Here is a 223,203-nt window from a genome sequence, read left to right as displayed (position 1 = left end):
TGGCTTTCAGCAATGTCCTTTTTCTCGGCCTCCAGGCGCTCGAACCGCTCTATAAACTGACGTAGCTCAGCTGCTGTCACACGGTAGGCGCTGGCTGACACCTCTTGGTCCGCTGCCGTTTCTTTCATCGGCGGCTTACCTTTAGCAATTGTGGCCGCCGCCTCACAGGCACGTACCAGGTCTGGCGGAACCTCAGTTGCCACGATTTCACGCTTTCCAACATGGTCAGCCGATGTGACGATGCCCAAGGCTTCCAGCGTTTCCATAATCCCCGCTGCGCGGTTGTACCCAATAGCTAAGGCCCGTTGCAGATAAGAAGTTGAGCACTTCCCGTCTTTTATCACGATGGCGGCGGCCTTAGCAGTCAGCGGTTCGGTCACGGTCGCGGATGCGGCTGCAAGCTGATCCATTGTAAACGGGCCTGTGGTGGTCCCGTCGCTGGCGGTCATCGTCATGGTAATATCATTCATGCTTGAGCCTTTCTGACTGTGGGTTTCTTGGTTGCGCTCAAAGCTGCGCGCAGTCGATGCCAGCGGGCTTGAACTGTGGTAAGAGGCAGGCCCCATTCGAGCGAAAACGCATAGATCAGCGCATATTTTCCATCGCTCCCGATCAGCGCTAAGTCGCGAGATTCGGGAAAATCGGGACGTGGATCCAGCGGTGATCTAACTGGCTTGATATCGTCGTTGTTGGGTTCCAGTTGACTGTCTGTGTCTACGTTTGAATGGTTCCGCATTTTCAGGCCGAAGCGACGGGCAGCGCAAGAGACCGCCGTTGGGTGTACGCCGAACTCTGCAGCAATATCCTTGACCTTCACGCCACTTTCCCAGAGCGGAACGAACTCATCCTTTTTGATTTTAGCGGTTTGCGCCACGACCACGCCCCCCGACCCGTTTAATCTCAATCCCTGCTTCGCGCATGATTTGCTCAGAAACCTCGGGCGTAGGATAAAGGTCTTTGCGCGCCTCCCTTTCTTGCTCTTCCCTCTGGGCTGCCAAGTGCTCTTCCCGGAGCCTCATGCGAAGGACGGCTTTTTTTCGAGCATCGTTGATGAGGGCGACAATAGCCGCTGGATTCGGTGCCCGGTTAGAAACCTCTGCCTCGTATCGGGTCGCTGCCGCGTCGACCTCTTCGCGACTGTAGTCGCTGAGAATACGGACGAATTGGTGTGCCTGACCTTTCGCAATCGCTTCGTCCCCAGGCGTCCAATAGAAACTCAACAGCGTTGCGATACGCGCCCTGATCCAGCGTGCGTGTTCTGCGTCGATCGGTTTATCCTTCAGCGAACGAACGGATGAAGCTGGATTTCGCGTCGTTGCCACGGCGCGACCCTCTTGGTGCTGATCCATGGTGCCCTCCTTCAACTTGTGTTGGTGTTAGTGCTGGCGCGGTTTTCTGGCCTGCGTATCGCTGCATGGCCGGAGAAAAATACTTGAACGAACCGGGCGGGCCGTCTCGCTTGCGCCTCATGGTTTCCCGGATCACCGTGCATTGCTCGTCCAGTGACAACCCGAGATCTGCGCCCCACCGCTGCGCCTCGGCCATGTCCCCCATGCCGCCCAGCATTCGACCGGTCGCCGTCAAACCGGTGTGGTCGAGGCCCATGGCATTGAGGATAGTGTCCCGGTCAGTGGCGTCAGGCGGCAAATCCAATGCTGGTGTTTCGAGCGCATACGCGGCATCACCACCATCAGTGTTTTGTTTATTTCTTTCTTTAGTGACTTCCGGCTGACTTTCGTTTGACGCCTGCTTGACTTCACCTGCCTGATAATCGGCGTAATTACAGATAGTTATCTGACTTTTTCCTGACTTCGCATTTGACTTTATCATGCCCTCGGCGTCCAACCGCGACAGGAAGTTCTGCACACGTTTCAACGACTTCCAGCGCCACTCGCGCTGCATTTCACGTTGGGTCGCAAAGAAACTGCCGCGTGGTACATCCAGCATCTTGGACCCGACGCGGTGCCGCGTGTTTTTGTAGGCGGCGCGGGCAATCAGCCAGACGAACGCCTCTCGTTCACTCATCGGCTCGACAGCAAAGAAATCATGCTTGAAGATTTTGCGTTCAATTCTGATCCAGCCGTCCACGCGTCAAATCTCCACAATCTCGACGCCTTGGGCGCGCAGGATGGATTTTTTAAGGAGGTAATCTTTCGTCTTATGGCCCTTGGCGTCCTCGACCACCAACTTGCCTGTATCGCAATCCACATAGGTGAAGTCGGCCCGATAGGTCAGACGCCTACCGCTCTCACCCTGCAGTGGCTCATCGCGGCCTTGCAATGAGATTGGAACTTGTAGTTCAATATCCTTAATAACCCCGGCCCGTTCGAGGTTCTTCAACTCCGTGTATCGCTCAGCCTCGCGTTTGCTGTCGAACTTGATCCCGTCAATCTGGGTTTTTTCTGCGCCGTACTTGTTTCCGCGCTTACCAGGTTCACGGCTATTGCCTTTTCTGCCCGCTTGCGCCGCGCGATACTGCGCTATGGTCATCCTCTGGGTCATTTCTTTTTCTGTCTGAAATGACGCCCCATCCGCAGAACAGCAGCATAAATCTCTGAGTCGCGGCTGGCACTGTCTGATAGGGAATCCACCATCCGTTTCAATTCAGCCTCGGACGTGACCGCAGTGATGCGCTCAATCATTCTCTTCCTGCCATATTCAGTCATTGCCAAGCTGCCTTTGGTTGTTGGGCCCCTACCCTCACGGGCTCTCGGCTGGGGCTGCCGACTGGGTGGCGAGATTTCAGGCACCAATGAGGGGAAGTGCATCAAACCCCCGACCGCCCACCTGAAAGCATCCCGCCGCGATTTGCCGTCCAGTGGCGGCAACGGAGTTAGGCGGTCCATGATTTACGGTTCGATCACCTCTTCTTCCGGCTTCGGGGCCGGTTCTGGAGCGGTCGAACGTTTAAGCCAGCTGTCGGGCGTCACCTTGCCGCCGGTTTTTTCGTAGATCTGCTTTTGAGTTTTCCGGCCCGGTTCCCGCATCTTGCTGAGAATCTGGCTCAGGTAGCTTCTACCAATCCCGAGAACCGCAGCGACGTCGGCCTGCTTTGCCCCGGAATGGTTCTGCTCGATCCATTGCTCTAGTGTCATCATAGTTGCTTTTTGCAACATTATGCTATATGCGTCAATGACATATTCAGCAGAAAGTGTTGCAAAGCCTGCCCGAAGGCTACAAGTGATGAGTAGGTGACCAAGACGGCCATCAGGGAAAGAGTATGAAACTTCGAATAAAAGAGCTTCGCGAGTCCAAAGGGCTCACGCAGGATGACTTAGCAAAGAAGGTCGATTTGTCGCGATCTTATTTGGCTCAACTAGAAAACGGCGTTCGCCAGCTTACGACAAAAAAACAGGCCGCAATAGCTGCGGCCTTGATGGTAGATCCCCAAGAGCTTGTGGACTTCACTGCGCCTGACAAGACGGATGAAGAGTACCTTGTGGAAGCCTTTCGCTTAGCCGCTCCTGAGCAGCGGCGAGCTTGGCTCGACATGGCGCAGGTAATAAAGGGTTCCGAGTCAAAACATGGCGAAGAAAGCTAGACCTCTCGGTTAAGTCCATCCCGCGATACAGCCCCAATAGTGTTTCTTCTTGCTCAGCCTCAGATAGTGTGCCTGGGCGCTGCTCCTTAATTACTTTAGTCATTCCATCCCGCATCATTTTAAAGCTTCTGGTGGCGGGAGTATAGCTGCGTGTCTCGATTTGCAACAATAGGGGTGTCCATTTTGGACCCCCCTTCCCGATCAACTATTGGTTGCGCGAAATTGAGCTGGAAATTGGCGGGAATGAAATCGTTTCCGCCTCTGGCTTAACTTTGAATTTGGTCCCGCTCAGATACTCTCTTACAAGCGCCGAGTAGCCTGCGCGCTTACCCTCTACAATATCAATGGTTTCCAACACCAACGCGCGCGCAAAAGTCGAGCCTTCGGGCGTGGGCTCCCAGCCTAGAGTATCGTGGAAGACAGATCCTGCGTGCTGCATGTCTTGCAATCTCCGCAATAACGTCGTCGGGGGCACGTCTAAATAGACTGAAAGAGTCCTCCTAGGCCACGGCCTTCCACCGGGTAAGAACGCGGACAGCATCAGTCTGGACAGCCCATCAAGCCCCAAACTTGAATGGCAAATATGCTCGCGCCGCCAGCGTTCGATAGTCTCTAGCGCATAGACCGGCAACCCTTCTGGACGTTGTACCATTTAGAATCTCACTCGCAACAAGCCGTCCTTCCGCAGCATTTCTCATAAGGTCGGCGATTATTTTCTCATTTTACTGTTGCATAATGTTGCAAATTGCATCATTGTGTCAATGTTTACTTTCTAAAGGAAGGCCGGACATGCAAGACGCAATGACCAGTCAAACGGGATTATGGAGCTATTTGGTCGAGGAAGATCATATTAGCGAAGACGGCTATAAGTATGAGCATTATGCAGTCAATGACAAAACCGGACAGCGCATAAATCTCGATTTTACCCCTTACCATGTTATGCCGCGCAACGCTTTCGCTAAGCTAGTTGAGATGGATTTCCCCCCACGCCCGGACATGTCCCCATGGACCGCTGGCGGCGTCAAAGAAGCCTACGCGGCCTATCAGCGGCGAAACAAGTTAATTCCTCTATTCGAAGGGGTGCAGACTGTCGCGGCTGCAGTTGTGTTTATCGCTATAGCCGCGCAGGTCGCACCTTTTCTGACAGACCTTTCGGCCAGCGCGTTCGATCTGGTCGAAATGGCAACGTACATCAGGCTTCACTGACATGTGGAAGATTGAGTGCTGCAAAACGGGTCGCTGGTTTGAGTATGCGACCGAAGGCATGGCCAGACGTGCCGCATCGCACCTTGGCCTTGTTGACTACACCCTAACCCCACCGGAGTAACCCTATGCCCAAGATTAGCATCTTGGATCTGCCTATCCGGCTGTATCAGCCGATGACGGAAGGCGATCCCTACCTTGCTCTTATCGGTAAAGATAAAACCACCCTCCCCATTCTCATCAAGGGCGACACGCCCATGCAGGCGCAGATGAAGGCCGAGAACTGGCGCAGGGACGAACACGCGCGCGTGGTTGGAAAATCCAAGAAAAACAGCGAAGGAGCAACATCGTGAAGGATGTTATTGAAGCCCCGACAAAGGCAAAGATCACGGCCACTGGCCATTATGACCTGACCAACGAAGAGTACCACGGCGATTGCTGCGATGGCCCATCCCTTAGCGCCAGTTCCATCAAGCAACTGATCGCAGACCCATCGGAATACTGGCTCAATTCGCCCCTGAACCCGAAGCGCATCGCACCCAAAGCAAAGAAGGCGTTCAACGTCGGTACGGCTGCGCACACAATGGTTTTGGAACCGGAACTGCTAAGCGAAACGGTTTCCGTGATCCCCAATGACATACTGTCCTCCAATGGCGCACTCAGCACCAAGGCCGCAAAAGCCTTCCTTGCGGAACAGACAGAACTTGGGCGCACCGTAATCAAGGAAGCTGAGTGGCAGGCGGTTTGCGATATGGCCGACGCAATCAGCGCCAACCAGGTTGTCATGCGCGCCATGGCGGGAACGCTGAACGAGCAATCTCTGATCGTGCGCGACGATGAGGCCGGGATCTACATCAAGTCTCGCCCCGATCAGATGCCGCAGGAAAGCGGCCGCTTTATCGTGGATCTTAAAACCACGGATCGCACAGGCATCGAAGCGTGGGAACGGTCCTCAATGCTGGATCTGCGCTACGACATTCAGGGCTCAATCATGCTGTGGTCTCTGGAAAAGGTTTTGGGGATCCGGGCCGCAGGCGTCATGTATGTGGTCGTTTGCAAGGAACCCCCGCATCGCGTAGCTGTTCGGACTCTTCGCGCCACCAGCGACACAGGACGGGCGTTGCTGGATAACGGCTGGCTGGACGTGAAACAGGGCGTCGCCACCTTCGCAGAATGCCTTGCAACCGGTGTCTGGCCGTCTCCGTGGGACAGTGTGGCCGATATCAAAGTGCCTGACTGGCACATGCGCACCATTGAAAAGCGCCTTGAGGAAACTTCGCTCGTCAGCCCGTTTGCCTCTTCGGAGATTGAGCCTTGAGCAATCCAGTTTTGGGCGCGTTTGACGCCCGAGAACCCGATGGCTGCTACGCGGTCGTGGCTGAGTTCAAGAACCAAGGCCCGATCCTGATGGAAGCGGAAAACACCAGCTACGACGCGGCTGGTGAGCGCGCCGAAATGCTGCGCGGCTCGTCCAACGTGCTGCGCACCTGTGTCGTTCGTCTCACCTACGAGGCGGGCAATGAACTTCTCTTTAAAGACCTGGAAAGGAACCAGAAATGAACGCTATCACCCAACACGAACCGCAGGCAGTGCCCCCCGCAGCGCCAGTCAGCTTTACCGGCTCATCCCTGATGGACCCCAGCAAATTCGAACACATGGTTCGCGTGGGTCGTATGCTCGGCATGTCGCCTCTGGTGCCCAAGCATCTGCGCGAAGGTGGCGCAGATGCAGCGACCGCAAACGGCGTGCTGGTTCTGAACATGGCTGAACGGCTCAAAGAAGACCCTTTGACCATCGCCCAAAACATCTACTTCGTGAACGGCTCCCCCGGTTGGAATGCTACCTATATGATATCGAAGGCCAATCAACACGGGGTTTTCAAAGACCCTATTGATTGGGAAATCAAAGGCAGCGGTGATAGCTTGTCTGTGACCGCTTTTGGGGTGCTGGCCGCGACCGGCAAGAAAGTGAAAGTCACCGCTGACATGGCGATGGCCAAGGCGGAAAACTGGACCAAGAACGCCAAGTACCGCTCCATGCCGGAACAGATGTTGCGCTATCGCTCCGCAACCATGCTGATCCGGCTTTACTGCCCGGAAGTCATGGTGGGAATGCCTTCATCGGTCGAACTGGAACTAGACCGGGATTACAAGGACGTGACGCCCGCAGCAGATCCGGCGAAGCCCACCCAAGACGCGGATATCATGGCGGCGCTGCCCGAGGGTGAAACCATCGAAGCAGAGCCCGCAAAGCCTGTCGATCGCACCCCGCCGAAGCCCGCGCAGAAGGCCAAAGAGCCGGAACAGGAATCCGCGGCTGAACAAACCCCTGACGATGAAATCGACACGGAGACCGGCGAAGTGCTGGCCGACAAGACGGAAGCCGCACCCGCCGCTAAGACCGGCAAAACCTACGAAGAACTCGCAAGCATCCACGGGTCGATCATGAACGATCTGGAAGAGGATGCAGTGACCCCGGAAGCCGTGCTGCAGTTCTACAGCGACAAGGGCTTGAAGGATATCGAAGCTGGCGCGCCGGAACTCTACGCCGAAATCATGGACGTGGTTAAAGCCAAGTCCAACTAAGCTACCTCCCCGGCGCGCCGCCTGTCGCGCCGGGTGCCTCCCCCCGGTGCAAACCTGCCAACCTATCCGGCACCGGGGGGGGCCTTTCAGAAGAGACCACCATGCACCTGACAGAAGAACAAATTCGGTTCGCCGATGCCTACGATTGGTTTGCCTTGCCGCCGCACCCAGCCGCAGACGGGCAAGGATGGCGCGTTGCCCTCGCCGTTATCGTCCTCGGCCCCTTTCCACAGTTGGAACAGGCATGGTCGGCTTTTGACAAGCTGATGACCACCGTTCCCAAGGCGAAAATCTGGGTCAAAAGTCTGAATTGGGAGGCCACAAAAGACGATTTTGAGCGCGCCTGTCAGGCGGCGGAAAGAGGCGGGCTGAGACTGGTCGGCGCGGATGCGAACCCGATCAGCAACTATTGCGAAGCGGATTTTGTACGATGAGCGCAACGTCAGCGAAGCCCTTGTTTCAGGCGATCAGTGGTAAGAACAAACGCCCCGAAGCGACCACCCCATTGTTCGGCGATCTTCCCAAAACGCCGTCGCCAAAAGACGAACGCGACCCGCTGGATTTTGACCCGACCCCTTATGATGCGACCTGGGCGTTCTTGGGTGCAGAAGGCGAACGCCTGCGGGAACTCGGTGGTCCGATCTGGGAAAACGCGGTAGGCGCCGGTCATATTGCACATGTTCTGCAACTGGCGCAGTTCAAGGTGTACGGCTCAGATATCGTTGACCGTGGCTGGCCCGGAACGATGGTGCGTCCGTTCTATAGCTACGACGGCACTCACGCCAACTTGGGCTTAGCCCCGGCCCGCCGGATCGTAACTAACCCACCTTACAACGAAATCAGCGCACGCGACGGCCACGGGCGGTGGCTCAAGCATATCAAGCTCCTGTTCGAACTCGGACAGGTCGACTACGTGGCCATGCTCCTGAATTGGGATTGGATTGCCGCCCGGATGAACGGTCTGGACGAGTTGCACGAGACGTTCCCGGTCAGCCGCGCCTACGTGTGCTGCTGGAAAATCGACTTTCGCGACGGTGGCAGCCCGCCCCAGCGCAACGGATGGCTGGTCTGGGACGCCGGCTGGAAAGGTGAAACGGTTCTTCGTCGACTCTACAGGGAAGGTGGGAACGATCAACAACAGGCGTTGGCCCTATGAACGACGTTGAATTGTTTCTCGCCCGCTTGCGCAATTCGCACCCCGATATGGTCGAAATATTCACCGAAGGTAGATGCTACGACCTTTTCGACATGATGCGCGTGATCTGGCCGGAAGCAATCGCGTTGCTCTCCATTCGAGAGGGCCATGTCTACATCAAAATCGGGCGCGGAACATACGACATAAGAGGTCGGCACTACCGCTTGCCTGATGATCTGGCCCCGCTCAATCACCGACGCTTAAGGGCCGACCGGTGGTCCAAGCGCGACAACCGCAGACTGCAGAGGACAAATACATGAACAGCCCGAAGTTTCAGTTGGAACGGCGTCCTGACGGATTCTGGCGCTTCAATCTGATCGCGCGAAACGGTCAAGCCGTGATGAGAAGTGGCAGCTTCACGCGCAAGGAAAACGCCCTGCATGGGATCGAGGTGGTTAAGACCATCGTCGCAGAGGCGGAAATTGAAGAGGTAGGGAAATGAGCGAGACAGAACAACAAATCAAATGGCCGTCAACGACCAACGATCACCGGCACTACCGAACGCCGATGAACATCCACCGGCCCCGCAACAACGAACAGTCGATGCAAACCAAGATTGCCATCGCGCAAACCAACAGCACTCAGCACCGCAAGGTTAAAATCACACTGCCGACCCCAGATTGGGAGAAGGACGCAGCGAACGCTGGAAAGGACAGAACATGAGCATTGCACACCCATGCCCCGGAGAATGGAATTGGTGGGCCTCCTTTGGCGAAGATCGGTTTCAGATTGGCCCGGAGGATACACGGGCCGACGTAATCATTAATGCCGTCACCGATGGGTTGGGTGACTATCTTCACGGCGACGGTGAATGGCGCACGTCGTTCGTGATTGCGCACTGTCAGGACCGGCACAATGATCTGGCTGAATGGTTCAATGTGTCCACCTGGTTGGAAGATGTTCACGAACGCATGGACGATAATGGATGTGGCAGCGACGAGGACGGCAACCAGCATCCGCTTGAAGAACTGTCCCAACGCGACGTTGACGATCTGCAAGCGTCGATCCGGTTGGCAATTCGGCACTGGCAGGACCGAAAGGGCCTGACGCTCCGCAGCCCTTACTTCGCCTCGGTCGTTAGTGAAGAGGGAATTGACTTTCCGCTGCCCGAAGGCGGGCGGGAAGAACTGGCACTGGAACTGGCAATCGCCAAAAATGAAGAAGGTGACGCATGAGCAAAAGGACGCCTTGTATAATGGATCACCAACAAGCCGCCAAAGATATGCTCGACGCCGTTGATGCGTTTATGAGTGGGGCAAACCTGACCGAAGAACAGCGCGAATTGGAAAAAGCCGCAACGACAGCTGGTGCCTTCGCGGCAGCCGCATTCGACGCATACACCCCAAGAGGCGGCGGCGAATACCATGCCTTGACCAGAACGTTCCTAGTGGCGCTGATCGACCCCTCGCACCCGGATCTGGACCACCTGCGGGCGGACCCGGCATCTGGAGCAGTCGCGCGGGACGCCGCCGCTCAACTCAAAAAAATCTCAAACGCTTAAAGGGCAACGCACATGAGCCAGCAAAAACCAGTCTACGTGAAGGTGACCGAGATCCCGACGCTCTACCGCCTGTCCCGTTACTCGATCCGCAGGTACGAGAAAGACGGCAAACTGACCATTCACCGGGGCACCGGCGTCAACATGGTAAAGGTCGCGGATCTGGAAAACCTGATCGAAGGGAAAGCCGCATAACCGGCGTGTATAGCAAACCAAATGTGGGGCAGAATGTGGGGCAACTTAGGTTGCCCCATTTTTTATTCGTTAAATTACAATTGCTTAGCGGGATTATTTGGAGCGGGTAACGGGAATCGAACCCGTAACAAGAGCTTGGGAAGCTCGTGTGATACCTTTTCACCATACCCGCCGCTTGGATCGGAATAGCATCCCGCGCGACCAGACCGCAAGCGCCATTCCGCAGACTAACACGCGATTATTCCGTGCGGGCGCGCAGGCTGTCTATCAACGATTGTTCCACATCCAAGGCTTCGCTGGCCGCGTCCAGCGTGCGCTGATCCAGATGCTGCGGGTTCAAGTCGATCCCGTCCGAGAACGTATCAACAATCGCGCGCATCGCTTTGATCCGCGCGTATTTCTTGTTGTTGGCCGGGATCACATGCCACGGCGCGATTTCTGTTGAGGTACGCGCCAACATCTCATCCACCGCCACCTCGGCCTCGGCCCAGCGTTCGCGGTTGCGGAAATCCTCATAGGTCAGTTTCCAGCGTTTCATCGGATTGCGCAGGCGTTCGGTGAAACGCGCCATCTGTTCCTCGGGTGAGATGTGAAAGAACAGCTTTACGATCCGCGTCTCGTCATCCACCAGCATCCGTTCAAAATCGTTGATCTCAGCATAGGCGGCACGCCAGCGGTGTTCCGGCGTGAACTTTTCCAACCGCTCGACCAGTACCCGCCCGTACCAACTGCGGTCAAAGGCCGAGATCGCGCCCGCGGGCGGCAACCTCTCCCAGAACCGCAGCAGATAGTGACGGTTCAGATAGTAATTGCGGGGTGCCCCGATGGGCCAGACCTTGAAACTGCGCGGGTCCAAAGCCTGACTGATACGGCGGATCGTGCCACCCTTGCCCGCCGCGTCCCAGCCTTCGAACACCAACACGCCCTTGAGCCCGTGAAACAGAAATGCCTGCTGAATCAGTGCCAGCTGCGCCTGCAGATCGACCAGCTCTTCGAAATATTCTTTCTTGCCCAATCGCAGCGACAGATCGGCCTCGGCCAGTTTCGGGGGAAAGTGTTTGGTCATTTCAATGCCCTGATCTGGTGAAATCATGGGCAGTGTCGCAATAACGACCGCAAGCAGCCTTGATCGGTGTCAAAACGAAAAAGGCCGGGCACTTGGCCCGGCCTTTAAGGTCATTCCCGAAAGATCAGGCGCGGCGCCGGCGGCCACCGCCGCGACGACCGCCTGCCCCACCTGCTGCAGCGGCTTCTTCAGGCGATTTGTTGAATTTGATCCACGCCCCGCCATGCGGGTCATTGTTGGTCAGCAGGTTGGCGGCGCGGATGGCTTCCATTTCCTTACCAGCACGCGGTTGGGTCGAGCCTAGTCCGAACAACTGGCAGAAGGTCTCATCGTCCATGTCCGCAGGCAGAACGATGCCCTTAGCTTCAACCTCGGCCTTCTTTTCTGCCAGTTTTTTGGGGCCAACCGGCAAGGCCACCGGGTTCATGATCGCCGAAGTCATGCCAGCGCCCATCGCCATCGGCAGGAACGCGTTGTTGATGCCATGACGGTTGGGTAGACCGAACGAGATATTGGACGCACCGCAGGTGGTGTTCACGCCCAGTTCTTCGCGCAGACGACGGACCAGCGCAAACACCTGCTGGCCAGCGGTTGCCATCGCACCGATCGGCATCACCAGCGGGTCAACCACGATGTCATGGGCGGGAATGCCGTAGTCGGCAGCCCGTTCAACGATGGTTTTGGCAACGGCAAACCGCACATCCGGGTCTTCGGAAATCCCAGTGTCGTCGTTCGAGATCGCCACAACCGGAACGTTGTATTTTTTGACCAGCGGCAGCACTAGCTCCAGACGCTCTTCCTCACCCGTAACCGAGTTCAACAGCGGACGACCCTCAGCCGCCTCAAGGCCCGCCTCAAGCGCGCCAGGAACCGAGCTGTCGATGCACAGCGGCACGTCAACCAGACCCTGCACCAGCTCGACGATCTTGGTCATCAGCGGCGGCTCGGTCTCGTTTGGGTTGGGGTTCGAGTTATAGACAACGCCCGCATTGATATCCAAAACGGTTGCGCCTGCTGCAACCTGGGCCAGCGCGTCTTTCTCAACGGTCGAAAAATCGCCCGCCTCAAGTTCTGCTGCCAGTTTCTTGCGTCCGGTGGGGTTGATCCGCTCTCCGATCACGCAGAACGGTTCGTCAAAGCCCAGAACGGCGGTTTTTGTTTTTGATTCTACGACTGTACGGGTCATGTCCGTTCCTTAGGAGTTGGCTGGCTTTGCCGAAGCGCCGCCGTTATTGATCGCCCAGGTGGCGTTGGTCTTGATGCCACCCAGCGGGAAGAAGTGTATGTTGGTGATGTTGAAATCCGGGTTGGCCGCCTTGTGGTTGGCCAACTCGGTCAGAACATCGGTAGGCTCATAGGGCAACAGCAGCTTGGACACGTCCATGGCACGTTTCTGCAGCACCTTCAGCGAGGGGCCAACGCCGCACGCGATAGCGAATTTGATCAGGGTCTGCAGCTTGGCCGGACCCGCGATACCGATATGGATTGGCAAGTCGATGCCCGCTGCTTTCAGACCATCCGCCCATGCAATGATAGGTTTGGCATCAAAGGCGAACTGAGTGGCCAGCGCCATTTCGGCATCCGTCGTCTCGCTGAACTTCTGTTTCCAGCGCAGCGCGTCATCGACATTTTTGGTCGAGCCGTCAGGGTCGATGTCCTTGTTGCCCTCGGGGTGGCCAGCCACGTGCAGGCGTTTGAAACCAGCTTTGTCGAACAGGCCAGATTCCAGCAGCTGCATTGAGCTTTCGAAATCGCCATGTGGTTTTTCGACACCGCCAGCCAGCAGCAAAGCCTGCTCAACACCCGCTTCGCCCTGATACATCGAAATCCAGTTTTGCAGCGTGGCTGCGTCCTTGATGATCCGCGCAGGAAAATGCGGCATGACCGGATAGCCGTCATCGGCCAGACGTTTGGCCGTCTTGACCATGTCCTCGATGGGCGTGCCCTCGATATGAGCGATGTAGACGCGGGTGCCTTCGGGCAGCAGCGCTTTGAAGTCTTCGACCTTTTCGGCGGTGCGGGGCATCACTTCAATCGAGTAGCCCTGCAAAAAGGCTTCGACGGTCGGGTTCACAGGGCCGTTTTCGACGGCAGCACGTTTCTTGAAGTTCAACAGAGCCATCGTGGCCTCCCATAAAGATCTCGGGCTCATGCCCAACCATCATTCGCGATCAGAGCTTTGATGCGATCCTGATCATATTCAGCTTCCAAGCGCGCTGCCTCGGCCTCGGCGATATCGGACGGATCGCCCTCAACCGCAAAAGGCTCGGCTTTGCGCCACTCGGCCAGGTAGGCATCGCTATCCTTGGCATTCACCTTCATGGCCGCCCGGTCGATGGCTTGCTCGAACCGCTCCTCCAATTGCCGCTTTGCGCCCCGCCGGCCTTTGCCGACGATGACTTGGGCGGGAATATCGCGCCAGTATACGATGGTGACGTCAGGCATCGCTGTTGATTCCTCCTAACCAGATGAACCGGTTCTAGACTTCTATATGGGCACAAGTCGGTCGGTTTTCGACACAAGGCGTATTTCAAACGACCTTTTGGCTCACGATGGGATAGCGGGTTTGTAACGAATAGTTCAACGTTCACGCATATCAAAATTCTCATCACTATAATGAGTGTCTTGCGCGATCAGAACACGCGACCTATGGTCGGGGTAACTCGAAAATCGGAGGGCGTTACGAATGGCGCCCAAGCGTCCCAAAGGTGCGGGCGCGTTCCCGAAAGCGGTCGAAAGCCCCGCGCCGGCAAGGCCCGATCCAGATGCGCTATACGCGGCGCTGGATCTGGGTACAAATAGTTGTCGCATGTTAATCGCCCAGCCCAAGGGCAGCGGCTTTCATGTGGTCGACAGTTTCTCGAAATCCGTGCAGCTTGGCGCGGGGCTCGAACGGACCGGACGGCTGTCTCGGTCTTCGATGGCGCGCACCATTCAGGCATTGCGAATTTGCCAGCAGAAGCTGAAGCGTAACAAAGTCAAACGGATGCGGCTGGTTGCCACCGAAGCGTGCCGTCGCGCCAAGAATTCGCGTGATTTCATCCGGCAGGTCAAACGGGAAACCGGCCTGACCCTTGAGATCATCCAGCCCGAGGAAGAGGCCCGTCTGGCCGTTATCTCGTGCGCGCCGCTTGTGTCGACCAAGACCGAGCAGTTGCTGGTCGTTGATATCGGCGGCGGTTCGACAGAACTTGTTTGGATCGACCTTTCTTCGGTTTTGCGCCGCGATAGGCCCGCAGCGATCATGCGACTGCATCACGGGTTTCAAACCGCCGACAACCCCTTTCCGTCTGCCAAAGTTGTGGACTGGATCAGTGTTCCCTTGGGTGTCGCAACCCTGCGCGATCAGTTCAACGATGTCGAAGACGACTCGGCCCGCTTTGCGCTTATGAGCTGGTTTTTCGAGGAAAACCTTGCAGATTTTGCCCCCTACAAGGACGAACAGACACGGGAGGGCTTCCAGATCGTTGGCACCAGCGGCACGGTTACAACTGTTGCCGCGTCACATCTGGGATTAAAGCGCTATGACCGAACCAAAGTGGACGGTCTGCGTATGACCAGCGATCAGATTGACAAGGTGATACGCGGGTATCTGGAGCTTGGTCCTCAGGGACGGCGCCGTGACCCAAGGATCGGCGATGACCGACAGGCTTTGATCATGTCGGGCTCGGCCATTTTGCAGGCGTTGCTGCGCTGCTGGCCCACCGACCGTCTTTCGGTAGCCGATCGCGGACTGCGCGAAGGTCTGCTGTACGCGCAAATGAGCGCGGACGGTGTGTTGGAAGACGGACCTTTTTAGGACCATATCTTCGATGCCGCTGACCGTTGTTGCCCTAGCCTATCGCACATCGACCGCAGCAACCACGATTTGTTGTCTTGAAGCAGCCGGATTTGACGTGTTCTGCCCCGGTTTTCAGATTTCAAACACCCTGCCGCATTATGCACTGGCCATAGGGGGCATTGCGCTGTCAGTGCCCTACAACCAAGGTCTGGATGCGCTGGCGTTTTTGAACGAGGTTTCGCACCCTGATGTTCCGAAGCCCTCCGTTTTGTCCACGGGGGCAAACTGTCTGGGCTTGCTGGGCTTTGATGTTTCTTCTCCTTGGCCCGATCTGCTATTGATGGACGCACCGACAGGATCAACTTGATAACCCTAGACCAAGCCGGTAAACGCCCCCAGTCTTCAGGAGACCACACATGGCCAAAACACCGACTGGAAAAAGCAACTCGGGACGCGGACAACGCGATCTGAAGGTTAAGGTAAAGACCGCCCGAGGACGCAAACTCAGCTCGACCCGCTGGCTCGAGCGGCAGTTGAACGATCCGTATGTCAAGCGTGCGCAGGCCGAGGGGTACCGGGGGCGCGCTGCGTTCAAGATATTGGAACTGGACGACAAATTCCGTTTTTTGGTCCCCGGTGCTCGGGTCGTTGACTTGGGCTGTGCTCCTGGCGGCTGGCTGCAGGTCGCCGTCAAACGAGTGAATGCGCTGGGTGAGAAAAGCGGTAAGCGCATCGGGACAGTTCTGGGTGTGGACTTGCAAGAGGTCGAACCGGTCGCAGGTGCAATCGCCCACGTTTTGGACTTCATGGAAGACGACGCGGACAACAAGGTCAAAGAGTGGTTGGACGGCAAGGCCGATGTGGTCATGTCGGACATGGCCGCAGCCTCATCAGGGCACAAGCAGACAGACCATTTGCGTATCATGGCGTTGTGCGAGGCTGCCGCCTATTTCGCCTTTGATGTCCTTGAGGAAGGTGGAACATTTGTGGCCAAGGTGCTTGCCGGGGGCGCAGAAGGCGACTTGCAAAAGTTGCTGAAACAGAAGTTCAACAAGGTCGCCAACGTAAAACCGCCCGCTTCTCGGTCGGACAGTTCCGAAAAATTTGTTGTAGCAACAGGCTTTCGTGGCTGACCTTAATCTTCAAGCGAAATAAAATCACCCGCCAGCACCTGTTGACGCAGTGACGCCGTAGCAATCCCCTGCATCAACAGCGCCTCACCATGGTTCAAGTATTCCGGCTTGCGCGTTCGCAGATCCTCGATCCGTTGGGATAGGGAAAGTGGTCGTTGCAGTTGCGACGTATGGACCGGTTTGTCGGACATGGGGCACCTTTTAACACAACGGGTTTTCTACCCGCCCAGACCTGTTACAGGTGAAATTTGCCGCGAAAATGGCCGAAACCGGGCGAAGCGGTGCCGTTTTACCGGGTCAACTGCCGTTGCAGTTGCAGCAGTTCCGGGTGGTCGGGTACCCGATCCAACCCTTGACTTAGCACGTCCAGAGCGGCTTCGGTTCCGCTGTTGAGTTGGACCAGTTGCACCAGAATGGGCCATGCCTCAGCTCTCTGTGGATCCAGTTGTATCACCTCACGGAAGGCGCGTTCGGCGGCTGGCGCATTTCGAAAGGTCAAAGCCATCCCGCCCAGCACCATATGGGTTTCTGGAAAGTCCAGCCGATTGGCAATGGCATCCTGCCATTCTGCCATCACCTGACCAGCCTTTGACTGTTGCCCGGCGGTCAGGGCTTGTTGCGGAATGGTCAGAAGCTCTTTGGCGACAGCAATACGCACGTTCAACAACGGATCGGACAACAAAGGTTCCAGCCGCTCAATCTGATCGCGGAGCTCGGCGGAACGTTGCAGCACCACTGCGTTCGCCCGGACCAAAGGATCTTGGTCAGACAGCAGTCCTGCCGTCTGTGCAGCAACTTCGGCCGAGCCGTAGTTCTGCAATAGATATGCGGCTGTCGCCCTGACAATACCCGGTTGCGTCTGATCACCCGCAATACCCAAAAGCGCCGATGATCCTTCGGCCTGCCCCGTCATTGCAGCGTTGAATACAGTTCCATAATGGGGACCACGGTGAGACGATTCCGGAAACCAATCGGCTATTTGTGCGGCAGCCCAGGATTGGTTTTGATCCGTATGGCAATCGGTGCAGGCATCCTGACCCAGCGCCAGATCGGGACGCGGGACGCGAAAACTGTGATCGCGACGGCCATCCACACCCATGTAAACCCGTTCAATCATGTGGCACGATTTGCACTGTGCCCCTGCGCTGCCATCGGGATGGTTATGATGCGCAGACGTGTCGTATTCTGCGCGGGCAAGGGTCGGAAAGCGGTCATTCCCCGCAACCGAATGGCATTGCGTACAAAGCCCGTTTCCTTCTGCCTTAAGTATCGCGCTATGTGGCTCGTGGCAATCCATGCAGCCGACCCCTTGCGCATACATCCGCGACTGCAGGAATGAACCATAGACGTAGACCTCGTCCAGAATTTGGCCATCCGGGTGGTAGAGCCCCGGCCGCAAAACCGCCAGGTTGTAGGCATCGTGATACGCCGTACCCGGCAACGGGTTGCCATCCCCATGCGCCTCGCGTCGGGAATGGCAACCAGCACATTGCTGTATCTCGGCCTCAGTCTGCCCCGCGCCCCATTCCATCGTGAAGCCATATTCCGTCAGGTCGGGGCTGCCCCCCTGCCCGTTCGTCCAGTCAATATGCGCCGAGCCTGGCCCATGGCATGCTTCACATCCAACCCCGATTTCCGCCTGGGTAGACGCATATGAGCGCGTGCCTGCGTCATAGTTCTTGTTAAAGCCAGTGGCGTGACACTCGGCACAGCGCGCATTCCAGTTTTTATAGGGGCCGGTCCAGTGCAACCCATCATCGGGCGGCAGGTCCTGATCCGGATATAAGTGGAACCAACGGTTTTCTTCAGTGTCCCAAACGACATCAAAGCTTTGCAATTGCCCCGGTTGGGTTTCGAACAGATATTGCTGCAGGGGTTCGATACCGACTACCGAGTGTACCGTGTAATCGTTTGATACCCCGTCTTTCTCCGTGACCCTGGCGCGCAGTTCGCCGTCATCGGAGAAACGGACAGACATCCCATCATGGTCGAACTGCGTACCATTGAAATCCGCAACAACATGACCGTCCTCCACGTCTGTCCAGGCCAAGGCGTGATGAGATTGCGACCACGCCGCGACCTCAGCCTCGTGACAGTCTTTACATTGATCGGAACCGACATAGACGGGCACCTGAGCAGCGGCGAAGGTCGGCAGCATCAGACCAAGGATAATCCAAAGAGCTTTCACGATTGGTTCCCATCATCGCTAACTTGCAGATCCATGAGCGCGCCATTGTATTCCGCACCCAATATCAGGATCGCCGCGCAGAGATACAAAAAGATCAGGGCAGCCATCGCTCCGGCCAAACCTGCATAGGTGGCACTGTAGGATGCGAATTGGCTGATGTAGATTGAAAAGCCCCATCCGCCCGCGGCCCAAAGCGCCAAGGTCAGCAAGACCCCAGGCAGAATTTGTGACATGGAATGGCGCCGTGTGGGCAGGATCAAATGCGCCAATAAGACAGTTCCGGCTGGAACGGCGACGGTAAACGTCCAGCGCAAGCGGTCCACGGACAACCAATGCGATACGTTTACATCTGTCTTTTCCGAAACCAGTTTGGTGTAAACCGGCAAGATGACCTCGACTGCAGCGATGGCCAGAATTGTCGCCCCACCGATGATCACCAGACCAAGGCACAGCAGCCGGGTTTTCCAGAATGGCCAACTGTCCTGATCATGATAAGCCTGATTCATGGCCGCCCTGACGGCAACCACCCCGTTCGAGGCAAAGAAGATCGCCAAAAGGCCGCCCAAAGTAATCACGCCCGACCCCGATTGCTCTAGCACTGCGCGAAGTTCGGATACAATGGGATCGGCTACATCCTTGGGCCATGCGCCAAAGATCAATTCGATCAGTTCCTCGGTGACATAACCTTGTGACAAGGACCCGGCCAATGCCACTGTGAACAGAACAAACGGGAACAGTGCCAACATCAACGACATGGCAACATGGCTGCTCATGACAAGGCCGTTTTTGCCACCGAACCGTCCAATGGCCAGCCACAAAGCTTGGATTGGGCGACTCAGCGAAGGAATCACTTGAGAAATCATGATCAAAGCCTAACCCGCCCAACGCGATCACAGAACCATCAAAACCCAAAAATGGGCAAATTAACTTCCCCAAACATCTGGATGCATTGCATAATTTTCCGGTCTGTGCAGGATCAAGGTAATCCAACCTGCAACGTCACAGGCAGCTGAATGACCCTGGATCCAGAAAACTCCGCGTCCTCGCCGCGCATAAAACTGGCGGTCGTGCGCGATGCGGCCATTGTGGCGACGCTGACAGTGCTTGCGCTTTATGCGGGGGCGGCGTTTTTAATCCCGTTGACCATGGCCCTCTTGATCAACGTTCTGATCATGGCGCTTAGCGACCGTGTGATCGCCCTGACCCGCGCGCCTGTCTGGTTGGCCAATATTGCAGGCGTTACCGTGGTTTTGGCAGGGTTGTTCATGATCATGTATATTCTGGGCAGTCAGGCGACGCAGTTCGCACGCTCGATCAGCGACTACGAAAGCCAGTTCGACGGAGCCGTCAATCGGATCACTGGGCTTGTGGGCAACAATGTAACAACCTTCATACGCGACAATCTGATCAATATCGACATGACCTATGTCGCGCGCGTACTGCTGGGCAGCGCCACATCACTGCTGAACCAATTCTTCCTGATCAGCCTTTACGTCGCATTTTTGATGGCCGAAAGACTGGCCTTTCGCAAGAAAATCCGGCTAGCCGCCGGGAACCCAAAAACCGGTGCCGAGTTCGCTGCGGTGCTGGATGCGATCTCGTTCAGCCTGCAACGCTATGTGGGCGTGAAAACCTTCATCAGTCTAATTACGGCGGGGATCAGTTACTCGGTGTTCCGAGTTCTTGGCCTAGAATATTCCGAAACATGGGCCGTGTTGACATTTGCACTGAACTTCATCCCCTCAATCGGGTCGATTATTGCCGTGGTGTTTCCGGCCATGATTGCATTGGTTCAATTCGAAACCATCGGCCCTTTCCTGATCATCGTATTCGGTTGCGGGACGATTCAGTTCGCTATCGGCAACTTTCTGGACCCGGCGATGCTGGGCCGGTCACTTAATATGTCGACCTTCCTCGTGATCCTGGCTCTGACCTTCTGGACAACAGTTTGGGGCATGATAGGAGCGTTCCTGAGTGTGCCTTTAACGGTCTGCATCCTGATCGTATTCAGCCATATCCCCGCCTTGCGCCCAATCGCGGTTTTGATGTCGCTGGACGGTCGGATTTGGGATGACCAGGGCAACACAGAAACCTGAAGCGATGCAGCACCCTCTTTTCATTGGTGCCGAAATCTTTCGGAAGTCCACCTACGGTGCGAAACATCCGCTGGCGATTCCCCGCGTTTCAACAGTCATTGATCTGTGTCGCGCGTTGGGCTGGCTAAAGGCTGCAAATTATCGCGTGAGCCCCTGCGCCAAACCAAAGGCGCTGCATGCGTTTCATACGCCTGAATACATAGATGCGCTGCAAAAGGCAGAGGCGTCGCAATTCGTATCAGACGAAACCCGGCAAAAACACGGGCTGGGCACCCTGTCCAACCCGGTTTTCCCCGAGATGTATCGTCGACCAGCCACCGCTGCGGGTGGTTCGATGCTGGGTGCGGAACTAATCCGCGAAGGCGGTATTGTCTTTAACCCTGCCGGCGGCACTCATCACGGTCTATCCGACCGAGCCAACGGGTTTTGCTACCTCAATGATCCTGTCTTGGCGATTCAGTCCCTCATCCGTCACGGATTGAGCCGGATAGTCTACGTCGATATCGACGCCCATCATTGCGACGGAGTCGAGGCTGCGTTCCACGGTTCTACTAAGGTCAGGATGATATCAATTCATGAAGAGCGCCGCTGGCCATTCAGTGGAACACTGAATGACACTGCGGGAGGAGCGGCTTTCAACCTGCCCGTTCCTCGGGGCCTCAATGACGACGAATTCTTTGCCATCTTGGAAGAGCTGATACTACCCGCCGCCGCTGCGTTTCGCCCTCAAGCCATCCTTCTTCAATGCGGTGCCGATGCTGTGGCCGAAGATCCCCTCTCTCGTTTGACCTTGTCCAATAATGCGCATTGGAGGGCAGTGTCGAGTTTGCAGAAATTGGCGCCGCGGTTCCTCGTTTTAGGTGGCGGCGGCTACAATCCGTGGTCGGTTGCCCGCCTATGGAGCGGCGTTTGGGCAACGCTAAATGGGTATGAAATACCGGACGCTCTGGATGCAAATGCGCAGATCATCCTCAATTCCCTGACATGGAGCCGCGGAGGGGGAAAACAGCCGCCCAAACACTGGATAAAAACGCTTCGGGACAAGCCACACCTTGGACCAGTTCGTTCTGAATTGTCCGCTAATCTGGCTCGCCTCAGGGCGGGAATTCCATAGTGGAACGTAACGCAGCGAGCTGCTAACCTGATGCTAGCACAGCGCAATTCCGAGCAACCGTTACTATCCCAACTGCATCCCTGCAGCATGAAGATTCAACTGGAATAAGCAATGAATGCACACAATCAAATAAATGATCTGAAATCTCGGATGGGGCAGTCGATTATCGGCCAGTCCGACGTGATCGACCGCCTGTTGATCGGACTTTTGGCGAACGGAAACTTGCTAATCGAGGGTTTGCCGGGCCTGGCGAAAACCCGGGCCGTCAAGGCAATGGCCCGTAACTTGGATGCCCAGTTCAGCCGAATTCAGTTTACTCCAGACCTTTTGCCGTCTGACGTCACCGGAACCGAAGTGTTTCAACAAACACCTGATGGCGGAACATTCCGCTTCGAGCCGGGCCCCATCTTTGCCAATATTGTTCTGGCGGACGAAATCAACCGAGCGCCGGCAAAGGTTCAGGCCGCGTTGCTTGAAGCCATGGAAGAGCGTCAGGTCACGGTATCGGGCACGACCCACACGATGGACCCGTTATTCATAGTGATGGCAACCCAGAACCCCATCGAGCAAGAGGGGACCTACCCGCTGCCCGAAGCGCAGATGGACCGCTTCCTGATGCACGTACAGATCACTTATCCGCCCGTCGAAGACGAAGTCGAGGTCATTCGGCTTGTGCGCGGTGAAGACAACGCAACCGCTTCTTCATCCCGAACCGAAGCTCCTGCGCCGATCCCTCAAGACGCTGTGTTCACCGCAAGGGCGGAAATTGGACAAATACATGTGTCAGACGCAATGGACAAGTATATGGCCGATTTGGTGCAAGCGACACGAACACCCGACAAGTTCAGCGAGGACTTGGCCAACTGGATTGAGATAGGTGCAAGCCCGCGCGCTTCGCTGGCACTTGACAAATGCGGGCGTGCACACGCCTGGATGAACGGGCGCGACTATGTGGACCCTGCTGATATCCGGGCCATCGCGCATGACGTTTTCAGACACCGCATAACACTTAGTTTCGAAGCCGAAGGCGAGGCGAAAACGGCTGACGATGTTGTCGCAGAAATTCTTCGCCTTGTGGCCCTGCCCTAAGCTGGCGCCGTGGCCCGAAATGCCACATATCCCTCTGATCCCCGCATCCATGTGACTGCGCAGCACTTGCTGCAACTTGGTGGCAGGTCTACCGGGCTTAGCTTGCTGCCAAAACAACCAGCCCGTTCGATCCTGAACGGGCGGCATTCCTCTCGATTGCGCGGACGTGGACTTAATTTCGAAGAACTGCGCAACTACCTGCCCGGCGACGATATTCGAACCATTGATTGGAAAGTCACAGCCAGAACAGGTGCCCCCCACGTCCGCGTTTACACCGAAGAGCGTGACCGCCCTGTCCTGTTGTTGGTTGATCAAAGGGTTTCAATGTTCTTCGGAACCAAGGAATTCATGAAATCTGTTGTGGCCGCAGAGGCAGCAGCAATCGCAGCGCATCGTGTTTTGGCGCAAGGCGACCGCGTAGGAGGTATTGTGTTCGGTGACACTGGTCTTGCAGAACATCGCCCTCAAAGACGTGCGGCGGCGCTTATGCGATTTCTAACTTCTGTCGGAGCCATGAACTGCAATCTGAATGCAGATTTGCGGTTCGAAACGTCCGTTACGTTGAACGAAGTTTTGAAGCAGGCAGCGCGTATCGCTCATACCAATGCGCTTGTTTGTGTATTTTCTGACTTCGACGGTGTGGACCAGAACTCTGAAAGCCTGTTTCGCAGACTGTCGCACGCCAACGACCTGATCCTGTTTAACATTTCCGATCCCAGCGCTCATACAGTTCCGACCGAGGCAAGGCTGACCGTCTCGGACGGAGAACAGCAGATCGAGATCGATGGCTCAACCCCCGATCTGGCACAGCGAATCCGAGAGTCTATGGAAGATCGGCTGGCCCAATTGTCCAAATGGTCCCTAAGATATGGATTCCCCATCGTTCCGTTGACAACTGCTGAACCAGCGCTCGGACAACTTCTGAAACTGTTCGGTCATGGCGGAGGTCCGAGATGAGTGCCGACGTCGAAGGCAAGTCCCTTGTCGAACTGCTGGACATGCTGAAACCCGCGCCAGAGCCACAGGTGATCGCGATGACACCGCAAACCGTGGGGTGGTTAATTTTGGCGGTTTTACTAATCTTTGCAGTTCCTTGCGCGGCGCTTCTAATACGTCGGCGCCGCAAGTTGAATGCATACCGCCGATTGGCTCTAGCAAATATTGACGACGCTCAAGGCGATGTAGCCCAGATTGCCGACGTTTTGCGCCGAACGGCACTGGCGGTGTATCCGCGCTCGCTGGTTGCAGGTCTTTATGGTCGAGAGTGGATTGATTTCCTGAACCGATCTTCGGCTGCGGTCTTTCCTGATGCCCTAGGACATGTTCTTACCGAAGCGCCCTACAAAGCGACGAGAAATGATCCAGAACTCGCTGAAATTGCGAAAAAATGGATAAAAACACATCGTGTTGAAGGAGTGTCCTGGTGATCTCCTTCGCTGCGCCTTGGGCCTTCCTTCTTTTACCGGTACCTGCGGTCGTTTATTGGTTCGCTCCGCCATATCGCGAAAAAGCGGCTTCGATCCGAATACCCTTTTTCCGCCGCGTGGCTAACGCGAGTGGCATAGAGCCGCGGTCCGGTTCGTCGATACGCAATCGCGCCAAACTACCCAAGCTTACCGTCATACTAATCTGGTTTCTTCTGGTACTGGCACTTGCGCGACCTGAAAGACTGGCTGACCCGATAACACTCGAAAAATCCGCGCGCGACGTTGTTCTGGCGCTCGATATTTCAGGATCAATGGATCAGCGAGACTTCACGTCAACCGACGGCACGCCGAAACAACGGTTGGAGGCTGTGAAAGATGTTATGCGCACTTTCATTTCCGAGCGTGAAAGTGATCGAATGGCTTTGATAGTCTTCGGCACCAAAGCCTTCATACAAGCCCCATTTACGCAGGATGCCAAAAGCTTAAGCGGCTTTCTTGATCAGACCGCGGTTGGAATGGCAGGCCCCAACACCGCACTTGGTGACGCTATTGGATTGGGCATTCGTACGTTCGAATCCAGCGACGTTGATCAGCGTTTGATGATCGTCCTAAGCGACGGAGCCGACACTTCCAGCAGGATGACCCCGATCAATGCAGCCGCCATTGCGGCCGAAAAAGGTGTTGCCGTCTACACGATTGGCGTCGGCGATCCGAGCGCGACCGGAGAAGACCGTGTCGATCTTCAGGCATTGCAGGATATCGCGGAACGCACGGGTGGCCAGTACTTTTTTGCAGACGATGAAGACGCCCTGACCGATGTCTACCAGCAGATCGATGCGCAAAACCCAAGGATCGTAGAAACGCAAAGTTTCCGCCCAAGGGAAAACCTCGGTCAATACCCGCTGTTGGCCGCGGTGATAGTGATACTTGCGATCTCAACCTATCTCAGCGTTTTTCAGCACCGCAGGTGGCCCCAATGATTGAGGTACTGGTGGAATTTCATTTTATTCGAGCGTATTGGCTGCTTTTTCTTATCCCAGTCCTCTTTCTTTGGTGGATAACCCGCCCCAAGAAATCACAGAAACAGGAATTCTCGGAAAGTATCGCCCCGCACCTTGCAGAAGCATTACGGGTTGGCGCTGCAGAAACCCACCGAGTTTACCCAGCTGACATCGCGATGATAGCGAGCGCGTTTATAGTAGTGGCTGCGGCAGGCCCGACCTGGTCTCGAATGGAAAACCCATTGGTTGCTGACACCGCACCTTTAGTTATTGCACTGAAGGTGACGGAAAGTATGGAGAATTCTGACTTATCGCCCTCCAGGTTAGAGCGCGCAAAGTTCAAAATCACCGATCTCATCAACGCTCGCGCTGGTGCTCAGACCGCGCTCGTGGGTTATGCCGGGTCACCGCACCGCGTAGCCCCTTTGACTGAGGACGCCAATATCCTACGCCCCTTGCTTGAAGGCTTGGAACCGGCAGTCATGCCCAAAGACGGGGATTCAGCCGCTGACGCTTTGGCAATTGGCGAAGACATACTGAAAGGTAACACAACGGCAGGAGCCATCCTTTTTGTCTTGGATGATATAGAGCCGTCGCAGCTGCAGAATATGAAACCGACCGAAACTCAGCTTTTGTTTCTGACTATGCTTCCCGAGGGTGATACAATTGTGCAATTGGACAATCTTGAACGTGCGCAAGTGGTTCATTTCTCAAACGATGATCAAGACATCAGGCAATTACAAAGGCTTATCAAATCTGCCTATACCAGCGCGCTGGACGACAACGACCTTGTGAAATGGCGCGATCAGGGGTGGATTTTTGCTTGGCCCGCGGCCTTGATGTGTTTGCTGTGGTTCAGGCGCGGTTGGGTAATACAGTGGGTATTGCTGGCATGCTTCTTAGCTTCTCCGTCAGGTCCAGCCCAGGCCGAAGGTTGGCGAGATTGGTTCCTGACACCGGATCAACAGGGGCAAATCGCGCTGAATAACAAAGAGTTTGCAAAGGCTGCTGACCTATTCGAAGACCCGTACCACCAAGGTTATGCACTGTTGAAAGCGGGAAAATACCCCGAGGCGATCACCGTTTTGACCCAGTTAAACACCCCAGAGGCCGCATTTGCAGAAGGCTTGGCAAGAATTCGAAACCGAGAATACCGGCCTGCAATTTCCGCGTTCGAAACTGCTCTTGAGAGGCGACCAGGCTGGCCTGAGGCACAACACAATTTTGAAGTTTCACAGGCTATTCTTGCTTATGTTGAAACCACCAGAGAGCAGTCCGACACCGGAGAAGAAGCAGGTATCGGAGCGGACGACACCGTTTTCGATAATGAGGATGGACGCGGCCAAGATACGACCGCCCAAGCACCTGTAGACGGGTCTGCTCCGTTGCCAGCGGATCAATGGATCAGTGCGATTGACACTGACATGCAGGATTTCTTGCGCAACCGTTTCCTTCTGGACAATCAGGCTCAAGAACAATGAGATACTTGGTTCTTCTCATATGTTTGGTCGCACCATCAGTCGCGCTACCACAATCGGAAAGCTCCAGTGAACCACGCGTGTCTGTCGAAGTTCCAGAAGAAAGTGTTATCGTCGGCCAACCCGCCCTGGTTCGTGTGAAAGTTCTTGTTCCAACCTTCATGCCGTCCCCGCCGGTGTTTCCGTCCCTTGAACAAGAAAATCTACTGGTTCGTTTGCCTGAGCGCGCCTCGGGCCCAATAAGTGACACAGTTGATGGTAAAACTTGGTCCGGGGTCCAGCGCAGTTATCGACTTTACCCTTTGACACCCGGCCAATTGGATTTTGGCGAGCAAGATGTCGAAGTCACTTTTGCGGATCCTGACACGAATAAGCCCGTGCAAAGCACCGTAACGCTTCCGAAAATCTCTTTGTCAGTCGAAGTGCCTGAAGGCGCACAAGGGTTGGACCCGTTAATCATCGCCAACGGTTTTGAACTAAATCAAGACATTGAAGGGCCTTCCGAACTACATGCGGGAGACGCCATTACGCGCAAGTTAACGGCAAATATTTATGGAACCAGCTCAATACTAATACCCCCGCTTTTGGCGGATACGGACGATCCGCTGCTGAAGGCTTACCCGAAAGACCCGCGGTTTTCGGAATCCGAGGACCGTGGAATCCTTTCGGGCCAGCGCGTTGACGAGGTGGTTTATCTTGCCCAAGCAGCAGGAAAAACGACGCTGCCGCCTGTAACCTTGCGTTGGTATAACCTTGAATCCGACAGTGTTGAAACAGCCGAGGTACCAGCAATAGACCTGCAATTGACGGGGCCAGCCAAGCAACAACTTGACATACGGAACCTTCTGCAGGTCACTCCCTACGTTATATTTTTTACGTTAGTCTTGGCTGCCGTATTTCGTTTTATGGTTCCGTGGTATCGACGCAGGCGCAAGGTGCAAGCACAAATCTACAATGCGTCGCCGGAGTTCGCGTTAGCGCAACTAAAAACTGCGCTAAATGAACAGGACCTGTCAGAAGCCTATTCAGCATTGGATTTATGGAAGTCGCGCACGGTGGAAACGGTCGACACCAGTGTCATGGAACGACACTTGGCTGCGATATCCGCAACAAGATATGCTGCAACGAAATCGGGTGCTGAGCCGGATTGGTCAGGTGCCATCGCGGCTATCGGCTCGTTGTCAAAGAGCACACAGCGTAAACCGACGGCACTTCCGCCGCTAAATCCCTGAGTTCAGGTTTGGCAATTTGCAAACAGGGCCGCCCTGTCTTTTATCAGGATGCGGCCGTAACCGATTTCAATTAAATCCAAATCCTCTAATCGGTGAAGGCTTCTGTGTAGCGTAGGACGGGACATAGCCACCATCTCTGCCAATTCTTCCTGAGATACTATGATCCAGCCATCGGATTTGGACGTTCCCTCGTCCAGATGAAGCAAACGAAGAGCCACCCTTTTCTCGGCCCCGGTTACAAGAAGGTTGGCAATAACCCTCAAAGCAGTCCGCATATTGTAGTGGGTCAATGCGTAGAAATCTCGGATATAGTCCGGATGTTTCTGTACAAGGCTATTGATCCGCGCACTTGGAAAAAACAGTACTGTAGTCTCGCAAGTTGTCACTACACTCATCAATCTGAATGAGTTCGCGAACATTGCCAGATCACCAAACCAGAAACCAACTCCTTGGCGGTGAAAGACTAAGTCCTGCCCATCATCTGCCGGAACAGCCAATAAAACCCCACCATCCAACACAGCGTACAGCCCATTGACCGGATCACCGTGATGGTAAAGCGTTTCACCAGTTTCAAACGCCCGCACCATCCCGCAGTTCAATAAATCTTCCTGGAAACATTGCGAGCGGTCGGCAAACCAAGTGGCTTCCCGCAAGAGGTTCATATTATTAACTTTATCAAACATTAGTAATTTCCAATGTGATCATATGATAAATTTAAAGTCCACCTTTTACCATACAGTAAAAGAGTTCGATTCCTTCACGAGCTACTCTGCCAAAAGGTCGAGCAAATTTTCTAAAACGGTTCAATTTCCTTATGTTGAACCTTTTTTTTCAACAAGACTCTTTGGGTCCTTCTGACCCATATAGATCGGGAGAAAACCATGTCACCACCACGTTTGACGACCATGAATTGGCGGATTGGGCTTCGCCGGATTGCTGTGGCGACTTTCGCCGTGGCCTTGGCGCTGCCAGCTTGGGCGCAAGACCAAAAGCCCAATATTCTGGTGATCTGGGGCGATGACATTGGCCAGTCCAACATCTCAGCCTACACCATGGGACTGATGGGGTATCAAACTCCGAATATTGACCGTGTGGCCAAGGAAGGCATGATCTTCACCGACTATTACGGCGAACAATCCTGTACAGCCGGCCGCTCGTCCTACATTATGGGTCAGTCCGTATTCCGGACTGGATTGTCAAAAGTTGGTTTGCCGGGTGCCGATCTGGGTATGCAGGTCGAAGACCCCACCATAGCCGGACTTTTGAAAGACCACGGCTATGTAACCGGGCAGTTCGGAAAAAACCACCTTGGTGATAAGGACGAACATCTCCCCACAAACCACGGTTTTGATGAGTTTTTCGGAAACTTGTATCATTTGAACGCCGAAGAAGAACCGGAAAATGAAGACTACCCCGGTGATGCTGTTCTTGCTGACGGTCGCACGTTCCGCGAAGCATACGGTCCCCGAGGCGTCATTAAGTCCAAAGCCGATGGAACAATCGAAGACACCGGCCCGCTAACTAAAAAGCGTATGGAGACGGTTGACGAAGAAACGGTCGCTGCGGCAATTGATTTCATCAAGCGCGCGAACGAACAGGGTCAACCCTTCTATGTTTGGTGGAATGGTACTCGCATGCACTTCCGAACCCATGTCAAAGACGAAATGCGCGCCCAGGCGAACGAGATCTTTGGCGGTGTGGCAGACGAGTACACTGCTGGTATGATCGAGCATGACATTCATGTCGGCCAATTGCTGGATTTACTGGATGAGCTTGGCATCGCCGACAACACGATCGTCCATTACTCGACCGACAACGGCCCGCACATGAACACGTGGCCAGACGCGGCCGCAACGCCATTCTGGGGTGAGAAGAACACCAACTGGGAAGGTGGCTGGCGCGTGCCGTCGATGGTGCGGTGGCCTGGCAAGATCGAAGCCGGTTCCGTCACAAACGAGATCGTGCATCATATGGATTGGTTGCCAACCTATCTGGCGGTCGCCGGTGACGCAGATATCAAAGAAAAGCTGAAAGCCGGATATAGCTCGGCTGCTATGGGCCGTGACTACAAAGTGCATCTGGATGGGTACAACATCTTACCGTTGTTGACTGGTGAGGCAGCTGAAAGCCCACGTCGTGAAATCTTCTATTTCTCGGATGATGGCGACCTAACGGCACTGCGTTTTGATGATTGGAAGCTGATCTTCCTTGAGCAGAAAGCATGGGCAACCCTGCGCGCATGGATCGAACCGTGGACAGAGCTTCGTATCCCTCTGATCATCAACCTGCGCCGCGACCCATATGAACGCGCCTATCGGACGTCCAACACCTATTACGACTGGCTGCTGGATCGAGCGTACTTCTTGGTACCTGCCCAGCAATATGTCGGTAACTTCTTGGCAACATTCCAAGAGTTCCCTCCACGCCAGAAAGCTGCCAGCTTCAATCTGGATCAGGTGATGGAGAAATTGGCGACTCCGACAAACAACTAATGTCGACAGCAAGACTTCAGGGGGCCGTTTCAAAAACAACGGCCCCTTGCGATTTTCAGATATAAGGAATTGATCATGAAAGCCGTTCTTCTTTCTGGGCTTCTCTCGGTTTCAGCGGTTTTTGCTTATGCTGATCCGCTACCCAGTTGGCAGGATGCCGCCTCCAAGGCCCGCATTATCGATTTTGTACGCTCTGTCACTGACCCCCAGGGGATGGACTATGTAACACCAGCCGACCGAATTGCCGTTTTTGACAATGACGGCACCCTTTGGGCGGAACAGCCTGTCTATTTCCAGCTCATTTTTGCAATGGACCGTCTGTCAGAAATGGCTGAAGCAGATCCGTCCGTACTGAGCAGCCCTGTTCTAGAAGCCGCCGCCAAACGCGATGTGCAAGCCATTGCGGAAGGTGGGCATGACGCGCTGATCGAAGTTATCAACGCATCGCATTCTGGTATGAGCGTCGACGCATTCCAGGTGGCGGTCGAGGAATGGCTAAACACCGCACAACATCCTGAAACCGGCCTAACCTATGATGCGATGACGTATCAACCGATGGTGGAGCTTCTTCGCTACCTCAGAGATGAAGGATTTCGCACTTATATCGTGTCCGGAGGTGGGTTGCATTTCATGCGTGTCTTCGCCGAAGAAGCTTATGGCATTCCGCCGGAACAGGTGTTGGGTACCTATTCTGCTTCAACCTACGAAACGTTGGATGGCAAACCGGCTATCGTCAAATCGCCGGGCATCGCCTTCATCGACGACAAGGAAGGCAAGCCCATCAACATCGAACGCACTATCGGGCGGCGGCCGATCTTTGCCGCGGGCAACTCCGACGGAGATTTCGCAATGCTTGAATGGACAACTGCCGGAGACGGACCAAGGCTAGGAGTGTTGATCCGTCATACAGACGCGGCGCGCGAATGGGCCTATGACCGCGAAAGCCCAATAGGAAAACTGGTGGATGGATTGGATCTTGGTCCCGATATGGGATGGGTTATCGTTGATATGGCCGAAGACTGGAAACGCGTCTACACTGGCTCGGACTAGATTGAAGAAGGGCCGCTAACACGATGTGGACACTGCTTGTTTCCGTCGCCGTCTTCTGCCTTTACGTGACGGCGGCCATCTTTGCTTTACGCGCGGCCCAAACAGCAAGAACACCACAAGGGGCCGTCGGTTGGGTGGTTTTCCTGATCTCGGCCCCTGTTTTTGGTGTCCCACTGTATTTGTTTCTGGGCCATCACCGGTTTCGGGGCTACCGCATCGCGCGCAAGCAAAGCGAAAGCGTGGTCGAGGGGATCAAGACCTTCGCTGATTTTTCTAAACCCGACCCCAAAACGATGAAGATAAACCCAAAGCCGTTCGAGGCTTTGGCCCATCTGCCTGTGTCGCGCGGCAATGGTGCGCAGTTGCTGGTCGACGGACAGGCCACATTCGATGCGATCTTCGAGGCCATTGACGCAGCGCGCAGCTACGCTCTTATACAGTTCTACATCGTTCGCGACGACGCTTTGGGGCAGCGTTTGCAAGCCAAGTTGATCGCTGCAGCGGAAAGAGGCGTCAGTGTTCGCTTTATGACGGACTCGGTTGGCAGCTACAGTTTGCCGACAGCCTATTTGGACAAGTTGCGCGATGCAGGTGTCGAAATCGCCAACCCGCGTGATCGCCGCGGCCCCCAGCATCGGTTTCAGCTGAACTATCGCAATCACCGAAAGACAGTGATTATTGATGGTGAGATCGGGTTCATCGGCGGCCACAACGTCGGTGTCGAGTATTTGGGCCAGGACAAGCATTTTGGCCATTGGCGGGACACGCATATCCGGATGACCGGTCACATTGTCCGCCAGCTGCAACTGATTTTCACGGAAGACTGGCACTGGGCGCATGAAGAAGACTTGATTGACGAACTGGTCTGGGCAGGGCCGGAGTCCGATCAAGACATGAACGCCCTTCTTGTGGCAACCGGCCCAGGCGACGAAACCGAGACCGGAGCCATGATGTTTTTTGCCGCCATCGCCGAGGCCAAAACACGCCTGTGGATCGCCTCGCCATACTTCGTTCCAGATATCGATGTGATGACGGCCCTTCAACATGCTGCCCTGCGCGGCGTCGATGTGCGCATTCTGGTCCCCGAAGTCATTGACCACCGCCTTCCATGGCTGGCTGCCTTTGCTTATTTCGACGAAATCCGGGACTGCGGTGCTCGTGTTTTTCGCTACACGGACGGGTTTATGCATCAAAAGGTTTTCGTGGTGGACGACACTCTTGCTGCCGTGGGTACGACAAATCTGGACAACCGTTCATTCCGGCTGAATTTCGAAGCGATGGCCCTGTTTTTTGACAGCAGGGCCGCCGAGGCCGTCGCCGAAATGCTTAGGAACGATTTTGACAACAGTTATGAGCTTGAACGGAACCTGCCCGACCAGCGCGCTTATATCCGGTTCGGATCGCCCCTGGCGCGCCTGTTTGCGCCGATCCTTTAACCCATAAGCTCTTCTTTGAAGACCTGCGTCATCACGGCCACCATGAAGGCTGTGGACAGACCAAAGGCCAACAGACCGGTCACCGACGCAAAAGCGCCGAAGATACGCAGGGGTTCGCCCAAGACGATGTCACCATAGCCAAGCGTCGTGAACGTCACCAACGAGAAATACAGCGCTGTGTTCCAGTCGGGCAGAATATCCCCCAGGATCCAGACCACCGCCCATAGCCAGACCTGAAACGTATGGATCGCGACGATAAACACCAATGCCACACATAACGGAGCTGCAATGGTGAAAAACCTTTTGCTGTTCTCCAGTCGCAACGCAAAGATGCGGATTACCTGCGTGCACCACGTCAGCAGAATGATTTCCAATACGAAGCAAATCCCAAGATAGATGCTGCCCCATACGATCTGTTCAAGTAAGGTCATGTGTCCGTATCTCGTTTTGCCTTCTGAAAAAGCTCTGCAACAATGACTGGTTAGACCCATCGGGACAACCCTGCGTGATCCGCTGCGACGAATGGAAACGAATCCGTGTCAGCGCTGGACTCCGGCTGCGTTGGGTCCACATTGTGGCGCACGGTAAGAGAGCGATCAGAATGCTGCTGAAAATCGAGAATGTTCGAAAATCCTACCCCGGAGGACGTCCGGTGCTTCAGGGTGTTTCGCTTGACTTGGACACGGCCCAGACTTTGGCACTGACCGGTGAAAGCGGCAGCGGCAAAAGCACCCTTCTGAACCTCGCGGCGGCGATGGACAGTTTCGAAGACGGAGAGATCACGTTGGATGGCACAGGTTTGTCGTCGCTCGACGACCCCGGCCGGGCCGATCTACGCCGGCATAGCCTGTCGATTGTTTTCCAGCAGTTCAATCTGATCCCATCTTTGACGGTCAGGCAGAACCTATCCTTCCACGCCCGGCTTGCGGGGCAAGAGGATAAAGACTGGAACGCCCATCTGGCCGACCGGTTGGGCCTGTCTGATCTTCTGGATCGCTACCCCGAGACCCTGTCGGGCGGCCAACAACAACGCGTCGCTATCGGGCGCGCGCTGGCGTCTCGGCCCAAGCTGCTGCTTGCCGACGAACCGACGGGCAATCTTGACGAAACCGCCAGCGCGAATGTTCTGGACCTGATGTTGTCGCTGGTCTCCGAGACCGGGACCGCTCTGCTTTTGGTGACACATTCAGGCGAGATTGCAGGCCGGCTGGACAAGCGCGCGCATCTCAGCGGTGGTCGCATAGCATGACGCAAGCCGTTGTTCAGGCCCTGCTGTCCCATTGGCGCGCGCATCGAATACAACTCGCCACCCTTCTGATCGGGATCGCGCTGGCGACAGCGCTGTGGTCGGCTGTACAAGCCATCAATTCTGAAGCCAGGGCCAGTTATCAAAGGGCGAACAACCAGTTGGCTCTGGGGCAATTCGATACCCTTCAAGACCCCTCGGGCCTGTTTCCCTTAGCGCGCTACACCGAGCTGAGGCGTGCAGGATGGCAAGTGGCCGCCGCGCTGGAGGGCTCGATGCGCATAAACGGCCGCACGGTTCGAGTGCTGGGTGTCGACATGCTTAGCTACCCTGCCCTGCCCGCAGTCACCCAGATGGAGGAAGGCGAAACTCCTCCTGATCCGGCCCAGATACTGACCGCTCCGGGCCGATTGCTGGTACACCCTGAGTTGGCCACGTTGCTAACTGGAACCCAGGACCTGCCACCAATGGTGGTGACAGATAACCTTCCATCAGACCTGATCCTGACAGATATAGGTGTGGCCGAGGTTTTGTTGGACCGCCCCGGTCTTTTGTCCCGGCTCATCATCTTACCGTTCCAACCACGCGACCTGCCAGAGCTTGCCGTCGTCGCTCCGTCTCTGGAACGGATAGACGCAGCCTCGCAACTGGACACGGCCCAACTGACTGACAGTTTCCATCTGAACCTGACAGCTTTTGGATTGCTGTCCTTTGCAGTTGGGCTGTTCATCGTCCACGGTACGGTCGGGCTTGCCTTTGCACAGCGGCGCGCAATGATCCGCACCTTACGGGCACTAGGGGTCTCGATGCGGCGACTGGTCTGGATGATCATGGCGGAACTGACCCTTTTTGCCATCGTCGGAGGCATCCTTGGCCTGATGCTTGGATTCTTCATTGCAGGCGCCTTGCTGCCCGATGTAGCAGCCACTTTGCGCGGTTTATACGGGGCACCTGTGAGTGGCCAGATCGCCTTGCAACCTGAATGGGTTCTGGCGGGCCTTGCGATGGCCGTCGGTGGCACCTTGCTGGCCAGCGGGCAAGCCCTGTTCCGCTTGTCCCGAATGCCATTGTTGTCGGGCGCTGGGCTTCAGACGTGGCGCGTAGCGGCGTCGGACAGGTGGCTTTCCCCAATTGCAGGCGTTTTGGCGATCCTCGGCGGTGTCGCAGCGCACCTATTGGTCGGAGGTCTGGTAAGCGGTTTTGCCATGGTCGCCGGCTTTCTGGTCGGCGCCGCGCTCATTTTGCCAACGTTGTTATCCCTCGCGCTGCAAGTGTTGCAACGCCGTGCAACAAGCCCGATCGCCCAATGGGTATGGTCCGACATGCGCGCTCAGCTTCCCGGTCTGTCCTTGGCCTTGATGGCCCTGTTGCTGGCCCTGGCTGCCAATGTCGGTGTGGGCACGATGGTGTCCAGCTTTCGACTGACCTTTACCGGATGGCTGGATCAACGCCTGACGTCCGAACTGTACCTGACACCTTCCGATCAACAACAGGCGCAAGAGATTGCCGAGTGGCTTGCTCCACAAGTTGACGCGTTACTACCTATTCGCAACGTGGAGCTGTCCCATAGTTCGGGACCTTTGTTTTTGTACGGCGTTGTCGACGATCAGACCTATCGCGAAAAATGGCCGCTGATCGCATCTTCATCAGAAACGTGGGACCGTGTGATGGACGGAACTGCAATCTTGATCAACGAACAATTGGCCCGGCGCGAAGACCTTTGGCCGGGTGACGTTGTAAGCCTTGGCGCGAACCTCAGTTTGCCCATAGCCGGGGTGTATTCTGATTATGGCAACCCCACCGGACAAGCCATCGTTTCGATGGATCGCCTTGATAAAATCTCCCCCGGGGCGAAAATCCGTGGCTTTGGCATCCGAGTCCCTGAAGATCGGGCAACGGAACTGGCCCAGACCTTGCGTGACCGCTTTGATCTGCCATCGCGGTCGGTCGTTCAACAGGCGGCGATGAAGGCGCAATCCGTGGCGGTTTTTGAAAAAACATTCGTCGTCACTTCGGCGCTGAACATCCTGACACTTGGTGTCGCGGGATTTGCGCTTCTGACAAGCCTGCTGACACTGTGGACGCAGCGCTTGCCGCAAATTGCGCCGATCTGGGCGCTGGGGTTAACACGAGCGCGTCTAGCCCGGCTAGAGCTGTTGCGCAGCGTGTTGCTTGCGGCGCTGACGGCGGTTTTCGCGCTGCCGCTTGGGTTGTCGTTGGCATGGACCCTACTGGCGGTCATAAATGTCGAGGCCTTCGGCTGGCGATTGCCGATGTATCTGTTTCCATCGGATTGGGTCTATCTTCTGGTGCTCACCCTTGTGGCCGCTCTCATCGCGGCTGCTCTGCCTGCACTTCGCCTGTTACGACTGCCGCCCGCCGACCTTTTAAGGGTGTTCGCCAATGAGCGTTAAATATGTCCTCTTGATACTGACTTTGCTGTTACCAAGCATGGCACAGAGCCAAGGCTACGCCGGTTTGGGCGGCTCGGCAGAAGGGTTCGACGTACCTCAAGAAGGTTATGATTTCAGCTTTCCGCAAGATCACGGTCCGCACCCGTCATACCGGATCGAATGGTGGTATCTAACGGCAAACCTGACCGGAGAGGATGGGCGCAGCTATGGTTTGCAATGGACCCTGTTCAGATCGGCCCTCAGACCAAACGAAGTCGAAGGGTGGCAAAGCCCTCAAATCTGGATGGGCCACGCAGCTGTCACCACACCCGAAGCGCATTACTTTGCAGAGCGCCTGTCGCGTGGCGGTATTGGTCAGGCGGGCGTCACAGCCGACCCGTTCGTGGCGTGGATCGATGAATGGTACATGCAGGGGGACGATCTGGATCGCCTGAACCTTCGCGCTCAGGGGGCTGACTTTGGGTATGACGTGTCCCTCGACGCGCAGGGTCCGTTGGTTTTCCATGGAAACGGCGGGTATTCCGTCAAATCCGCAGACGGGCAAGCCAGTTACTACTACTCGCAACCTTTCTACGCCGTTGAAGGGACGCTGCGGCTGCCTGACGGTGATATCGCTGTCACAGGGCAAGCCTGGCTGGACCGCGAATGGTCATCGCAGCCGCTGGCAGCCGACCAGACCGGGTGGGATTGGTTTTCCCTCAGCTTCGATAACGGTGACAAGCTGATGGCCTTCCGCCTAAGGGGGGGCCGTGGGGACTTTACCGCCGCCACGTGGATTGCCCCTGACGGTACAACCACCACTTTGCCCGATGGTGCTGTACGGGTCCGTCCGTTGGACACGGCACAGGTGGCTGATCGTGATGTGCCCATTCGGTGGCAGGTCACGCTGCCGGATCGCGATCTTGATGTCGAGGTATCGGCAATGACGCCGGATTCCTGGATGGCGACGATGTTTGAATATTGGGAGGGTCCGGTTACCGTCACCGGCAGCCACAGCGGTCGTGGCTACCTTGAAATGACCGGATACTGACTAGCGAACGACAAAAACCGAGACGTTAGAGTGTCGCACCACCCGTGCCGCATTCGGACCCAGAAGGTAGTCCTTGAAATCCGGTTTGTGCGCTCCGATCACGATCAGATCCGACCCGGCACTATCGGCCGTTTTCAGGATTTCCTGGTAGGCTGTACCGGTTGCAACCACATGGCGGACAGTCTCGTTCCGTTCCGCACCCAGCGCCGCGACACACATATCGGTCAGTTTGGTCTGCGCTTCTTCCAACGCTTTTTCATGGAAATCGGCTTGAAAGAAACCGGACACCCAGCTTTCGCCGAAATCCGGCAGAACAGTTACAACATCAAGCTGCGCGTCTTCCATCTGGGCCAAGGTAGCCGCTTTTTTGAGGACATGGACATCCAGATCACCATTGCTTATGTCGACGGCACAGAGGACAGAGTTTGTCATGCGGGCACCTCTTGTCTGGTGGCACGGCCACGTTGCAGGAAGGCGATCAGACCCAGGAATATCATCGCCGGGATATAGATCAGTTGTTTCGGAGGCTGGCTGGACGGCACACTGACCGAGGTCAGACGGACCGCCTCATCCCCGTAATAGTCAAAGATGTCCAAATCATCGGCAACCGGCGCGCCGAACAAGGGTTCTTCCAATTTGACCAACCCATCCTCTGGGATCAGCAACAGCCCCAAAGCTTCAACCCGCGCTTCGCCGCCCTCTTCGTCGCCGACGGTCACGACGACCGTGGTATCAGTCATCTCAAGCGTGTCAAAATCGGGGCCGGCAACGACCAGTCGCATCTCGGTTCCCGGTGGGGTTTGGCCAATCGTTTCGACCAAAGCAGCCGGTTCGACCGATGTGTACGGAGGCGCGATCCGGTCCATAAAGTAGTCCGGTCGGAACAGAGCAAAGGCCACGGCGATCAGTGCGATGCTTTCATAGATACGGCTGTGGGTCAGGAAATAGCCCATTGTCCCCGCAGTGAAGACGAGGATGGCAATGGTCGCGAATATAGCGACGATTATGCCTTCGACCCAAGTGACGTCGATCAACAGCAGATCCGTGTTGAAGATGAACACAAATGGCAGCGCTACGGTGCGCAGGCTGTAGAAAAACGCGGTGAAGCCTGTCTTGATCGCGTCACCGCCCGAAACGGCAGCTGCAGCGAAGCTGGCCAAACCCACAGGCGGTGTCACATCGGCCATGATACCGAAATAGAACACGAACAGATGCACGGCAATCAGCGGCACGATCAGCCCGCTTTGCGCGCCCAGCTCAACCACAACTCCGGCCATCAAAGAACTGACGACGATATAGTTCGCAGTGGTCGGCAGGCCCATGCCCAGGATCAGGCTGAGCAGTCCGACCATCACCAGCATCAGGATCAGGTTGCCGCCCGACAGGAACTCGACCAGATCAGCCATCACCTGCCCCACGCCCGTCAGCGTCACGGTGCCCACGATCACACCCGCCGTGGCGGTGGCCAGCGCGATTCCGATCATGTTCCGCGCGCCGTCGATCAGGCCCTGCCACAGATCGGCCACGCCGTCGATGAAGGTGTCGTAAAGGTTGCTCTGACCCCTAAAGATTGCCTTGAGCGGCTTTTGCGTCACAAGAATTACAAACAGCAGTGCGGTGGCCCAGAACGCCGACAACCCGGGCGATTTCTGTTCGATCATCAGGAAATAGACCAGCACGATGATCGGCAGCAGATAGTGCAGACCCGCTTTGTAAATTTCGGCGATAACCGGCAGCTCTACCTCTTTGGCATTTGGATCGTCCGGCTCCAGATCCGGGACCTGAGACGCCAGGAAAAGAAGGACCACATAGACCGCACACACAATCAGGCTAAGAATCAGACCCGCCGCAGACGGAGCCCACGCCGTGACCGCCTCGACCGGGAATTGCGAGCTATAGCAGAGCCCTGCGAACACTAGGAAGAAGGACAGCATCCCGACAACGGTCCGCGCCAGATGCACCTCGCGATTGCCCAGCGTGGGCATGTTACGCTTCACGGCTTCGAGGTGAACGATATAGACCAGCGCGATGTAGGAAATCGCGGCGGGCAGGAAGGCGTGGGTGATCACCTCGACATAGGAAATGCCTACATATTCCACCATCAGGAAGGCCGCAGCCCCCATCACCGGCGGCATGATCTGTCCGTTCACCGAACTCGCCACCTCGACCGAGCCCGCCTGTTCACTGGAAAAGCCCACACGCTTCATGAGCGGTATGGTGAAGGTGCCAGTGGTCACAACATTGGCAATCGACGAGCCCGAGATCAGGCCGGTTGCGGCTGACCCGACAACAGCCGCTTTGGCCGGACCACCCCGCAGATGGCCAAGCGCGCCAAAGGCCATCTTGATAAAGTAATTCCCTGCCCCGGCCTTATCCAGCAATGCGCCGAACAGCACGAAGAGGAAAACGAATTTGGTCGAAACGCCCAGGGCAATGCCGAACACGCCCTCGGACGTGATCCACATGTGGCTCATGGCCTTTTTCAGGCTGGCCCCTTTCCACTGGATCACTTCCGGCACACCTAGAATAACCATGATTCCAACAATTAGAATCGGGATAGCCAAGGCGATGCTTACAAAACGAAATGCCAACAAAGCTAAAACGATCAGCCCCAGCAAAGCAGACCATCTATAGACTGGCACTTCAATGCCCGAACCAGACCCAAAAAACACATAAGCCAAGAAGATCGTCGCGATGATTGCCATAGCCGGGCCAAGCGCGCGGCGAGCGGCCTCGAACAGCAGCAAAAGACCACCCAACGCGATCCACTTGTCGGTATCATCCGCCAGACCACCGGCGTTTACGATCTTGTCGTAGAAGAAATACCCGTAAAGCGCCACAAACGCCCCAAGAGCGCCCATGATCCAGTCTTGAATGGGAATGTAGTTTCGCGGGCTGGATTTCAGTGCCGGATAGGCCGCAAAGGCCAGGAACATCGCAAAAGCCAGATGAATCTGGCGCGAGTTGTTCACCACGCTGCCCGGCAACACCACGTTGGAAATCGGCGAGGCCAGAACGACCTGAAACACCGACCAAAGCGCGGCGACGACAGCCAGAAAAATCCCGACACTGCCAACCGGATTACGCCCCCCTGCATCGGACGAAGCTACAAGATCCTGCAGTTCTTCTTCGGATAGAGGGCGATTGGATTGGGTGTCGGAACTCATCAGGATGTCTCCCCGTCATGCGACCTTTTTGGCCTTATTCGCTACCCGGTTACGCCGGGCTTGGGTGGCGGAGCGCCCGAAGGCACTCCGCATCAGGTCTGGATTATTGAATCCAGCCTTTTTCTTTATAGTACTTCTCGGCGCCCGGATGCAGCGGAGCCGACAGACCGTCGGAAATCATTTCTTCGGGCTTGAGGTTGGCGAAAGCCGGGTGCAGCTTTTTGAAATCGTCGAAGTTTTCGAAGACCGAGCTGACAACTGCATAGACCGCGTCGTCCGACACATCCGCCGAGGTCACGAAAGTCGCGCCCACACCAAAAGTCGTAGTGTCACCGTCCGACCCGCGATACATGCCACCCGGAATGGTCGCGGTGCGGTAGTACGAGTTGCCGTCGATCAGGCCGTCAATCGCGTCGCCGGTCACATTGACCAGAACGGAATCACAAGCTGTGGTGGCTTCCTGGATCGAGCCCGACGGGTGGCCCACGGTGTAGATCATCGCGTCGATCTGGTTGTCGCACAGGGCTGCCGACTGTTCGGCTGCTTTCAGCTCGGATGCCAGGGCGAAATCGTCAATGGTCCAGCCGACCGCGTCCAGAACCACATCCATGGTGCCACGCTGACCGGAACCGGGGTTGCCGATGTTCACGCGCTTGCCCTTAAGGTCTTCAAAGCTGCTGATGCCAGAGTCGGCCCGCGCCACAACGGTGAACGGCTCGGGGTGGACCGAGAACACAGCGCGCAGATTTTCAAACGCACCAGCATCTTCGAATTTCGAGGTGCCGTTATAGGCATGGTACTGCCAGTCGGACTGGGCCACACCAAACTCCAGTTCGCCTTCGCGGATGGTGTTAATGTTGTAAACCGATCCGCCGGTCGACTCGACCGAGCACCGAACGCCATGCTCTTTGCGTCCTTTGTTCACCAGACGGCAGATCGCGCCACCGGTCGGGTAGTACACGCCAGTCACACCGCCGGTACCGATGGTGATGAATTCTTCCGCATAAGCTGCCGGAGCCATCATGGCTGCCGTGACAAACGCGCCAAGGCTTAGCTTGCTGCTGTTTTTCATTTTTGAGAACTCCCAAACTCTTATTGTGGATGAGAGACATGTCAGCGGCCCCCATCTGGGACCATGCCGGTACGGCAAGCCACCCTATCATGCAACAGGGTCAAGCATCTGAAATTCCAAAATCTCCCAACTCAGACGACGTTTCATTCAGACACTCATCTTGTCAACCCCTGCTCATAACGTAACGTCCTCATTCCGCATATATGACGGAATTTTCCAAAGTTTCCCCATCAGTCGAATTTGAGTGTATACCCCTTCAAACTCAGCCATTGGCCGGTCCTAACGGACTGGTTTGGTTGGCTCGTTCAAACACGGAACAGAAAAGGCGAAAAGCCGTGAACAAAACATCGTTCAGCCCGCTGCTGGCCATTGCGCTTGCCCTAAGTGCCGCCATCGCAGTTTGGGGGCTTGCCGACCCGCAAGGGCTGGGCAAACTGGCCGCTGCCGCAGTGGCGACTCAATTCAACAGCCGCGGCTGGTTTATCATGCTCGAGGTCAGCGGGTTGCTGTTCGTCGCGCTCTTTCTAGCCTTTTCCCGGTTCGGGAACACTCGTTTGGGCAAGGACACGGGTACGCCCGAATTTTCCACCCCGGCTTGGATCGCTATGCTGTTTGCCGCCGGGATGGGCGTCGGCCTGTTATTTTACGGCGCCGCCGAGCCGTTGACCCACTTCGAAGTTCTGCGGCAATACCGCGACGAGCCGGAAGCGGCCAGCTACGCCATGTTCGTCACCTACCTGAACTGGGGGTTTCACGCATGGGCCATTTACGGAATCGTGGCGTTGGTTATCGCCTATTTCGCCTATCGCAAAGGCAGGGCCTTGCTTTTGAGCGCACCAGTACTGGATACTTTTGGCGATATGCGCTGGACCCGGTCGGTGGGCTGGCTGTTCGATCTTTTGTCAATCGTTGCGATCGCTGTGGGGTTGGCCGGGTCAATGGCCATGGGGGTTTTCCAGATACAGACAGGGTTGGCGGGCCTGATCGGAGTTGAAAACCCCGACACCCTGACGATACCGGTCTTTGTCGCGCTTTGTGTTGCGTTCATTATACCGCTGCGCAAGGACCTTGGCGACGGGATGGCGCTGCTGTCAAACGCCGCGATGCTGATTGCTGTCAGTATGATGATCTATCTGCTGCTGCTCGGCCCAACATCATTCCTTATGAACGACATCGTCGCCGGGTTTGGCCGGTACCTGTTCGAAGTTCTACCCGCCGGGTTTTCGACCGCCGAGTTTTTCGATGATATCATCGTCGACTGGTTTCAGGGCTGGACGCTGAACTACATGATCTGGTGGTTAGCTTGGTCGCCCTTTGTGGGTATCTTTATCGCTCGTATTTCGCGCGGGCGAACCATTCGTGAGTTTCTGGTAGGCGTTATCGTCGCACCCACCCTGTTTTCGATCTTGTGGTTCGGAATTTTCGGAGGCTTAGGCTTTTACGACGCCCTGCGCCAAGACGCAGAACTGTCTGCGATAAACGCGCAAAATCTGGACGCCACGACCTTTGCTCTGCTGGAACGGTTTCCATTGGACGGCTTGACGAGGGCCGCAACGGTTTTGGCGGCATTTCTGTTCGTCATTACCAGTGTGGTCAGCGCCGGATTCACCTTGGCGATGATCGGAACCGGTGGGGACGAGAACCCCTCGCCCCGCATACGCACAATCTGGGGGGCGATTCTCGGAGCATTAGGGCTGGCGATGATATTTGTTGGTGACATTGGGCTTGTCCGGTCGATCATAGCCTTGTCGGCCATAGCCTTTGTTTTCATCGTTCCGGTACTGGTTATCTGCCTGATCAAATCACTGGCCCGCGAGGACCGCCCATGAGCACTTCCCTGATTGACACGCTTCTAAACATCAATGTGTTCCTGTTCATCGGCTTTCTGGTCTGGCTCAGCCTCCGACCGGACCCTTAAGGGTCGCCAATACACTTTGCTTACCGGAAGATGTGGTGCCCAAGGAGAGACTCGAACTCTCACGCCCGTGAAGGCGGGGGATTTTGAATCCCCTGCGTCTACCATTCCGCCACTTGGGCCACGAACACTGGATTAGCGCCCAAGTTCAGGAAGGTCCAGAGGCAAAAAACAACCCATCGTCATTTGTTTTTCCGGCGGCAGTTGACCCTAGGATGACTGCGTGATTTGGCTAACCCATCTGTTGACCGGGATTTTGGCGCCGAATGATACGATCACTCTATGACTGGACTATTCGTCTGGCCGAACACCCGCACGCTTTGTGGGCATTGGCCGTAGTGGCCTTTATTGAAAGCTCGTTCTTTCCGATTCCGCCAGATGTGCTGATGATTCCGATGATCCTGGCGCGACCGTCACGCGCGTGGTTGATCGCGACAGTTGCGTTGGTCGCATCGGTGCTCGGTGGGTTGCTGGGATACGCGATTGGGGCGTTTTTCTATGAAAGCCTCGGTCAGCCCATCCTGGAATCCATGGGCAAGGCTCACGCGATGGAGGAATTCAACACCCGGTTCAACGATTTCGGGTTCTGGGCTGTGCTGGCGGCGGGCGTGACCCCCTTTCCTTACAAGGTCATCACGATTATGTCGGGTTGGACCGGCATGCCTCTGGGCACATTCATTGCGACGTCGATTCTGGCCCGTGCATTGCGCTTTTTCATTGTAGCCGGTCTTTTGTGGGGCTTTGGAGAGCCGATCCGCGCCTTCATCGAAAAGCGACTGGGCCTGATGTTCACGTTGTTCATCATCCTGCTGTTCGGCGGCTTTCTTGTGGTGAAATACATATGACACGAAGAGCGCAACTGATTTTGGTCGCTGCCGGAGGCTCTGGCGCGTTGCTGCTGGGGGCGTGGGCATTTCAATACCTTGGCGGTATGGCACCTTGCAAAATGTGCATTTGGCAACGCTATCCTCATGCCGTAGCTTTCGTTGTAGGCGCGTTGGCTCTGGCGCTGCCGCGTTTGAACTTTTTACCCCTCGTCGGAGCACTAGCTGCGCTGTCCACTGCCGCTATCGGCTTTTTCCACGCCGGGGTCGAGCAAGGCTGGTGGGAAGGCCCCTCAAGCTGCACTTCCGGTGATATCGGAGGACTATCGACTCAGGACCTGTTCGACCAGATCATGACCGCGCCCCTTGTACGCTGCGATGACATCCCGTGGGAGATGTTCGGATTGTCCATGGCCGCCTGGAACGGCGTAATCTCGACTGTGCTGATTGTATTCTGGATGCTGGCCTGGCGTCAGAACTCGTCCAGCTCGGCATCCCAGTAAAGAAAGTCGATCCAGCTGTCATGCAGGTGATTGGGCGGGAATTTCCGCCCGACGTTGCGCAAGGCTTCGGCATCGGGCTGGCGCGGCGGCTTGCGCAGATTCATGCCTGCCTGCCGCAACGATTTCGACCCTTTGCGCAGGTTGCACGGGCTGCACGCCGCCACCACATTCTGCCAACTGGTCACACCACCTGCGGCACGCGGCACCACGTGGTCAAACGTCAGATCCCCCCGACTACCGCAATACTGGCAGCGGAATTCATCCCTTAGAAATAAATTAAAGCGCGTGAAGGCCACGCGCTTTCTGGGTTTTACATAGTCTTTCAGCACAACAACCGACGGTATTCGGATTTCAGTGCTGGGGCTTCGGACGACCTCGTCATACTCGGCCACAATGTCCACCCGATCCAGCCAGGCGGCTTTCACAGCCTCCTGCCATGGCCAAAGGGACAGTGGATAGTAAGACAAAGGGCGATAATCGGCGTTCAAAACCAGTGCCGGATGATGCTTTAGCGCACCGGGTTCCCTGACAAATTCGGTCCTGAAGTCTGCGTCCATATCAGAATCGCTCCTCGCTCTGCTCTGCCCGTTTGACATCAGAGCGGGGAACACCCGCCCCGGCCTTACGCTAACTATATATCGTGTTAAAACTCTGACAAGCCCTGAGTATCCACAATATCTCGGGGAATGGGTAAGCTGCCTGCGTAACAGGCACATGACAGTTATCCACAGGTTGCGCGACAGTTTCCACCGCGCTATGGCGAGGGTCATGAGCTGGTTCATTCGATTCAACAAACCCTTCGACGTGCTGCCGCAATTTACCGACCGGGCGAATGCGGACACACCGCGCAGCACCCTGTCGGATTTCATCGATCTGCCGGGCGTCTATCCCGCCGGGCGGTTGGACCGTGACAGCGAAGGGCTGATGCTGCTGACCGACAATGGGCGGCTGCAGGCGCATATCGCCGACCCTAAGCACAAGATGGCCAAAACCTATTGGGTACAGGTCGAAGGCCTGCCCGATGCCGCCGCGCTAAAGGCGCTGCGCGACGGGGTTGAGTTGAAAGATGGCGTGACCCGACCCGCCAAGGCCCGGATGATGGATGAACCCGATGGGTTGTGGCCGCGCACCCCTCCGATCCGCGAACGTCAGACAGTGCCCGATTGCTGGATCGAGCTAACCCTGCGCGAAGGCAAGAACCGGCAGGTTCGGCGCATGACGGCGGCTGTGGGCCACCCGACCCTGCGCCTGATCCGCGCCCGCATTGGCGACTGGACGCTGGACGGGCTGGATCCCGGCCAATGGGACAGCCTGCCCGAACCCGCGATCAACGCGGCCCCGCAACGCAAACGCGACCGCCGACCCCGTCGGTGACAAAAACCGCCCATTGTGATAGGCTTAGGCCATGAAAATCACGTCGGATATCCCCACCCCGCTGGGCATCCTTGAGGCGGCTTTGTACGTCGAAGACCTCGACGCGGCCGAACACTTCTATGGTGAGGTTCTGGCGCTGGAAAAAATCCAGCGGGTCACCGACCGTCATGTGTTCTACCGCGTGGGCGCGACGGTTCTGCTGATCTTCAACGCTGACGAGACCGAGAAACCGCCGCTGAATCCCGACCTGCCCGTGCCCCCTCATGGAGCGCGCGGACCGGGCCATGTCTGCCTGTCCATGCGCCGCGACCAGATCGCGGTGATGCGCAAACACTTGCTGGACTGGAACGTACCGCTGGATGCCGAGTTCGACTGGCCCAACGGCGTGCGCTCGCTTTACGTGCGCGACCCGGCCGGCAACTCGGTGGAGTTCACGGAACCCCACCTTTGGGGCTGATTACCGCAGCGGCTGCTTCTCGCCACCAACGATTCGACAGATATCGTTCGAGATCACGCCAACCTCGCCCAAGACCGCGCGGAACGCATCCATGTGCGGCGTGGCCATATGCGCCTCAAGCGCAGCTTGGCTTTCCCACTCTTCGTACACTCGGAAGCGGTTGGAATGCCCAAGAACCTGGCTGAATTCGTAGACGTTACAGCCTTGTTCCTTCACCGTTTCCGCCACCATTTCCTGCGCGGCTTTTGCCGCCTGTTCAATGCCTTCCGGCGTGACCTCAACCGTTCCAGTAACGACTAGCATTCCTAACCCTTTCTCAGTTCAAACCGTTTGGAAATCCGATCAACCGGTGTGCCGTCACGAAGGGGAACGCCATAAGCGACCGAGTAGTCCAGAAAACCCATCTTGTCGTAGTAACTCAGCCCTTGCCGGTTATCGGCCCGGATCGTGGCATTGATCGCGCTGAACCCCAAAGCCGCCGCATGTTTCGAGGTTTCGGCAAACAGCGCGCGCCCAACACCTTTCAGAACCGGTTCGCGGCGCGCAAAAGTGGCGATATCGGCGCAGTCGTCAGGCAATTTTGCATTCGATCCCAGCCACTGGAAACCGGCCACCTCGCCATCACGGTCCAGCGCAACATGACAACAAATCTTGTCCGGCCCTTCCAGATAACTTTGCGCGAAAAGTGCTTCAGAGAAAGGGATCTCGAACGCAGTCGTCCCCCCGATCTCGATAATCTGGTTAAGTATCCGGCACGCGGCTGCCACATCCTCGGGCATCATCGGCCGAACTGCGATCATTGGATCAAAGGCTCAGCTTGTCACGCATGAAGGCCAACGCCACGCTCAGGCCATCAGGCGCGATACCATGGCCGGTGCCCTTCATGACATGGGCGTAAACCTCTTTGAAATCGGCAGCCTGCAAGGCCTCGGCCGCCTCTGGCAGCGATTGCGGCGGCACCACGTCATCGGCGTCGCCGTGCACCAGAAGGATTGGCATCCGGCTAACCGTTTCATCGGGCAGCAGCTCAGGCTCCAGCAACCGGCCAGAAAAGGCGACGATCCCGGCTACCGGGTCTTCGCGGCGCGGGGCGACGTGTAAGCTCATCATCGTGCCCTGACTGAAGCCGAACAGCACCACCTGTTCGGGCAATACGTCCTCATCCACCATCAGCGCGTCGAGGAACGCGTTGAAGTCGTCGGCGGCCATTTCCATACCGCGGCGCGCTTCTTCCTCGGACGAGCCGTCGATCCACGGGATCGGAAACCACTGGAAACCGTTAGGCATACCGGGGATTTGCTCGGGCGCGTCGGGCGCAACAAACAGCGTATCCGGCAGGTGTTCCCCCAGCGGGTCGGCCAGCCCCAACAGGTCGGCCCCGTTGGCGCCGTAGCCATGCACAAACACCACGACCGAGCGCGTGTCGCCCGAAACCGGCTCTTTTCGGAGCGCATTCAATACTCGAGTCATCTGATCCCTTCTCGTTCCTTTGCCACCCGGTAATAGGCCCACAAAACCCGCGCCGCAACCGACCGCCAGGGCGACCACGCCTCGGCCATCTGTCGCAGTTCCCTGTCGGTCGGGCGTTTGGGCAAATCGTAGAGGATGCGCGCGGCCTCCTGCAGGGCCAGATCGCCGGGTGCGATCACATCGGCGCGGCCCAGTGAGAACATGGCATAGATCTCGGCGGTCCAGACCCCGATGCCAGAAACCTCGGTTAGAATGGCGACCACATCCGCGTCAGGAAGATCGCGTAACGCCTTGTAATCAATACGCGCCTCGGCCAGCGCACGGGCATAGCGAATTTTCTGACGGCTCAGCCCAACGGCGCGCAGGTCATCATCCGTGGCCCACATGATCTTGCGCGGGCCGGTCAGTTTCGCGTCCAGCAACCGTTTCCAGATCGCATTGGCCGAGGCCACGCTGACCTGCTGGCTGACTATCGCGCTGAGCAGCTGCGCGAACCCGTCCGGCTTGCGGCGCAGCGGCAACGGCCCCACCTGATCCATCGCATAAGACATGCGCGGACAGGCATTGCCCAGCCACTCGGCCCCCTCACGCACACAGTCATTGGTTTCGATGATACGTCCGACGGACATGCGGGCCTCAGGCTGTTTGATTGCGCACACGTTAGGCTGCTTTGACGCATATGCAACCCGCTTGTGCGCTGCGGTTTTCGCGGATACCCATGAGCGCATGACGATGACCGCCACTACCCCCGATGACAGCCAGGCCAAACGCAACGTCGCCGTTCTGGTGGCCGCGCAAGCGGTGCTGGGCGCACAGATGCCGATGATCTTTATCGTCGGCGGCTTGGCGGGCGAGTCGCTGGCCACCAATGCCTGTCTGGCAACGCTGCCGATCTCACTGATCGTGCTAGGGTCAATGCTGGCGGCCACGCCGATCTCGGCCATCATGCAGCGCTGGGGACGGCGCGTTGGCTTTCTGGTGGGCGCAACTGCAGGTGCGCTTGGTGGTCTGGTCGGGGCTTACGGCCTGTATCTGGGGTCATTCCCCATCTTTCTGCTGGGCAGCCTGCTGACCGGTATCTATATGAGCGCGCACGGCTTTTACCGCTTTGCCGCTGCCGATACGGCCTCGGACGCTTTCCGCCCCAAAGCGATTTCCTATGTCATGGCCGGAGGGCTTGCGGCGGCGATCATCGGGCCACAGATCGTCAAGCTGACATCCACTGCCTATGTGATCCCGTTCCTCGGCACCTATATGGCAGTGATTGCGGTGAATGTGATCGGCTCGGTCCTGTTCTTCTTTCTCGACATCCCGACCCCGGCAAAAATGGCGGAGGGCGCACCCAAAGGTCGCACCCGGCTTGAGATGTTGAAAACCCCGCGCATCGCGGTCGCGATCATCTGCGCGATGGTGTCATATGCGCTGATGAACCTTGTCATGACGTCAACCCCGCTGGCGGTTGTCGGCTGCGGCTATTCGGCCAATGACGCGGCCGATGTGGTGACTGGGCATGTTCTGGCCATGTATATCCCCAGCTTTTTCACCGGTCAGTTGATCGCCCGGTTTGGAGTCGAAAAAATCGTCGCCCTCGGCCTCGCCATTCTGGGCGCAGCCGGAGTGGTCGCCCTGCAAGGGGTCGAGCTTGGCAATTTCTTCATCGCCCTGATCCTGCTGGGCATCGGATGGAACTTTGGCTTTATCGGGGCCACTACGATGCTGGCCTCTGCCCATGACGTGAATGAACGCGGGCGGATGCAGGGCCTGAATGACCTGCTGGTGTTTGGCGGCGTGACTTTTGCCTCGCTTGCTTCGGGCGGGTTGATGAACTGCTCTGGCGGCTCGGCGGTCGAGGGGTGGACGGCGGTGAACCTAGCCATGATCCCCCTGTTGACCTTGGCCGGCGGCGCGCTGTTGTGGCTGGTGTTGAAGCCCTCGGAACCCGAGGCCGCCTGATCGCCTACCAGCGCCCTCGCGCGGCCGTCCACATCAGGGACAACCTGCGCCGCATTTCCCCCTGCGCCATATCCCCGGCAGCCACACGATCCGGTTTGGCAATGGCGCGACGCAGCACCCATTCGGCTTGCCACCCGGAATATAGCGCCGGACGTGCCTGTGCCGACACCATCGCCGCATTCGCCCGCGCCCGCCGCAACCGGTCCAACCCTGCTTGCGCCAGCGCCCGCACCCCGTCAGGTGTGCCGTCCAACAATGGGATGCGCCCGCGCGCTTCAAGCTCGGGGATCGCGCGCAACCAATTCGCCACGCCGACCGCATAGCCGAAGTCGCGCAAAACGCCCTCATCCGCTGGTCCCAGAACTTGCGCAGAAGCAACCATCAGGCTACCTGCGCTCTGGTCCAGATAGGTGTCGAAATGGGCCTGATCTTCGAACGGATCACGATATATATCCCAACGCCTTACAGCCACATACTCATCCAGTTGCGCGGCCAGATGAGGCGACAGCACACGGGACAAGGGCGTCACCACCTCGTGCCGGCGCACAGTTCCACTTTCGGCAATTTCCTGCAACGCATCGCGCCACCATTGCAGACGCATTTCGGCGATCATAGTCTCTTGCGTGACCCACGGCGCACGCGCCACCTCGGCATTCAGTGCGTAAATCGGAAAGAGCTTGGGCCGCACCGCAACCGGAGCCGCCATCACCGCCATGAACCGATCCGGATCAGCGCGATGCACCAGTGCGGCGCAGGCCTTTACGTCATCGTCGAAGGCAACGCTCACTCGGCCACCACCGCCTGCGGTCCGCAATCGCGCACCAGTTTCCACTGGATCGCATCCAGCAGCGCCTCGAACGAAGCATCGACTATGTTCGCACTGACACCCACGGTCGACCAGCGCCGCCCCTGCCCGTCTTCGCTGTCGATGATGACGCGGGTCACAGCCTCGGTCCCGCCTTGGGTGATGCGCACCTTGAAATCCACCAGCCGCATATCGGCCAGAACCTGCGAATATTGCCCCAGATCCTTGGACAAAGCCTTGGCCAGAGCGTTCACCGGCCCCCGGTCACTGCCGTGCTCGTCGTGGGATTCGCTAACCGACAGCTTCTTTTCACCATCGACCTTAACCACGACTACGGCCTCGGACAGGCTCACCATCTTGTTGTATTTGTTCTTACGCCGCTCAACGGTCACTTTGTACCGCTTGACCTCAAAGAACTCGGGCAGCTGCCCCAGCTCATCCCGCGCCAGCAACTCGAAACTGGCTTGCGCGGTGTCATAGGAATAGCCCTCGGCCTCGCGCTGCTTGATCCGGTCAAGGATGCGCCCCAGTGCCGGATCGGCTTTTTCCACCGACAGCCCCGCCTCGGTCAGGCGCTTGCGCAGGTTCGACTGGCCCGCCTGGTTCGACATCGGGATGATCCGCGCATTGCCGACTGCGCCCGGATCTACATGCTCATAGGTCGAGGGATCCTTGAGGATCGCGCTGGCGTGCAGCCCCGCCTTATGCGCAAAGGCCGAGGCCCCCACATAGGCCGATTGTTTGCTGGGCACCCGGTTCAGGATATCGTCCAGCATCCGGCTGATCCGCGTCAGACCGGCCAGCGCCTGTGTGGTGACGCCGATGTCAAACTGCGACGCATAGGGTTCTTTCAACAACAAGGTCGGGATCAGAGCGGTCAGGTTCGCATTGCCGCACCGCTCGCCCAGCCCGTTCAGCGTGCCCTGAATCTGTCGCGCGCCTGCGTCGACGGCGGCCAGCGAACAGGCGACTGCGTTTTCGGTGTCATTGTGCGTATGAATGCCCAAGCGATCGCCCGGCAGCCCTGCGGCGATCACCTCGGTCACAATGCGCGACACCTCGGCTGGCAGCGCACCGCCATTGGTATCGCACAGCACAATCCAGCGCGCGCCTGCGTCCAGAGCCGCCCGGCAGACCTGAACCGCATAGGCGGGATTGTCCTTATAGCCGTCAAAGAAATGCTCGGCATCGAACAGTGCCTCGCGCCCCTGCGCCACGATATGCGCGACTGAGGCGCGGACATTCTCGACATTCTCCTCCAGCGCGATCCCAAGCGCCTGGGTCACGTGGTAGTCATGGGACTTGCCCACCAGACAGACAGCCTGCGTGCCAGCATTCATCACGGCGGCCAGCACATCATCATTCTCGGCCGAACGCCCCGACCGTTTGGTCATCCCAAACGCTGTCAACCGGGCCGAGGTCTTTGGCGCAACCTCGAAAAACGCGCTGTCGGTGGGGTTTGCACCGGGCCAACCGCCTTCGATATAGTCCACGCCCAACTCGTCCAGAGCCTTGGCAATCTGCACCTTTTCAGCGGTCGAGAACTGCACGCCTTGGGTCTGCTGCCCGTCGCGCAGAGTGGTATCGTAAAGATAAAGCCGTTCCTTCGACATCACACGCCCTCCAGCTTAGCAGCGTCAAACCCGGCCCCCGGCACCAGTTCCACACCGTCCTTGCTCATCCGCACTTCCAGCCCGGCCGCGACATAGGCCGCCTTCAACCGGTCCACTTCCGAGAAGTCCTTGCTTTGCATCGCCTCGGCGCGCGCCTTTGTCAGACGCGCCGCATGGCCCGAAAGACCTGCCGAGCCCGTATCGGCCCAAGTACCCATTTCAGGCTCCAACACCCCCAGAACCTGCGCACTGGCCAACAGCCCCGCCGCATCACCCTCTGCCGCCAGACGGTGGAGTTCCGCCAAGGCCCCCGCCGTATTCAGGTCATCACCCAGCGCGGCGATCACCGAGGGGGCCGCGCTGGCGGCGGGCTCGATGCCCGCTGTCAGCGCCCGCCACTTGCGCAGTGTCGCCTCGGCCTCACGCGCCTTCTTCTCAGTCCAGTCCATCGGCTTGCGGTAATGCGTCTGTAAGAACACAAACCGGATCACCTCACCCGGAACGCCCTGATCCAACAGATCATGTACGGTGAAGAAATTGCCCAAAGACTTGGACATCTTCTTGCCCTCAACCTGCAGCATCTCATTGTGCAACCAAACCCGCGCGAACTCGCCCTCGGGATGGGCACAGCAGCTTTGTGCGATCTCATTCTCATGATGCGGAAACATCAGATCATTGCCGCCGCCGTGAATGTCGAAACTCTCACCCAACAGCTCATAGCTCATGGCCGAGCATTCGATATGCCATCCCGGACGCCCCCGTCCCCACGGGCTGTCCCAACCCGGAAGCTCATCGCTCGACGGCTTCCACAGCACGAAATCCATCGGGTTTTTCTTGTAAGGCGCAACCTCAACCCGCGCCCCTGCAATCATGTCGTCGACCGACCGCCCCGAAAGCGCGCCATAACGCTCTTTCCAGCTGTCAACGGCGAACAGCACATGCCCCTCGGCAGCATAGGCATGGCCCTTGGCGATGAGCCCTTCAATCATCGCAATCATCTGCGGAATGTACTTCGTCGCGCGCGGCATCTGGTTAGGCTCTAACGCACCCAACGCACCCATATCGTGCAGGTACCACCCGATCGTCTCGTCCGAGCGCTCCTGCACCAGTTGCTCCAATGTGCCCGGCGCGCCGGCTTTCTGACGCGCCACAGCGGTTGCGTTGATCTTGTCATCCACGTCGGTGAAATTGCGCACATAGGTCACGTGATCCGCGCCATAGGTATGGCGCAGTAACCGGTACAGCACGTCAAACACCACCACGGGCCGCGCATTGCCCAGATGGGCGCGATCATAGACCGTCGGACCACAGACATACATCCGCACATTGTCAGCACTGATCGGCGCGAAATCCTCTTTCGTCCGGGTCCTTGTGTTGTGCAGTTTGATCGTTGTCATCGGTCAGCTCCTAAGAACGGCGTGGCGTCTCGCGTTGGCGCGGGCTTAGCAACTTGTCTCAGGGATGAAAACGAAAGAAACCGGCCCGCTTGATAAATCAGCAGGAAATGCAGCGGATAATGATACAGGTCGTCCGGTTCATGCCTCCCTCGTATCACGCAGATCGCATCACGCCAAGCCTTGTTACCCCAACCGTTGACAATCACTTATACCTCTGGGCCTGTCAGCCGAACGCATCACGCAGAGGTCGCGCATGAAACTGTCGCAGCGCATCAGCCAGCTTACCGAGCGCGTTCGTAACCGATAGGATTTATTCTGCCGCGCGCGTCGGATGATCAGCGAGGGGATTGCCGCAACCGTCCTGGCCATTGGCGAGCATAACATCCGAGCCGATCCTTCGATCCTAGCCGAGATGAACCTGTCCGCACGGCAAAGCCATACGGGCTGTTAAGCAGTTCCCGGCACGGGCCTGCTGTGCGAAACAGTGGCTCCGTTCCGCCGCAGACGAGCTCTGGCAATCGAAATTTCACGCGCGCAGACCACGGTAGGCTAAATGTCCGCGCAAGGCGCGATGTACCTGATGCCGGATGTGCATGCGACTGGCCTCAGCGATCTAGAGCTCGCAAATGCGCTGCTGTATACACATCGCATCGCAGTAACGCGTGGCGAGAGATTTGGCACTGCGGCTACAGGATACATCCTAGGGCGCGCGTTTTTCCTATGCTTCGCAGACCATCTGTGATTTCGCGAAAGATCTGGCCAACCAGCACGTCAGTTAAATAGCAGTGCTTAGAACCGGAAGGTCGTTCGTAGGTTAAACACATTAGAGTCCAACCCGCCGTCTGAACGGGTCACATCGTCAAAGTTCTGACGCAAAGCCTCACCACTGATGACAAATCTATCGGTGACCGGATAGGCAACACCGATTCCGTAGACCGCAGCTGTGTCATTTTCGACCGACGAATCCACTCGTGCGGCCCCCACAACTACATACCCAAGCGCAGATCCGAAATCGTACCCGCCACGCAGTTTCACGCGGGTCATGCTATCCAGACTACCTTCGTTCTGACCCAGATTCAAAGACAGCCGATTGTACTCAAGCTCGCCTCCCAGAACGAAATTCCCGAAATCGTGATCATATCCGACATGAGGACCAAAGCTAGAATCACTACCGCTTGCGCCGTTCGGGCCATCTGCATCCGCATAACCAAAGCTGAATCCTGCATAAGCCCCGCTCCAATCCTCGGCAAAAGCCGGGTTGGTGCCGGTCAGTGTCATCGCGACAATGATGGGCAGCAGATGGTTCATTAGACTACAAAAGCCTTTCATCAAAACATTCGAGTATTCTTTTCAGAGTGCCATACAACTGGAAGCCAATCGTTAAAAATCAATTGAGATCACGAATTGCTGTTAAATAAGTGACCGAAGTATAACAGATTTCCAGACCAAGCGGGTAATTTCTTTACCCAGGGTAATCTGTGCGCTGAAAAACTGAGGTTTGTTTCGCTTTTGGTCGTCGAAGTCGCAAACAGGACAGAATGAGCCGGTTCGACTTGGAACACTGTTCGCTACAAGGTGAGGACCTGTATGCACAGTGACGTTTGGAAGATCCGGCTGATCAGCCGCACCATCGGTGCGGATCGTGGTCGCGCGGCCCGAGGGCGACCAGTCCGGGATTGAACCGCCCTAAGACCACTCGCAACTCACCAATCGGACTTTGATATGAACGACCAATCCCGTACCTCTTCTCGCAGCGGCGGCCGCGCCGCACGTCGCGCGGCCCGTGCCTCGGCCCTTCCCGATCACTTGCGCCCCGTTCGCCCTGGCCTTGAAGGCGGAACACTGAAACCGCTCACGCCTCGGCAGGTTGAACAGATACACGAGGCCGCGCTGACCGCGCTTGAAACGATCGGGCTTGCGGACGCGCCGCAAAGCGGGATTGACTATCTGGTCGGCGCTGGATGCACCTTGGGCGACGACGGGCGCATTCGCTTTCCACGGGCGCTGGTAGAAGACACGATTGCCAATGCCAATCGTTCCGTGACCCTGCACAGCCGCGATGGGCAGATGGATCTCGATCTGGCGGGCACACGCGTCCACTATGGCACCGCGGGTGCTGCTGTCAGCATGGTCGACGCCCATGGTCGGGAGTATCGGGACTCGACCGTTCAGGACCTGCACGATGCAGCGCGGATTTGTCAGCAATTGGATAATATCCATTTCGTTCAACGCCCTATGGTGTGTCGTGACATCACGGACAACATGGAAATGGACCTGAACACCGTGTACGCCGCCTGTTCTGGCACGTTCAAACACATCGGCACGTCGTTCACAGAGCCCAGCCATGTCGCCCCAGCGGTTGAGATGTTGCACATGATCGCAGGCGGAGAGGACAAGTGGCGCGAGCGACCATTTGTATCGAACTCGAACTGTTTCGTTGTTCCTCCGATGAAATTCGCCACCGAAAGTTGCGAAGTGATGGAGGAGTGTATCAAGGCTGGAATGCCGGTACTGTTGTTGTCCGCAGGTATGGCCGGTGCGACGGCCCCCTCGACCATTGCAGGCGCGATCACACAGGCTACCGCCGAATGCTTGGCCGGACTGGTTTATGTAAATGCCGTAAGCCCCGGCGCTCCTGCAGTTTTTGGCACCTGGCCCTTTGGGTTGGATCTGCGAACCGGCGCTATGTCCATCGGCTCGGGCGAGCAAGCCCTGCTGACTGCCGGGTGCGGACAAATGCACCAGTTCTATGATCTTCCCGGCGGCGCGGCGGCCGGCGCATCGGACTCGAAAATGCCAGATATGCAGGCCGGCTGGGAGCAGATGTGCTCGAATGTCATGGCGGGATTATCTGGCGTGAATATGGTGTACGAGGCCGCTGGAATGCACGCCTCATTGCTGGGTTTCTGTTTTGAAAGCCTGATCCTGGGGGATGACATTATAGGACAGGCGCAGCGCTGCGTTCGTGGGATCGAAGTCACGGATGAAACACTGGCGCTCGACCAGATTGCCGAAGTCTGCATGGGCGGCCCGGGCCATTACCTTGGCACCGATGCAACGCTAAGCCGAATGCAAGCGGATTACGTGTATCCGACCTATGGCGACCGAACGTCACCCAAGGAATGGGCCGAGTTGGGAAAACCCGACCTGATCGCCAAGGCCACGGCCCGGAAAGAGGAAATCTTGTCCGCTCCGTCGCCCGCTCGTTTTGATCCTCTGTTGGATCAGCAATTGCGCGCGAAATTCAACATTCACTTGCCGACGTAACTGCATGAAAAAAAGGGGGCCGAGGCCCCCTTTAAGTTTCGCCATCCAGGCTCATATCGTTGACCGCCCGGTGTTTTTTTGCCTGCGGCCTGGACTGCGCATGGGACGAGCGCACCCGTCCCGTGAGAGAGTGGGAAAGAGCAATATTCCGCCCCACCCTGTTCCCGGCCGACACGGGCATGTCGGCCGAGTGGAAAAAGGCATCGTCGGTAAGTCTCGGCGCCTTCTTCCGTATTCGTCGGGACCGGGCATTCGGGGGAAAGCCCAGGTCCCTACACCCCGCCTGACGGGGCGTTTGCCTTAGCTACACCCGCTGGTCGCACCGCAGGTGTTGCATTTCATGCAGGTGCCGTTGCGCACCAGCGTATAGTTTCCGCATTCGCCGCAGGGATCGCCCTCGTACCCTTGCATCTTAGCTTTGGTGCGAGCGTCCATGCCGGTCGCCACTGCGGTTTCAGCAGGCGCTTCGAACACGGCGGCAGGTTCCGCCATTCCGGTTGCATCCGCTTGCGGTGTGAACACAGCCAGATCCTGTGGCAGCCGCTTGCGCAGGTAACCGGTAGAGCTGATTTGCTTCAGCACTTCCAATGACTTGGACGCCGCACTTTCACTGATCTCGGACACGTTCGAGACACCCTCCTCCTCGCCCCGACCGATATCGTCAAAGGTCGCGCCTTCGGGCTTCACATGGGCCAGATCGGTGCGGTCCAGATAGGACACGGCCAGTTCGCGGAAGATATAGTCCAGGATCGACGTCGCGTTCTTGATCGAGTCGTTGCCCTGCACCATCCCCGCCGGTTCGAACTTGGTGAAGGTAAAGGCGTCCACGAACTCTTCCAGCGGCACGCCGTATTGCAGGCCGACCGACACCGCGATGGCAAAGTTGTTCATCATCGCCCGGAAGCCAGCGCCTTCCTTGTGCATGTCGATGAAAATCTCGCCCAGCGAGCCGTCCGAATACTCACCCGTCCGCAGATAGACCTTGTGGCCGCCCACAATGGCTTTCTGAGTGTAGCCTTTCCGGCGCTCCGGCATCTTCTCGCGGTGCGAGCGGACGATTTCCTTGACGACGACCTTCTCGATGACCTTCTCGGCCAGCACGGCGGCCTTTTCGGCGGGCGTACCGCTTTCCAGAACTTCCGCCGCTTCATCGTCATCCTCGACCAGCGCAGCGGCCAGAGGCTGAGACAGTTTCGAGCCGTCACGGTAGAGCGCGTTGGCTTTCACACCCAGCGACCACGACAACTCATATGCCTTCTGGCAGTCTTCGATGGTCGCGTCGTTCGGCATGTTGATCGTCTTCGAGATCGCACCCGAGATAAAGCTCTGCGCTGCCGCCATCATGGTGATGTGGCTATCAACCCCAAGGAAACGCTTGCCTTTCTTGCCGCACGGGTTGGCGCAGTCGAAGATGGAATAGTGCTCTTCCTTCAGGTGCGGCGCACCTTCCAGCGTCATGGTTCCGCAGACGTGATCGTTCGCCGCTTCGATATCCGCGCGGGTAAAGCCCAGATGGCGCAGCAGGTCGAAGGTCGGATCATTCAGCTTGGTCGCCGGGATGCCCAACACGCCGGTGCAGAAATCCTCGCCCAGCGTCCACTGATTGAAAACGAACCTGATGTCGAAGGCGCTTTCCAGTGCTGCTTCCACTTTCGCCAACTCGTTGGGGCCAAAGCCGTGACCAGTCAGCGATGTGTGATTGATCCCCGGCGCGTTACCGATGGTGCCGTGACCGACTGCGTAACCCACGATTTCTTCGATCTGAGACGAGGAATAGCCCAGCTTTTCCAGCGCCGAAGGCACCGAACGATTGATGATCTTGAAGTAACCGCCACCGGCCAGCTTCTTGAACTTGACCAGCGCAAAGTCCGGCTCGATCCCAGTGGTGTCGCAATCCATCACCAGACCGATGGTGCCGGTGGGCGCGATCACGGTGGCCTGCGCGTTGCGATAGCCGTGTCTCTCACCAAGGCTCAGCGCCTCATCCCAAGCCGACATGGCCAAGTCGATCAAACGTTTGTCCGGGCAGTTGCCGTGGTCCAGAGGCACCGGCTTCACGGCCAATTTCTCATACCCCTCGGTCACGCCCTGCGACGCGCGGCGGTGGTTGCGGATGACGCGCAGCATGTGATCGGCGTTACGCTCATAGCCTTTAAAGGCGCCCAACTCACCGGCAATCTCGGCCGAAGTCGCATAGGCAACACCGGTCATGATCGCGGTCAGCGCGCCACAAATCGCCCGGCCTTCGTCCGAGTCATAGCTGTAGCCCATGTTCATCAGCAGGCCGCCGATATTGGCATAGCCCAGACCCAAAGTACGGAAGTCGTAAGACAGCTGCGCGATTTCCTTCGACGGGAACTGCGCCATCGTCACCGAGATTTCCAGCGTCAGGGTCCACAGACGCGAAGCGTGCATGTAATCCGCCGCCTGGAATTCACCATCCTCTAGGAAGGTCAGCAGGTTCATCGAGGCCAGGTTACAGGCCGTGTCATCCAGGAACATGTATTCCGAGCACGGGTTCGAGCCGCGGATTTCACCATCTTCGGGGCATGTGTGCCATTCATTGACCGTGTCGTGGAATTGGATGCCCGGATCGGCACAAGCCCACGCGGCATGGCCGACTTTCTCCCACAGATCGCGGGCCTTGACGGTCTTGGCGACCTTGCCATCGGTGCGGTTGATCAGCTCCCAATCGGCGTCTTTCTCAACAGCCGTCAGGAACGCGTTGGTCACGCGGATCGAGTTGTTCGAGTTCTGGCCCGAGACCGAGCTGTAGGCCTCAGAGTCCCAGTCCGTATCATAGGTCGGGAATTCGATACTGTCGTGACCCTGCCGCGCGTAATCCAGCACGCGCTTGATGTAAGTCTCGGGGATTGCGACCTTTTTGGCCTCGCGCACAGCCGTTTTCAGGCTGTCATTCTTGTTCGGGTCATAGGCGTCATCGGCGGCGCCGTCCCAGGAGCGGATGGCCTCGAAAATGCCGTTCAGCATCTTTTCGTGCATCTTCGATCCGGCAACGATCGAGGCCACCTTCTGCTCTTCGATCACCTTCCATTCGATGAATTGCTCGATATCGGGGTGATCTGCATCGACGATTACCATCTTTGCTGCTCGACGGGTTGTGCCGCCTGATTTGATCGCGCCAGCGGCGCGGTCGCCGATCTTGAGAAAGCCCATAAGGCCCGAGGATTTACCACCACCCGACAGCGATTCACCTTCGGCGCGCAGATGGCTGAAATTGGTCCCGGTGCCCGAGCCATATTTAAACAGGCGCGCCTCACGCACCCACAGATCCATGATGCCGCCTTCGTTCACCAGATCATCATCGACGGACTGGATGAAGCACGCGTGCGGCTGCGGATGTTCGTAAGCGGATTTCGACTTGGTCAGTTTGCCGGTTTTATAGTCAACATAGTGATGCCCCTGCGCCGGGCCATCGATTCCATACGCCCAGTGTAGGCCCGTATTGAACCACTGTGGCGAGTTCGGCGCGGCGCGCTGGGTCGCCAGCATATAGCGCATCTCGTCAAAATAGGCGCGCGCGTCTTCCTCGGTTGAGAAATAGCCGCCCTTCCAACCCCAATAGGCCCATGCGCCTGCCAGACGGTCGAAAACCTGTTTGGACGAAGTCTCACCTTCGAATTCCGCGCCATCCGCCGGAACCGAGCGCCACAGGAATTCAGGTACATCCTTTTCCTTGACCTTCTTCAGCTTGGACGGAACACCCGCCTTGCGGAAATACTTCTGAGCGATGACATCGCTTGCCACCTGGCTCCAGCTGGAGGGCACTTCGATATCGTCCAGACGGAAAACAATCGTACCATCAGGGTTACGGATTTCTGACGTTGCCGAAACAAAGTCCAACTCCGCATAAGCGTCCTGTCCTGATTTGGTGAATTTTCTGTCAATCTTCATGTCCGCCGCCCTAGATTCAATCACTTGTCCTTTTCGCCTCAAGTTCGAAAAAGCGAACCTTTGGCCGTGCCAGAAAATCGGGCGCAAGGAACCTTTCGCTGCCGATGGCAACGAAATTCCGTTTCAACGGTTGCACGTAACTATGATGTGCGTTCCGACCCTCGCCCTGTGCCACCCTCTGGATTTTCTACCAGATTTAGTAGCACCACATTCGGCCCATACAATTTGGCGTATTCAGCCATAGATCGTCAACGTCATTTTTCCGTCATTTTTGAAATCTTTTTTGTTGACCGGGTAGTAACGTCGTCGTGAAACGAGGTGTTTCCCGATTCCTCCACAAGTTCATCCACCGGTATTGGTCAGTCGCCGACTAAATCTAACGCGCAATTAACTGTGATTTCCGGCACAGTTATCGGGATTTGATAAACCTGCGTTAAGGTATTTAAACTGAAGCAGAATCAGCACGGCCCATTTCGGACAAACACATCCGGGCATACCGCGCCAAACGCCAGATCAAGGATGCAGGAATTGATACCGAGGCTTGGAATCCTATCCTTTATGGGCCTGATCGTGGCGTGCACAGCACAAGATGTGCCCACTCCAACCCGCAGCGCACAGTTTCAAGACTATCCAAAGCGTCTGTTTGATACGTTCGAAGTCAGCTGTAGCGGTCCAGGAGAGCAGTTCGAACGGGTCGGGAATCAAGTGTTTGAATGCGCCGAGCTTTTGCCTCCGGACACGACTGCTTATCTGATTCTCAATTACGAGGGATATCCTCAGGACTTGCCGCAAAGCGTAATGCGCCTGACATCGACCAAAAACACTGCTGGCTATAGGATCGATGCCGAAGTGTTTTTTAATGTCCCCCAAAGGACAGGTCCGCCCGTGCAGGTGCCGGTCGAAAGCAAGACTCTGGATAAAGCGCTAAGTGCGCTCTACCAGGCAATGGGTGGATCACCAACATTGTAAGAAGAAATGGTCGGGGCGGCAGGATTCGAACCTACGACCCCCTGTACCCAAAACAGGTGGACTTCACGGAAGTAAGGTCGATTTCGCTCAAATGACCATATTTTCACACCGTTTGCCGCTAGAAACACTGGCTTGCAAAAGGAGATAGGTTCACTGAACTTAGGAGCAACTGTCATGCATCGTAGGACGGCGGGCATTCCTGGCCGCCGTCCTACGACATGTTAGTTATGTGGGAATCTTGATGAAATCGAGGGCTTTGGCTTCCTCGTGAAGATGCTTGGGAGCAAAGCGAGCATAAATCCTCTCGGTAGTAGCAATGGATTCGTGCCCCAAGTATTGCGACACCCTTGCCATTGAACACCCACTGGCGACCATGTGGACTGCCGCTGTATGCCGAAGCGCGTGAGGATATACATCATCCAGGCTTGCGCGTTTGGCCGCGTCCTTGAAACCCTTGTAGATTTTTTTTACGCGTTTGCGTCGATACTCGACCACATACGTGGAGTCGCTTTGTTGTTTCTGTTCCGTCAACACGTTGAGAAGACCATCATTGATGGACACAATGGCGCGATTCTTCATGTGGTCGCCCTCCCCAACGCTTAGATCAATTGTACGCCCACGTAGATCCACAAGATCCCATGTGAGCTCCAGTATTGCACCAAGCCGTCCACCGGTGGACAACATCAGCGCGGCACCCACATAGATGTGTGGAGACTGCTTGCAGGCCTCCAGAAATTTCTCGATCTCGTCGAGATCCAACCACCGATCCCTGGGTCGGCCCTTCGGCGGTTTATTAAGTTTTATGGCGTTTTCGATTACCTTTTTCTTCGCCGCGAAGTTGAGGACGGCCTGCAATACACTGATATCCTTGCGCAATGTTGTCCTGGATGGCTGCCTATTGTTTCGAAGCACAAATTTTGCCTTCCTTGTTTCCAGATAGTTGGCAACAACCTCATCATTGATTTGCTGTGGACTAAATGACCCGAGTTCAGGGCCGATGTATTTCCAGACGTAAGCCAAATCATTCGCCGCTTTCCGATCCGCCAGGTATTTTCCGTAGTATTCCCAAAGATCCTTGGGCGAGCGCTGGTTTGAACGAAGCTCAAATGACGGAAATTTCCCGAAGAATGCAAAGCGACGGGGCTTGAGCCAAATTTCCGTCCTCAGTTCAGACGAGCGCCTTGGCAACTACATTTGTCGGCAAGGCGTTCCTATGAGTGACGAGAGTATCTGCTTCTGAGAAAAGGCGCTCCCGAGGTTCAATGAACCTCGGAGCAAATGCCTCAACACTTCTAAAGGATTGAAAAGATGGTCGGGGCGGCGAGATTCGAACTCACGACCCCCTGTACCCAAAACAGGTGCGCTACCAGACTGCGCCACGCCCCGGACCGTGCGCCTTCCTAAACGCGCTGTTCTGATTTGAAAAGCCCTAACAGGGCCAAATTGCAGGACCTTGTGAAAAAACTTCGTGCCGCATCTGAGTTCCGGGCGTGATCAGGTAACGTTCGGCCAGCCCTGCATTGATTTCCAGGACCGCATAAACCGAATCTCCCCCCTCAATCGGAGTCAGGTCGCCAGGAATGGCGTTGCTGTGGACATGTACGACCGACCCACTGCGATCCAAAAAAATCATATCCAATGGAATCAGCGTGTTTTTCATCCAGAACGCGACGGGCTGAGGCGGATCGAAAATAAACATCATCCCTGCCCGTTGGGGCAAAGACTCGCGGAACATAAGACCCTGCGCTCTTTCCTGAGGGCTTACAGCCAGCTCGATATCGAAACTGACCTGGGATTTGTTATTTCTTAGTGTAACCCGGTCGGGGCTGCATGCGGCAAACGCTGAACTCGTCCAAAGAACTGCAATAGTCGTCAGAACCGCCAGCCGCCGTTTCATGGTGATTCAGTCGTCCAGCGCCGCTTCCCAGGCCATGACCTGAGCCGCCATACGTCCGCGTTTTCCATCAATGACACGCATCGCAAGCGCTTCTCCGGGTTGAAGGTCGGCCAAACCTGACCGACGCAGTACCTCGATATGCAGAAACACATCCTCACCGCGACCAAAGACGTTGGCAAACCCGAATCCCTTGCCTTTGTCGAACCATTTGACCCGTGCCGCCTCAAGTGGGGCTTGGGCGATCTCAACCGGGTCAAGTTCCGCGAAGTCCGCCAACAACATCGAGTCGGCTCGCACAGGCGGATCAACGCTAATCACTTCAACTGCCTGGACACCCCGATCCGTGCGATGCGTCATGATCTCGATCCCGGCGCCATCAGCCACCGAACTTTGACCGAAATTGCGCAGCACGTTCACATGCAACAGAATATCAGGACCGCCTTCGTCAGACACAACGAACCCGTAACCTTTGGCGGGGTCGAACCATTTTACGTGCCCGCGAACGCGGTACATGTTGTTCAGATCTTCTGGCACGGTGTTTCCATCGCGAGTTTTTTCAATTTGTTAAGGGTCCGATGTGTATGGGATTGGCACACAAATTCAAGCCGAAAAAACCCTTTGATCTCTGAGTGTTGCATTTCACGATACGCGAAAGTCATGGATTCAACCTTTGCACTTGCCACCCAGAGCCCGCTTGATCGCGCCGCCATTGGAACCTGTCATGCAGCCGAAACGCACCGTCGGCCCAGAATTCTATTTCGTTTGGTTCCAGCCTATATCCGCCCCAAAACGGCGGACGCGGAGGGTTCGGACCCAGTTTTGCCGTAACTTTTGCAACTTCAGCCATCAAGGCCGATCGGCTGCTCAGGGGGCGTGACTGTTTCGAAGCCCAGGCCCCAAGACGACTTTTGAGTGAGCGGGACGCATAGTACTCGTCAGCTTGCGGCCCGGTTTCACGCTTAATTGTACCACGAACTCGGATTTGACGCCGCAAAGATTTCCAATGCATCACGAAAGCTGCCTTGCCAGCGCTGTCCAGCTCTGCTGCCTTTGCACTTTCATAGTTTGTATAAAACACAAACGCATCCCGCTCGATCTCTTTGAGAAGGACCATCCGCACATTGGGCAACCCTTCAGAGTCTACGGTCGCCAAGGCAATCGCATTAGGATCATTTGGTTCACTGCCCTTGGCGTCCTCCAGCCACCGAGTCGCGATTTCAAACGGATCGGTGCCAGCAAAAATGCCGTCTCTTTCACTCATTTCCATCCCCTGGAAACTCTTGTTAACCACACTACGGCCAGAACCCGCCACGAGCAAGAGCACACGGCCTTGATGCAGGCCATCCAATGGCATAAACCATCCAGACATAATGCGAAGGACAGGCGGAGAACCGAACATGTCAAATCAGTTGATGGCCGGCAAGCGCGGCCTCATCATGGGACTGGCCAATGACAAATCAATCGCATGGGGGATTGCCCGCGCATTGTCCGACGCGGGGGCCGATCTTGCATTCTCATATCAGGGCGACGCGCTGAAGAAACGAGTTGACCCTCTGGCCGCTCAGCTTGGTAGTGAGATTGTCCTGCCTTGCGACGTCAGTGACGAAGAGTCGATTGACGCGTTGTTTGCGGCGCTTGAAGAGAAATGGGGAAAACTGGACTTTGTAGTTCACGCCATCGGATTCTCGGATAAGAACGAGCTTCGCGGTCGGTACGTGGATACGTCTCGTGCCAACTTCAAACTCACCATGGACGTTTCGGTCTATTCTTTCACAGCGGTCATGCAACGCGCCGAGAAGATGATGACCGACGGCGGCAGCGCGATCACACTGACGTATTACGGGGCCGAGCAGGTCATGCCGCATTATAACGTCATGGGTGTGGCCAAGGCGGCACTGGAAGCATCGGTCAAGTACCTTGCCGAAGATCTGGGCAAAGACGGTATCCGCGTCAACGCAATCTCGGCCGGCCCGATCAAGACGCTGGCCGCCAGCGGCATCGGCGATTTCCGCTATATCATGAAGTGGAACGAGTATAACTCGCCCCTGCGTCGCAATGTCTCCATCGACGATGTTGGCAATTCGGCCTTGTACCTGTTGTCCGACCTCAGCAGTGGCGTGACCGGTGAAAACCTGCACGTGGATTCGGGTTATCACATTGTCGGTATGAAGGCCGTCGATGCACCAGACGTTGAGAAGGGTTAACACCGATGAGCGCCAAAGACCGCCTACCCCATGAAAAAGGCTTTCATATCAGCTGGGATCAGATTCACCGTGATTCCCGCGCTTTAGCCTGGCGTCTGGACGGGCAAGGCCCTGATGACGGTGCGTGGCGCGCTGTGGTCGCAATCACCCGCGGCGGCATGGCGCCTGCTATGATCGTCAGCCGCGAGCTTGATATACGCACCGTCGATACAATCAGTGTTCGCTCCTACCACCACCAAGAACAAGGCGAGGCGGAGGTTTTGAAAGCCCCCGATGCTCAGTTGATGGGCGATGGTACCGGCGTGCTGATCGTTGACGATCTGGTCGACAGTGGAAAAACGCTGGAATTGGTGCGTGCGATGTACCCCAACGCACATTTTGCCACCGTTTACGCTAAGCCCAAGGGCCGCCCGATGGTGGATACATTCATCACCGAGGTCAGCCAAGATACCTGGATCTTCTTCCCTTGGGATATGGCCCTACAATATGTCGAGCCCTATCGCGGCACGGACTGATCCGTAGCCTCTTCCGCCGAAAATACTTGGGAATGCGAGGCAACGCCTCGCAAACAGCAGCCACGCCATGAAACAGACCCGCACCAGCGCCACTTTTCCTCCTCCGGTGATGGAGGCGCGTCGCTGGCTTGAAGGCGTGGACTTCTCCGAAAACCGCCCCCTGATCAATGTCAGCCAAGCGGCCCCTGTTGACCCGCCGCCACTGGCCTTGCGTCAGGCAATGGCGGATTTCGCGGTCAATACAGATGCAGCGCATTTGTATGGCCCCGTTCTGGGTAATCCTGACCTGCGCGAGGCGCTGGCTACACAAATCAGCCAGCACTATGACGCCGAAGTACAACCATCCCAGGTGGCGATCACCTCGGGGTGCAATCAGGCTTTCGCCGCGGCGATCTCGGCGCTGACTGATGAAGGGGATGAGGTTATCCTGCCAACCCCATGGTATTTCAATCATAAAATGTGGCTTGATATGACCGGGGTGACGGCGGTCGACTTGCAAACCAATGACGACCTTCTGCCTGACCCCGACGCCGCCCGGGCGCTGATCACGGATCGAACCCGTGCAATATCATTGGTTACTCCGAACAATCCCGGCGGTGTGGAATACCCATCCGATCTGGTCCAAGCCTTTTATGATCTTGCCCGCGAAACCGGCATCCGGCTGCTGGTCGACGAAACATACCGCGACTTCGACAGCCGCAGCGGTCCGCCGCATCGCCTGTTCAGCCAGGCCGACTGGGATCAAACGCTGGTTCACCTGTATTCCTTTTCCAAGGCCTATCGGCTGACCGGCCACCGCGTCGGTGCCATCGCGACAAACCCCGACCTTTTGGCCGAAATCGAAAAGTTTCTGGATACAGTCGCCATCTGCCCTGGCCAGATGGGGCAGTTTGCGGCGCTCTGGGGGATGCAAAACCTGTCCCAATGGGTTGCGGGCGAGCGGGATGAGATCCTTGATCGCCGTGTCGCCATCCAAGAGATGCTGCCGCGCCTGACCTCAAAAGGCTGGCGGCTGCTGGGGCTGGGCGCGTATTTTGCCTATCTCGAACACCCGTTCGACATGCCTTCGGAAATATTGGCGCAAAAACTGGTTTCCGAGGCAGGCATTCTGTTGCTGCCGGGAACGATGTTCATGCCCGACACAGACCCGGCTGGAAAGCAGCAAGTCCGAGTGGCTTTTGCCAACCTGGACCGCGCCGGACTGGCGCAATTGTTCGACCGGCTCGAAGCGTTGACCTTCTGAGCTTGCCCCTCGGCGGCGCGCATCGTATTCAGGGCCGCAACCGACAGGGCAGACCTTTGCCACAAAACAAGAGGGCACCATGGCCGCAGGCGTAAAAAAGCTATCGAAGACCTTTGTCTGGATCCTCATGGGCCTTTTGATGTTGGGGCTCGCAGGGTTTGGCGCAACCAGCTTGTCCGGCACAGTGCGCACTGTCGCACAGGTCGGGAACGAAAGCGTCTCGGTCGATGAATATGTCCGCGAGCTGCAACGCGAAATCCGCGCCGTGGAACAACAGACCGGTCAGCCGCTGCAGATCGCGCAGGCACATGAATTCGGGTTGGATCAGTTGGCACTGTCGCGCCTGACGGCGCTGGCGTCGCTGGACAATGAAGTTGGGCTGTTGGGCATCTCGATCGGGGACGCAAACCTGCAACAGGAAATTGTCGCAATCCCGGCCTTCCAGGGGATCGACGGGAACTTTGACCGCGACGCCTATGAATTCCAACTGGATCAGGTCGGAATGTCCGATGCCGAATTCGAATCCGACCTGCGTAAAGAGTCGGCTCGAACCATCGTTCAGGGCGCGGTCATGGGTGGTATCGAAATGCCTGCAACCCTCACGGATGCGATGATGAACTTTGTCGGCGCGCGGCGCAGCTTTACAGTGGCAACGCTGGGTCCGGACGCACTGGCAACGCCGATTGCAGCGCCGACAGACGCGCAAATTCAATCTTATTACGATGAAAACGGGGATCTGTTCACCCTGCCCCGCACCAAGAATCTGACATATGCGATCCTTTCTCCGGAGATGTTGCTGGACAGTGTAGACGTTGACGAAGACTCGGTCCGTCGTCTGTATGACCAGCGTGCTGACGAATATCTGCAGCCCGAACGCCGTCTTGTCGAACGCCTGCCCTTTGCGGATGAAGCCGCCGCCGAAACAGCCAAAGCCCAGCTTGAGGTTGGCGGAACAACCTTCGAGCAATTGGTGCGTGAGCGCGAGCTTGAACTGAGCGATGTTGATTTAGGCGACGTCACCCGCGACGATCTGGGGGACGCAGCTGACGACGTCTTTGCTGCCGATCTGGACGCCGTGGTCGGCCCGCTTCCGTCCTCTCTGGGGCCGGCTCTGTTCCGCATCAATGGATCGCTGGCTGAAAACAACACCTCATTCGAAGACGCGGCCCCAGCCTTGCGCGAAGAGCTGGCCGCAGATCGCGCGCGTCGCCAGATTGAGGCGCAAGCCGAAGACATCAACGACCTGCTGGCAGGTGGTGCCACGCTGGAAGAGCTGGTCGGCGAAACCGAGATGAAACTGGGTCAGATCGACTGGACCACGCAAAGCGAGGACGGGGTAGCGGCCTATGACGGTTTCCGCACTGCTGCACAAGCCGTGAACGAGGGCGATTTCCCCGAGGTCGCGTTCCTGGAAGACGGCTCGATCTTTGCAATGCGCCTGAACGAAGTGTTACCTCGCCGCCCCGAACCGCTGGACAGCGCGCGCGACCGTGTGATCGCCGCATGGACTCTGGCCGAGACGAACAAGGCGCTGAAGGAACAGGCCGCAACTGTCCTTGAGCAGCTTGAGGGCGATGGCGATTTCACCGCAACGGGTTTGCCATTCCGGGTCGAGAACGCCCTGACGCGTACAGCATTCCTTGAAGATGTTCCTGCCGATTTCATGGTTCAGGTGTTTGAAATGGAGCCCGGCGAACTGCGCGTTGTTTCCGGTGAGGGCACCGCCCTGATCGTCCGTCTGGAAGAGTTGCTGCCGCCAGATGAAACAGACGAACTGCGGCAAGCCCGAGAGGCCCTTGCTGCGCAGTTGGACCAGGCTTTGGCACAGAATATTTTCGACGCTTTTGTCCGCGATGCGCAGGTTCGTGCCCGACCAACCGTGGACCAGCGCGCCCTGAATGCCGTTCAGGCGAGCTATTAAAAGAGACCGATATGGCCCTTACCCCTGAGTTTGACAGTTTCGCCCGCGCCTACGAGGCTGGCGAAAATCAGGTAGTCTATACGCGCCTTGCGGCTGATCTGGATACGCCCGTTTCCCTGATGCTCAAGCTGACGGGCGCGCAAAAAGACGCGTTCATGCTGGAATCGGTTACCGGCGGAGAGGTGCGCGGGCGCTATTCGATCATTGGTATGAAACCGGATCTGATCTGGCGCTGCCAGGGCGACGTGTCCCAGCTGAACCGGTCGGCGCGTTTCGACCCCGAGGCGTTCCAGCCTCAGGATGGCAACCCGATGGATAATTTGCGGGCACTGCTTGCTGAAAGTCGGATCGCTCTGCCCGATGATCTGCCTCAGGCTGCCGCCGGGCTGTTTGGTTATCTGGGTTATGACATGGTGCGCCTGGTCGAGTATCTGCCAGACGTGAACCCTGACCCACTGGGGCTACCAGATGCGGTGATGTTGCGTCCCTCGGTCGTGGCCGTTCTGGACGGCGTCAAAGGTGAGGTGACCGTTGTTTCCCCCGCATGGGTCAGTGAAGGTCAGTCCGCCAAAGCAGCTTATGCCCAAGCGGCCGAGCGCGTGATGGATGCCGTTCGCGATCTGGAACGCGCCATGCCCGCTGAAACCCGCGATCTGGGCGACGCGTCCGAAGTGGCCGCGCCTGTCTCGAACTTTACCAAGTCGGGATATATGGAAGCGGTCGAGAAAGCCAAAGACTATATCCGCGCAGGCGATATCTTTCAGGTGGTTCCGGCCCAACGTTGGACGCAGGATTTTCCGCTGCCGCCTTTTGCACTGTATCGTTCATTGCGCCGCACGAACCCGTCGCCCTTCATGTTCTACTTCAACTTTGGCGGCTTTCAGGTCGTGGGCGCCAGCCCCGAGATTCTGGTGCGTGTCTTTGGCAATGAGGTCACGATCCGCCCCATTGCAGGCACCCGTCCCCGTGGCGCGACCCCCGAGGAAGACAAGGCGAACGAGGCCGATCTGCTGGCCGACAAGAAAGAACTGGCCGAGCATCTCATGTTGCTGGATCTGGGCCGCAACGACACAGGCCGCGTGGCAAAGATCGGCACCGTACGACCCACCGAAGAATTCATCATCGAACGCTACAGCCACGTGATGCACATTGTGTCGAACGTGGTCGGTGAACTGGCCGAAGATAAAGACGCGCTGGATGCGTTCTTTGCCGGGATGCCTGCAGGCACGGTTTCAGGCGCACCCAAGGTCCGCGCGATGGAGATCATTGACGAATTGGAGCCTGAAAAGCGCGGTGTATATGGCGGCGGGGTCGGATATTTCAGCGCAGGCGGAGACATGGATATGTGTATCGCCCTGCGCACAGCGATTGTGAAAGATCACAAGCTGTATATTCAGGCCGGCGGCGGTGTTGTCTATGACAGCGACCCCGAGGCGGAATTCATGGAGACCGTGCACAAATCCAATGCCATCCGACGCGCGGCTGCTGATGCTGGGCGCTTTACGGGACCCGGTAACAGCTGATCAAACGGCTGGCCAAACTGGCCAGCCATACGGGCTTATTGGACGGCTTGTTTCATGACGGCGGAAATCGGTGCCATGGCCACACGTCCCCCCCGGTCTTCCAGGGCCCAGACAAGCAGGGCCGAGATGGTATCAGGGCGCAACCGTCCCAGCATGACAACCGTCCCCTCCTGCCCGGCCCGGAATGCGGCCTGATCCAGAAAGCGGCGCATGGTCTTTGGGTCCTGACGTGCGCCGTCTATGTCTCGGAAAATCACGCTGGACGGCGTCCCATTGCGGGCAGCCAGCTTCTGAACCGTGTTGAGGCCGTTGTCCTGGGTGATCAAGCCACGGCCTGTCCCGGCAGCAATAGCGGCAACCTGATCAGCCAGCTTGCGATTGCCCTGAATGCCTGTCTCGACCCCTTCGAGAATACCGACCGTTTCTGGCAAGGTCTGCAACCATACGGCCATTGACACTTCGGCATCCTGCGCACTGGCGGTTTTAGGAAGATCCGCCATCGCAAGAACCTCGAAACCTGCAGAGCGATGTCTGGCCATCTTGTCGGCAGCGTCGGGGTCGGAGGGGCTGACGGCAAAGCTGATCGGATACGGGAAATCCTGCAACGCTTCGGCACCATAAGCGCCTTCGTCGTCAATCAGGATAATTGACATCAGCGGTTTCGCGTCGGGGTTATCGAATTTGGCCGCATAGGCTTCGATCGGTTTTCCCGGCACCGCAGTCTGACCTGATCCGACCTGATCAGCCAGAGCGTTGTCCCGTTCGGTCAGCGGGACAACGCGCCGACCAACCGTTGATCCCCCCGCGCCGTTTTGGTCGCCACCGATCTGTGGAACGGCTGCGATGCGCGGCAGAGAGCGGTTGAGGTCTGTTTCATCACCCTCAACCGCGATGGGATTTTCTTCAGGCAAATCTTCCTTCGGCTCAAGCGCGGCAATTTCCGGCAAAGGCTCTGCTTCTGTACTTTCCGATTCAAAGTCAGGGGCCGGTTCCAACTCGGCAGCCTGGGATTGGTCCGGTTCCGGCTCGACAGACTCAGGCTGGGGCTGTTCGACAGGTACTTCTAGTGCAGCGACTTCCGGGGCTGGAGGGGCTGGGGGCTCCTCAATCAATTCGGGCTGCCCTTCGGCAATAGGTGTATCTGGCAAAACTGCAGGCGCTTGCGGCTGAACAGGTGCCTCACTCGTCACTGCCACCTCATCAGGTTCGACGACGGCTGCCTCTTCGACAACAGGCGCGGATTCGTTGACCTGCGGCTGATCATCCGGAGCCTCTTCAATTTCGGAAAGCCCTGCCAGCGTATCTGCTTGTTGATCGGTTGGTTCAGGCTCTGCCGCGGGCAAAGTGACCAAATCGGCATCTGCAATGGCTTCGGGCTTGTCTGCCTCGACCTCGGGTACTTCGCTTGGTGCAGGTTCGGGTGCAACATCCGCAACAACGGGTTTGCGCGACAGGGGCGTGGTTAGAGACAACGCCGCTCCCAACAGCATTATCACGACCGCACCTGCGATCATCCCTCCTAGAAATCCGCCCATTCTAATTGCCTTTCGACTAATTCCTGCTTCGATTGCCTGCGTCGTCTTCTGCGACACTCACCCGCAAGCGCGTATGGAACCGGATGTCCTCTTGACGCTGCCTCGCAAGCCTGAGCATGTATGTCCCGACATTATATCGCGGCTCGGGGCTGTATCGCCAGTCCCAAATGCCCAACCCGAGACAAGTGCCCAAATGCTGCTGCTGATCGACAACTACGACTCGTTTACCTACAATCTGGTACACTATTTAGGCGAACTTGGTGCCGAAATGGTCATTCGGCGAAATGACGCGCTGGATGTGCAAGAGGCCATGGCCATGAACCCGGCTGGAATCCTTCTTAGCCCCGGACCATGCGACCCGGATCAGGCCGGGATTTGCCTGGCGCTGACACAGGCAGCTGCTGAAACCCAGACCCCCTTGATGGGCGTTTGCCTTGGGCATCAGACCATCGGGCAAGCATTCGGCGGTGACGTTATTCGGTGCCATGAGATTGTGCACGGCAAGATGGGCACCATGCATCACACTGGGAAAGGTCTGTTCGCCGGGCTGCCTTCCCCCTTCGAGGCAACCCGGTACCATTCGCTGGTGGTCGACCGAACCACCCTGCCCGATTGCCTGGAAATCACAGCTGAGCTGGAAGATGGGACGATCATGGGCCTGCAACATAAGCAGCTGCCCATTCACGGCGTTCAGTTCCACCCGGAGTCGATTGCATCCGAGCACGGCCATGCCTTGCTCAAGAACTTCCTGTCCGAGATGAAAGTCCCCGCATGAGCGACGTATTAAAACCGCTGATCGGCACTGCTGCCGATCGGCCTTTGACGCGCGCCGAAGCCGAACAGGCCTTTGGCATCCTCTTCGATGGCGCCGCCACACCCAGCCAGATCGGCGGTTTGCTGATGGCGATGCGAACCCGAGGCGAGACGGTCGACGAATATGCGGCGGCGGCAGCAGTGATGCGGGCCAAATGTAACGCGGTCAATGCGCCAGGCGGCGCGATGGATATCGTCGGCACAGGTGGCGATGGAAAGGGAACGCTGAATATCTCTACCGCAACAGCCTTTGTCGTCGCGGGCGCTGGCGTCACAGTTGCAAAACACGGGAACCGGAACCTCAGTTCGAAATCCGGTGCGGCCGATGCGTTAGGCCAGATGGGTATCAACGTGATGGTCGGGCCAGAAGTCGTTGAAAAAGCGCTAAAAGAGGCTGGAATAGGCTTCATGATGGCCCCCATGCACCATCCGGCCATTGCCCACGTGATGCCAACACGTCAGGAACTTGGGACACGTACGATCTTTAACATTCTGGGGCCACTTACAAACCCGGCAGGAGTGAAACGGCAATTGACGGGCGCGTTCAGCCGAGAATTGATCCGTCCGATGGCCGAGACGCTTGGCGTGCTTGGTACCGAACACGCATGGCTGGTTCATGGGTCCGATGGCACCGACGAATTGACCATCACTGGTGTCAGCTGGGTTGCCTCATGGGAAAACGGCGGTGTGCGTGAGGTTGAACTGCATCCAGAAGATGCTGGCCTGCCAGTGCACCCGTTCGAGGACATTCTGGGCGGAACACCTGAAGAAAACGCTGTTGCCTTCCGCGCCCTGTTGGATGGCACTCCGTCCGCGTATCGGGACGCAGTCCTTTTGAACTCTGCCGCTGCACTGGTGGTGGCCGACGCTGCAAGCGACCTCAAGGACGGGGTCGAGAAGGCCGCGCACAGCATCGACAGCGGCGCTGCCAAAGAAAAAATCGCGGTTCTGGCCCGCATCACTCAGGAGGCCGCATGACCGAGACGGTTCTGGACAAGATCAAAGCATACAAGCTTGAGGAAGTCGCATTAGATAAGACCACTAAGTCTTTAAAAGATTTGGAGGATGAAGCCAAGTCTGCGTCTGAGGTGCGCGGTTTTGCGACAGCACTGACCGCCGCCGCGCGATCCGGCTATGGCCTGATCGCCGAGGTGAAGAAAGCAAGCCCCTCAAAAGGTTTGATCCGCCCGGATTTTGACCCTCCGGTACTGGCAAAAGCCTACGAAGATGGCGGCGCAACCTGTCTGTCGGTTTTGACGGACACGCCCAGCTTTCAAGGGGCCAAAGAATACCTGACGGCGGCCCGCGCAGCGACGTCATTGCCTGCGCTGCGTAAGGATTTCATGTACGACCCGTATCAGGTTGTCGAAGCTCGCGCTTTGGGCGCTGACTGTATTCTGATCATCATGGCCTCGGTCGAAGATGAACAAGCCGCCGAGTTGGAGCAAACGGCCTTTGACTGGGGCATGGATGTCCTGATCGAAGTGCATGACGAGGCCGAACTGGAACGCGCAACCAAGCTCAAAAGCAGTCTGATTGGAATAAATAATCGTAATCTCAAGACGTTTGAGACAACTCTTGATACAACGCGCAGGTTGTCAAAACTGGTGCCCGGCGATCGGACTATTGTTTGCGAAAGCGGTCTGAGCACGCCTGCCGACCTGGCCGACATCGCCCGCTATGGCGCACGGTCCTTCCTGATCGGCGAAAGCCTGATGCGGCAGGACAATGTCACTGCGGCGACGCGGAACTTGCTGGCTAACCCTTTGATCCCCGGAGTAATGTAATGTCGCTCACTCACTTTGACGCGCAGGGCCAAGCCCACATGGTGGATGTGTCCGATAAGGCGGTAACAGACCGGGTTGCCGTGGCGGCTGGGCACATCAAGATGGCGCAGGAAACCTTTGATTTAATATCAGAAGGGCGTGCAAAAAAGGGTGATGTGCTGGGCGTTGCACGTCTTGCTGGTATCATGGGCGCGAAAAAAACCCCTGACCTGATCCCGCTGTGTCATCCTTTGCCCGTGACCAAGGTGGCCGTCGAACTGACGTTGGACCCGGATCTGCCGGGCGTTCAGATTGAAGCGACCGTCAAGACCTCGGGTCAAACAGGTGTAGAGATGGAGGCGCTGACCGCGGCCTCGACCGCAGCCCTGACAGTTTACGACATGACCAAGGCTGTCGACAAAGCAATGGAGATCGGCGGCATAAAAGTCTTGCTGAAAGATGGCGGTAAATCAGGCCGTTACGAAGCGAAATGATCACTGTCGAAGACGCTCGGGCCCTTCTGTTTGGCCTGGTTGACCGCCTGCCTGCAGAAACCGTTTCACTCTCGCAAGCGGCCGGTCGGATTTTGGCGCAGGACGTTGCGGCCAAGCGCGATCAACCTCCGTTTGCGGCATCTTCGATGGATGGATACGCAGTCAAGTCATCCGAAGTCGAACTGCACGCAATGTTCAAAGTCATCGGCGAGGCCGCCGCTGGGCGCAGGTATTCCGGTCAAGTTGGCGCTGGTCAGGCAGTTCGCATTTTCACCGGAGCCCCCGTGCCAGACGGCGCGGATTTTGTCGTGATCCAAGAAGATACTGAACGCAGAGACGATCTTATTGCAATCACGGACATGCCCGGCGACAAGACCAACATTCGACCCAAGGGTGTTGATTTCAAATCCGGCACAACGATCTCTGCCCCTCGTCGCATCCGCCCCGAGGATGTGGCCCTTATGGCCGCAATGAACATCCCCGAGGTTCCCGTCGCCCGCAAGCCGATCGTTGCACTGATCTCGACCGGAGACGAATTGGTCATGCCGGGCGATACGCCCGGCCCTGACCAGATCATCGCGTCAAACACCTTTGGTCTCAAGGCGTTGCTAGAAGATGTTGGAGCGGAAGTCCGCATTCTGCCTATCGCGCGAGACACAGTCGCTTCGCTTGAAACAGCCTTTGATCTGGCAACAGGCGCTGATCTGGTCGTCACGATCGGAGGAGCCTCGGTCGGGGACTATGATCTGGTGTCGGACGTTTCCGCCAATCTCGGGATGGAGCGGTCATTTTACAAGATACGCATGCGTCCCGGAAAGCCGCTGATGGCCGGGCGGCTTGGTAAGGCTGCAATGGTTGGGTTGCCGGGAAACCCTGTTAGTGCAATGGTTTGCGGCTATCTCTTTTTAGTGCCGATGGTGCGCCGCATGGTGGGGCTGGCCGAGGCTTTGACGCCGTTCCAAACGGCTAAACTGGTTGCCCCGCTCGGCCAGAATGGTCCGCGCGAACACTATATGCGCGCCATTCTTGACAATGATGGCATACGGGCTTGCGACGATCAGGATAGCTCACTTTTAAGCGTCCTGGCGCAGGCCAATGCCTTGTTGGTACGGCAGCCGAATGATCCGGCGCGGCCTGCTGGCGATGAGGTCCTGTACCTACCGATTTAGCAAACGCTCAAATCCGTTGACACAAAACGTGAACATGCGTAGAACAAAAGAAAACGCATGACCGACGAGGTGTGAGCAATGCTGACCAAGAAGCAGTTGGATTTGTTGGAATTCATCCACAAACGTGTTCAAGCGGATGGTGTTCCCCCTAGTTTCGACGAAATGAAGGCCGCGCTGGACCTCAGATCCAAGTCCGGAATTCACCGTCTGATCACTGCGCTGGAAGAACGCGGATTTATCCGCCGACTTGCCCATCGGGCGCGGGCGATCGAAATCGTCAAACTGCCCGAAAGTCTTGGCGGCGAGCCGACAGCTGCCTTTAAGCCACGTGTGATCGAAGGCGACAAGCCCGAAGGGCCGCGACCGGCGAATTTCGAACCCGTTACCGTGGATGCCATGGAATTGCCAGTCATGGGCCGTATCGCGGCGGGTGTTCCGATTGAAGCGATCAGCCACGTTTCGCACCGCGTTGCTGTGCCGGGATCAATGGTTTCCGGCAAGGGCGAGCACTACGCGCTTGAGGTTCGGGGCGACTCGATGATCGATGCAGGCATAAATGACGGCGACGTCGTGGTGATCCGCGAGACATCGGTCGCAGACAACGGCGATATCGTAGTGGCACTTGTTGAAGATCAAGAAGCAACACTGAAGCGATACTTTCGCCGCGGTCATGCCATTGCGCTTGAGGCCGCGAACCCGGCTTATGAAACCCGCGTCTTGCCCGAAGACAAAGTCAAGGTGCAAGGCCGATTGGTCGGCCTGATCCGCAGCTACTGACCTTTTTGTGTCTGGCGGTCTTCGGCTTCCTCCGGGGACCACAATCTGCGACCGATGACCTCTACGCTGGTCGTTATTTTACCGTTCTGAAACGCCAGACTTCCGGTCTCCATCAATTTATCCGGGTCGAACAACACGCAATTTCCGCTTAGTACAACTGGCACAGCTGAGATAACAATCTGGCCTTCGTGGCACTCGGTAAAGCTACCTGCAGATCGCTTTCCGGTCAGGTGGATCACCTCCTGCCCCTTCCACACATATCTTTGGACAAGGTCGTCAGCTGGGGGCCATCGGTCGGCGGCTGTCTTCTGGTTCACACCATCGCCATCATTTTCCAACCATACTGTGGCGATGAACCCGCTGCCTTTCTCTTTGCTCAAGGCGCGCCCCTTGTCCGTCAAGACCCCGACCAATCCACCTGAATCCGCGACCAAGACATCGGGGCGTTCACCCTGACCCCATATGAACACGGCCGCGATACATGGTCCCAAACCAACCCATTTCGCGGACCCGTGCCACAAAACCGTCCACAACGCCCCCAAAGCGAACAGTGGCAATACATAGTAAGGCGGGCTGACGATATAGCCTTGCGCTCCATCCAGGTTTGATACGGTCTCAGCAACCAGCAATATCCACTCTAACCCAAGGCCCATAACGGCGAGCGCGACCCAGTCCAGACCAAACGGTGCCAACAGGGCTGCAACGACGGCTGCAGGAACAACGACGGTCCCCATCACAGGGACTGACAACATGTTAGCCAGCAAGCCATAATGGGACATGGTATTGAAATGTGCAGCTCCGATCGGTGCCGTCGCAAGCCCTGCGATGGCAGACGACATCAGCAATCCAATCACTGGCTTTAACCATTTCGGCCCCGGAACCGGGCCAGCATTTCGCAACGCACCAAACACCGCCACAAGCGCCGTGGTTGCCGCGAAGGACATTTGAAAACCCGGGCTCAAGAGGGATTCCGGCCGCAGGATCAAAACGATCAACGCGGCCACGGCGACCGCGCGCAATGAGATTGCCCGCCGGTCGACTAAAATCGCACCCAGCATCACGGTGGCCATGACAAAGGCGCGTTCGGTTGCCACGTTTCCGCCAGACAGCAGCAGATACAGCGTCGCGGCAATAAGTGCACCAACCGCCGCGATCTTTCGGACCGAGACCCTAAGCGCGATGGCAGGAATCGCCGATAAAGCAACGCGGCACAGCAGATAAACAAAACCGGTCAGTAGCCCCATATGCAGACCGGAGATCGCCAATAAATGCGCCAAGTTCGACGCCCGCAAAGACGCAAGCGTTTGTTGCCCCATTCCGCTTCGATCCCCTGTCGTTACTGCGGCGGCGAACCCTCCGGTCTCTCCGGGTAACACTGCACGGACATGTTCGGACAATGCCAGCCTTAACGCGGTGATGCGGACGCCCGCCGGATTCGGACCCGAAACCGTCAGAACAGGAACGCGGGTGTAACCGACCGCACCTAAACCCTGAAACCAAGCATGACGCCGGAAATCAAACCCGCCGGGCTCGACCGGGCCTTGTGGCGGAGACAGGTGACCGGTGGTCATGATCCGCTGTCCTGGCACAAGTGAAGCATCACCGCCATGCAAAGATAGCCGGACGCGCTGCGGTCTGCGATCTATTGGTACGTCCCCTACTCGCACCCGATCCAGCGTCACCCGCAGCGCATCCGACGCAGAGCGGTCAATGGCAACGACCCGCCCCTCGACCGGGCCGTAGTAACGCCATGACAAGACCGGCTCTGCCACCGTATGGGCGCGGGCTCCTGCAAGGATAAACCCCGCACACACAAGCGCCCCCCCGATTGCCAACGACGCCCAGCCTGGCCGCATCCAGCGCGCAGCAGCCAAAGCTGCCATACCCGCGGCGAGAACGCCGACATAGACTTGCCATTCCGGCTCAGACCGCAAACCGAAGTACAGGCCGATTCCGATCGCAAGACAGACCGGAGACCATTGAAACAGGTAACCTGTCTGGTTCAGCAAAGCGGCCTCGACCCGGGCCAGAACACGCATGGTTGCCCCCGTCTCTCAGCCTCGTTAGACAGGCGTCAAACTATGCCCGACACGGTTACCAAAAGGTTAATCCAAACAATGTCCGATCAGGTCGTCACCCGTTTCGCCCCCTCGCCCACCGGTTTTCTGCATATCGGCGGCGCCCGCACCGCGCTGTTCAACTGGCTCTATGCCCGTGGTCGCGGTGGCAAGTTCCTGCTGCGGATCGAGGATACGGACCGCGAACGCTCTACCCCCGAGGCGACGGCAGCCATTCTGCAGGGTATGGCGTGGCTGGGTCTTGACCATGATGGCGATGTCGTCAGCCAGTTCGAAGGAGCCGCCCGTCATGCTGAGGTCGCCCATCAACTGCTGGCCGAGGGCAAAGCGTACAAGTGCTTTGCGACGCAAGAAGAAATCGCCGCCTTCCGTGACCAAGCGAAGGCCGAGGGCAAATCAACCCTGTTCCGCAGCCCTTGGCGCGACGCTGACGCAGCGACCCACCCCGACGCGCCTTTCGTGATCCGCATCAAGGCCCCGCAGGACGGAGAGACGGTGATCCGCGATCAGGTTCAGGGGGACGTGACCATCCGCAATGATCAGTTGGACGACATGATCCTTCTGCGTTCGGACGGGACGCCGGTCTATATGCTGGCCGTTGTAGTGGACGATCACGATATGGGCGTCACCCATGTGATCCGGGGCGACGACCACCTGAACAATGCAGCGCGCCAGATGATGATCTATCAGGCGATGGGCTGGGATGTTCCCGTCTGGGCGCACATCCCGCTCATTCACGGGCCCGATGGCAAGAAACTGTCGAAACGCCACGGCGCGTTGGGCGCTCAGGAATACCAGGCTATGGGTTATCCGGCGGCCGGGATGCGCAACTATCTGGCGCGTCTGGGCTGGAGTCACGGCGACGACGAGTTCTTTACCGACGCGCAGGCGAAAGAATGGTTCGATCTGGACGGAATCGGCAAAAGCCCGGCCCGTTTCGATCTGAAAAAACTGGAAAACCTGTGCGGTCAGCATATTGCCGTCGCCGATGATGCCGCATTGCGGCAGGAAATCGAGGCGTATCTGGCCGCGGCTGACCTACCTGCGCTGATAGAAACACAATCCAGTGATCTGGAACGTGCGATGTATTGCCTCAAGGATCGGGCGCGCACATTCCCCGAACTGCTTGAAAAGGCTCATTTTGCCCTGACTTCCCGCCCTATTCAACCGGATGAGAAAGCGGCCAAGGCGCTTGACTCAGTATCCGACGGTATACTGATTGAATTGACGCCGCAGTTGCAAAGTGTTAGCTGGACGCGAAGCGAACTGGAGGACGCCCTGAATTCCTTTGCGGAAGCACAAGGCATCAAGTTCGGCAAGCTGGCGGGGCCGTTGCGCGCCGTTCTGGCAGGCCGCGCGGTGACACCTTCGGTTTTTGATATGATGCTGGTGCTTGGGCGGGATGAAACCCTGGCACGGCTTTCTGACGCAGCGACCTGAGTAAAAGGTTCACATTTGGGTAACGCTGCTCCGCTAACACCCGGTTTGCGCGATTGCGCGCATCCGTTGCCCGCAGGATCGGACAGCGATCCATACTGCGCATGATTGAGGAAGGGACACTATGACCGACAGCAACAAATCAGCCACTCTATCACTTAATGGCGAAACTTATGAGCTGCCGATTCATTCACCGACCGCTGGGCCTGACGTGATCGACATCCGTAAGCTATACGGAACGGCAGGTGTATTCACATATGACCCCGGCTTTACGTCGACCGCCAGCTGTGACAGCACCATCACCTATATCGACGGCGAAAAAGGCGAACTGCTGCACCGGGGTTACCCGATCGACCAGCTGGCCGGCAAATCCCACTTCCTCGAGGTTTGCTACCTGCTGCTATACGGAGAGCTGCCGACCGCGCCGGTTCTGGAAAAATTCGAATCCACCATCACCCGCCACACCATGCTGCACGAGCAGATGCAGTATTTCTATCGCGGCTTCCGTCGCGATGCGCACCCGATGGCGATCATGGTGGGTGTTGTCGGCGCGATGTCGGCTTTCTACCACGATTCCACCGATATCTCGGACCCGCATCAGCGCGAGGTAGCCTCGCACCGTCTGATCGCCAAGATGCCGACCATCGCGGCTTGGGCCTACAAGTACCACACTGGTCAGCCCTTCGTGTATCCGCGCAACGATCTGGACTATGCGTCGAACTTCCTGCGCATGTGCTTCAGCGTTCCGGCCGAAGAATATGAGGTCAACCCGATCCTCAGCCGTGCGATGGACCGCATCTTTACCCTGCACGCAGATCACGAGCAAAACGCCTCGACCTCGACCGTGCGTCTGGCGTCCAGCTCGGGTGCCAACCCGTTTGCCTGTATCGCGGCTGGCATCGCCTGCCTGTGGGGTCCGGCGCACGGTGGCGCAAACCAAGCATGTCTGGAGATGCTGGAAGAAATCGGCAGCGTTGATCGCATCCCCGAATTCATCGCCCGCGCCAAGGACAAGGACGATCCGTTCCGCCTGATGGGCTTTGGCCACCGCGTCTACAAGAACTTTGACCCGCGCGCCAAAGTGATGAAACAGTCCGCCGACGAAGTGCTGGATCTGTTGGGCATCGAAGACAACCCGAAACTGCAGGTTGCCAAAGCGCTGGAAAAGCAGGCCCTAGAAGACCCGTATTTCGCCGAGAAAAAGCTGTTCCCGAACGTGGACTTCTATTCGGGTATCATCCTCGAGGCGATGGGCTTCCCGACCTCGATGTTCACGCCGATCTTTGCCCTGTCGCGCACCGTGGGCTGGGTTAGCCAGTGGAAAGAGATGATCGCCGACCCCCAGAACAAGATCGGCCGTCCGCGCCAGCTGTATCTGGGCGAGACCACTCGCGACTATGTGGATATCGAAAACCGCTGATTGCGGGTACAGATTGCAGAACGCCCCGGACCGGTTCCGGGGCGTTTTTCGTTAGAACAAAGCCAATTGGTCGCCCGCCTGCGGTGGCCTCGTGAACAGGTCCAGACGCAACGCCGGGGTGCGCGAGGCCAGCCCCAACCGTTTGACCGCCACGGTAAATCGTTTCGCAATCAGCGCGGCGTATTCGCCCTCACCGCGCATCCGATGCCCCCAGCGCGGGTCATAGTCGCGGCCCCCATGCATCTCTCGCAGTTTCGACATGACTTTCTCCGCGCGGGCCGGTTCATGATCTGCCAACCAATGCTGCCACAGCTCGGACACTTCTCGTGGCAGACGCAGCATGATCCAGCTGGCCGCATCGGCACCTGCGTCGCGCCCGGCCTCAAGCAGCTGTTCAAGCTCATGATCCGTCAAGCCGGGGATCAGAGGCGAGGTCATGACCCGCACCGGTACCCCTGCCTCGGTCAGCCGCCGTATGATCGCCAGACGCCGCCGGGGCGAAGGGGCACGAGGCTCCATCCGGCGCGACAGGCCGGCGTCCAACGTTGTCAGGGAAATCCCCACCCGTACCAGCCCCTTGGCTGCCATGGGGGCCAGAAGGTCCAGATCACGCTCGATCAAAGCACCTTTGGTGACGATTCCGACCGGGTGCTGAAAATCGCTTAAGACTTGCAGGCAATCCCTTGTGACAGAGCGTGTTTTTTCGACCGGTTGGTAAGGGTCAGTATTGGTGCCCAACGCCACTGTGGCCACCTTGTAGGATTTCGAGGACAGTTCCCTCCGCAGCACCTCGGCCGCGTTGGGCCGGGCGATCAGGCGTGTTTCAAAATCCAGCCCCGGCGACAGACCGAGATAGGCATGGGACGGCCGCGCAAAGCAATAAACACACCCGTGTTCGCATCCTCGATACGGGTTGATCGAGCGATCAAACGGCAAATCGGGCGACCGGTTGTAGGTTATGATGCTACGCGCGACCTCGTCGCGCAACTCGGTGCGCAATGGCGGTAGATCATCGTCCTCGGGCCATCCATCCGCGCAGCGTTCAGTGGTAAACGCTTCGAACCGACCAGCAGCATTTGTAGCGACACCTCGGCCCCGGATTTGCGCGTCAGTCATATTTGTTCTCTTTATGTTCCCCCTGCGGGTATACGCGCCATGCGCGGTTCAGGCAAGCGCCCCTCGTCTTACGTGTTGATTTCAAAATCGCTTGGCCAAACATGCCGGAATTGAACCGAATGCAGGATCATCTTGCAGATTATGACGTCGAGTTGATCAATATTTTGACGTATAGGTCGGTCTCGGAACCGCCAAGGTCGCAATCGTCACAGTCTAAATGCGACGTTTTGGCCAAAACGAAAAAAATGCCACCAATGGGCGCCAAGCCCGAACAGCTCTAGGGAAACACCCAATGTCCGATGAAGAAGACATCGTCCTGTCCGAACTGAATGACGAGGAATTGGTCGAACAGATGTTCGACGATCTTTACGACGGTTTGAAGGAAGAAATCGAAGAAGGTGTGAACATCCTGCTGGAACGCGGATGGACCCCCTATGACATTCTGACCAAGGCGCTGGTTGGCGGCATGACCATCGTGGGCCATGACTTCCGCGACGGCATCCTTTTTGTTCCCGAAGTGCTGCTGGCCGCAAACGCGATGAAGGGCGGCATGTTCATCCTGAAACCGCTGCTGGCCGAAACCGGCGCGCCGCGCGTTGGCAAGATGGTGATCGGCACCGTCAAGGGCGACATCCACGACATCGGCAAAAACCTAGTGTCGATGATGATGGAAGGCGCCGGTTTTGAGGTCGTCGATATCGGCATCAACAACCCGGTCGAGAACTACCTGGAAGCACTGGAAACCGAAAAGCCCGACATTCTGGGCATGTCGGCCCTGCTGACAACCACCATGCCGTACATGAAAGTCGTGATCGACACTCTGGTCGAGCAAGGATTGCGCGAAGACTACATCGTACTGGTCGGTGGCGCTCCGCTGAACGAAGAGTTCGGAAAAGCCATTGGTGCTGACGCATATTGCCGCGATGCGGCCGTCGCCGTTGAGACCGCGAAAGACTTCGTGTCGCGCAAGCACAACCAACTGGCGGGCTGATCAGACGGACATCTGAATTCAGGGCCGTCCGGCAACGGGCGGCCCTTTTCGTTTACATCTAAGGCGCAGGAACCAAGCCATGCCGCAGGACAATCTGCCAGACGATGCAAGCTTGACGACGGACGGATTCGAGTCCGCTGCGCAAGGGCAAATTCTGTTGTTGGCTTGCGGCGCGCTGGCACGCGAGATTCTGGACCTGAAGAACCGCAATGGTTGGGACCATATGGACCTGACCTGCCTGCCAGCCATCTTACATGTCCACCCCGAGCGGATCACCCAAGCCGTGCAGGATGCAATCACCAAGCATCGCACGCAGTACGACACGATCTATGTGGTCTATGCCGATTGCGGTACCGGCGGCCTGCTGCAAAACGCGTGTGCAGAATTAGGCGTCGAGATGGTCAAAGGCCCGCATTGCTATTCATTTTTTGAAGGCAATGATGTTTTCGACGCACGCGGCGAGGACGAAACCACCGCCTTCTACCTGACCGATTTTCTGGCACGCCAGTTTGACGCCTTTGTTTGGAAGCCGCTGGGCCTGGACCGGCATCCTGAATTGCGCGACATATATTTCGGCAACTACACGAAACTGGTCTATCAGGCTCAGACTGACGACCCGTTGCTGACGAAACGCGCTCAGGAATGCGCCGACCGCCTTGGTCTGGCATTCGAAAGGCGTTTCACCGGATATGGCGATCTCGAGTCGACGTTAACAGATTGGGCCAATCGCACCTGAGTTACGTCACGCGTTCTCTTGCGCAACTTCGCGAATACGCTCGATCATCGCCCGCAGACCATTGGACCGCTGCGCTGAGAGGTGGTCGTTCAGGCCCAATCGCGCCAATTCTGCGCTGGCGTCAACCTTGGCAACCTCGGCAACCGGCACGCCATTGTACAAAGCCCGCAAGACCGCGATCAGGCCGCGCACGATCAGCGCGTCGCTGTCTCCGTCAAACCTAAATACTCCAGCTTCGATAACCGGATGCAGCCAGACCTGACTGGCGCAGCCATGAACCTTGGTTGCGGGAACTTTCAGCGCGTCCTCAAGGGGTTCCATAGCCTTGCCCTGCTCAATGACATGGCGATAGCGGTCTTCCCAGTCTTCCAGAAACTCGAAATCCTCGACGATGTCTTCAAAGGCAGGCGTTGCCATATCCCTGCGGTCCTTTCATTGCGGTCACAATCGTGACCTATGCCTCTGCCCCCTGCCTGTCCAGCCCCAGCGTGGGTTTTCAAAGCAGGGAATTTGCGTTAGGCCAGTTCAGGAAATACCGGTCAGAGCTTTAAATCCATGCAAAAAACACTGTCTGTTCTTTTGGTCGCCACGCTAACACTGTCGGCTTGTAGCGGATGGCGCGAGTCGCGTGTAAATCCGACCAACTGGTTTGGGTCCAGCACGCCCGCGCCTGCACCGACACAGACTTTGGCCAATGACCCAAACGCACTGGTGCCCCAACAGCGTGAAGGCGCCGGCCTATTCAGTCGGCCAGACCCCGTGGACAACAGCGTTGCTATTGCGCGCGTTGATGAGCTGAGGATCGACCCAACACCCGGGGGTGCGATCATTCTGGTCACAGGCGTCGCCGCACGTCAGGGCGCCTATGATGCCCGACTCGTTCGTGTTGAAAGTGAAGAAAACCAGAAGAATGGCGTACTGGAATATACCTTCCGCGTTTCGTATCCGGCCACAGCAACCAATCAAGGCTCTGAACGTTCACGTCAGGTGTTGGATGCAATCAACGTGTCACAAGACGATCTGCAAGGCATCCGTCTGGTTCGCGTAGTCGGTCAGGAAAATGCTCTGGAATCGCGGCGGCGCTAAGTCGGCTACAACGACACAACCTTGACCGATTGGCCCTTGGCTGCCAAGGCGATCTTACCTTCGCACAGTTTAAGGGCGTCTTCGCCAAACACCTCGAACCGCCAACCTGACATCGCAGGCAGGTCACGCTCGCCCGCCGCGATCTGATCCAACTCCGAGCTGGTGGCGATCAATTTTGCTGCCACGCCCGAACTTTCGGTCTTGGACTTTAGCAATACCCGCAGCAGATCGGCCAACGCCGGATTGACCTTTAGCTTGTCGCGGCTGTTATCAACACGCGGCATCTGGTCAGGCGGGCAATTCACACCCTTTTTAACGGCCGCCAGAATACCTTCGGCAATCGCACCTTTGCGCGCCTCGCGAAGCAACAAACGCGAGCCACCAAGATCAGACGGGGATTTCGGCTTGGTCGAGGCCAACTCGATCAGCGCGTCGTCCTTGAACACACGGCTGCGGGGTACGTTGTTTTCTTGCGCATAGGCCTCACGAAACTGGGCCAACTCACGTACCACAGCCAAAAACTTGGCCGAGTTCGTTCGTGTCTTAACCCGTTTCCACGCATCTGCCGGGCGGATATCATAGGTTTCGGGGTGGGTCAGTGTGCGCAGTTCTTCCGCAACCCAATGGCTGCGTTCCGTTTTAACCAACTCTTTCGCCAGATGTTCGTAGATCTGTCGCAGGTGGGTCACATCAGCCAAGGCATAGGTCTTTTGCGCATCCGACAACGGACGGCGAGACCAGTCGGTGAAGCGCGAGGTCTTGTCCAAACCCTGCTTGCAAATCTTGCGCACCAACGTTTCATAACCGACCTGCTCTCCGAAGCCGCAAACCATCGCGGCAACTTGGGTATCGAACAGGGGCGTCGGGAACACATTTGCTTCAACCCAGAAGATCTCAAGATCCTGGCGGGCCGCGTGAAAAACCTTTACCACACCCTCGTTTCTGAACAGTTCGTACAGAGGCTCAAGCGACAATCCCTCAGACAGTGGATCGACAAGCACTGCGCTGTTCTCGTCCGAAGATGGCACCGCCAATTGCACCAGACAGAGTTTCGAATAATACGTCCGCTCGCGCAGGAATTCGGTGTCGATCGTAACGTAGTCGTGGTTTGCAGCGGCCTCGCAGAATTCGGCCAGCTCTTGCGTCGTTGTCAGGGTCTTCATGCGCGGTGGTGTTCTTGCTCTTGTTTTTCGTCGTAGCCCGTCGCTTTTGTGCCGTTCAGGGCGATAGCCCAGACCATAGGCCGAATAACACTGGCGTGTAAATCACTCTGCGGCGATCAGGGCAGCAACACAGGTGTGTGGTCGCCAGAGCTAAAGCGGCGCAACACGGCTGGATAGAGCTTATGTTCCCACACCAGAACCCGTGCCGCCAGAGTCGTAGGTGTGTCGTTTGGCTCAATCTGCAAACGGGCTTGGCCAAGGATCGGACCGTCATCCAATGCCGCCGTTACCTCGTGAACCGAACATCCATGTTCCTCATCGCCTGCCTCGATCGCGCGGGCGTGCGTGTTCAGGCCCTTGTATTTCGGCAACAGTGACGGGTGGATATTCAGCATCCGCCCCTGAAAGCGCGATACGAAACCACCGGTCAGAACCCGCATGAATCCGGCCAAACAGACGATGTCAGGCTGCGCGGCCTCAAGCGGTTTCAGCAGCTCTGCCTCGAACGCAGCGCGGTCGCCTTTGAACGGGCGATGATCGACCGAAGCCGTCGGGATGCCCCGTTCGGCGGCCTTGACCAGCCCCCCGGCCTGCGCGTCATTGGACAGCACCAGACAGGGTCGCGCGGGGTGGTCGCCGGTCATGGAATCGACCAGCGACACCATATTGGACCCCCCGCCCGAGATCAGGATGGCAACGCGCTTATGGCTCACAGCAGTTTGCCAGTGTAGGCTACACCGGGCGCATCAGTGACAGAGCCGATGCGCGAGACGCTCTCGCCCGCCTCGGTCAAAAGAACGGCCAGATCTTCGGCGCGGTCTTCGGCGCAAACCACGATCATGCCAATGCCACAGTTGAAGGTCTTGAGCATCTCAGTCTCGGCAATCCCGCCGGTCTCGGCCATCCAGCGGAAGACGGGCGGCAAATCCCAGGCGTTCAGGTCGATCCCGGCACCCAGCCCTTCGGGCAAGACACGCGGCAGGTTTTCTGTCAGACCGCCACCGGTGATATGGGCCAGCGCATGCACGCCCCCGGCCCTTATCGCTTGCAGTGCCTGTTTGACATAAAGACGCGTGGGCGTCAGCAGTGCCTCACCCAGCGTACCGTCGCTGAACGGCGATGCGGCATCCCAGCCGAGCTCCGAAATCTCGACCAGTTTGCGCACCAGCGAATAGCCGTTGGAATGCACCCCATTCGACGCCAGACCCAGCAGTACATCGCCCTGCTGCACGCCTGCGGGCAGATGCGCGCCACGCTCCATCGCGCCGACCGAGAACCCGGCCAGATCGAAATCGCCATCGGGGTACATGCCCGGCATTTCCGCCGTCTCACCACCGATCAGGGCACAGCCGGACTGCACACAGCCCTCGGCGATGCCTTCGATGATCCGCGCGGCAGTATCCGTGTCCAGCTTGCCGGTGGCGAAGTAGTCGAGGAAAAACAGCGGCTCGGCGCCCTGACAGATCAGGTCGTTGACGCACATGGCCACCAGATCAATGCCCACACCATCAACCACGCCGGTATCAATAGCGATACGCAGTTTGGTGCCCACACCATCGGTCGCGCCCACCAGAATAGGATCGGTGTATCCAGCATCTTTCAGGTCGAACAGAGCGCCAAACCCGCCCAGCCCGCTCATCACGCCCGAGCGGTTGGTCCGCTTGGCCGCAGGTTTGATCCGGTCGACCAGCGCGTTGCCTGCATCAATATCAACACCCGCGTCCGCATAGGTGATTCCGTTCTTGCCCGCTGTCATGGCCAACCCCTTATGAATGGTTCCCGCGCGGGTTAGTCGATTGTGGCCGTCGTTGCAACGGTCAGGCTTGACGCGGGCGTTCACCGTGATACTCAAAGCGCTCAGGCGGGCCTGTAGCTCAATTGGTTAGAGCAGAGCGCTCATAACGCTTTGGTTGCGGGTTCAAGTCCTGCCGGGCCTACCAAATTACCGTCCTATGATGATATCCGCGCTGAGCCCACCCAGGCGTTCACTTTTCCCAAGCCGCAAAACACCCCCGTGTGCGCGGGCAATATCCGCAACAATTGCAAGCCCCAGACCAACACCGCTGCCCTGATTCTGGTTGCGCGCCGGGTCAAGGCGCGAGAACGGTTTCACGGCCTCGGTGCGCTGTTCTGGCGGAATGCCCGGCCCATCATCTTCAACCCTGATACGCAGAGATTTAGGGGTAACGGACAAGCTAACCTCAGCTCGGTTTCCGTATCGAACAGCATTTCCGATCAGATTTTCGACCGCCCGGCGGATCGACGTTGGACGCAACATGGCGGTACCCGAGCCTTCGGTTGCGACAAGTTCAGCGGTGTGACCGGCCCGTTGGGCGTCGTTGACGATCTGTTTCAACAACTCAGACGGATCCACCTGTTCGGGCGCGCCTTCCGCCGCACCGCGTGAAAAGTCGAGAAACGCGTCCAGCAGCAGCTGCATTTCGTCCACGTCTTTTTGCAACGGCGTGGCTTCATCTTCGGGCAACATCGACAGCCCCAGTTTCAGACGGGTCAAGGGAGTGCGCAGATCGTGGCTGACACCTGACAACATCATGGTGCGCTGTTCCATTTGCCGCTCGATTCGGGCGCGCATATCGAGAAAAGCGTTTCCAGCGGCTCTGACCTCAATTGCGCCTCCGGGCGCGTACGGCACGACCCTGCCGCGGCCAAACGCCTGGGCTGCATCAGCCAACCGTGTAATCGGGCGCAGTTGGTTGCGCATATACAAGAACGATATCGACGTCATGATGACCGCGAAAAACACCATCGTCACAATCAACTGGTGCGGGGCAGCCGGAGACAAGCGTCGCCGATCCATTGTAAGCTGCAACAATCCCAAATCGGTATTCAAATATAGGCGCGCCTCATCCCCGCTGGGCAGCGCAATTGCCACCAGATTGGGTAGAAAGGTATGCAAATCGGAATCGACCTGCGGCGCAATGAAGTCGTACCAGCGACGGTAGCCAACTTCGGGGCGTTCATTGATGCCAAGAAAACGCACCTTCATCTCAAGCGCGCTCAGATCAGGCCGAATCTCGGCCATGGCTTGCTGCTGGGTCTCGGCATCCTGCATCGTCGCAAGCACAAGCATCACCTCTCGGGAAGCCGTGCGTGTCATCTGCGCAGTCACGTCTTCAAGGTGTTTCTGCAAAAAGGCGATGCCAACAACGAGCAACAGCACGATCACTGGCAGAACCAGTATCAGGGCCGCTCGCGCATAAAGACTGCGCGGCATATAGGGTTTGAGCCATGCACTCGACATGCGCTAAACCTAACGGGCTGATCGGACAAGAGAAAGAGCGCAGAATGCAGGCCCCCGATGATTTCAACCCACCGCCCGGCCAAGCGGTCGAATTGCAAGCCGGGCTTAGACGCATTCTGGCGCCGAACCCGTCGCCGATGACGTATCGCGGGACGAATACCTATTTGCTGGGCACAAAGGATTGCGCGATCATCGACCCCGGACCGATGAGCGAGACACATCTGGACGCGATTCTATCCGCCCTTCAAGCGGGTCAACGCATAAGCCATATCATCGTCACGCATACCCATCTGGATCACTCTCCGCTCGCCGCTCCATTGGCGCGGCGCACCGGCGCGCCGATTCTGGCTTTTGGGGGTCCCGAAGCTGGACGCAGTACGGTGATGGCGGACCTGGCACAACAGGGGCTGGCTGGCGGCGGCGAAGGAATCGATACCGCCTTTCGTCCAGATATCGAACTCGCCGATGGCGAAATCATCGAAGGTGACGAGTGGCAGCTAGAGGTCATTCATACCCCGGGGCACTTGGGCAACCACATCGCTTTGGGCTGGGGTGATACCTGTTTCACCGCCGATCATGTTATGGGATGGGCCAGCTCATTGGTGTCACCCCCGGACGGAGATCTGACGGACTTTATGCAAGCCTGTCACCGTCTGCGCGACCGCACTTGGTCAACCTTTCACGCAGGACACGGTGCTCCTATCACTGACCCAGCTGCGCGGTTGGATTGGCTGATACAGCATCGCCTGACACGCGAGGCACAGATTCTGGGTGCGCTTGCCGATCAACCCGGCACGGCGAGACAATTGGCCGAGCGAATCTACATCGAAACTCCCAAAGCGCTGCTTCCTGCCGCCGAACGTAACGTGTTCGCTCATTTGGTAGATTTAACTGTCAGATCAATGGCTTATCCGAAGGGAAACCTGGCTGTAGAAGCCGAATTCCATCGAATTGCATGATCAGAAAAATTTTTCGTTATTTCGGGTCTTTCCCCTCTGGACGGCAATTTTCGGGGTTGCTATACGGCCTTCAGTTCCGGCGTAGCTCAGCGGTAGAGCAGTTGACTGTTAATCAATTGGTCGTAGGTTCGATCCCTACCGCCGGAGCCAAATCCCCTTCGAAGGCACACTGATTTGGCATGAAACGATCGTCGTCCTGCGGTCGAGTTTTTTTCGTCAAAAAAACTTCCCTCTCCCCTCTGGACGGCAGAGATTGTGATTGCTATACGGCGCGAACCGTTCCGGCGTAGCTCAGCGGTAGAGCAGTTGACTGTTAATCAATTGGTCGTAGGTTCGATCCCTACCGCCGGAGCCATTCTCTCTAGTTCTGCAGACCTAAGCTGTCAGTGCGTTTTCAAAATCTGCGCGCAGGTTGCGTTTAAGCACCTTTCCCGTCGCGTTCAGCGGCAGTGCATCGACAAAGACCACCTTGTCCGGCACCTGCCATTTGGCAATCTTACCGTCAAAAAACGCCAACAGCTCATCTTCACTTGGGTCTTGGCCTTCAGCCTTGACCGCAACAAGTAAAGGACGTTCATCCCATTTCGGGTGGGGAACGCCGATGACGGCAGCCGTAGCAAGTTTGGGATGAGCCACGGCGATGTTTTCCAGCTCAACCGAGCTGATCCACTCGCCACCCGACTTGATGATGTCTTTGGATCGGTCCCGAATGGTCATGTAACCGTCTGGGTCCAGCGTGGCGACATCGCCAGTAGCAAACCAACCATCCTGCAGCAGATCATCATCCTGCATCTGGAAATAGTTATCCAAAACCCAATGGCCGCGAACCATCAGGTCACCTTGCGTTTCCCCATCATTTGGAAGTTCGTTCCCGTCATCGTCCACGATCTTCAGTTCGACCCCATAACACGGGCGTCCCTGGCTTTCGCGCAGCTTGTGTTGTTCTTCGATTGGCAGGTTACCATGCTTTGCCAAGGGATAATTCGCGGTTCCAAGCGGGCTCATTTCGCTCATGCCCCAAGCATGAACCGTGTCCACGCCATAGGTTTCGCGGAATGTCTCAATCATCGACGGTGGGCACGCGGCGCCGCCGATCACAGTGCGTTCAAGGCTGTCCAACTTGCTGCCCGATTTCTGTGCATAGGCCAACAAGCCCTGCCAGATCGTCGGAACCCCCATAGCAAGCGTCACACCATAAGCGTCGATCAGCTTGACCAATGCTTCACCATGCAGATCCGGCCCAGGCAGAACCATGCGAGACCCCGACATGGCACAAGCATAGGGTGAGCCCCACGCGTTCACATGGAACATCGGCACTACAGGCATAACCACATCCATCGCCGAATACCCGATCACGTCGCGCGTGTTCGAACCAAAACTATGCAAAACAGTCGAGCGATGGGAATACAGCACCCCTTTGGGGTTTCCGGTCGTGCCAGAGGTGTAACACAGGCTGGATGCAGTGTTTTCGTCAAAACTCGGCCATTCGAAGCCCGCATCGCCTGTCTCGATCAGCTCGTCATAAAACTGCACGCCGGGGACTTGGGCAATCACATCCTCGTTTCGCGGTCCCATCAGAACAAAGTGTTTGACCTCGGTCAGATGGTCCTTCAGCGCCGCGACCAGAGGAATAAAGGTCGCGTCGAAGAACAGCACACGGTCCTGCGCGTGGTTGATGATGTAAGTCAGCTGTTCAGGGAAAAGGCGGGGGTTGATCGTATGACAGACAAACCCGGCACCAGAGGTTCCATAATAGATTTCAAGATGCCGACGATTGTTCCATGCCAGTGTACCGATCCGCGCTTGAGGCTCTAGCCCCAGTGCCGTCAGCGCCGACGCCAGCTTGCGCGCGTTCTTGGACACTTGTGACCAGTTGCTTTCAGTCACCGACCCGTCTGTCTCGACCGAGATGATCTCGGTCTGGCCGTGGTACCGATCCGCGTGCACAATGAGCGACGAGATCAGCAGCGGCTGCGTCATCATTTGTCCTAGCATGGACATCCTCCCTTTATTGATACCGCTTCTTGTCGGCGGCATCACATATTAGCTCGGCCAGTTGAAAGACCAAGTGATTGGGAAAACCCTGCCAAGCAATCCATTGCCTTACAACATGTTTGTGCGCCCGCACGGCGGCAAGCAGAGGGTTACTCAGCCCGGTGTCGCAACGCGTATTCGACCAATGCGGCAGTCGAACCATCTTTTCCAGCGGTGTCTTCCTCTCCGTCCACGATCGGACCCAGCGAGGTCGCAAGCTCTTTACCCAGTTCGACACCCCATTGATCGAACGAGTTGATACCCAGCAGAACACCTTCGACAAATACACGGTGTTCATAAAGCGCAATGATCTGACCAAGCACAAACGGTGTAAGCTGCGGATAGATCAACGTGGTCGACGGACGATTACCGGGAAAGACACGGTGGCGCGCCTGACGTTCTAGCTCCGCCCCGTCCAGCCCCTTGGCGGCCATCCGGTTTCGCGCCTCCTCCAAGGATCGACCTCGCATTAATGCCTCGGATTGCGCCAGACAGTTGGACAGCAACAAGCGATGATGATGGGCCAATTCAGGCTCGTGTCCTTGGGCTGCGACCATGAACTCGCACGGGATCACATCGGTGCCTTGGTGGATCAGTTGGTAAAAGGCATGCTGACCGTTGGTTCCGGGTTCCCCCCAGACCACAGGCCCCGAGGGTACATCCAAGGTTGAACCATCCATCGCGACGGATTTGCCGTTCGACTCCATCTCAAGCTGTTGGAAATAGGCGGGCAGACGCAGAAGACGTTGATCATAGGGCAAAACCGCTCGGCTGGCGTGCCCCTGCACTTGCCGATGCCATATACCCACAAGGGCCAGCATCACCGGCATATTCTCGATCCAATCGGCGGCTCGGAAATGAACGTCCATCGACTGAGCGCCGCGCAGGAATGCGTCAAACGCGTTCGATCCCACGGCGATCATCACCGGCAAGCCCACCGGCCCCCAAACCGAGTATCGCCCGCCGACCCAATCGGCAAACCCGAACACGCGCTCTTCGGGAATGCCAAAGGCCCGGGTTTTGTCCATGGCGCTTGAGACGGCAGCGAATTGGCGTGCCGGATCGCCGCCCCCCTCGGACATCCAAGCCCGTGCCGTACGGGCATTGGTCATGGTTTCGATCGTTGTGAAGGTTTTCGAGGCAACAATCACCAGAGTACGCGTCGGGTCCAGCTGGCGCAGAATATCCGCGATATGCGCCCCATCCACATTGGATACATAGTGTAGCCGAGGGCCGTCGTGATACGGCGACAGCGCATGCGTCGCCATCACCGGCCCCAAATCGGACCCGCCAATGCCGATATTCACCACATCGGTAAAACTGCCCCCTGCCCCAGCATAGGTTCCCCCACGCACTTCTTCAGCAAAGACCCGCATCTGTTGCAGAGTGTCCAGAACGTCGGGCATGACATCCAGCCCGTCGACCTGGACCGGGCCACCGTCGAGGTTACGCAGCGCTGTATGCAAAACTGCGCGGCCTTCGGTTTCGTTGATCTTAGCGCCCGAGAACATGGCGTCACGACGATCAGCCAGATTCGATTGGTCGCAAAGACCAATCAGAGCTGTGCAAATATCGGCGTCAATCTGGGTCTTTGAATAGTCGAACAACAAATCACCGGTCGAGGTTGAAAACGCCTGCGCCCGGTCGGGGTCCTGATCGAAAAGCTGCAGAATGGTCTTAGTGTCGCCCGACAGACCCTTGAGATCATCCAGTTTCATCGCCTCACTCCGCCCAATGAACTGTCATACCGCTGAGAACAGCACCAATCGGTGCCTCTTCCGGTGGCAAGGCCATCGCCTTGTTCAAAGCGTCGCGCTTGGCCGCGCCGAAAATAACCAGATGCTTGGACAGCGCTCCGTCCAGTACGGGTGCCGTCAGCGAAATGCGCGCTTCGGGCTGGGTCTGTGTACGCGCAACGGCCAGCGGCGGTGCGTGACTGTCCAAGGCAGCGGCAAGCCCCTCCATCCCCGGAAACAGCGAGGCAGTGTGCATGTCCTCGCCCATGCCCAGAACCAGGACAGACAAGGGCAGAACCGGGGAGATAAGGCTTTCGATCTCGGGCAGAACTGCGTCCGGGTCTTTACCGTCGACATACAGGGGAACATATTGCGCGACCGAAGCGCGATTTGTCAGTAAGCGTTGACGGATCAGTCGTTCATTCGAACGCTCGCTGTCACCGGGGACGCAGCGTTCATCGGTGGGCAGGATGCGAACGCGGTCCCACTCCAGATCAGCGGCGCACAATCCGTCAAAGATCGGCCCCGGCGTGGTGCCGCCGGGCACCGCGAACGAGACCATGTCATGGTGCAGCAAGGCGGCCTCAAGCTCTCCGGCCAACGCGTTGGCAACGTCGATAGCCAGCATGTCCCGGTCGGGGTATTCCTGAATTTTCATGGGTTTATTCCTTGCCAGCGGCGACCGTCTCGTTTCATCAGCAGCTCGGCGTCGCCCGGACCTGTGCTGCCACTATCATATGGTTTCGGCACATCGCCGCGCGCCTGCCAACCCGCAATAACCGGATCGGTCCAGGCCCATGCGGCCTCGACCTCATCGCCGCGCATGAACAGGGTCTGGTTGCCGCGTATGACGTCCATCACCAACCGCTCATACGCGTCGGGTGGGTCCTGATTTTCCGGCCCCAACGCCTCGGCAAAACTCATGTCCAGCGGCACGTCGACCAAACGCATACCGCCCGGCCCCGGCTCTTTGATCGTCACCTTCAAGGTGATGCCTTCGTTTGGCTGCAGCCGGATCGACAAGACATTCGCGTGCCGGCCGGCGTCAGCGCCAAAGATCGAGTGCGGCGCGTCCTTGAACATAACGTTGATCACCGAAGACCGCGCAACCAACCGCTTGCCGGTGCGCAAATAGAATGGAGTGCCCGCCCATCGCCAATTGCTGACATGCGCCTTCAGCGCCACATAGCTTTCCGTGGTCGAGCGCGGATTGCCCACGATTTGGCGATACCCGGTACCTTCATCCTCGAACTGGCCGCGAACGATATGATGGGGCTCGACCGGGTCCAGAGCGCGGATCACCTTGAGTTTTTCGTCCCGCACGGCGTCGGGGTCAAACTTCGCCGGAGGCTCCATCGCGATCAGGCACAACAACTGCATCAGGTGGTTCTGCATCATGTCACGCATCGCACCCGCGCGCTCGTAATACTCTTCGCGCCCGTAAATCCCGACGGACTCGGCCACCGTTATCTGGATGTGATCGACATATTGACTGTTCCAGAGCGGTTCGAACAGCATGTTTCCAAAGCGCACGGCCATCAGGTTCTGGACCGTCTCTTTTCCAAGGTAGTGATCGATCCGGTAAATCTGTTTTTCCGAGAAATAAGCGGCCAATGTCGCGTTCAGCGCCTGAGCACTGGCAAGATCATGGCCAAAAGGTTTTTCCACCACAATCCGCGTCAATGGCGAAATCAGGTCATGAGCCTCGATCCTTTCGGCCAAGGGTCCGAACAGGTTTGGCCCTACTGAAAAGTAGAACGCCCGGACCCGCTCGGGTTTGAGCTTGTCCGCCAATTGCGCCCACCCATCCTTTGACGAGCCGTCTAGCGAGACATAATCAATACGCTGCAAAAATGCCTCTAACGCAGGACCGTTTTTGCACTGCTTTGCAGCGAATTTCAAAAGCGATTCGCGGACGACTTTTCGAAACGAAACGCTGTCATAATTGGTCCGCGCAGCCCCGATGAGTTGCGCGCCCTCGGCCCATTGCCCGGCGCAAAACCGGCGAAACAGTGCCGGCAGGATCTTGCGCTGCGCAAGATCACCGGTTCCGCCAAATATGACCAGGTCGAACGGATCAACAGGGATAACACGAGAAACCATGTGTTTTCCTTACCTTGCCCTCTGGGTGATGTCCAATGTTAGCGCAATCATCAGGGCCATTATCCTCATCTTCAAAACTATGTCAGGTCGTTGATGTCGCACTTAACGAACCCACATCAAACAGCTAAGTCAGTGACATGACTTCAAAGAACCGGATACCGGAATGAAAGACAACGCCCCAAGCAGCGCCAATATCGGCAAATTTCAGGACAAGTTGGTAACAGCGGACGGGCAAACCCGTGCGACGGTGGCGTTGAAGAACCCCGAAACGTTGTGGTTCAACACTGGTACCTTGTGCAACATCGAATGCCAGAACTGCTATATCCTCAGCAGCCCGACCAATGACGCACTGGTCTATATCACTGCTGACGAAGTGCGCGACTATCTGGACCAGATCGAACAGCGCAACTGGCCCATACGCGAGATCGGCTTTACCGGCGGCGAGCCATTCATGAACCCCGAGATGATCGACATGACCCGCGCCGCTCTGGAGCGCGGTTATGAGGTTTTGATTCTGACCAATGCGATGGTGCCAATGATGCGCCGGAAGATGCGCGAAGGACTGCTGGCGTTGCAGCAGGATTATGGGGAAAAGCTGACCCTTCGGATTTCCGTCGACCACTACAACCCAGCCCTGCATGATGAAGAGCGCGGCAAAGGCAGCTTTGCCAAGACTGTTACCGGCATGGAGTGGCTGCGCGACAACGGGTTTCAGATGGCGGTTGCCGGTCGTACCGTGTGGGGCGACAGTGACGCTGACAGCCGGGCCGGATATGCGTCATTCTTCCAGCAACACGGGTTTGATATTGACGCACAAAACCCGGCACAAACCGTTCTGTTCCCCGAAATGGATGAAACCATCGAAGTACCCGAGATCACGACGGCCTGCTGGGGCATTCTGGACAAATCCCCCGAAGCCGTCATGTGTTCAAATGCGCGGATGGTCGTAAAGCGCAAGGGCGCGGAAAAGCCCGCGGTTCTGGCCTGCACCTTGTTGGCGTATGAGCCCGAGTTCGAAATGGGGTCCACTCTGGCCGAAGCCGAAGCGGACGTGCATCTGAACCATCCTCATTGCGCCAAGTTTTGCGTGTTGGGCGGTGCGAGCTGTTCCGGCTAATTCAGTTCGGGAGACTTCCAGTATTTAGTTCCCGAAGCCCCTGCGGACACGCGCCAGCCTTTTTTGCTGAGGACAAAGAATGACCTCCCATCGGTAAAACGCAGGGTCTCGCCCTCTTTTTCGTAGCCGTGCATGGCTTCGGTTTCTGCAGTTGCATCGTATCCTTGGTCGATAAACTTGTCCAAATCTGCCTGAGTTTCGAACAGGATCACATATTTCGTTTCAAATCCGCCAATGCCTAGCGCAGCCCCGACACCGCCCGTGCCCATGTTCATATAGGTGTGGTCGCCCGTTTCTTTCGAAACGGCCACCCCACGCCCGTAACCAGCGGCAACCGGGAATACAGTGACTTTGCGGGAATCAAACACAGCATACCCTGCGCTTACTTCATATAGCGCCTGAGCCTGTGGGTTTTCGACCATGAGCTGGTCCAAAATCTGGCTGGCCATAGCGTCCAACTTGGCACGCGTTTCTTCCGGCGTAGCCTCGTTTGACAAAAGTTCAGTGGTCGAATCTACGGCATCACCAACCGCATCGACACCTTTGCCGACAGTTTGCCCGACCTTTTCGGCCCCTTTTTTCAGGTTTCCCATTATGCCGTCCGCCAAAACCGGACTGCCCAACATGGTCGCGACTGCGATCACGAAACTTAACCTGTTCATCTGCTCCTCCTCGAACGGTCACTCTTGAAAACAGATCATAAGCAAACACGCTTCAAAATCTACGATCCATGCCCGACAAGGCAATGTAATCGAAGTCACTGACCTTTTCACTACTACACGCTATGTTTTCCGCAGGTCGACTGATGAAAGGTAGCCCGGATGAAATGGTTTTGGATCGTTTGGTTTGCGTTCATTGGCATGCCCTTGTTCGCGCAAGAGCGTCTGGCCCTCGTCATCGGAAATGACAGCTACGATACGGTGGTCGATTTGCAAAAGGCCGTGGCCGATGCCGAGGCAGTTTCGGAAAAACTGCAAGGTTTGGGCTTCCAGACAATCACCGGCCTCAACCTTGATCGTCGCGGCATGAATCAGCGCATTTCAGAGTTCACATCCCAATTGGATGCGGGCGATACCGCGTTTGTTTTCTTCGCAGGACATGGCGTTGAAATCGACGGAGAGAACTATCTGCTGCCGACCGACATTGTAACCCCCACGTCCGGCGAGACCGGCTTTGTAAAAGCCGAGTCCATAGCCCTGTCGAGCCTGTTGGATCGTGTGCGTGCCACTGGTGCGCGGACCTCTATTGCGATCATCGATGCATGCCGCGACAACCCTTTTGAAACGACGAATGGGCGCAGCATCGGCGGAACACGTGGTCTTGGTCGGATCAACACGCCGCAAGGGATGTTCGTGATTTTCTCGGCTGGCGCCGGTCAAATGGCCCTAGACCGGCTGAGCGATGAGGACGCGGCGCAAAACTCGGTGTTCACCCGCGCCCTGCTGCCGCGTCTGTCGGAACCTGGGCTGGAATTGCGCAGTATGGTCGCCGACCTGCGTACCGAAGTGCGTGATCTGTCGCGGACTGTTCAGCATAACCAAGTCCCTGCGTATTATGACGAATTGCTGGGTGATTTCTATTTCACGCCCGCCGCTCTGGAGACAACAGCAGCCGCAGCGGTGCCCGCAACGGATATTCGCGCCGATCTGAGCATTGCGCGGTCCGTCGGCACGATTGCCGCTTTCGACACGTTTCTCGAAAACTACTCGGATCAATCTGATGACTATTCCTATCAAGTTGCACTGCAACTCCGAGAGGTTTTGGTCAGCTCAGATACCTTAACGCAGACCGATGACACTGTTCCCGGCGACGATGAGCTGCCAGTTGTCTCCGATGACATTAAGGTCATGCGCGAAACACAAGCTGCATTGAATAGGCTTGGATGTAGCGCCGGTGGAGCGGACGGAATCGCAGGCCCTAGAACCCGACGCGCTTTTGCCAACTATCTGTCCGCCAGTGGCTCGGAACTGGGCGCTGATGATCTGGGCACGAAACACGCGCTAGAGGAGCTTGACGCAAAAAGCGGAACGGTTTGCAAAGCCGTGGCCTCTGCCCGAACTCCGACAGCACCGGCTGTGACCCTGACCGGAAGCTGGAAATACAAAGCGACCTGCGCCTTGGTCATCAAGGTTACGGGAACAATCAATTATGCCAAAGCGGGCGGGAATAAGTATACCGGAAGCCTCACCGATTCATTGGGACAGAACGCCAACACTGTGGTCTTTCTGAACGATCAGCAACTCAGCGGGACAGATTACTTTCCGGGCATAACGGTGACTTGGCGTGGACGCCTGTCCGAAGATGGCAACAGCTTTACAGGCAGCGGTTCAACCGGCTGCTCAGTCTATGCATGGCGGGTCGGCTGATCCGCTAGTTTACTCGAAACTCACCCACTATGTTGCGCCATTCGCCCGGCGCGATCATCTTGCGATGCGTATAGCGCACGGAATGCAGCGGGCCGTCGATCTCGCGCTGCCAGAATTCGATGAAATCGAACAGTTTCGGATGGTCCGGGGCAAGATCGTAATCCTGCCAGATGAACGTGTTCAGAACGTGAATATAGTCGGGCATGTGATAGAAGAATTCCGCCGTCGTCAGCCCGTACCCTTTCAGCATCAATTCGGTTTCGCTTTGCGCCATGCAGACCTCCAAGTGTATTGCAAGGTCTCTTCAGGGTAACACGGAAACCCCCTAATACTTGGATAACAATATGTTACCCAACTGTTACCCTGGCTTTTTCGGCGGAAATGATCAGCTTGCTTGCACCTTATGTGCCGGGTCTGATAGAGTGCATCCACAAGATATAGACCCAAGCCAAAGATCGGGCAGTTTACGTGAGCGATACGCCAGAAACCCCAGAAAACATGGATGAAACCCCGCCCGAGCGCCCCGTTTATGACGGTCCGACGGTGTCTATCGAATCCGAGATGCGCACGTCCTATCTGGATTATGCCATGTCGGTCATCGTCAGCCGCGCGATCCCCGATTTGCGCGACGGGCTGAAACCGGTGCATCGGCGGATTCTGTATGCGATGCACGAAACCGGTAACACCCATGACAAGGCCTATCGCAAATCGGCCCGTCCGGTCGGCGATGTGATGGGTAAATACCACCCGCACGGCGACAGCGCGATTTATGACGCGCTGGTGCGGATGGCGCAGGATTTCTCGATGTCACTGCCGCTACTGGATGGTCAGGGCAACTTTGGCTCGATGGACGGCGATAACCCGGCGGCCATGCGATATACCGAAGTGCGGATGGACAAGCCCGCCGCCTCTCTGCTGGCCGATATCGAAAAAGAGACGGTCGATTTTCAGGACAACTATGACGGCAAGGATAAAGAGCCGACCGTCCTGCCCGCCCGTTTCCCCAACATGCTGGTCAATGGTGCCGGCGGTATTGCTGTTGGCATGGCGACGAATATCCCTCCGCACAATCTGGGCGAAGTGGTCGACGCCACACTTGCGCTGATCGACGATCCAGACCTGACGTCGGAACAACTGATTGAATACGTCCCCGGACCCGATTTTCCGACCGGAGGCGTCATGCTGGGTCGGTCCGGTGCGCGCAAGGCTTATCTGGAAGGCCGTGGCAGCGTGATCATCCGCTCCAAGACCCGCGTGGAAGAGATCCGCAAGGATCGCTATGCGATCGTCGTGGATGAAATCCCCTATCAGGTGAACAAAGCCTCGATGATCGAAAAGATCGCCGAAGCGGTGCGCGAAAAACGCATCGAAGGCGTGGCCCATGTGCAGGACGAGTCCGACCGCAACGGCGTGCGCGTCGTGGTCGAACTGAAACGCGATGCAACGCCCGAAGTGGTGCTCAATCAGCTGTACCGCTTCTCACCGATGCAGACCTCGTTCGGCTGCAACATGCTGGCCCTGAATGGCGGTCGGCCCGAGCAGTTGACCCTGCGCCGGTTCCTGACGTCGTTCATCGACTTCCGCGAAGACGTCGTCGCCCGCCGGACCGCCTATGACCTGCGCAAAGCGCGGGAACGCAGCCACATCCTGTGTGGTCTGGCCGTGGCCGTGTCGAACGTGGACGAAGTGGTCGCCACGATCCGGTCATCCGCCGACGCCGCCGAAGCGCGCGAAAAGCTGATGACCCGTCGCTGGCCTGCGGCCGAGATCGAGGGCTATTTGCGCCTGATCGACGACCCTCTGTCCAAGATGAACGATGATGGCACCTATAACCTGACCGAAGTTCAGGCCCGCGCGATCCTCGAACTGCGCCTGCAGCGCCTGACTCAACTGGGCGTCAAAGAGGTCACGGATGAGCTGGAGCAACTGGCCGCCAAAATCAAGGAATACCTGGATATTCTGTCCTCGCGTGAGCGTATCATGTCGATCATCGGCGATGAGCTGCGCGAAGTGCGCGATCAGTTCGCCGTGCCGCGTCGCACCGAGATCGTCGACTGGTCCGGCGACATGGAAGACGAAGACCTGATCGAGCGTGAAGACATGGTCGTGACCGTCACCTCGGGCGGTTATATCAAGCGCACGCCGCTGGCCGATTTCCGGGCGCAAAAGCGTGGTGGCAAGGGCCTGTCGGGGATGCAGACCAAGGAAGAGGACGTGGTCACCACCCTCTTTGTGGCCAACACCCATACGCAGCTTTTGTTCTTCACGACCGACGGCATGGTCTACAAGCTCAAGACCTGGCGCCTGCCGCAATCTGGGCGGACCGGCAAGGGCAAGGCGATCGTCAACATTCTGCCGATCCCGACCGGGGTGTCCATCGCGGCGATCATGCCCGTGGATGTGCCGGATGAGGAATGGGAGAACCTGCAGATCATGTTCGCCACCAGCGCGGGCACCGTACGGCGCAACCGTCTGTCGGATTTCACCAACGTCAAGCGCAATGGCAAGATCGCCATGAAGTTCGAGGACGAACACGCCGAGACCAAGCTGATCAACGCCCGCATCTGTTCCGAGGATGATGACGTGATGCTGGTCACCAAATCCGGTCGTGCGATCCGCTTCCCATCCACGGATGTGCGGGTGTTCAACAGCCGCTCCTCGGTGGGTGTGCGCGGCGTGCGCCTGAACGGCGAGGATGAGGTGGTGTCAATGTCGATCATCCGCCATTTCGACGCCAGCTCGGACGAGCGCGCGGCTTACCTCAAAATGCGCCGCCTGATGGCCGGTGTCACCGATGAGGCCGAGGGCGATGACGAGGAAGGCAATGCCGACAGCGTTCTGCCGCAGGACCGCTATGCCGAGATGTCTGCCGCCGAAAACCTGATCCTGACGATCACCAAGGGCGGTGCGGGCAAGCTGAGCTCCAGCCACGATTACCCCGTGCGCGGGCGTGGTGGCATGGGCGTTGCGGCGATGGACAAAGCCATGCGCGGCGGAGAGCTTGTGGCCTCGTTCCCGGTCGAGATCGACGATCAGATCATGCTGGCCACCTCCAAGGGGCAGTCGATCCGGGTGCCAGTCGACGGCATTTCCTTCCGGTCGCGCAGCGCAGGCGGCGTGCGGGTGTTTAACACCGGGAAAGGCGAAGAGGTCGTTAGCGTCGCATGGATCGCCGATCAAGGTGACGAAGAAGCCGAGGAATAGGCAAAACTGCTAACAACAAATCCGGCCCCGCACCTTTTGCTGCGGGGCTGTTTTTTCTGAATGAGAAACTTAGTGTTGTGGCTGAATGTGCTGAGGAATCTCCTCAACCCGGAATCGCTTGGGGGGCGGCCTGCGCGATCATGTTCCGGGCAATTTATAGCGCAAATCCAATCCGTTCGGCCGTGAAACTAAGCCTTTCCACGCAACAGGTCTACCAGAACCCAAAGCCGATCCTGGCCCCATACGCTTTGACCAACGAGGTGAAAACTAGGAACCCCCCAAAGACCTATTTGCTGCAGTCTGGCCTGGTTGACTTCAACCCTGTCGCGCCAGTGTGAGGATTCAATCTCCCCCCTCGCCGCGTTCCAATCCAAACCGGCAGCCGTGACAATATAGGCCAGCCCAGCATCGGTGCTGGCATCCATCCCCTTGGACCAGACCGCCGTCATGAAGGACGAGCAATACTCGGCCAGCCGCCCTTGGGCCTCGGCATGGTCCAACAAAGCGTATCCACGTTCGACCCCCGCACCCAACGGGTCGCTGATGCGGCCAAACGGGATGCCCAGCCGTCGCGCCTCGCGGGCGCAATCCTTGAGAATGTATGAGGATTTGGCGCTCGGAACCGGAAGCCCCCGCATCAGCATCGGCAATACGGGTCGAAGGATCAGTTTCGCATTCGATCGGGCCGTCAGATCCCGGACGCGATCAAATGCGAGGTAGGAATAAGGGCTGCGGAAAGAAAAGAAGAACTCCAGTTCCTGTCCCGCAGCATCGAGCGTGGGTTCGCTGACCTCGGGCACGATAAACGGGTTTGCTTGCCCCAGCCCAAGCGCCTCAAGCCGAGTTTCCAAATAGGCGAGCCGGTCTGGCCCCCAATAGCATTCACCACCATAGGAAACCGTACCACCCAGATAATGCCCCGCGGCCTGCAACGCCCGATCGCCATCTGCACGCGCCTGTATCGGATCGGCCTGCGGCCCATCGGGTATGTCCTTGGCTGACCAAAGCATTTGGCTAATCTGCGAAGCCGCTTTGACAAAATCTACCCCGTTCAGCTCGGCTGCAAGCCGCCGCTCGGCCAGATCAAATGCCGGACCTTCAGGCGAAATATTCCCCGGCGCATTCAAACCCAATCGTTTTGCCCACCTCACAGAATCCAGCAAGACGTTGTGCCGATATTGTTCTGGCGCAGGCAGGATATCCGATGTCGGACGCGACATGAGATGCGGTTCGATCCGCACGTCATATTTGTCGCGAAGTTGGCCAAGAAGTTGCACACTCAGGTGACAATAAGGATCTCTCACGTCGTGGAAGTATTGAACGACATGAGGTGTGCCGCTTAGCCGTCGACGTGTTTCCCGCACCGTTCGGCGTGCGCTTTGCAATCCCTCGCTTGTCAGGACGACGGCAGCGTGGGATTTGACCTTATTTCTGAACGACATGCGCTCCTCCCAGAACATATCCGGGATAGTTTATCGGTTGAGGCGGGAATTCCCATGCCTCAACACAAGAACGTGAGGGTTACAGCGCGTAAAGCTGGCCGAATTTGGCTTCGAGATAGTCTAGCAAAGGACCGGCCTCGGGCTCGATCCCGCTGGCGCGTTGTATGGTTTCGCGTGGGGCATACAGCCCACCGTGGCGCTGCAGGTTCTCGCGCAGCCAACCGGTCGCAGCAGACGTGTCGCCCTGCGCCAATTGCGCGTCCAGATCGGGCAGCGCCACGCGCAGAGCTTGATACAGGCACCCGGCATAGACATTGCCCAGCGAATAGGTCGGGAAATAACCAAACAGCCCCACCGACCAATGCACGTCCTGCAAACACCCGTTCGAGGGCTTGTCGACCGCATAGCCGAAATCGGCCTTGAAACGGTCATTCCACGCGGCCTCCAGATCGCTGACCTGCAGGTCTCCGGCCATCAGGGCGCGTTCCAGATCGAAGCGCAGCATGATATGCAGGTTATATTGCACCTCATCGGCTTCGGTCCGGATATAGCCGTTGTGGACGCCATTGACGGTTGCATAGAATGCGTCGGCGTCGCTGATCCCGAAATCGCCAAACGCCGCTGTCATCTGATCGAATAGCCAGCCTGTAAAGGCGCGGGATCGGCCCAGTTGGTTTTCATAAATCCGGCTTTGGCTTTCATGCACACCCATCGACACCCCACTGCCCAGCGGGGTCAGCGCATAGGCTTGGTCGATGCCTTGCTCATAGGCGGCGTGGCCGACCTCATGGATGGTCGAGTAGAAACAGTTGAACGGATCGGTCTCGCTGGTGCGGGTCGTGATGCGCACGTCCAGACCGCTGCCCGAGCTGAAGGGATGCACGGCCTTGTCCACGCGGCTGGTGTTCAGGTCATAGCCGAAGGTGGTCGCCAGTTTCTGCGACAGGCGCATCTGGGTCAGTTCGTCAAAAGAGCCGGTCAGGGCTTGCGGCGCGGGGCGATCCAGAACAGCGGCGCGCAGGGCCACCAGGCGCGGGCGCATCTGGTCGAATATCTCGGCAATTTGAGTGCCCGTGGTGTAGGGCTCATAATCCTCAACCATGGCGTCATAGACATCACCGCCCTGGGCCAGCGCCGCACCCTCTTCGCGTTTCAGGGCAACGACCTCTTGCAGCACGGGAAGGAAGGTCGCCACGTCCTCGTCCGCACGGGCCTGCGCCCATGTGCCTTGCGCCGCGGATGTGACACGCGCAATCGCCTTGGCCAAGTCAGCGGGAACTTTGACCGTGCGCTCATAGGACCGCTGGATTTCTCGGATCTGCGCCTTGCCAGCTTCATCCTGCGGGTCGGCCTGATCAAGCCACTCGGCCACGCGCGGGTCAGAGCGTCGAGCGTGTAGGACAGCTTCGATCGCAGCCATTTCTTCGGCCCGTTGCGGTGCAGCTCCGCGCGGCATCACCGTTTCCTGATCCCAGCCCAGCCGCCCGGCAATCTGCCCCAGCGCCGAGGTTTCCCGTTGAAAGGCCATCAGGTCGTCAAAGGCGGTCATGTCACGCTCCGCGGATCGAGGTTGCGATTGGGTAAGCGGTCAGGAAACGCGCGCGCAGGATCAGGGTCCAGACGACCACGGCCATGAACTGATGGAAGATAGCGATCTGCCACGGCGCGGCATAAACCACGGTCACAATCCCAATCACCACTTGCAGGGCCAGCGCTGCAAAGGCCGCGTTGAAGGCAAACCGTGTTTGCGGATGCGCGCTGGTGCCGCCGCGCCGCCAGACGATGACGCCGAAGATCAGCAGCAGATAGCCCGCACAGCGGTGAATAAACTGCACCAGACCGGGGCTTTCGAAAAAGTTGCGCCACATCGGCTCCAGCATCAAAGCATCGGGCGGCAAAAGCTGCCCGCCGATCAAAGGCCAGTCGGTGTAGGACCGCCCTGCGTCGATCCCGGCGACCAGTGCGCCAATCAGGATTTGCAAGAAAGCGAAATGCATCAGGCCGGTCGAGAGCGAGAACAGTTTCGCCTCTTTCGCGCGGCGGGCCTGCATCAGGTGACGCTCCTCGCGACCCAGCTCAAAGATGTACCACGCCAGGAACCCGAGGATCACAAAAGCCAACCCCAGATGGGTGGTCAGGCGATAGCTGGCAACGGCAGTCATCCCCTCGCCCTGCGTCACGCCCGAGGCGACCATCCACCAGCCAACGGCGCCCTGAACTCCGCCCAGCACGCCGGGGATCAGCAGCTTGCCCGTCCAGCCGGTAGGGATTTTCCGCGCGGCCAAGAAACCAAAGAACCCGATGGCCCAGACCAAACCAATCACGCGCCCCAACTGGCGATGGCCCCATTCCCACCAGTAGATGAATTTGAAATCATTCAGCTCCATCCACTGGTTCTGGATACGCCACTGGTCGATTTCCTTGTACTTGTCGAATTCGGCCTGCCAGTCGGCCTCGGACATCGGCGGGATGGCACCGGTGATCGGACGCCACTCAGTAATCGACAAGCCGCTATCGGTCAGACGCGTCAGGCCGCCCACGGCGATCATGATCACAACCAGCGCGAACAGCATCATCAGCCACGCCCGGATCGCCTTGCGCGCGCCGCCACGGCCACGGTCGATCATACCGGGCTGAACCGCCTCTTGTTTCTGGTCGCCCGAGACCTCTTCGAAGATGCTGCGCTTGCCGCTCATGCTGTCCTCATGTCCTTGTTTCGTCGCACGCTAGGGTGAAGCGGAAGATAGGTCCAGCCTTAGCCCTTGTCCTTCCAGCGGACCATCTGCCGCATGATCCCGTGCAACATCTGCACATCCGCCCGCGTCATTCGCATCCGAGACCACAGGTTGCGCAGGTTGGTCTTCATCCCTTCGGCCTTTTCGGGCGGGTAGAAGAACCCCGCCTCCTCCAGCCGGTCTTCATAATGTTCGACCAGCTTTTCGACCTCGATCCCCGTGGCCCAGTCACCCTTGCCCAGATCGGTGGCCTCATGCACCACATCGGCGCTTTGGCGCATCCACTCATAGGCAGTCAGCAGCACACATTGCCCGAGGTTAAGCGAGGCATATTCGGGGTTCACCGGGACCGAGATGATGGCATTGGCTTTGGCGATATCTTCATTCTCAAGCCCCGCGCGCTCGGGGCCGAACAGCACGGCAACCCTTTCGCCCGCCGCGACCTTTTCGGCGGCCATCTGCATGGCGCGTTCGGGGCTGTAGACTGGCTTGGTCAACCCGCGCTGACGTGCCGTGGTGGCAAAGACAAAGGTGCTGTCAGCCAACGACCCGGCCAGATCGTCAAAAAGCTGCGCCTCGTCCAACAAGCGCCCCGCCCCGCTGGACATGGCAACGGCCTTGGGGTTCGGCCAGCCATCACGCGGCGCAACAATCCGCATCCGGTCCAGCCCGAAATTCCACATCGCCCGCGCGGCAGCACCGATATTTTCGCCCATCTGAGGGCGCACGAGCACAAAGGAAGGCTGGGATTTGTCGCTGGGCATGGCTGTCTCCGAAAGTTCCGCCTGCTGTAATCGGCGCTTTGGCGCAGGGCAAGCCGTCCGGGCGGCCAATTGCGCCAATATCCGGCATAAAAGTTTGCTTCCCCGGCGCAATCCGCTAAACCGCGCCAAAGACTGAAAGCGAAGGACGCGCCAATGGACACCCCCGAGCAGCCGCAGATTTACCTGATCACCCCGCCCACGATCACCCTGAGTACCTTCCCCGAGCAGTTGGGCCGCGTGCTGGACAGCACGGAGATCGCCTGTATCCGGCTGGCTCTGGCTGGCAATGACGAAGACACCATCGCCCGCGCCGCCGATGCCTGCCGCGAGGTCGCTCATGCGCGTGATGTGGCGATCGTGATCTCGAACCATGTTCTGCTTGCGCAGCGGCTGGGGCTGGACGGGGTGCATCTGGACGACGGCGTGCGTTCGGTCCGCGCGGCGCGGAAGGAACTGGGCGCAGATGCCATCGTCGGCAGCTTTTGCGCGGCCTCCAGCCATGATGGCATGACGGCAGGCGAGCATGGCGCGGATTACGTGGCATTTGGCCCGGTGGGCACATCGACCTTGGGCGACGGCACAATCGCAGAAAAAGACCTGTTCCAGTGGTGGTCCGAGATGATCGAGGTGCCGGTTGTGGCCGAAGGTGGCCTGACCCCCGACCTGATCCGCGCGCTGTCGCTGCATACCGATTTCTTTGGCATCGGCGATGAGATCTGGTCGCAGGATGATCCGGTCGCTGCGCTGAAGGCCCTGACCGACGCGATGTGAGCGTTAACCCTTGCACCCGCGCGGGTGCTGCGGCATGACACGGGCATGACTCAGACTAGCGAAATCCTGTGTATCGGTTCGGTCCTGTGGGACGTGATCGGACGTTCGGCCAGCGCCATGCGGCAGGGCTCGGACGTGCCGGGGCGGATCACCCGCCTGCCCGGCGGTGTGGCCATGAACATCGCCATGACGCTGGTGCGGTTCGGCATGACGCCCACCCTGCTGACTGCCATTGGACGCGATGCCGAAGGAGATGAGCTTGTCAACGCCTGCGCCCGGTTGGGCATGGTCACGGACCATATCTACCGCTCGCAGGATTTGCCGACCGACCGCTATATGGCGGTCGAAGGGGCCAACGGGCTGATCGCCGCCATTGCGGATGCCCATTCGCTAGAGGCCGCAGGGGCCAAAATCCTGCGCCCGCTGATGCAAGGACCGCTGGGATCCACGGACACGCCGTTTGACGGCCCGATTGCGCTGGACGGCAACCTGACGCTGACCCTGCTGGAAGAAATCGCCCAAAGCCCGGCCTTTGCCAAGGCCGATCTGCGCGTGGCGCCGGCCTCACCCGGGAAGGCCGAGCGCCTGTTGCCCTTCCTCAAACACGCCCGCGCGACGCTTTATGTGAACCTCGAAGAAGCGGGCATCCTCTGTCAGCGCGAATTCACCGATTCCGAATCCGCCGCCAAGGGCCTGCTGGACCGCGGGGCGCTGAGGGTGCTTGTCACGGATGGCGGCAACTCGGCCACCATCGGCACCGCAGATGACATCCTGACCCAAACACCCCCGTCCGTTCTGGTCACCCGCGTGACCGGCGCGGGCGACACTTTCATGGCGGCGCATATCGCGTCCGAGGCCGCCGGGGCCGCCCCCGACGCAGCCCTGACCCGCGCCCTGAACGCCGCTGCCACTTACGTTTCCGGAGAAACCCCACTGTGATCGACATCCACTACTCGGCCGAGGTCCGCGCCGCCAAAGACGCAGGCCAGCCCATAGTTGCGCTGGAAAGCACCATCATCACCCACGGCATGCCCTACCCTCAGAACATCGAGGTCGCGGCGCAGGTCGAACAGGACATCCGCGATGCGGGTGCGGTTCCGGCAACCATTGCGGTCATCGACGGCGTGCTGAACGTGGGGCTGGAAGCGGATCAACTCAAAGCGCTTGGTCAGGCGCAGGGTGTCGCCAAAATCTCGCGCGCTGATATGGCGGCCTGTATCTCTACCGGCGGCACCGGGGCCACCACCGTCGCCGCGACAATGATCGCTGCGCATTACGCGGGAATTCAGGTCTTTGCCACCGGCGGGATCGGCGGCGTGCATCAAGGGGCTGAAACCTCATTCGATATTTCAGCGGACCTTCACGAACTGGCGCAAACCCCGGTGACGGTTGTGGCCGCCGGGGCCAAGGCGATCCTAGATCTAGCCAAAACGCTGGAAGTGCTAGAGACGTTGGGCGTGCCCGTCATAGCTTATGGACAGGACGCATTCCCCGCCTTCTGGTCGGCGCAATCGCCTTATGCTGCGCCGCTGCGCATGGACGACCCCGCGGATATCGCCAACGCACACGCCACCCGCCGCGCCCTTGGGCTGCCCGGCGGGCAACTCGTAGCCAACCCGATCCCCGCCGAAGACCAAATCCCGGCGCAGGAACTGGCCCCCATCATCGCCTCGGCCCAAGCGGACGCCGACGCGCATCGGATCACAGGCAAAGGCGTCACCCCTTACTTGTTGCAGCGCATCTATGAACAAACCGAGGGGCGTTCGCTGACCGCGAACATTGCATTGGTCAGAAATAACGCAAAATTGGCCGCCGGAATCGCACGCGCCCTGTCCGAGTGAGCAAAGCTATTGTACCAAGGCCCCGGACTGCTTAACTAATTCGGCAAATCACTCAGGACCGCCCAATCAGGACCGAAATGAACACGCCCTTTGACGAAGAACCTCACCGCCGACCGGGCCTGTTTTCCCGGCTGCGCGCGTCATTCCTGACGGGCATCGTTGTCATTGCACCGGTTTGGCTGACCATCTGGCTGATCTGGTCCGTCGTGGGCTGGATCGACAGCGCGGTCTTGCCGCTGATCCCGCAGAAATTCCAGCCCTCCGAATATGTGGGCATCAACCTGCGCGGTGTGGGCGTGGTGATCTTCCTGATCTTCACGGTGCTGGTCGGCTGGATCGCCAAGGGCATTCTGGGCCGCTCGCTGATCCATTTCGCCGAAAGCCTTGTGAACCGGATGCCTGTGGTGCGGTCGGTCTATTCGGGCATCAAGCAAATCTCGGAAACGGTCTTTGCCCAGACCGAACGCTCTTTCGAGAAAGCCTGCCTGATCCAATATCCCCGCCGGGGCATCTGGGCGATTGGCTTTGTGTCGACCACCGCCCGGGGCGAGGTCAGCGACCGCGCCGAGACCGGTGGCAACCTGCTGAGCATCTTTGTTCCCACTACGCCCAACCCGACCTCGGGGTTTTTGCTGTTCTTCCCCGAAGAGGACGTGATCCTGCTGGACATGTCCATCGAGGATGCCGCCAAGCTGGTGATCTCGGCCGGGCTGGTTTACCCCAACGACAAAGATCCGACCCAGCCGCCGGAATAATCAGCTGAACATTTCGGGCAGATTGACGGTGCTTTTCTGACCCAGATCATCCTTGTGATCGGCGAGAAAACGATCCGCGGCCTTGCGGCCCGCCTCTTTCAGTTTGTGCAGGATCACCGGGTTCGGCACTGTTTTGGTCGCCACCGACAGATCGTTCATCAGATCGTCATCGGCAATCATATGAACCAGAACGCGGCTCATCTCACCGGCCTGCAGCTTGCCCTCGGCCAGCAGGCGCTGCACAAAACTGATCGCGCGCAACTCGCGGAACAGGGATGAGTTGAAGCTGATCTCATTCACCCGGTTCTGGATTTGCTGCGGGGTCTTCGGCACCTCGTCACGCTCCAGCGGGTTGATATTCACGATAACGACGTCATCTGGCAGGTCTTTATTGAACAAAGGATACAGCGCCGGGTTGCCGGTGTATCCCCCGTCCCAATAGGCTTCGGTCCGGCCCGATTTGGGATCAAAGATTTCAACCGCCTGAAACAGCGTCGGCAAACAGGCCGAGGCCAAAATCGCGTCGGTTGAAATCTCATCCCCGGTAAAAACACGAATCTTGCCGCTGCGCACGCAGGTGGCGCACACGTGTAGCTGCGGGCCGTCATCCGCACAGACCTGATCGAAATTGAACCGGTCGACCACCGGCTCCAGCGGATTGCGGTAGAACGGGCCATAGGCATAAGGCGAAACCAGCCGCGACCACGCATCGCCCACGGAAAAGGGCAGCGAATATTCCATCGCCTGCGCGACCTGAGCGGGTTCAATCGCTTGCATCCAGTTGGCCAACCGCATGTCTCCCACGGCGCCCATCCGCTCCCACAATCCGTTCAGGTTGGCACGCGCCCCGTCGCGTCCATCACGCACCATGCCAGACTTGAATGCCGCCCCGTTCAACGCCCCGGCCGAGGTTCCGGTGATCGCCGCAACCTCGATATCCTCTTCATCCAGAATCCGATCCAACACGCCCCAGGTAAACGCCCCGTGCGCGCCACCGCCTTGCAAAGCCAGATTGATGCGTTTCACCGAAAAACTCCTGACTCAGAGCGCGGTCCAGCCGCCATCCACAGAAATCGTCGTCCCCGTGATCTGCGCCGCCGCGTCCGAGCATAGGAATTGCACCGTTCCGCCAAGCTGTTCAACCGTCGCAAACTCTTTGGATGGCTGGCGCTGCAACATGACGTTTTTGATGACGTCCTCACGGCTCATGTTGTATTCCTTCATCGTATCAGGGATTTGCGCCTCGACCAGAGGCGTCAGCACATAGCCCGGACAGACAGCGTTGCAGGTGATCGGCTCCTGCGCCGTCTCCAAGGCAACCGTCTTGGTCATACCCACAACCCCATGCTTGGCCGCCACATAGGCCGCTTTGAAAGGCGAGGCCGTCAGGCCATGAGCCGAGGCGATATTGACCACACGCCCCCACCCGGCCTGCCGCATCACCGGCAGCGCCGCAGCAGTTGTATGAAAGGCCGAGTTCATGTTGATCGCGATGATCGCGTCCCACTTGTCGACCGGGAACTGATCAATCGGCGCGACGTGCTGAATGCCGGCATTGTTGACCAGAATATCGCAGGCCCCGGCCTGCTCGATCAGGGCGCGGCACTCATCACCTTTGGACATGTCAGCTTTAATGTATCGCGCCTTTGTACCGGTCTCATTTGAAATCTCTTCGGCTAGGGCATGGTCTTCATCCCTGTCGGTGAACGAGTTCAAAACCACTTTCGCCCCGGCCTTGGCCAGCTCGCGCGCGACGCCAAGTCCGATACCAGAATTCGACCCCGTGATAATCGCCGTTTTTCCCGTCAGGCTCATGCCGCCTCTCCCTTGCAAATCACTTTGGACGCACAGTGCCATGCTGCACCTGCAAAGGGAACGGGAAACATCGAAGCCTAGTTTCAGACATGCATACCGCCCAAAAAAAACGCCCGCACGAAGCGGGCGTTAAGTTATTGAGGCAGGTTTCATACAGGCAAGAAACCTATCGAGCAGTGCATCCTTTATAAGCAATTCCACGCCTTCGTCCAAGCTAAAAGTTTGATAATAAGAAAAATCATCGGTACGATAAATCCCAACAAAATAAGGCCAGAGCAGGATTGTTTCCAAAATGAGCCCCGATTTTCTCCGCCCCGTTCGCTTTGTGATCACGGGAATCACTATTGTTTTTGCCGCTGCGTCAGGCAATGCAGAATCGGCCCATGGCATAGCTATGTACGGCGACCCGGCACTACCACCGGATTTTGTGTCTTTGCCCTATGCAAATCCAGACGCGCCAAAAGGCGGTAAAGTCGTTTTCGGAAATACGGGCGGCTATAACAGTTTGAACCCGTTTGTGCAAAAAGGGACCCCCCCGTGGCAATTGCGATTTTGGACCCATGAAAGCCTTATGGGGCGATCTTGGGACGAACCTTTCACTCTTTACGGGTTGTTAGCCGAATCAGTCGACACTGCGCCGGACCGCTCTTGGGTCGAATTTACGCTGCGCGAAGACGCTCGCTTCTCGGATGGAACATCGGTCACGATCGACGATGTCATCTGGTCGTATGAGATATTGGGAACTGAAGGTCACCTGCGCTATCGCGGGTTGTGGGACAAAATAGACAGTATCGAACAGACCTACCCCCGCTCTGTCAGGATCACCTTCAATGAACCCGATCGCGAATTGGCCCTGATCGCCGGTCTGAGACCTATCCTTCAAAAAGCGCAGTGGGAGGGAAAGGATTTCGCGAATGCCCCGTTGCAAGACATTCCCCTAGGTACCGGACCGTATTTGGTCGACAGCTATGAGGCTGGCCGCTACGTGAACCTGCGTCGCAATCCAGATTACTGGGGGGCAGATATTCCCTTCCGCCGCGGCACGATGAACTTGGATGAAATACGGATTGAGTTCTATGGCGACGGGACTGTCCTGTTCGAAGCCTTCAAGGCCGGAGAACTGACGGCCGTTCGTGAGTTCAACGCGGACAAGTGGGACACGCAATATACATTCCCGGCAATTCAGCGTGGAGATGTCATCAAGACCGAGATACCCCACGGCAAGCCCTCAGGAATGACAGGGTTTGTGATAAATACACGCAAGGCGCCGTTTGACGATTGGCGTGTACGCGAGGCATTGATGCTGGCGTTCAACTTCGAGTTCATCAACGACACAATCACTGGCGGCGCCCAACCAAGGATCACTTCGTATTTCTCAGGCTCGGAATTGGCCATGCAACCCGGCGCGGCGACGGGGCGGGTTGAGGAGCTTTTGCTGCAATTCGAGGAGGATTTGCTGCCAGGCACCCTTGAAGGGTATTCTCTGCCCGAAGGCGACGGATCCGCGCGCAACAGGGCCAATATCCGCAAAGCATCCCAATTGCTTGCCGAAGCTGGGTGGACCATTCAAAATGGAATGCTGCGCAACGCGGAAGGTAAGCCATTCACACTTAACGTCCTCTTGCAACAAGGCGACAGCGAGGGTGAGACCGCAATCGAAATCTATTCCCGCGCACTGGAACGCCTTGGGATTCAGGTCAACATCGAACAAGTCGACAGCGCTCAGTTCACTGGACGAACTGGCGATCTGGATTTCGACATGACCTTCTTCCGCCGAGCGCTGTCGTTGTCGCCCGGCAATGAACAACGCTTGTACTGGGGTAGCGACAATGCCGACTCTCAAGGAACACGCAACCTGATGGGCGTGGCGTCACCTGCTGTCGACGGGTTGATCGACGCTATGCTGGCATCAGAAAGTCGCGAGGACTTCGTGGCCGCCACACGGGCGTTGGATCGGGTTCTGACCGCTGGTCGTTATGTCATTCCAATCTGGAACTTCGATGTCGGGCGTATCGCGCATGCCAAAGAGTTGAAGCAGCCAGAGGTCCTGCCAATCTACGGCGACGGGCCGGAGTACATGCCTCAGGTTTGGTGGTACGAGCCCTAGCGGCTTTCAACTCTGGCACCTGAAGGTCAGAAAAGGCCCTCGGCGGAAATCAGCACAATCTGCAACATTCCCCACATGATGTATGTTGCAGATACTCACCCACCATAAGCTGCTTACACCTTTGAATTTCATCAAATTCACAAGAACCGTAGAAATACCTTTACGAAATACATCTTTGCGTTGTAGCCTTTTGACAGAGACACGCTTCTCGCGGCCATAATATTCATTTGTTTTTAATACCATAACCTTCCACCTGCCGCGCGGCGCACAACAATCACGGACCAGCCTCCACTCACTCCAAACACCGGTCCGTCGGCCCGTTGCGGTTTGCCTGCAACGGGCTTTTTTGTATTGCGCCCAAAGCACCTTAAGGGTGCGACATTTTGTCATGCGACCCGCGCAGCCCCCCCTTCGTAACCTATTGGAGGGCCGGGCAGCGATGGAACCTGAAAAACGGGATGCGAACAGATGTTGAACTGGACTGACCTGACGCAAGACTGGGATGCGATGTACGCGCGGGCAAAACGGCGTTTTCCGAACCTGCGCGAACAGGACAAGACGCAACTCAGCAAAGATCGCAAGGGATTTGAAGCCTATCTGGCCAAGCGCCACCACCTGACCGTGAATGAAGCTCGGGAAGAGCTGGAAGACTTCCTGTTCACCGAAGGACTGAACCGCGAGTTCAGCCGCGGGCTAGGCAAGTGACGTCACCCAAAGGATCATCGCGTCCTCATCACTGACAGATACGACGTTGTGCCCCATGCTGCCGTCGTAATAAGCGCTGTCGCCACGGCGCATTTCGACCGGTTCATAGAATTCCGTATACAGCCGCACGACCCCAGTCAGCACATACAGAAATTCTTCACCGTCATGACGCACCCAGCCGTCGAATTCATCCATTGACCGGGCACGAACGCGGGCGCGGTAAGGGAGCATCTGCTTCTTTGTCAGCGTTTCGGCCAGCAATTCATGCTCATAGGTGGTGGTCGGGTGTGCCGCGCCCTCGCCCATCCGCGTGACTGACATCCGCCCGATCACCTGTTCGCGCTGCGGAGGCGTGAACAGCTGAGGCACTGAAATCTCCAACCCGACGGCCAGTTTTTTCAGCGCGTCATAGGTAGGGGACATTTGCCCGTTCTCGATCTTGCTAAGCGTCGAGCGCGCCAGCCCCGCCTGCGTGGCCGCCTGTTCCAGCGTCCAGCTGCGCGCCTTGCGTAATTCGCGCACACGGGCACCCAGGTCCAGCGGCTCTAGTTCCGTGTGTTCTCCGGTTTCGCGCGCGATGCGGATCAGCGATGTCTGGTCTTCTTTGCTCATGCGTCTTTCTATAGGGGCAGGCTGTCCCGCTTGCAACGCGGCAGTCGTCACGTTAGCCAAGGCCCATGCTGTCTGTGTTTGATCAAGGCCCTCCCCCGCCCTGTCCCGCGCCTTTCAATCTGGCGGCCCATGTGTTGCGTCATGCAGATCGTCTGGCGGAAAAGACGGCCTTGTCCGTCATCGGCGGAGATGATCCTCAGGACTGGACCTATGCCGCGCTCAAACAGGCTATTCTGGGAACAGGCGCCGGGCTGCTTCAGGCCGGGTTGCACCCCGGCGATATCGCGTTGATGCGCCTTGGAAATACTGTTGATTTCCCCATCGCCTATCTAGGAGCAATCGCAGTTGGGATTGTACCCGTTCCTACGTCGTCGCAGCTGACTGCGCCCGAGACGGCGAAGATCATTCAAGATCTGAACCCCACCGCCGTGCTCCGAGACCCCTCGGTCGCATGCCCGGATCACCCGATGCAGATCACCCTGCCAGACCTTGCCGCGATGCGGAACCTACCGCCCGCCGCGTTCCAGATGGGTGACCCCGAGCGTTTGGCCTATGCGGTCTATACGTCTGGTACTTCCGGTAAACCGCGTGCCGTGGCGCATGCACATCGTGCGATCTGGGCGCGACAAATGATGGTCGACGGCTGGTATGGGCTGCGCGAGGATGACCGACTGTGTCATGCGGGCGCATTTAACTGGACCTACACCTTGGGCACGGGGCTAATGGACCCCTGGACCATCGGAGCGACCGCGTTGATCCCCGACCCCGGCACCGCGCTTACCTCACTGCCAAATGTGATACGCGACCACAGGGTCTCGATCTTTGCAGCCGCGCCGGGCGTATTTCGCAAAATTGTCTCATCGACTGGCACTTTGCATTTGCCCGAACTGCGCCACGGCTTATGCGCAGGCGAAAAGCTGTCGCCAACTCTGCACCAGCATTGGCTGCGCGCCACAGGGACTGAGCTGTTCGAAGCCTACGGAATGTCTGAATGCTCGACCTTCATCTCGTCCAGCCCCAACCATCCGGCACGGGGTGAGGCGCTGGGACAACCGCAACCCGGTCGCCGTGTGGCGATCCTGGGCCCGGATGGTCCGGTCCCGCAGGGTCAGGAAGGCACCATCGCCATTCACCGCGATGATCCGGGTTTGATGCTGACCTATCTGAACGCCCCGGACGAGGCACAGGCCCGGATGCAGGGTGACTGGTTTCTGACCGGCGATCAGGGCGCCATGGCCATAGACGGTCAGATCACCTATCTCGGGCGCGATGACGACATGATGAACGCGGGCGGCTATCGCGTGTCACCTGTCGAGGTTGAAGCCGTGTTGTCGCAGCTTCCCGGCATCACACAGGTCGGCGCTGCCGCAGTCGAGGTCAAACAGGACACGTTCCTGATAGCAGCCTTCTACACCGGGCCGGAAAAGCTGGACGAGACGGTCCTGCGCACCTATGTGGAGGCCAACCTGGCGCGGTACAAACAACCCCGCGCTTTCATCCACCTGCCCGAGCTTCCGACTGGCGGCAACGGAAAACTCCTGCGCCGGGCGCTTCCGGCCTATTTCAAGGCGAGCCAACCATGACCCAGACCGTCAAGCTTGATATCATGTCCGATCCGATCTGCCCGTGGTGTTACATCGGCAAAACACATCTGGATAAGGCATTGGCCGCGGTCCCTGATCATCCGTTCGTTATCGAGTGGCACCCTTTCCAACTGAACCCCGACATGCCCGATGCTGGTATGGACCGCCGCGAATACCTCGAACGCAAGTTCGGTGGCAAAGAGGGCGCGGTGCGCGCTTATGCGCCGGTGGTGGAACACGCCGAAAACGCAGGTCTGAAAATCGACTTTGAAGGGATGAAGCGCACCCCCAACACGCTGGACGCACATCGCCTAATTCACTGGGCCGGGATCGAAGGCAAACAGACCCAGGCCGTGGACGCCCTGTTTGATGCCTATTTCGTGCAGACCCGTGACATTGGCGACCATGAGGTTCTGGCCGATATCGCAGATACAATCGGCATGGACGCCGCTGTCGTTCTGAAATTGCTCAAGTCAGACGCGGACCGGGAAGATATCAGCAACCGCGACAGCCACTCACGTCAGATGGGAGTGAACTCGGTCCCCACCTTTATCGTGGCCAACCAGCATGCGGTTCCCGGTGCGCAACCGCCCGAGATGTGGGAACGTGTAATCGCTGACATCATGTCTCAACTTGAGGCTTCCTCTGCAAATTAGCACAGCCCCCTGTGCATCGACATGGCTGGCGCCCCCTGACTGCGCGTGATAGCGCGAACAGATCAGGAGGGCCCAATGGCGCATCGTATGTCACGCGGAGAGTTTGTCGCGCTTGTCGCAATGATGTTTGCGACGATCGCCTTTTCCATCGACTCGATCCTGCCTGCGCTGCCTGATATCGGCGCGCAATTCAGCCCTGATGACATCAACAAGGCGCAACTGATCCTGACCTCGTTTGTGTTGGGGATGGGTATCGGCACATTCTTCACTGGCCCGTTGTCAGACGCGTTTGGCCGCAAACCCGTAATCTATGTGGGCTCGGCGCTTTACATTGTGTCTGCGGCGGTGGCTTGGGCCAGCTCATCGCTTGAGATGTTACTCATCGCCCGCATTTTCCAGGGAATGGGTTGTTCCGCCCCGCGCGTGGTTGCGATGGCCATCATCCGCGACCTCTATTCCGGGCGTGAAATGGCGCGCATCGTCTCTATCGCTATGATGATCTTTACTCTGGTCCCTGCGATTGCTCCGATGATGGGCGCAGGTGTCATCGCTTTGACGGGATGGCGCGGCATTTTCGTATGTTTCATGCTATTTTCGCTGATCACCATCGTCTGGATGGGCCTGCGCCTTCCCGAGTCTCTGACACCCGAGAACCGCCGCCCCCTGCGCTTTCCGCTGATGCTGGATGCGGCGCGTCAGATGTTTGCCCATCCCTCGGTCCGCGTGTCGATTTTGGTTCAGACCCTGTGCCTTGGAATGCTGTTCACGATGCTGACAATGGTCCAGCAGGTCTATGGCGAGATCCACGACAGCGCCCATAGCTTCCCGTTTTGGTTTGGTTTCGTCGCGCTGATGTCCGGCTCGGCCAGCCTGTTGAATGCGGCGCTGGTGGTACGGTTGGGAATGCGGCGCATTGTGACCTGGGTATTGGGCGGTCAGATCCTGTTTACTTCATCTGTACTGCTGCTGAATTCATTCGACCTGTCGGCCAACCTCTCCTTCGCGCTGTTCGTCAGTTGGCAAACGGCGGTGTTCTTCATGGCCGGAATGACCATGGGTAACCTCAACGCCATCGCGATGGAGCCGATGGGCCACATCGCTGGCATGGCGGCCTCGGTCATCGGCGCGGTCTCAACCGTTCTGGCTGCGGTCATTGCCGGTTCGATCGGGTTGCTGTTCGATGGGTCCATTCTGCCGCTGGGCGCTGGCATTCTGACCATGAGCACACTGGGTTTCGTCCTGATGTTGCATATGGGGCGGATCGAAAACCGACTGCCTGCCTGATCTGTGCAAGATTTTTAAATCGCGCTAGGCTTCTCCCAACCCGAGGGGAGAAGCCGATGAGCGATTATTACGATTTGGGCACGTATTCCTGCCCGGTCACCACCACCTCGCCCGAGGCACAGCTGTGGTTCGACCGAGGATTAAACTGGACCTATGGCTATAACCATGACGAAGCGGTCGTTTGCTTTCAAAAGGCTGCCGATGCCGACCCCGACTGTGCGATGGCATATTGGGGGATCGCTTATGCGGCAGGGCCAAATTACAACCTGCCTTGGGATTTGCGCGATGATCGAGGGCAGAAAAAGGCGCTGGCGCTGGCCTATGACGCGACCCAGCAGGCGGTTGCTTTGGCAGACAGTGGGTCACCAGTCGAGCAGGCCCTGATCCACGCCCTGCCCGCGCGATATCCTCGGCGCGATCCGATCCCCGACATGCATGTCTGGGACCACAACTTCGCCGACGCCATGCGCCAAGCCTTTGCCGCACAGCCCGATCATCTGGACCTGCGAACGATCTATGTCGAGGCGCTTCTGAACCTGACCCCCTGGCAAATGTGGGACTTGAAAACCGGCCATCCCGCCAAAGGTGCCGCCACAGTCGAGGCGCAAGCGGCGCTGGAAGACGCCATGGCACATGGTCCCGCTGCTATGTCGCATCCAGGTCTGCTGCATCTCTATGTGCATCTGATGGAGATGTCGCCGACCCCTGAAAAAGCCCTGAAAGCGGGCGACGTCCTGCGCACCCTGGTCCCCGATGCCGGCCATCTGGTGCACATGCCCACCCATATCGACGTGCTATGCGGCCACTATCACAACGTGGTCCATTGGAACGAAAAGGCCATCGAGGCCGACCTAAAATATTACGAGCGCGAAGGCGCGTTCAATATCTATACAGGCTACCGTCAGCACGACTACCACTTCGTCATCTACGGCGCGCTGTTTCTGGGACAGATGGAACCTGCCCTGCGCGCCAATCAGGGCCTTTGGGACACCACACCCGAAGACATGCTGCGCATCGAAAGCCCGCCCATGGCCGATTACTTCGAAAGCTATATGTCCATGGCCCCCCATATCCTGATCCGCTTTGGTCGATGGGATGAGGCCAAGGCGCTGGACCTACCCTCCGACCCTGACCTATATCGCACGCTGACCGCGACCACGCATTACGCCCGCGCGATTGCCTATGCCGCGACCGGAGACGTGGCCGAGGCCGAAACCGAAGAACAACTCTTTCTATCAGCCAAATCCCGCGTCCCCGAAACTCGTCTGATGCACAACAACCGTGTTGTAGACCTGCTGGAGATCGCCCGAGAAATGCTGCGGGGTGAGATCGAATACCGAAAGGAAAACTACGACGCGGCCTATGCCCACCTGCGCCGCTCGGTCGAATTGGACGACAACCTGCCCTATGACGAGCCATGGGGCTGGATGCAACCCACCCGTCATGCGCTAGGCGCTCTTTTGTTCGAACAAGGCCACGTAAACGAGGCCGAAGCCGTCTATCGCGAAGACCTTGGCCTTGGCGGCACACTCAGCCGCGCCTCGATCCACCCGGACAACGTCTGGAGCCTCAAGGGCCTACACGATTGCCTCAAGGCGCGGAACGAAACGGTCGAAATCCAACAGATCAGACAACGGTTGGACCTTGCCTTGGCTCGGGCTGATCGGGCAGTCGCAGCCTCATGTTTCTGCGCCCAAGTCGCGATGCAAAGCTAAATCGCGCTGATGCGCGATGCCTCCGGCGGAGGTATTTTTAGCCAGATGAAACTGGGATCCCTTGTTCATCTGGCCCGAAATACCTCGGGGGAGTCGCGCGGCACGCGCGGCGGGGGCAGCGCCCCCTGCACCGGCATCAGCCTGCTTTGGCCTTCTTTTTCTGGGCGATGACTTTCTCGGCCAGATCACGAGCGATGGCAAAAGCCCCTTTGATCTTGTCACCATCATTCTTCCAGTCGCGCCGCACAACGATCTTGTTGTCCTTTACCTTGGCCATGCCGCGCTGGTTTTGAATGAACTCAACCAGCCCCTGCGGAGACGCAAACTTGTCGTTGTGGAATTGAATGGTCGCGCCCTTCGGCCCCCCGTCCAGCTTGGCGATACCTGCGCGTTTGCACATGGCTTTGATGCGGACGACCAGCATCAGAGTGTTCACCTCTTTGGGCAGCTTGCCGAACCGGTCGATCAATTCCGCCGCAAAGCCCTCTAGCTCAACTTTGGTCGACAGCGAGGACAAGCGACGGTACAGACCCAGACGCACGTCCAGATCGGGTACGTAGTCTTCTGGGATCAGGACCGGCACACCCAGATTGATCTGCGGCGCCCATTGGTCGTCGCTGTCGGACAGCCCCTCCATCTCGCCGGATTTGATCTTGGCAATCGCCTCTTCCAGCATGGACTGGTAGAGTTCATAACCCACGTCGCGCATCTGACCCGATTGCTCCTCGCCCAGCAGGTTGCCAGCGCCACGAAGGTCCAGATCCTGTGAGGCCAGCGTGAACCCGGCCCCCAGCGTATCCAGCGAGCCCAGTACGCGCAGGCGTTTCTCGGCCGTGGCGGTCAGTTTCTTACGCGGTTTGGTGGTCAGGTAAGCATAGGCGCGGGTTTTTGAACGCCCCACCCGGCCGCGAATTTGATAGAGTTGTGACAGGCCGAACATATCCGCCCGATGCACGACCATCGTGTTTGCGGTGGGGATATCCAACCCGCTTTCCACAATCGTAGTCGCCAGCAGCACATCGTATTTGCCGTCGTAGAAAGCGTTCATGCGGTCATCAAGTTCCCCCGCCGCCATCTGACCGTGGGCAACCACATAAGTCAGTTCGGGCAGTTGCTCTTTCAGGAACTCTTCGATCTCGGGCAGGTCCGAGATGCGCGGGACCACATAGAAACTCTGCCCGCCACGGTAATGTTCGCGCAGCAGGGCCTCGCGGATGGTGACCGCGTCGAACTCGCTGACATAGGTGCGGATGGCCAGACGGTCGATGGGCGGCGTGCCGATGATCGACAGGTCGCGCACCCCGGTCAGGGACAGTTGCAGAGTGCGCGGGATCGGCGTGGCGGTCAGGGTCAGGACGTGGATGTCGCTGCGCAACTGTTTCAGGCGCTCTTTGTGGCCGACACCGAAATGCTGCTCTTCGTCGATGATCAGCAGGCCCAGATTGTTGAAACGGATGCCCTTGGCCAGCAGTGCGTGGGTGCCGATCACGATATCGACTGTGCCACGCGCCAGGCCATCGCGGGTTTGTTGCGCTTCTTTCGCAGATACAAACCGCGACAACTGCCGCACCTCCAGCGGGAACCCCCGGAAGCGTTCTTTGAACGAGGCCGCGTGTTGGCGCGCCAGAAGCGTGGTCGGCGCAATCACCGCCACCTGCACGCCAGACATGGCGGCGACAAAGGCGGCGCGCATGGCGACTTCGGTCTTGCCGAAACCCACATCGCCGCAGATCAGGCGATCCATCGGCGCGCCGGAATGCATGTCCTCAATCACCTCGGAAATCGCGCGTAACTGGTCGTCGGTCTCCTGATAAGGAAAGCGCGCGCTGAACTCCTCCCACGCGTGGGGCGGCGGGTCCATCACCGGCGCTTTGCGCAGCGCACGTTCGGCGGCTATGCGGATCAGCTTGTCCGCCATCTCGCGGATGCGCTCTTTCAGCTTGGCTTTTTTAGCCTGCCATGCGCCGCCGCCCAAGCGGTCCAGCAACCCTTCGTCATGGCCGTATTTCGACAGCAGCTCGATGTTTTCGACCGGCAGGTACAGCTTGGACCGTTCGGCATATTCCAGCAGCAGACATTCATGGGCGGCACCGGCGGCGGTGACGACCTCCAACCCCTGATAGCGGCCGATGCCGTGATCCACGTGCACCACTAGATCGCCGGGCGTCAGAGATTGGGTCTCGGTCAGAAAGTTCTCGGCCTTGCGGCGTTTCTTGGGTTGGCGGATCAGGCGGTCGCCCAGCACGTCCTGCTCGGCGATGACAGTCAAATCGGGGGTCTCAAACCCATGCTCCAGCGCCCAGACGGCCAGATGCAGCCCGCGTTTGCCGACGCGGGTGCCGTCGGTGACTGGGATCGCCTCGGCCAGACCTTCGTCTTCGATCAAACCGGTCAGGCGTTCTCGCGCGCCTTCGGAATAAGACGCGATCAGCACCGGTCCCTTGGCCATCTTGTCCGTGATATGCGCGGCCAAAGCCCCAAACAGGCTGATGCTTTCCTGCTGCCGTTCGGGTGCAAAGTTGCGTCCGATCCGCCCGCCAGCGTCGATCACGCCCGGCCCGCTGGCCTGAGGTAAAGGGCTGAATTGCATCACCCGACGATCGCCGACAGCAGCCTCCCACGCGGCATCGTCCAGATAGAGCAGACCCGGCGGGGTCGGCTTATAGACCGTGTCCATACGGGATCGGTTTTCCAGCGCCAGACGTCGGGTTTCATACTGATCGGCAATCGTGTCCCACCGCGCCAAACGCGCGGGCGTGACCTGATCATCGACGGTGATCGAGGCTTCGGGAAGGTAGTCGAACAGCGTCTCCAGCTTATCGTGGAAGAAGGGCAGCCAGTGTTCAATGCCCTGATGTTTGCGCCCTGCGCTGACCGCCTCGTACAGAGGATCATCGGTGCCCGCCGCGCCGAACTCGATGCGATAGTTCTGGCGGAAACGCGTGATGGCGGCCTCATCCAGAATGACCTCGGAGACCGGGGCCAGTTCTACTACGTCCAGCTTTTCGGTGGTGCGCTGCGAGACGGGATCGAACCGGCGCGCGCCGTCCAGAACGTCCCCGAACAGGTCCAGACGCACGGGGCCGGACTCGCCCGGAGGGAAGATGTCGATGATGCCGCCGCGAATGGCATAGTCGCCCGGCTCCATCACTGTGGGGCTTTGGGTGAAACCCATGCGGACAAGGAAATTGCGCAGCGCGGCCTCATCCACGCGGTGATCGACGCGGGCAGTAAATGCAGCCTCGCGCAGAACCTCGCGCGCGGGCACGCGCTGGGTCGCTGCATTCAGCGTGGTCAGCAGCACAAACCGATCGGGCATCTGATGCACCAAGGCGGCCAGCGTTGCCACGCGGGCGGCAGCGATATCGGCATTGGGCGAGACGCGGTCATAGGGCAGACAATCCCAGCCCGGAAATACAAAGACCGGCATATCGGGCGCAAAGAACGCCAACGCGGCGCGCATCGCTTCAAGCCGTTTGTCATCACGCGCCACATGGCATACCGGTCCGCCCGAGCGGGTGATCTCATTCAGGACAAGCTGCGCGTCAAACCCTTCGGGCGCGCCGCCAACCGTGACATGGTTCGGAGCCTTCATCGCCCTGCCTTTCCGAATTCTCTATCCCAGAACGCCAATCGAAAAGTTCTGATACATACCCCAGAGCGAGGTGAACAAGATCGAAATCATTCCGACAATCTGCGTATAAATCCTGCACCGGGTCAGTATTTTGGCAACCGGTTCAAGACCAACCTCGGTTTGCTGCAACTTACGAGCCGCCGAGATGTTGATTAGCATGACCAAACCGACCGGAAACAACAACAAGAATACCGCCTGTGCAAGTTCAATCCCGTAGTAAAAGCCAAGCGTAGCCAGCCCTGTGAAAAAGAAACAGCCAAACGCCAGAATAACCAGTCCCGAAACCTCGACGATGTAAATCAGCCGATTAACGTTAATCCGAACGATATCCAACAGATCCTGCTCTGCCTGACCTCCGTTGCGACGGGCGCGCGAAACGAGATCAAACGGAACCCCCATCGCCCAGTGGCTAGCCGAAGACCAAAGCACCGCCAGCACGATCCAATACCAAAGATTGGAAAAGCTGCGCATGTCAATGACTTCAAAGATCGAAGAGTATAAGTTCACGCATCGGCCCCTTGTTCACTGTCACCAGGGACCCTCTTCGCACCGGCGCGTCCATCGTTACCCTTGAGACTACGCGGAATTCATGCCACCCAATGCGGGAATATTCAAGGAGAGTGCGACATGAAACCCACCATCGCCCCCTATCCCCTGACCCGCTTTCGCAGGGCCCGTCAATCGCCAGCCATACGCGGCTTGGTGCGCGAGAATACTTTGACCACGGATGATCTGATCTGGCCGGTCTTTGTCCGCGACGGAGAAGGTGTAGAAGAGCCCGTACCATCTATGCCCGGCGTGGTCCGCCGTTCGGTCGATTTGATCGCAAAGGCCGCTGTCGAGGCACAGGCGCTTGGAATCCCGGCAATCTGCATCTTTCCTTACACCGATCCCGGCCTGAAAACCGAGGACTGTGCCGAAGCCTGGAACCCTGACAATCTGTCCAATCGGGCAATACGGGCCATCAAGGCAGCTGCGCCTGATATCGCAGTAATGACCGACGTGGCGCTGGACCCCTACAACATCAATGGCCATGACGGCTATGTCGTAGATGGCGAGATTGTGAATGACCAGACCGTCGAAGCATTGGTCAAAATGACACTCGCGCAGGCCGAATCCGGAGCAGACATTATCGGCCCCTCGGACATGATGGATGGTCGGATCGGAGCGATGCGTCAGGCGTTGGAAGCGGCAGGGCACCATAATGTAATGATCCTGAGCTATGCTGCCAAATACGCCAGCGCCTTTTATGGTCCGTTCCGCGATGCGGTGGGTGCCTCAGGCGCGCTGACCGGTGACAAAAAGACCTATCAGATGGACCCGGCAAACTCGGACGAGGCCCTGCGGTTGATTGAACGCGACCTGACCGAAGGCGCGGATATGGTGATGATCAAACCCGGGATGCCCTATCTGGACATCTGCCGCCGAGTAAAGGACACCTTCGGGGCACCGACCTACGCCTATCAGGTCTCGGGCGAATACGCGATGGTTCAGGCCGCGGCGCAGAACGGGTGGATCGACGGGGAAAAAGTGATGCTGGAAAGCCTGCTTGCCTTCAAACGCGCGGGGTGTGACGGCATCCTGACTTATTTCGCACCGGCAGTCGCCAAGCTGTTGCAAGGGCAATAGACATATTGTCGCGAATTTTCGCCGATTGTGATCAGTACGGGGCCAGCTTTCCCGTGACACACAGAATCAATCAGCGTATCCTTGCAGATAAGATCGGGAACACCCGACAATTCAGGCAGTTATACAGAGAAAAAACATGAGCAGTTCCAACTCCCCCCGACTAAGCCGTCGTGGCTTTGCCATTGGCATGGCCGGCCTGACCCTGACTGCCGCTTGCGGCAACGGTGTCGGCAATTCGAACGCAGCCACGATTGATGCGCGTGTCGATGCGACTTTGACCGAAATGTACGCGCGCTACCCCAACACGGTCGAGATCGCCGAAAAGGCCAACGGCATGCTGGTCATGCCTTTGATCACCGAAGCCGGATTTGTATTTGGTGGCGGATATGGCCGCGGCGCACTGCGTATCAACGGCGCCACTGTCGATTATTACTCGGCGGTCAAAGGCACCGCCGGGCTGCAGATCGGGGCGCAGCAATATGCACATGTCCTGTTCTTCATGACGCAAGACGCGCTAAACGATTTCCGCCGTTCCAGCGGTTGGACCGCTGGGGCCGATATCGGCTATGTGGTCAGCGATCAGGGCGATAGCCTGTCGACCGACACAACGACACTGCGCTCGCCGGTGTTAGCTGCTGTATTTGGCCAAGCCGGCCTGCAGATTGGCGCCACCGTAGAAGGCACCAAATACACACGGGTCATTCCTTAAGACCCGAACCGGAGACCCCCGGTTTCGCCCCGCCCTGACCCCGGTCAGTGGCGGGGTTTGCTTTTCGTAACGGCGCGGTGGAACAAACTGCCCGCGCTGCTCTTTCGGTTCGCGATGGGTTCCTTTACTCTTGCGCCACTCGACGGATGAACAGGAAATTGGACCGCAGATGGCTATAGTATTTCGCTGGCTGGTGCGTATCGCATCGGGCCTCGTTCTGTTAACTTTGGCCGCTGTCCTGCTGGTGTATTTTCTGGCCAGTCAATCCTTGCCGGAATATGATCAGACGGTCGAAGTTCAGGGCCTGACAGCCCCGGTCGAGATCGTCCGCGACACCGCAAATGTTCCTCATATATTGGGTACGACTGACCCGGATGTGTACTTTGGGCTGGGCTATGCGCATGCTCAGGACCGGCTTTGGCAGATGACCGTGCTGCGCAGAACCGCACAGGGACGTTTATCCGAGGTTTTTGGCGCGCGCACCGTTCACATCGACAAACTGTTGCGCAGACTGGACCTGTACGGGCTGGCCCATCGCTCGGTCACGGTTCAGGACGACTATACCAAAGCAGCCCTGCGGGCGTATGCTTCGGGGGTAAACGCACGTCTGGCCGAGATCAACGAAAGCGCGTTGGGTCGCGGCGCACCCGAGATGTTCCTGTTCAACGCGCCGGTCTCTCCTTGGCAACCCGGCGACAGCCTAGCGGTCATCAAGCTGATGGCATTGCAACTGTCCGGACATCTTGAGGATGAGGTGCTGCGGGCGCGCACATCGCTAATGCTGAACGATGCCGAAAGACTGGCTGATATTTTACCCGATGTTCCGGGGTCGGGGATCGCAGCCCTACCCGAATACGCAACTTTGTTTCCCGGCGTTCCCCGCTACGCGGCGGGCACCCCAAAGCCCGATACCCCGTTATCCCCATTTCCCGAGCGCGGACTGGCCGGAGCCTCAAACGCCTGGAGCGCCGCACCTTCACGTTCGGCCATCGGGGGCACCTTGCTGGCCAATGACCCGCATCTGGGCTTTACAGCGCCAGGCATTTGGTATCTGGCCCGGCTGCAGCTGGCCAAGGGTGGCGTGATCGGGGCAAGCATCCCCGGCGTTCCTGCAATCATGACCGGGCGCAGCGATCGTCTGGGATGGGGGCTGACATCGTCCTATCTGGACGACCAGGACATACATATCGAACAGCTCAACCCCGACAACCCCGAAGAATACCTGACGCACGACGGTTTCAAACAGTTCCGCAGCCGTCCATCGATCATAGAAATAAAGGACGAAGCGCCCATTACACTGACTTTGCGATGGACAGAGAACGGACCTGTCCTGCCCGGCAGTGACTTTGACTTGGGAGCCATCACTCCTCCGGGGCATGTAACGTCGTTGTCGTGGACTGCGCTCAGCGCGCAGGATACCTCGATGTCGGCTTCAATGGCGCTGATGAATGCGGACACAGTGCGACAGGCGATTGACACGGCCGAGCTTTTCATTGCTCCGTCCCAGAACCTTTCGCTGGTCGATACGGATACCATTGGTATGAAACTGATCGGCGCGATGCCCCGCCGCGACCTGCGAAACCAAAGCCGGGGACGCATTCCGACACCGGGTTGGCTGAACGAGAACCGCTGGCAGGGACGTCTGCCCTATGGCGATAACCCCGAATTCGTGGCCCCTGCAGGCGGTATATTAGGTAATACCAACAACAAGGTGATCAACCGCCCTTTCCCGCGACATGTGTCGTATGAATGGGGCGATACCCAACGCATTCACAGATGGGAAAGGCTGATGCAATCGCGCGAGGTCCATACGCGCGACAGCTTTATCGAGGCACAGCTGGACACCGTAAGCTTCACTGCGCGGTCCCTGTTGCCGCTGATCGGGGCAGATTTGTGGTTCACCGGAGCTTCGGCCCCCGAAGGTACACCGGAACGGCAACGTCAGATTGCACTTAATTTGTTGGCCGAGTGGAATGGCGAGATGAACGAACATCTGCCTGAACCTTTGATCTATGCGGCGTGGCTGCGGGCGCTTCAGATCCGTTTGATCTCGGACGAATTGGGGCCGATCGCGGCAGAGTTTAAACATGTCGAGCCGCTGTTCATTGAACGCGTCTATCGGAACATTGATGGCGCGGCGGTCTGGTGCGACGTTCGGCAAAGCGCACCAACGGAAACATGTAGTGATATGGCCCGCCTTGCACTGGATGATGCGCTGATCTGGATCACCGAGAAATACGGCGGCGCGCTGCAATCCTTACGCTGGGGCGATGCGCATCAGGCGACCCATGATCACCCGGTTCTGGGCTCGGTCCCGGTTCTGCGGTTCTTTGTCAATATCCGCCAATCCACCAGCGGCGGAGACAATACTTTGCTACGCGGGCGCACCTCGGGCGAAGGGCCGGACCCGTTCCAGAACGTTCATGGTGCAGGATATCGGGGCGTCTATGATTTTGCCGACCCCGACAGCTCGGTCTTTATAACGGCAACTGGTCAGTCGGGTCATTTTCTATCCCGCTATTATGATGATCAAGCCCAACTGTGGCGCCGCGGAGAGTATATTCCAATGTCACTGGACCTTGATCTCGCCCGCGCGGCTGCGGTCGGCGTTACCAACCTGATCCCACGCTAATTTCCCCTGTTCGGCAAGACCTTGCCCCTTTTTTCAGCTTACGTGGACGAAAGCGGTGGTTTTGCCGTACCCTCCCCTAAGGCAAAGACATTTGGTTTGGGGGTATTTATGGCCAGCATTCGGGATAGGTTGAACAATCTCGCGCGCGATTATGCGATTGCCTGGAGTTCAGGCTACCCTGACGAAGTGGCGCGGTTTTACGCTCCTGACGGGCAAATCACGATAAACCGAGGAGAGCCGATTGTCGGACCGGCCGCAGTTGCTGAAATGGCGCGCGGGTTCTACGCAGACTTTCCTGACCTCGAGGTGCGCTGCGACATGATGCGATGGGCAGGAAGTCACGCCATCTTTGTTTGGACATTGGAAGGTCATCACGCGCAAACCGGCAACCATGTCATCGCCCGCGGCTGGGAAGAGTGGGAATTGACCGAGGACCACAAGGTGAAAACCTCGCTGAGATGGTGCGACGCCGACGATTATCAACGCCAGATCGACGGGAAATAACGCCTAAAGCGCTGCGAATTGCGCGGCTTGCTTGTCCGTCCATAGAACGGTCAGTTCGAAACCATCCTCGGTCTGTTTTTCGGCCCGAACCACGTCCTGACGGAACAACCATGCCCGCTTGTCCCCCTCGGCATAGCCCAGCAATAGCGTCATTTCGTGTCGCACGCCTTGAAGCTTGGTCGCGATGTCGGCCAAAAGCGGGCCAACCCCTTCTCCTGTGACCGCCGAAAGCGCGTAAACCTCAGGGTCACGATCCGCACGGGCAACAGCTGCTTCGCGTTCCTCGGGGTCCAACAGATCAATCTTGTTCCAGACTTCCAGACGCGGGCGGTTATCCTCGACCCCAAGAGACGTCAGGATGGTTTCGACATCCTGCGCTTGTGCTTCAGTCTCTTCGTGGCTGATGTCGCGGACATGGACGACGATATCGGCACCCAGAACTTCCTCTAACGTGGCGCGAAAGGCAGCCACCAGCTCGGTCGGCAGATTCGAGATAAACCCCACCGTATCCGACAGGATCACCTCGGGACCATCAGACAGTTCAACCCGGCGCATAGTTGGATCAAGCGTGGCAAACAGCATGTCTTTGGCCATCACTTCGGCACCGGTCAGACGGTTGAACAAAGTGGACTTGCCCGCGTTGGTATAGCCCACCAGCGCCACAATCGGATACGGCACCTTGGCACGGGCCGCACGATGCAGGGTGCGGGTTTTGACAACTTTCTGCAATTGCCGCCGCAAGCGAACAAGTTGTTCGTCAATCGCACGGCGGTCAGCCTCGATCTGGGTCTCACCCGGACCGCCGACAAAACCCAAACCGCCCCGCTGTCGTTCAAGGTGGGTCCAGGCGCGTACCAATCGTGTCCGTTGATAGCTGAGTGCGGCCATCTCGACCTGTAGAACACCTTCACGTGTTCGGGCGCGGTCGCTGAAAATCTCGAGGATCAGTCCCGTCCGGTCGAGGATTTTGACTTTCCACGCCTTTTCAAGGTTGCGCTGTTGGACAGGCGTCACCGGACCGTCGATCAGCACCAGTTCGATCTTGTTGTCATGCAGCCGCTCGGCCAGTTCTTCGATCTTGCCACTGCCGAACAACAAACCGGCCTGCGCCCGCGGCAAGCGCACGATTTCTGACCCGACCACGTCAAGGTCGGGCAAAGCAGCGGCCAAAGCAACCGCTTCTGCCAGCGCCGGTTCGGGGACACGGCGCTGTTCATCTGACTTGATTTCCGGATGCAGCACCCAGGCGCGGGTGCGCGTCCTGTCATGTTCCATCAAGAGGCGTCTTCGCCCTCATACAGGTTAATCGGCTGTGATGGCATGATGGTCGAGATCGCATGCTTGTAAACCAGCTGCGACTGTCCGTCGCGGCGCAACAACACGCAAAAGTTATCAAACCACGTGATCACACCTTGCAATTTCACACCGTTGATCAGGAAGATTGTGACCGGGACCTTTGCCTTACGTACATTGTTCAGGAACGCGTCCTGCAGATTCTGTCTGTCCGAAGCCATATTTTTATAAACTCGCCATTGTTCTTGCTACGCGCTGCGGACCAACGCGCTCCCTCTGGCGGAGTATGGAGTGTCGTTAACCGAGTTTCCAGATGAAAAATCAATCATTAACACGAGTGTTGATTCTCAGTCCCGCCACAAGGACGGTGTGATCAAGGCGATAATTGCCAGTGTCTCAAGTCGTCCAATCACCATGGCGGCGCACATTGTCAGCTTTGCGCCCCCCGATAGATCAACCAGTCTGATGGGCACGTCAGTCGCCAACTCGATCAAAGGGCCCGTAGTGCTAAGGGCGGCAACGGTCAAAACCATCGCCTGTTCGAACCCCGCGCCCATTGCTGCCAACAACAAGTTGAACAATGCAGCCGTCAACGCGAACATCATCAGAAAGATCCACGCAATAAAGGCGCCGTCGCTTTGGATGCGCTTATTTCCGCCCCCGAGCCCGCTAACAGAAGACGGGTAGATCAGCCTGTCGATCTCGCGCGCACCGTTCAGGTAGAGAGCAAACACACGCAGCAGCTTAACCCCTCCGGCTGTGGTCGCGACACCACCGCCAATCAGCGCGATTCCCAACAGAACAAGACCCGGAGTTCCCAACCCAGACAACTGTTGCGCATCGTTCCAGTTTGCACTTTCGAACCCAGCGGTGGTCAAAAAGGACAATACTGTGAAAACCATACCCCAGATCACACTGAGCGCTTGAACCGGCGTCAGTTGGTTGCCGATTTCATTCACTCCGGCCCAAACGCGGGTGAACAACAGTGCGGCGACCGCGACAACGATCATAAGGCCGATCCGGAACTCGGGGTCTTTGTCCAACCGCGAATACCCGGTTGTTGCCGTATCGGTGGAAAACGTCAGACGCGACAACGCGAAGAAAAGGAACAGAAAGATGATCGCCTCACCAGTGATCCCGGCCTGCGCTCCTTCCAATCCCCCAACCGGAGAGATACCCGACGTCGCCATCGTGGACATCGCATGACAAATCGCGGTCAGGCCGGTTTCCCCGGTTATCAGCAGCAACAAACAGATCACCAGCGTTAACCCGGCATAAACCGGGGTCAGCGTCCGGGTTACGCGGATCAGACGGCCGCGCGGATCAACACGTTCACTTTGCGCCACGCCCGTCACAGGGCGTCCCGGCTGACCACGGGCCGTTACCTCGAACCCGCCCAGCGACAACGGCGCAAGAATGGCCGCCGCCGAAATCCACATCAGCAACCCGCCCATCCACCCTACTTGGGCCCGCCACAGATGCAGAGGGGCGCTCAACCGTTCAGGGTCAGGGAAGATATCCGCCCCCGTGGTCGTCATCGCGCTAACCATGTCGAAATAAGCATTCAGAAAAGTCGTGTTCCCCATCGCATCATGCAGCGGGACCGCTAGAAACAGTGGCAGCACCGTGAAACATGCCAGCAGCACGGCCAATTGCCCAAGAGTTCCCCGGCGAGGAATACGATTGGATGAGGCCAACGCAATCGTGGCCACCACGAACAAACCAAGCAATCCAGAGTAGAAGAACGACCGCGAGGTATCATGATCATTCAAAGCCAGCGCATAAGCCGCAGGTATCCACATCGACACCGCGGCGATGCCCCAGATCAACAAGAACAACGGCAAGCGCCGCACCAGTCCGATCTGATGTGCAACAACCCGCGCCATCAGAAGAAATCAATCGAAACCTGCATCAAGCGCTCGACCTCTGGCACATCCTTGGCCATTGCAAAGATCGCGACCACGTCTTTTTCCTCGATCCGCAGACTGCCCGAGGGACGCACCAACTCATCACCCTTGCGGACCGCACCCACCAGAACACCTTCGGGGAAGTCAATGTCGCGCAGCCTTTGCCCGGCCATTGGAGAGGTCGAGAGGACTTCGGCCTCGATCACCTCGGCCTCGGCGTCCCCAATCGAATAGACCTGCCGCACCCGCCCGTGCCGGATATGGCGCAGGATCGAACTGACCGTTGTCGCGCGCGGGTTGATATATGCATCAATGCCAAGCGGCCCCATCAGCGCAACCATACTGGGGTCATTGATCAAAGCAATCGCCAATGCGCATCCTTCAGCTTTGGCTCGCACGGCAGCCAGCATGTTGGCCCGGTCGTCATCCGTCACGGCCAGCATGGCATCCGCCCGTTCGATCCCGGCCTCACGCAGCAGCGCAGCGTCCAGACCATCGCCGTTCAGAACAATTGTCCGCTCCAATGCTTCGGCAGCCTGTTCTGCACAACTGCGGTCCCGCTCGATAATCTTGGCGCGGACACGACTTTCGCGTTCTTCCAATGTGCGCGCGACTTCCAGCCCGACATTGCCGCCACCAACGATCACCACGCGATCCTGTTTCCTTTGCGCTTTGCCGAAAACCTCCATCGTGCGGTCCACGTCTTTGACATTGGTAAAGACATAGCATTCGTCACCAACGAACAGCTGATCTTCGGATTCCGGCGCAAACAACGTACCCTCGCGCCGCACCCCGACAACGATGGAACTGAGCGTCGAAAACAGATCCGTCAGCTGCCTCAGGGGCGTGTTCACGATCGGGCAATCCTCATCGATACGGATGCCCAAAAGCTGTGCCTTCTCATCCATGAACATCTCGGTATCGAAAGCCGAAGGCGCCGAAAGGCGGCGCATGGCGGCAGCGGCCACCTCGCGCTCGGGACTGATTACGACGTCTATCGGCAGGTGATCCCGACGGTAGAGATCTGAGTGAATAGCTTGCAGGTAGGATTTTGACCGCAAACGCGCAATCTTGCGCTGGATCGAAAAAACGGAATGCGCCATCTGACAGGTGACCATGTTCACCTCGTCCGAATGGGTCGCGGCAATGATCATCTCGGCATCGCGCGCACCAGCGCGTTCCAAGACATCCGGGTAGCTGGCAAAGCCGGCAATGCCCTGAACGTCCAGCGTTTCAGTAGCCCTGCGGACAAGATCAGGGTTATTGTCCACTACCGTCACGTCGTTCAATTCGCCCGACAGATGCCGTGCAATCTGCCAGCCTACTTGGCCAGCGCCGCAAATGATGACCTTCATATCGTGGGCCCTTCTGCCTGAACGTTTTGAATGACAGATGGTCCCGAAGTGGTCAATTGAATTGTAAAATCCCAAAGGTCAGGGCATTCTAAGTCCATGAAAACAGTAATTCGTTTACTCATTCCTTTGACAGTCCTGACCGCATGCGGACCATTGTCGATGTACTATCGCGAGGGCGAAAGTGTATCGCGCGTGCAGACCGAGACGACGCAATGTCAGGTGCAGGCCCTGAATGATGCGCCAGTCGCCAATCAAGTTCGTCAGGGGCCGCCGACTTATTGGCCGGGACGAACATATTGCGACAGCCGCGGCCGATGCCACCGCACTGGCGGTTGGTGGCAACCTGGTCAGATCTACACAGTCGATGTCAACCAAGGCCTGCGCAACACAGTCGAAGCACAGTGCATGGCTGCCAAAGGTTATCGCCCGATCAGCCTGCCGCCTTGTAAGCAAAGCGTTAAAAGCCGCGTGCCCGCCGTTCGCACAACCGAACTACCACCCCTGAGCACCGAGTCCTGTTTCGTCAAATTTGACGATGGCTCTTTCCAGATCATCACACCTGGCCAGGCGGGTTAAAGACCCGGCGGATTATTCCGCCGGCTCAGGTTCGTCAATCTGCGCAACCCGCGCACCCGACTTGTTCGATGTCACAACGCCCAACGACTTCAACTTGCGATGCAGCGCGCTGCGTTCCATCCCGACAAAGCTGGCGGTGCGACTAATATTGCCGCCAAACCGGTTGATCTGCGTCAGCAGATATTCACGTTCGAACGCCTCGCGCGCCTCGCGCAGCGGCAGAGTTGCCAGTGCACCCGACAAAACCACACGACCGGAGTCGTCGGATTTTTCATCCTCGGTCGGCAGTTCTCTGGCCTCAATCGGGCCGGTCCCATCCCCAAGGATCAGCACACGCTCGATCAAGTTCTTCAGTTGACGCACGTTGCCCGGCCAAGTCATGGTTTGCAACAAAGCCACGGCTTCATCCGAAATCTCGCGCACCGGCAGACCCTGCGTCTCATTGCACATTTCTATGAAGTGTTGCGCCAGAACCGGAATGTCCTCGCGCCGATCCTCCAACGAGGGCACGTCAATCGGAACAACATTCAGGCGATGATACAGCTCTTCGCGGAACCGTTCTGCCGCAATTTCTTCGTCGAGGTTCTTGTTGGTCGACGAAATGACACGCAGATCTACCCGCACCTTATCTGACCCGCCAACACGCTGGAATTGCTGATCGACCAGCACCCGCAGGATCTTGGACTGAGTCCCCAACGGCATATCGGCAACCTCGTCAAAGTAGACAACGCCCCCATGAGCCTCTTCCAGCAATCCGGATTCGACGCCGCGCTCTGATGATTCTCGGCCAAATAGAACCTCTTCCACACGCTCTGGTTCGATACCGGCGCAATTGACCGTCACAAATGGCGCGTTTGCCCGGTTCGAATGGGCGTGAATGTACCGCGCTGCGATCTCTTTGCCGGATCCGGCAGGACCGCTGAGCATGACGCGACCGTTCGACTTGGTCACCTTGTCCAACTGTCCCTGCATCGCGCGGAACGAGGCGGACTTGCCGATCATGTCGGAATTCGTGACCTCCTTGCGCTTGAGCGAGGCGTTCTCGCGGCGCAAGCGCGAGGTTTCCATCGCGCGACGGATCACAACCATCAACTGATCAATGTTAAAGGGCTTTTCGATAAAGTCATAAGCCCCCTGCTTGATCGCTGCGACGGCGATCTCGATGTTCCCGTGACCCGAAATGATCACCACGGGCACATCAGGATTGTCGCGCTTGACCGCCTTAAGAATGTCGATCCCGTCCATACGGCTGTCCTTCAGCCAAATATCCAGAATCAGCAGACCCGGCGGCTCGGAATTGATCGAGGCCATGCACTCGTCCGAGTTGCCAGCCAGCCGGGTTGAATAGCCTTCGTCCTCCAGAATGTCGGACACCAGCTCGCGAATATCGCGTTCGTCATCTACGATTAGAATGTCACTCATCTTTGGCCTGCTTTCAGTTTGTTTGTTTTAATTGCCTGCTTTTGTGGCGCCGAGGATTGGGGGAAATTGCCCCCCGGCAACCGGATCACGGCCATCGCGCCAAAATGGTCCTGTCCGTCAAATACCGGTGCATCTTCCAAAGTCAGTGCACCGCCATGTTCTTCGATTATTTTCTTAACGATGGGCAGGCCAAGGCCCGTCCCCTCATCTCGTGTGGTCACATAGGGCTCGAACAATCGCGCCCTGTCTTCCGGTAAACCTATTCCGTTATCTGCTATCGTTATCACCGTACCCGCGTCATCGGGCGTCACGTCCACTTTTATCTGTGGCTTCAGATTGTCGGGTGCGCCCTTTCTTTTCAGCGTTTCGATAGCTTCACCCGCGTTTTTGATCAGGTTCGTCAAAGCCTGGTTCAACATTGTCGCGTCCACATCCAGTTGGATGGGCTGGTCTGGCAAAGAGGCCAGAATCTCGACATCCGGTTGTCCCGATTGCTGCAACAAGACCGCTTCTTGCACCAGCTCGACAATGTTTTCCTCGCGCCGCTCGGGTTCGGGCATCCGGGCGAATTTCGAAAATTCATCGACGATCCGGCGCAAATCATTAGTCTGACGCACGATGACATCCGTCATCGACACCAACTTGTCGCAATCCTCTTCATCCAGCTTGGTCGAGAATTTGCGTTTGATCCGTTCCGCGCTCAGTTGGATCGGGGTCAAAGGGTTCTTGATCTCATGCGCGATGCGGCGCGCCACGTCCCCCCAGGCTGCCAACCTCTGCGCACTGACCAGATCGGTTACGTCGTCAAATGCAACCACGTATCCTTCAAGTCCACCGTCCTCGCCGCGGCGGGTGGCCATACGTACCAACAGGTTTTCCAAGCGCCCTTTACGGGTCACCTTGACCTCACCCTGAACCGCTTCCTGACCGCTGTCCTTCAGCGTTTCGAACAGGGGAAGGAATTCAGGAACGGCAATGCCGATGGCCAAGTGTTCTTCGCCACGCGACCAGTCCAGCAACCGCTCAGCCGAGCGGTTCACGAATGTTACGCAACCGTCCGGATCTACGCCGACAACCCCGGACGTGACCGAGCTGAGAACCGAGTCAAACAATCGCCGGCGGCGCTCGATTTGCCGCGTATTCTCAAGAAGAGTATCGCGCTGACCTTTCAGCTGCCGTGTCATCTGGTTGAAGTAACGGCCCAGCATCGCGATCTCATCATCGCTGGCCTCTTCAATCACCTGAACGCTCAGATCACCCGCACCAACCCTTTGGGCCGCCGTTGTCAACCGCCCCACCGGGCGCGAGAGGCGCTCGGCAAACCACATTCCCAAAGACATCGCAGCAAGGATCAAAATGACCGCAAAGCCAAGATATAAAAGACCAAACTCGAACAGAACCCGGCCCCGGTCGCTTTCAAGCTGTTGATAGAACTGTGCCGTTTCCTTGGTGTCGTCCAGCAAGGTCAGCAACTGCCCGTCGACTTCGCGACTTACATAAAGGTATCGATCCAGAAAGGCGCGCAGAGGAACCAACGCCCGGAATTCGCTGTTCTGCCAATCTGCAATGATCAAAAGGCCCGTATCAGCGGCTTCGACCAGTTGCTCTGGCGTCGGAGCTTCGTAGTTGAACAGGTACGACCTGTCGCCGCGCGATTTGATCTCGCCACTGCCGTCGATGACATAAGCCTCGCGCAGACCACGCTGAATCTGAGATTGTCCCTGTGCCAACACAGACCGCAATTCGGCGTCCGAGATATAGAAATCCACTGCGCGTGAGTTGTCCAAGAATCGCGCAAGAACTGTGGCGTCCTGCGTCAAGCCCTCGCGGTGCTCTTGCTCGTAAGCTTCAGCGGCCGTGAGAGATGAGCCCACAACCTGCCGAACACGGTCTGAAAACCAGCCTTCAAGTCCGATGTTCACCGTCAATCCGGCGAAGATGGCAACTGTCACGGTTGGAACCAACGCTAAAAGCGTAAATGCGCCGATCAGTCTGAGGTGCAGGCGCGAGCCCGCGGATTTCGCACGCCGTGCCGCAATCAACGTGCCAACCTGACTGAGCACAAGCGCCGCAACGACCAGTACATAGACCAAGTCTGCAAGCAGGATCAGCCGCAGAGTTGGCGCAGAAGCCCCAAGGTCAAAGGGGCCGATCACAAGATACGTCGCCAACGCCAAAGCAGGGCCCAGCAGAACCAGACCCAAGGTGCTAAAATTGCGCAGCTTTCGGGATTTTCGCCACCGATTAATCGATAGGATCAGCCCGCTCTGTGCTCGGGATGCCACCGTCTGCCCTCATCCTGATGCGCCGCTTTCGCGGCTAACCGCCATATTTCGTGGTCCTTGCCGGGCCAGAACCCGGATGCCACGCATTGTGTGGCCATATTACATCAGTTTACGCCTGCGTGTCACCTGAATATCGAGGTCTGTAATCTTTTTCCGCAGCGTATTCCGGTTAATCCCCAGAAGATCAGCACATTTTGCCTGATTTCCACCAGTTGCATCCAGCGCCAATTCAATCAACGGGGCCTCGACCTCGCGCAGAATGCGTTGGTACAGACCCGGAGGTGGCAGCAAATTACCGTGCAGATCAAAATACCGCCTCAGATGACGCGCAACCGAAGCCGATAGTTTTTCGCGCTCGCCGTCACCCAAGACAGGTTCAGCTTCGGGCTGACTGCCCAGCACCATCTCAACCTCGGCTTTCGAGATTTCATCGGCGCGGCTGGTCAGGCTCAGGCGGCGGATTGCGTTTTCAAGCTGCCGCACGTTACCCGGCCAGGAATAGCGTCGAACCAGTTCCACCGCGTCTGCGCTAAGCCAGCGCTTGGTGCCGTGTTCACGTTCTTCTCGTGCCAGAAAGTGATCGGCCAGCAAGGTGATGTCGTCCACCCGTTCCCGCAATGCTGGCACATGAATGGTCGCACCACACAAACGGTAATAGAGATCCTGACGCACGCGCCCACTCTCCATCGCCTCGGTCAGGTCGGACTGGCTGGTTGCCATAAAGCGCGGGACGTGATCGCCGGGCGTGTCCATCATGCGCACGATACGGGCCTGCAGTTCATCCTCGATATCGGCAATTTCATCAATCAGCAACGTGCCGCCACGCACACGCGCCATCACCCGCGCGGGGCCTTCCAGATCCCGCAGATCGGCCGCAGTTGCAGTTACAAATGGCAGCGTCCGACGATCCGAGAAATCGTGAATTGCCCTTGCAATCAGCGATTTACCCGTTCCACTTTCACCAGATATCATGACCGAAAGATCGGTGTTCATCACCCGTGCAACCAACCGATAAAGCGCTTGCATTACCGGTGTCCGTCCGACCAAAGGCAATTCTTCCGGACGCTCGTCGGCAGGTTCCGCCACTTCAGTCTGAACGCGCTGTTTCTGCTCCAGCGCACGCGCAGTACGCTTCATCAAATCCGGCAGGTCGAAGGGCTTGGGCAGATAATCATAAGCATCCGCCTCGGCCGCCTGAATTGCCGTCATTATCGTGTTTTGGGCCGAGATCACAATGACGGGCAAACCTGGGCGGTCCTGAGCGATTTTTGGCAGCATTTCCAAACCGTTGCCGTCCGGCATTACGACATCCGAGATCACCACATCCCCCTTGCCCTCACCAACCCAGCGCATCAGCGTGGTCAGCGAAGAGGTCGCATGCACCTTGCATCCTGCCCGCGTCAGGGCCTGTGTCAAAACGGTGCGGATCGTGCGGTCGTCATCTGCGACCAGAACTGTTCCATCCATTTGGTGCTCTCCTTAAGCTCTTTCCGGCTTTGTCTTACGTTACATCCTTCGGTGCCCGCCTCAGCGAAATGCGGAACACCGTACGGCCCGGCACCGAGTCGGCGGAAATCCAGCCGTCATGGTCCGAGATGATCTTGCTCACCAGCGCCAGCCCCAGGCCGGTGCCGTTTTCCTTGCCCGACACGAACGGGTCGAAGATATCGCTGCGGATTTTCTCGGGCAGGCCCGGCCCGTCGTCGATAATCTCGATCTGCAATGGCAGGGAATGGCCCGAACCATCACTGCGCCGAAGTCGGAAGGAGTGTTCGAAATACGTCTTGATGCGAATTATTCCACCTTTGGGATCAGCAGCTTCAGACGCGTTTTTCAACAAGTTCAGAATAACCTGCAGGAATTGATCCGGGTCTCCATAGGCCAGCGGCAACGAAGGGTCGTATTCCTCGATGATTTTCATATGCGCGCCGAATCCCAGCAAGGCCGACCGGCGTGCGCGGTCCAGAACATCATGAATATTCACTGGCTTGAAATCAGGCTCTGACAGGTTTCCGAATTGCTCGACCTGTTCCAACAGCTTTACGATACGACGACTCTCAGCGACGATAAGGTCTGTAAGTTCAAGGTCTTGCTGTGAGATATTCATGCTCAGCAATTGCGCCGCGCCAGTGATACCAGCCAGTGGATTCTTGATCTCATGCGCCAGCATCTCGGCCATGCCGATCGCCGACTGCGCCGCCGATTTAACGGTATTGCCCCGCGTCATCCGCCCCGCCAACTCACGCGGTGAGATGATCATGATCATCGACCCCGGATGCCCGACCAAAGGGGCAATCTGCAGCGCGCATTGCAGCGGCGCACGATTGCCTGAGCCCGCATCTACATCATTCACGAACAAGGGTGTTCCCTGCGCCCGCGCGCGCTCGAACGCCTCTTCCAGAGGTGCGTCGACCGCAATCTGATCCCAAACCGGGTGCCCGATCACCGATTTGCGTGAAGCGTTCAGGAAACCTTCACCTGCTGAATTAACGTCAGATATCCGATCATCGCCATCAATTATGAAGGCCGGTACCGGAAGCGAAGTCCAAATACTCTTGTCCGAATTCATGCGACTGCCTCCGCCTCAGTGCTTAAGGCGTCACCCAGCAGGCGGATCACCTCGTCGGTATCGCGAGAGGTCAGAACGGCGCGGCGCAAGGCTGCGGGCGTACCAGCCTGATCCATATACCATCCCAGATGCTTGCGCGCGACGCGCAGCCCCAGATCGGTGCCGTAAAAGCCCAGCATCGCCTGATAATGCGCCCGCACCATCTCGATCAGGTCCTCGCCCTGAGGTACCACCGGCGCAGGCGCGCCATAAAGATCGTGGCAGACCTGCGCCAGAACCCAAGGCTGACCTTGAGCACCCCGCCCGATCATGACGCCATCCGCGCCCGATTGGTCCAGCGCCGTGCGTGCAGCACCGGAATCCACGATATCTCCGTTTGCGATGACGGGGATATCGACCGCTTCTTTCACTGCGCGGATCGCCTGCCAATCCGCCTGCCCCTTATAGAACTGACAGCGCGTGCGCCCGTGGATCGTCACCATCTGCACCCCTGCCTCCTGCGCGCGCCGCGCGACGTCCGGCGCATTCAATAATTTGTCGTCCCACCCCAACCGCGTTTTCAGCGTGACCGGCACATCAACCGCCGCGACCACCGCCTCGATCAATGTCAGCGCATGATCCGGCGTTTTCAGCAGCGCCGAGCCGGAATAGCCGTTCGTGACCTTCTTGGCCGGACACCCCATGTTGATGTCGATCACCCGCGCGCCCCGATCAGCGACCTGCCGGGCGGCCTCGGCCATCCAATGCGCCTCGCGCCCAGCCAGTTGAACGGCGGTGTTTTCTACATCCGCCGACAACTCGGCGCGCTCGCGCACACCGGGCTTGGCCTGCACCATTTCCTGACTGGCGACCATCTCACTAACCACCATGCCCGCGCCAAAGCGCATCACCAGATCGCGGAACGGACGGTCAGTGATTCCGGCCATCGGAGCCAGTAGAACCGGCGGGGTCAGGTCTTTGTCTGCGAGTTGAAGAGTCAACGTGCTTAATCCTTGGGCAGTTGCGACTTAGATATCGAATTGAGCGTATATGAACAACAAAACGGCAGCTGAAAAGCCCGCAAAATCATCACTTGCTTAATTTTTAGGCGGACCAACGCGGGTGATTGCCTCTGCATTCACCGCACCCTAAACATTGCCCCGAATTTATCGGAGACACCGCCCATGACCACCGCAGCCATAATCGTTGCCGCAGGACGTGGCCTGCGCGCCGGAGGAGGTATCCCGAAACAATGGCGACCGCTAGGCGGACGCCGCGTCGCGGACTGTACGATTGAGCGGTTTCGCGGGCAAGTCGATCACATCGTGCTGGTCCTGTCGCCCGAGGACAGCACCGTCTGGGAAGAATTTGCCGCTTCAGATCTGATCCTGACCGCAGGTGGCGCAGATCGTCCGGGTTCGGTGCGCAATGGGCTGGCCGCCCTGAGCGATCTGGATGTGACCCGCGTTCTGATCCATGATGTCGCCCGTCCCTGTGTCAGTGCTCAGACTATTCACAACGTGTTGCAGGCGCTCGAAGCCAGCCCCGCTGCCGCGCCCGGCTTGGTAGTCACGGATGCGCTTTGGACCGGAGACGGACAAACGGTGACTGGCACGCAGGATCGCACCGGCCTTTTCGCCGCACAGACACCGCAGGGTTTTCACTATAGCACCATCGTCGCGGCCCATGCCGCTCATGCGGGCGGCGCGGCGGACGATGTCGAGGTTGCCCGCGCCGCAGGACTGGACGTGGCCATCGTGCCGGGCGATGCGGATAACATCAAAATCACACGGCCCGAGGATTTTGCCCGGGCGGAACGCATATTGGGAACGAATATGGATGTAAGGCTGGGCAACGGGTATGACGTGCATCGGTTTGGCGACGGGGATCATGTGATCCTGTGCGGCGTGCAGGTGCCGCATGATCGCGGCCTTCAGGGACATTCGGACGCTGACGTGGGAATGCATGCCGTGACGGATGCGATCTATGGCGCTCTGGCGCAGGGGGATATCGGCCAGCACTTCCCGCCCTCGGACCCGCAATGGAAAGGGGCCGCCAGCGAGATTTTCCTGCGCCACGCGGTCGAACTGACCGCGACGATGGGATACGCGATCTCGAATGTCGATTGCACGCTGGTCTGCGAATACCCCAAGATCGGCCCCCACGCCGAGGCGATGCGGATCGAGATGGCCCGGATCATGGGACTGCGGACCGATCAGGTCTCGGTCAAGGCGACAACGTCTGAACGGCTGGGCTTCACGGGCCGCAGCGAAGGCATTGCCTCGCTCGCCACGGCCTGTCTGGTGAAATCATGAGCGCCGCACAATTGATCGGAACCGTCTGTGGTGTGGGCTATCTACGCCCCGCGCCCGGCACATGGGGATCGCTCGCCGCCCTGCCCTTGGCGTGGGTCTTTCATACACTGGGTGGTTTTCCCCTGCTGGTAGTCGCCACGTTTGCGGTGTTCTTTGGCGGGCTCTGGGCGACCCGCGCGATGACCGCAGGGCAAGAGGACCACGACCCGTCCGAGATCGTCGTAGATGAGGTCGCAGGCCAGTTCATCGCGCTTTGGGCGATCTCTTACCCCTCATGGGCGCATGGGATCGAGATCACGGCGCTGTGGCCCGGCTGGGTTGCAGGGTTCCTGTTGTTCCGTCTGTTCGACATTACCAAACCCGGCCCGGTTGGCTGGGCCGACCGCAAGGGGGATGCGATGGGCGTGATGCTGGATGATGTGATCGCCGGGGTCTTTGCCGCCATCGGCGTGTTGATCCTGGCCGGGATTGCGCATGGGGTTCTGGGGCTATGACCGTCGCCGCGCTGCTGGACCGCGCCAAGGCGCAAGGAGTGATGATCGCCACCGCTGAAAGTTGCACCGGGGGTATGGTCGCCGCGGCGCTGACTGACATCCCCGGCAGTTCGGCCGTGGTGGACCGAGGTTTCGTGACCTACACCAATGCCGCAAAACAGCAGATGTTGGGCGTACAGGCGGCGACTCTGGACGCGCACGGCGCGGTCTCGGAACAAGTTGCCCTTGAGATGGCCGAGGGCGCCCTGCACCATTCCAACGCGCAACTGGCCGTGTCGATCACCGGCATTGCGGGCCCCGGTGGGTCCGAGTTCAAACCCGAGGGGCGCGTCTGCTTCGGAATCGCCGCTACAGGGCAGTTGACCCAAACGCAAACCATGGAATTTGGTGCACTTGGCCGCGACGCCGTTCGGCTGGCTGCGCGCGATCACGCGCTGAATTTGTTGTCAGATGCGCTTTCTTATACCGCCTAATTATTTTGCAATCCTACAACCATGACGCACATTTAATCATCACTTAAACAAAAGCCCTATAAATGGGCGCCTTTTTTCACGATTGCCTCTTTTTTCCCCACCCGCACTCCGCTTCAAGCCCCGCCACGCAAGCTGAAGAGGAGAGCGGCTGATGAATGGAGCCGATACCGCCTGGATCATAGTGGCAACCGCCCTGGTCCTGTTCATGACACTGCCGGGCCTGGCCCTGTTCTATGGTGGCCTCGTGCGCGCCCGCAACGTGCTGAGCGTTTTCATGCACTGTTTCAGCATCGCCTGCCTGATGAGCATCCTGTGGCTGGTCGCAGGCTATTCCATCGCGTTCGGTGACGGCGGATCGGGCCTGTGGGGCGGTCTGGGCAAAGCCTTTCTGAACGGTGTCGATGCTGACAGCCTGTCGGGCACGCTGCCCGAGATTTTGTTCTTCGCGTTTCAGATGACATTCGCCATCATCACTCCGGCCCTGATCGTGGGGGCCTATGTGGAACGCGTGGGCTTTGGCTTTGTTCTGACCTTCTCGGGCCTGTGGATGCTGCTGTGCTATGCGCCGGTGGTGCATTGGATCTGGGGCGGAGGCATCCTGACTGATGGCGGCATTCTGGGAGAAGTCGGCGTACGCGATTTCGCAGGTGGAATCGTTGTGCATGAAACCGCCGGTCTGGCCGCGCTGATCATCGCCGTGGTGCTGGGCCCGCGCCGCAACCGCACGACGCCCCCACACAATCCGGGTTTTGTCATGATCGGTGCCGCGATGCTGTGGGTTGGCTGGTTCGGCTTCAATGGCGGTTCGCAACTGGCCGCTGACGGAGGAGCTGCGATGGCGATGACCGTGACGCATATCTCGGCCGCCACCGCCTCGCTGACCTGGGCGCTGTACGAGCGGATCAAATATGGCAAGGCGTCGATGGTTGGTCTGGTGACCGGTACGATCGCTGGCTTGGCCTCCATTACACCTGCCTCGGGCTATGTGGATCCGGTTCAGGCGCTGATCATCGGTGCCGTCGCTGGTGTGCTGTGCCAAGAAGCGGTCAATGTCATCCGCAACGTTCTGAAAATCGACGATACGCTGGATGTGTTCGCCGTGCATGGCGTCGGGGGCATCTTTGGCACCATCATGATCGCCGTCTTTGGCCTTGGCGCCTGGACTGCACAGTTGGGTGGCCTGGTCATCGTGGGTGTCTTCACCGCCGTCGTGACCTATGTGCTGATCAAACTGGTCGCGCTGATCACGCCGCTGCGAGTGGATACCGAGACCGAGACCAACGGCCTCGACCTGTCGGTACATGGTGAACGCGCCTATGACATGACAAGCTGATCGCGCGTCAAACTGAATGTGCAAAGCGGGCCCGTTCCGGGTCCGCTTTTCTTTTGCCCGCCCCCTCGACTCTGGGGGGTGCCGCGCGTTATCAGCCCGCAACCTGTTTTCAGCCCAGAGGTTTGCACCATGATCCCCAGCTCGTACCCCGACAGCACCGAAATCGCCCGCCTGACCGCGCGCATGCTGCTGGAGATCAAAGCCGTCCACTTCAATTCGCGCGAGCCGTTCACGCTGGCCTCGGGCCTGCCCAGCCCGACCTATATCGACTGCCGCAAGCTGATCTCATACCCACGTATCCGCTCGACCCTGATGGATTTCCTGACCGTCACCGTGATGCGCGATGCCGGGTTCGAGGCGTTCGACAATATCGCCGGTGGCGAGACGGCGGGCATCCCCTTTGCCGCCATGGTCGCCGAGCGTATGGCCCTGCCGATGACCTATGTGCGCAAAAAGCCCAAAGGGTACGGCCGCAACGCCCGGATCGAGGGCGCAATGTCCGAGGGTGAGCGCGTTCTGCTGGTCGAGGATCTGACCACCGATGGCGGATCAAAGCTGTCTTTTGTGGATGCAATCCGCGACACCGGCGCGACCTGCGGCCATACGGCGGTGATCTTCTATTACGGCATCTTCCCCGAGACCGAGAAGACGCTGGGCGACCATGGCGTGAAGCTGCATTCGCTGTGTACGTGGTGGGACGTTCTGGCCGAGGCCAAGGCGCAGAAAGCCTTTGACGCTGAGACACTTGACGGGGTCGAGGCCTTCCTGAACGACCCGCGTGGCTGGCAGGAAGCCAACAAACCCACGTAAACCTCTTGTGGACAATTTGGGGATAAGCCCGGAAGAATCGGCGCGCCAAACACGATATCTGGTGACTTTCCCCACTTTTCCTACATAATAAGCGATACACATTCAGATATCCAAACTGTCTGGAAACTTATCCCTAGGTCTTACCCCAAGTTAACCACAGGGATTTCCAGATGGATTGGGACGGGCATTCGCGTATAGAACCTCATCAGGGCAGTGGGGACAAAATGAACGAGATAAGCAGTATCGAGCAGGCAGCGGCGCAGATTCAGAACGCTGAAACCATGCCGCATTCCATTGAGGCTGAACAACAGCTTCTGGGTGCGATCCTGACGAACAACGATCTGTATGACCGGGTGGCCTCGATCATTGGGGCCGAGCATTTCTATGATCCGGTCCATGCCCGCATCTATGAGGTCGCGGCCAATCGCATCGCCAAGAATGCGCTGGCCTCGCCCGTGACGCTGAAGTCCTTCATGGCCGAGGATGAGGGCCTGAAAGAGTTGGGTGGCCCCGCCTATCTGGTCAAGCTGGCGGGTGCTTCGATCAGTGCGTTTGCGGTGCATGATTATGCCCAGATGATCTATGACCTCGCCATCCGGCGCGAATTGATCCGGCTGGGCCGCGACATCTCGGACAAGGCGGCACGGGTTGATGTGTCCAGCGAGCCCAAGGAACAGATCGTCGAGGCCGAGCAACAGCTTTACCAGTTGTCCGAGCAGGGCCAGACCGAACAGGGATTTCAATCCTTCCTCAAGGCGGTCACAGAAGCCGTCAACGTCACCAACGAAGCGTATCAGCGCGGTGGCGGCATGGCGGGGATTTCCACCGGTCTGGCCGATTTGGACAAACAGCTTGGGGGCCTGCACCCATCCGACCTGATCATTCTGGCAGGTCGTCCGTCGATGGGGAAAACCTCATTGGCGACCAACGTGGCGTTCAACGTGGCCAAGGCTTATAAGCGCGGCACCAAATCGGACGGGTCCGAAGGGGCTGTGGATGGCGGTGTGGTCGGGTTCTTTTCTCTGGAGATGAGCGCGGAACAACTGGCCGGCCGGGTTCTGGCCGAAGCCTCTGAAATCTCAAGCCACAAGATCCGCCAAGGCGATATGACCGAGTCCGAGTTCCGCCGGTTCGTGGACGCCGCCAAGGAGTTGGAAGCCTGTCCGCTGTTCATCGACGACACCCCTGCCCTGCCGATCTCGCAGCTTGCCGCCCGCGCGCGGCGGCTCAAACGAACGCATGGGCTGGATCTGCTGGTGATCGACTATTTGCAGCTCTGCCGGGGCATGTCCGACAACCGCGTCAACGAAATTGCCGAGATTTCGATGGGCATGAAGGCCATCGCCAAGGAGTTGAACATCCCGGTGATCGCCCTGTCTCAGCTCTCGCGTCAGGTGGAAAGTCGCGACGACAAGCGCCCGCAACTGTCAGACCTGCGGGAATCGGGCTCGATCGAACAGGACGCCGACGTTGTGATGTTCGTGTTCCGCGAGGAATACTACAAAGAGCGTGAAAAGCCCGGCGATCATGAGCTGGAAAAGATGGAAGAGTGGAAGCAAGCCATGGACCGCCTGCATGGCAAGGCCGAAGTCATTGTCGGCAAGCAGCGTCACGGCCCCATCGGCACGGTCGAACTGTCGTTTGAGGCGCAGTTCACCCGCTTTGGCAATCTGGTCAAACCCTGGCAGCAGGACGGCCAGATCGAAGGCTACTGACAGTCACCACAACCCGGGCTGATCGAAGGCTGGCACGCAGCGCGAGGGCCCGGCTATTGGCCTAAATTCCTTGGTGTTCAGCGATTGGCCAAGCCACCCATGCGGCTGGCTCAGATCGTGGGGAGGTCGCGCGAACTCTGGTGTCATCGACTGAAACCCCGACTTGCCGTAATAGGCCGGGTCACCATAAGTCACCGCGACCTCGGCCCCTGCTTGGCGAACCTGTTCCAACCCGTACGCGATCAACTTCTGTCCGATCCCTTGCTTCTGACGACCTGTAGCAACCGCAACCGGGGACATCAGCACCACCTTGCGCGGGTCTTCGTCATAGGTCAGGCGAGAAAAGAAAATGCACCCGCACAGGCGCTCGGATGTATGCACTGTCACGCACAGCAAATCATCGGCCTCAGTGGTCTTGATCAGTGCAACAGTCAGCGCTTTCAACGCTTCGCCTTCATCCGACCCTTCGGATGCGCTGAAAACGGCCCGGAAGAACTCGGGGATTTCGGCTTCCATGCCGGTAACACCTGATGAAAACTGCACAAATTCTACTCCTGCTGACGCCCAGGATGAGCGTAAATGATTCTCGCACCAATCTTGTGTTGATGACGCAGTGAAGACAATAAGCCCTGATCTTTTCGGCGCATAGGTTCCTTGTTTGCCATACTGACAAGCCATTCCTCGCCCACGTTCCCGTCAAACCGGCAATAAACGGTGCGTACCCCCTTGACCTGCAGCGATCCAATGTCATGAACAGTTCCATGAGTACCGCACGTCTGACGATCAACCTGCATGCGCTCGCCAGCAACTGGCGCGCACTAGATACGAAAACGAATGTCGAGACCGGCGCCGTGGTCAAGGCAGACGCCTATGGCTTGGGTGCGGGTCCTGTCTCGGAGACCCTCGCCGAAGAAGGTGTTCGCAAGTTCTTTGTTGCCGTCGCCGAAGAAGGCGCAGCCGTCCGAGAAGCTGTTGGCCCAGGTCCGATGATCGGCGTCTTCTCAGGGCATATGGAAGGCGATACCGAACTGCTGCGCGGGAACGACCTGACACCTTTGCTGAACTCGCCCGAACAGTTTCTGCGCCACGAACAAAGCCTGCCCTCGCATTCATTTGGCATCCAGCTCGACAGCGGCATGAACCGACTTGGCTTTGAGCCATCCGATTGGGCCGAGCTGCGCACGCGGGTTGAGGATTTGAACCCGGTGGTTGTCATGTCGCATCTGGCTTGCTCGGACGAGCCGGATCACCCGATGAACCGGCAACAACTCAAGACTTTCCGCGATATGACTGATGGAGTCTCGGCCCAACGATCCTTGGCTGCGACCGGAGGGTTACTTTTGGGGCCGGAATTCCATTTCGACTTCTGCCGGCCTGGTGTCGGTCTGTACGGCGGTCTGCCTTTTGCCGACGCGAAACCTGTGGTGACGGTGGACCTGCCCGTCATTCAGGTCCGCGAGTTGGCCGAGGGCGAGACTGTTGGCTACGGCAACAGTTGGACCGCGCGCCGTCCGTCACGTATCGCGACCGTTGCAGCGGGCTATGCTGACGGTCTGCACCGCGCGATCGGGGGCGGCATTGATGCGTTCGCAGGTGGTCAACCCTGCCCAGTCGTTGGGCGTATCTCCATGGATCTGATCACCGTGGATGTCACTGATTTGCCTGAGGACCCAGAACGAATGCGCATTCTCAACGGCCACCAGACCGTAGACGACCTCGCCGAGGCCGCAGGCACTATCGGCTACGAGATCCTCACGTCGCTCGGTGCGCGTTATTCCCGAGGTTACGTGGAATGAACCCTTTGAGACTGCTGGGCGGTATAGGCCGTGCCGTCCTGACTGTATTTGCAACCTTTGGAAAGGTGGCACTGTTTACAGTGGATGCGATATCACACGTCTTCCGCCCTCCGTTTTATCCACGCGAATTTGTCGTTGCGCTGATGAATATCGGTTGGCTTTCTCTGCCCGTTGTCGGCCTGACCGCCATTTTTACCGGCGGCGCATTGGCGCTGCAAATCTATGCTGGCGGCGCCCGTTTCAACGCCGAGGCCGTGGTGCCTCAGATCGTGGCCATCGGCATGGTACGCGAGCTGGGACCAGTTCTTGGTGGTCTGATGATCGCGGCACGCGTGACCTCTTCTATCGCGGCCGAGATCGCAACGATGAAAGTGACCGAACAAATCGACGCGCTAGTCACCCTGTCCACGCACCCGATGAAATACTTAACCGCACCGCGTGTTCTGGCAGCCATATTGACCGTGCCAGTGCTTGTTGCCGTGGGCGACGTGATTGGCATCGCAGGCGGCTATGTGGTTGCCACTCAGAACTTAGGTTTCAACTCTGCCGCTTACCTTCAGAACACGGTCAATTTTCTGGAATTGCACGATGTGATTTCATCGCTGGTCAAGGGTGCAACCTTTGGCCTCATCACGGCCGTGATGGGCTGCTACTATGGCATGAACTCGGGCCGCGGCGCGCAGGGCGTGGGCCGTGCGACCAAATCCTCGGTCGAAGCGGCGGCGATCATGATCTTGGCCGCCAACTTCATTCTCACAGGGGTGTTCTTTTCGGTATGATACGGCTGGAGAATGTACACAAAGCCTTCGGTGATAACCGTGTCCTGCAAGGTATGAACCTCGATATCCCCAAGGGCACCTCGATGGTGATCATAGGCGGTTCGGGAACCGGAAAATCTGTGGCGCTGAAATGCGTTCTCGGGTTGATCAAACCCGACAGCGGCATGATCTATGTGGATGGCAAGGACGCGGCAACAGGCGACCGCGATGCGTTTCTGGCCCGGTTCGGGATGCTGTTTCAGGGCGCGGCTCTGTTTGACTCTCTGCCCGTCTGGCAGAACGTCTCGTTCCGTCTGCTGCGCGGCCCGCTAAAGCGCCCCGCAGAGTATGCCCGCGAGATCGCGATTGATAAACTGAGGCGTGTGGGCCTGAAATCGGACGTTGCCGACCGGTTCCCTTCGGAACTGTCGGGCGGGATGCAAAAACGCGTGGGCCTCGCCCGCGCCATCGCCGCCGAGCCCGAGATCATTTTCTTTGACGAGCCCACCACAGGGCTGGACCCGATCATGTCAGGCGTCATCAACGACCTGATCCGCGAGATCGTGACCGAGATGGGCGCAACGGCCATGACCATCACCCATGATATGAGTTCCGTCCGCGCCATTGCCGATAATGTGGCGATGCTGCACGGAGGCGTCATACAGTGGACCGGCCCTGTTGAGCAGATGGATGCGTCGGGTGATCCCTATGTCGAGCAGTTCATCAGTGGCAGTGCTGAAGGGCCGATTGAGGCGGTGCGTTAATTGCCGTCCTGCTGCCGTTCGCTTTTCAATTGGTCATAGGCCCGTTTGGCATAGTCATATCTCAGCAGGTAGTGCCCACTAGCAACTACAAAGTCCGGAGCCTGAATTCGGATTGCATCCAGTGTTTGCGTCAAATGCGTTCCCGAAACTGGAATATAATCGGGATCTTCACCAGAAAACTTATTGTAAATCCGTCCTCCAAACCAATTGGCCCTTTGTCTAGCACGGTTGGTTTCGTACAACCGGAAATGCAGCACTCCAAAAAGTTGCTCCCGGTCGAAGGGCAATCTGTCAGCAGCCGAACTGCCGGCGGACAGAAGAGCGCCTAGTCCTCCTGTCGACGCATTAGAGACACCTTTGCTCAGTGCAGACGGACCGTATACAATTTTTATCACAGGATCAGGCAATACAACTCCAAGAAGAATAATTAAGCCCTAAATCACTTAAACACGGGCAATTGCGACCTCAAGGAAAAACTTGCGACTGGATTTGTCGGCCCATAGATGTTGGCAACAAGAACCGGATTTACCAATGCAATGACCCTCCGCCTCGCCACCCTCTCGCTCCTGATCCTCTACCCCATCGCGTGGTTCGCCCCGCTGATGCGCGCGGGCCTCCTGCCGATCTTCGGCCTCAGCGAGATCAGCGTCATCACCGGCCTGCAATCCCTGTGGCACTCGGACGTCTTTCTTGCGCTGGTCGTCACCGTCTTTGCGCTCTTCGCGCCCTATATCAAAACCATCGGCACCGCCCTGATCCAATGGAACCTGCTGGACCCGCGTGTCCAGCCCGCGCTCAACATCCTCGGCAAGCTGGCCATGGCCGATATTTTCCTGATCGCGCTTTACATCACGCTGGCCAAGGGCATCTCTTACGCGACCGTTGAGACCGCATGGGGTCTTTACCTGTTCACGGGCTGCATTCTGGCCTCGCTGGCATTGGGACATATTACAGAGATGACATCCGCCTCACGAAAAGCTTAAAGCTAATTGATTGAAAACATTTACCCAAGTATCATCTTAATATTTCGAGCAGCAACAAATTGTAGTTTCGGGTCCGTGGCGGATCTATGTCTGTACGTTAAGTCTTGTCCGCTTTGGCTCCGGTGTGTTCCGGTTCTAGAAGGAGATCGACAACCATGGCCGCCCTCCAAAACATAACATTGCAATTTCAGAATGCCTTTTTAAGACTGACCTTTTTCTTAATCTGCGCGGCTGCGCTTGCAGCCGTGACGACCACCGCCTTAGCGGCATTTGGGGCCCTGCCCTGGCTGTCCATGCAGGCCGGATTCGGCACCGCACCGGCTATAGATGCGGGCATGTTTATCCAGATCGGATTGACCGTACTGATTCTCATGCTGGCCTTCTATCTGCCCGCAAACGGTCGCATGATGGCGCTTGAGAATGCGCATCGCAAGTTCGCGATGAACATGCACGACATCACCTACGCCTACCAAATGGCCCATGCCGCGGACCGAGGTGACACGTTCATGATGTCGTCCGAATTCGACGCGGTCAAAGAGCGTATCGCTTTTCTGCGCCAACATCCCAACCTCCAATCGTTAGAGCCGGAAATCCTCGAACTGGCCGCGCAAATGAGCCAGATCAGCCACGAACTCGCCGTCACCTACAGCGACGAACGCGTGGCGCGGGCACGTACGTTCCTCCAGCAGCGTCAAGAAGAGATCGAGCAATTCCAACAGCGCATCGGTGACGCGCAAACCATCCAGCAAGAACTGCGGCAATGGACCCGCGATGTCGAGATCGAGGAATCGATCGCCAAATCGCAACTCGCCCGCCTGCGTGACGAATTGTTCGACCTGTTGCCCGAGTTGTCCACGCAACTGCAATCGCAGTCGGACGAGCACAAGTCCACCGAATCCAGTGTCATCGCGATGTCGCCCCCTCGCGCCGCTGAATAGGCGCCACAGGCGCCCGCCGCGGACGATGGCCCAACGGGCCTGAGGACGCGGCATGCCACCGGCGGCGATGAAAGCCCGCAAGGGCTTGAAGAACCGCCCTACCTAAGGCACCAAGGGCCGCATGGCAAAGACGACTTTTTCATGCTCGGCCTGTGGCGCCACGCATTCTCGCTGGTCCGGCCGCTGTGACGGCTGCGGCGAGTGGAACACAATAATACAAGAAGCCCCCCTTTCGGCTGGCCCGGCCAAGAAATCCCTCGGCGGCAAGCGGGGCCAGACCATCGCACTCACGGACCTGTCGACCGAGGAAACCCCTCCGCCTCGCACATTGTGTGGGGTCGAGGAACTGGATCGCGTGCTGGGCGGTGGCCTTGTCCCCGCCTCGGCCCTGCTGGTGGGCGGAGATCCGGGCATCGGCAAATCCACCCTCTTGCTGCAAGCCGCCGCACGGTTTGCTCGTGCAGGCGTCAAGACCATCTATGTCTCGGGCGAGGAAGCCAGCGCTCAGGTGCGGATGCGCGCCCGCCGTCTGGGGCTGGAGGACGCGCCGGTGCAACTGGCGGCCGAAACCAACCTGCGCAACATCCTTACCACGCTTGAGGCAGAAAAGCCCGGCCTTGCCATTATCGACTCGATTCAGACTATGTGGGCGGACAATGTCGAAAGTGCCCCCGGATCGGTGTCACAAGTAAGGGCCGCAGCGCATGAATTGACCACGTTTGCGAAACGACATGGCATTTCGATCATCATGGTCGGCCATGTCACAAAAGAGGGCCAGATCGCAGGCCCCCGTGTCGTCGAACACATGGTTGACACTGTGCTCTATTTTGAAGGGGAACGTGGCCATCAGTTCCGTATCCTGCGTGCGGTGAAGAACCGTTTCGGTCCTGCGGACGAGATCGGTGTTTTCGAAATGACGGGTAAAGGACTGGCCCAGGTGACAAACCCCTCTGCCTTGTTTTTGTCCGAGCGCGGAACGCCCAGCCCTGGCTCTGCCGTGTTTGCCGGGATCGAAGGCACCCGCCCGGTTCTGGTGGAATTACAAGCACTTGTCGCACCATCCCCACATTCCCAACCACGACGTACGGTCGTAGGATGGGATAGCGGTCGACTGGCCATGATCCTCGCAGTCCTTGAAGCCCGCTGCGGTGTCCCCTTCACCGGGCTGGACGTGTACTTGAATGTGGCGGGCGGACTAAAAATCAGCGAGCCGGCAGCCGACCTTGCCGTGGCCGCAGCTTTGCTGAGCGCCCGCGAGGATACAGCTTTGCCTTCAGACACCGTCGTATTCGGAGAAATCTCTCTGTCAGGTGCCCTAAGACCAGCTGCACAGACCGAAAATAGGTTGAAAGAAGCCCAGAAACTTGGTTTCACATCAGCCATAGCTCCGGCAGGTGGCAAAACCGGCACTGTGGCAGGTCTGACACTCACCCGACCCTCTGATTTAGTGGGGTTTGTTGGCGAAACCTTCGGAGCAGGTTAAGGTAACGCCTTAAGAGGCTGAAAAAATTACAGGCGAGGGCCATGGAAGGTTTTACAATTATTGACGGGGTAGTTGCCCTGATCATCGTGGTGTCGGGCCTTCTGGCCTATTCCCGCGGTTTGTTGCGTGAGATTCTGGCAATTGCGGGATGGGTCGCCGCCGCGGTACTGGCCTTTATTTTTGCACCTCAAGCAGTGCCATTGGTGAAAGAGATTCCGGTCGTCGGAGATTTCCTGCGAGACAGTTGCGAATTGTCCGTAATCACCGGTTTTGCGGCGGTCTTTGCGGTGGCGCTGATCGTGGTCAGCATCTTCACCCCTCTGTTTTCGTCGCTTGTGCAACGCTCGGCCTTGGGTGGTTTGGATCAAGCACTTGGCTTCTTCTTCGGGATCGCACGCGGCATCCTGCTGGTCGCAATCGCATTCTTTGTCTACGATACCGTCATGACAGGTCAGTCATATACGATCGTCGATGAAAGCCGCTCGGCCAAGGTGTTTGAACAGTTCAGCGGTCAGATCGAAGAACAGAACCCCGAAGAAGCGCTCGGCTGGGTGACACGCCAATACGAAGAGTTGGTAGCAAGCTGCACAGAAGGCGGCGAGGTCACACCCGAAGCCGCCCCGGCAACCACAGAATAAGCGAAAAGCCCGGCTTGGACCGGGCTTTTTTTTCGGCAAGACTGTATTGCTCAGGTGAACCCTTCACCCGCACAGACCGTGCATTTGATGTTTTTGAGCCCAAAACACCCGGTACACCGTGTAAAGATTGGTTTTCCGTGAATGTCTCGGCTTTTGACAACTTCGCCCGCGCCGTTGCAAATCGGACAGGGAGACCGCCCCATGCCACGGCATCGGTGACATCTGCGTTTTGGCTGTGTTTCTTTTTTTTGTCCTTGTTTGTGTTGCCACATGGGTAGGTCCGTCCGAATGGTATCAAAACAGAAAATTGGTAATCATAGAAATGACAGCACATGCGGCCTGACCTGTCACTATTTGAAGCGCAATTCCCGCAAAAACCACCTGCGTCAAATCGCAATTGTGATCCTTTGATGACACAGGCACCGTAAGGCATTATGTGAGAGCCGAACTGACATGGAATCGGAGCTGCCGATCTTGCTGTATCTGTTTTCTCACGTGCCCGCCCCTGCAAAGGACAAAGCGCGCGCATTCAACGCCTGTCAGGCGATCGAGTCCTCAGATACTGCCATCCAGCACCACCAGTCACCGAAACCTCTCAAATCGTCATAGAAAATTGGAGCCCGTACATGTGTGGGATTTTGGGGATCGCAAGCAGGACACATGATGTCTTTGCGGAAATCTATGACGGGCTGCTGATGCTGCAGCACCGGGGGCAAGACGCCTCGGGGATCGTCACATATACCGGAGAGTTCTTCCGAGAGAAAAAGGCCAACGGTCTGGTCAAAGACGTGTTCAACGCCAAGGACGCAGAAACCTTGCTGGGCAAGGTTGGCATGGGTCATGTACGCTATCCGACCGCAGGCTCGCTCAGCGCGGCCGAGGCACAGCCTTTTTTCGTCAATGCGCCCTACGGCATCTATCTGGTCCACAACGGCAACATCACCAACACCGCCGAACAGCGGGAAAAGGTGACCGCAAAATACAGCCGCCACCTGCGCACCACTTCGGATTCCGAGATCCTGCTGAACGTGCTGGCCGACAAGGTCGCCGATGCGATCAAGGTCAACGGCAATGCAGAACCGATCCGCAACCTGTTTGCCGGCGTCAAAATGACGATGGAGCGGGTACAGGGCGCCTATTCGGTGATCTGTCTTGTCGCAGGCGTTGGAATGCTGGCCTTCCGTGACCCCTATGGCATTCGCCCGCTTTCGGTCGCCAAGCGTGATGTGGATGGAAAGGGTGACGACTATGCCTTTGCCTCTGAGGATGTGGCCTTTGGCATCAACGGCTTTGACAAACTACGCGATGTGAAACCCGGCGAGGCGATCTTGATCGATCTGGACGGCAACATGCACACATTCCAGGCGGTTGATGGGCAACTGACGCCCTGCATTTTCGAGTATGTTTATCTGGCGCGCCCGGATTCGCTGCTGGATGGGGTTTCAGTTTACAAAACCCAGATGCGCATGGGTCAAACACTGGCCCGACAGATCGAGGCCGCCGGTCTGGATATCGACCGTATTATTCCTGTGCCCGACAGCGCCCGTCCCGTCGCGCTGGAGGTCGCCAAGGCAACTGGCATCCCATACCGCGAGGGTTTGGTTAAGAACCGCTATGTGGGCCGGACCTTCATCATGCCCGGTCAGGAAGAGCGTCAGAAATCTGTGCGCCGCAAGCTGAACGCGGTTCCGTTGGAGTTCAAAGGTCACAACGTGCTGCTGATCGACGATTCCATTGTGCGCGGCAACACGATTAAGAAAATCGTGCAGATGTGCCGCGAGGCCGGAGCGAAGAAAGTCTATATCGCCAGCGCCTCGCCGCCTGTGAAATATCCCAATGTCTATGGCATCGACATGCCCACCAAGCATGAGCTGGTCGCTAACGGCAAGGATATTGAAGAAATCCGGCAGGAACTGGGAGCGGATGCACTGTTTTATCAAAACCTCGACGATCTGATCTGGTCGGCCAAGGAAGGAAACCCCGAGATCGAGGCTTTTGACTGTTCGTGTTTCGACGGCAATTACATCACTGGCAGCGTCAGTGGGGATTACCTGGACACGCTGGAAAACAGCAGCCGCGTCAGCAAAAAACGCGAAGATATGCAGGTACCCGGCGGATCGTGGAACGCCGCGAAACTGGCCTCGGGTTAGTTTATCTACCGAATCGGCAATGACGAAGGCCCGCGTCACCGAAGTGATGCGGGCTTTCTTTTTGCCCTTGCACACTGGATCGGTGGGTTTTCGCCCACAACTCTGCGGCGAAGAAAACGTAAGCTCAAGGGCTTCTCCACGGGCACATTCGCTGTCGTTTTCGTGATCCCCCAGGGGGGTTTTTCTTACTGGTTGGCTTTGTTAAGGCCCCGCCTACCAAGCACTCACAACAAGGGATCGGGCCGCTGCGGCCCGGCCGGAATTTATGTCGAACGCCACCGTCAAAAGCGCGGCCACGCAAAAAAGCGCGCTTAAAAAGAACTCTGTATCCCTCCTTGGGGTTTTTGGCCCGAAATCGGATTTGCGCGCGCTCATGCGAATGTCGTCGGGACGTGTGAAAGAGGTCAAGCCCGGCAGCCGCGTATCCTCGGGCACTGTGGTGGCAATTGATCCGGATGGCGTGATGCTGCGACAAAGCGGCCAGACCCGGCGCATCGTCATTCCCGGCAGCTAAACCGTCTTGACGCCCTGCCTGCGGGGGTTCAAACCGCTGTCATGACCGATCAGACCAAAATTGCCCTAATCACTGGGGCGTCACGGGGCTTGGGCGCTGCTCTGGCCGAGGCGCTGGCCCCCGAGTACCACATTGTCGCTGTCGCCCGTACCACCGGTGGGCTGGAAGAGCTGGATGACCGTATTCAGGCCAAAGGCGGCGCGGCCACGCTGGCCCCCATGGACATCGCAGACCCGAACGCCATGGCGACGCTGTGCCGGGGTATTCATGATCGTTGGGGCAAGGTGGATCTGTGGCTGCACACGGCTGTTCACAGCTCGGCTCTGACGCCTGCGCATTTTATCGACCCGAAAGAATGGGCAAAGGCCGTCAATGTGAATGCCACGGCGACTTCGGTTTTGATTCCCTATATCGCTCCGTTGCTGGGCGAGAGCGGTCATGCCGTGTTCTTTGACGACCCCAAAGCGGGCGACAAGTTCTATGGCATCTATGGCGCGACCAAGGGCGCTCAGATGGCTTTGGCCCGCAGTTGGGCGGCCGAGACCGAGCGCACAGGGCCACGTGTGTCGATTGTGGAACCTGCGCCCATGCCAACGGCCGTGCGCGCGCGGTTTCATCCCGGCGAGGACCGTGATGCTTTGACGAGCCCTGCGGATGAGGCGGCCCGAATTTTGGCGTCGCTATAAGGGAATGGCCCTTGCGGGCCATGCCTCCGGCGGAGGTATTTTTGGCCAGATGAAGCGGGCGGATCAGCCTATATGCGCGCCGGTGCGCCCGGCCAGATCGACGAAGAATTGCCACGCTACGCGGCCAGAACGTGCGCCGCGTGTGGCCTGCCATTCGATGGCTTCGGCGCGCAGGGTGTCGGGGTCGACGGCGACACCATAGGCGGCGCAATAGCGGTTGATCATGGCGAGGTATTCGTCCTGATCGCAGGGGTGGAAGCCCAGCCAAAGGCCGAAGCGGTCGGAGAGTGAGACTTTTTCCTCGACCGCCTCGGACGGGTTGATGGCGCTGGAGCGTTCGTTTTCGATCATGTCCCGCGGCATCAGGTGTCGGCGGTTCGAGGTGGCGTAGAACACCACATTTTCCGGGCGGCCTTCGATACCGCCGTCCAGCACGGCCTTTAGTGACTTGTAGTGCTGATCATCATGGCTGAACGAGAGATCATCGCAGAACAGGATGAACCGGTGCGGCGCGGCGCGCAGATGGTTTAGAAGGCGGGCAACCGAGCCCATATCTTCGCGCTGAAGTTCAACCAGTTTCAGATCGGGGTATTCATCTTGCAGACTCCCGTGGGCCGCTTTGACAAGGCTGGACTTACCCATACCCCGCGCACCCCAGAGCAACGCATTGTTTGCCTTATACCCAGCCGCAAAGCGCCGTGTGTTGTCCAGAAGCGTGTCGCGCGAGCGGTTGATGCCCACCAGCAGGTCCAAATCGACCCGGTTAACCTTGGTCACTGGTTCCAGCCGGTCAGGGTCCACATGCCAGACAAAAGCCGGGGCCACGCCGAAATCCGGTGCTGCCAAGGGGGCTGGCGCCATACGTTCCAAGGCATCAGCAATGCGGTTCAGGGCTTGGTCATCCATCAGGGCCTCCGGCTGTTTCGGCGTTCAAATCATTTTCCCCGCACGGCTGCAACTGGACATTTAGCGGTTGAGCGCATCTCCGGGGAGGTCGCGGTCGAGGGAATAGTTGCTCTTGTCCTGTTCATCAAAGATATATGATTGGGTCCAGTGTAGCGTTTGGTAGAGCGCTATAATGTCCTGATCTGTTTCGGCTTTGTGCACCAGAAGCTCCCACATTGCATTGAACAATGCGTCGCTTTCAATTTTCGGATCGACCAAAGGTGATACAGACAACCAGCCCCGCACTTCCCGGTCGTAGCCCGAAAAATAGACAACTGCGCAGGCTCTGGCACACAGCGCATCCTCAGAGATGAATGTCGACAAACGTCGTTCCCAGATCGCTGTCCCGATCGCCAGTGCGCTTGCACCGTCTCCGTAGCGGCTGTCGAGGGAGACACCTAGCAGGTTCGGATTTTGCGACAAGACCGCTTCAAACTCATCCACACGCGTTTGAGTAATCGCACCTCTCAGGGAAGCAAAACGCCCATCAGCCGAGACCGTAATACCCTCTGACAACCGCTGCGGGTCACGCAAACTGATGGCCGAGATGTCTTGCTGGGTCAATTCGGATTCATTTAGCGACGCATATGTCCTGAAAATACCAGTCACTTCGCTAAAATGACGAGATTCATGATACCCATTGGCCAGTTCGAAAAACGACCAATTACCCGAGGCACCTTCGGTCACATAGCGTGTCATTTCACAGACGTCGTGAAAACAAAACTCGACCGGTTCACCTGGGCTTTCCGGCGTTTCGGTCCAGACCATTGCAGCAGCGACGCTGCCAGATACTGCAAGAGCAATAACTGGAATCAGACATTTACTAATCATATTGGTAGAGGCCTCAAATAAGTACAAAAATACGCATTGGTGATGCCTATGTCGTTAATATTGCGGAGTTTCCAGTTCAATTCGTTTGAAAAATACAAAAGCGCGCCACGACTGGGCGCGCCTGATCCGGGTTAAGCCGGTTTACTTGCTATCTTCGTCGACGATATCGGCATCCGCCTCTTCTTCGTCGTCATAGTAGCCGTCAGCGCGCAGCTGTTCTTCGCGCTTTTTCTCGACACGGGCCACGAGCAAGATCGAGATTTCGTACAGTCCGTAGACCACCACGAACAGGATCACCTGGGTAATCACATCGGGCGGTGTTACCAGCGCGGCAAGCACCAGAATGGCGACCACGGCGTATTTGCGAACCGAGCCCAGACCTTCGGCCGTCACAAGCCCCGCCTTACCCATCAGCGTCAGCAGAACCGGCAGTTGGAAGCACAGACCAAAGGCTACGATGAACTTGATCGTCAGGTTCAGATATTCCTGTGCTGAGCCCTGAAAGACCACGCTCAGCGGTGCGGCGGTTACGCCATCCGTCACGGCCTCACCTTCAGCGCCGAATTGTTGGAAGCCAAGGAAGAAGTCATACGCCAGCGGTGTGACCACGTAGAAGGCAAAGCTGGCCCCCAACAGGAACATGAAGGGAGAGGCCAGCATGAACGGCAGGAACGCGTTCTTTTCAGACTTATACAATCCCGGAGCCACGAACCGCCACATCTGCATCCCGATATAGGGAAAGGCCAGAATGAACCCACCCAGCAGCGAGACCTTGATGGCTACAAAGAACCCTTCCTGCGGCGAGATGAAGATCAGCCCGCAATCCTGCCCGCGCTCGGCCAGAACGTCACACAACGGTTGCGTCAGAAAGTTGAACAGCGGGGTGGCCACTGTAAAGCAGATGATCATCCCGATCAGAAACGCCACAACGCAGTGAATAAGCCGCGTGCGCAGTTCTGCCAGATGCTCGATCAATGGGGCCGAGCTGTCCTCGATCTCGTCGGTCTTGGTCATGTTTTGCTTTCGGTTTTCAACGCGGCCTCGGCTTCTTCGGCTTTGGCCAGGGCGTCAGCGGCCTCTTTCGCCTTACGCTCGGCGGCGGCGCGCGCGGTCGAGGCTTGAATCTTCTTGGCCTGCTCGGCGCGTTCGGCCGCTAGTTTGCCGGTTTCGCTGTCGGGGTCGAACTTGGTCGGGTCCATGCTTTTGGCCAAATCCTGCGCGGCCTCTTTCACGCCATCCATGGCGCTGCCGACAGGGTTGGTGGCAGCGTTCAGACCCTTTTTGATCTCATTGACGCCCGCTTGATCGGCGGCCTCGTTCATGGCGCTGGAGAACTCGCGCGCCATGCCACGGGCCTTGCCGACAAACCGCCCCACATTGCGAAACAGCACCGGCAGGTCCTTTGGCCCCACAACGATCAGGGCAACAACGCCAATGACCAGAAGCTCGGTCCAGCCCAGATCAAACATCTGCGCTTAGGCCTTGTCTTTGTCGGTCTCGGGGGTGACGTCCTTGGCCATCTCGGACGCGTCCTGTTCCAGCTCATCCGCGCCCTCTTTGACGCCCTTCTTGAACGAGGTGATGCCTTTGCCCACTTCGCCCATCAGCGAGCTGATTTTGCCGCGGCCAAACAGAACCAGAACCACAACGGCGATCAGCAGCAGGCCGGGAAGGCCGATATTGTTAAGCATGTCTTGTCTCCTTCTACATCGACGCCACGCGTCGGGAATGTTGTTTGGCCATGTGTCTACGCCTGACGAGCGGTGGACAACAGTGCGCCAGATCAAATCCGCGTTCGAATTCGTTCCGTTCACGCGTTTTTTGGGCGCTGGATTTTCTCAACTGACAGGTTTATGTCAGTTGCACGTGACTAGGAAGGGATCATCGAAACCTGGTCAACGGAGATTGAAATGACCCATGTTGCCGAAATCGTCACCTTTTCGCTCGCAGACAGCACCACGCCCGAGGCGTTCGTGAAGCTCAGCCAATCCACCGAAGCCTTCGTGCGCGCGGCCCCCGGCTTTGCGCATCGACAGCTGAGCCAAGGCGAGGATGGCCGCTGGACCGACTACGTCGTCTGGACCGACATGAAAGCCGCGCAAAATGCCGCCGCGCAGTTCCCACAACAAGACTTCGCCGCCGCCTTGATGACGGCGATCAAACCCGACAGCATCCAGATGCGTCACGAGAAAGTGCTATGGAACATGACCGCTTAAACGCGGTCCGGACGGCGTGACATGCGCCGCACGGATCGTCTGTTCGATATCATCCAGATCCTGCGCGACGGCAAACTGCACCGTGCGCAGGACATCGCGGACCGGCTCGAGGTGTCGGTCCGCACGATCTATCGCGACATGGACACGCTTGTCGCCTCAGGCGTCCCGGTCGAGGGCGAGCGCGGCGTCGGCTACATGGTGCGCGAGCAGATCACCCTGCCCCCGGTGAACCTGACCCCAGCCGAGCTTGAGGCGCTGAACCTCGGCATGGCCATCGTGGCCCAAGCCGCCGACCCCGAGCTGAAAGCCGCCGCCGAGACACTGGCCGACAAGATCGACGCCGTCCTGCCCACACAAGTCGTGGCCGAGGCTGATACCTGGAAATTCGCCGTCTACCCCTTTGCCGATGCCGCCCGTGGGCTGGCGCATATGGCCCCGATCCGCGCCGCCATCAAATCACGCCAGAAACTGCACCTCAACTACCGCCGCATCGACGACGTGCTGACCGAGCGCACGATCCGCCCGCTTCATATGGAATACTGGGGCCGCGTCTGGACACTCACCGCATGGTGTGAGCTGCGAGACAGCTTCCGCGTCTTCCGCATTGACCTGATCGAAGCCATCCGCCCCCTGCCCGAACTGTTCACAGATGAGCCCGGCAAACGCCTGAGCGACTTCGACCCCAAAGCGTGATCCGCCCTTCATCTGGCCAAAAATACCCCGCCGGAGGCATGGCCCGGACAGGGCCATTTTTTATTTCAAAAACGGCTCTGGATCGACCGCTTCAAACCCTTTGCGGACTTCGAAATGGACATAGGCATTGTCACCATCCCTTAGGGCTGCAATTCTCTCGCCTCGCCGCACCCGATCGCCCTTTTCGACTGTGATGCTTTCGACATTTGCATAGACAGTCAGAAGGTCATTGTTGTGCTTGACCACGATGATCGGCACCTGGTCGGCATCCGCGGTGATCGCAGCCACGGTTCCGGCCTCGGCGGCCTTAACTGCGGTGCCCGGTGCCGCAGCGATATCGATGCCTTCGTTCTGACCTTTCTTATAGGTACGAATGATTGTCCCGGTCACCGGCAAACCCAGCGCCGAGTTGCTCTGATTGGTCGGTGCCTCAGCCGTTACATCCGGCGCAGGAACCGGCGCGGCGACCTGTTCGTCTGGCAAAGGCTGAGTCGCACTTGGCGGCGTTGGAGTGGGTGATCCTTGCCCCGGCTGCGTGACGTTGGTTGCTGGCACAGCGGCCTGTTGCGGCGCGGGCTGCGTCTTGATCGGGATCAACAGGAACTGACCTTCCCGAACCGTAAAGTCCGAATCCAGACCATTCCAATCCGCCAGCGCGTCCACCGGCACGTCATAAAGGCGCGAGATCGTGAACGCAGTCTCGCCGCGTTTCACCTTGTGCCTGATGGGTTCGGGTCCTGACGGCGCAGCAGGAGGTACTGGTGTCGCGGTAGGCTGCGCAGGCGCCAAGGTCGACGTGCGGACCGAGCCATCCGCTGGTGCCTCATCGATGGCGGTCCCTGCGATTGTCGCAATATCGACCGAGCTTACCGAACTGACCGTGCGCGGCAGAGCGATTACTTCACCGTCCCGTAACGTATCAGTGGGTTTGAGGCCGTTGAACGTGGCCAGCTCTGCTTCGGGCAAACCCACCCGCGCTGCGATGTCACTGACCTTGTCACCCCGGCGCGCAACGGCAACTTGATAAGTCGGATAGGTAATCACGCCGCGCGCATCCGGCGGCGGGCGGTTCGTGGTGGCCGTCTGGACCGCATGCGTGGTGGAAAACCCTCCGATCTGACCGCGAAGATCATAATCAAGCGGGCCTTCGCACCCGGCTAGTACGGCCAGCGCAACCATCCCGGTCGCGCAGCGCATCATCGCTGATTTGGAAACTGCTCTCATCTTTTTTCTGTCCTCATCACCTGCCCCTGTTGGCCGGGGTTCCGGTGGGTTTTCAAAAAAGCCTCTACGCCTCGTCTTTGCCCAATCCCTCAAGCAAGGGAACAAACCGAACGGGCAATAATTCATCATAGTCCAAGCCGGCTTCCGTTCGCCGAACCCGGATCAATGTTTGAACCGTATCCGACTGCCCCACCGGCAAAACCATGATACCGCCGATTTTGAGCTGCGCCAAGAGCGGCCCTGGCGGGTCCTCGGCGGCCGCAGTCACAATGATACGATCAAACGGAGCCTGTTCAGGCAAACCGAATGATCCATCGGTCAGCATCGCGGTCACATTGGTCAGGCCCAACTCGCGGAACAGGTCGCCGGTTTCGCGCACCAGCCGCTTGTGTCGCTCGACCGTGTAGACCCGGCGTGCCAGTTTGGAGAGGACAGCCGCCTGATACCCGGACCCGGTCCCAATTTCGAGCACCGTATCCCGAGGTCGCACGTCCAGCGCCTGAGTCATAAGACCCACGACCGAAGGCTGACTGATCGTCTGGCCGCAAGCAATCGGCAGCGGCGTGTCCTCATAAGCTCGGTCTGCGAACAAACCCTTGACGAACTTGCCGCGATCAATCTGCTCCATCGCTGCCAATACGCGCGCATCCGTCACCCCGCGAGAGCGCAGGGCAAAAAGGAACTGCATCTTTGTTTCTGCGCTCAACCCGGTCATTCGATTGTCTTCAGTGCCTCAAGCGTGTCATGCGCTGTCAAATCCGCCCGCATCGGTGTGACCGAAATATAACCCGCCAGATTGACTGCCGCATCCGTCCCCGGCGCGGTCGGATTGTGCTGATACCCGCCCTTGATCCACAGGAACCGACGCCCCGAGGGCGAGCTGTGCGGCTCGACCGAGAAATGTGTGTCACGGCGATACCCTTGGGCCGCAACGCGAGTGCCCAGAACCTCGTCCGCGGGAACAGGCGGGAAATTTACGTTGTAGAACAGACGATAATCGCCCTGCTCGGCTGGCGTCGCATCCAAGATTTTGCGCACCAGATCGGCCCCAAACCGCGTTGCGGCCTCGAATGGGTCATCCAGCCCCAGATTGCGCGGGCCAAAGTATTGCGACAAGGCAATCGCAGGGACACCCTGTAAAGCGGCCTCCATCGCGCCACCGATCGTCCCGGAATACAGCGTGTTTTCAGCCGAGTTGTTGCCCCGGTTTACCCCTGACAACACCAGATCAGGCGGCGCATCCTTCATCACGTCATGCAAACCAGCCAGCACGCAATCAGCGGGCGAGCCCTCGGCGGCGTATCGGCGTTCACCCAGTTTAGCGACCATCATCGGGTGCGTGTAACTGATGCAATGTCCGACGCCGGATTGCTCGAACGCGGGCGCAACGACCCAAATCTCTCCGTCCGGCCCGGCAAGCTCGGCGGCAATCGCCTCAAGAGCGATGAGACCCGGTGCATTGATGCCGTCATCATTGGTCAGAAGAATACGCATATGCCCCATCCATCCCTGCGTTTTTCCCTTGATAGACCCGGCCCCGCGCCTCGGCAAGCGACGCGCGCACGCAAACTGCGGCTTTCACGCATCAGCTGGGTCTAATTTGCCACGTCAGAGATTATTCGGGGAAAACAAAGCACCGGTCGCGGCGAATGGTCAGCCACATGACACGCCCCGGCTGCGGAACAAAGACGTTCGGCACAGTGGCTTTCAGGATTGAACCGTCATAGTCCATGCGGAACTCGATCAGGCTTTCGTTGCCCAAAAACCGCGCCCGCTGGACCACGCCTCGCGCGGCCACGCCATCGGTTGGCGTGGGCAGAGGCCCTTTGCCGTTACGGTCGAAATCCAGTTTGACATGCTGGGGTCGGAAGACGATCTCAACATCCGTGCCGTCAGGTACGCCCGGAGCCAAAAAGCGCCCAAATGGCGTCTCTGCCAAAGCGCCATTAACTTGCGCCCTCAACACATTGACATCACTGAAGAATGCAACCGCCGCTTTATCCGCAGGCCGGGTATAGACATTATAGGGCGCGCCCTGCTGCACGATCTTACCACGCCGCATCAGGGCAATCTCATCGGCCATGCGCATCGCCTCTTCCGGCTCATGCGTCACCAAAACTACAGCCGCGTCTTCCTCTTTGAGGATCGCCAGTGTCTCATCCCGGATACCGTCGCGCAGACGGTTATCCAACCCCGAGAACGGTTCGTCCATCAACATGATCCGGGGACGCGGCGCCAAAGCCCGCGCCAGTGCGACCCGCTGTTGTTCGCCGCCCGACAGGTGATGCGGGTAGCTGTCGACGAAGCGCATCAGATCAACCTTCGTCAGCAGCTCCTCGACCCGCGCGCGTTTTTCGTCTTTGTGGCCCTTCAGGCCAAAAGCCACGTTGTCGGCAACGCTTAGATGGGGAAACAGGGCAAAGTCCTGAAACATTAGCCCAATCTCGCGCCGCTCGGGCGGGACACGAAACACCGTGTCGCAGATCAGCTTGCCATCCACATAGATCTGGCCGGACTCCTGCATCTCGACCCCGGCGATCATACGCAGCGTGGTCGACTTGCCGCAGCCAGACGGCCCTAGCAGACATGTCACCTGCCCCGCCTGAACACTTAGCGAGACGTCATCCACCACCACACGCCCTTCGTACCGGGCGACCAGATTGCGGATTTCCAGACGTGGAGGAGTAGAATTCACTGTCACCGAAGGACCCCGTAGCCTTTCCCGATCATTTCCATCGGGCTTAGGCGGGGATAGCAACCCCGCCCGTCAGGCGCAAGCGATCAGCAGCACCCGCCCGAGGCGGCCTCACCAGTGTTTGTACCCGTGACTTCGAACGGACTTTCGCCACCGCAGCCTTCGAAGATGCCATAATGGGTTGAGAAATCGCCAATAAACTCGAAATGGCGCGCAAATCGCGTGTCTTTCAGCATCATCCAGGTGTTGCCACACACCGGAAAGACCTTGCCCGCCTCGATTGCGTGATGATCGTCCAGCTCGAACAGATGCGGCGCGTGGGGAATCGTACCCTTGTAGATCACCGCTTGGCCGTAGTCCTCGCAGGCCGGTTCCAGTTCGGGAAGTTTGAACAGACGATACGTGGCCGACAAGAAGCTCAAGGGCGCAACGCGCTCTTCCAGCACCGGGTTTTCGATGGTCAGCGGGCGATGCGTCACTCGGCGTGGATCGGCAAACCCGGCCTTGCGCGAAATTGACAGGAAATCATTCCAATAGAGCGCGCCCGACAGGCACTCCCCATACAAAACCTCATCCTCGGCCATGGCGGCGGGGATGCGGCGGTCGGCATAGACGTCCGAGAAATACATCTCGCCGCCATCTTTCAGCAGACGGTGCGCGCCGCGCAGAACGGCCTCTTTATCAGTGGCCAGGTTGATCACGCAGTTGGAAACGATGATGTCAAAGGAACCGGGCTCAAGGTCCAGCTCGTCCAGCTTTTCGATATAGCCGTGGTGGAATTCCACATTTGACGCACCATGGCCGAACGCCTGCGCGTGGTATTCTTGATGAGCGCGGGCCACATCCAACTGTTCGGGCGTCATGTCCACGCCGACCACACGGCCTTTTTCGCCGACCATCGCCGACAGCGCATAAACGTCGCGCCCGGCACCACAGCCCAGGTCAAGGATGCTCATCCCTTCCAGATCTAGCGGCGCGATCAGCCCGCATCCATAGTAACGTGTCAGCACATCATCATGAATTTTCGAGAGAATTTTCTTTACATGATCCGGCATGTCATCGGGCGTGCAGCAGGCATTGGTCTGCAAATCCGCGCTACTTTGAAGGACGTCACCGTAATAGTTCTGCACCGATTCATGCTTCATCGAAGGTATCCCCTGTGTCTGGTAGGGGATCAGCTAATGCAGCAAGGGCCGTGGCGCAATCCGCACATGTGCGATTTTACAAAAGCGTTACCCGAGCAGGTCGAAGTCCACACCAGCGCGCACCTGCCCGTTCACCTGAACCTCCAGCCGGTGTGGGCCGGGCACCAGTTTGAACGTGGTCGCATTTCCCTTGAGCTTGTGGGTCTTGCTTAGCGTAAGCGCACCATCCCGCAGCGCGGTCTGTCTCAACTTGTGCACCTTGGCCGAGGTTTTACCGCCAGGGCGTTGAAAGTGAATAATATAATCGACCAGAACCGGCTGATCTCCGGCACCACTGAGCGCCACATCGAAATTCAGCGCACCCCCAATCCGGGCATCTCCTTGCACCTGAATATCGGCCAAAATCGCCGCTTCAGGATCAAACCCCAGCATCTTCATCGCGCCGGGATGGCCTGATTTCACCAAACCACGCAGGGTGTGGCTGGTCATCCAGCGCAACTCATCTGCGTCCTGCCCGCCCTCGCGCCATTGCTGCAGAAGGTCCAGCACCAGATCGGGGTCTTTCTTGGTGATATCGTTCAGATGGTTCGCGACCGAGCGCGTCACGTATCGCGTCGGATCACTGTGCAGCCGATCCAACAAAGGCAACGGGTCGGTCAGCTCCAACCCCACCGCCTGCCCCCAGGGCAAACGTGGGCGGGTGCCTTCGCTGACCAGACGCCGTACGTGATAGCTGTCATGCGCGCACCACGCCCGCATCCGTTCCAACACCGTTTCCTGATGAGCGTTCAGGAACGGACGAATGGCCCATTCCATCGAAAACCTCTGCGTCAGCTCCTCAAGCACATCTAAGGCCAGATCCGGATGATCGAGGCCAGCGGCCACTACCCAATCGCCCAAGGGTGCAAAGATGAAATCACCGAAATCATCATCTTTCTTTGACGGGTCCAGTGGCGGCGGCAGCGCGCGCAGCAGCGTGGGCGCAATGTCCGGCAGCGCGCCGGGGAAAGCCTGTTGCAGGCAGTCGGCTATCCACGCCATGCGCTCTTTCAATTCCAGATCCAGCAGGCGGGACATGACCTGAACCTCGAACGCCTCTGCCTCGAAAGCGGGGTCGGCTGCCGAAAAAAGCCCCGCCAGATAGCGGGTCTTTTCTGCATTAAACAGCTGATCTTTCAGAGAGAAATTCTGCGCCATCGCCTACATCGTCAAGTTAGTTCCGCCGCCATCCAAGAGGATGTTCTGGCCCACGATAAAGCCCGCATGTTGCGAACATAGGAACGCACAGGCAGCCCCAAATTCCTGCCGTGTGCCATAGCGGCGCGCGGGGATCGTGGCGGCGCGTTCGGCCCGCGCCTCGTCCATCGAAATGTTCTTTTGCAAGGAAACCCCGCTGTCCAGCGCATCCGCGCGGTCGGTGGCGTGGATACCGGGCAGCAGGTTGTTGATCGTCACCCCTTGCGGGGCCACCTGCCGCGCGGTTCCGGCCACATAGCCGGTCAACCCCGTCCGCGCCGCGTTCGACAGGCCCAGAACGGCGATGGGCGCACGCACGGATTGTGACGTGATATTCACCACACGCCCCCAACCCTTGTCCATCATTCCCGGCAGAAGCGCCTTCATGAACGCAATCGGTGTCAGCATGTTGGCATCCAGCGCCTTGATGAAATCCTCACGCTCCCAATCCGACCACATGCCCGGAGGCGGCCCACCGGCGTTTGTCACAAGGATATCAATACCCTGCGCGGTGTCGATCACCTGCGCCTGCCCCTCGGACGAGGTCACATCACAAGCCACCGTCTGAACATCCACGCCATGGGTGTCCCGCAAGCGCGCGGCCTCGGCCTTAAGCGCCTCGGCGCCGCGGGCGTTCATGACCAGATCAACACCGGCCTCGGCCAAAGCTTCGGCACAGCCCAAACCCAAACCCTTGCTGCTGGCACAGACCAGCGCGCGTTTTCCTTTGATACCAAGATCCATGTGATCCTCCCCATCTGTTGTTGCCCACATGTCCAGCACTGGCCAGATGGGGAAAACCAGTCGTTAGCGATCAGTAAAAGAACTCTTCCCGCACGATCTTTCCATCTGCGACATGATAGACACCAACCTCTTTCATATCAAAGGCTTCGCCAGTTTCCTTCACCTTGCCCTGCACTTCAAAGATCACGGCAAAGCGGTCCTCACCATGTGGCATCGGATCACTCACAGACGCGCCTGAGACCTCATGCGCGCCTTCCCACCATTCATGCTTGCCGCGGATTGCATCCCGGCCATGGGTTTCGCGACCCATATCCATGAAATCCTGCGCCTCGACCGAGACGGCATCCTCGGCATAGAGCTTTTCAAGATTTTCCTTGGCGCGGTCCTCACGGCAGCCTGCGACCAGTTCGGCGGCGATTTCGTTTAAATTCATTGATCCTCTCCATTATTTGTTCCCTATATGTTCTTATTGCCATAGGTGTACGATTCGAACCACCCCCTTTGTCTTGCCTCGGCGGGTTTCCCCGCCTATACGCGCGGTCATGCTTGATACCTCGAACCAACCCACCCTGCCGCCCGAGATCGCCCGTCGCCGGACCTTCGCGATCATCTCGCACCCCGATGCGGGCAAGACGACGCTGACGGAAAAGTTCCTGTTGTACGGGGGCGCGATCCAGATGGCCGGTCAGGTGCGCGCCAAGGGTGAGGCGCGGCGCACACGGTCGGACTTCATGCAGATGGAGAAGGATCGCGGTATCTCGGTTTCCGCCTCGGCCATGTCGTTCGACTATGGGAATTTTCGATTCAATCTGGTGGACACACCCGGCCACAGCGATTTTTCCGAGGATACCTATCGCACCCTGACGGCGGTGGACGCCGCCGTGATGGTGATCGACGGCGCGAAAGGTGTGGAAAGCCAGACCCAGAAACTGTTCGAGGTTTGCCGCCTGCGCGATCTGCCCATCCTGACCTTTTGTAACAAGATGGACCGCGAAAGCCGCGATACGTTCGAGATCATCGACGAGATTCAAGAAATGCTGGCCATCGACGTCACGCCCGCCGCGTGGCCGATTGGCGTGGGGCGCGACTTCATCGGCTGCTATGACATGCTGCGCGACCGGCTGGAACTGATGGACCGCGCCGACCGTAACAAGGTGGCCGAGAGCATTCAGATCGACGGTCTGGATGACCCGAAACTGGCCGAACACGTGCCCGAGCACCTGCTTGAGAAGCTGTTGGAAGAGGTCGAGATGGCGCGCGAATTGCTGCCCGCTCTGGACCCGCAGGCGGTGCTGGAGGGGCATATGACCCCGATCTGGTTCGGCTCGGCGATCAACTCCTTTGGCGTCAAAGAACTTATGGAGGGCATCGGCGCCTATGGCCCGCAGCCTCAGGTGCAATCGGCCGAACCCCGTCAGATCGCGCCAGATGAAAAGAAGGTCGCAGGCTTTGTCTTCAAGGTGCAGGCCAATATGGACCCCAAGCACCGCGACCGGGTGGCCTTTGTGCGGATGGCGAGCGGTCACTTCAAGCGCGGCATGAAGCTGACCCACGTGCGGTCCAAGAAACCCATGGCAATCTCAAACCCAGTGCTGTTTCTGGCCTCGGATCGCGAACTGGCCGAAGAGGCCTGGGCCGGTGACATTATCGGCATCCCCAACCACGGCCAGTTGCGCATCGGTGACACACTGACCGAAGGCGAAGCGATCCGCGTCACCGGCATCCCGTCCTTCGCACCAGAACTGCTGCAAACCGTCCGTCCGGGCGACCCGATGAAGGCCAAGCATCTCGAGAAAGCCCTCATGCAATTCGCCGAAGAAGGCGCGGCCAAGGTGTTCAAACCCTCGATCGGCTCGGGCTTTATCGTCGGTGTCGTAGGCGCACTGCAATTCGAAGTGCTAGCCAGCCGGATCGAGATGGAATACGGCCTGCCCGTGCGGTTCGAGGCGTCTCAGTTCACCTCTGCCCGCTGGGTCAGTGGTGACAAGCTGGCGGTGGACAAATTCGTCAACGCCAACAAACAGCACATCGCGCATGATCATGACGGCGACATCGTCTATCTGACGCGCCTGCAATGGGATATCGATCGGGTGGTGCGGGACTATCCCGACCTTACTCTGACGGCCACCAAGGAAATGATGGCGTGACCGGCCAAAGGGCCGCGCATGGGCGCTAAACCGACCTGGGGAATTGTCTCGACGGTCTGGGGGACGGCCCCGGACATTCTGCGCTTTGTAGCCTATCACCTCGACCTTGGGGTTGATCGGATGCATGTCTATCTGGACGAGCCCTGCCCCAAGGCGTTCAATGCCTTGAATCGCCACCCAAAGGTTGAGGTCCGCAATTGCGACGACGGGTTCTGGGCCAATCGTCAGCGGGCGCGCCCCGACAAGCATCAGGTACGCCAGACAGCGAATGCCTCGTTCACTTATCGAAAGGCCAGCGAAGACTGGTTGCTGCATATTGATCTCGACGAGTTTCTGTGGCCCGACCGCCCGGTGGCCGATCTGCTGGCCGGGGTCGCACCGGATACCCCCTTTGTCCGCGTCCGCCCGGAAGAGGCTGTGGCCGAAGCCGAGGACCTGTACAAAGCCTATATTCCCTCGGGGCCTGATCGCACCGCGACGGTGCAAGCGCTCTATCCCAACTATGGGTCTTTCGTGAAGGGCGGGTTTCTCAGTCACCTGCAAGGCAAGGTTTTTGCCCGCACCGGTTTGCCGGGCATTAACTTTCGCATTCACGGGCTGTTCCAGCATGGAGAACGCCTGATCTGCAAAGCGGAACTTGCCGAGGCTGCGCTCTGCCACCGGCACGCCCCGGATTGGGATCACTGGCTGGCGCATTACCGGTTCCGGCTTGAGCGTGGGTCATACAAACCCGGAATGACACCAAATGTCCCGCGGGATGAGGGCGGGATGAACATGAACGAATTGCTCAGCTGGATCGAAGCCGAGGACGGTGTCGACGGCTTGCGCGCGTTTTTCGATGAGATCAGCGGCGCGCAGCCCGACGTGCGGGCACGGCTTGCACAACACGGGTTGATCCGGCATCGGCCACTGGAACTGGACCAAAAGCTTGCGAAACACTTCCCTGGAAGCATCTGAATTGTTGCATTAAATCTGCACAGTATCGGAGCACAGGGGTCTGAAACCCTCTTCATTTGACCCTGCCCTACGTTTTTGTTATGTCCCGCCTCAGCCGAAATGCGCGGGATGCGCATGGCCATCCGGGCCCGGCACACTTTCATACGCGCGGGCCAGGTCTAGTGTCCGCTTGAACCGGACATACATGACAAAGTTTAACGAACTGAACCTGAACCCAAAGGTCCTCAAAGCCATTGAGGAAGCCGGATACGAAACCCCCACCCCGATTCAGGCCGGAGCGATTCCACCTGCGCTTGAGGGCAAGGATGTGCTGGGCATCGCCCAGACCGGCACCGGCAAAACTGCCAGCTTCACGCTGCCGATGATCACTCTGCTGGCCCGTGGCCGCGCCCGTGCGCGGATGCCGCGTTCGCTGGTGCTGTGCCCGACGCGGGAACTGGCCGCGCAGGTGGCTGAGAACTTCGACACCTACACCAAGCACCTGAAACTGACCAAAGCACTGTTGATCGGCGGCGTCAGCTTCAAGGAACAAGAGGCTCTGATTGATCGGGGCGTGGACGTTCTGATCGCCACGCCGGGTCGTCTGCTGGATCATTTCGAGCGCGGTAAGCTGCTGCTGACCGGCGTTCAGATCATGGTGGTGGACGAAGCCGACCGGATGCTGGATATGGGCTTCATCCCCGATATCGAACGCATCTTCTCGCTGACGCCGTTCACGCGCCAGACGCTGTTCTTCTCGGCCACCATGGCGTCCGAGATTGAGCGCATCACCGACACGTTCCTGTCTGCCCCTGCCCGGATCGAGGTTGCTCGTCAGGCCACCGCGTCCGAGACGATCGAACAGGGCGTAGTCATGTTCAAAGGTGGCCGCCGCGACCGCGAGGCCAGCGCCAAGCGCAAGGTTCTGCGCGCGTTGATCGACGCCGAGGGTGAAGGCTGCACCAACGCGATTATTTTCTGCAACCGCAAGACGGATGTGGATATCTGCGCGAAATCGCTGAAGAAATACGGCTATAACGCCGCCGCCATTCACGGCGATCTGGATCAGTCGCAGCGCATGAAAACGCTGGACGGGTTCCGCGACGGCTCACTGCGCCTGCTGGTGGCCTCGGACGTGGCGGCACGGGGGTTGGATATCCCCTCGGTCAGCCATGTGTTCAACTTCGACGTCCCCGGCCATGCCGAGGATTACGTTCACCGCATAGGTCGCACCGGTCGCGCGGGGCGCGAGGGCAAGGCGATCACAATCTGCTCGGGCCGTGATGAAAAGGCGCTGGATGCAATTGAGAAGCTGATCCAGAAGGACATTCCCCGGCTTGACAATCCGGTCAAGGAAGAGCCCAAGGACGAAAAGCCCAAGCGCGAAAGAAAGGCCAAGCCGACGGACGAGGCAAAGGCCGACAAAAAGCCCGAGCGCAAGAAGGACTCGGACCGCCGAAAGGACAAGGAACCGCGTGGCCGTAGTCGCCGCAACGATTCAGGTCCGGCGGTTGTTGGCATGGGCGATCACCTGCCCAGCTTCATCGCGCTGAGCTTTGACGAGCGCCGTGCAGGCGTGACAGATCTGGCCGAAGCCGACGCCTCTTAAATCGTTAGCACCAGGGCCAGGATTGAGGCTCCCAGTAAAGCCATCCCGGCGATCTCGCGCCGGGTGATGGTTTCGCGGAAGAACAGGATCGAAGCAAACAGGCTGAGGATCAGTTCGACCTGCCCCAGCGCCTTCACATAAGCCGCATTCTGCAGTGTGAAGGCGAAGAACCAGCAAAACGACCCGCTCAGGCTGGTGAGGCCCACGAAGATGCCCGTGCGCCGCGTCTCCCACACCGCGCGCAGTTCGGCGCGGTCTCGCCACAGCAGCCACAGCCCCATGCTGACGAATTGGAATGTCACAACAACGGCCAGTGTCACCAAAGCGCGGAACCATGCGTCGATCTCGCCAAGCTGTAGTGATGCGCCCCGGTAGCTGACCGAGGAAAAGGCAAACAGAATCCCCGACCCCAGCCCCAGCCGTGACGCGCGATTGGTCAGGTGTTTCCACCACGCGCCGTCCCCCTCTGGGTTTTTCGACAGCAGCAGAACTGCGGTCAGGCCCAACAGAATGGCGACTAACGCTCCGGCTGAAATCTGATCACCCAGAACAAGGAAACCGACGATAGCGGTCTGGATCACCTCAGTTTTCTTGAAGGTGATTCCGACCGCGAAGTTGCGTTGCTTGAACAAGGCGACCACACAGATTGTTGCCAATATCTGCGACGTGCCGCCAATGGCCGCGAACAGCCAGAACATCGGTGGCATCGAAGGCAAAGACAGGTCGCTGAGCCGCAGCGCGACCCAAAGCGCCAGAACGGCCAACGGCATCGAATAGGCAAATCTGGCAAAGGTCGCACCTGCGGCGGACAATTTCACGCTGCTCAGTGATTTTTGCAGCATAAACCGCACGGTCTGAAACGAAGCGGCGGCGATGGTGACGGGTATCCAGAGGCTCATACCGCCCCTTGTGGCCGCAATTTACCCCTTTGGCCAGAGCGGATGGGGCACTGGGTCTTTGGCCCTTAGGAAATGGGCTCGAAACACCTGCGCGTAAGAGCGATAGACATAAGCCTCGTTCCGCGCCAAGTACGTGTCTTGCCCTGCGCGATAAAGGGCGGGCAATCGGTACCACGGCGCCGCTGGATTCATGTGATGAACCACGTGCAGGTTGTTGTGAAGAAAGAGAAATGCCAACGGCCCGCTGTCTTCGATGATCACCGTACGAGCAGAAGCCCGATCATGGGCGCGGTGCTCAAGAAAGGTGCGGATCTTCACCAAACCCAGCCCCAGATAGGCGGCCAACACATAGGCCCAGATCGGCATAAGCGACAGCGACACAATCCACAGCACCACCAGAACACCGCATAGATGGAATACCCAGGCAAGCAGGATATCTGGTTGCAAAATGCACCGCAACTCATTCCGAACGAACGCGAATTGACCAATAGCCGGACCTAGAGCGATGCGCCCCAGCAACGTGTTATTCACTGCCAACAAACGTTTTTGCCAACCGCGCAGACCAGCCCAGACCTGTGGATCCAGATAGTTCGATTCCGGGTCGTCATAGGGGTCGGTCAGCGTCGCGTCACGATGATGCGCCAGATGCTGGTCGCGGAACCGGCGGTACGGAATGAACAGTGTCAACGGCAACGCCATCAACGCCTCATTCAAAGCCTTTTGCCGAAAGGGGTGGCCGTGGATCGCTTCATGCGTCAGCGAAGAATGCAGTGCCGCCACGACGCCTGCCACTGGCACCGCTGCCCATAACGGTAGGTAAAACAGTACTGCCAACCATGCCCCATAGCACCCAATGATAAGGGCAAGGGTGCCCCATTCAGGCCCTGCACGCTCAGACATTGCGGCCCCATGAGATACCTGCCCATATACGTTCGTAAATCACGTAGAGCGTCAGGCCGATGGCCGTGTTGACCAAAGCCAAGCCGCCCCCGATCGCCGCTGATCCGGTTGCGATCAACCCCACAAAACTCATAACGACAAAGCCCACCGCATTCCACAATACGGCCTTCACGACTGATCTGCGTCGTGTCTCCATTCCGTCACCCATATTTTTGTTATGGCTTAAGAATTACGGATCACGCAGATGGTGAACATTCTGAATGTGATTAACAAAATTCATCACTTGTGATAAAATCAAACACATGTCCGCAAATATCGACAAACGAGACCGTGCCGCACAGTTCCGCCTCCGCCTTGCCCGCGCGATGGAGGAGCGGAACGTTAGCCAAAGTGCTCTGGCACGAAACATCGGCGTGGATCGCTCGACCGTGTCGCAACTTCTGACCGGCGATGGAGCTCGTTTGCCGAATGCCCATGTGGTGGGTGGCTGCGCGTCAGCGCTGGGGGTCTCGGCGGATTGGCTCCTGTCGCTATCGGACAGACCCGAAAGCGCGGCCGAACTTTTAGCCGGTGCGTTAACCGTGACCGAGGCCGCCCGCGCGTTGGTGGATGAGCGGATATTCGAATGGCACCAAGAGGCCGCCGGATACAAAATCCGTTACGTTCCAGCGACTTTGCCGGATATGTTAAAAACTCGCGCCGTTCTGGAATGGGAGTATGCACCACATCTGGGTCGGACGGCAGATCAAGCCATCGGCGCGTCCGAAGACCGGTTAACCTGGATGCGCCGGGCGCAATCGGACTACGAAATTGCCATGCCCTTGTTTGAAATCGAAAGCTTCGCAAGCGCATCTGGGTACTACCGAGGGCTGGATCTGCAAACACGTCAGGATCAGATCGACCACCTACTGGCGCTGTGCGACCAACTCTATCCCCGCCTGCGCATCTATCTGTTTGATGCAAAAAGGCTTTATTCGGCACCAGTCACGATCTTTGGCCCCTTGCTCTGCGTGTTCTATGCTGGCAGCCACTATATGGCGTTCCGCGACCGCGACCGGATCGAAACGTTCACCCGCCATTTTGACACTCTGGTCCGCGAGGCCGACGTCACCGCGCGGGATTTTCCCGGCCATCTGCGCGCATTACGTGACAGTATGCGTTGAACTCAATCCTGTGCTATCGTCACTGGGCGCGAACCCTTTCGCATTCCGATAATGAACGGAGGAGCACAGGAATGGACGCAATGCAAACCGCCCAATACGCACGGGCCTTATATTCCGCCCACGGAGACAGAGCCGAGGCTGAAGCCGCGCAGAAGATGCGCGAATGCGAGGCCGCCGGAAATATGCAACAGGCGCAGGACTGGCAGGCGGTCCGCCAGACCATCCGCCAGATTCGTGGTCCCAATCAGGGCTAGATCTTGGGGTCGGGGTTGACGGTATGCCCGTCCACCGCGATCACTTGCCCAGATACCAGACGCGCCGCGTCTGACGCCAGAAACACGGCCATATCGGCAACGTCGCGCCCCTCGACAAACCGCCCCATCGAGGTGCCCGCGGCATAGCCGTTATACACCTGATCTCGCGTCATGCCTTTGGCGTTGGCCTCGCGGGCCAGAACGCCCTCCATCCGGGGACCTTCGACCGCGCCGGGGCAGATCGTGTTGCAACGCACGCCGTGGGGGCCAAGCTCCATCGCCAGTGTTTTGGCCAGCCCGATGACACCCCATTTCGCCGCCGCATAGGGCGCGCGGTTGGGATAGCCGTATTGCCCGGCCGTAGACGAGGTGATGATGATTGCCCCACTGCCCTGACGCTTGAAGAGCGGCGCAGCGTACTTCGCACACAGAAACGCCCCCTCAAGGTTGACCGCCAGACAGGCACGCCATTCGTCAAGCGCCACATCCTCGACCAACGCCGTCGGCCCGGCGATCCCTGCATTGGCGCAGAGCGTATCCAGCCCGCCCCATTGCGCTGCAATCTCGGCGAACAGGTCGGCAACCGAGGGCTCATCCGCCACATCCACCTGCGACCGTTTCCAATGGTCCGGGCACGCGGTTAACGCCTCTGCGTCCAGATCGGCCACCCAGACCTGCGCGCCAACGGCGTCGAACGCCTCGGCCATGGCCCGGCCGACGCCCGAGGCCCCGGCCGTGATCAGAACCCGCCCGCTCATGCAGGTTTACGGATCGCCGCCCCCGCGCCCTCGGGATAAGGCAACCCGGCCTGCGCCTCGGCAATACGGGCCATGGCCGTCTCGATCTGCGCTGACGGAGCACTTGGACGGCGTGTGTCCAGACTGACATGCAGCAGAAAGCTTTCACCCGTGGCCAGCAGCTTGTCGCCCTCGTACATGCTGTGGAAAACGTGCAGCTTCTTGCCCTGCCCCAACAGCATCTGCGTGCGCACCTGAATCTTTGCGCCTGCATGCACCTCATCCACATAGCGGATGTGGTTTTCAGCCGTGAAATAGCTGCCGCCCGAGGCGATATAATCCGCATCACAACCGATGATCTCCATGAACCGGTCGGTGGCAGCGGCAAAGGCCTCCAGATAGCGCGCCTCGTTCATGTGGCCGTTATAGTCGGTCCAATCCAGCGGCACCGCGCGCGACAAGGTCAGGATCGGTTGGCTCAGATCGGCCTCCTCCATCGTCGGCAGAGCACCGGGTTTCAGCAGCGCGTCATGCTGGTTCAGCACAGCCCCTGCCCCGTAATCTTGCGCCTTAAGCGCCCGCATCATCCCCACGAGGTTGTTGTCGCGAATCCGCTCCAGTTCGCGGATCGAATGCATCCCCGATTGCGCGTCAGACTGATCGGCGATCAGATCGACCAGCTCATCGGTGAACTCGGGCACATCCATCAGCTTGGTCCAGGGCCATTTCAACGCCGGTCCGAACTGCGCCATAAAGTGCCGCATCCCGGCCTCGCCCCCCGCCACGCGATAGGTCTCGAACAGACCCATCTGGGCCCAGCGGATGCCGAATCCCATGCGGATCGCCTCATCCACCTCTTCGGTGGTGGCGATGCCGTCCTTGACCAGCCACAGCGCCTCGCGCCAAACCGCTTCAAGGAAACGGTCAGCGATATGGGCGTCGATTTCTTTCTTGATATGCAGGGGAAAGAACCCCACCGATTTCAGCAGCCTCTGCGCGCGCTCGACCATCTCGGACGGGTTCTTGTCCGTCGGCACCAGTTCGATCAGCGGCAGCAAGTACACCGGGTTGAACGGATGCGTCACCACAATCTGTTCGGGCCGTAACGCGCCCTCTTGCAGTTCCGAGGGTTTGAACCCGCTGGTCGACGAGCCGATGATTGCGCCCCGATCACACGCCTCCTGCAACCCCCTGTAAACCTTCAGCTTCAGGTCCAGCCGCTCGGGCACACTTTCCTGAATCCACTCCGCGCCCTGCACAGCCTCGGCCATATCTTCATGGAAACTAAGCGCACCCTCGGGTGGCAACGGAACATCATTCAGCCCCGGCAACGAACGCCGCGCATTGTCCAGGACCTCTCCAATCTTGCGCTCAGCCTCAGGATCAGGGTCAAAAACCCGAACATCCCACCCGTTCAGTAGAAACCGCGCGGCCCATCCGCCGCCGATCACACCACCACCAATGATTGCCGCTGTTTTCAAGTCGATCCGCCTCTTCATCTGGCTAAAAATACCTCGGGGGTCGCCTTCTGTGGCGCCACTGGGACAAGCCCAGATGGCGACGGGGCTGGCCCCCAATCACGTTTACTTCGTGACCGGCGCGCGCTTGGTCAAACCCAGCTTCTCGCGCACATCAGCAGGCCCGATAACCTTAGCCCCCATATTCTCGATGATCGTCCCCGCACGCTCGACCAACTGCCAATTCTCGGCCAGAACACCCTTGTCCAGCCACAGATTGTCCTCCAGCCCGACGCGCACATTGCCGCCCGCCAGCACCGAGGCCGCCACATAAGCCATCTGGTTGCGGCCCAGCGAAAACGCGCTGAACGTCCAGTCATCGGGCACATTGTTCACCATGGCCATGAACGTATTCAGATCATCCGGCGCGCCCCACGGCACGCCCATACATAGCTGGACCAAAGCGTTCGGCTCCAGAATTCCCTCTTTCACCAACTGTTTGGCAAACCACAGATGCCCGGTGTCAAAGGCCTCAATCTCGGGCTTCACACCCATATCCGTCATCATCTGCCCCATCGCCCGCAGCGCGCCGGGCGTGTTGGTCATGACGTAATCGGCTTCTGCAAAATTCATGGTGCCGCAATCCAGCGTACATATCTCGGGCAGGCATTCCGCGATATGAGCCACGCGCTCTGACGCACCGATCATGTCGGTGCCCTCAGCCACCGGAAACGGGCTCTCGACGCCACCGAACACGATATCCCCGCCCATCCCGGCGGTCAGGTTCAGCACCACATCCACATCCGCATCGCGAATCCGGTCCGTCACCTCGCGATACAGGTCCAGCCGTCGGCTGGGTGCGCCGGTTTCGGGGTCGCGCACATGGCAATGCACCACCGCCGCCCCGGCCTTAGCCGCCGCAATCGCGCTGTCGGCAATCTGCTGCGGCGAGCGCGGCACATGCGGGCTGCGATCCTGCGTTCCGCCCGAGCCCGTCACGGCACAGGTGATAAAGACCTCGCGGTTCATTTCCAAAGGCATGGCGTTCTCCCCAGCTTATACCCGGTTTTGCCCTGAGTTTTCCCCAGACTTCTCCCCGGCAATCGATTTGCGTTACCCGCGACTCTGACGCAGCCTTGTGAAAACACTTGCCAAAATGCGAATCGAACTTGATGAAATCCGCAAAAAACATACTGCAACCCGAACATCGCGCCCTGAAAACGGCGGTGCTGGTGCTGGACGACTGCAATACGCTCAGCTTTGCATCCGCTGTAGACCCCATGCGCGCAGCCAATCGTCTGGCCGATCGCCCCGCCTTCGACTGGGACTATGTCACCGCCACGGCCCAGCCCGCGATGCTGACCAGCGCCCTGACCGTGCCGGGCATCCCTTTGGCCCGCCTGCAAGGCTGCGACCTGATGATTGTGGTTGCCGGGTTCCAACTGGCACGCCACGCCACCCCCAGCCTGCTGGCTGGTCTCCGCCGGGTCGCAAACACTGGCGCCACAATGGCCGGCATCGACGGAGGCCCCTGGCTACTGGCCGAAGCTGGCCTTCTGGACGGCCACGCAGCTACAACCCATTGGGAAGACTTGGACAATTTCGCAGCCCGTTTCCCCGAGGTCGACGTGCGCCCCGACCGCTTCACCGTCTCTCAAAACCGCCTAACCTCAGGCGGCGCGATCCCGGCGGTCGAAATGATGCTGCACATCATCGCCGCGCGCCACGGCGCAGGCTTTGCCGCGCGCGTGTCCGGCCTGTTCCTCTATGACGGAGCCCCCGACCCAGCCAAACCGCAAAGCCGCACCGGCGCGCCGCACCGTCACACGACCCTTACGGCCAAGGCAAACAGCCTGATGCAATCCGCGCTGGATGACCCGCTGCCGTTGGCCAATATCGCCGAGACATTAGGCACCAGCCCCCGCACCCTACAGCAACAATTCCGCCTGCGCCTGAACACCACACCGCAGGACCACTACCTGCAACTGCGCCTGGCCGAGGCCCGCCGCTTGGTCACCGACACCGACATGTCGCTGATGGATGTGGCGCTGGCCACTGGCTTTGGATCACAATCCAGCTTTGCCCGCGCCTTTCGCACTGCCCACGGCCTTTCTGCCCGCGACCTCAGGCAAGAGCGCGCGCACCCCACCCATCACTGACCGGATCCCCCTTCATCTGGCCAAAAATATCTCGGGGGAGTCGCCCGGAACGGGCGGCGGGGGCAGAGCCCCCTATCCACCTCCGGAAAGACTTTAGAACGGCATAGGATGTGCCCGATGCGCATCGCCAATCTCGCGCATCACTTCTTTGGAAAGTTTCAGCTCTTTCCCGTCAAGAATATGCGCAAGTTGCTCGACTGTTGTCGCTCCGAATATGGCCGTCATCACAAATGGGCGCGTGCGGCACCAGGCCAGTGCCATATGCACCGGGTCCAATCCATGTCTCTCGGCGATGTTCAGATAAGCGCTCACCGCCGTAAAAACCCGATCACGGTGGCGACCGCCCATATCGGGCACGAAGGACATGCGCGAGCCCTCGGGAACTGCGCCCTCTTGATACTTGCCCGTCAGGAACCCTGCCGCCAGAGGCGAAAACGCCATCAATCCAACGTCTTCATGCGCGCTCAATTCGGCCATGTCAGTGTCGAAATGCCGACACAGCAATGAATACTCGTTCTGAACCGATGCCACCCGCGGCCCACCGCCTGCCTCGGCCAGACGCAGCCACTGCGCGGTGCCCCATGCACTTTCGTTCGACAGACCAAAAGCGCGAATATTGCCCTTATCAACTTGCGCCTGCAGCGCCTCGAGGCATTCCGACATATTGTCCAACACATCGGCCGTGTTCTTGCCGGACGGAGCGTAGTTCCAGTTCTGGCGGAACATATAGCTGCCCCGGTTCGGCCAGTGGAATTGGTAGAGGTCGATGTAATCGGTCTGCAATCGTCGCAGAGAATTCTCGATGGCTTCGGGGATCGACTGACCGTTGATCGGCGCGCCGTTTCGGACATGGACCATGCCCGCGCCCGAATGCTTGGTCGCCAGAACATAACTCTCACGACGCGCAGCGTTGGCTGCGTTCCAGTTGCCAAGGTATTCTTCGGTGCGTCCGATGGTTTCCTTGGCGATGGGGTTGACCGGATACATTTCGGCCGCATCGACAAAATTGATCCCAGTATCCAGCGCCATATCCATCTGGCGATGAGCGTCCGCCTCGGATGTCTGCGATCCAAAAGTCATTGTTCCGAGGCACAGGTCGGTCACCATAACGCCTGTTCGGCCCAAGGGCTTCATTTCCATGTATCGATCTCCTGAAAACTAGCGCACAAGGCTCAGGCCTCGGCTTTCTTTTCCCAACGGCCCGCTTCTTCGGACCAGTATTGCGCTGAACACCCCGCGCCGGTCAGGGTCTTCCACTGCCCGCGCGCATGCTGAACGGCCTGTTCGTCATTGCCGTCGAACAGGATACAGACCCGTTCCAGAGCGTTCACTTCGTCCGGCCCTACCTGCGCACCATCCACCGCCATTACGCAAGCCGGGTCATTGGACACATCTGGTCCGGTCGTAAGCAAAATGGGCTGCGCCGCATCGTGCGGCCCACCGGCAAGCCCATGCGGCAGGAACCCGTCATCCGGCCCCAGCCACAGTTTTTCATCCAGCCAGTCCATCCGTGCGGGATCTGTTCCCCGCACGACAATCTTCCACCCGGCCTGCCGGGCCTTGTCCAGCAAAACCGGCAGCGTAGCTTCCAGCGGCTGCCGGGTCAGGTGGTAGAAATAGACGGCACCCATCCGATTACTCGAAATTGTCCTGCACAAAACGGCTCAACGCACGCACGCCCCAGCCAGTTGCACCCTTCGGAGCATAGGACGTCTCGGACGCCACCGAGGCAACACCGGCGATATCCAGGTGAATCCACGGCGTTTCCTCTTTCACGAAGCGCTGCAGGAACTGCGCGGCGGTGATCGAGCCCGCAGGCCGCCCGCCTACGTTCTTCATATCAGCGATGCGAGACTTCAGCTGCTTGTCATATGCCGCGCCCAAGGGCATCCGCCACGCGCCCTCGTCCTCGGCTTTGGCCGATTTCAGGAAGGCCTCGCAGAAGGTGTCATTGTTCGAGAAGACGCCCGCATTCTCATGCCCCAGACCAATGATTATCGCTCCGGTCAGGGTCGCCAGATCAACCATGCCCACAGGACTGAACCGTTCCTGCGCGTACCACATCACGTCGCACAGAACCAAACGACCCTCGGCATCTGTGTTGATGATCTCGACCGTGTCTCCCTTCATCGACTTGACTACATCGCCGGGGCGCGTGGCATTGCCCGAGGGCATATTCTCGACCAGCCCCACCAGCCCGACCACATTAGCCTTAGCCTTGCGCTTGGCCAGCGCGCGCATGGTGCCCGCAACGACACCTGCGCCGCCCATATCCATGGTCATGTCTTCCATTCCACCCGCAGGCTTCAACGAAATCCCACCGGTATCGAAAACAACGCCCTTGCCCACCAGTGCCAGCGGGGCATCGCCCTTGTCGCCACCGTTCCATTGCATCACCACAACCTTCGACGGACTGACCGAGCCCTGACCGACGCTCAGCAATGTGCGCATTCCCAGCTCTTCCAGCTTGTCTTCTTCCAGAACCTCAACCTCCAGGCCCAGATCCTTCATCTCGGCCAAGCGGTCAGCGAATTCTGTTGTTGTCAGGATATTGGCGGGCTCATTCGTCAGGTCACGCGTCATCCGCACACCGTCGGCAATAGCATAGAGCGGCGCAAAGGCGGCTTCGACCTCGTCGGGTTTCTGATGCGCAATAGTGACCGTCGCGGCAGGATCAGAGTCTTTGGTCTTGTGCGCGTCGAACTCGTAACTGCGAAGGGCGATCCCCATGGCCAGATCCTCGGAGCGGGTCTGGTTGGCCGCCATCACCAACAGCGCCTTGCCACCGGCCAGTTTCGCAAGCGCGACACCAGCCTTGCGGGCCTCGGCCACATCCGGGCGGCGCGCCAGGATCAGAATATCCAGCGCCTGGGCCGCCATGCCACCGGGCCATGCCAACGAGATCACCTCGCCCGATTTCACCTTTTCGAACTGTTCGCTTTCGACCAGCCGCGCGACAGCACCGCGGGTCAGGCGATTGGCCCGGCGCGCGGCAGGACCCATCTTGCCGTCGTCAGAAACGATGATCGCGACTCGGCCCTCGGCTTGCGCCATCATGTCCACGTCAAAAGTCTGAAACTGGATCGGGATTAGACTGCTCATTGGGAACTCCTGAAAATCTGTGACCCAAGACCTAGCCCGCCCCGATCAACTTGACCAGATAGCAGTTTTCCCCGCACTTCAATTGCAGTACAGTCCAGAAAAAATTCCGGCAGGTTCGGGGGAGAACAAAGTGGCAAGACAGGGCAGGCATATGCCGTCGCGGCAAGGCGCGAGCGGTTGTAATTCTGACCTGAGGGCTAGTGGTTATTTCGCGTTAGCAGGAACGGCGAGGGTTCTGCCGTGATCCTCGACCGATACTTTGCCCGCCGGTTCATGCAAAACTTTCTGGTGATCGGCGGCATTTTCCTGACGTTGCTGATTCTAATCGACCTGATCGAACAGGTGCGCCGGTTCGACGACGAAAACCTTTCGTTCGGGCGCTTGCTGCATCTGACCTTGCTGAACACACCGGCTGCGATCAGCGAAATGCTGCCCTTGCTGGTTATCCTTGCAACGATCGCTCTGTTCGTTGGGCTGGCGCGCAGTTCTGAACTTGTTGTTACCCGCGCAATTGGTCGCTCAGGCATACGGTCTTTATTAGCGCCGGTCGCATTGGCCCTATTGATCGGAGCCACGGCCGTAGCTCTGCTGAACCCGATCTCTGCGGCAACATCCGAGGAATACAATCGCCTGTCCGACTCTTACCGCAACAACGGCACGTCAGCGTTTTCGATCAGCAGCGAGGGCTTGTGGCTGCGCCAGGGATCACAGAACGGTCAGTCCGTAATTCACGCCAAAGGTACGTCCAACGGTGAAACACTGAAGCTAAATAACGTGACGATCATCACTTTCTCACAAGAAGGAACCCCGACCCAGCAGGTCTCGGCCGACAACGCCGAGCTGAGGCCGGGCAAATGGGTATTGGACAATGCCAAGGTCTGGTCCCTCGCGGAAGACACAAACCCCGAGAGTAACTCGGTCGTTCACGAACAGCTCGAGGTTCCGACGTCGCTTACACGGCAGCGCATTCTCGACACGCTGGGGCAGCAGGGATCGGTTTCGGTTTATGATCTGCCCGAGCTGATCCGGGATCTGCGCGAGGCCGGGTTTTCAACCAAGCAATATGAAGTCTGGTTGCAAGTGCAACTGGCGCGGCCCTTCTTTCTGGTTTCGATGGTTCTGATCGGCGCGGCCTTCACCATGCGCCATGTAAGATTCGGCGGCACGGGAATTGCGGTTCTGTCTGCAGTTCTTCTGGGATTCGCGATTTATTTCGTGCGCAATTTTGCCCAAATATTAGGGGAAAACGGTCAATTGCCTATTATCGTCGCGGCCTGGGCTCCGCCTTTCGCTGCTATACTGTTGTCGCTTGGTCTCTTGCTTCACGCGGAGGACGGCTGATGCGGTTGCTTCCCAGTCTTCTGTTGTCGGCAGCCATCGCGATCACCTTGCCCGCGACGATCTACGCACAATCCGCAACAGGTGTGAACGCGCCTACGGACGCCACGCAGCAAGAGCAGCCAGCCCTGCTGGTTGCGGACAGGATTTTCATCACGCCCGAACGTGTTCTGGTCGCCGAAGGCAATGTCGAGGCATTTCAGGGCGATGCAAAAATTACCGCCGAACGGGTCACATATGACCGGGACACCGGGCAACTCACCCTAGATGGCCCCGTGCGCATTGATCAGGGCGGCTCTACCACGATTCTGGCGGATTCGGCTGAACTGGACGACGGTATTCAAAACGGCTTGCTGATCGGTGCGCGGATGGTGTTTGACCAACAGGTCCAAGTCGCATCGGTTCAGGCAACGCGCGCAGGTGGCAGATACACACAGTTCAGCAAGGTATCGGCCACGTCATGTCATGTTTGTTCTGATGGCAGACCGCCTTTGTGGCAAATCAGGGCCCGTAAGGTCACCCACGATCAGCTTGAACGACAACTGTATTTCGAGGGCGCACAATTCCGAATTCTGGACCTGCCGGTCTTCTATTTCCCTTATTTGCGTCTGCCTGACCCCACTCTGGACCGGGCGACTGGTTTCCTGGTGCCTTCGATTCGCACAACGTCGCAGTTGGGCACGGGGGTTCAGGTTCCATATTTCTTCAAGCTGGGAGACCACAAAGACCTGACATTGACGCCCTATCTGTCCTCAAAAACTCGGACGCTGGGGTATCGGTATCGTCAGGCGTTCAAGCGTGGCCGACTTCGCTTGTTGGGCGCACATACCCGTGACGATCTTCAGCCCGGAGAGGATCGCGGCTACTTCTTCGCAGATGGCTTTTTCAATCTGAATAACGGCTATCGGTTCACGTTCGATATTAAAACCACGTCCGATGACGCCTACCTGGCCGATTATGGCCTGCCCGATTTCGACCGCCTGCGCAGCGAAGTTGCGCTAGAGCGGATCAAACGCGACACCGCCTTCCGCACCAGCTTTATCCATTACAAAACCTTGCGCGACAGCGAAGATCAGGACGAAATTCCATCTCGTGTATTCGATCTGTACTATCAGAAACGCCACTTCCCGACGTCGATCGGCGGCGAAACACGGCTGAGTTTCATAACACACGCCCATGAACGCACAAGTGACGAGGACGTCGTTGGTCGCGATGTGGCCCGAGCGACCTTTGACGCGGAATGGCTACGCAGTTGGATCTTCACCTCGGGTCTGCGTGCGGACGCACGGTTCGGGGCCTCGATTGACACGTTCAACATCCGCCACGACAGTAATTTCCCTGATCAAGAAACCCGCACCACCCCCCGGGCGGCGTTGACCCTGCGCTATCCCATGGCACGGCGCGAGCAATCCGGGGCTACGCAGGTGCTAGAGCCAATTGCTCAGATCGGTTGGACGCAAGTCTCGACCAATGATGTGCCAATCGACGAAAGTACGTTTCAGGAATTCGATCAGGGCAACTTGCTGTCGCTGTCCCGTTTTCCAGCCCCGGATCGACGCGAAGATGGGGCAACCGGCGTCATTGGTGTCAACTGGGCGCGCTACGGAGCGAACGGACGCCGGGCTTTGGCCACAGTCGGGCAAGTGTTTCGCGCAGATCCCGACCCAGAGTTCAATCTGACATCGGGACTGCAGGGAACATCGTCGGATCTGCTGCTTGCAGGTCAATTGCAAACCGCAAATGGGTGGTCACTTGCAGGCCGCGGCTTGCTGAACGGAGATTTCAGCTTTGCCAAGGCCGAAATGCGCGCTGCCTGGCAACAAGAAACCGTTGGGTTGTCGGGCAGCTATATCTGGCAGGAGCCAGACCCAGACGAGAACGTGGACGATGAAATATCCGAGATTCGATTGGATGGGCGCTATAGGGTCGACCAGAACTGGCTAACGGAAGCCGTCGCCCGTTACGATCTGAGCGAGTCCGAACCCATTCGGTATGGCGTGGGTGTTACGTACCAGAATGAGTGCGTGCAGGTTAACATGACCGTCAGCAGACGTTTTACTTCGTCATCTAGTATTGAGCCTTCCACTGAATTCGGCTTTACGGTAGCCCTGACGGGATACTCCGTTGAAGGTGGTGGCCAAGAGTTCAAGAGAAGATGCAGTTGATTTCAGGTTTCTCCAATCTCATCCGATCCGTTGTGATCAGGCCAGTCGCCTATGTTGCGGTCGTATCGTTGTGTCTGAGCGTGTCGCCGGGCCTGGCCCAGAGCCTGTTTTCCCCAGCCATCAAGGTCAATCAGGATATCGTCACATGGTACGAACTTGAGCAGCGCCAGCAGTTTTTGACCGTTCTTGGTGCGCCCGGAGCGTCAGACGCCGAGGTGCGCCAAGCCCTGATCGACGATCGTCTGCGCAAACAAGCCATGAGCGCGGCTGGGATATCTGCCAGCCCCGAGGCCGTTCAGCTGGGCATTGACGAATTTGCTGCCCGCGGTCGCTTGTCGACGGATGAGTTCCTTCAGCTTCTGTCCGAGGCAGGTGTTTCGCGCGAGACCGTCCGCGATTTTGTGGCCGACCAACTGTCGTGGCGCGACTTCATCAGCGCGAGATTCCTGTCGCAGGCGCGCCCATCAGAAGACGAGGTCAACCGCGCTCTTGGTCAATCGGGCAGTGGCGGGCTGCAAGTTCTGCTGTCCGAAGTCATCATTCCCGTAAATCAGCAAACGGTTGCACAGGTCGAATTGTTGGCTGAAGAGATCGCACTTCTGGAAGGATTCGATGCGTTCTCGGCAGCTGCGACGCAGTATTCTGCGGCAGGTACCCGGACCAACGGGGGGCAGTTGGACTGGCTGAACCTGACCGACCTGCCACCCGCCCTGCAACCGGTGATCATCGGTCTGAAGAATGGCGAAATAACGCAACCCATTTCTTTGCCAAACGCAGTCGCTCTGTTTCAGCTTCGGGGCCTACGCGAACTTGCGTCGGGTACTCCGACCTATTCAAAAATCGACTATGCGATCTACAACCTTCCCGGTGGCCGCAGCGCGGAAACATTGGCCCGTGCTGCCGATCTGCGCGAAGAGGTTGATACTTGCGATGATCTCTATGGCCTTGCAAAAGACCAACCCGAAAACGTTCTGCAACGGATTGAAGCCAGCCCGTCGGAAATCCCTCGCGACGTCGCACTCGAATTGTCGAAGCTGGACTTGAACGAGGTCTCGACGGCGCTGACCGGCAACAATGGTCAGACGCTGAAATTCTTGATGCTGTGCACACGTACTCTGGACCGGGGCGAGGAAACTTCGCGCGCGGATGTCGCCAATGCTCTGACCCAGCAACGTCTGACTGCCTTTGCCGAAAGCCTACTCGAGCAATTGCGTGCGGACGCAACGATCATCGAGCAATGATAGCCCCAATCGCGCTGAGTTGTGGCGATCCCGCAGGCATAGGCCCAGAGATCGCTGCAAAAGCCTGGGCAGAGCTACGCGGAACATGCCCCTTTGTCTACATTGGAGATGCCAACCATCTTCCTGCCGGTACGCCTATTCAGAGGATCACAGATTTTTCTGAGGCGACCGCGATCTGCGCGACGGCCCTGCCTGTGCTGCACCTTGATTTTCCGTCTGCCAACACACCAGGCCAACCCGTTGCGGCAAACGCACCCAGCGTCATCGACGCGATCGAACTCGGCGTATCTATGGTTCAGTCCGGTCGAGCCTCTGCGCTTTGTACGGCACCGATCCATAAAAAGGCCCTGATGGAAGGCGCGGACTTTGCTTACCCCGGACATACCGAGTTTCTCGCAGCCCTCGCAGGACAGCAACGCGTCGTTATGATGCTGGCCAGCGACCAACTTAGGGTGGTGCCCGCCACGATCCACATCCCGCTGTCTCGCGTTCCTGCCGCGCTGACACCAGATCTTTTGCGCGAAACGATCGAGATCACAGCCCAAGGTCTGCGTGCACAATTCGGCATCAGAAAACCTCGCATCAGTGTGGCTGGCCTGAATCCACATGCAGGCGAAGGCGGCAAAATGGGACATGAGGAGCTTGACTGGATCGCGCCACTGATCCAAGCCTTGCCACAAGATGACTACACGGTCACCGGCCCGCATCCTGCCGACACGATGTTTCACGCAGCGGCCCGCGCCAGGTACGACGCAGCAGTTGCGATGTATCACGATCAGGCGCTTATCCCGATAAAGACCCTCGATTTCGACCGGGGCGTGAATGTCACGCTGGGATTGCCGTTCATACGCACCTCGCCGGATCACGGCACGGCGCTGGATATTGCCGGAAAAGGCATTGCCAACCCATCCAGCATGATCGAAGCCCTTAAACTGGCCCAACGCATGGCAAAAAGCGCTTGATCCTTCACCTGGCTAAAAATATCCCCGCCAGAGGCAAAAAAACTGGCGCTTTACCTCAGCCCGCGCCACGGTAATCGGATCATGAGCGCAATCGACACACTCCCCCCCCTGCGCGAGGTCATCGCGGCTCACCAGCTTTCGGCCCGCAAGTCGTTGGGACAGAACTTCCTGCTGGATCTCAACCTGACGGCAAAAATCGCGCGGCAGGCCGGTGATCTCAGTGCCTGTGACGTTCTCGAAATCGGCCCCGGCCCCGGCGGTTTGACCCGTGGGCTTTTATCAGAGGGCGCGCGCAAGGTTGTGGCGGTCGAAAAAGACACGCGCTGTATCGCAGCTTTGAACGAGGTTGCTGCCGCCTACCCCGGACGACTGGAAATCATCAATGGTGACGCGCTGGAAATCGACCCCATGGCGCATCTCACTCCGCCGATTCGAGTTGCAGCCAACTTGCCGTACAACGTCGGTACCGAACTGCTGGTCCGCTGGCTGACCCCTCCGGAGTGGCCGCCATTCTGGCAAAGCCTGACTCTGATGTTTCAGCGCGAAGTGGCCGAGCGTATTGTTGCCCAACCCGGCAGCAAGGCGTATGGCCGATTGGCCATCCTGGCGCAATGGCGGGCGGATGCGCGTATCGCCATGTCTTTACCGCCTGAGGCTTTCACCCCGCCGCCGAAAGTTTCAAGCGCCGTTGTCCACCTGACCGCCTTGCCCGAACCCCGGCACCCCGCGGATGCCGCAACCCTGTCGCGTGTCGTCGCCGCCGCATTCAACCAACGCCGCAAGATGCTGCGCGCTTCGTTGAAGGGGGTCGCTTCCGATATCGAAGACCGCCTATTGGCCGCCGGCATTCAACCAACCGAGCGGGCAGAACAGGTCCCGCTAGAAGCCTTCTGCGCATTGGCGCGCCAAATCCGCGCGGGCTGAAAACAAAAAAGCCCCGGTCACTTGACCAGGGCTTTCCATTCCATATCTAACGCGGCCTACTCGGCCGCCTCAGGTGCATCACCCTTGTCGGCAGTAGCCTCTTCAGCGGCAGGTGCTGGTTTTGGCTTGCGTGCACGCGGTTTGCGGGCAGGCTTTTCTTTCTTTTCGGGAACATCAGCCCCCTTGGCCTCGGGCGTTTCCACCAAACCGGATTCCGGGGCAGCTTCGGCGTTGAAATCCATGACGTCTGGTTGCGGCGCTTCGGCCGGATCGGCCTGTCGGGCCGCTTCACGTTCCTGACGCTCCGCGCGTTCCCGGTCGCGTTCGGCCTGCCGTTCGCGGTTCTGGCGTTCCTGTTCTTCCCGACGTGCCTCCATTTCACGCTGCGCTTCGCTCAGCAAACGCAGGTAATGTTCGGCGTGTTGCTGAAAGTTCTCAGCAGCCACACGGTCGTTGGACAGCTGCGCGTCACGGGCAAGCTGGTTGTACTTGTCAATGATCTGCTGGGGCGTGCCGCGCACTTTGCCTTCCGGCCCCGAGCTGTCAAAGACCCGGTTTACAACGTTGCCGCCAGAAGGACGATTGCGGTTATTCTTGGCCCGCGAGCGGGATTTGGAAGATCTCATCTACTTTCGTCAGCCTTGTCATTCACTGTCGATCACGTCGCGTCTTGCATTGCTCAAAGGCTTTAGCCGGAACGCGATGTCGACTTTTTTGGGCTTGGCGTCAGGGGTGCGCTGCAATAGCGTCAACCTCTCCGACTAATCCTGAGTAAACATGTCCTGCGCGTTCAGACAAGGGTTTTATCCCAAAATTCGCAGCTTTTTTACATCAATCGGCGCTTTTCAGCCTCAGTACGTGTCGTCACTCAGGCATTCTGGCCAAGACAACACGGTCGCGGCCATCCAGATCAGGAATAATCCGAGTCTCTGCCAGCCCAGCCGCCTGAAATAGCGCGGCAACCGCGTGACCCTGCGTCGGGCCGATTTCCACCAGCACCCGACCGCCGGGGACCAGATAATCCGGGACGTCGGCAGCAATGCGACGATAGGCTCCTAGCCCGTCCCCTTCATCCGTCAGCGCCATGCGAGGCTCGTGCTCGCGGACTTCGGGTGACAAATCATTCATCTCTGTCACCGAAATATAGGGCGGATTCGAGACAATAAGGTCAAATTGCCCCTCTATGCTCTCAAACCAATCTGATTGCTGTATCTCGGCTCGGGCTTGGACCTTATGTTGAATCGCATTGGCGCTCGCCTGCAGGCAGGCGGCCTCGCTTAGATCAACTCCAACACCCGAAGCACTTTCGCGTTCGGCCAACAGTGTGATCAGGATACAGCCCGAACCCGTTCCAAGATCCAACAGATGATCAAACGGTGCGCTCAACGCGGCCTCGATCAGAATCTCGGTTTCAGGGCGCGGATCCAGAACATCACGACTTACGCGAAACCTGCGGCCATAAAACTCACGTTCGCCCAGCAGATGCGATACGGGAACGCGAATGGCGCGCAACGAAATAAGCTGATCATAGCGTTCGGCGATCTCGTGCGACAGCTCTTCCGGCGCAATCAGGGTGACCCGGCTGGCTTCGATTCGGGCAGCGTGGGCCAGCAGGACGCGCGCATCACGTGCCGGATCATCGACCCCTGCAGCCCGCAGGCGAGACGTGGCTGCCACCATCGCCTGAGCCGCTGTTTGCAGACCGTTCATAAGGCCATCTCGGCCAGCAGGCGCGCCTGATCATCGGCGGTCAGCGCGTCGATCACTTCATCCAGATCTCCCTGCATCACCTGATCCAGTTTATACAGGGTCAGGTTGATGCGGTGATCGGTCATACGGCCCTGCGGGAAATTATAAGTCCTGATTCGCTCGGAACGATCACCCGAACCGACTTGACTGGCGCGATCTGCCGAACGTTCGCTGTCGATCCTCTGCCTTTCCAGGTCATAGAGACGCGTTTTCAGAACCTGCATCGCAATCTCTCGGTTGCGGTGCTGCGATTTCTCGGAACTGGTCACAACCAGCCCTGTCGGCAAGTGAGTGATCCGCACCGCCGAGTCGGTGGTGTTCACGTGCTGTCCCCCCGCGCCCGAGCTGCGCATCGTGTCGATCCGAATGTCATTCGCGTCGATCTGAATGTCCACATCCTCGGCCTCGGGCAAAACTGCGACCGTCGCAGCCGATGTGTGAATCCGCCCACCGCTTTCGGTTTCGGGCACACGCTGCACCCGGTGGACGCCGGATTCGTATTTCATGCGGGCAAAGACACTGTCACCCTTGATATGGGCCACGACTTCCTTGACCCCACCGAGGTCCGAAGCCTGCTCCTCGATAATCTCGAACCGCCAGCCACGCGCCTCAGCGTAGCGCTGATACATGCGCAATAGATCACCGGCGAATAGCGCGGCTTCATCCCCGCCTGTGCCGGGGCGGATTTCCAACATCGCGGGGCGCGCGTCTGCTGCATCTTTAGGCAAAAGCGCCAGTTGCAGCGCATGTTCGGCCTGTGGGATACGGGCCTGAAGATCGGGGATTTCCTCTTCGGCCAGCTCCTTCATGTCGGGATCAGCCAGCATCGCCTGAGCCTCAGTCAGATCGGCGCGCAACTGCCGCCACGCCATGATCTGGTCGACCACAGGCTTGAGGTCGGAATATTCTTTGGCCAGAGCCGCAATATCCCCGCCCGAGGCACCATCGGACATGGCCGCTTCGAGATACTGGAATCGCTGGGTTATCTGCTCAAGGCGTTCTTCGGGGATCATCCCGGCGGTGTCCCCTAATCTGCGGCTTTGGTCAAGGGCCGAGCTTGTGCTAAGCTACCCGTCATGAAGGGGTTGGTTTTGATTTTATCGCTGTTTGCGGTGCCTGCCATGGCGGACTACGTCGGGCCGGACGGAAAGGTGCGCGACTGCTATTGCACGGATAAGTCAGGCGCGCGCGTGGATCTGGGCCAGATGATCTGCCTGCAAGTCGATGGCCGCATGTTCATGGCGCAGTGCCAAATGTCACTGAACGTACCGATGTGGCGCGAGGTGTCCGAGGGGTGTTTGTCGTCAGGGCTGGAGCGCAGCAAGCCACCCATCAACACGGTCTCGGTTTACCCCAAAATCTGAACGCCCAAAGCGCAGGCGGGCATGGATACGCAGAACCTCGCCGTCTTGCTGAACCGTGGTGTAGTCGGGAAAGCCGATTACTTGGGTACGGGTGACATAAGTGATCATTCCATCTTCGACAGATCCGGCAAGAACGGTGGTGCGCGGTGTGGCTTGTACTAGCACGTCCAGTTTTGCGAGGCCGTCTGGCCCAGTTTCGACCACGCGGATGACCCCACCCTGCATGTCCTCATCCGTAGTACCAGCAACCGCCACATGCCAGCGCGCAGGGTCCGAGGGCGCAAGTCGGATGTAAAATCCAAGTGCGATCACCGCCCCCACGATCAGCCAAAGAACCATCTTCATAATTTATCCCTTTGATTTGAGGGCAAACTAACGGCACGCGCCCCCTCTGCAAGGTTTGACACCCCGTACCGTCACGTCACTCCGGATAAAATGCACAACATTTCAAACAGCAGGTTGGCAGCGGTCAGCGCCGTGTTCCCCGTTGGGTCATAGGGCGGAGACACCTCGACCAGATCGCACCCTGCCACATTCATCCCTCGCAAAGCCTGAATCAGCTGCAACGCTTGTGGGGTGGTCAGACCGGCAATCTCGGGTGTGCCGGTGCCGGGGGCAAAGGATGGGTCGAGACTGTCGATATCGAAGGAAACGTAAACCGGATGCTCTCCTATTTCCTTTCGGATTTGTGCGCCGATCACGGTCAGATTCTGTTGCCACAGTTCCCACGCTGGGAACTGCTTGAATCCCCAGCCCTTGGCCTCGGTGAAGTCCGACGCGGAATAGCCCGAGCCTCGGATACCGACCTGAAAGGTTTTGTCAGGGACGATCAGCCCTTCTTCATAGGCGCGGCGGAAGACGGTGCCGTGAGTTTCCTTTTCACCAAACATCTCATCATTCACGTCAGCATGGGCATCCACATGGACCAGCGCGACCGGCCCATGTTTGGCCGCAATCGCCCGCAAAATCGGCAAGGTGATCGAGTGATCGCCCCCCATCGCAACCGGTGTCACGTTTTGCGCCAGAATTGCGTCATAGCTTTCGCGTATTATTTTCAAACTTTCGGACAACGAAAACGTGTTGATTGCCAGATCGCCGATATCCGCAATCTGAAGGCTGTCGAAGGGCGCGACAAAACTGGCCATGTTGTAGGGCCGTATCATCGCGCTTTCGGCGCGGATCTGTTTCGGACCAAACCGCGTACCCGACCGCCACGAGGTGCCGATATCCATCGGGATGCCCAGAACGGCCACATCCAGCCCCGCCAGAGACTCCGCCTGCGGCAGGCGCATGAACGTATTCGGCCCCGAAAACCGCGCCAGATCATTGCCGCTGATGGGTTGGTTAAACTGTGTCATGCCCGTATCTCTCCCGTCCGACCTTTTGGTTAAGGTGATACCGGAAAGATGGCTAACCAATGGTTAAGGCATGAGCTTGTTCCACCCCAAAAGGCAAATAATCTGGGTCGCTACGTGGGCCCCGGCAATCGCCGTCGCGCCCGATGTGTCATAGGGCGGAGAGACCTCGACCACATCACCGCCCTTGATGTTGATCCCGGCAATGTCACGCAGGATGATCTGCGCTTGGATCGAACTCAGCCCACCCCATACAGGTGTCCCGGTGCCCGGCGCGAACGCCGGGTCCAGACCGTCAATGTCGAAGCTCAGGTAAACGGGGCTGTCGCCCAGAATGCCTTTGATCTTTTGCGCAACAGCGGCAGGGCCGGATTCGTAAACCTCTCGCGCGTCGATGATGTTGACGCCCAAAGTGTCCTCGTTCGTGGTGCGAATACCCACCTGAACCGAGCGTTTCGGGTCCACGATCCCAGATTTTACGGCCTTGTAGAACATTGTCCCGTGGTCGACCCGCGACATATCATCGTCGGCCCATGTGTCCGTATGCGCATCGAATTGCAGCAGCGACATCGGCCCGTACTTTTCGGCATAAGCCTTTAGGATCGGGAAGCTGATATAGTGATCACCACCCAACGCGACCGAGGCCACATTTGCCTTTAGAATCGTGCGGATATGATCCGTCAACGTATCGGGAAAGGCCGGAATATTGGCATAGTCATAGGCCATATCTCCATAATCCACGATGGCCAGCTCGCTGAGCGCATCAAACGGCCAACCATAAGGCGCATCTGGCGACTGCAGTGCGCTCGCCTCGCGGATTGCGCGCGGACCCAGCCTTGTGCCGGGGCGGTTGGTAACGGCCTGATCGAACGGTACGCCCGTCGCGGCGATGTCCACACCTTTTAGGTCCTTGGTGTACAACCGCCGCAGGAATGAGGTCGCCCCGCCAAACGTATTCTCGAACGACAGCCCCTTGAGATCGGGGTTGGTGAATGCCTCATCCACCTGAGTTTTTGCGTCTTCCAGTCCCATGTCTTTTCCTTGTCAGCCCAACGGCTGTGCCTTTTCGACGATCCGCGCAAAGAACGAAGCCCCTACAGGCGCGATTTCGTCGTTGAAGTTGTATTTCGGATGGTGCAGCCCGGCGCCCTCGCCCTGCCCCAGATTCAGATACGCGCCGGGGCGCGCGTTCAGCATGTACGAGAAATCCTCGGCCCCCATGTTGCGGGTCATGTTTTCGACCACCAGCCCTTCGCCCGAGATTTCGCGGGCCACCTCAGCGGCAAATCCGGCCTTGCCGGCATCATTGATGGTGGCGGGATAGTTGACCTCGTAATCCAGCTCGGCCTCAACCCCGTATGAGGCCGCCTGCCCGGCAACGATCTGCGCCATGCGTTCCATCACCATCTTCTGCACCTCCGGGTCAAAGGTGCGCACGGTACCGTTGATATAGGCCGTGTCGGGAATGACGTTGTTAACCGTGCCGGTATGAATTTGGGTGACCGAAACCACCAGATCGTCCAGCGCGTGATGATTGCGGCTGACGATGGTCTGCAGTGCTTGAGCGATGCCACAGGCGGCCATCACCGGATCGCGGGCCTCATGCGGCATGGCGCCATGACCGCCCACGCCCTGAATGTGAACGTGAAACGTATCAACCGCGGCCATGATCGGCCCAGGCGTGGTGTAAAAAGCGCCTTCGGGCAGATTTGGAGCATTGTGCAGCGCATAGACCTGCGCGATGTCGAACCGGTCCATGATGCCTTCCTGAACCATGATATCCGCGCCACCGCCCTCTTCTTCGGCAGGCTGAAAGATCAACGCCACGCGGCCCGCAAAATTCCGTGTCTCAGCCAGATAACGCGCCGCGCCCAGCAGCATCGTGGTATGCCCGTCATGGCCGCAGGCATGCATCTTACCGGGATGTTTCGAGGCATAGTCCACGCCCGTTTCTTCCGGGATCGGCAGCGCATCCATATCGGCACGCAATCCGATCGTCGCCCCCTCGGCCTGCCCATTGATGATTGCGACGATACCGGTTGTAGCGATGCCCTCATGTATTTCATCTACACCAAACTCGCGCAGCCTATCGGCGACAAAAGCTGCCGTTTGGTGGCACTGAAACTCTAATTCAGGGATCGAATGCAGGTGCTGCCGCCATGCGGTCATATCGGCGGCAAAATCGGCAATTCGGTTGACGACGGGCATCTGGGGTGGACTCCTGTAGCGGTCTGCGGAATGGATGCATCTGACACCGGAACGAAAGGGTTCGCAATGGCCGAAAATCCTCTGATCCACGATAGCGATGCTGGCATTGAACGTCTGCTGGAAATCATGCGTCGCCTGCGCGACCCGCAAACCGGCTGCCCATGGGATATCGAACAGGATTTCGCGACTATCGCCCCCTATACGATCGAAGAGGCGTATGAGGTCGCCGACGCCATAGAGCGAAAGGCTTATGACGAGCTGAAGGGAGAGCTGGGCGACCTGCTGTTTCAATCGGTTTTTCACGCGCAAATGGCTGAAGAAGCGGGACATTTCACCTTTCAGGACGTGGTCCGCACCATGTCGGACAAGATGGTCGCGCGTCACCCGCATGTGTTCGGTGACGAATCCCGTGACAAGTCGGCCGAACAGCAGACGCTGGATTGGGAAACGATCAAAGCGGCGGAACGTGCAGGTAAGGAACAGAAAGGCGCGCTGGACGGTGTGGCCGCCAACCTGCCTGCCCTGTTGCGTGCCCATAAGCTGCAAAAACGCGCCGCACGCGTCGGGTTCGACTGGCCCGATGCCAGCCATGTGTTGGCCAAGATCAACGAAGAAGCCGCCGAGCTGGAAGAGGCCCGCGACAGCATGGACCCCGACGCGCTCGAAGATGAATTCGGCGATCTGCTGTTCGTGATCGTCAATCTGGGCCGTCATCTGGGGATCGAGCCCGAGGCCGCACTGCGCCGCACCAACGCCAAGTTCACCCGCCGCTTTGAACAGGTCGAATCCCGCCTGGCCGAACGCGGTAAAACACCCAGCCAAAGCGATCTGGCCGAGATGGACGCCCTATGGGACGAGGTGAAAACCGAAGAACACCGCGCCAATGGCAAACTCCCGCCGGTGGATGTGCCGACCGGGGCCTGAAACCGCTGGACAAGTGCTGTGACACTTGCGAGTGTCCGCGCCTCAGCCCCCTCGGAGACCTCCATGCAGCGCAAAATCATTATCGACACCGACCCCGGTCAGGACGACGCCGTCGCCATCCTGTTGGCGCTGGCCAGCCCGGATGAGATCGACGTGCTGGGCATCACCGCTGTCGCCGGAAACGTGCCGCTTGAGCTGACCGCCAAGAACGCGCGCATCGTCTGCGAACTGGCCGGCCACACGGACGTGCCGGTTTATGCAGGTTGTGATCGGCCGCTGAACCGCCTTTTGGTCACGGCCGAGCACGTGCACGGTAAAACCGGCCTGGACGGTCCCGTTCTGCCCGATCCGCAAATGCCGCTGGCCCAAGGGCACGCGGTCGATTTTATCATCGACACCCTGCGCGCGCAGGAATCGGGCACGGTGACACTGTGCCCGCTGGGCCCCCTCACCAATATCGCGACGGCTTTCACCAAGGCCCCTGATATCGTCGACCGCATACAGGAAATCGTCCTGATGGGCGGAGCGTATTTTGAGGTCGGCAACATCACTCCGGCGGCGGAATTCAATATCTATGTCGATCCAGAAGCCGCTGATATCGTGTTCAAATCCGGCGCGCCCATCGTGGTTATGCCACTGGACGTAACCCATGACGCGCTGGTCACGCCGCATCGCAACGACGCCTTCCGCGCATTGGACACCAAGGTCGGACACGCGGTGGCCGAGATGACTGATTTCTTCGAACGGTTCGACAAGGAAAAATACGGATCAGAGGGCGCCCCCCTGCATGATCCCTGCGTCACCGCCTATCTGATCCGCCCCGAGCTGTTCTCGGGTCGCCTTATCAATGTCGAGATCGAAACCCAATCGGAGCTGACACTGGGGATGACCGTAGCCGATTGGTGGCGCGTCACCGATCGCCCTGCGAACGCCATGTTCATGGGTGACGTCGACGCGCAGGGGTTCTTTGACCTGCTCACCGAAAGGCTGGCAAGACTATGAGCGCAGCATTGAAACTCGCCCGCCCCGAGGATTTGGACAGGTTGATCGGTCTCGTCTCGGCATTCCACGCCGAAGCTGGCATCGACCAAGATACCGATCACAGGCGCGCAGCACTGGCTCCGCTGCTTGAGGGCATTCCACATGGCTGCGTCTACCTGATTGGCCCTGCCCGCGCGCCGCTTGGCTACGTCATACTGACCTTCGGCTGGTCAATCGAGTTCGGCGGCATGGATGCCTTCATCGACGAGATTTACATCCGCCCCGCAGTCCGCGGGCGCGGCATCGCCACAGAAGTCCTGTTAGATTTGCCGAAAGCCCTGGCCGGAGCCGGGCTAACCGCTTTCCATCTTGAGGTCGACCGCACCAACGAAACCGCGCAGAGATTATATCTGCGCACTGGCTTCAAACCGCGCGATCGGTATGTTTTGATGAGCAAAAAGCTCTGATAGCAGTAGTTTGTTCAGCCCCCCGGAGAACGCGCCTTAGCGCATTTCACCGCTGTACATATAGGTGGGGGAATCCATGTTCTTCACGGGGTCGGAAGTCGAGACTGACTGACCTGAAATTGGGTACACTCCGGGCGCCGAACAGGCCGCCATGAAAACAGTACCGATCAACGAAACCGCGAGAAGGAATTTCGAACCTGACATGGTATTCTCCTTTTCTGTAGTTCCTCCAAGATACTTGGCGGCAGGGTCTCGCTTATAGGTAAAAGTTCACACATAATTGGGGTTATGGCCTCAGCCTTCTGCCAAGGGATTAGAATCGAAGCACAATTTTTCCAGAAATAATTGAAGAATCTTTACCTAGCGTCACCTGACTGCAATTTTTAGGCGAACAAGAACGGCCCGGCAGCGTACTTCGGTCGTGCGACTAAAGGCACACAGCTCTCTAGTTGCCACAGGATTCGGGTTTCAAAATGAAAAACCCGGCCTTCCTTGAAAGACCGGGTTAGATTTATCTGTTTTATGCTGATCAGCGCTTCAGAATCGACGCCCCGGCGTATTCGGCCACTTCACCCAGTGACTCTTCGATGCGGATCAGCTGGTTATACTTGGCCAACCGGTCCGAGCGCGCGAGGCTGCCGGTTTTGATCTGACCACAGTTCGTCGCCACGGCCAGATCGGCAATGGTGGCGTCCTCGGTTTCGCCCGAGCGGTGGGACATCACGTTGGTGTAGCGCGCACGGTGCGCCATATCGACGGCGCGCAGCGTTTCGGTCAGCGAGCCGATCTGGTTCACCTTGACCAGCATCGAGTTGGCGCAGCCGCGATCAATGCCTTCGGCCAGACGTTCGGGGTTGGTCACGAACAGGTCGTCACCCACCAGTTGCACCTCGTTGCCGATGGCGTCGGTCAGGGCTTTCCAACCGTCCCAGTCATCCTCGGACATGCCGTCTTCGATCGAGATGATCGGGTAGTCATTGACCAGCGCCGCCAGATAGGCCGCGTTTTCCTCGGAGGTCAGTGTGATCCCCTCGCCCGCCAGCACGTATTTGCCGTCTTTGTAGTATTCCGTGGCGGCGCAATCCAACGCCAGATGGATTTCTTCACCCGGCTTGTAGCCCGCCTTTTCGATGGACTTCAGGATGAAATCCAGTGCCTCGCGGGTCGAGGCGATGTTCGGCGCAAAGCCGCCCTCATCGCCGACACCGGTGGCCAGACCGGCTGAGGACAATTCTTTTTTCAGTGTGTGGAACACTTCGGACCCCATGCGCACCGCCTCGCGGATATTGCTGGCCGAGGTCGGCATGATCATGAATTCCTGAATGTCGATCGGGTTATCCGCATGTTCGCCTCCATTGATGATATTCATCATCGGCACTGGTAGAACGCGGGCAGAGGTGCCGCCTACATAGCGGTACAGAGGCTGAGTGGTAAAATCCGCCGCCGCCTTGGCTGTGGCCAGCGACACGCCCAAAATGGCATTTGCGCCCAGACGGCCCTTATTCTCGGTCCCATCCAGTTCGATCATCGCCTGGTCGATGGCAACCTGTTCAGTCGCGTCAAAGCCCACCAGTTCCTCGGCAATCTCGCCGTTCACAGCAGCAACCGCTTCCAGCACGCCCTTGCCCATATAGCGCGCCTTGTCACCATCGCGCTTTTCCACCGCCTCATAGGCCCCAGTTGACGCGCCCGAGGGCACAGCCGCCCGGCCCATGGTGCCGTCTTCCAGGATCACGTCCACCTCAACCGTTGGGTTGCCCCGGCTGTCCAGAATTTCGCGTGCGTGGATGTCGATAATCGTGCTCATGAGGCCCGTCCCTGTGGCTGCAATAAGTTGCACGCCTCATACCATCACGAGGCGAAAAGTAAACCACACATGTTATCGCTAACATAATTCACGGCAGGTGTTTGCGCAAACCTGCGACGATCCGTCAGGCCACAGCGGCCATATCCCGCGCCAAACGACGTTCCCGCAGGAAAGTGTAAAGGCCCGAGCCAAGGATGAGTGAGGCCCCTGCAATCGTCATTAGGTCCGGCCGCTCTCCAAACATAATCATGCCGGCGGCAATCGAAAAAACCAATCGCGTGTAGCGGAACGGAGTCAGCGCCGACGCATCGCCCACTCGCATAGCGGTGACGATGCCATAGTAGCCGATGACACTGAAGATGACGGCGCCGATCAGCGGCGCCATCTGCGCAGAACCAAGTGGGACAAGCGGTTGCGTCTGAACTACCATAAGCACCAGCCCACCCAAAATCGCCGCGATATAAGCCTGCAGAGCCACAACCGACGACGCAATGTCGGCATCCAATCGACGCGTGATCAGATCCCTCGCGGCAATGCAAACAACGCTAATAACGACTAACAGGGTCTCGGGCTGAAACCCTTCAAAACCCGGTCGGATGATCATCAATACCCCGACGAAACCAACGCCTACCGCGCTCCACCTGCGCCAGCCGACCTGTTCCCCCAGAAACAGCGCCGCCCCGACAGTCACAGCCAACGGCATGGCCTGAAATACCGCAGCCACCGTGGACAAATCGACCAGAGCCAGCGCGGTCACGAAAGCAATCGCGCCTATCCCTTCGCTGCCTGCGCGGATCAGCGGCAAAGGGCGCCATGCGACCCTGTCAAAGATCCGTTTGCGTGTGCCAACTGCCATAATGGCAAAGACCAATCCACAGACCGCGCCCAAAAGAATCATGATCTGACCGGTCGGAACTGACACCGACAGGTGCTTGATGAACATATCCTCAAGCGCAAAGGCCGCCATCGCGCCGACGACCAATAAAATGCCGTTTACGTTATTCATGATCCGTTCCGTCAGAAAAGCGCTGCCCGCCCCTTCACAGAAATCGAAAGCCCATCACTCAGGCAAGAGATATCCACACGAGAAAGATGAATTCGCGTGCGATCACCGTTCGGGATTCGTGATGAATCAGTCTTGTTCCAGCGGAACGCCGTACAGCTCCAGCCGGTGGCCTTTCAGCTTATAGCCCAGCTTGGCGGCAATCTTTTCCTGCAGCGCTTCGATCTCGGGGTCTACGAATTCAATGACCTGACCTGTTTGCATGTCGATCAGGTGATCATGGTGATCCCGTTCAGCATCTTCATACCGCGCGCGACCGTCGCCGAATTCCAGACGCTCCAGAATCCCTGCCTCTTCGAACAGTTTTACAGTGCGATAGACCGTGGCGATGGAGATCCCCGCATCGACCTTTGAGGCGCGGGCATACAGTTCTTCGACATCCGGATGATCTTCGCTTTGTTGCAGCACCTGTGCAATTGTACGACGCTGACCTGTCATGCGCAGGCCCTTGGCTTCGCAACGGGCGATGATCGTATCGGACATGAGTGACCCTCGGGGATATATTCGGTTCTCTGTCTTAGTACGTCTGCGCACTCTGCGCCACCGGGGAATTGTATCTTAGGCCACGCGCCGCAGATCAGCCCAGATGGGCAAGTGATCCGATGCAATATGCGCAGGCCGCGCATCGTGGACACCATGCACCACCGCCTCAAGCCCTGCGCCCAGCGCGATCCGGTCCAGTGCACCCAGTGGCTGTGCGGCGGGAAAGCTGGGGACCGGAGGCAGGAAACGCATGCCCGGCGCCAGATGGTCCAGCACTGGCTGGCGCGACCATTCATTGAAATCACCAGCCCAAACCGTAGGCATATCGTGCAGGTCTTCGTCACATCGGCGGATATGAGTAATTTGCTGTCGGCGCGATGCCGGCAATAGACCCAGATGCATCCCCATGACCCGCAAAGGGCCGATGGGGGTGTCAAATTCGACTCTGACCGCACCTCGCGGTTCCAGCCCCGGAAGATCGTGATGGCCTGTCTGACGCACCTCAATCGCACCGCCTTTCCAGATCACGGCGTTACCATGCCAGCCCAGACTACCCGCCCCTCCAAGATCGACAATCTCCCAACCGGCCTCGTCCAACATGAAGTGCGGCAGGGCTGCCGGGCGCGGCGGCAGGCGTTTGTCGGCCTCTTGCAGAACAACGATATCCGCCTTCATGCTATCAATGACCTGCATGATACGCTGTGGCTGTCGGCGGAAATCCAAACCGACACATTTCTGGATATTGTAGCTGGCAATGCGCAATGTGGGCAGAGAGGTCATAGCGTTCGGGGCTGATTATCAGCCCCAACAGTGCCACGCCCTGCGCCCAGCGCAACATGAAATTTCCAAGAGTTAGGCACATAACAACTTTCAAAGGAGAATTTCGCCACAAAGTGCGTTAAACAAGCGCAAATCGCGAGTGCAAACTGTTCTGCGCAGCTAGAGTGCCGCAAACTGAACCTAAGGATTTCACGTGGAAACCACCTTCGCCACTCTGGTAATTGCCGACATCTCGGGAAGCACGCCGCTCTACAAGGCTGTCGGGGACACAGAAGCCCAAAGGTTGATCCAACTCGAACTGGATCGGTTGAGACATGTGTTGCGCCAACATGGCGGCACGCAGGTTGGGCAGAAGGGGGACGATGTCCTTAGCTACTTTCTGGATGCCAATGCCGCAATAAACGCAGTGCTGGAGCTGATCGAGGGATCGCCTGAAACCTCTCTGTCCGTTCATGTGGGCGTCCACTCCGGACAGATCGTTTTGGCCGAAAAAGGGGTGTATGGCGAGGCCGTAAATATCACCGCCCGCCTTGCAACGGCGGCAAATCCCGGTGAGGCATGCGTCAGTGAAGATGCCGCCGGGTTGTTGCCGGATTCCCTGCGCCGCATGCTCAAACCACTGGGTCGGTTAAACCTCAAGGGTCTGACCGAGCTATTCGCCGCGCATTCTCTGATCAGCCCAACCATGAGCACTTTCACCCAGACGCGGCTGCCCTTGTCTTATGGTCGAACCGAGGCGCATTTCAACGCACCCGAGGGGCTGACGCTTGTTGTGTCCCATGAGGACCGCTCGTGGCGGTGTCAGGACAATGGCGAGTTAAAGATAGGCCGTTCACCGGATTGCGACGTGGTGCTGAGCCAACCATGGGTGTCCCGCCTGCACATGGTTTTGACCATGAAGGATGGCAAGCTGATCCTGTCGGATCGCAGCACATCGGGCACCTATGTGAAGTCGGAAACCGGACGTGAAATCCAGCTCAAACGCGAATCTGTCATGCTGGCGGATAGTGGGCTGATATCACCGACCTTGCCCATCGACGTGTCAGAGGCTTGTCTGCAATTCCAGATTCTGGGTCGCCCTCAGGTGCCGCAGAACGTGGCGTGAACGACCTCAGACTCTGACGGCGGATGTGTCAGGTCAACTGCCTCGGGCTGATCTTCATAGGGGCGTGAAAGAACGTCATTCAACCGCTGGAACGGTGCATAGTCGCCCTGCACCGCCGCTTGTATCATCTGTTCCACGCGGTGATTACGAGGAATAAAGGCCGGGTTCGCAGAGGACATGGTTGCCGTTGGGTCGTCCTCGCCTTCCAAGCGAGAATGCCACCCTTCAGACCATGCATCGAATGCCTGAGGATCTGCGAATTGATCCCGCGCCGCGTCACTACCTAGCGCGCGAAACGTATTGGTGAAATCCGCCTGCCCCTGCGCCATCCGTGCCAACAGGTCCGAGATCAACTGCTGATCGCCATCCTCTTCGGTCGCAAGGCCGATCTTGGCCCGGAAACGTGCTAACCAGTTCTGCTGCAACAGGTCGGGCATGGCGTGAATGATCTCGGTCGCTTCCTCAACCGCCGCGTCCTTGTCCTCCATCCGCTGGATCAAGGCGGTGGCCAGTTGAGCCAGATTCCAGACAGCGATGTCGGGCTGGTTCGAATAGGCATAGCGCCCCATCCGATCGATCGAGCTGTAGACCGTATTGGGGTGATAGCTGTCCATGAACGCACAAGGGCCGTAGTCGATGGTCTCTCCGGCAATCGAACAGTTATCGGTATTCATCACCCCATGGATGAAACCAACACTCATCCAAGCCGCAATCAACTCGGACTGCACCTGTACGACGGCGCGCAACAGGCCCATCGGTCCATCGGCTTGTGGGTAGTGACGTTCAATCGCGTATTCGGTCAGGCGGCGCAGGCTGTCCAACTGTCCCCGCGCAGCAAAAACCTGAAACGTCCCCACACGCAAATGACTGCGCGCAACACGGGTCAGGACAGCGCCGGGCATTGGGCCCTCGCGCAAAACGATCTCTCCGGTCTCGACAGCTGCCAGAGCTCGTGTGGTGGGAATGCCCAGCGCGTGCATCGCCTCGGATACCACGTATTCACGCAGCACAGGCCCCAGCCATGCGCGCCCGTCCCCTTGACGGCTGAAAGGCGTGGGGCCCGACCCCTTCAGCTGAATATCACGGCGCACACCGTCTGTTCCGACAGTCTCGCCCAAAAGCACCGCGCGGCCGTCTCCCAGCTGGGGGTTGTAGTTGCCGAACTGATGCCCCGAATAAAGCTGTGCGATCGGCTCTGCCCCCTCGGGTAGCGTATTCCCGGCAAAGGCTTCGGCCATATCCTGCACCTCACCAGGGCTCACACGAAGGATCGCCGCAAGATCGCTGTTAAAGGCGATCAGTTGCGGCGCTCTCACTGGCACCGGGGCCTGCCGAGCGTAAAAGCTGTTGGGAAGGCGGGCGTAGCTGTTGTCAAACGGGATCGTCAGAGTCATGCGGCAAACATATTCCTCATCTGCGCGAATACCATAGCGGATCGCGCGATCCCGTGCATAATCGCCCCAAACACCCCGAGGGCCTCATGACCGCACAAGAGATTATCGACCACCTGAACCTGCAACAGCACCCTGAAGGCGGCTGGTTCCGCGAGACATGGCGCGCCGACAACGAAGGCCGCGCCACCGGCACCTGTATCTACTTCCTACTGGCCGAGGGGGAATGCAGCCACTGGCACCGTGTCGACGCGACCGAGATCTGGCTGTATCACGCGGGAGATCCGCTGATATTGTCGCTCAGCGCCTCGGATGACGGCCCGGCGACCGAACATTTCCTATCCTCAGATCTAACCCAAGGCGCGCCGCAACTGATCGTTCCCAAAAACCACTGGCAGGCTGCACGCAGTACTGGCGCCTATACGCTGGTCAGCTGCACGGTTTCTCCGGGGTTCGAGTTCGACGGGTTCGAGCTGGCCGCGCCGGGTTTCGATATCCCCAAGGGTTAGGCCATGGATCACCGCGCCCTCATCGCGTCCATTCCAACTGATGCGAAAGACAAGCTACAAGAGCGGTCCAACGCGGCCGGGCTGCGGCATCTGGCGCTGTATGTGCTGGCGGTGTCTGCCACCAGTATCGGCATCATCGCGCGGGTGCCTTTCTGGCCTTTGCTGATCCCGCCTCAGGGTATCCTGTTGGTCTTCCTCTTTACCCTCAGCCATGAATGCACGCACAAGACGCCGTTCAAATCCCCTTGGCTGAACGAGACCATTGGCCATCTGGTGGCGATTCCGATTGCCCTGCCCTTTGTCTGGTTCCGCTATTTTCATCTGGCCCATCACAAATGGACCAACCACCCCGAGAATGATCCCGAACTGGGTGGCAAACCCAAGCCCGATAACTGGCCCAGCCTGCTGATTTACCTCAGCGGCTGGCCCTATTGGCGCGGCATGGCGCAATTTCTGGTGCAAAATGCCCGTGGCCGGATCAACGCGCCCTATCTACCGGCGCGTCAGCACAAAGCCATGAGGCTAGAGGCTCGGGTGCTGCTGGGCCTCTACGCCATAGCGCTTGTCAGCCTGTTTATATCACCCGTGCTGTGGTGGCTGTGGCTGCTCCCCGTTCTGGTCGGCCAGCCCTTTCTGAGGCTGTACCTTCTGGCCGAACACGGGCTCTGCCCACCGGTCGCAAATATGCTTGAGAACTCCCGCACCACCTTCACCAACCGACTGATCCGCTTTCTGGCCTGGAACATGCCCTACCACGCCGAGCACCACGCCTTTCCGAATGTCCCCTTTCACCAGCTTCCCGTGTTGCACGAATGGACCCGAGCGCATTTGAAGTCCACGTCAGACGGGTATGGTGCGTTTTCGGTGGAGTATGGGCGGTCGATTGGGCGGTAACACAGCTATTCAACGAAAATGGGTACAAAAAAGCTGAAATTTGCGGACTTCAGATGAACCAAATCATCCTCGTGGTCTGATCTCGACAGAGATACAGGATTGTTCCCAAAACGAAAAACGAGAAAGCCCGCAACATTAGCTTCGATGGCCTCTTTATCGACATCGCTCAGACCCTCCAAAGCATCACGTCCGCTTAACAGATACGCGTTGTACCCAAGTCGAAGGCCATCTTTCTGACTCTCCGCGCTCAGTTGCACTTGAAGCGCTTCTTTTCGTTCCTCGCCCCAATCGCCAAGAAACGTGACGCTTGCTTGGATTGGGAGAAAATATGACCGATACAGACACGCCGTAACCGCGACACGCGTATCGAGATCTGGTGTACCTATAGACTTCACCCGACTGGACCATGCAGGCAAAAAATTGCCCGGATTTTTGTTCTCAACCAGTTTCTTTTGATAACCCCTCAGTTCCGCAGACAAAAAAACCGGCTTGAAGTGTTCCGGACAAGAATGCTCTGCAATTTGCAAGGAAACGTGGGTGTCAGGTTTTTCTGGAGGGACCACGTTCCACTCACGAGCGTAGGCAACTTGGCTCAGAGCCAAGAAAACTGTGCCATAAAGTAGGATCCCAAACCTACTCATGTGTTTCTCTCGGGAGCGTTAAATCGACGTAGAAAGACGCCCGAACGTCAATTGGCATCGTCCCTTCGCCATCTATTAGGTCGAAATCGACATCCGCCGCAAAAAACTCCAAATTTACGCGTCCAATATCGGGGGTTCGGAAACCTCTCAAACCAAGAAAACTAATATCTTTTATTGCACCTTCTTCTGAAAGCACTTTTGAGTATCTAGAGACTATTCGCAGTTGATTGGTACTTGGATCTAAGGACCATTGCGATTGAACCCCGAAGTTCCCAGCTTTCCCCGTCATGTCAATTTTTGCGCGTACAAAAGCGAGAAAACCACTGTATTCGCAAAAGTAGATTTTTCCGCTCAGAAAGAGCGTGCTCTCAGCCCAAAATTCTTGTGACAACAATGTATTATTCGTAAACCGGGCACTCGAAACCTCTCGCCGAAACCGCGTCCCGATTTGATCTTCCACTACTTCACCCGAACGCCGAATCGTAACATCTTTCGGGTTTGAGTCAGTTTGCAGGAAAGGTCTTATGTCAGAACCCCAAGAAGTTAATTTTTGGCGAAAGCTGACTGAGACAAAAGTTTCAGGCGGTGCACAATAATCGCCTGCCTCATGCACAAGCGGTTGTGACTCAATGCGTCCTCGCTGCCCGCTGAAGTCGATTTTCATATCTGCGGCATCACCCCCCTGCACACTTAGCAAGGTCAAAAAACACGCTACCGCTGGAAGATTCACAAACCGAAAACTCAAATACAAAAACATGCTAACTAACTTATAGGTTGTACCCCAAAATACAACCAGCTCAGCCGGTGGCGACGCTACTCACCACGCCTCCTCCCACAAGCGCGCTGACGCCGGTTGTTCCCGGACAAGAAGTCGGCAGGCCCCGCGCTACGCGGACGGCGAGGTAGGCGAAGGCTTGGGCTTCCAGCATGTCTCCGTCCAGACCCACGGCCTCGACCGGCTCGACTGCGCAATCGAGGCCCGCGCGCAGCATGTCCATCAGCACCGGATTTCGGCGGCCTCCGCCCGTCACCAGCACACGTGCGGGGGGTTTGGGGCAATGCTCCATCCCCTGCATCACGCCTGCGGCGCACATGCCGGTCAGGGTCGCCACGGCGTCGGCGTCCGAGAGTTCCTGCACCAGACGGATCATCTCGGCAAAGTCGTTCCGGTCCAGCGATTTGGGGGGCATCTTGCGAAAGAACGGCTCGGACAGGAACAGCTCCAGCGCGCCCGCCTCGACCGACCCTTGGCGGGCCAGCGCGCCGTCCCAGTCCATCGGCAGGCCCAGCCGCGCCTGCATCAGGTCATCCACGGGCGCATTGGCCGGGCCGGTGTCAAAGGCCAGCAGCGCGCCGGGGGCTTCGGGGCCGTCAAAGCTGGGGTCAACATAGGTCAGGTTCCCCACCCCGCCCAAGTTAAGAAAACACAAGGGTTCAGTCGCGCCGATCCACTTGGCGCAGGCAAAATGGAAGAACGGCGCCAGCGGAGCACCCTCGCCCCCCATCGCCACGTCGTCGCTGCGGAAATCCCACACGACCGGAACACCCAGCGCCTGTGTCAGACCGTCGCCGTCGCCCACTTGCAACGTCCCACGCCCGCGCGGCTCATGCGCCAGGGTCTGACCGTGAAAGCCGATCAGGTCGATCTCATCGAACTCGGACAACGCCTCTGCATGGGCAACCGTCACCAGCTCGGCGGCGGTGTCGACGTCGGGCCCGTGCCACTGGCCCAGCGCGGCCCGTAAAACGGCGCGCTCGGCATCTGAATAGGCCCGGTATCCGCTAGGACCAAAACCCAGAATGCGCACACCATCGGTTTCGACCACAGCCGTATCAACACCGTCCAGAGACGTGCCCGACATGGCGCCCAATGCCCTGACTGCGCCCGTTTTGCTGATCGCCCGACCCATGTTTGCCCTCGTGTTCGTCGCGCCCGTTGATCCGGCGCGTTGGCCTCAACCTGCACGGTAACGCGAAGACAGTGCAAGCCACATCGGGCGTGGCCCGCGCTTTTCGTGCAAAAGGTGCCTTTTCCTTGCCACCCCCAAAGCCTATACACTGCCCCGCAACATAAACCCAAAGGGCACGGATATGACCTACCACCCCAAATCGGATTTCATCGCCACGATGATCGAGCGCGGCTTTCTCGCCGACTGCACCGATTATCAGGGCCTTGACGAGGCGCTGATCAGCGGGGTGCAAACAGCCTATATCGGTTATGACGCCACCGCGCAGTCGCTGCATGTGGGGCACCTGATGAACATCATGGTGCTGCGCTGGCTGCAAAAGACCGGCCACAAGCCGATCACTCTGATGGGCGGCGGTACGACCAAGGTGGGCGACCCCTCGTTCCGGTCGGATGAACGCCCCCTGTTGGGCCCCGAACAGATCGACGCAAATATCGCCGGGATGCAAAAGGTGTTCGCCAAGTACCTGTCCTATGATGACAGCGAGACCGGCGCGCTGATGCTGAACAATGCGGAATGGCTGGACAGCCTGAACTACCTCGATTTCCTGCGCGATATCGGGCGGCATTTCTCGGTCAACCGGATGCTGTCTTTCGAGTCCGTAAAATCGCGACTGGATCGCGAACAATCGCTGAGCTTCCTCGAATTCAACTACATGATCCTGCAGGCCTATGACTTCCTTGAGCTGAACCGCCGCTATAGCTGCGTGCTGCAGATGGGTGGATCGGACCAGTGGGGCAATATCGTCAACGGTATCGACCTGACCCGCCGGGTGCTGGATCATGAGATTTATGGCCTGACCACACCCCTGCTGACCACCAGCGATGGCCGCAAGATGGGCAAGTCGCAGGGCGGTGCCGTCTGGCTGAATGGCGACATGCTGAGCGCCTATGAGTTCTGGCAGTTCTGGCGCAACACCACCGACGCCGATGTAGGGCGTTTCCTGAAAATCTTCACCGAACTGCCCGTCGATGAATGCGACCGCTTGGCCGCGCTGCAAGGGTCCGAGATCAACGAAGCCAAAATCCGCCTCGCCAACGAAGTCACGACCCTGCTGCACGGGGCCGAGGCCGCAGCCACGGCCGAAGCAACCGCGCGTGAGGTTTTCGAAAAAGGCGGTGTGGGCGATGACCTTCCGACCCTGACTGTCGAAGCAGATGAGTTGCCTGCCTCGATTGTTCAGCTGATCGTGAAGTCTGGACTGGCCAAGTCTGGAAAAGAAGCAAAGCGCCTGATCGCCGAGAACGGGGCCAAGCTGGACGATGCCCCCCTGACTGACGCAGGGTTGATGATCGACGCAGACGCGCTGTCTTCGCCGATCAAGTTGAGCGCCGGGAAGAAACGTCACGCTTTGGTGCAAATGGGCTAAAACCCATACGCCTGTTCCTGAAAAAAACGGCCACCTTGCAGGGTGGCCGTTGTCATTTCATATGCGGGTTAAGTTAACGGTTCCCACGGTTGCCATTGTTTCCACCGTTGCCATTGCCACCACCTCCATTGCCCGAGCCGCCGCCCTGACCATTGTTGCTGCCGCCATTACCGGTGCCGGGGCCGGAACCGCCAGTGTTGCCGCCGCCGTTGCCGGGGTTACCGTTGTTTCCATTACCGTTACCGGGGCCACCATTGTTGCCTCCGTTCCCCTGACCGCCAGCGCCGTTACCGCCTCCGTTGTTTCCGCCATTTCCGTTGCCGCCGCCGCCGTTTCCAGAGCCGCCGCCCTGCCCATTGTTACCGCCGCCGTTGCCGGTGCCCGGACCAGAACCCCCGTTGTTGCCACCACCGTTTCCGGGGTTGCCACCATTGCCGTTGCCGTTACCAGGGCCTCCGTTGTTGCCACCGTTGCCACCGCCGCCGTTACCGGGACCGTCGCCGCCACCGCCATTGCCGGGGCCATCGCCGCCGCCGCCATCACCGGGGCCATCGCCGCCGCCGCCATTGCCGGGGCCATCGCCGCCGCCGCCATTACCGGGGCCATCGCCGCCACCGCCATTACCGGGGCCATCGCCGCCGCCGCCATTACCGGGGCCATCGCCGCCACCGCCATTACCGGGGCCGCCGCCCCCTGCTCCGGGACCAGCATCCGCGAACTGGTCGCTGCTGCGGCTTTCTCCGTTCAAACCCGTTGCACCTATCGAAGCCGTCGGAAGATCGGTCAGCAAACCGGTCAGGCCCGGACATTGTTCGCTGGTGACCCGCAGCGTGGTATCGAAATCCGCCTGTCGCTGCAGACGTTCAAGAAAGCTGGGTGTTACTTGCGCGCATTCGCACAGAGACGCATAGTCTCCTCGTTTGGTCGCGTCGCGCGCCGTTTTCCAGTTACAGGTCTCTGTCGCAGCAGCGACCTCGCCTACATAAATTACTCCAGCCAACGGGACGACAAGCAGCCCGCAAGCACTACCTTTCAAAAAATTTCGCATCACAGCACCTCCAATCACAAAACACTCGAATTCGCGAATTTCTTCAGTCACGAAGTGGCGATTGGGCGTGAAAGGCGGATTAACCGAATATGAGAATACCTTTAGGTTTTGCGCACAAGACATAACAAACCCATGCTCGATCACTGGACACCAAGGGGGTTGCCAAGTTAATGAACACTTGTTCATATCACTCGGAGGAACCTGCAATGCAGCTATCGAACACCGCCGCCGTGATTACCGGAGGCGCCTCGGGACTGGGCGAAGCTACAGCACGCCATTTCGCGGATAAGGGCGCGCAGGTAACGATTCTGGACCGCGATGCCGACCGTGGCCCGCAGGTCGCAGCCGAGATCGGTGGGCATTTCATACCAACCGACGTTACCGACGAAGCATCTGTTTCCAAAGCAATGGCCTTCGCAGTTGAGCGGATGGGACGCATTACCGCAGCCGTGAACTGCGCCGGGATCGCTGTGGGCGTCAAGACAGTTGGACGCGAGGGCCCGCATCCTCTGGACGCGTTTCAACGCACCATAGACATCAATTTGATCGGCACATTCAACGTATCCCGCCTGGCGGCGGTCGAGATGGCCAAGAATGACCCCGAACCCGATGGCGCGCGCGGAGTGATCATCAATACCGCCTCAATCGCCGCGTTTGATGGACAAAAAGGCCAGGCCGCTTATGCGGCTTCGAAAGGCGGGGTCGTAGGCATGACCCTGCCCATGGCGCGCGATCTGGCGTCCTCGGGTATTCGTGTGATGGCAATTGCGCCGGGCATCTTCATGACCCCCATGCTGGCTGGGCTGCCTGAAGAGGTACAGCAACAGCTGGCCGCCGATGTGCCCAACCCTGCTCGTCTGGGCGATCCGCGCGAATATGGACGGCTGGCCGGGTTCATCGTGGAAATGGGCTATCTGAACGGAGAGGTCATCCGGATCGACGGTGCGCTGCGGATGCGGTAAGCCTGCCTCATGACCGAACGCGAGAAAATGCAGGCAGCGCAGTGGTATTGTTGTCTGGACCCGGAACTGAACGCCTTGCGCGATCAGGCCAGACGCGCCGTTCATGCGCACAACACCAGCCCGCCGGATCGGCGCACCGACATGGGGCCGGAACTCCGCGCCCTCTTGGGTCATGTGGGCGCGGACTGTTTGCTAGAGGCACCGTTTCACTGTGCCTATGGGATGAACATTCATCTGGGTGACAGAGTTTATTTCAACGCCGGTTGCGTCGTTCTGGATACGGCCCCGGTCCGGATCGGCGACGATACGATGTTCGGGCCCCATTTGCAGATTTATTGCGCCCAACATGCCAAAGATCCGGCAGACCGCGCGCAGGGGCTGGAGGTTGGTTTGCCTGTCACAATCGGCAAACATGTCTGGATCGGAGGCGGGGCAATCCTGTTGCCCGGTATCACCATCGGCGACAATGCCACCATCGGCGCGGGTAGCGTAGTCACAAAGGATGTTGCCGCCGGGCAGACCGTGGTTGGAAACCCAGCCCGCAACTTGCCTTAGGCGCCCTCAGCCTTTTCCTCCAGCATCAGCCATTCTTCTTCAGCAGCAGCGAGTTTTTCCTGCCGCTCGACCAAAGCCTCGGTGGCTTTCTGGAATTTCACCGGCTCGCGGGTGAACAGCTCGGGGTCGGACATGAGTTCTTCCAGCTTGCCGATCTCGGCCTCAAGCCGTTCCATTTCGGCAGGCAGCTTTTCAAGGCGGTGTTTTTCCGAGAATGAAAGACCTGCCTTCGGCTGAGCCTCCTGCTTGATCTTCGGCTTTGAAAGCTTTGATTTCTCTTCCTTCTTGGGCAGAAGATCGCCGCGCTGCGCGATGTAGTCCGACCAACCGCCCGCATAGACAGTGGCGCGGCCGTTGCCCTCCATCGCGATGGTCGTCGTGGCGACACGGTCCAGAAAATCGCGGTCGTGGCTGACCAACAAAACGGTGCCGTCATAGTCGTCCAGCAGCTCTTGCAGCAGGTCCAGCGTTTCCACGTCCAGATCGTTGGTCGGCTCGTCCAGCACCAGCAAATTGGACGTCTTGGCCATCAGCTTGGCCAGCAAAAGCCGCGCTTTCTCGCCGCCCGAGAGGGATTTGACCGCCGCCCTTGCCTGCCGTTCGTCGAACAGGAACTCCTTGAGGTATCCGACCACATGTTTGGGCTGTCCGCCGACCATCACCTGATCGGCCTTGCCCGAAACCCGCATTTCGGGATCGCCGGTCAGGCTGTCCCACAGGGTCATCTCGGGGTCCAGCTGGGCGCGGGTCTGGTCGAAGACGGCGACTTCAAGATTGGTGCCCAGAGACACCGCGCCCTCATCCGGGGTTTCCTGCCCCAGCAGCATTTTCAGCAGCGTGGTCTTGCCCACACCGTTTGGCCCGACAAAGGCCACCCGGTCGCCGCGTTGCACCAGTAGATCAAAATTCCGCACGATGGGTTTTGAATCAAAAGCCTTGGCCAAACCATTGACTTCGATCACTTTTCGCCCGGATTTCGGCCCCGCCTCAAGCGTCATCGCGGCCGAGCCCTGACGTTTGATCTGCGCCGATTTTTCGGCCCGCAACGCTTGCAAGGCACGCACCCGGCCCTGATTGCGTTTGCGACGGGCGCTGATGCCTTCGACGGCCCATTTCGCCTCGGACTTGATCAGGCGGTTCAGCTTGTGGCGCTGCTGATCCTCTTCGTCCCAGATCTTGTCGCGCCATGTCTCAAACGCGTCAAACCCCTGTTCCTGTCGCCGCACCGCGCCCCGATCGATCCACAAGGTCGCGCGGGTCAAGGCGCGCAGAAAGGCGCGGTCGTGCGAGATCAGCACATAAGCCGCACGGGTCGCGCCCAATTCTCGTTCAAGCCAGGCAATCGCCTCGATATCCAGATGGTTGGTCGGCTCGTCCAGCAGCATCAGGTCGGGCGCTTCGGCCATCAACTTGGCCAACGCCGCGCGGCGACGCTCCCCGCCCGAGGCGGTTTCAATCGGGCGCGCTGGATCAAACTTTAACCCCTCGCCTGCGCGTTCGACCTTGTACAGTTCACCCGGCTCTAGCCCGCTGGAGGCATAGTCGCCCAGCGTGGCAAAGCCCTCCATGCCGGGGTCTTGCTCCATATAACCGACCGACTTGCCCGGAGGCACAACGATGTCGCCCTTGTCCGGCTCGACCAGACCGGCCATCACTTTCATCAGGGTCGATTTGCCGGACCCGTTGCGCCCCACCAGCGCCACACGGTCGCCGGGTTGAACCACCAGATCAAGCTCGGAAAAGACCGGATCGCCCCCGAAGGTCAGGGAAATGCCGGACATCTGCAACAAAGGAATTCTCGCCATGCCCGCCAGCTAAACCGGCACGGCACAGGCGTCAACGATGATTACCCGGCCACCGCGCGCAGCAGCCGTTTGCGCTCCGGGGGAATCGCCCCGATTTCAAGCCCGGTAAACACGTGCAGCGTGTTCATGTCCCGGTCCACTACTGCGTGATCGCTGACCCAGCCGCCCATCATCAGATAGGTGCGCAGCAAGGGCGGCATCCGCAGCATCGCCTTTTTCGCATCAGGCCGCCGCCGCAGACGCGCTGCAAAGCGGAACACGTCGGGCGCCTTGACCCGTGGCAGCCAGCGTTTCGGCGCCAGATGGCGGTGTTTGAGCATTGCGAACGCGTCCAGATACTTGTCTGTCTCGGTGCCAGCAAAAGATGAACAGCCAAATAGCATTTCGATGTTGTTCTGATCCACATAGGCCGTCATCGCCCCCCAGGCCACGCGCAGGATATCGGGATCAGTCCAATCGGGATGGATGCAGAAACGCCCCATTTCGATCATCCGCCCCTGAAAATCCTCAAGCGCGGACAAATCGTAAAACTGAGCGGAATAGCTGCGACCGACCTCGGCCCCATTTTCCATCGTGAACATGCGAAAGCAGCACACCAGGCGCCCGTCTGATCCGGTATCCTCGACCAGGATATGGGTACAGATCGGATCAAACGCGTCACAGTCGGTTTGATCCGTCGCAAAGGCCAGAGTGCGTAGCCGCTGAGCCGCCCTCAAATCCTGTTCGTCTTGCGCCAGACGTGCGCGGTATCGGCCTTTGCCAAGCAATACAGGCATGGTCGCATCCTCCGCGGTTGCCGACCCGTTTCAACTTGTCGCGTGGGTATCACACTATGTGTGACCGTCCCATGACGACGGCAAGACAGAACCACGAATTAGTTGGTCGCGCCTGGAATGTTTGCCGGATTGAAGTTGCCGATATTACCCAAAAGCTGACGCAAAAAGCCCGTGCCCTCGATGCTCGAGTCGGTGACACGCCGATCAAGCTGCACGATGATACCGTCTTCCAGACCAAAGCGCTCGATATTTCGGACCACGCCCCGCTGGTCAAAGCTGATCGCAACCAACTGACGCTCGACCACTTCGGGGCGCTTGGGGCCGTAGTGGCGCACCTTCGAGCGCACATAGTAGAAACCCGAATCCCGCACTACACCAGAGGAGCTGGGAGCGCCAACCGCCTCAATCACGCTGTCGCGGGTATCGACGCCGACCTTTATCTCGGCCAGTTCCTCTGCCGGAGGGATATAGCCGTGATTCTCGAAAATCGGTGTACAAGCGCTGGCCACCGCCAGACAGGCCGTAAAGACAAGCGTTCTGGACGCCGGTTTCAACCTGTTCACAACCTTTAACATGCGCACCCTCTTGCCTTGGCCCCTTGCGGACCCTATCCGCTTACATCAAACCGCAGCCCCGGTTCAACACAGGAAAGGGTCACGAATGAGCAACCAGACATCTCTGCGGGTGGCCGACCTGCCCCAAAACACATCAACCCCGTTTGACCTGCGCCCTGACGCCAAAGAGCTTGCGGCTATCCGAGAAGATCTGGGCCTGCTGGGCCTGCGCAAGCTGAGCTTTGTTGGCGATGTCCGGGCTCAGGGTAAACGCGACTGGGTGCTGGCGGGCAAGCTGGGAGCGACAGTGATTCAGCCCTGTGTCGTCACGCTGGAACCGGTCACAACCCGGATCGACGTGCCGATCGCACGCGTGTACGTGGCAGACTGGGCTGACCCCGATGAGGAAGAGTTCGAAATTCCCGAAGGAGACGATTCGGAACCGCTGGGCCCCGAGATCGACCCTGCATTAGTAATGGTTGAGGCTCTGTCGCTGGCCCTGCCCCAATACCCCCGAAAAGATGGTGCGGAACTGGAACAGGCGGACTATACCGAGCCGGGCAAACAGGCGATGACAGATGAAGATGCCAAACCCTTTGCCGGGCTTGCCAGCCTGCGCGATGCGCTGAAAAAAGACGAGTGACACGGGACAGATTTCCTGTCATAGCACGCCCTCAGAAAAATCGCTTGAACATGTCGAGAATCGCAGTATTTTCGCGCGCTCATCGGAATTTGGGTT

General features: G+C 58.1%; 223 protein-coding genes, 6 tRNA genes and 1 pseudogene (1 of these 230 running past the window's edge). 117 read left to right on the top strand and 113 right to left on the bottom strand.

Annotated elements, in window-relative coordinates; translation table 11 throughout:
- From ACR3EG_RS09925 to ACR3EG_RS09890, 8 genes and pseudogenes are all read right to left on the bottom strand, one after another.
- Window positions 1-128: the 5' portion of a DUF2312 domain-containing protein gene (locus tag ACR3EG_RS09925; protein ID WP_480495939.1), read on the bottom strand. The gene continues 148 nt to the left of window position 1, outside the view; only the first 128 of its 276 coding nucleotides appear in the window; the start codon lies at window positions 126-128; its stop codon lies beyond the left edge, outside the window.
- Window positions 129-209: 81 nt separating this feature from the next.
- Window positions 210-410: pseudogene (locus ACR3EG_RS09920) on the bottom strand (DNA translocase FtsK); the annotation flags it as partial.
- A gap of 56 nt (window positions 411-466) precedes the next feature.
- Window positions 467-874 (bottom strand): hypothetical protein, encoded by a 408-nt coding sequence (locus ACR3EG_RS09915; RefSeq protein WP_480495305.1) that lies wholly within the window; start codon window positions 872-874, stop codon window positions 467-469.
- The gene (locus tag ACR3EG_RS09910) at window positions 858-1,322 is read right to left on the bottom strand and encodes a hypothetical protein (RefSeq protein ID WP_480495303.1); all 465 of its coding nucleotides are present in this window, start codon (window positions 1,320-1,322) and stop codon (window positions 858-860) included. Before ACR3EG_RS09910 ends, ACR3EG_RS09915 begins: the two co-directional genes overlap by 17 nt.
- Entirely contained in the window at window positions 1,273-2,088 is an 816-nt protein-coding gene (locus ACR3EG_RS09905; RefSeq protein WP_480495301.1) for a hypothetical protein, read from the bottom strand. Before ACR3EG_RS09905 ends, ACR3EG_RS09910 begins: the two co-directional genes overlap by 50 nt.
- A 3-nt stretch (window positions 2,089-2,091) precedes the next feature.
- Entirely contained in the window at window positions 2,092-2,490 is a 399-nt protein-coding gene (locus tag ACR3EG_RS09900; protein WP_480495299.1) for a DUF1064 domain-containing protein, read from the bottom strand.
- A gap of 8 nt (window positions 2,491-2,498) precedes the next feature.
- The gene (locus tag ACR3EG_RS09895; RefSeq protein WP_480495297.1) at window positions 2,499-2,642 is read right to left on the bottom strand and encodes a hypothetical protein; all 144 of its coding nucleotides are present in this window, start codon (window positions 2,640-2,642) and stop codon (window positions 2,499-2,501) included.
- A gap of 207 nt (window positions 2,643-2,849) precedes the next feature.
- Window positions 2,850-3,116, bottom strand: coding sequence for a helix-turn-helix domain-containing protein (locus tag ACR3EG_RS09890; protein WP_480501766.1), 267 nt, complete (start codon window positions 3,114-3,116; stop codon window positions 2,850-2,852).
- Between the two features lie 104 nt (window positions 3,117-3,220).
- Here ACR3EG_RS09890 and ACR3EG_RS09885 point away from each other — a divergent pair, with 104 nt between their 5' ends.
- Window positions 3,221-3,541 carry a helix-turn-helix domain-containing protein gene (locus ACR3EG_RS09885; RefSeq protein ID WP_480495293.1) on the top strand — a complete coding sequence of 107 codons (321 nt, stop codon included), beginning with the start codon at window positions 3,221-3,223 and terminating at the stop codon, window positions 3,539-3,541.
- Window positions 3,542-3,746: 205 nt separating this feature from the next.
- On the opposite strand, the gene ACR3EG_RS09880 is transcribed toward ACR3EG_RS09885, so the two are convergent.
- On the bottom strand, window positions 3,747-3,980 hold the full coding sequence (locus ACR3EG_RS09880) for a hypothetical protein (RefSeq protein ID WP_480495291.1): 234 nt from the start codon (window positions 3,978-3,980) through the stop codon (window positions 3,747-3,749).
- Between the two features lie 350 nt (window positions 3,981-4,330).
- Between ACR3EG_RS09880 and ACR3EG_RS09875 the strand changes: the two genes are divergently transcribed.
- The 13 genes from ACR3EG_RS09875 to ACR3EG_RS09815 all read left to right on the top strand — a co-directional run bounded on the left by ACR3EG_RS09875 (window position 4,331) and on the right by ACR3EG_RS09815 (window position 10,217).
- Entirely contained in the window at window positions 4,331-4,747 is a 417-nt protein-coding gene (locus ACR3EG_RS09875; protein WP_480495289.1) for a hypothetical protein, read from the top strand.
- Between the two features lie 125 nt (window positions 4,748-4,872).
- Entirely contained in the window at window positions 4,873-5,097 is a 225-nt protein-coding gene (locus ACR3EG_RS09870; protein ID WP_480495287.1) for a hypothetical protein, read from the top strand.
- Window positions 5,094-6,062 carry a PD-(D/E)XK nuclease-like domain-containing protein gene (locus ACR3EG_RS09865; RefSeq protein ID WP_480495286.1) on the top strand — a complete coding sequence of 323 codons (969 nt, stop codon included), beginning with the start codon at window positions 5,094-5,096 and terminating at the stop codon, window positions 6,060-6,062. The genes ACR3EG_RS09870 and ACR3EG_RS09865 overlap by 4 nt, the downstream gene beginning before the upstream one ends.
- Window positions 6,059-6,304 carry a hypothetical protein gene (locus ACR3EG_RS09860; RefSeq protein ID WP_480495285.1) on the top strand — a complete coding sequence of 82 codons (246 nt, stop codon included), beginning with the start codon at window positions 6,059-6,061 and terminating at the stop codon, window positions 6,302-6,304. The genes ACR3EG_RS09865 and ACR3EG_RS09860 overlap by 4 nt, the downstream gene beginning before the upstream one ends.
- Complete coding sequence (locus tag ACR3EG_RS09855) at window positions 6,301-7,329, top strand: hypothetical protein (RefSeq protein ID WP_480495283.1); 1,029 nt, start codon at window positions 6,301-6,303, stop codon at window positions 7,327-7,329. Before ACR3EG_RS09860 ends, ACR3EG_RS09855 begins: the two co-directional genes overlap by 4 nt.
- A gap of 101 nt (window positions 7,330-7,430) precedes the next feature.
- The gene (locus ACR3EG_RS09850) at window positions 7,431-7,763 is read left to right on the top strand and encodes a hypothetical protein (RefSeq protein ID WP_480495281.1); all 333 of its coding nucleotides are present in this window, start codon (window positions 7,431-7,433) and stop codon (window positions 7,761-7,763) included.
- On the top strand, window positions 7,760-8,485 hold the full coding sequence (locus tag ACR3EG_RS09845) for a hypothetical protein (RefSeq protein WP_480495279.1): 726 nt from the start codon (window positions 7,760-7,762) through the stop codon (window positions 8,483-8,485). The genes ACR3EG_RS09850 and ACR3EG_RS09845 overlap by 4 nt, the downstream gene beginning before the upstream one ends.
- On the top strand, window positions 8,482-8,784 hold the full coding sequence (locus ACR3EG_RS09840) for a hypothetical protein (protein ID WP_480495277.1): 303 nt from the start codon (window positions 8,482-8,484) through the stop codon (window positions 8,782-8,784). Before ACR3EG_RS09845 ends, ACR3EG_RS09840 begins: the two co-directional genes overlap by 4 nt.
- On the top strand, window positions 8,781-8,966 hold the full coding sequence (locus ACR3EG_RS09835) for a YegP family protein (RefSeq protein ID WP_480495275.1): 186 nt from the start codon (window positions 8,781-8,783) through the stop codon (window positions 8,964-8,966). Before ACR3EG_RS09840 ends, ACR3EG_RS09835 begins: the two co-directional genes overlap by 4 nt.
- Window positions 8,963-9,187 carry a hypothetical protein gene (locus ACR3EG_RS09830; RefSeq protein WP_480495273.1) on the top strand — a complete coding sequence of 75 codons (225 nt, stop codon included), beginning with the start codon at window positions 8,963-8,965 and terminating at the stop codon, window positions 9,185-9,187. Before ACR3EG_RS09835 ends, ACR3EG_RS09830 begins: the two co-directional genes overlap by 4 nt.
- On the top strand, window positions 9,184-9,699 hold the full coding sequence (locus ACR3EG_RS09825; RefSeq protein WP_480495272.1) for a hypothetical protein: 516 nt from the start codon (window positions 9,184-9,186) through the stop codon (window positions 9,697-9,699). The genes ACR3EG_RS09830 and ACR3EG_RS09825 overlap by 4 nt, the downstream gene beginning before the upstream one ends.
- Window positions 9,696-10,025, top strand: a complete 330-nt coding sequence (locus ACR3EG_RS09820; protein ID WP_480501768.1) for a hypothetical protein — start codon at window positions 9,696-9,698, stop codon at window positions 10,023-10,025. The genes ACR3EG_RS09825 and ACR3EG_RS09820 overlap by 4 nt, the downstream gene beginning before the upstream one ends.
- Before the next feature lie 12 nt (window positions 10,026-10,037).
- Window positions 10,038-10,217: a hypothetical protein gene (locus ACR3EG_RS09815; protein WP_480495268.1), complete on the top strand. Its 180-nt coding sequence runs from the start codon at window positions 10,038-10,040 to the stop codon at window positions 10,215-10,217.
- A gap of 98 nt (window positions 10,218-10,315) precedes the next feature.
- Here ACR3EG_RS09815 and ACR3EG_RS09810 read toward each other — a convergent pair.
- From ACR3EG_RS09810 to ACR3EG_RS09790, 5 genes are all read right to left on the bottom strand, one after another.
- Window positions 10,316-10,389: transfer RNA gene (locus ACR3EG_RS09810), tRNA-Gly, on the bottom strand.
- Window positions 10,390-10,455: 66 nt separating this feature from the next.
- A complete protein-coding gene (locus ACR3EG_RS09805; protein WP_480495266.1) occupies window positions 10,456-11,283 on the bottom strand; it encodes a polyphosphate kinase 2 family protein in 828 nt (275 codons plus the stop codon).
- A 124-nt stretch (window positions 11,284-11,407) separates the two neighbouring features.
- A complete protein-coding gene (locus ACR3EG_RS09800) occupies window positions 11,408-12,469 on the bottom strand; it encodes a methyltetrahydrofolate cobalamin methyltransferase (RefSeq protein WP_480495264.1) in 1,062 nt (353 codons plus the stop codon).
- Window positions 12,470-12,478: 9 nt separating this feature from the next.
- Window positions 12,479-13,405: a methylenetetrahydrofolate reductase gene (locus ACR3EG_RS09795; protein ID WP_480495262.1), complete on the bottom strand. Its 927-nt coding sequence runs from the start codon at window positions 13,403-13,405 to the stop codon at window positions 12,479-12,481.
- A 26-nt stretch (window positions 13,406-13,431) separates the two neighbouring features.
- The gene (locus ACR3EG_RS09790; protein WP_170354240.1) at window positions 13,432-13,728 is read right to left on the bottom strand and encodes a virulence factor; all 297 of its coding nucleotides are present in this window, start codon (window positions 13,726-13,728) and stop codon (window positions 13,432-13,434) included.
- A gap of 241 nt (window positions 13,729-13,969) precedes the next feature.
- Here ACR3EG_RS09790 and ACR3EG_RS09785 point away from each other — a divergent pair, with 241 nt between their 5' ends.
- From ACR3EG_RS09785 to ACR3EG_RS09775, 3 genes are read left to right on the top strand one after another with little or no spacing between them, the layout of a single operon-like run.
- Complete coding sequence (locus ACR3EG_RS09785) at window positions 13,970-15,082, top strand: Ppx/GppA phosphatase family protein (RefSeq protein ID WP_209194580.1); 1,113 nt, start codon at window positions 13,970-13,972, stop codon at window positions 15,080-15,082.
- A gap of 13 nt (window positions 15,083-15,095) precedes the next feature.
- Entirely contained in the window at window positions 15,096-15,431 is a 336-nt protein-coding gene (locus ACR3EG_RS09780) for a hypothetical protein (protein ID WP_480495260.1), read from the top strand.
- A 49-nt stretch (window positions 15,432-15,480) separates the two neighbouring features.
- Window positions 15,481-16,197 (top strand): RlmE family RNA methyltransferase, encoded by a 717-nt coding sequence (locus tag ACR3EG_RS09775; RefSeq protein ID WP_170354243.1) that lies wholly within the window; start codon window positions 15,481-15,483, stop codon window positions 16,195-16,197.
- 2 nt (window positions 16,198-16,199) lie between these two features.
- On the opposite strand, the gene ACR3EG_RS09770 is transcribed toward ACR3EG_RS09775, so the two are convergent.
- From ACR3EG_RS09770 to ACR3EG_RS09760, 3 genes are all read right to left on the bottom strand, one after another.
- Window positions 16,200-16,388, bottom strand: coding sequence for a hypothetical protein (locus ACR3EG_RS09770; RefSeq protein ID WP_170751314.1), 189 nt, complete (start codon window positions 16,386-16,388; stop codon window positions 16,200-16,202).
- A gap of 98 nt (window positions 16,389-16,486) precedes the next feature.
- Window positions 16,487-18,385, bottom strand: coding sequence for a cytochrome c3 family protein (locus ACR3EG_RS09765; protein ID WP_480495258.1), 1,899 nt, complete (start codon window positions 18,383-18,385; stop codon window positions 16,487-16,489).
- The gene (locus ACR3EG_RS09760; protein WP_480495256.1) at window positions 18,382-19,248 is read right to left on the bottom strand and encodes a YihY/virulence factor BrkB family protein; all 867 of its coding nucleotides are present in this window, start codon (window positions 19,246-19,248) and stop codon (window positions 18,382-18,384) included. The genes ACR3EG_RS09765 and ACR3EG_RS09760 overlap by 4 nt, the downstream gene beginning before the upstream one ends.
- 150 nt (window positions 19,249-19,398) lie before the next feature.
- Between ACR3EG_RS09760 and ACR3EG_RS09755 the strand changes: the two genes are divergently transcribed.
- From ACR3EG_RS09755 to ACR3EG_RS09720, 8 genes are all read left to right on the top strand, one after another.
- A complete protein-coding gene (locus tag ACR3EG_RS09755; protein ID WP_480495254.1) occupies window positions 19,399-20,481 on the top strand; it encodes an AI-2E family transporter in 1,083 nt (360 codons plus the stop codon).
- Between the two features lie 4 nt (window positions 20,482-20,485).
- A complete protein-coding gene (locus tag ACR3EG_RS09750) occupies window positions 20,486-21,595 on the top strand; it encodes an acetoin utilization protein AcuC (RefSeq protein ID WP_480495252.1) in 1,110 nt (369 codons plus the stop codon).
- A 111-nt stretch (window positions 21,596-21,706) separates the two neighbouring features.
- The gene (locus tag ACR3EG_RS09745) at window positions 21,707-22,684 is read left to right on the top strand and encodes an AAA family ATPase (RefSeq protein ID WP_480495250.1); all 978 of its coding nucleotides are present in this window, start codon (window positions 21,707-21,709) and stop codon (window positions 22,682-22,684) included.
- 102 nt (window positions 22,685-22,786) lie between these two features.
- A complete protein-coding gene (locus ACR3EG_RS09740) occupies window positions 22,787-23,641 on the top strand; it encodes a DUF58 domain-containing protein (protein ID WP_480947277.1) in 855 nt (284 codons plus the stop codon).
- The gene (locus tag ACR3EG_RS09735) at window positions 23,638-24,111 is read left to right on the top strand and encodes a DUF4381 domain-containing protein (protein ID WP_480495246.1); all 474 of its coding nucleotides are present in this window, start codon (window positions 23,638-23,640) and stop codon (window positions 24,109-24,111) included. Before ACR3EG_RS09740 ends, ACR3EG_RS09735 begins: the two co-directional genes overlap by 4 nt.
- On the top strand, window positions 24,108-25,091 hold the full coding sequence (locus ACR3EG_RS09730) for a vWA domain-containing protein (RefSeq protein WP_480495244.1): 984 nt from the start codon (window positions 24,108-24,110) through the stop codon (window positions 25,089-25,091). The genes ACR3EG_RS09735 and ACR3EG_RS09730 overlap by 4 nt, the downstream gene beginning before the upstream one ends.
- A complete protein-coding gene (locus ACR3EG_RS09725; RefSeq protein ID WP_480495243.1) occupies window positions 25,088-26,593 on the top strand; it encodes a VWA domain-containing protein in 1,506 nt (501 codons plus the stop codon). The genes ACR3EG_RS09730 and ACR3EG_RS09725 overlap by 4 nt, the downstream gene beginning before the upstream one ends.
- Before the next feature lie 77 nt (window positions 26,594-26,670).
- A complete protein-coding gene (locus tag ACR3EG_RS09720) occupies window positions 26,671-27,822 on the top strand; it encodes a hypothetical protein (protein WP_480495241.1) in 1,152 nt (383 codons plus the stop codon).
- 2 nt (window positions 27,823-27,824) lie between these two features.
- Here the strand turns inward: ACR3EG_RS09720 and ACR3EG_RS09715 are convergent, their stop codons facing one another.
- Window positions 27,825-28,505, bottom strand: a complete 681-nt coding sequence (locus ACR3EG_RS09715) for a Crp/Fnr family transcriptional regulator (RefSeq protein WP_480495239.1) — start codon at window positions 28,503-28,505, stop codon at window positions 27,825-27,827.
- Between the two features lie 222 nt (window positions 28,506-28,727).
- On the opposite strand from ACR3EG_RS09715, the gene ACR3EG_RS09710 reads away from it, so the two are divergent.
- The 3 genes from ACR3EG_RS09710 (at window position 28,728) to cls (ending at window position 32,800) form a co-directional block, all read left to right on the top strand.
- Window positions 28,728-30,314, top strand: a complete 1,587-nt coding sequence (locus tag ACR3EG_RS09710) for an arylsulfatase (protein ID WP_480495937.1) — start codon at window positions 28,728-28,730, stop codon at window positions 30,312-30,314.
- A 75-nt stretch (window positions 30,315-30,389) separates the two neighbouring features.
- The gene (locus tag ACR3EG_RS09705) at window positions 30,390-31,364 is read left to right on the top strand and encodes an HAD family hydrolase (RefSeq protein WP_480495237.1); all 975 of its coding nucleotides are present in this window, start codon (window positions 30,390-30,392) and stop codon (window positions 31,362-31,364) included.
- Between the two features lie 23 nt (window positions 31,365-31,387).
- Window positions 31,388-32,800 carry a cardiolipin synthase gene (gene cls, locus ACR3EG_RS09700; RefSeq protein WP_480495235.1) on the top strand — a complete coding sequence of 471 codons (1,413 nt, stop codon included), beginning with the start codon at window positions 31,388-31,390 and terminating at the stop codon, window positions 32,798-32,800.
- Here the strand turns inward: cls and ACR3EG_RS09695 are convergent.
- A complete protein-coding gene (locus ACR3EG_RS09695) occupies window positions 32,797-33,231 on the bottom strand; it encodes an ion channel (RefSeq protein WP_170354256.1) in 435 nt (144 codons plus the stop codon). The two genes, cls and ACR3EG_RS09695, sit on opposite strands and share 4 nt — an antisense overlap.
- A 170-nt stretch (window positions 33,232-33,401) precedes the next feature.
- On the opposite strand from ACR3EG_RS09695, the gene ACR3EG_RS09690 reads away from it, so the two are divergent.
- The 3 genes from ACR3EG_RS09690 to ACR3EG_RS09680 are packed head-to-tail and all read left to right on the top strand — an operon-like array spanning window position 33,402 to window position 37,490.
- Complete coding sequence (locus ACR3EG_RS09690) at window positions 33,402-34,049, top strand: ABC transporter ATP-binding protein (RefSeq protein WP_480495233.1); 648 nt, start codon at window positions 33,402-33,404, stop codon at window positions 34,047-34,049.
- Window positions 34,046-36,460, top strand: coding sequence for an ABC transporter permease (locus ACR3EG_RS09685; RefSeq protein WP_480495231.1), 2,415 nt, complete (start codon window positions 34,046-34,048; stop codon window positions 36,458-36,460). Before ACR3EG_RS09690 ends, ACR3EG_RS09685 begins: the two co-directional genes overlap by 4 nt.
- The gene (locus ACR3EG_RS09680; protein ID WP_480495229.1) at window positions 36,450-37,490 is read left to right on the top strand and encodes a lipocalin-like domain-containing protein; all 1,041 of its coding nucleotides are present in this window, start codon (window positions 36,450-36,452) and stop codon (window positions 37,488-37,490) included. The genes ACR3EG_RS09685 and ACR3EG_RS09680 overlap by 11 nt, the downstream gene beginning before the upstream one ends.
- Here ACR3EG_RS09680 and ACR3EG_RS09675 read toward each other — a convergent pair whose 3' ends face one another.
- The 3 genes from ACR3EG_RS09675 to ACR3EG_RS09665 all read right to left on the bottom strand — a co-directional run bounded on the left by ACR3EG_RS09675 (window position 37,491) and on the right by ACR3EG_RS09665 (window position 41,729).
- Window positions 37,491-37,922, bottom strand: a complete 432-nt coding sequence (locus ACR3EG_RS09675) for a universal stress protein (protein WP_480495227.1) — start codon at window positions 37,920-37,922, stop codon at window positions 37,491-37,493.
- Complete coding sequence (locus tag ACR3EG_RS09670; protein WP_480495225.1) at window positions 37,919-40,657, bottom strand: TRAP transporter permease; 2,739 nt, start codon at window positions 40,655-40,657, stop codon at window positions 37,919-37,921. Before ACR3EG_RS09670 ends, ACR3EG_RS09675 begins: the two co-directional genes overlap by 4 nt.
- A gap of 103 nt (window positions 40,658-40,760) precedes the next feature.
- Entirely contained in the window at window positions 40,761-41,729 is a 969-nt protein-coding gene (locus tag ACR3EG_RS09665) for a TAXI family TRAP transporter solute-binding subunit (protein WP_480495223.1), read from the bottom strand.
- A 335-nt stretch (window positions 41,730-42,064) separates the two neighbouring features.
- On the opposite strand from ACR3EG_RS09665, the gene ACR3EG_RS09660 reads away from it, so the two are divergent.
- Entirely contained in the window at window positions 42,065-43,558 is a 1,494-nt protein-coding gene (locus ACR3EG_RS09660; RefSeq protein WP_480495221.1) for a BCCT family transporter, read from the top strand.
- 122 nt (window positions 43,559-43,680) lie between these two features.
- Here the strand turns inward: ACR3EG_RS09660 and ACR3EG_RS09655 are convergent.
- Window positions 43,681-43,766: transfer RNA gene (locus ACR3EG_RS09655), tRNA-Leu, on the bottom strand.
- 144 nt (window positions 43,767-43,910) lie between these two features.
- Here ACR3EG_RS09655 and ACR3EG_RS09650 point away from each other — a divergent pair.
- Window positions 43,911-44,489, top strand: coding sequence for a YqaA family protein (locus tag ACR3EG_RS09650; RefSeq protein WP_170752970.1), 579 nt, complete (start codon window positions 43,911-43,913; stop codon window positions 44,487-44,489).
- Window positions 44,486-44,971, top strand: coding sequence for a disulfide bond formation protein B (locus ACR3EG_RS09645; RefSeq protein WP_209194561.1), 486 nt, complete (start codon window positions 44,486-44,488; stop codon window positions 44,969-44,971). The genes ACR3EG_RS09650 and ACR3EG_RS09645 overlap by 4 nt, the downstream gene beginning before the upstream one ends.
- Here ACR3EG_RS09645 and ACR3EG_RS09640 read toward each other — a convergent pair.
- Entirely contained in the window at window positions 44,941-45,528 is a 588-nt protein-coding gene (locus tag ACR3EG_RS09640; protein ID WP_480495219.1) for an HNH endonuclease, read from the bottom strand. The genes ACR3EG_RS09645 and ACR3EG_RS09640 overlap by 31 nt on opposite strands.
- Before the next feature lie 211 nt (window positions 45,529-45,739).
- Between ACR3EG_RS09640 and ACR3EG_RS09635 the strand changes: the two genes are divergently transcribed.
- Both ACR3EG_RS09635 and ACR3EG_RS09630 read left to right on the top strand, forming a co-directional pair.
- Complete coding sequence (locus ACR3EG_RS09635) at window positions 45,740-46,345, top strand: pseudouridine synthase (RefSeq protein WP_353389914.1); 606 nt, start codon at window positions 45,740-45,742, stop codon at window positions 46,343-46,345.
- Window positions 46,346-46,376: 31 nt separating this feature from the next.
- Window positions 46,377-46,802, top strand: coding sequence for a VOC family protein (locus ACR3EG_RS09630; RefSeq protein WP_480495216.1), 426 nt, complete (start codon window positions 46,377-46,379; stop codon window positions 46,800-46,802).
- Here the strand turns inward: ACR3EG_RS09630 and ACR3EG_RS09625 are convergent, their stop codons facing one another.
- The 4 genes from ACR3EG_RS09625 to ACR3EG_RS09610 are packed head-to-tail and all read right to left on the bottom strand — an operon-like array spanning window position 46,803 to window position 48,901.
- Window positions 46,803-47,105 carry a putative quinol monooxygenase gene (locus tag ACR3EG_RS09625; RefSeq protein ID WP_480495215.1) on the bottom strand — a complete coding sequence of 101 codons (303 nt, stop codon included), beginning with the start codon at window positions 47,103-47,105 and terminating at the stop codon, window positions 46,803-46,805.
- A 2-nt stretch (window positions 47,106-47,107) separates the two neighbouring features.
- Window positions 47,108-47,602: an N-acetyltransferase family protein gene (locus ACR3EG_RS09620; RefSeq protein WP_480495213.1), complete on the bottom strand. Its 495-nt coding sequence runs from the start codon at window positions 47,600-47,602 to the stop codon at window positions 47,108-47,110.
- Between the two features lie 4 nt (window positions 47,603-47,606).
- Window positions 47,607-48,272, bottom strand: coding sequence for an alpha/beta hydrolase (locus ACR3EG_RS09615; protein WP_480495211.1), 666 nt, complete (start codon window positions 48,270-48,272; stop codon window positions 47,607-47,609).
- Window positions 48,269-48,901: a DNA-3-methyladenine glycosylase family protein gene (locus ACR3EG_RS09610; protein WP_480495209.1), complete on the bottom strand. Its 633-nt coding sequence runs from the start codon at window positions 48,899-48,901 to the stop codon at window positions 48,269-48,271. The genes ACR3EG_RS09615 and ACR3EG_RS09610 overlap by 4 nt, the downstream gene beginning before the upstream one ends.
- Before the next feature lie 97 nt (window positions 48,902-48,998).
- Between ACR3EG_RS09610 and ACR3EG_RS09605 the strand changes: the two genes are divergently transcribed.
- Complete coding sequence (locus tag ACR3EG_RS09605; protein ID WP_480495207.1) at window positions 48,999-50,225, top strand: MFS transporter; 1,227 nt, start codon at window positions 48,999-49,001, stop codon at window positions 50,223-50,225.
- A 4-nt stretch (window positions 50,226-50,229) separates the two neighbouring features.
- Here the strand turns inward: ACR3EG_RS09605 and ACR3EG_RS09600 are convergent, their stop codons facing one another.
- From ACR3EG_RS09600 to ACR3EG_RS09585, 4 genes are all read right to left on the bottom strand, one after another.
- Window positions 50,230-51,012, bottom strand: a complete 783-nt coding sequence (locus tag ACR3EG_RS09600) for a squalene/phytoene synthase family protein (RefSeq protein ID WP_480495205.1) — start codon at window positions 51,010-51,012, stop codon at window positions 50,230-50,232.
- On the bottom strand, window positions 51,009-52,643 hold the full coding sequence (cimA, locus tag ACR3EG_RS09595) for a citramalate synthase (protein WP_480495203.1): 1,635 nt from the start codon (window positions 52,641-52,643) through the stop codon (window positions 51,009-51,011). The genes ACR3EG_RS09600 and cimA overlap by 4 nt, the downstream gene beginning before the upstream one ends.
- Window positions 52,643-54,040: a cysteine--tRNA ligase gene (gene cysS, locus ACR3EG_RS09590; RefSeq protein WP_480495201.1), complete on the bottom strand. Its 1,398-nt coding sequence runs from the start codon at window positions 54,038-54,040 to the stop codon at window positions 52,643-52,645. The genes cimA and cysS overlap by 1 nt, the downstream gene beginning before the upstream one ends.
- A gap of 789 nt (window positions 54,041-54,829) precedes the next feature.
- Complete coding sequence (locus tag ACR3EG_RS09585; RefSeq protein ID WP_480495199.1) at window positions 54,830-55,348, bottom strand: outer membrane protein; 519 nt, start codon at window positions 55,346-55,348, stop codon at window positions 54,830-54,832.
- 414 nt (window positions 55,349-55,762) lie between these two features.
- Between ACR3EG_RS09585 and ACR3EG_RS09580 the strand changes: the two genes are divergently transcribed.
- Window positions 55,763-57,307, top strand: a complete 1,545-nt coding sequence (locus ACR3EG_RS09580; RefSeq protein ID WP_480495197.1) for a trimethylamine methyltransferase family protein — start codon at window positions 55,763-55,765, stop codon at window positions 57,305-57,307.
- A 300-nt stretch (window positions 57,308-57,607) separates the two neighbouring features.
- Here the strand turns inward: ACR3EG_RS09580 and ACR3EG_RS09575 are convergent, their stop codons facing one another.
- Window positions 57,608-61,222 (bottom strand): vitamin B12-dependent ribonucleotide reductase, encoded by a 3,615-nt coding sequence (locus ACR3EG_RS09575; protein WP_480495195.1) that lies wholly within the window; start codon window positions 61,220-61,222, stop codon window positions 57,608-57,610.
- A gap of 558 nt (window positions 61,223-61,780) precedes the next feature.
- Here ACR3EG_RS09575 and ACR3EG_RS09570 point away from each other — a divergent pair.
- Entirely contained in the window at window positions 61,781-62,191 is a 411-nt protein-coding gene (locus tag ACR3EG_RS09570; RefSeq protein WP_480495193.1) for a hypothetical protein, read from the top strand.
- Window positions 62,192-62,416: 225 nt separating this feature from the next.
- On the opposite strand, the gene ACR3EG_RS09565 is transcribed toward ACR3EG_RS09570, so the two are convergent.
- The 5 genes from ACR3EG_RS09565 to pdxH all read right to left on the bottom strand — a co-directional run bounded on the left by ACR3EG_RS09565 (window position 62,417) and on the right by pdxH (window position 65,349).
- On the bottom strand, window positions 62,417-63,379 hold the full coding sequence (locus ACR3EG_RS09565; protein ID WP_480495191.1) for a tyrosine-type recombinase/integrase: 963 nt from the start codon (window positions 63,377-63,379) through the stop codon (window positions 62,417-62,419).
- Window positions 63,380-63,500: 121 nt separating this feature from the next.
- A tRNA-Pro gene (locus tag ACR3EG_RS09560) sits at window positions 63,501-63,577 on the bottom strand.
- Between the two features lie 43 nt (window positions 63,578-63,620).
- Window positions 63,621-64,088: a DUF192 domain-containing protein gene (locus ACR3EG_RS09555; RefSeq protein ID WP_480495189.1), complete on the bottom strand. Its 468-nt coding sequence runs from the start codon at window positions 64,086-64,088 to the stop codon at window positions 63,621-63,623.
- A 6-nt stretch (window positions 64,089-64,094) separates the two neighbouring features.
- Window positions 64,095-64,601: a cold-shock protein gene (locus tag ACR3EG_RS09550; protein ID WP_480495935.1), complete on the bottom strand. Its 507-nt coding sequence runs from the start codon at window positions 64,599-64,601 to the stop codon at window positions 64,095-64,097.
- A gap of 142 nt (window positions 64,602-64,743) precedes the next feature.
- A complete protein-coding gene (pdxH, locus tag ACR3EG_RS09545) occupies window positions 64,744-65,349 on the bottom strand; it encodes a pyridoxamine 5'-phosphate oxidase (protein WP_480495187.1) in 606 nt (201 codons plus the stop codon).
- A gap of 136 nt (window positions 65,350-65,485) precedes the next feature.
- On the opposite strand from pdxH, the gene fabI reads away from it, so the two are divergent.
- The 5 genes from fabI (at window position 65,486) to trpE (ending at window position 71,494) form a co-directional block, all read left to right on the top strand.
- Window positions 65,486-66,292 (top strand): enoyl-ACP reductase FabI, encoded by an 807-nt coding sequence (fabI, locus tag ACR3EG_RS09540; protein ID WP_170354284.1) that lies wholly within the window; start codon window positions 65,486-65,488, stop codon window positions 66,290-66,292.
- 5 nt (window positions 66,293-66,297) lie between these two features.
- On the top strand, window positions 66,298-66,807 hold the full coding sequence (gene gpt, locus ACR3EG_RS09535) for a xanthine phosphoribosyltransferase (protein ID WP_170354285.1): 510 nt from the start codon (window positions 66,298-66,300) through the stop codon (window positions 66,805-66,807).
- Between the two features lie 67 nt (window positions 66,808-66,874).
- Window positions 66,875-68,050, top strand: a complete 1,176-nt coding sequence (locus ACR3EG_RS09530; RefSeq protein ID WP_480495186.1) for an aminotransferase — start codon at window positions 66,875-66,877, stop codon at window positions 68,048-68,050.
- Window positions 68,051-68,129: 79 nt separating this feature from the next.
- Window positions 68,130-69,971: a peptidyl-prolyl cis-trans isomerase gene (locus tag ACR3EG_RS09525; RefSeq protein WP_480495185.1), complete on the top strand. Its 1,842-nt coding sequence runs from the start codon at window positions 68,130-68,132 to the stop codon at window positions 69,969-69,971.
- 11 nt (window positions 69,972-69,982) lie between these two features.
- Window positions 69,983-71,494 (top strand): anthranilate synthase component I, encoded by a 1,512-nt coding sequence (gene trpE / locus ACR3EG_RS09520; protein WP_480495183.1) that lies wholly within the window; start codon window positions 69,983-69,985, stop codon window positions 71,492-71,494.
- Between the two features lie 35 nt (window positions 71,495-71,529).
- Here the strand turns inward: trpE and ACR3EG_RS09515 are convergent, their stop codons facing one another.
- Window positions 71,530-73,029: a divergent polysaccharide deacetylase family protein gene (locus tag ACR3EG_RS09515; RefSeq protein WP_480495181.1), complete on the bottom strand. Its 1,500-nt coding sequence runs from the start codon at window positions 73,027-73,029 to the stop codon at window positions 71,530-71,532.
- A 193-nt stretch (window positions 73,030-73,222) separates the two neighbouring features.
- Here ACR3EG_RS09515 and ACR3EG_RS09510 point away from each other — a divergent pair, with 193 nt between their 5' ends.
- From ACR3EG_RS09510 to lexA, 6 genes are all read left to right on the top strand, one after another.
- A complete protein-coding gene (locus ACR3EG_RS09510; protein ID WP_170756363.1) occupies window positions 73,223-73,804 on the top strand; it encodes an anthranilate synthase component II in 582 nt (193 codons plus the stop codon).
- Complete coding sequence (trpD, locus tag ACR3EG_RS09505; protein WP_480495179.1) at window positions 73,801-74,820, top strand: anthranilate phosphoribosyltransferase; 1,020 nt, start codon at window positions 73,801-73,803, stop codon at window positions 74,818-74,820. The genes ACR3EG_RS09510 and trpD overlap by 4 nt, the downstream gene beginning before the upstream one ends.
- Entirely contained in the window at window positions 74,817-75,629 is an 813-nt protein-coding gene (gene trpC / locus ACR3EG_RS09500; protein ID WP_480495177.1) for an indole-3-glycerol phosphate synthase TrpC, read from the top strand. Before trpD ends, trpC begins: the two co-directional genes overlap by 4 nt.
- On the top strand, window positions 75,629-76,102 hold the full coding sequence (moaC, locus tag ACR3EG_RS09495) for a cyclic pyranopterin monophosphate synthase MoaC (protein WP_170354293.1): 474 nt from the start codon (window positions 75,629-75,631) through the stop codon (window positions 76,100-76,102). Before trpC ends, moaC begins: the two co-directional genes overlap by 1 nt.
- The gene (locus ACR3EG_RS09490) at window positions 76,099-77,271 is read left to right on the top strand and encodes a molybdopterin molybdotransferase MoeA (protein WP_480495175.1); all 1,173 of its coding nucleotides are present in this window, start codon (window positions 76,099-76,101) and stop codon (window positions 77,269-77,271) included. Before moaC ends, ACR3EG_RS09490 begins: the two co-directional genes overlap by 4 nt.
- A 78-nt stretch (window positions 77,272-77,349) precedes the next feature.
- Window positions 77,350-78,048: a transcriptional repressor LexA gene (gene lexA / locus ACR3EG_RS09485; RefSeq protein WP_170354295.1), complete on the top strand. Its 699-nt coding sequence runs from the start codon at window positions 77,350-77,352 to the stop codon at window positions 78,046-78,048.
- Here the strand turns inward: lexA and ACR3EG_RS09480 are convergent.
- Window positions 78,042-80,087 (bottom strand): ComEC/Rec2 family competence protein, encoded by a 2,046-nt coding sequence (locus ACR3EG_RS09480; RefSeq protein ID WP_480495173.1) that lies wholly within the window; start codon window positions 80,085-80,087, stop codon window positions 78,042-78,044. The two genes, lexA and ACR3EG_RS09480, sit on opposite strands and share 7 nt — an antisense overlap.
- A 78-nt stretch (window positions 80,088-80,165) precedes the next feature.
- On the opposite strand from ACR3EG_RS09480, the gene gltX reads away from it, so the two are divergent.
- Window positions 80,166-81,566, top strand: coding sequence for a glutamate--tRNA ligase (gltX, locus tag ACR3EG_RS09475; protein ID WP_480495171.1), 1,401 nt, complete (start codon window positions 80,166-80,168; stop codon window positions 81,564-81,566).
- 121 nt (window positions 81,567-81,687) lie between these two features.
- Window positions 81,688-82,983 (top strand): citrate synthase, encoded by a 1,296-nt coding sequence (gene gltA, locus ACR3EG_RS09470; protein WP_209194532.1) that lies wholly within the window; start codon window positions 81,688-81,690, stop codon window positions 82,981-82,983.
- A 51-nt stretch (window positions 82,984-83,034) separates the two neighbouring features.
- On the opposite strand, the gene ACR3EG_RS09465 is transcribed toward gltA, so the two are convergent.
- Complete coding sequence (locus ACR3EG_RS09465) at window positions 83,035-84,099, bottom strand: PA0069 family radical SAM protein (RefSeq protein WP_480495169.1); 1,065 nt, start codon at window positions 84,097-84,099, stop codon at window positions 83,035-83,037.
- 292 nt (window positions 84,100-84,391) lie between these two features.
- Between ACR3EG_RS09465 and ACR3EG_RS09460 the strand changes: the two genes are divergently transcribed.
- Together ACR3EG_RS09460 and ACR3EG_RS09455 are read left to right on the top strand one after the other, a co-directional pair.
- The gene (locus ACR3EG_RS09460) at window positions 84,392-85,090 is read left to right on the top strand and encodes a corrinoid protein (protein WP_480495167.1); all 699 of its coding nucleotides are present in this window, start codon (window positions 84,392-84,394) and stop codon (window positions 85,088-85,090) included.
- Between the two features lie 79 nt (window positions 85,091-85,169).
- Window positions 85,170-85,826: a DUF1638 domain-containing protein gene (locus ACR3EG_RS09455; RefSeq protein ID WP_480495165.1), complete on the top strand. Its 657-nt coding sequence runs from the start codon at window positions 85,170-85,172 to the stop codon at window positions 85,824-85,826.
- Between the two features lie 6 nt (window positions 85,827-85,832).
- Here ACR3EG_RS09455 and ACR3EG_RS09450 read toward each other — a convergent pair whose 3' ends face one another.
- Complete coding sequence (locus ACR3EG_RS09450; protein WP_170752912.1) at window positions 85,833-86,243, bottom strand: SufE family protein; 411 nt, start codon at window positions 86,241-86,243, stop codon at window positions 85,833-85,835.
- Between the two features lie 138 nt (window positions 86,244-86,381).
- Here ACR3EG_RS09450 and ACR3EG_RS09445 point away from each other — a divergent pair, with 138 nt between their 5' ends.
- Window positions 86,382-86,912: a hypothetical protein gene (locus ACR3EG_RS09445; protein ID WP_209194527.1), complete on the top strand. Its 531-nt coding sequence runs from the start codon at window positions 86,382-86,384 to the stop codon at window positions 86,910-86,912.
- A gap of 5 nt (window positions 86,913-86,917) precedes the next feature.
- Here the strand turns inward: ACR3EG_RS09445 and rnd are convergent, their stop codons facing one another.
- From rnd to purM, 3 genes are all read right to left on the bottom strand, one after another.
- A complete protein-coding gene (rnd, locus tag ACR3EG_RS09440; protein WP_480495163.1) occupies window positions 86,918-88,075 on the bottom strand; it encodes a ribonuclease D in 1,158 nt (385 codons plus the stop codon).
- Window positions 88,076-88,191: 116 nt separating this feature from the next.
- Window positions 88,192-88,788, bottom strand: a complete 597-nt coding sequence (gene purN / locus ACR3EG_RS09435; RefSeq protein ID WP_480495161.1) for a phosphoribosylglycinamide formyltransferase — start codon at window positions 88,786-88,788, stop codon at window positions 88,192-88,194.
- Window positions 88,785-89,831 (bottom strand): phosphoribosylformylglycinamidine cyclo-ligase, encoded by a 1,047-nt coding sequence (gene purM / locus ACR3EG_RS09430; RefSeq protein ID WP_480495159.1) that lies wholly within the window; start codon window positions 89,829-89,831, stop codon window positions 88,785-88,787. The genes purN and purM overlap by 4 nt, the downstream gene beginning before the upstream one ends.
- A gap of 107 nt (window positions 89,832-89,938) precedes the next feature.
- Between purM and ACR3EG_RS09425 the strand changes: the two genes are divergently transcribed.
- A tRNA-Ile gene (locus tag ACR3EG_RS09425) sits at window positions 89,939-90,015 on the top strand.
- Between the two features lie 2 nt (window positions 90,016-90,017).
- On the opposite strand, the gene ACR3EG_RS09420 is transcribed toward ACR3EG_RS09425, so the two are convergent.
- Window positions 90,018-91,337: an ATP-binding protein gene (locus ACR3EG_RS09420; protein ID WP_480495157.1), complete on the bottom strand. Its 1,320-nt coding sequence runs from the start codon at window positions 91,335-91,337 to the stop codon at window positions 90,018-90,020.
- 44 nt (window positions 91,338-91,381) lie between these two features.
- On the opposite strand from ACR3EG_RS09420, the gene ACR3EG_RS09415 reads away from it, so the two are divergent.
- The 3 genes from ACR3EG_RS09415 to ACR3EG_RS09405 all read left to right on the top strand — a co-directional run bounded on the left by ACR3EG_RS09415 (window position 91,382) and on the right by ACR3EG_RS09405 (window position 92,651).
- Complete coding sequence (locus ACR3EG_RS09415) at window positions 91,382-92,296, top strand: MBL fold metallo-hydrolase (RefSeq protein ID WP_480495933.1); 915 nt, start codon at window positions 91,382-91,384, stop codon at window positions 92,294-92,296.
- Between the two features lie 75 nt (window positions 92,297-92,371).
- Window positions 92,372-92,446, top strand: a tRNA-Asn gene (locus ACR3EG_RS09410).
- Between the two features lie 130 nt (window positions 92,447-92,576).
- A tRNA-Asn gene (locus ACR3EG_RS09405) sits at window positions 92,577-92,651 on the top strand.
- 20 nt (window positions 92,652-92,671) lie between these two features.
- Here the strand turns inward: ACR3EG_RS09405 and ACR3EG_RS09400 are convergent.
- From ACR3EG_RS09400 to zwf, 4 genes are all read right to left on the bottom strand, one after another.
- Complete coding sequence (locus ACR3EG_RS09400) at window positions 92,672-94,291, bottom strand: long-chain-fatty-acid--CoA ligase (RefSeq protein ID WP_480495155.1); 1,620 nt, start codon at window positions 94,289-94,291, stop codon at window positions 92,672-92,674.
- Between the two features lie 149 nt (window positions 94,292-94,440).
- Window positions 94,441-96,048, bottom strand: coding sequence for a glucose-6-phosphate isomerase (gene pgi, locus ACR3EG_RS09395; RefSeq protein ID WP_480495153.1), 1,608 nt, complete (start codon window positions 96,046-96,048; stop codon window positions 94,441-94,443).
- A 4-nt stretch (window positions 96,049-96,052) separates the two neighbouring features.
- Window positions 96,053-96,724: a 6-phosphogluconolactonase gene (gene pgl, locus ACR3EG_RS09390; protein ID WP_170354309.1), complete on the bottom strand. Its 672-nt coding sequence runs from the start codon at window positions 96,722-96,724 to the stop codon at window positions 96,053-96,055.
- Window positions 96,721-98,169 carry a glucose-6-phosphate dehydrogenase gene (gene zwf, locus ACR3EG_RS09385; RefSeq protein ID WP_480495151.1) on the bottom strand — a complete coding sequence of 483 codons (1,449 nt, stop codon included), beginning with the start codon at window positions 98,167-98,169 and terminating at the stop codon, window positions 96,721-96,723. The genes pgl and zwf overlap by 4 nt, the downstream gene beginning before the upstream one ends.
- Before the next feature lie 163 nt (window positions 98,170-98,332).
- Here zwf and ACR3EG_RS09380 point away from each other — a divergent pair, with 163 nt between their 5' ends.
- Window positions 98,333-99,286, top strand: a complete 954-nt coding sequence (locus tag ACR3EG_RS09380) for a radical SAM protein (RefSeq protein WP_480495149.1) — start codon at window positions 98,333-98,335, stop codon at window positions 99,284-99,286.
- Here ACR3EG_RS09380 and ACR3EG_RS09375 read toward each other — a convergent pair.
- Entirely contained in the window at window positions 99,283-99,948 is a 666-nt protein-coding gene (locus ACR3EG_RS09375) for a lipid-binding SYLF domain-containing protein (RefSeq protein WP_480495147.1), read from the bottom strand. The genes ACR3EG_RS09380 and ACR3EG_RS09375 overlap by 4 nt on opposite strands.
- Before the next feature lie 159 nt (window positions 99,949-100,107).
- Here ACR3EG_RS09375 and ACR3EG_RS09370 point away from each other — a divergent pair, with 159 nt between their 5' ends.
- Entirely contained in the window at window positions 100,108-101,652 is a 1,545-nt protein-coding gene (locus tag ACR3EG_RS09370; protein WP_480495145.1) for a caspase family protein, read from the top strand.
- A 4-nt stretch (window positions 101,653-101,656) separates the two neighbouring features.
- On the opposite strand, the gene ACR3EG_RS09365 is transcribed toward ACR3EG_RS09370, so the two are convergent.
- Window positions 101,657-101,926: an usg protein gene (locus ACR3EG_RS09365; protein WP_480495143.1), complete on the bottom strand. Its 270-nt coding sequence runs from the start codon at window positions 101,924-101,926 to the stop codon at window positions 101,657-101,659.
- A 194-nt stretch (window positions 101,927-102,120) separates the two neighbouring features.
- Between ACR3EG_RS09365 and gyrA the strand changes: the two genes are divergently transcribed.
- Window positions 102,121-104,856: a DNA gyrase subunit A gene (gyrA, locus tag ACR3EG_RS09360; RefSeq protein WP_480495141.1), complete on the top strand. Its 2,736-nt coding sequence runs from the start codon at window positions 102,121-102,123 to the stop codon at window positions 104,854-104,856.
- Window positions 104,857-105,044: 188 nt separating this feature from the next.
- On the opposite strand, the gene ACR3EG_RS09355 is transcribed toward gyrA, so the two are convergent.
- The 4 genes from ACR3EG_RS09355 to ACR3EG_RS09340 form a co-directional block, all read right to left on the bottom strand.
- Window positions 105,045-106,298 carry a DsbA family protein gene (locus ACR3EG_RS09355; protein ID WP_480495139.1) on the bottom strand — a complete coding sequence of 418 codons (1,254 nt, stop codon included), beginning with the start codon at window positions 106,296-106,298 and terminating at the stop codon, window positions 105,045-105,047.
- Window positions 106,299-106,377: 79 nt separating this feature from the next.
- Entirely contained in the window at window positions 106,378-107,847 is a 1,470-nt protein-coding gene (locus ACR3EG_RS09350; protein WP_480495138.1) for a carboxypeptidase M32, read from the bottom strand.
- A 1-nt stretch (window position 107,848) separates the two neighbouring features.
- Window positions 107,849-108,994 (bottom strand): heme A synthase, encoded by a 1,146-nt coding sequence (gene ctaA / locus ACR3EG_RS09345; protein ID WP_480495136.1) that lies wholly within the window; start codon window positions 108,992-108,994, stop codon window positions 107,849-107,851.
- A gap of 59 nt (window positions 108,995-109,053) precedes the next feature.
- The gene (locus ACR3EG_RS09340; RefSeq protein WP_480495134.1) at window positions 109,054-109,797 is read right to left on the bottom strand and encodes an RNA methyltransferase; all 744 of its coding nucleotides are present in this window, start codon (window positions 109,795-109,797) and stop codon (window positions 109,054-109,056) included.
- A gap of 153 nt (window positions 109,798-109,950) precedes the next feature.
- Between ACR3EG_RS09340 and ACR3EG_RS09335 the strand changes: the two genes are divergently transcribed.
- The 4 genes from ACR3EG_RS09335 to ACR3EG_RS09320 all read left to right on the top strand — a co-directional run bounded on the left by ACR3EG_RS09335 (window position 109,951) and on the right by ACR3EG_RS09320 (window position 113,164).
- Entirely contained in the window at window positions 109,951-110,568 is a 618-nt protein-coding gene (locus ACR3EG_RS09335; RefSeq protein WP_480495132.1) for a thiamine phosphate synthase, read from the top strand.
- Between the two features lie 45 nt (window positions 110,569-110,613).
- Window positions 110,614-111,507, top strand: a complete 894-nt coding sequence (locus ACR3EG_RS09330) for a PfkB family carbohydrate kinase (RefSeq protein ID WP_480495130.1) — start codon at window positions 110,614-110,616, stop codon at window positions 111,505-111,507.
- On the top strand, window positions 111,504-112,409 hold the full coding sequence (locus tag ACR3EG_RS09325; protein WP_480495128.1) for a pseudouridine-5'-phosphate glycosidase: 906 nt from the start codon (window positions 111,504-111,506) through the stop codon (window positions 112,407-112,409). The genes ACR3EG_RS09330 and ACR3EG_RS09325 overlap by 4 nt, the downstream gene beginning before the upstream one ends.
- 77 nt (window positions 112,410-112,486) lie before the next feature.
- Entirely contained in the window at window positions 112,487-113,164 is a 678-nt protein-coding gene (locus tag ACR3EG_RS09320; RefSeq protein WP_480495126.1) for a DUF502 domain-containing protein, read from the top strand.
- On the opposite strand, the gene ACR3EG_RS09315 is transcribed toward ACR3EG_RS09320, so the two are convergent.
- Together ACR3EG_RS09315 and ACR3EG_RS09310 are read right to left on the bottom strand one after the other, a co-directional pair.
- Window positions 113,165-114,190 (bottom strand): patatin-like phospholipase family protein, encoded by a 1,026-nt coding sequence (locus ACR3EG_RS09315; RefSeq protein ID WP_480495124.1) that lies wholly within the window; start codon window positions 114,188-114,190, stop codon window positions 113,165-113,167. It lies immediately after the preceding gene.
- Between the two features lie 15 nt (window positions 114,191-114,205).
- Window positions 114,206-114,979, bottom strand: coding sequence for a 3-hydroxybutyrate dehydrogenase (locus ACR3EG_RS09310; protein ID WP_480495122.1), 774 nt, complete (start codon window positions 114,977-114,979; stop codon window positions 114,206-114,208).
- A gap of 292 nt (window positions 114,980-115,271) precedes the next feature.
- Here ACR3EG_RS09310 and ACR3EG_RS09305 point away from each other — a divergent pair, with 292 nt between their 5' ends.
- Complete coding sequence (locus ACR3EG_RS09305) at window positions 115,272-117,086, top strand: extracellular solute-binding protein (RefSeq protein WP_480495120.1); 1,815 nt, start codon at window positions 115,272-115,274, stop codon at window positions 117,084-117,086.
- Between the two features lie 468 nt (window positions 117,087-117,554).
- A complete protein-coding gene (locus tag ACR3EG_RS09300; protein WP_170354327.1) occupies window positions 117,555-117,791 on the top strand; it encodes a hypothetical protein in 237 nt (78 codons plus the stop codon).
- On the opposite strand, the gene ACR3EG_RS09295 is transcribed toward ACR3EG_RS09300, so the two are convergent.
- On the bottom strand, window positions 117,780-118,403 hold the full coding sequence (locus ACR3EG_RS09295) for a helix-turn-helix domain-containing protein (protein WP_170354328.1): 624 nt from the start codon (window positions 118,401-118,403) through the stop codon (window positions 117,780-117,782). The genes ACR3EG_RS09300 and ACR3EG_RS09295 overlap by 12 nt on opposite strands.
- A gap of 65 nt (window positions 118,404-118,468) precedes the next feature.
- Here ACR3EG_RS09295 and ACR3EG_RS09290 point away from each other — a divergent pair, with 65 nt between their 5' ends.
- The 4 genes from ACR3EG_RS09290 (at window position 118,469) to ACR3EG_RS09275 (ending at window position 123,641) form a co-directional block, all read left to right on the top strand.
- Entirely contained in the window at window positions 118,469-119,986 is a 1,518-nt protein-coding gene (locus ACR3EG_RS09290) for a class I adenylate-forming enzyme family protein (RefSeq protein ID WP_480495117.1), read from the top strand.
- Window positions 119,983-120,642 (top strand): DsbA family oxidoreductase, encoded by a 660-nt coding sequence (locus ACR3EG_RS09285; RefSeq protein ID WP_480495115.1) that lies wholly within the window; start codon window positions 119,983-119,985, stop codon window positions 120,640-120,642. Before ACR3EG_RS09290 ends, ACR3EG_RS09285 begins: the two co-directional genes overlap by 4 nt.
- Window positions 120,643-120,717: 75 nt before the next feature.
- A complete protein-coding gene (locus tag ACR3EG_RS09280) occupies window positions 120,718-121,926 on the top strand; it encodes a multidrug effflux MFS transporter (protein WP_480495113.1) in 1,209 nt (402 codons plus the stop codon).
- A 56-nt stretch (window positions 121,927-121,982) separates the two neighbouring features.
- Window positions 121,983-123,641 carry a tetratricopeptide repeat protein gene (locus ACR3EG_RS09275; protein WP_480495111.1) on the top strand — a complete coding sequence of 553 codons (1,659 nt, stop codon included), beginning with the start codon at window positions 121,983-121,985 and terminating at the stop codon, window positions 123,639-123,641.
- A 136-nt stretch (window positions 123,642-123,777) separates the two neighbouring features.
- Here ACR3EG_RS09275 and mfd read toward each other — a convergent pair whose 3' ends face one another.
- Both mfd and ACR3EG_RS09265 read right to left on the bottom strand, forming a co-directional pair.
- Window positions 123,778-127,236, bottom strand: coding sequence for a transcription-repair coupling factor (gene mfd, locus ACR3EG_RS09270; protein ID WP_480495109.1), 3,459 nt, complete (start codon window positions 127,234-127,236; stop codon window positions 123,778-123,780).
- Window positions 127,237-127,257: 21 nt separating this feature from the next.
- Window positions 127,258-127,782 carry a component of SufBCD complex gene (locus ACR3EG_RS09265; RefSeq protein ID WP_480495107.1) on the bottom strand — a complete coding sequence of 175 codons (525 nt, stop codon included), beginning with the start codon at window positions 127,780-127,782 and terminating at the stop codon, window positions 127,258-127,260.
- Window positions 127,783-127,902: 120 nt separating this feature from the next.
- Between ACR3EG_RS09265 and hemB the strand changes: the two genes are divergently transcribed.
- From hemB to ACR3EG_RS09245, 4 genes are all read left to right on the top strand, one after another.
- Window positions 127,903-128,904, top strand: coding sequence for a porphobilinogen synthase (hemB, locus tag ACR3EG_RS09260; protein ID WP_480495105.1), 1,002 nt, complete (start codon window positions 127,903-127,905; stop codon window positions 128,902-128,904).
- A 136-nt stretch (window positions 128,905-129,040) separates the two neighbouring features.
- The gene (locus ACR3EG_RS09255; RefSeq protein WP_170752849.1) at window positions 129,041-129,613 is read left to right on the top strand and encodes a lipid-binding SYLF domain-containing protein; all 573 of its coding nucleotides are present in this window, start codon (window positions 129,041-129,043) and stop codon (window positions 129,611-129,613) included.
- A 169-nt stretch (window positions 129,614-129,782) separates the two neighbouring features.
- Window positions 129,783-132,245 carry a penicillin acylase family protein gene (locus ACR3EG_RS09250; RefSeq protein WP_480495103.1) on the top strand — a complete coding sequence of 821 codons (2,463 nt, stop codon included), beginning with the start codon at window positions 129,783-129,785 and terminating at the stop codon, window positions 132,243-132,245.
- 108 nt (window positions 132,246-132,353) lie between these two features.
- The gene (locus ACR3EG_RS09245; RefSeq protein WP_480495101.1) at window positions 132,354-132,749 is read left to right on the top strand and encodes a nuclear transport factor 2 family protein; all 396 of its coding nucleotides are present in this window, start codon (window positions 132,354-132,356) and stop codon (window positions 132,747-132,749) included.
- A 3-nt stretch (window positions 132,750-132,752) separates the two neighbouring features.
- On the opposite strand, the gene hflX is transcribed toward ACR3EG_RS09245, so the two are convergent.
- The 4 genes from hflX to trkA form a co-directional block, all read right to left on the bottom strand.
- The gene (gene hflX / locus ACR3EG_RS09240) at window positions 132,753-134,024 is read right to left on the bottom strand and encodes a GTPase HflX (RefSeq protein WP_480495099.1); all 1,272 of its coding nucleotides are present in this window, start codon (window positions 134,022-134,024) and stop codon (window positions 132,753-132,755) included.
- Window positions 134,024-134,263, bottom strand: a complete 240-nt coding sequence (gene hfq, locus ACR3EG_RS09235; RefSeq protein ID WP_005982826.1) for an RNA chaperone Hfq — start codon at window positions 134,261-134,263, stop codon at window positions 134,024-134,026. Before hfq ends, hflX begins: the two co-directional genes overlap by 1 nt.
- Before the next feature lie 126 nt (window positions 134,264-134,389).
- Window positions 134,390-135,928, bottom strand: a complete 1,539-nt coding sequence (locus tag ACR3EG_RS09230; RefSeq protein ID WP_170354340.1) for a TrkH family potassium uptake protein — start codon at window positions 135,926-135,928, stop codon at window positions 134,390-134,392.
- The gene (trkA, locus tag ACR3EG_RS09225; protein WP_170354341.1) at window positions 135,928-137,304 is read right to left on the bottom strand and encodes a Trk system potassium transporter TrkA; all 1,377 of its coding nucleotides are present in this window, start codon (window positions 137,302-137,304) and stop codon (window positions 135,928-135,930) included. The genes ACR3EG_RS09230 and trkA overlap by 1 nt, the downstream gene beginning before the upstream one ends.
- Before the next feature lie 96 nt (window positions 137,305-137,400).
- Between trkA and ACR3EG_RS09220 the strand changes: the two genes are divergently transcribed.
- Window positions 137,401-137,880 carry a hypothetical protein gene (locus tag ACR3EG_RS09220; RefSeq protein WP_209194490.1) on the top strand — a complete coding sequence of 160 codons (480 nt, stop codon included), beginning with the start codon at window positions 137,401-137,403 and terminating at the stop codon, window positions 137,878-137,880.
- Between the two features lie 12 nt (window positions 137,881-137,892).
- Here the strand turns inward: ACR3EG_RS09220 and ntrX are convergent, their stop codons facing one another.
- The 5 genes from ntrX to dusB form a co-directional block, all read right to left on the bottom strand.
- Entirely contained in the window at window positions 137,893-139,302 is a 1,410-nt protein-coding gene (gene ntrX, locus ACR3EG_RS09215; protein ID WP_480495096.1) for a nitrogen assimilation response regulator NtrX, read from the bottom strand.
- Window positions 139,299-141,587, bottom strand: coding sequence for a sensor histidine kinase NtrY-like (locus ACR3EG_RS09210; RefSeq protein ID WP_170354344.1), 2,289 nt, complete (start codon window positions 141,585-141,587; stop codon window positions 139,299-139,301). The genes ntrX and ACR3EG_RS09210 overlap by 4 nt, the downstream gene beginning before the upstream one ends.
- A gap of 99 nt (window positions 141,588-141,686) precedes the next feature.
- Entirely contained in the window at window positions 141,687-143,054 is a 1,368-nt protein-coding gene (locus ACR3EG_RS09205) for a response regulator (protein WP_209194488.1), read from the bottom strand.
- Window positions 143,055-143,088: 34 nt separating this feature from the next.
- Window positions 143,089-144,156, bottom strand: coding sequence for a two-component system sensor histidine kinase NtrB (locus ACR3EG_RS09200; RefSeq protein ID WP_480495093.1), 1,068 nt, complete (start codon window positions 144,154-144,156; stop codon window positions 143,089-143,091).
- Entirely contained in the window at window positions 144,153-145,136 is a 984-nt protein-coding gene (dusB, locus tag ACR3EG_RS09195; RefSeq protein WP_480495091.1) for a tRNA dihydrouridine synthase DusB, read from the bottom strand. Before dusB ends, ACR3EG_RS09200 begins: the two co-directional genes overlap by 4 nt.
- A 183-nt stretch (window positions 145,137-145,319) precedes the next feature.
- Here dusB and ACR3EG_RS09190 point away from each other — a divergent pair, with 183 nt between their 5' ends.
- From ACR3EG_RS09190 to ACR3EG_RS09165, 6 genes are all read left to right on the top strand, one after another.
- Complete coding sequence (locus tag ACR3EG_RS09190; RefSeq protein WP_480495089.1) at window positions 145,320-146,450, top strand: bifunctional 2-C-methyl-D-erythritol 4-phosphate cytidylyltransferase/2-C-methyl-D-erythritol 2,4-cyclodiphosphate synthase; 1,131 nt, start codon at window positions 145,320-145,322, stop codon at window positions 146,448-146,450.
- The gene (locus tag ACR3EG_RS09185) at window positions 146,447-146,944 is read left to right on the top strand and encodes a phosphatidylglycerophosphatase A family protein (RefSeq protein WP_480495087.1); all 498 of its coding nucleotides are present in this window, start codon (window positions 146,447-146,449) and stop codon (window positions 146,942-146,944) included. The genes ACR3EG_RS09190 and ACR3EG_RS09185 overlap by 4 nt, the downstream gene beginning before the upstream one ends.
- Window positions 146,941-147,417 carry a CinA family protein gene (locus ACR3EG_RS09180; protein ID WP_480495085.1) on the top strand — a complete coding sequence of 159 codons (477 nt, stop codon included), beginning with the start codon at window positions 146,941-146,943 and terminating at the stop codon, window positions 147,415-147,417. The genes ACR3EG_RS09185 and ACR3EG_RS09180 overlap by 4 nt, the downstream gene beginning before the upstream one ends.
- Window positions 147,418-147,568: 151 nt before the next feature.
- Entirely contained in the window at window positions 147,569-148,750 is a 1,182-nt protein-coding gene (locus ACR3EG_RS09175) for an ammonium transporter (RefSeq protein WP_480495083.1), read from the top strand.
- A gap of 129 nt (window positions 148,751-148,879) precedes the next feature.
- On the top strand, window positions 148,880-149,560 hold the full coding sequence (locus tag ACR3EG_RS09170) for an orotate phosphoribosyltransferase (RefSeq protein WP_480495081.1): 681 nt from the start codon (window positions 148,880-148,882) through the stop codon (window positions 149,558-149,560).
- A gap of 224 nt (window positions 149,561-149,784) precedes the next feature.
- Entirely contained in the window at window positions 149,785-151,275 is a 1,491-nt protein-coding gene (locus tag ACR3EG_RS09165; protein WP_209194481.1) for a replicative DNA helicase, read from the top strand.
- A 3-nt stretch (window positions 151,276-151,278) separates the two neighbouring features.
- Here ACR3EG_RS09165 and ACR3EG_RS09160 read toward each other — a convergent pair whose 3' ends face one another.
- Window positions 151,279-151,818, bottom strand: coding sequence for a GNAT family N-acetyltransferase (locus tag ACR3EG_RS09160; RefSeq protein WP_480495079.1), 540 nt, complete (start codon window positions 151,816-151,818; stop codon window positions 151,279-151,281).
- A 218-nt stretch (window positions 151,819-152,036) separates the two neighbouring features.
- Here ACR3EG_RS09160 and alr point away from each other — a divergent pair, with 218 nt between their 5' ends.
- From alr to ACR3EG_RS09145, 3 genes are read left to right on the top strand one after another with little or no spacing between them, the layout of a single operon-like run.
- Window positions 152,037-153,071: an alanine racemase gene (gene alr / locus ACR3EG_RS09155; protein WP_480495077.1), complete on the top strand. Its 1,035-nt coding sequence runs from the start codon at window positions 152,037-152,039 to the stop codon at window positions 153,069-153,071.
- Window positions 153,068-153,850 carry an MlaE family ABC transporter permease gene (locus ACR3EG_RS09150; protein ID WP_170354356.1) on the top strand — a complete coding sequence of 261 codons (783 nt, stop codon included), beginning with the start codon at window positions 153,068-153,070 and terminating at the stop codon, window positions 153,848-153,850. Before alr ends, ACR3EG_RS09150 begins: the two co-directional genes overlap by 4 nt.
- Complete coding sequence (locus tag ACR3EG_RS09145; RefSeq protein WP_170724251.1) at window positions 153,847-154,593, top strand: ABC transporter ATP-binding protein; 747 nt, start codon at window positions 153,847-153,849, stop codon at window positions 154,591-154,593. The genes ACR3EG_RS09150 and ACR3EG_RS09145 overlap by 4 nt, the downstream gene beginning before the upstream one ends.
- Here ACR3EG_RS09145 and ACR3EG_RS09140 read toward each other — a convergent pair.
- Window positions 154,590-155,000: a hypothetical protein gene (locus ACR3EG_RS09140; protein WP_480495075.1), complete on the bottom strand. Its 411-nt coding sequence runs from the start codon at window positions 154,998-155,000 to the stop codon at window positions 154,590-154,592. The two genes, ACR3EG_RS09145 and ACR3EG_RS09140, sit on opposite strands and share 4 nt — an antisense overlap.
- A 129-nt stretch (window positions 155,001-155,129) precedes the next feature.
- On the opposite strand from ACR3EG_RS09140, the gene ACR3EG_RS09135 reads away from it, so the two are divergent.
- From ACR3EG_RS09135 to ACR3EG_RS09105, 7 genes are all read left to right on the top strand, one after another.
- Window positions 155,130-155,576, top strand: a complete 447-nt coding sequence (locus ACR3EG_RS09135) for a paraquat-inducible protein A (protein ID WP_480495073.1) — start codon at window positions 155,130-155,132, stop codon at window positions 155,574-155,576.
- A 155-nt stretch (window positions 155,577-155,731) separates the two neighbouring features.
- Window positions 155,732-156,514, top strand: a complete 783-nt coding sequence (locus ACR3EG_RS09130; RefSeq protein ID WP_480495071.1) for a DNA repair protein — start codon at window positions 155,732-155,734, stop codon at window positions 156,512-156,514.
- 121 nt (window positions 156,515-156,635) lie between these two features.
- Complete coding sequence (radA, locus tag ACR3EG_RS09125; protein WP_480495069.1) at window positions 156,636-157,997, top strand: DNA repair protein RadA; 1,362 nt, start codon at window positions 156,636-156,638, stop codon at window positions 157,995-157,997.
- Between the two features lie 41 nt (window positions 157,998-158,038).
- The gene (locus ACR3EG_RS09120; RefSeq protein WP_480495068.1) at window positions 158,039-158,635 is read left to right on the top strand and encodes a CvpA family protein; all 597 of its coding nucleotides are present in this window, start codon (window positions 158,039-158,041) and stop codon (window positions 158,633-158,635) included.
- A 626-nt stretch (window positions 158,636-159,261) separates the two neighbouring features.
- Window positions 159,262-160,785 (top strand): amidophosphoribosyltransferase, encoded by a 1,524-nt coding sequence (gene purF / locus ACR3EG_RS09115; protein WP_480495065.1) that lies wholly within the window; start codon window positions 159,262-159,264, stop codon window positions 160,783-160,785.
- A gap of 379 nt (window positions 160,786-161,164) precedes the next feature.
- Complete coding sequence (locus ACR3EG_RS09110) at window positions 161,165-161,299, top strand: hypothetical protein (RefSeq protein ID WP_480501712.1); 135 nt, start codon at window positions 161,165-161,167, stop codon at window positions 161,297-161,299.
- 41 nt (window positions 161,300-161,340) lie between these two features.
- Window positions 161,341-161,985, top strand: coding sequence for an SDR family NAD(P)-dependent oxidoreductase (locus tag ACR3EG_RS09105; RefSeq protein WP_170354364.1), 645 nt, complete (start codon window positions 161,341-161,343; stop codon window positions 161,983-161,985).
- A 63-nt stretch (window positions 161,986-162,048) separates the two neighbouring features.
- Here ACR3EG_RS09105 and ACR3EG_RS09100 read toward each other — a convergent pair whose 3' ends face one another.
- From ACR3EG_RS09100 to ACR3EG_RS09080, 5 genes are all read right to left on the bottom strand, one after another.
- Window positions 162,049-162,891 carry an ATP-binding protein gene (locus tag ACR3EG_RS09100; RefSeq protein ID WP_480495063.1) on the bottom strand — a complete coding sequence of 281 codons (843 nt, stop codon included), beginning with the start codon at window positions 162,889-162,891 and terminating at the stop codon, window positions 162,049-162,051.
- Between the two features lie 60 nt (window positions 162,892-162,951).
- Window positions 162,952-163,698, bottom strand: a complete 747-nt coding sequence (locus ACR3EG_RS09095) for a hypothetical protein (protein WP_480495061.1) — start codon at window positions 163,696-163,698, stop codon at window positions 162,952-162,954.
- Between the two features lie 204 nt (window positions 163,699-163,902).
- Window positions 163,903-164,775, bottom strand: a complete 873-nt coding sequence (gene tatC / locus ACR3EG_RS09090) for a twin-arginine translocase subunit TatC (protein ID WP_480495059.1) — start codon at window positions 164,773-164,775, stop codon at window positions 163,903-163,905.
- Window positions 164,772-165,230, bottom strand: coding sequence for a Sec-independent protein translocase protein TatB (tatB, locus tag ACR3EG_RS09085; protein WP_480495057.1), 459 nt, complete (start codon window positions 165,228-165,230; stop codon window positions 164,772-164,774). The genes tatC and tatB overlap by 4 nt, the downstream gene beginning before the upstream one ends.
- A 6-nt stretch (window positions 165,231-165,236) precedes the next feature.
- A complete protein-coding gene (locus tag ACR3EG_RS09080) occupies window positions 165,237-165,452 on the bottom strand; it encodes a twin-arginine translocase TatA/TatE family subunit (RefSeq protein ID WP_170354368.1) in 216 nt (71 codons plus the stop codon).
- Between the two features lie 219 nt (window positions 165,453-165,671).
- Between ACR3EG_RS09080 and ACR3EG_RS09075 the strand changes: the two genes are divergently transcribed.
- On the top strand, window positions 165,672-165,977 hold the full coding sequence (locus ACR3EG_RS09075) for a hypothetical protein (protein WP_170354369.1): 306 nt from the start codon (window positions 165,672-165,674) through the stop codon (window positions 165,975-165,977).
- Between the two features lie 21 nt (window positions 165,978-165,998).
- Window positions 165,999-166,670, top strand: a complete 672-nt coding sequence (locus ACR3EG_RS09070; RefSeq protein ID WP_480495054.1) for a helix-turn-helix transcriptional regulator — start codon at window positions 165,999-166,001, stop codon at window positions 166,668-166,670.
- Window positions 166,671-166,730: 60 nt separating this feature from the next.
- Here the strand turns inward: ACR3EG_RS09070 and ACR3EG_RS09065 are convergent, their stop codons facing one another.
- The 8 genes from ACR3EG_RS09065 to ACR3EG_RS09030 form a co-directional block, all read right to left on the bottom strand.
- The gene (locus tag ACR3EG_RS09065) at window positions 166,731-167,894 is read right to left on the bottom strand and encodes a peptidoglycan DD-metalloendopeptidase family protein (protein ID WP_480495052.1); all 1,164 of its coding nucleotides are present in this window, start codon (window positions 167,892-167,894) and stop codon (window positions 166,731-166,733) included.
- Between the two features lie 64 nt (window positions 167,895-167,958).
- Complete coding sequence (locus tag ACR3EG_RS09060; RefSeq protein WP_480495050.1) at window positions 167,959-168,609, bottom strand: protein-L-isoaspartate(D-aspartate) O-methyltransferase; 651 nt, start codon at window positions 168,607-168,609, stop codon at window positions 167,959-167,961.
- Entirely contained in the window at window positions 168,606-169,388 is a 783-nt protein-coding gene (surE, locus tag ACR3EG_RS09055) for a 5'/3'-nucleotidase SurE (RefSeq protein WP_480495048.1), read from the bottom strand. Before surE ends, ACR3EG_RS09060 begins: the two co-directional genes overlap by 4 nt.
- Before the next feature lie 121 nt (window positions 169,389-169,509).
- Complete coding sequence (locus tag ACR3EG_RS09050) at window positions 169,510-170,595, bottom strand: ABC transporter ATP-binding protein (RefSeq protein WP_480495046.1); 1,086 nt, start codon at window positions 170,593-170,595, stop codon at window positions 169,510-169,512.
- Window positions 170,596-170,675: 80 nt separating this feature from the next.
- Window positions 170,676-171,734 (bottom strand): methyltransferase domain-containing protein, encoded by a 1,059-nt coding sequence (locus tag ACR3EG_RS09045; RefSeq protein ID WP_480495044.1) that lies wholly within the window; start codon window positions 171,732-171,734, stop codon window positions 170,676-170,678.
- 87 nt (window positions 171,735-171,821) lie between these two features.
- A complete protein-coding gene (locus ACR3EG_RS09040) occupies window positions 171,822-172,931 on the bottom strand; it encodes a hypothetical protein (RefSeq protein ID WP_480495042.1) in 1,110 nt (369 codons plus the stop codon).
- Between the two features lie 3 nt (window positions 172,932-172,934).
- Window positions 172,935-173,714 (bottom strand): SDR family oxidoreductase, encoded by a 780-nt coding sequence (locus tag ACR3EG_RS09035; protein WP_480495040.1) that lies wholly within the window; start codon window positions 173,712-173,714, stop codon window positions 172,935-172,937.
- Between the two features lie 70 nt (window positions 173,715-173,784).
- On the bottom strand, window positions 173,785-174,147 hold the full coding sequence (locus tag ACR3EG_RS09030; RefSeq protein WP_170354377.1) for a nuclear transport factor 2 family protein: 363 nt from the start codon (window positions 174,145-174,147) through the stop codon (window positions 173,785-173,787).
- Between the two features lie 109 nt (window positions 174,148-174,256).
- On the opposite strand from ACR3EG_RS09030, the gene ACR3EG_RS09025 reads away from it, so the two are divergent.
- From ACR3EG_RS09025 to ACR3EG_RS09015, 3 genes are all read left to right on the top strand, one after another.
- Entirely contained in the window at window positions 174,257-175,861 is a 1,605-nt protein-coding gene (locus tag ACR3EG_RS09025; protein WP_480495038.1) for a peptide chain release factor 3, read from the top strand.
- An 18-nt stretch (window positions 175,862-175,879) separates the two neighbouring features.
- On the top strand, window positions 175,880-176,818 hold the full coding sequence (locus ACR3EG_RS09020; protein WP_480495036.1) for a glycosyltransferase family 2 protein: 939 nt from the start codon (window positions 175,880-175,882) through the stop codon (window positions 176,816-176,818).
- 184 nt (window positions 176,819-177,002) lie between these two features.
- Window positions 177,003-178,406 carry a DEAD/DEAH box helicase gene (locus tag ACR3EG_RS09015; RefSeq protein ID WP_480495034.1) on the top strand — a complete coding sequence of 468 codons (1,404 nt, stop codon included), beginning with the start codon at window positions 177,003-177,005 and terminating at the stop codon, window positions 178,404-178,406.
- On the opposite strand, the gene ACR3EG_RS09010 is transcribed toward ACR3EG_RS09015, so the two are convergent.
- Genes ACR3EG_RS09010 through ACR3EG_RS09000 form a run of 3 tightly spaced genes read right to left on the bottom strand, consistent with a single transcriptional unit; the run spans window position 178,403 to window position 180,401 of the window.
- Window positions 178,403-179,305 (bottom strand): EamA family transporter, encoded by a 903-nt coding sequence (locus tag ACR3EG_RS09010; RefSeq protein WP_480495032.1) that lies wholly within the window; start codon window positions 179,303-179,305, stop codon window positions 178,403-178,405. The two genes, ACR3EG_RS09015 and ACR3EG_RS09010, sit on opposite strands and share 4 nt — an antisense overlap.
- A gap of 21 nt (window positions 179,306-179,326) precedes the next feature.
- Window positions 179,327-180,205, bottom strand: a complete 879-nt coding sequence (locus tag ACR3EG_RS09005) for a fatty acid desaturase (protein ID WP_480495030.1) — start codon at window positions 180,203-180,205, stop codon at window positions 179,327-179,329.
- A complete protein-coding gene (locus ACR3EG_RS09000) occupies window positions 180,198-180,401 on the bottom strand; it encodes a DUF2061 domain-containing protein (RefSeq protein WP_170354383.1) in 204 nt (67 codons plus the stop codon). The genes ACR3EG_RS09005 and ACR3EG_RS09000 overlap by 8 nt, the downstream gene beginning before the upstream one ends.
- 106 nt (window positions 180,402-180,507) lie before the next feature.
- On the opposite strand from ACR3EG_RS09000, the gene ACR3EG_RS08995 reads away from it, so the two are divergent.
- On the top strand, window positions 180,508-181,368 hold the full coding sequence (locus tag ACR3EG_RS08995) for a helix-turn-helix domain-containing protein (RefSeq protein ID WP_480495028.1): 861 nt from the start codon (window positions 180,508-180,510) through the stop codon (window positions 181,366-181,368).
- A gap of 71 nt (window positions 181,369-181,439) precedes the next feature.
- Window positions 181,440-181,622, top strand: coding sequence for a hypothetical protein (locus ACR3EG_RS08990; RefSeq protein ID WP_170354385.1), 183 nt, complete (start codon window positions 181,440-181,442; stop codon window positions 181,620-181,622).
- On the opposite strand, the gene ACR3EG_RS08985 is transcribed toward ACR3EG_RS08990, so the two are convergent.
- The 3 genes from ACR3EG_RS08985 to bcoG form a co-directional block, all read right to left on the bottom strand.
- Window positions 181,619-182,380, bottom strand: a complete 762-nt coding sequence (locus tag ACR3EG_RS08985) for an SDR family oxidoreductase (protein ID WP_480495026.1) — start codon at window positions 182,378-182,380, stop codon at window positions 181,619-181,621. The genes ACR3EG_RS08990 and ACR3EG_RS08985 overlap by 4 nt on opposite strands.
- Complete coding sequence (locus ACR3EG_RS08980) at window positions 182,377-183,858, bottom strand: carnitine 3-dehydrogenase (RefSeq protein WP_480495025.1); 1,482 nt, start codon at window positions 183,856-183,858, stop codon at window positions 182,377-182,379. Before ACR3EG_RS08980 ends, ACR3EG_RS08985 begins: the two co-directional genes overlap by 4 nt.
- An 84-nt stretch (window positions 183,859-183,942) precedes the next feature.
- Complete coding sequence (gene bcoG, locus ACR3EG_RS08975; protein ID WP_480495024.1) at window positions 183,943-184,857, bottom strand: 3-dehydrocarnitine:acetyl-CoA trimethylamine transferase BcoG; 915 nt, start codon at window positions 184,855-184,857, stop codon at window positions 183,943-183,945.
- Window positions 184,858-184,988: 131 nt separating this feature from the next.
- Between bcoG and ACR3EG_RS08970 the strand changes: the two genes are divergently transcribed.
- Window positions 184,989-185,975: a GlxA family transcriptional regulator gene (locus tag ACR3EG_RS08970; protein ID WP_480495022.1), complete on the top strand. Its 987-nt coding sequence runs from the start codon at window positions 184,989-184,991 to the stop codon at window positions 185,973-185,975.
- A gap of 93 nt (window positions 185,976-186,068) precedes the next feature.
- Here the strand turns inward: ACR3EG_RS08970 and ACR3EG_RS08965 are convergent, their stop codons facing one another.
- From ACR3EG_RS08965 to ACR3EG_RS08955, 3 genes are read right to left on the bottom strand one after another with little or no spacing between them, the layout of a single operon-like run.
- Window positions 186,069-187,115 carry an aldo/keto reductase gene (locus ACR3EG_RS08965; RefSeq protein WP_480495020.1) on the bottom strand — a complete coding sequence of 349 codons (1,047 nt, stop codon included), beginning with the start codon at window positions 187,113-187,115 and terminating at the stop codon, window positions 186,069-186,071.
- 32 nt (window positions 187,116-187,147) lie between these two features.
- On the bottom strand, window positions 187,148-187,606 hold the full coding sequence (locus tag ACR3EG_RS08960; RefSeq protein WP_480495019.1) for a DNA polymerase III subunit chi: 459 nt from the start codon (window positions 187,604-187,606) through the stop codon (window positions 187,148-187,150).
- 4 nt (window positions 187,607-187,610) lie between these two features.
- Window positions 187,611-189,077, bottom strand: a complete 1,467-nt coding sequence (locus ACR3EG_RS08955; RefSeq protein WP_480495017.1) for a leucyl aminopeptidase — start codon at window positions 189,075-189,077, stop codon at window positions 187,611-187,613.
- A 240-nt stretch (window positions 189,078-189,317) separates the two neighbouring features.
- On the opposite strand from ACR3EG_RS08955, the gene lptG reads away from it, so the two are divergent.
- The 5 genes from lptG to rsmA all read left to right on the top strand — a co-directional run bounded on the left by lptG (window position 189,318) and on the right by rsmA (window position 195,707).
- Window positions 189,318-190,418 carry an LPS export ABC transporter permease LptG gene (gene lptG / locus ACR3EG_RS08950; protein WP_480495015.1) on the top strand — a complete coding sequence of 367 codons (1,101 nt, stop codon included), beginning with the start codon at window positions 189,318-189,320 and terminating at the stop codon, window positions 190,416-190,418.
- The gene (locus ACR3EG_RS08945; protein ID WP_480495013.1) at window positions 190,418-192,580 is read left to right on the top strand and encodes an LPS-assembly protein LptD; all 2,163 of its coding nucleotides are present in this window, start codon (window positions 190,418-190,420) and stop codon (window positions 192,578-192,580) included. The genes lptG and ACR3EG_RS08945 overlap by 1 nt, the downstream gene beginning before the upstream one ends.
- A complete protein-coding gene (locus tag ACR3EG_RS08940) occupies window positions 192,571-193,821 on the top strand; it encodes a peptidylprolyl isomerase (RefSeq protein WP_480495011.1) in 1,251 nt (416 codons plus the stop codon). Before ACR3EG_RS08945 ends, ACR3EG_RS08940 begins: the two co-directional genes overlap by 10 nt.
- The gene (gene pdxA, locus ACR3EG_RS08935; RefSeq protein ID WP_480495009.1) at window positions 193,818-194,783 is read left to right on the top strand and encodes a 4-hydroxythreonine-4-phosphate dehydrogenase PdxA; all 966 of its coding nucleotides are present in this window, start codon (window positions 193,818-193,820) and stop codon (window positions 194,781-194,783) included. The genes ACR3EG_RS08940 and pdxA overlap by 4 nt, the downstream gene beginning before the upstream one ends.
- A gap of 81 nt (window positions 194,784-194,864) precedes the next feature.
- Complete coding sequence (gene rsmA, locus ACR3EG_RS08930; protein WP_480495007.1) at window positions 194,865-195,707, top strand: 16S rRNA (adenine(1518)-N(6)/adenine(1519)-N(6))-dimethyltransferase RsmA; 843 nt, start codon at window positions 194,865-194,867, stop codon at window positions 195,705-195,707.
- 56 nt (window positions 195,708-195,763) lie between these two features.
- On the opposite strand, the gene ACR3EG_RS08925 is transcribed toward rsmA, so the two are convergent.
- From ACR3EG_RS08925 to prfA, 3 genes are all read right to left on the bottom strand, one after another.
- Window positions 195,764-196,333: a DUF4167 domain-containing protein gene (locus ACR3EG_RS08925; protein ID WP_480495006.1), complete on the bottom strand. Its 570-nt coding sequence runs from the start codon at window positions 196,331-196,333 to the stop codon at window positions 195,764-195,766.
- 238 nt (window positions 196,334-196,571) lie between these two features.
- Window positions 196,572-197,417, bottom strand: coding sequence for a peptide chain release factor N(5)-glutamine methyltransferase (prmC, locus tag ACR3EG_RS08920; RefSeq protein ID WP_480495004.1), 846 nt, complete (start codon window positions 197,415-197,417; stop codon window positions 196,572-196,574).
- Window positions 197,414-198,469, bottom strand: a complete 1,056-nt coding sequence (gene prfA, locus ACR3EG_RS08915; RefSeq protein ID WP_480495002.1) for a peptide chain release factor 1 — start codon at window positions 198,467-198,469, stop codon at window positions 197,414-197,416. Before prfA ends, prmC begins: the two co-directional genes overlap by 4 nt.
- 63 nt (window positions 198,470-198,532) lie before the next feature.
- Here prfA and ACR3EG_RS08910 point away from each other — a divergent pair, with 63 nt between their 5' ends.
- Entirely contained in the window at window positions 198,533-198,820 is a 288-nt protein-coding gene (locus ACR3EG_RS08910) for a hypothetical protein (RefSeq protein WP_480495000.1), read from the top strand.
- On the opposite strand, the gene ACR3EG_RS08905 is transcribed toward ACR3EG_RS08910, so the two are convergent.
- The 4 genes from ACR3EG_RS08905 to ACR3EG_RS08890 all read right to left on the bottom strand — a co-directional run bounded on the left by ACR3EG_RS08905 (window position 198,761) and on the right by ACR3EG_RS08890 (window position 202,383).
- Window positions 198,761-199,165 (bottom strand): DUF1499 domain-containing protein, encoded by a 405-nt coding sequence (locus ACR3EG_RS08905; protein WP_480494998.1) that lies wholly within the window; start codon window positions 199,163-199,165, stop codon window positions 198,761-198,763. The genes ACR3EG_RS08910 and ACR3EG_RS08905 overlap by 60 nt on opposite strands.
- Before the next feature lie 71 nt (window positions 199,166-199,236).
- Window positions 199,237-200,178 carry an agmatinase gene (speB, locus tag ACR3EG_RS08900; RefSeq protein ID WP_480494996.1) on the bottom strand — a complete coding sequence of 314 codons (942 nt, stop codon included), beginning with the start codon at window positions 200,176-200,178 and terminating at the stop codon, window positions 199,237-199,239.
- 63 nt (window positions 200,179-200,241) lie between these two features.
- The gene (gene speB, locus ACR3EG_RS08895) at window positions 200,242-201,207 is read right to left on the bottom strand and encodes an agmatinase (protein WP_480494994.1); all 966 of its coding nucleotides are present in this window, start codon (window positions 201,205-201,207) and stop codon (window positions 200,242-200,244) included.
- 12 nt (window positions 201,208-201,219) lie between these two features.
- Entirely contained in the window at window positions 201,220-202,383 is a 1,164-nt protein-coding gene (locus tag ACR3EG_RS08890) for a M20 aminoacylase family protein (protein WP_480494992.1), read from the bottom strand.
- 66 nt (window positions 202,384-202,449) lie between these two features.
- Here ACR3EG_RS08890 and mazG point away from each other — a divergent pair, with 66 nt between their 5' ends.
- The 3 genes from mazG (at window position 202,450) to ACR3EG_RS08875 (ending at window position 204,755) form a co-directional block, all read left to right on the top strand.
- Window positions 202,450-203,307 carry a nucleoside triphosphate pyrophosphohydrolase gene (gene mazG, locus ACR3EG_RS08885; protein WP_480494990.1) on the top strand — a complete coding sequence of 286 codons (858 nt, stop codon included), beginning with the start codon at window positions 202,450-202,452 and terminating at the stop codon, window positions 203,305-203,307.
- Window positions 203,308-203,370: 63 nt separating this feature from the next.
- Window positions 203,371-204,309 carry a nucleoside hydrolase gene (locus tag ACR3EG_RS08880; protein WP_480494988.1) on the top strand — a complete coding sequence of 313 codons (939 nt, stop codon included), beginning with the start codon at window positions 203,371-203,373 and terminating at the stop codon, window positions 204,307-204,309.
- A complete protein-coding gene (locus ACR3EG_RS08875) occupies window positions 204,306-204,755 on the top strand; it encodes a GNAT family N-acetyltransferase (RefSeq protein WP_480494986.1) in 450 nt (149 codons plus the stop codon). Before ACR3EG_RS08880 ends, ACR3EG_RS08875 begins: the two co-directional genes overlap by 4 nt.
- 529 nt (window positions 204,756-205,284) lie before the next feature.
- Here the strand turns inward: ACR3EG_RS08875 and eno are convergent.
- The 4 genes from eno to ACR3EG_RS08855 form a co-directional block, all read right to left on the bottom strand.
- Window positions 205,285-206,562 carry a phosphopyruvate hydratase gene (eno, locus tag ACR3EG_RS08870; protein WP_170752734.1) on the bottom strand — a complete coding sequence of 426 codons (1,278 nt, stop codon included), beginning with the start codon at window positions 206,560-206,562 and terminating at the stop codon, window positions 205,285-205,287.
- A gap of 124 nt (window positions 206,563-206,686) precedes the next feature.
- Window positions 206,687-207,568: a DMT family transporter gene (locus ACR3EG_RS08865; protein ID WP_480494984.1), complete on the bottom strand. Its 882-nt coding sequence runs from the start codon at window positions 207,566-207,568 to the stop codon at window positions 206,687-206,689.
- 126 nt (window positions 207,569-207,694) lie between these two features.
- The gene (locus tag ACR3EG_RS08860) at window positions 207,695-208,108 is read right to left on the bottom strand and encodes a Fur family transcriptional regulator (protein WP_170752731.1); all 414 of its coding nucleotides are present in this window, start codon (window positions 208,106-208,108) and stop codon (window positions 207,695-207,697) included.
- A 75-nt stretch (window positions 208,109-208,183) separates the two neighbouring features.
- The gene (locus ACR3EG_RS08855) at window positions 208,184-208,888 is read right to left on the bottom strand and encodes an endonuclease/exonuclease/phosphatase family protein (protein ID WP_170354412.1); all 705 of its coding nucleotides are present in this window, start codon (window positions 208,886-208,888) and stop codon (window positions 208,184-208,186) included.
- Between the two features lie 193 nt (window positions 208,889-209,081).
- Here ACR3EG_RS08855 and ACR3EG_RS08850 point away from each other — a divergent pair, with 193 nt between their 5' ends.
- Window positions 209,082-209,993: an FHA domain-containing protein gene (locus ACR3EG_RS08850; RefSeq protein WP_480494982.1), complete on the top strand. Its 912-nt coding sequence runs from the start codon at window positions 209,082-209,084 to the stop codon at window positions 209,991-209,993.
- On the opposite strand, the gene ACR3EG_RS08845 is transcribed toward ACR3EG_RS08850, so the two are convergent.
- Entirely contained in the window at window positions 209,969-211,387 is a 1,419-nt protein-coding gene (locus ACR3EG_RS08845; protein WP_480494980.1) for a protein adenylyltransferase SelO, read from the bottom strand. The two genes, ACR3EG_RS08850 and ACR3EG_RS08845, sit on opposite strands and share 25 nt — an antisense overlap.
- A gap of 86 nt (window positions 211,388-211,473) precedes the next feature.
- Between ACR3EG_RS08845 and ACR3EG_RS08840 the strand changes: the two genes are divergently transcribed.
- On the top strand, window positions 211,474-211,893 hold the full coding sequence (locus tag ACR3EG_RS08840) for a cupin domain-containing protein (protein ID WP_480494978.1): 420 nt from the start codon (window positions 211,474-211,476) through the stop codon (window positions 211,891-211,893).
- Window positions 211,894-211,896: 3 nt separating this feature from the next.
- The gene (locus ACR3EG_RS08835; RefSeq protein WP_480494976.1) at window positions 211,897-212,787 is read left to right on the top strand and encodes a fatty acid desaturase; all 891 of its coding nucleotides are present in this window, start codon (window positions 211,897-211,899) and stop codon (window positions 212,785-212,787) included.
- Window positions 212,788-212,792: 5 nt separating this feature from the next.
- Here ACR3EG_RS08835 and ACR3EG_RS08830 read toward each other — a convergent pair whose 3' ends face one another.
- From ACR3EG_RS08830 to ACR3EG_RS08820, 3 genes are read right to left on the bottom strand one after another with little or no spacing between them, the layout of a single operon-like run.
- Window positions 212,793-213,428, bottom strand: coding sequence for a hypothetical protein (locus tag ACR3EG_RS08830; protein WP_480545802.1), 636 nt, complete (start codon window positions 213,426-213,428; stop codon window positions 212,793-212,795).
- The gene (locus ACR3EG_RS08825; protein ID WP_480596939.1) at window positions 213,421-214,185 is read right to left on the bottom strand and encodes a hypothetical protein; all 765 of its coding nucleotides are present in this window, start codon (window positions 214,183-214,185) and stop codon (window positions 213,421-213,423) included. Before ACR3EG_RS08825 ends, ACR3EG_RS08830 begins: the two co-directional genes overlap by 8 nt.
- 40 nt (window positions 214,186-214,225) lie before the next feature.
- Window positions 214,226-215,338 carry an anhydro-N-acetylmuramic acid kinase gene (locus ACR3EG_RS08820; protein WP_480494970.1) on the bottom strand — a complete coding sequence of 371 codons (1,113 nt, stop codon included), beginning with the start codon at window positions 215,336-215,338 and terminating at the stop codon, window positions 214,226-214,228.
- A 181-nt stretch (window positions 215,339-215,519) separates the two neighbouring features.
- Between ACR3EG_RS08820 and tyrS the strand changes: the two genes are divergently transcribed.
- The gene (gene tyrS, locus ACR3EG_RS08815) at window positions 215,520-216,764 is read left to right on the top strand and encodes a tyrosine--tRNA ligase (protein ID WP_480494968.1); all 1,245 of its coding nucleotides are present in this window, start codon (window positions 215,520-215,522) and stop codon (window positions 216,762-216,764) included.
- Between the two features lie 73 nt (window positions 216,765-216,837).
- On the opposite strand, the gene ACR3EG_RS08810 is transcribed toward tyrS, so the two are convergent.
- The gene (locus tag ACR3EG_RS08810; RefSeq protein WP_480494966.1) at window positions 216,838-217,764 is read right to left on the bottom strand and encodes a hypothetical protein; all 927 of its coding nucleotides are present in this window, start codon (window positions 217,762-217,764) and stop codon (window positions 216,838-216,840) included.
- A 254-nt stretch (window positions 217,765-218,018) separates the two neighbouring features.
- Between ACR3EG_RS08810 and ACR3EG_RS08805 the strand changes: the two genes are divergently transcribed.
- Both ACR3EG_RS08805 and ACR3EG_RS08800 read left to right on the top strand, forming a co-directional pair.
- A complete protein-coding gene (locus ACR3EG_RS08805; protein ID WP_480494964.1) occupies window positions 218,019-218,774 on the top strand; it encodes a 3-hydroxyacyl-CoA dehydrogenase in 756 nt (251 codons plus the stop codon).
- A 9-nt stretch (window positions 218,775-218,783) separates the two neighbouring features.
- A complete protein-coding gene (locus ACR3EG_RS08800; RefSeq protein WP_480494962.1) occupies window positions 218,784-219,329 on the top strand; it encodes a sugar O-acetyltransferase in 546 nt (181 codons plus the stop codon).
- On the opposite strand, the gene ACR3EG_RS08795 is transcribed toward ACR3EG_RS08800, so the two are convergent.
- The 3 genes from ACR3EG_RS08795 to ACR3EG_RS08785 form a co-directional block, all read right to left on the bottom strand.
- Window positions 219,326-221,134: an ABC-F family ATP-binding cassette domain-containing protein gene (locus tag ACR3EG_RS08795; RefSeq protein ID WP_480494961.1), complete on the bottom strand. Its 1,809-nt coding sequence runs from the start codon at window positions 221,132-221,134 to the stop codon at window positions 219,326-219,328. The two genes, ACR3EG_RS08800 and ACR3EG_RS08795, sit on opposite strands and share 4 nt — an antisense overlap.
- A 41-nt stretch (window positions 221,135-221,175) precedes the next feature.
- Entirely contained in the window at window positions 221,176-221,910 is a 735-nt protein-coding gene (locus tag ACR3EG_RS08790) for a GNAT family N-acetyltransferase (protein WP_480494959.1), read from the bottom strand.
- A 98-nt stretch (window positions 221,911-222,008) separates the two neighbouring features.
- Window positions 222,009-222,485: an outer membrane protein assembly factor BamE gene (locus ACR3EG_RS08785; protein ID WP_209194411.1), complete on the bottom strand. Its 477-nt coding sequence runs from the start codon at window positions 222,483-222,485 to the stop codon at window positions 222,009-222,011.
- 85 nt (window positions 222,486-222,570) lie between these two features.
- Between ACR3EG_RS08785 and ACR3EG_RS08780 the strand changes: the two genes are divergently transcribed.
- Entirely contained in the window at window positions 222,571-223,107 is a 537-nt protein-coding gene (locus ACR3EG_RS08780) for a YceD family protein (RefSeq protein ID WP_480494957.1), read from the top strand.
- Window positions 223,108-223,203: the final 96 nt, after the last annotated feature.

The organism is Ruegeria sp. AM7 (assembly GCF_056535965.1).
The sequence above is the reverse complement of the archived record's forward strand: the minus strand, read 5'-3'. Positions and strand labels throughout refer to the sequence as shown.

What these genes read in the sequence shown, in the direction of transcription:
- ACR3EG_RS09690 (WP_480495233.1), top strand. Translation starts at nt 33,402, where the DNA reads ATGCTGCTGAAAATCGAGAATGTTCGAAAATCCTACCCCGGAGGACGT.
- ACR3EG_RS09005 (WP_480495030.1), bottom strand. Translation starts at nt 180,205, where the DNA reads ATGTCTGAGCGTGCAGGGCCTGAATGGGGCACCCTTGCCCTTATCATT.
- ACR3EG_RS09275 (WP_480495111.1), top strand. Translation starts at nt 121,983, where the DNA reads ATGAGCGATTATTACGATTTGGGCACGTATTCCTGCCCGGTCACCACC.
- ACR3EG_RS08905 (WP_480494998.1), bottom strand. Translation starts at nt 199,165, where the DNA reads ATGAAGATGGTTCTTTGGCTGATCGTGGGGGCGGTGATCGCACTTGGA.
- ACR3EG_RS08820 (WP_480494970.1), bottom strand. Translation starts at nt 215,338, where the DNA reads ATGGGTCGGGCGATCAGCAAAACGGGCGCAGTCAGGGCATTGGGCGCC.
- ACR3EG_RS09870 (WP_480495287.1), top strand. Translation starts at nt 4,873, where the DNA reads ATGCCCAAGATTAGCATCTTGGATCTGCCTATCCGGCTGTATCAGCCG.
- hfq (WP_005982826.1), bottom strand. Translation starts at nt 134,263, where the DNA reads ATGGCTTCGGACAGACAGAATCTGCAGGACGCGTTCCTGAACAATGTA.
- ACR3EG_RS08940 (WP_480495011.1), top strand. Translation starts at nt 192,571, where the DNA reads ATGCAGTTGATTTCAGGTTTCTCCAATCTCATCCGATCCGTTGTGATC.
- ACR3EG_RS09490 (WP_480495175.1), top strand. Translation starts at nt 76,099, where the DNA reads ATGATCACTGTCGAAGACGCTCGGGCCCTTCTGTTTGGCCTGGTTGAC.
- ACR3EG_RS09135 (WP_480495073.1), top strand. Translation starts at nt 155,130, where the DNA reads ATGACCCTCCGCCTCGCCACCCTCTCGCTCCTGATCCTCTACCCCATC.
- ACR3EG_RS09575 (WP_480495195.1), bottom strand. Translation starts at nt 61,222, where the DNA reads ATGAAGATTGACAGAAAATTCACCAAATCAGGACAGGACGCTTATGCG.
- rsmA (WP_480495007.1), top strand. Translation starts at nt 194,865, where the DNA reads ATGAGCGCAATCGACACACTCCCCCCCCTGCGCGAGGTCATCGCGGCT.
- ACR3EG_RS09130 (WP_480495071.1), top strand. Translation starts at nt 155,732, where the DNA reads ATGGCCGCCCTCCAAAACATAACATTGCAATTTCAGAATGCCTTTTTA.
- ACR3EG_RS08945 (WP_480495013.1), top strand. Translation starts at nt 190,418, where the DNA reads ATGCGGTTGCTTCCCAGTCTTCTGTTGTCGGCAGCCATCGCGATCACC.
- ACR3EG_RS09355 (WP_480495139.1), bottom strand. Translation starts at nt 106,298, where the DNA reads ATGTCGTTCAGAAATAAGGTCAAATCCCACGCTGCCGTCGTCCTGACA.
- ACR3EG_RS09900 (WP_480495299.1), bottom strand. Translation starts at nt 2,490, where the DNA reads ATGACCATAGCGCAGTATCGCGCGGCGCAAGCGGGCAGAAAAGGCAAT.
- ACR3EG_RS09450 (WP_170752912.1), bottom strand. Translation starts at nt 86,243, where the DNA reads ATGGCAACGCCTGCCTTTGAAGACATCGTCGAGGATTTCGAGTTTCTG.
- cimA (WP_480495203.1), bottom strand. Translation starts at nt 52,643, where the DNA reads ATGTCGAAGGAACGGCTTTATCTTTACGATACCACTCTGCGCGACGGG.
- ACR3EG_RS09070 (WP_480495054.1), top strand. Translation starts at nt 165,999, where the DNA reads ATGCGCCGCACGGATCGTCTGTTCGATATCATCCAGATCCTGCGCGAC.
- ACR3EG_RS09525 (WP_480495185.1), top strand. Translation starts at nt 68,130, where the DNA reads ATGGCCGCAGGCGTAAAAAAGCTATCGAAGACCTTTGTCTGGATCCTC.
- ACR3EG_RS09770 (WP_170751314.1), bottom strand. Translation starts at nt 16,388, where the DNA reads ATGTCCGACAAACCGGTCCATACGTCGCAACTGCAACGACCACTTTCC.
- fabI (WP_170354284.1), top strand. Translation starts at nt 65,486, where the DNA reads ATGTCAAATCAGTTGATGGCCGGCAAGCGCGGCCTCATCATGGGACTG.
- purM (WP_480495159.1), bottom strand. Translation starts at nt 89,831, where the DNA reads ATGACAGCGGGCAAGAACGGAATCACCTATGCGGACGCGGGTGTTGAT.
- ACR3EG_RS09845 (WP_480495279.1), top strand. Translation starts at nt 7,760, where the DNA reads ATGAGCGCAACGTCAGCGAAGCCCTTGTTTCAGGCGATCAGTGGTAAG.
- ACR3EG_RS09365 (WP_480495143.1), bottom strand. Translation starts at nt 101,926, where the DNA reads ATGGCGCAAAGCGAAACCGAATTGATGCTGAAAGGGTACGGGCTGACG.
- hemB (WP_480495105.1), top strand. Translation starts at nt 127,903, where the DNA reads ATGAAACCCACCATCGCCCCCTATCCCCTGACCCGCTTTCGCAGGGCC.
- ACR3EG_RS09570 (WP_480495193.1), top strand. Translation starts at nt 61,781, where the DNA reads ATGGGCCTGATCGTGGCGTGCACAGCACAAGATGTGCCCACTCCAACC.
- ACR3EG_RS09795 (WP_480495262.1), bottom strand. Translation starts at nt 13,405, where the DNA reads ATGGCTCTGTTGAACTTCAAGAAACGTGCTGCCGTCGAAAACGGCCCT.
- ACR3EG_RS08865 (WP_480494984.1), bottom strand. Translation starts at nt 207,568, where the DNA reads ATGAATAACGTAAACGGCATTTTATTGGTCGTCGGCGCGATGGCGGCC.
- ACR3EG_RS09650 (WP_170752970.1), top strand. Translation starts at nt 43,911, where the DNA reads ATGATACGATCACTCTATGACTGGACTATTCGTCTGGCCGAACACCCG.
- ACR3EG_RS09610 (WP_480495209.1), bottom strand. Translation starts at nt 48,901, where the DNA reads ATGTCCGTCGGACGTATCATCGAAACCAATGACTGTGTGCGTGAGGGG.
- ACR3EG_RS09580 (WP_480495197.1), top strand. Translation starts at nt 55,763, where the DNA reads ATGAACGACCAATCCCGTACCTCTTCTCGCAGCGGCGGCCGCGCCGCA.
- ACR3EG_RS09645 (WP_209194561.1), top strand. Translation starts at nt 44,486, where the DNA reads ATGACACGAAGAGCGCAACTGATTTTGGTCGCTGCCGGAGGCTCTGGC.
- ACR3EG_RS09150 (WP_170354356.1), top strand. Translation starts at nt 153,068, where the DNA reads ATGAACCCTTTGAGACTGCTGGGCGGTATAGGCCGTGCCGTCCTGACT.
- ACR3EG_RS09605 (WP_480495207.1), top strand. Translation starts at nt 48,999, where the DNA reads ATGACGATGACCGCCACTACCCCCGATGACAGCCAGGCCAAACGCAAC.
- ACR3EG_RS09670 (WP_480495225.1), bottom strand. Translation starts at nt 40,657, where the DNA reads ATGAGTTCCGACACCCAATCCAATCGCCCTCTATCCGAAGAAGAACTG.
- ACR3EG_RS09170 (WP_480495081.1), top strand. Translation starts at nt 148,880, where the DNA reads ATGATCCCCAGCTCGTACCCCGACAGCACCGAAATCGCCCGCCTGACC.
- ACR3EG_RS08860 (WP_170752731.1), bottom strand. Translation starts at nt 208,108, where the DNA reads ATGTCCGATACGATCATCGCCCGTTGCGAAGCCAAGGGCCTGCGCATG.
- ctaA (WP_480495136.1), bottom strand. Translation starts at nt 108,994, where the DNA reads ATGAGCGGCAAGCGCAGCATCTTCGAAGAGGTCTCGGGCGACCAGAAA.
- ACR3EG_RS09635 (WP_353389914.1), top strand. Translation starts at nt 45,740, where the DNA reads ATGAGCTGGTTCATTCGATTCAACAAACCCTTCGACGTGCTGCCGCAA.
- ACR3EG_RS08995 (WP_480495028.1), top strand. Translation starts at nt 180,508, where the DNA reads ATGTCCGCAAATATCGACAAACGAGACCGTGCCGCACAGTTCCGCCTC.
- ACR3EG_RS08800 (WP_480494962.1), top strand. Translation starts at nt 218,784, where the DNA reads ATGACCGAACGCGAGAAAATGCAGGCAGCGCAGTGGTATTGTTGTCTG.
- ACR3EG_RS09460 (WP_480495167.1), top strand. Translation starts at nt 84,392, where the DNA reads ATGTCCGATGAAGAAGACATCGTCCTGTCCGAACTGAATGACGAGGAA.
- ACR3EG_RS09310 (WP_480495122.1), bottom strand. Translation starts at nt 114,979, where the DNA reads ATGAGCCTGACGGGAAAAACGGCGATTATCACGGGGTCGAATTCTGGT.
- ACR3EG_RS09095 (WP_480495061.1), bottom strand. Translation starts at nt 163,698, where the DNA reads ATGGTCTGGACCGAAACGCCGGAAAGCCCAGGTGAACCGGTCGAGTTT.
- ACR3EG_RS09080 (WP_170354368.1), bottom strand. Translation starts at nt 165,452, where the DNA reads ATGCTTAACAATATCGGCCTTCCCGGCCTGCTGCTGATCGCCGTTGTG.
- ACR3EG_RS08875 (WP_480494986.1), top strand. Translation starts at nt 204,306, where the DNA reads ATGAGCGCAGCATTGAAACTCGCCCGCCCCGAGGATTTGGACAGGTTG.
- ACR3EG_RS09415 (WP_480495933.1), top strand. Translation starts at nt 91,382, where the DNA reads ATGCAGGCCCCCGATGATTTCAACCCACCGCCCGGCCAAGCGGTCGAA.
- ACR3EG_RS09745 (WP_480495250.1), top strand. Translation starts at nt 21,707, where the DNA reads ATGAATGCACACAATCAAATAAATGATCTGAAATCTCGGATGGGGCAG.
- ACR3EG_RS09585 (WP_480495199.1), bottom strand. Translation starts at nt 55,348, where the DNA reads ATGAACCATCTGCTGCCCATCATTGTCGCGATGACACTGACCGGCACC.
- ACR3EG_RS09175 (WP_480495083.1), top strand. Translation starts at nt 147,569, where the DNA reads ATGAATGGAGCCGATACCGCCTGGATCATAGTGGCAACCGCCCTGGTC.
- pgi (WP_480495153.1), bottom strand. Translation starts at nt 96,048, where the DNA reads ATGAAACTGGATGATCTCAAGGGTCTGTCGGGCGACACTAAGACCATT.
- ACR3EG_RS09330 (WP_480495130.1), top strand. Translation starts at nt 110,614, where the DNA reads ATGACTCAGACTAGCGAAATCCTGTGTATCGGTTCGGTCCTGTGGGAC.
- gpt (WP_170354285.1), top strand. Translation starts at nt 66,298, where the DNA reads ATGAGCGCCAAAGACCGCCTACCCCATGAAAAAGGCTTTCATATCAGC.
- rnd (WP_480495163.1), bottom strand. Translation starts at nt 88,075, where the DNA reads ATGAAGACCCTGACAACGACGCAAGAGCTGGCCGAATTCTGCGAGGCC.
- ACR3EG_RS09320 (WP_480495126.1), top strand. Translation starts at nt 112,487, where the DNA reads ATGAACACGCCCTTTGACGAAGAACCTCACCGCCGACCGGGCCTGTTT.
- ACR3EG_RS08910 (WP_480495000.1), top strand. Translation starts at nt 198,533, where the DNA reads ATGAAGGGGTTGGTTTTGATTTTATCGCTGTTTGCGGTGCCTGCCATG.
- eno (WP_170752734.1), bottom strand. Translation starts at nt 206,562, where the DNA reads ATGAGCACGATTATCGACATCCACGCACGCGAAATTCTGGACAGCCGG.
- ACR3EG_RS09300 (WP_170354327.1), top strand. Translation starts at nt 117,555, where the DNA reads ATGTTGAACTGGACTGACCTGACGCAAGACTGGGATGCGATGTACGCG.
- ACR3EG_RS08955 (WP_480495017.1), bottom strand. Translation starts at nt 189,077, where the DNA reads ATGAGCAGTCTAATCCCGATCCAGTTTCAGACTTTTGACGTGGACATG.
- ACR3EG_RS09835 (WP_480495275.1), top strand. Translation starts at nt 8,781, where the DNA reads ATGAACAGCCCGAAGTTTCAGTTGGAACGGCGTCCTGACGGATTCTGG.
- ACR3EG_RS08990 (WP_170354385.1), top strand. Translation starts at nt 181,440, where the DNA reads ATGGACGCAATGCAAACCGCCCAATACGCACGGGCCTTATATTCCGCC.
- ACR3EG_RS09145 (WP_170724251.1), top strand. Translation starts at nt 153,847, where the DNA reads ATGATACGGCTGGAGAATGTACACAAAGCCTTCGGTGATAACCGTGTC.
- ACR3EG_RS09895 (WP_480495297.1), bottom strand. Translation starts at nt 2,642, where the DNA reads ATGATTGAGCGCATCACTGCGGTCACGTCCGAGGCTGAATTGAAACGG.
- ACR3EG_RS09785 (WP_209194580.1), top strand. Translation starts at nt 13,970, where the DNA reads ATGGCGCCCAAGCGTCCCAAAGGTGCGGGCGCGTTCCCGAAAGCGGTC.
- ACR3EG_RS09775 (WP_170354243.1), top strand. Translation starts at nt 15,481, where the DNA reads ATGGCCAAAACACCGACTGGAAAAAGCAACTCGGGACGCGGACAACGC.
- ACR3EG_RS09855 (WP_480495283.1), top strand. Translation starts at nt 6,301, where the DNA reads ATGAACGCTATCACCCAACACGAACCGCAGGCAGTGCCCCCCGCAGCG.
- ACR3EG_RS09105 (WP_170354364.1), top strand. Translation starts at nt 161,341, where the DNA reads ATGACCGATCAGACCAAAATTGCCCTAATCACTGGGGCGTCACGGGGC.
- ACR3EG_RS09550 (WP_480495935.1), bottom strand. Translation starts at nt 64,601, where the DNA reads ATGTACCGCGTTCGCGGGCACGTAAAATGGTTCGACCCCGCCAAAGGT.
- ACR3EG_RS09020 (WP_480495036.1), top strand. Translation starts at nt 175,880, where the DNA reads ATGGGCGCTAAACCGACCTGGGGAATTGTCTCGACGGTCTGGGGGACG.
- ACR3EG_RS09625 (WP_480495215.1), bottom strand. Translation starts at nt 47,105, where the DNA reads ATGCTAGTCGTTACTGGAACGGTTGAGGTCACGCCGGAAGGCATTGAA.
- ACR3EG_RS09875 (WP_480495289.1), top strand. Translation starts at nt 4,331, where the DNA reads ATGCAAGACGCAATGACCAGTCAAACGGGATTATGGAGCTATTTGGTC.
- ACR3EG_RS09375 (WP_480495147.1), bottom strand. Translation starts at nt 99,948, where the DNA reads ATGAACAGGTTAAGTTTCGTGATCGCAGTCGCGACCATGTTGGGCAGT.
- ACR3EG_RS09755 (WP_480495254.1), top strand. Translation starts at nt 19,399, where the DNA reads ATGACCCTGGATCCAGAAAACTCCGCGTCCTCGCCGCGCATAAAACTG.
- ACR3EG_RS08960 (WP_480495019.1), bottom strand. Translation starts at nt 187,606, where the DNA reads ATGGGTGCCGTCTATTTCTACCACCTGACCCGGCAGCCGCTGGAAGCT.
- ACR3EG_RS09100 (WP_480495063.1), bottom strand. Translation starts at nt 162,891, where the DNA reads ATGGATGACCAAGCCCTGAACCGCATTGCTGATGCCTTGGAACGTATG.
- ACR3EG_RS09010 (WP_480495032.1), bottom strand. Translation starts at nt 179,305, where the DNA reads ATGAGCCTCTGGATACCCGTCACCATCGCCGCCGCTTCGTTTCAGACC.
- ACR3EG_RS09030 (WP_170354377.1), bottom strand. Translation starts at nt 174,147, where the DNA reads ATGAATTTAAACGAAATCGCCGCCGAACTGGTCGCAGGCTGCCGTGAG.
- ACR3EG_RS08925 (WP_480495006.1), bottom strand. Translation starts at nt 196,333, where the DNA reads ATGAGATCTTCCAAATCCCGCTCGCGGGCCAAGAATAACCGCAATCGT.
- lexA (WP_170354295.1), top strand. Translation starts at nt 77,350, where the DNA reads ATGCTGACCAAGAAGCAGTTGGATTTGTTGGAATTCATCCACAAACGT.
- ACR3EG_RS09340 (WP_480495134.1), bottom strand. Translation starts at nt 109,797, where the DNA reads ATGCCCAGCGACAAATCCCAGCCTTCCTTTGTGCTCGTGCGCCCTCAG.
- ACR3EG_RS09165 (WP_209194481.1), top strand. Translation starts at nt 149,785, where the DNA reads ATGAACGAGATAAGCAGTATCGAGCAGGCAGCGGCGCAGATTCAGAAC.
- ACR3EG_RS09180 (WP_480495085.1), top strand. Translation starts at nt 146,941, where the DNA reads ATGACCGTCGCCGCGCTGCTGGACCGCGCCAAGGCGCAAGGAGTGATG.
- ACR3EG_RS09075 (WP_170354369.1), top strand. Translation starts at nt 165,672, where the DNA reads ATGACCCATGTTGCCGAAATCGTCACCTTTTCGCTCGCAGACAGCACC.
- ACR3EG_RS08980 (WP_480495025.1), bottom strand. Translation starts at nt 183,858, where the DNA reads ATGAAGAGGCGGATCGACTTGAAAACAGCGGCAATCATTGGTGGTGGT.
- hflX (WP_480495099.1), bottom strand. Translation starts at nt 134,024, where the DNA reads ATGGAACATGACAGGACGCGCACCCGCGCCTGGGTGCTGCATCCGGAA.
- ACR3EG_RS09510 (WP_170756363.1), top strand. Translation starts at nt 73,223, where the DNA reads ATGCTGCTGCTGATCGACAACTACGACTCGTTTACCTACAATCTGGTA.
- prmC (WP_480495004.1), bottom strand. Translation starts at nt 197,417, where the DNA reads ATGAACGGTCTGCAAACAGCGGCTCAGGCGATGGTGGCAGCCACGTCT.
- ACR3EG_RS09000 (WP_170354383.1), bottom strand. Translation starts at nt 180,401, where the DNA reads ATGGAGACACGACGCAGATCAGTCGTGAAGGCCGTATTGTGGAATGCG.
- ACR3EG_RS09705 (WP_480495237.1), top strand. Translation starts at nt 30,390, where the DNA reads ATGAAAGCCGTTCTTCTTTCTGGGCTTCTCTCGGTTTCAGCGGTTTTT.
- ACR3EG_RS09350 (WP_480495138.1), bottom strand. Translation starts at nt 107,847, where the DNA reads ATGACCGCCTTTGACGACCTGATGGCCTTTCAACGGGAAACCTCGGCG.
- ACR3EG_RS09285 (WP_480495115.1), top strand. Translation starts at nt 119,983, where the DNA reads ATGACCCAGACCGTCAAGCTTGATATCATGTCCGATCCGATCTGCCCG.
- ACR3EG_RS09465 (WP_480495169.1), bottom strand. Translation starts at nt 84,099, where the DNA reads ATGACTGACGCGCAAATCCGGGGCCGAGGTGTCGCTACAAATGCTGCT.
- ACR3EG_RS09640 (WP_480495219.1), bottom strand. Translation starts at nt 45,528, where the DNA reads ATGGACGCAGACTTCAGGACCGAATTTGTCAGGGAACCCGGTGCGCTA.
- speB (WP_480494996.1), bottom strand. Translation starts at nt 200,178, where the DNA reads ATGACACAGTTTAACCAACCCATCAGCGGCAATGATCTGGCGCGGTTT.
- cysS (WP_480495201.1), bottom strand. Translation starts at nt 54,040, where the DNA reads ATGACAACGATCAAACTGCACAACACAAGGACCCGGACGAAAGAGGAT.
- ACR3EG_RS09850 (WP_480495281.1), top strand. Translation starts at nt 7,431, where the DNA reads ATGCACCTGACAGAAGAACAAATTCGGTTCGCCGATGCCTACGATTGG.
- ACR3EG_RS09760 (WP_480495256.1), bottom strand. Translation starts at nt 19,248, where the DNA reads ATGATTTCTCAAGTGATTCCTTCGCTGAGTCGCCCAATCCAAGCTTTG.
- ACR3EG_RS08845 (WP_480494980.1), bottom strand. Translation starts at nt 211,387, where the DNA reads ATGACTCTGACGATCCCGTTTGACAACAGCTACGCCCGCCTTCCCAAC.
- ACR3EG_RS09830 (WP_480495273.1), top strand. Translation starts at nt 8,963, where the DNA reads ATGAGCGAGACAGAACAACAAATCAAATGGCCGTCAACGACCAACGAT.
- tatC (WP_480495059.1), bottom strand. Translation starts at nt 164,775, where the DNA reads ATGACCAAGACCGACGAGATCGAGGACAGCTCGGCCCCATTGATCGAG.
- ACR3EG_RS08790 (WP_480494959.1), bottom strand. Translation starts at nt 221,910, where the DNA reads ATGCCTGTATTGCTTGGCAAAGGCCGATACCGCGCACGTCTGGCGCAA.
- ACR3EG_RS09675 (WP_480495227.1), bottom strand. Translation starts at nt 37,922, where the DNA reads ATGACAAACTCTGTCCTCTGTGCCGTCGACATAAGCAATGGTGATCTG.
- ACR3EG_RS09420 (WP_480495157.1), bottom strand. Translation starts at nt 91,337, where the DNA reads ATGTCGAGTGCATGGCTCAAACCCTATATGCCGCGCAGTCTTTATGCG.
- ACR3EG_RS09840 (WP_480495277.1), top strand. Translation starts at nt 8,482, where the DNA reads ATGAACGACGTTGAATTGTTTCTCGCCCGCTTGCGCAATTCGCACCCC.
- ACR3EG_RS09735 (WP_480495246.1), top strand. Translation starts at nt 23,638, where the DNA reads ATGAGTGCCGACGTCGAAGGCAAGTCCCTTGTCGAACTGCTGGACATG.
- ACR3EG_RS09445 (WP_209194527.1), top strand. Translation starts at nt 86,382, where the DNA reads ATGCAAAAAACACTGTCTGTTCTTTTGGTCGCCACGCTAACACTGTCG.
- ACR3EG_RS09820 (WP_480501768.1), top strand. Translation starts at nt 9,696, where the DNA reads ATGAGCAAAAGGACGCCTTGTATAATGGATCACCAACAAGCCGCCAAA.
- ACR3EG_RS09685 (WP_480495231.1), top strand. Translation starts at nt 34,046, where the DNA reads ATGACGCAAGCCGTTGTTCAGGCCCTGCTGTCCCATTGGCGCGCGCAT.
- ACR3EG_RS09220 (WP_209194490.1), top strand. Translation starts at nt 137,401, where the DNA reads ATGAAAACAGTAATTCGTTTACTCATTCCTTTGACAGTCCTGACCGCA.
- ACR3EG_RS09890 (WP_480501766.1), bottom strand. Translation starts at nt 3,116, where the DNA reads ATGTTGCAAAAAGCAACTATGATGACACTAGAGCAATGGATCGAGCAG.
- ACR3EG_RS08880 (WP_480494988.1), top strand. Translation starts at nt 203,371, where the DNA reads ATGCAGCGCAAAATCATTATCGACACCGACCCCGGTCAGGACGACGCC.
- ACR3EG_RS09370 (WP_480495145.1), top strand. Translation starts at nt 100,108, where the DNA reads ATGAAATGGTTTTGGATCGTTTGGTTTGCGTTCATTGGCATGCCCTTG.
- ACR3EG_RS09800 (WP_480495264.1), bottom strand. Translation starts at nt 12,469, where the DNA reads ATGACCCGTACAGTCGTAGAATCAAAAACAAAAACCGCCGTTCTGGGC.
- ACR3EG_RS09015 (WP_480495034.1), top strand. Translation starts at nt 177,003, where the DNA reads ATGACAAAGTTTAACGAACTGAACCTGAACCCAAAGGTCCTCAAAGCC.
- ACR3EG_RS09380 (WP_480495149.1), top strand. Translation starts at nt 98,333, where the DNA reads ATGAAAGACAACGCCCCAAGCAGCGCCAATATCGGCAAATTTCAGGAC.
- ntrX (WP_480495096.1), bottom strand. Translation starts at nt 139,302, where the DNA reads ATGAGTGACATTCTAATCGTAGATGACGAACGCGATATTCGCGAGCTG.
- alr (WP_480495077.1), top strand. Translation starts at nt 152,037, where the DNA reads ATGAGTACCGCACGTCTGACGATCAACCTGCATGCGCTCGCCAGCAAC.
- ACR3EG_RS08795 (WP_480494961.1), bottom strand. Translation starts at nt 221,134, where the DNA reads ATGGCGAGAATTCCTTTGTTGCAGATGTCCGGCATTTCCCTGACCTTC.
- ACR3EG_RS09185 (WP_480495087.1), top strand. Translation starts at nt 146,447, where the DNA reads ATGAGCGCCGCACAATTGATCGGAACCGTCTGTGGTGTGGGCTATCTA.
- ACR3EG_RS08785 (WP_209194411.1), bottom strand. Translation starts at nt 222,485, where the DNA reads ATGTTAAAGGTTGTGAACAGGTTGAAACCGGCGTCCAGAACGCTTGTC.
- pdxA (WP_480495009.1), top strand. Translation starts at nt 193,818, where the DNA reads ATGATAGCCCCAATCGCGCTGAGTTGTGGCGATCCCGCAGGCATAGGC.
- ACR3EG_RS09205 (WP_209194488.1), bottom strand. Translation starts at nt 143,054, where the DNA reads ATGGATGGAACAGTTCTGGTCGCAGATGACGACCGCACGATCCGCACC.
- ACR3EG_RS08830 (WP_480545802.1), bottom strand. Translation starts at nt 213,428, where the DNA reads ATGAGTAGGTTTGGGATCCTACTTTATGGCACAGTTTTCTTGGCTCTG.
- ACR3EG_RS09190 (WP_480495089.1), top strand. Translation starts at nt 145,320, where the DNA reads ATGACCACCGCAGCCATAATCGTTGCCGCAGGACGTGGCCTGCGCGCC.
- ACR3EG_RS09200 (WP_480495093.1), bottom strand. Translation starts at nt 144,156, where the DNA reads ATGAATTCGGACAAGAGTATTTGGACTTCGCTTCCGGTACCGGCCTTC.
- tyrS (WP_480494968.1), top strand. Translation starts at nt 215,520, where the DNA reads ATGACCTACCACCCCAAATCGGATTTCATCGCCACGATGATCGAGCGC.
- speB (WP_480494994.1), bottom strand. Translation starts at nt 201,207, where the DNA reads ATGGGACTGGAAGACGCAAAAACTCAGGTGGATGAGGCATTCACCAAC.
- ACR3EG_RS09715 (WP_480495239.1), bottom strand. Translation starts at nt 28,505, where the DNA reads ATGTTTGATAAAGTTAATAATATGAACCTCTTGCGGGAAGCCACTTGG.
- tatB (WP_480495057.1), bottom strand. Translation starts at nt 165,230, where the DNA reads ATGTTTGATCTGGGCTGGACCGAGCTTCTGGTCATTGGCGTTGTTGCC.
- ACR3EG_RS08825 (WP_480596939.1), bottom strand. Translation starts at nt 214,185, where the DNA reads ATGTTTTTGTATTTGAGTTTTCGGTTTGTGAATCTTCCAGCGGTAGCG.
- surE (WP_480495048.1), bottom strand. Translation starts at nt 169,388, where the DNA reads ATGCGTATTCTTCTGACCAATGATGACGGCATCAATGCACCGGGTCTC.
- ACR3EG_RS09035 (WP_480495040.1), bottom strand. Translation starts at nt 173,714, where the DNA reads ATGGATCTTGGTATCAAAGGAAAACGCGCGCTGGTCTGTGCCAGCAGC.
- gltA (WP_209194532.1), top strand. Translation starts at nt 81,688, where the DNA reads ATGACCGACAGCAACAAATCAGCCACTCTATCACTTAATGGCGAAACT.
- pgl (WP_170354309.1), bottom strand. Translation starts at nt 96,724, where the DNA reads ATGAAAATTCAGGAATACCCCGACCGGGACATGCTGGCTATCGACGTT.
- ACR3EG_RS09750 (WP_480495252.1), top strand. Translation starts at nt 20,486, where the DNA reads ATGCAGCACCCTCTTTTCATTGGTGCCGAAATCTTTCGGAAGTCCACC.
- ACR3EG_RS09040 (WP_480495042.1), bottom strand. Translation starts at nt 172,931, where the DNA reads ATGGCGCAGAATTTCTCTCTGAAAGATCAGCTGTTTAATGCAGAAAAG.
- ACR3EG_RS09825 (WP_480495272.1), top strand. Translation starts at nt 9,184, where the DNA reads ATGAGCATTGCACACCCATGCCCCGGAGAATGGAATTGGTGGGCCTCC.
- prfA (WP_480495002.1), bottom strand. Translation starts at nt 198,469, where the DNA reads ATGATCCCCGAAGAACGCCTTGAGCAGATAACCCAGCGATTCCAGTAT.
- ACR3EG_RS09515 (WP_480495181.1), bottom strand. Translation starts at nt 73,029, where the DNA reads ATGGGCGGATTTCTAGGAGGGATGATCGCAGGTGCGGTCGTGATAATG.
- ACR3EG_RS09255 (WP_170752849.1), top strand. Translation starts at nt 129,041, where the DNA reads ATGAGCAGTTCCAACTCCCCCCGACTAAGCCGTCGTGGCTTTGCCATT.
- ACR3EG_RS08805 (WP_480494964.1), top strand. Translation starts at nt 218,019, where the DNA reads ATGCAGCTATCGAACACCGCCGCCGTGATTACCGGAGGCGCCTCGGGA.
- ACR3EG_RS08840 (WP_480494978.1), top strand. Translation starts at nt 211,474, where the DNA reads ATGACCGCACAAGAGATTATCGACCACCTGAACCTGCAACAGCACCCT.
- ACR3EG_RS08835 (WP_480494976.1), top strand. Translation starts at nt 211,897, where the DNA reads ATGGATCACCGCGCCCTCATCGCGTCCATTCCAACTGATGCGAAAGAC.
- ACR3EG_RS09290 (WP_480495117.1), top strand. Translation starts at nt 118,469, where the DNA reads ATGCTGTCTGTGTTTGATCAAGGCCCTCCCCCGCCCTGTCCCGCGCCT.
- ACR3EG_RS09025 (WP_480495038.1), top strand. Translation starts at nt 174,257, where the DNA reads ATGCTTGATACCTCGAACCAACCCACCCTGCCGCCCGAGATCGCCCGT.
- bcoG (WP_480495024.1), bottom strand. Translation starts at nt 184,857, where the DNA reads ATGCCTTTGGAAATGAACCGCGAGGTCTTTATCACCTGTGCCGTGACG.
- ACR3EG_RS09680 (WP_480495229.1), top strand. Translation starts at nt 36,450, where the DNA reads ATGAGCGTTAAATATGTCCTCTTGATACTGACTTTGCTGTTACCAAGC.
- ACR3EG_RS09805 (WP_480495266.1), bottom strand. Translation starts at nt 11,283, where the DNA reads ATGACCAAACACTTTCCCCCGAAACTGGCCGAGGCCGATCTGTCGCTG.
- ACR3EG_RS09455 (WP_480495165.1), top strand. Translation starts at nt 85,170, where the DNA reads ATGCCGCAGGACAATCTGCCAGACGATGCAAGCTTGACGACGGACGGA.
- ACR3EG_RS09725 (WP_480495243.1), top strand. Translation starts at nt 25,088, where the DNA reads ATGATTGAGGTACTGGTGGAATTTCATTTTATTCGAGCGTATTGGCTG.
- ACR3EG_RS08890 (WP_480494992.1), bottom strand. Translation starts at nt 202,383, where the DNA reads ATGCCCGTCGTCAACCGAATTGCCGATTTTGCCGCCGATATGACCGCA.
- ACR3EG_RS09335 (WP_480495132.1), top strand. Translation starts at nt 109,951, where the DNA reads ATGGACACCCCCGAGCAGCCGCAGATTTACCTGATCACCCCGCCCACG.
- ACR3EG_RS09620 (WP_480495213.1), bottom strand. Translation starts at nt 47,602, where the DNA reads ATGATCGCAGTTCGGCCGATGATGCCCGAGGATGTGGCAGCCGCGTGC.
- trpC (WP_480495177.1), top strand. Translation starts at nt 74,817, where the DNA reads ATGACCGAGACGGTTCTGGACAAGATCAAAGCATACAAGCTTGAGGAA.
- ACR3EG_RS09710 (WP_480495937.1), top strand. Translation starts at nt 28,728, where the DNA reads ATGAATTGGCGGATTGGGCTTCGCCGGATTGCTGTGGCGACTTTCGCC.
- moaC (WP_170354293.1), top strand. Translation starts at nt 75,629, where the DNA reads ATGTCGCTCACTCACTTTGACGCGCAGGGCCAAGCCCACATGGTGGAT.
- ACR3EG_RS09230 (WP_170354340.1), bottom strand. Translation starts at nt 135,928, where the DNA reads ATGGCGCGGGTTGTTGCACATCAGATCGGACTGGTGCGGCGCTTGCCG.
- trkA (WP_170354341.1), bottom strand. Translation starts at nt 137,304, where the DNA reads ATGAAGGTCATCATTTGCGGCGCTGGCCAAGTAGGCTGGCAGATTGCA.
- pdxH (WP_480495187.1), bottom strand. Translation starts at nt 65,349, where the DNA reads ATGAGTGAAAGAGACGGCATTTTTGCTGGCACCGATCCGTTTGAAATC.
- ACR3EG_RS09695 (WP_170354256.1), bottom strand. Translation starts at nt 33,231, where the DNA reads ATGACCTTACTTGAACAGATCGTATGGGGCAGCATCTATCTTGGGATT.
- ACR3EG_RS08855 (WP_170354412.1), bottom strand. Translation starts at nt 208,888, where the DNA reads ATGACCTCTCTGCCCACATTGCGCATTGCCAGCTACAATATCCAGAAA.
- ACR3EG_RS09065 (WP_480495052.1), bottom strand. Translation starts at nt 167,894, where the DNA reads ATGAGAGCAGTTTCCAAATCAGCGATGATGCGCTGCGCGACCGGGATG.
- ACR3EG_RS08970 (WP_480495022.1), top strand. Translation starts at nt 184,989, where the DNA reads ATGAAATCCGCAAAAAACATACTGCAACCCGAACATCGCGCCCTGAAA.
- ACR3EG_RS09120 (WP_480495068.1), top strand. Translation starts at nt 158,039, where the DNA reads ATGGAAGGTTTTACAATTATTGACGGGGTAGTTGCCCTGATCATCGTG.
- ACR3EG_RS09880 (WP_480495291.1), bottom strand. Translation starts at nt 3,980, where the DNA reads ATGCAGCACGCAGGATCTGTCTTCCACGATACTCTAGGCTGGGAGCCC.
- ACR3EG_RS09780 (WP_480495260.1), top strand. Translation starts at nt 15,096, where the DNA reads ATGCCGCTGACCGTTGTTGCCCTAGCCTATCGCACATCGACCGCAGCA.
- trpD (WP_480495179.1), top strand. Translation starts at nt 73,801, where the DNA reads ATGAGCGACGTATTAAAACCGCTGATCGGCACTGCTGCCGATCGGCCT.
- gltX (WP_480495171.1), top strand. Translation starts at nt 80,166, where the DNA reads ATGTCCGATCAGGTCGTCACCCGTTTCGCCCCCTCGCCCACCGGTTTT.
- ACR3EG_RS09630 (WP_480495216.1), top strand. Translation starts at nt 46,377, where the DNA reads ATGAAAATCACGTCGGATATCCCCACCCCGCTGGGCATCCTTGAGGCG.
- ACR3EG_RS09790 (WP_170354240.1), bottom strand. Translation starts at nt 13,728, where the DNA reads ATGCCTGACGTCACCATCGTATACTGGCGCGATATTCCCGCCCAAGTC.
- ACR3EG_RS09530 (WP_480495186.1), top strand. Translation starts at nt 66,875, where the DNA reads ATGAAACAGACCCGCACCAGCGCCACTTTTCCTCCTCCGGTGATGGAG.
- ACR3EG_RS09245 (WP_480495101.1), top strand. Translation starts at nt 132,354, where the DNA reads ATGGCCAGCATTCGGGATAGGTTGAACAATCTCGCGCGCGATTATGCG.
- ACR3EG_RS09480 (WP_480495173.1), bottom strand. Translation starts at nt 80,087, where the DNA reads ATGCGTGTTCTGGCCCGGGTCGAGGCCGCTTTGCTGAACCAGACAGGT.
- ACR3EG_RS09250 (WP_480495103.1), top strand. Translation starts at nt 129,783, where the DNA reads ATGGCTATAGTATTTCGCTGGCTGGTGCGTATCGCATCGGGCCTCGTT.
- ACR3EG_RS08985 (WP_480495026.1), bottom strand. Translation starts at nt 182,380, where the DNA reads ATGAGCGGGCGGGTTCTGATCACGGCCGGGGCCTCGGGCGTCGGCCGG.
- ACR3EG_RS09305 (WP_480495120.1), top strand. Translation starts at nt 115,272, where the DNA reads ATGAGCCCCGATTTTCTCCGCCCCGTTCGCTTTGTGATCACGGGAATC.
- ACR3EG_RS09045 (WP_480495044.1), bottom strand. Translation starts at nt 171,734, where the DNA reads ATGAAGCATGAATCGGTGCAGAACTATTACGGTGACGTCCTTCAAAGT.
- trpE (WP_480495183.1), top strand. Translation starts at nt 69,983, where the DNA reads ATGGCCCTTACCCCTGAGTTTGACAGTTTCGCCCGCGCCTACGAGGCT.
- mazG (WP_480494990.1), top strand. Translation starts at nt 202,450, where the DNA reads ATGGCCGAAAATCCTCTGATCCACGATAGCGATGCTGGCATTGAACGT.
- ACR3EG_RS09885 (WP_480495293.1), top strand. Translation starts at nt 3,221, where the DNA reads ATGAAACTTCGAATAAAAGAGCTTCGCGAGTCCAAAGGGCTCACGCAG.
- ACR3EG_RS09665 (WP_480495223.1), bottom strand. Translation starts at nt 41,729, where the DNA reads ATGAAAAACAGCAGCAAGCTAAGCCTTGGCGCGTTTGTCACGGCAGCC.
- ACR3EG_RS09280 (WP_480495113.1), top strand. Translation starts at nt 120,718, where the DNA reads ATGGCGCATCGTATGTCACGCGGAGAGTTTGTCGCGCTTGTCGCAATG.
- purF (WP_480495065.1), top strand. Translation starts at nt 159,262, where the DNA reads ATGTGTGGGATTTTGGGGATCGCAAGCAGGACACATGATGTCTTTGCG.
- ACR3EG_RS08965 (WP_480495020.1), bottom strand. Translation starts at nt 187,115, where the DNA reads ATGGAAATGAAGCCCTTGGGCCGAACAGGCGTTATGGTGACCGACCTG.
- cls (WP_480495235.1), top strand. Translation starts at nt 31,388, where the DNA reads ATGTGGACACTGCTTGTTTCCGTCGCCGTCTTCTGCCTTTACGTGACG.
- ACR3EG_RS08780 (WP_480494957.1), top strand. Translation starts at nt 222,571, where the DNA reads ATGAGCAACCAGACATCTCTGCGGGTGGCCGACCTGCCCCAAAACACA.
- ACR3EG_RS09615 (WP_480495211.1), bottom strand. Translation starts at nt 48,272, where the DNA reads ATGACTCGAGTATTGAATGCGCTCCGAAAAGAGCCGGTTTCGGGCGAC.
- ACR3EG_RS09555 (WP_480495189.1), bottom strand. Translation starts at nt 64,088, where the DNA reads ATGAAACGGCGGCTGGCGGTTCTGACGACTATTGCAGTTCTTTGGACG.
- mfd (WP_480495109.1), bottom strand. Translation starts at nt 127,236, where the DNA reads ATGAAGGCTCCGAACCATGTCACGGTTGGCGGCGCGCCCGAAGGGTTT.
- ACR3EG_RS09815 (WP_480495268.1), top strand. Translation starts at nt 10,038, where the DNA reads ATGAGCCAGCAAAAACCAGTCTACGTGAAGGTGACCGAGATCCCGACG.
- zwf (WP_480495151.1), bottom strand. Translation starts at nt 98,169, where the DNA reads ATGGTTTCTCGTGTTATCCCTGTTGATCCGTTCGACCTGGTCATATTT.
- ACR3EG_RS09295 (WP_170354328.1), bottom strand. Translation starts at nt 118,403, where the DNA reads ATGAGCAAAGAAGACCAGACATCGCTGATCCGCATCGCGCGCGAAACC.
- ACR3EG_RS09110 (WP_480501712.1), top strand. Translation starts at nt 161,165, where the DNA reads ATGTCGTCGGGACGTGTGAAAGAGGTCAAGCCCGGCAGCCGCGTATCC.
- radA (WP_480495069.1), top strand. Translation starts at nt 156,636, where the DNA reads ATGGCAAAGACGACTTTTTCATGCTCGGCCTGTGGCGCCACGCATTCT.
- ACR3EG_RS09400 (WP_480495155.1), bottom strand. Translation starts at nt 94,291, where the DNA reads ATGCTAGGACAAATGATGACGCAGCCGCTGCTGATCTCGTCGCTCATT.
- ACR3EG_RS09060 (WP_480495050.1), bottom strand. Translation starts at nt 168,609, where the DNA reads ATGACCGGGTTGAGCGCAGAAACAAAGATGCAGTTCCTTTTTGCCCTG.